Below are 187,033 nucleotides of genomic sequence, written 5' to 3'. Positions count from 1 at the left end.
GTCAAGATTAAATTCCGAAACCCCAATTGCGAAAGCAGTTGGGGTTTTGTTTTAGTAGAAACACCCGTTTTTGCTGGCTTGTTACCGTGTTGACGAGCCAGATGCAGAATTTCTTGACGACCATAGAGCGTTGGAACCACCTGATCCCATCCCGAACTCAGCAGTGAAACGATGCATCGCCGATGGTAGTGTGGGGTTTCCCCATGTGAGAGTAGGTCATCGTCAAGATTGAATTCCGAAACCCCTGTCTGCTAACGCAGACGGGGGTTTTGTCATTTCAGGATCAGATAAAGAAACAACAAAGCCAGCCCCTGAAATCAGGGGCTGGCTTTTTTATGCACAGGAAAAAGGGTTGCAGGATTTGAAACTGCAGCCGGAACATTGCTCCGGAAAAACACCGTAGCGACCGCTCTGGCACGCCGTTCGGCGGGAATCCGGCAGAAATACCATCCATTTCCAGCACAGCCCTAAGATTTCTCCGATACGTGCCGACAGACTGGTGAGACATGCGTGCACCAAAGTAGAGCGGCCAGAAGAACGCTGCCTGCGCTGTACATGGAATGTTGCATTCGGAACGCATCCCCACTTTTGGCATAAGAAGTCCCATGAAATGAATCTCAAGTTCAGCCATAAAATCCTGTTGGCCGCCTCGGGCGTCGTGGTCCTGGCGTTCGCGCTGTTCACCCTCTACAACGACTATCTGCAGCGAAACACCATTCGCCAGAACCTCCAGTCTTCCGTGCAGCAGGCCGGTGATCTGACCGCCAGCAGCGTGCAGAACTGGATGAGCGGGCGGATTTTGGTGCTGGAAAACCTCGCGCAGAACGTCGCCCATCAGGGCAAGGACGCCGACTTCCCGGGCCTAGTAGATCAACCGGCCTTCACCTCGAACTTCCAGTTCACCTACGTCGGTCAGGCCAGCGGTGTGTTCACCCAGCGCCCTGACGCAAAGATGCCGGATGGCTACGACCCACGTCAGCGCCCTTGGTACAAGCAAGCCGTTGCGGCTGACAAAACCATGCTGACACCGCCGTACATGGCTGCCGTCGGCGGGTTGGTGGTGACCATCGCCATGCCGGTGAAAAAGAACGGCGAGCTGCTGGGCGTGGTCGGTGGTGACCTGAGCCTGGAAACCCTGGTGAAGATCATCAACTCGGTGGACTTCGGTGGCCTTGGTCATGCGTTCCTGGTCAGCGCCGACGGTCAGGTGATCGTCAGCCCGGACAAAGATCAGGTCATGAAAAACCTGAAAGACATCTACCCGAACACCAGCGTACGCATCGAGAAGGGCAACCAGAACGTGGTGCTCAACGGTCAGGAGCGAATCCTGTCGTTCACCCCGGTCAGCGATCTGCCGAATGCGCAGTGGTACATCGGTCTGTCGATCGATCGCGACAAGGCCTACGCCGCACTCAGCCAATTCCGTACCTCGGCGCTGATCGCGATGTTTGTGGCTGTGGCCGCGATTGCGCTGCTGCTGAGCCTGTTGATCAACGTGTTGATGCGTCCGCTGACCACCATGGGCCGCGCGATGCAGGACATCGCTCAGGGCGAGGGCGACCTGACCCGTCGTCTGGTGGTCGAGAGCAAAGATGAGTTCGGTGAATTGGGCAGCGCCTTCAACCAGTTCGTTGAGCGGATTCACGCGTCGATTTCCGAAGTGTCTTCCGCCACCCGTCACGTCCATGATTTGTCGCAACGCGTAATGGCTTCGTCCAACGCTTCGATCGTCGGTTCTGACGAACAAAGCGCGCGCACCAACAGCGTCGCGGCGGCGATCAACGAATTGGGCGCGGCCACTCAGGAAATCGCCCGCAACGCTGCCGATGCTTCGCAGCACGCCAGTGGTGCGAGCGAGCAGGCTGATGACGGTCGTCAGGTGGTCGAGCAGACGATTCAGGCGATGACCGAGTTGTCGCAGAAGATCAGCCTGTCGTGCACGCAGATCGAAACCCTGAATGCCAGCACCGACAACATCGGCCACATCCTCGATGTGATCAAAGGCATCTCGCAACAGACCAACCTGCTGGCACTCAACGCTGCGATCGAAGCGGCGCGTGCCGGTGAAGCCGGACGTGGTTTTGCCGTGGTGGCGGACGAGGTGCGTAACCTGGCCCATCGCACCCAGGAATCGGCGGAAGAGATCCACAAGATGATCACGTCGTTGCAGATCGGTTCGCGCGAAGCGGTGACCACCATGAACGCCAGTCAGGCGTCCAGCGAGCAGAGCGTGGAAGTGGCCAATCAGGCTGGTTTGCGTCTGGTCAGCGTGACCCAGCGCATCGGCGAAATCGACGGCATGAACCAGTCGGTGGCAGCGGCCACTGAAGAGCAGACCGCCGTGGTGGAGACCCTCAACGTCGACGTCAACCAGATCAACCTGCTGAACCAGCAGAGCGTCGCCAACCTCAACGAAACGTTGAAGGATTGTGATGCGTTGTCGCAGCAGGCCAACCGCCTGAAGCAATTGGTCGATAGCTTCAAGATCTGATTTTTCAGATTGGAGACTGCGTTATCGTTCTTCGCGAGCAGGCTCGCTCCCACAGATTGACCGCGTTCCTACAGAAGGAATGCAATCAAAATATGGGAGCGAGCCTGCTCGCGAAAGCGGCAGAACAATCACCGCAAACCTTAAGCCTTAAACAAACAGCTTCAGCACATTTCCCATCGCATCATCCGCAAACCCCTGCACAAAATCCTTGAACCCCGGCAGTGCCTCTTCACCGCCCGACGCCGGCTCGGCAATAATCGTCCAGGTCGCGCGGGATTTCCCCTCGCCCAGCGCTTCAACATTCATCGCCGCCCACAGATTCGCCACCCCCAACGTGTTGTAAATCGTTGTCCAGGTCATGCTCCGCGCCTGCTCATCGTGAGAGTTGAGCTGTTCAACCACCAGGTTGCCATCCTTGAAGCATTTCTTGCGCAGCGAGGACACGCCCTCGCCGATGGTTTCGATGTGCGACAGCGCCGGAATGAAGCGATCGAAACCGCTGAAGTTGCCGACCACCGCCCAGACTTGCGCGGCGTCCGCCGGTACCTCCACCGAAGAGACGACATGGCAGCCATGTGGGTTTTTGATCAGGGTGTCGGGTTGCAAAGTGCTCATGGTGTTGCTCCTTTTTTGTGGCTTCAGATGAAGTTGATTTCTTTCAGGTAGTCGCAACCGCGTCGCAGCAGCGCCGGGGATTTCTGCGGGTAGTGCGCGCCCATCTGCTGCACGCCGGCCTCAGCGTTGGCGTGGCCGATGAGGGAGATGTCGCCGATGTCTTCTTCAAAACCGTTGAGGTAGAAACCGAGCACGCCGAACAGCGCGTTGTCGGCGTCGACACGGTTCAGTTGCCGCTGCCAGTCGGCGACGCTCACCAGCGAGAACTCGCTGCCGGTTTCGCGGAACGACGCGACATAGGCGTCCCAGCTCAAGGGCTCGGGGTTATGCAGGTTGAACACCGCGCGCTCGGGCGAGTAACGGCTGGCGTGGAAGGCGATGAAGCGGGCGAGAAAGTCCACCGGCATGAGGTCGAAATTCAGCGCGAAGGCCGGTACCTGGCCGAGCTGGATCGAGCCTTTGAGCATCAGCATCAAGCGGTTTTTGTGCGGCTGACAAACGCCGCTCAAGCTGTTGAAACTGATGTTGCCGGGACGATACAGATTGACCCGTACGCCGCGTTCCCGTGCCCGTTCGAGGACGCGCTCGCCGACCCACTTCGACAGGTTGTAGCCGTTGCGAATGTAGATCGGCGGCGTCGGCGCGGCAGGCAGTTCCAGCACCCGTCCCGCGTCGTCGACCGTGCTTGAGGCCGACAGCGTCGAGACGAAGTTGAAGATCTTTTTGCTCTGCCCTTCGCACAGGCGCAGCAGGGCAAAAATCGGTTCGACGTTGTCCGCCGCCAGCGACTCGTAATCGAGCACGTGATTGACGTTGGCGGCGTTGTGCACGAGCGCGCCGAACTCGCGATCCAGGCGCTGATAGTCATCATCGGCCAGTCCCAGTTGCGCGCGGGTGATATCTGCCGCGTAGACCCGCACCCGGCTCAGATCCAGATGCTCCAGGCGGTTTTCCCGCAGTGACTCGGCAAAGCGTTGCGCCGCTGTTTTGCCACCGCCGTCGCGCACCAGACACGCCACTTCGCTGGCCCCCCAACCGAGCAACGCCTCGACGATGTGTACGCCGACAAAGCTGTTGGCGCCGGTGACGATGACCTTGTGCACATCGCCCATGCGGCTGATCGGCAGTGGTTCGATTTCCAGCGCACGCTCGGCGTCGGCCATGGCCTGGGCACTGAGCACGGCGCTGTCATCGGTGCCGCGCACCAGCGTCGCGAGTTTGATGATGGTCGGCAGTTCGATGAAGCGGTTGATCGAAATGCTGCGGCCGAACTCCTCACGCAAACGCAGCAACATGCGCGACAGCAGGATCGAGTGGCCGCCGAGATTGAAGAAGCTTTCGTCGGTGGAAATGTCGCGGGTCGGCAGCTCCAGCAACTCCGCCCAGATCTCCAACAACAGCGCTTCGTCAGCATTCGCCGGCAGGGCTTTCGGACCGCTGTCCTGCACGCTCACTGGCAGTTGCAGCAGCGCTTTGCGATCGACTTTGCCGTTGGTGGCGAACGGCATGCTCGACAGTTCAGTCCACGCCACGGGTTGCATGTAGTCCGGCAAAAACTGTCTGGCGTGGGCTTTCAGCGCTTCGCGCGCGGTGGCCGATTGCGCTTGCGCGAGGAAGGCGAGAATCCGCCGCTGACTGTCGATCACCACCGCCACTTGCCGGTATAGCTGGCTCTCGCGCAGGCAACGTTCGATCTCTTCCGGCTCGACCCGGAAACCGCGGATTTTTACCTGATTGTCGCGTCGCCCGCACAGCTCGATACCGTGCTCGCCCCACTTGGCCATGTCGCCGCTGCGGTAAGCGCGCAGCGTTTCGCCGTCCGGCAATTGCAGGGTCAGATAACGCTCGGCGGTCTGCTGTGGATTGTTCAGATAACCGAGGCAAACACCGGGGCCGACGATGAACAATTCGCCGACGGTGTTTTCCTGCACCGGTTGCAAATCATCATCGAGAATCAGCACCTGACTGTTGGCGATCGGCGCACCGAGGCTGCGGTTGCTGTCACCGGGGATCAGCTGGCGGGCGGTGATCAACACCGTGGCTTCGGTCGGGCCGTAGAGGTTGTGCAGCGTGCCCTGGCGGGTCAGTTGTTCAATGACAAACGGCTCGCAGACATCGCCGCCGGTCATCACTTGTACGCCTTCCAGTTGCTCCAGCGGCAGGATGCTCAACAGCGCCGGCGGCAGGAACGCGTGGGTCAGTTGTCGGCGGCGGATCAACGCGACCAGTTGCAACGGATCACGCCGTTGCGTGTCGTCGGGCACCACCAGTTCGGCACCTTCGAGCAGGGTCGGAAAGATGTCGATCAGTGACGAATCGAAGCTCAGCGACGAGAACTGCAGTACCCGACTCTGGGCCTGCAACTGCACGTAATCGGCGTACCACGCGGTGAAGTGCGCGAGGTTGGCCTGACTGAGCAATACGCCCTTCGGATGGCCGGTGGTGCCCGAGGTGTAGAGCGCCATGCACGCTGCATCGAGTTCGGGGCGGCGGCGCATCAACGGCTGGCTGAGATCTGCCTCGGTGCTGTCGATGCAGCTGACATCCAACCCCGCCATGGTTGCGCTAAGCGGATGCTCGCCGTCATGCAACAACAGCAACGCACCGGCGTTTTGCAGAATGTATTGCTGGCGCTGCAACGGATGGCTCGGCTCCAGCGGCAGATACACCGCGCCGCTACCAAGGATTGCCAGAATCGAAGCGAACAACGCCGGGCTTTTCGGCAGGCAGATGCCGACCACCCACGGTTGTGGCTGTTGCTCGAGCAAGGGCAGCAAGCGCTGTTGAATCGCGCGGCTGTGGGCGTGCAGTTGGCGATAGCTGATCGACTGTTCGGCGAGGTACAGCGCTGGGCGTTCAGCGTGATGGCTCAGGCTTTGTTGCAGGCGCTCGATCAGTGGGACCTGCGCCTGTTCCAGCAGCGCGGGATTGGCTGTGTCGTTGCGCCGATGGACATAGGCCAGGCTGTCGAGAAACAGCAGGTTTTCCATTCGCTCGAAATCCGGCGCAGTCACTGGCGCGGCCTGCTGCAGATAGTCAGCATCGCGGGAGAGGCGGCTCACCAGCAACGCGACTTCATCGACCACCTGCGTCAGCACCCGTTGCCGCAGCGCCTGCCCATTGCCGGACGGCTCGTCGCCAATCGGCACGCGGCTGATCAGTGACGAGCCGAGGAAGCACAGCAAATCGAGTGTCGGCAAACCGGCCGCGCTCTGCACGCCGACACCCAAACGCAGATGCAGGTGCGGGATCGAGCAGAAATCGCCGGCGCCGATAAAACCATCGTCGATGATCAGATCCATCGTCGATGCCCCGGCAGCGCTGCGCTGCAAGGCGTGACCGTGTTGTTCCAGTTCCTGCGCCAGGTCGGTCATGGCTTGGCTGGTGCCAATCAGCAAAATGTCGAGACGTTTCATGTCGGCCTCCTCATCAAACCAGGTAGTCGCGCAGCGCGTGCTGCACGCAGGGCGTGTCGAGCAGCGAGCTGTTGTGGAAGAACTTGACGATGTTGCCCACCAACGGGTGATGGCGATTGATCGGGAATGCCAGCCCGGCCATCTCGTCCCTGAGCGAACGGCGCGTGGCCTCGCTGACCGGCAGTGCGTCGATCAGGCGCAGGTCAAAGGATTTCTGGATGTCGTTGGTCAGGTAATGGCCGATGAACACCGGCAGAATCTGCGCGATGGTTTCGCGATCCGCAGCGTTGGCGGTGTGCCAATAGATGCGCACCATCCGCGCCCAGAAACTCGAATGGCGACCTTCGTCGAGCAAGTGATCGGCCATCAGGCCTTTGATCGACGGCTTGACCGTGTCGTCGCGGGCGAACGCGGCAACATCACCCGTCACGGTGTTTTCGGCGATGGCCACGCAGATCAATTCGACCGCGCTGCGCAGGTGTTCCGGTGCCAGCGCGACGGCGGCGGGAATGGCCCGGCTCAGTTCGATCTGATCGGGCAACTGAATGGGTTCGATGCCGGTCATCGCTACCGTTTGCTGCATGAAATCCATCGCCACCAGGGCGTGGTAATCCTCATCAACGACCACGGTCATCGCGTCGTAACGACAGGCAAACGGGAAGGCCACGGCGAAGCGATTCTTGGCGATGCTGCGCGCGGTCTTGTCGACGATCTCGGTCTCGAAAATCACCACATCGTTGATGAACTTGTACAGCGTTTGCACCAAGGCGAAATCACGCTGCTGCGGGCACTCGCGCAGGAAAGTTTCGCTGAGCACCAGCGGCTGGCGGCTGAGCGGATAGATCAGGCGTTCATCGTCTTCGAGTACGCGTCGCGGGCGAGTGCGGATGGTGGCGCGATTCTCCCAGGCGTCGGCAAAGGATTGATAGTCAGCAGCGTTCATTGGGCCACCTCCGCCAACGGCTCGCGCATGCTCGCGCGCAGGCCGTCCCACAAAGCGATACGGCTTTCCACGGCGGCGATGGCGCTGGCGTAGACCTCGGCTTCACGTTGCGGGTCGCCGTCGACCAGGCGCTCGAGCAGGTGTTCCGCCGCCGGGCCGTGGTCTTCGGAGTCGACCTCGATGTGGCGCTGCAGGTAATAGCGGAAGGTCGGCGCCTGTTCGATGCCGATGCCCCAGTCGTCAAGAATGCGTTGGAACATGGTCGGGATCACGCTTTCGCGGCCATGCAGAAACGCCGCCGCCACGCTGTGCCCCGGTGCATGCAGGGCGGTGCGCAAGGTGTCACGGACAAACTGCGCGGCAGCCGGATCAACCTCGACGCTTTGCAGCGCGACGTCATAGCTCACGCCTTCCTGTTGCAGGGCGACAAAGCGCTCCACGGCCGTGGTACTCGCGCCGATTTCGCGCATCGCATCCAGGTACAACTCGAAATGGCTGTAATGCCCTTCGACCAGGCGATCATCCGATTCTTCGCCGAGGACGATTTCGTTGATCAGCCGGGCTGCATGAGGATCGCGTGGCGGCAACCACGGCAATCGGGTACAGGTCAGTTCCTGTTGCAGACGTTTGGTCAGCGACATGAAATCCCACACGGCGAACACGTGGGTTTCCATGAAACGTCGCAACACCGATAACGAAGTGATCTCGGAAAAGATCGGGTGAATACTAAGTTCAGCTTTCTTCAAGGCGAGTTGGTGCTTAGTGGGCATCATGATGTCCTTTATCGTTGATATTAAATGGAACTACTGTGCAACTTCGTAATCAATGGAACTACGACTTACTTGTTTTCTGTCGACGGACGACAGCCTTCCTTCCTGATAAGAGAGTGCGGACCGGATATACCGTGACATGGCGTCATGTCTGCCCATGAAACGCTGGTTATGTGCCGCAGACATTGGGCTGCTGCCGAATTGAAGGGTGAGGTTCAAACTTGGCGAGGAAAAGTTAATACACCGACAAAGTGTTTAACAAGTATATTTTTAATTATTTTAAGTTGGCTATTTTTTGAAGTTGAGCGGTTCCAATAAAACTTGTGTTTGAAGTTTTATTGGGCGTAGTTACTCCTTTCGGCGAATAACAGCCAAAATTGATCAGCAAGAGTGAATGCCTCACTCGAAGCAACTTTCTAATAAAAAGAATTGAGTGGTTAAAAGGGGCAGAAGTTGGCCGTGACCCCGCGCCATGACTTCCTTTTTCCCGTGGCAAGGCTCCTTCCGTAGGTTCCTGGTACGGGGACTGCGCCGGCAGCGCGGCGCGTCGCCCGTTCTTTATGGGGTGGAGGTTCAAGAGTGCGGGTAAATTTGCGCCACGGCTATGACCGATTCATCAGCGGCAACGCGCAGACTGAACGGCGTGGGGGAGGTTAGAGCGGACATGCGGATCCGCCCAGCAGAGGGCTGGCGGATCGCTTGGGGATTTGTAAGCGGGTGATTCGCGGGCGGCGCAGTTTCAGCTTGCGGCTTGGCGGCTTTGTGCGGCGGGGGTAGCGAGATAGCGGGTGATCACTTCGACACCACGATTGAGGTGCTGCTCAAGGAGTTTGATCGACAGCTCAGTGTCGCGATCCTGCACGGCCTGCAACATCGCCCGGTGATCGTCCTGAGACAATTTGCCCAGGCCCATGGCCTCAAGGTTGAAGCGCAGAAAACGTTCTTCTTCATTGAGCCCATCTTCGACCAGGCGCAGCAAGCGTTGGTTGGGCGCCTTGCTGTACAGGGCCATGTGGAACAACCGGTTGAGCCGGCCGATTTCCGTGTAATCGTGCTGCGCCTCCAGCTCTTCGATGTAACCGGCTGCGCGTGCATGGTCGGCAGCGCTCAGCAGCGGAATCGACTGACGCAGGGCTTCGGATTCAAGCAGGATGCGCAGCTCGTAGGTTTCGGTGGCATCCCCCTGAATCAACGGCGCGACGACGGCGCCTTTGTGCGCGGTCACGCTGAGCAGTTCCTGGGCTTCGAGCTGGCGCAACGCCTCGCGCACCGGCATGCGGCTGACGCCGAATAAATCGGCCAGATCCTGCTGGCGCAGTGCCGTGCCGCAGGGCAGACGACCATCGAGGATCGCCGAGCGCAGGGTTTCTTCGATCACCGAACGGGCCAGATGAGCAGGAATCGGTCCATCGACTTTAATGCTGTGCAACGGTTTGGGCTTCTGTGTCACGACTACGCACCCTGTATGTCGGCCTGATTTGGATCCAAATGACACTAGTGATTGCTCTACAGGTTGTCAAACCTTGTGAACCATCGCTGTGCCAACTGTAGTTTAACGCGCCGAGCATGATCTCATGGTGCCATTGTTTTTTGTCGGGCTAAGCTTCACCATCAAACGCTTTCCTTCCTGCCCCCTGGAAACCTGCTGTGGCGGTACGTTTCGCGATCCCCCGAACGCTGCGCTGGCTTGGCTGCGCACTGCTGCTGGCCGGCGTCATGCTGGGCGGTCTGCATGCCGATTGGGATTTTTTCACGATCAGCCGCAAAGCCACGGCACTCTACGGACCGCTGGGTGCCGGGCAGCAGCGCATCGATGCCTGGCAGAATCTGTTGGCCACGCAGAAACAGGTCAGCGAGATGGAAAAACTCAAAGTGGTGAACCTGTTCTTCAACAAACAGGTGCGCTACGTCGAGGACATCGATCTGTGGCACGAGGTCGATTACTGGGAAACCCCGATCGAAGCCTTATGGAAAGGCGCCGGCGACTGCGAAGACTATGCGATCGCCAAGTATTTCAGCCTGCGTCACCTCGGTGTTTCCAGTGACAAGCTGCGTATCACCTATGTCAAGGCGTTGCGCCAGAACCGCGCGCACATGGTCCTGACTTACTATGCCACCCCCGACGCCATGCCGCTGGTGCTCGACAGCCTGATCGACCCGATCCAGCCGGCATCGCAGCGAACCGATTTGCTGCCGGTCTACTCTTTTAATGCCGAAGGTCTTTATTTGCCGGGGGCCAAGGGCAACAAAAAGGTCGGTGACACCAAACGCCTGTCGCGCTGGCAGGATGTCTTGAAAAAAATGCAGGCCGAAGGTTTCCCGGTCGAGACGACTAACTAGGAGCACGCGCTCAGATGTCTTTGTTCAAACAGCTGTTGATCGCTATCTGTCTGTTCCTGGTGGTCGCCTTCACCGGCAGCTTCATGGTCAGTCTGGAGAGCTCGCGCACCCAGTACGTCAACCAGTTGCGTTCCCACGCCCAGGACGCCGCGACGGCGCTGGCGTTGTCGCTGACGCCGAATATCGACGACCCGGCCATGGTCGAGTTGCTCGTCAGCTCGATTTTCGACAGCGGTTATTACGCGAGCATCCGCGTGGTCGATCTGAAGACTGACCAGACGATTGTTGAGCGCAACGGTATTCCAGCCGTGACCAATGTGCCGGACTGGTTCGTCAAGCTGATCGGCCTGGAGCCGGCCGGTGGCGATGCGCTGGTCAGCCGTGGCTGGGAGCAGGCGGCGCGGGTCGAGGTGGTCAGCCACCCGATGTTCGCCGTCGCCAAGCTGTGGCAGAGCGCGTTGGGCAGCCTTGGCTGGCTGCTGATCTGCGGTGCGATCAGTGCCGTGCTCGGCGCGCTGCTGTTGCGCCGGCAGTTGAAACCGCTGGATTACATGGTCAAGCAGTCCCATGCCATCGCCCGTCGCGAATTCCTCAGCCTGCCGGAATTGCCGCGTACCCCGGAATTGCGCCGCGTGGTGCAAGCGATGAACCAGATGGTGGAGAAGCTCAAGGCGCTGTTTCAGGAGCAGGCCGAACGCAGTGAAAAGCTGCGCGCCGAGTCCTATCAGGACAATCTCACCGGGCTTGCCAACCGGCGCTATTTCGAAATGCAGCTGCACAACCGGGTGAGCAACCCGGAGCAGGCCAGTTCCGGTTATCTGCTGCTGTTGCGGGTCAAGGATCTGGCCGGGCTCAACCAGCGCCTGGGCGGTCAGCGTACCGATGAATTATTGAAAGCGGTCGGCGAGCAACTGTCCCGCGAATGCGCCAAATACCCGGAAACCCAGAATCTGGTCACGCGTATTCGCGGCGGCGAATTCGCCGTGCTGGCGCCGGGTCTGGTCCGTGAAGAAGCGCTGCAACTGGCACAGAACCTCGACAGCGCCTTGAGCAGTCTGCACGCCACCGGGGCCACCGACGTGGCTGCCGTGGCGTCGATCGGCCTGGCGCCGTTCACCCACGGTGATTCGCCGCAACACGTGCTGACGCTCGGCGATCAGGCGCTGGCGCAAGCTGAAGGTCAGGGCGAGCAGAATTGGGCGTGCATCGATCAGAGTCTGACGGCGGATGTCGGCGACGATCACCATGCCTGGCATCGCTTGCTCGATCAGGCCTTGAGTCAGCAGCGTTTCGAGCTGTATTTCCAACCGGTGGTCGCTGCCGCCGACACGCAACTGGTGCTGCATTACAAAGTGCTCTCGCGCCTGCTCGATGATCAGGGCCAGACCATCCCGGCCGGGCGCTTCCTGCCGTGGCTGGAGCGCTTCGGCTGGACCGCACGCCTCGATCGCCTGATGCTCGAACGCGTGCTGGAGCAGATGAAAGAACATGAGGAGTCGCTGGCGCTGAACCTGTCATCGGCGACCCTGGCTGATCCGCTGGCGCTGAACAAAGTGTTCGAGATTCTGCGCTCGCACTCCAACCTGGGCGAGCGCCTGACTCTGGAAATCGGCGAAGAGCAATTGCCCGAACAAGCGGTGCTGGAGCAGTTGACCCGACGCCTGCGCGAACTGGGCTTCTCACTGAGCCTGCAACGCTTTGGTGGTCGCTTCAGCATGATCGGCAACCTGGCGCGGTTAGGCCTGGCGTACCTGAAGATCGACGGCAGCTACATTCGCGCGATCGATCAGGAGAGTGACAAGCGCTTGTTCATCGAAGCGATCCAGCGCGCCGCGCACAGCATTGATCTACCGCTGATTGCCGAGCGGGTCGAGACGGAAGGGGAATTGTCGGTGATTCGCGAGATGGGCTTGTATGGGGTTCAGGGGCAGTTGTTTGGTGAACCCAAGCCCTGGAAGTAGTTTTTTAGTACGGCGGCGTCAGTAATGGCGTCTTCGCGAGCAGGCTCGCTCCCACATTTGAAATGCATTCCAATGTGGGAGCGAGCCTGCTCGCGAAAGGGCCAGTTCAGTCGGTGAAGATACGGGATCAGATCAACCCGCCCTCATCCTCATCGATCAACTGACTCAACCCGCCCAACGCTTCACGGGCCTGGGTCCGGTCCATCAGTTTGGCCTGGGCCGCCGGTGGCAGGTCGGTGACGCGGATTACGCCTTTCTGGGTCAGCACCTGAATCAGGTCGTCGAGTACCCGAATCATTTCGAAGTCGCTCTGCTTGAGCTGCTTCAGGCTGGTTTCTACCACTTCATTGGCGAACCAGGCCTGGATTTCATGGCTGTCGGCCGGCAGCGTTTCCGTGGCCTCGGCGTAGGCCGCGGCTTCCACGCGAATCAACAGACCTTGCGCATCGCGTTGCACGTAAAACATTGAGCATCCCTCAGAAATGAACCAGCGTCATGCTGTCAGCAGCATAGCCAACTGTGCGCGAGTATGCGGTGCGGCGACGCAATCGTCACCGCTGCAATAAGCACAAACGTGACGGCCGCCCCATGAGGGCGGCCGTTTTGTTCACGATTAGCTGTTGTTGTGGTCGACCTTGATGGTCGGGTCGCTGCCGGCAATCAGGTTGTGAATGTTGGCGCTCGACCAGTTGTTGCCTTCCAGTTTGATCGTCACATCCGGCGTGGCGGCTGCCGCATCGGCCGAGTTGAACTTGCCGGCCGTGCTGACTTGCAACGACGACGTGCCGTCGACCGTGGTGATTTTCAGGAAGTTGTCGATGGTGCTCCCGGTCTCGCCCTGCAACAGATCACGCAGGTCGATGCGGTCACCTTCGCTGGCGTTGAAATCCTTGATCACGTCGTTGCCAGTGTCGCCGGCCTTCCAGACGAAGGTGTCGGCACCCGAACCACCGATGAGGGTGTCGTTGCCCTTCCCGCCGATCAGCGTGTCGTTGCCGGTGCCGCCGAGCAGGATGTCATTGCCTTTGCCACCATCGAGCAGGTCGTTGCCGCCCGAGCCGAACAGGATGTCATTGCCCGCGCCACCCAACAGCGTGTCGTTGCCGTCATGCGCACCGGAGACATCGAACGCCTGATAGTGCTCGGTGATGTACTGGTGCACGTTGCTGGTGGTGACTTTGCTGACGTCAACGCCGGTTTCCTTGGCCACGAATGCCTGCATCGCCTGATAACCCTCGCCGGCAATGCCGTTGAAGCTCACCAGATCGCCGAACAGGATGTCGTTGCCGTCGCCACCGCTGACGGTGTCGTTGCCCGGCATCGTCGCTTCGGTGTGACCGATGATCGAGTTGGCCAGATCCTTCGGATCGATGTTGGTCTGCGGTGTTTTATCCGAATCGTACGGCTTCAGATCGTTGAGGCTGACGCCGCTGTTGAGGCCAATGGCTTCGACGTTCGACAGGCCGCTGAGCAAGGTGAAGCTGCTGTTGGAGTTGGTAGTGGTGTAGTAATCGGTGCTGCTACCGCTGCCCGCCAGGCCGGAGAATTCATAGGTGCCGTCGCCCTGGGCGTGCAGCGTGCCGAAGTTCTGATACGACCAATTGCCGCCCGATTTGGTCCAGACCGTCACCGAGCCGTTCGCGCTGATATCGATCTGATGCGTGCTGTCCGGGTACAGGCTGACCGCTGTCCCCAACTTATAGTTGGTGGTGGTGATCAGGCTATCGAGGGTTTTGTTGCCGTACAGGTACGGGTTGGTCGACTCGCCGGTCTGGTAGTAGGTCGGCTGGCCGTCGGTGATGAAGTACGTGAGGTTTTTCGCCCCGGTGTTGGCCACCGCGTCAGCGCTCTGGAACCAGTTGGCGGTGGTCTTGAACACGTCCTCATAGTTGGTACCGCCGCCGGACGCCATCGAGTCCAGTACCGCTTTGAGCTTGGTCAGCGCGTTCGGGTCGTTGAGGTTCACCGACACCGACTTGTTGACCTGGGTATCGAAGTCCACCAGGAAGATGTTCACCGTACCCGAGTTGCTGCCGCCCAGGCTTTGCTTGAGAGTGTTGAACACCGAGGTCAGCGAGTCCTTGGCCGCGTTGAGCGACGACGCGCTCATGCTGCCGGAGCTGTCGACCATGAACGCGATGTTGTAGTTGGTGCCCGGCACCACGGTCAGGCCGCCGATGTCGGCGACCATGATGTCGTTGCCATCGGTGCCGTTGAAGGTGTCATCGCCCGATGTAGCAACCACGGCGTTGTACACCGCCGGCACCACGGTGACCGGAATGGTCGCGGTGCTGCTGGCCGAACCGCCGACCATTTCGGTGGAGGTCGAGGTCACGGTCAGGTTGAACTGGCCGTTGTAGTACGGTGGTGGCGTTACGGTCAGGCTGCCGAGGTTCCAGCCAGTGACGTTGGCATCGCCGCTGGTGGCGGTGACGGTGAAGGTATGACCCGCACCATCGCTGAGCACCGAGCCGACCGGTGCGCCGCTGATTTTCACGCTCAGGGTTTCCGAGCCATCGGTGTCAGTCAGGGCGGTGGTGATCGCCGACAGTTTCACCGTGGTGCCTTCGGCGCCGGTGTTGAGTTTGTAGCCGTCGTAATAGCCTTCGCCATTGCTGCCGTGCAGATCGGAGACGGTCACGCCCGAGTTAACCAGATCCTGCACGCCGGTGTAGATCGGCACGCCGGCGCTGCTCAGGTCGATCGGCGTGCTGCCGTTGACCGACAGGTTGACGTCGTAGCTGCCCGGGCCGCTCTGGTTGTGGTGGTAGATGTCCAGGGTGTAGTAGCCGCTGGTGGTCGGGGTGAACGAACCGTTGATCGCACCGCCCGCGCCCCAAGTACCCGAAGCCACGCTCTTGCCGCCAATGGTGATCAGCAGACTGTCGTCAGCCACACCGCTGAAGGAGTAGGTCTTGCCGGCTTCCAGGTAGATCAGGCCCGAAGTTTTCGAAGCGGTGCCGGCGACCACACTGCCGTCCGACTGCACGTTGGTCACGTTGCCGCTGGAGTTCGGGGTGCCGGCGCCGTCGATCACGTTTTTCAGGGTGGTCGAGTTCGCGCCGCTGCCGTCGGTGCCCAGACCCGCCAGGCCAGTCCAGACTTCCTTGATCAGGCCGGTGGACTTCACGCTGTTGTCGGCCACGCTGACGGTTGGCGCATCCGCCACCGGGGTGATGTCGATCTTCACGGTGCCGGTGTTGCCCAGCAGTTGGCCGTCGGTTGGCTGGAACTTGATCTGCGCGTAGTCCGCCTGATTGTTGCCCACACCGCTGCCGCCGTAACCGTTGACGCCCGACTCGTTGGCATCCGGCAGGAAGCGCAGCTTGCCCGCGTCAATGTCGGCCTTGCTGAAGGTCTGGTTGTTGGCGACGTCTTTCCAGGTCGAGCCGTCCAGGTACTGCAGTTTGCCTTCGCCCGGCAGCTGGGTGATTTTGATACCGAGGCTGCTGGCCGGGCTGTCGACGTCGGTCACGCCGAAAGTCGACCAGCCGAGTACCAGCGGCGTGTCTTCGGTGCCTGTGACATTGCTCGGTGCAGCAACCGGTGCGTCGTTGACCGCCACCACGTTGACCGTGGTGGTCGCGGTGTTGGAGTAGTTGCCGCCATCGGTCACGGTCACGGTGATGATCCGCGGCACCGTGCTCGGGTTTTCACTGCTGTTGGTGAAGCTGATGTTCTTGATGGCCTGCATGTAATCGGCCAGCGTCGCGTTACCCGACAGCGTCAGGGTCACGGTGCCGTTGGTGCTGTTGGCATTGATGGTGATGCCGTTGACGCTGTTGCCCAGGTTCAGCGCATCGCCGTCCTGACGGTTGGTCAGAACCACGGTAGCGCCGGTGAGCATGGTGCTGTCCGGGTCGGTGATGCTGATGTCGGTGTCGGCAATCGACACGCCTGCGCCCGGGGTGTTTTCGGTGAAGGTCACTTTGTAGTCGGCACCCGTCGCACCGCTGGAGTTGTTGGCGTCCAGGTCGAGCACGGGTGGCGCATCGTTGTCGATGATCGAGGTGCTGACGCTGCCGTTGGTGCTGCTGACCGCGAGGTTCTCGAAGTTGCCACCGGTGGCCGAATCGATCTTGACCACGAAGTTCTCGGCGCCTTCGGTGATCTTGTCATCGATGGTCGCAACGTTGAACTGCGCGCTGCTCGCACCTGCCGGGATCTTCACGGTGTACACGCCAGTGAAGTCCGAACCGTCGGCGGCGGTGCCGCTGTAGACGATTTTCAGGGTCACTTCGGTTTGCGCCGGGTGGTTCAGGCTGACCGTGTAGCTGGCGGTCTGGCCTTCGGTCACCGAGCTGCTGCCAGTGATGCTGACCGTGGTGGTGTCGATGGTGTCGGTGACGCTGGTCACGGCCGGAGCCGTGCTGGTGACCAGGTTTTCAAAGCTGCCGCCGCTGGTACCGGTGATGGTGGCCTGCACGGTGCCGGCGTCTTTGTAGACGTCGTCGGCCGGTGCTGGAACGGTCACGGTGCCGCTGGTTTTGCCAGCGTCGATGGTGATCACCGAGCCGTTGCTCAGGGTCACAGTCACTGGACTGCCGGCGGCGTTGGTCAGGGTCGCGGTGTAGGTGATCTGGCCACCCTCGGCCACGGTGCCGGTCGCGGACAGCGTCAGGTTGGTGGTGTCGACGGTGTCGGTCACGGTAGTGCTGACCGGGGTTTTATCGGCTACCAGGTTCTCGTAGTTACCGCCGCTCACGTTGGTGATCGCGTTGGTCAGTGGCGCATGACCGGTCAGTGCGTCGTTTGGCGCCGTGGTGGTCGCGGTGCCAGTGGTCTGGCCAACACCAATGGTGATGGTCTGGCCGTTCGACAGGGTTACAACGACTGGCGAACCGGTTACTGGTGCACCGACGGTTGCGGTGTAGACGACATTGCCGCCCTCTGCCGCAGTAGCCGTTGCCGTCAGTTTCACGGTGGTGGTGTCGATAGTATCGGTGACGCTGGTGATAGCCGGCGTCGTGCTCGGCACCAGGTTTTCGAAGTTGCCACCGGTGGCGGTGCTGATGGTCGCCTGCACGGTGCCGGCGTCTTTGTAGACGTCGTCGGCCGGGGCTGGAACGGTCACGGTGCCGGTAGTTTTGCCGGCGTCGATGGTGATCACGGCGCCGTTCGACAGGGTCACGGTGACTGGCGAACCAGCGGCATTGGTCAGCGTCGCGGTGTAAACAATCGAACCGCCTTCAGCGACCGAATTGGTAGCGCTGAGCGACAGATTGGTGGTGTCGACAGTGTCGGTCACCGTAGTGCTGACCGGCGTCTTATCCGCGACGAGGTTTTCGTAGTTACCGCCGCTCACGTTGGTGATCGCGTTGGTCAGTGGCGCGTGACCGGTCAGTGCGTCGTTTGGCGCCGTGGTGGTCGCGGTGCCAGTGGTCTGGCCAACACCGATGGTGATGGTCTGACCGTTCGACAGGGTTACAACGACTGGCGAACCGGTTACTGGTGCGCCGACGGTTGCGGTGTAGACGACATTGCCGCCCTCTGCCGCAGTAGCCGTTGCCGTCAGTTTCACGGTGGTGGTGTCGATAGTGTCGGTGACGCTGGTGATAGCCGGCGTCGTGCTTGGCACCAGGTTTTCGAAGTTGCCACCGGTGGCGGTGCTGATGGTTGCCTGCACGGTGCCGGCGTCTTTGTAGACGTCATCGGCTGGCGCCGGAACGGTCACGGTGCCGGTGGTTTTGCCGGCCTCGATGGTGATCACGGCGCCGTTCGACAGGGTCACGGTGACTGGCGAGCCAGCGGCGTTTGTCAGGGTCGCGGTGTAAACAATCGAACCGCCTTCAGCGACCGAATTGGTAGCGCTGAGCGACAGATTGGTGGTGTCGACGGTGTCGGTCACCGTAGTGCTGACCGGCGTTTTGTCAGCCACGAGGTTCTCGTAGTTACCGCCGCTGACATCGGTGATCGCGTTGGTCAGCGGTGCGTGACCGGTCAATACGTCGTTTGGTGCGGTAGTGGTTGCGGTGCCCGTGGTCTGGCCAACACCAATGGTGATGGTCTGGCCGTTCGACAGGGTTACCACGACTGGCGAACCGGTTACTGGTGCACCGACGGTTGCGGTGTAGACGACATTGCCGCCTTCTGCCGCAGTAGCCGTTGCCGTCAGTTTCACGGTGGTGGTGTCGATGGTGTCGGTAACGCTGGTCACGGCCGGCGTGGTGCTCGGCACCAGGTTTTCGAAGTTGCCACCGGTGGCGGTGCTGATCGTCGCCTGCACGGTGCCGGCGTCTTTGTAGACGTCATCGGCTGGGGCTGGAACGGTCACGGTGCCAGTGGTTTTGCCGGCGTCGATGGTTATCACGGCGCCGTTCGACAGCGTCACGGTCACTGGCGAACCAGCCGCATTGGTCAGCGTCGCGGTGTAGACGATCGAACCGCCTTCAGCGACCGAATTGGTAGCGCTGAGCGACAGATTGGTCGTGTCGACAGTGTCGGTCACCGTAGTGCTGACCGGCGTCTTATCCGCGACGAGGTTTTCGTAGTTACCGCCGCTCACGTTGGTGATCGCGTTGGTCAGTGGCGCATGACCGGTCAATGCATCGTTTGGCGCTGCGGTGGTTGCAGTGCCGGTGGTCTGGCCGACGCCGATGGTGATGGTCTGGCCGTTCGACAGGGTTACCACTACAGGCGAACCGGTTACTGGTGCACCGACGGTTGCGGTGTAGACGACATTGCCGCCTTCAGCCGCCGACTCGGTAGCCGTCAGTTTCACGGTGGTGGTGTCGATCGTGTCAGTAACGTTGGTCACGGCCGGCGTGGTGCTCGGCACCAGATTTTCGAAGTTGCCACCGGTGGCGTTGCTGATCGTGGCCTGCACGGTACCGGCATCTTTGTAGACGTCGTCGGCCGGGGCTGGAACGGTCACGGTGCCAGTGGTTTTGCCGGCGTCGATGGTGATCACGGCGCCGTTGGACAGCGTCACGGTGACTGGCGAGCCAGCCGCATTGGTCAGCGTCGCGGTGTAAACAATCGAACCGCCCTCGGCCACGGTACCGGTCGCGCTCAGCGAAAGATTGGTCGTGTCGACAGTGTCGGTGACATTGGTCGATACCGGGGTCTTGTCGGCCACGAGGTTTTCGTAGTTGCCGCCAGTCACGTTGGTGATCGAGTTGGTCAGCGGTGCTTGACCGGTCAATGCATCGTTCGGTGCGGTGGTGGTCGCTGTGCCGGTGGTCTGGCCGACACCGATGGTGATGGTCTGACCGTTGGCCAGGGTCACCACAACTGGTGAACCCGTGACCGGAGCACCAACAGTGGCGGTGTACGTGACGTTGCCACCCTCAGCTGTCGACTCGGTAGCCGTCAGTTTCACGGTGGTGGTGTCGATGGTGTCGGTAACACTGGTCACGGCCGGCGTCGTGCTTGGCACCAGATTTTCGAAGTTGCCACCGGTGGCGTTGCTGATGGTCGCCTGCACAGTGCCGGCGTCTTTGTAGACGTCATCAGCCGGGGCAGGGACAGTCACGGTACCGGTGGTTTTACCGGCTTCGATGGTGATCACGGCGCCGTTGCTCAGCGTCACGGTTACTGGCGAGCCAGCGGCGTTGGTCAGGGTCGCGGTGTAAACAATCGAACCGCCTTCAGCGACCGAATTGGTAGCGCTGAGCGATAGATTGGTCGTGTCGACAGTGTCGGTGACATTGGTCGATACCGGGGTCTTGTCGGCCACCAGGTTCTCGAAGTTGCCACCGGTCACGTCAGTGATCGCGTTGGTCAGTGGAGCATGGCCAGTCAATGCGTCGTTTGGCGCCGTGGTGGTCGCGGTACCGGTGGTCTGGCCGACGCCGATGGTGATCGTCTGACCGTTGGCCAGGGTTACGACAACCGGCGAACCGGTGACAGGCGCGCCGACAGTCGCGGTGTAGGTGACGTTGCCACCCTCAGCAGTCGACTCTGTTGCTGTCAGTTTGACGGTGGTGGTGTCGATGGTGTCGGTGACATTGGTTACGGCCGGCACGGTGCTTGGCACCAGATTCTCGAAGTTGCCGCCGGTCGCGGTCGCAATGGTTGCTTCGACTTTGCCTGCATCTTTGTAAACGTCATCCGCCGGCGCAGCGACGGTGACGGTGCCAGTGGTTTTACCCGCCTCGATGGTGATCACGGCGCCGTTCGACAGGGTCACGGTGACTGGCGAGCCAGCCGCGTTGGTCAACGTCGCGGTGTAGATGATCGAGCCACCTTCAGCCACCGAGCCAGTCGCGCTGAGCGACAGATTAGTGGTGTCGATGGTATCGGTGACCGTGGTCGAAACCGGGGTCTTGTCGGCCACCAGATTCTCGTAATTACCGCCGGTTACACCGGTGATCGAGTTGCTCAGCGGCGCCTGGCCGGTCAGCGCATCGTTCGGTGCGGTGGTGGTCACAGTGCCGGTGGTTTTGCCGACTTCGATGGTGATGTTCTGACCGTTAGCCAAGGTCACCACGACAGGCGAGCCGGTTACTGGAGCGCCCACAGTGGCGGTGTAAGTGACGGTGCCACCTTCAGCGACCGACGTATCAGCCGTGAGTTTGACGGTCGAGGTGTCGATGGTGTCGGTGACTTCGGTGACGGCTGGAACAGTGCTCGGCACCAGATTTTCGAAGTTGCCACCGGTGGCGTTGCTGATCGTCGCCTGTACGGTGCCGGCGTCTTTGTAGACGTCATCGGCTGGCGCCGGAACGGTCACCGTGCCGGTGGTTTTGCCGGCCTCGATGGTGATCACGGCGCCGTTCGACAGGGTCACGGTGACTGGCGAGCCAGCAGCGTTGGTCAATGTGGCGGTGTAGACGATCGAGCCACCTTCAGCCACCGAGCCAGTCGCGCTCAGCGACAGATTAGTGGTGTCGATGGTATCGGTGACCGTGGTCGAAACCGGGGTTTTGTCGGCCACCAGATTCTCGTAATTACCGCCGGTTACACCGGTGATCGAGTTGGTCAGCGGCGCGTGGCCGGTCAGCGCATCGTTCGGTGCCGTGGTGGTCACGGTGCCAGTGGTTTTGCCGACTTCGATGGTGATGTTCTGACCGTTAGCCAAGGTCACCACGACAGGCGAGCCGGTCACTGGAGCGCCCACAGTGGCGGTGTAAGTGACGGTGCCACCTTCAGCGACCGACGTATCAGCCGTGAGTTTGACGGTCGAGGTGTCGATGGTGTCAGTCACTTCGGTGACGGCTGGAACAGTGCTCGGCACCAGATTTTCGAAGTTGCCACCGGTGGCGTTGCTGATCGTCGCCTGTACGGTGCCGGCGTCTTTGTAGACGTCATCGGCCGGTGCTGGAACGGTCACGGTGCCGGTGGTTTTGCCGGCCTCGATGGTGATCACGGCGCCGTTGGACAGGGTCACAGTCACTGGCGAGCCAGCAGCGTTGGTCAATGTGGCGGTGTAGACGATCGAGCCACCTTCAGCCACCGAGCCAGTCGCGCTCAGCGACAGGTTGGTGGTGTCGACGGTGTCAGTCACGGTGGTGCTGACCGGCGTTTTGTCGGCCACGAGATTTTCGTAGTTGCCGCCAGTGACACCCGTGATTGAGTTGGTGATCGGCGCATGACCGTTCAACGCATCGTTCGGTGCGGTGAAGGTCACGGTACCGGTGGTTTTACCGACTTCGATGGTGATGTTCTGACCATTGGCCAGGGTCACCACAACCGGCGAACCCGTCACCGGCGCGCCGACGGTCGCGGTGTAGGTGACGGCGCCACCTTCAACGGCGGACTCGCTCGCGGTCAGTTTCACGGTCGACGTGTCGATGGTGTCAGTCACTTCGGTGACGGCTGGAACAGTGCTCGGCACCAGATTTTCGAAGTTGCCACCGGTAGCGGTGGAGATCGTTGCTTCGACTTTGCCGGCGTCTTTGTAGACGTCATCGGCTGGCGCCGGAACGGTCACGGTGCCAGTGGTTTTACCGGCTTCGATGGTAATCACCGCGCCGTTTGAAAGGGTCACGGTCACTGGCGAGCCAGCCGCATTGGTCAGCGTCGCGGTGTAGATGATCGAACCACCTTCCGCAACGGTGCCGGTCGCAGTCAGCGACAGATTGGTGGTGTCGACAGTGTCAGTGACGTTGGTCGAAACCGGCGTCTTGTCGGCCACCAGGTTCTCGTAGTTACCACCGCTCACCTCAGTGATCGCATTGGTCAACGGTGCATGCCCGGTCAACGCGTCGTTCGGCGCGGTGGTGGTCACGGTGCCAGTGGTTTTGCCGACTTCGATGGTGATGTTCTGGCCGTTGGCCAAGGTCACGACCACAGGCGAACCGGTCACTGGCGCGCCGACGGTCGCGGTGTAAGTCACGGTGCCGCCCTCAGCCGCCGACTCGGTGGCGGTGAGTTTGACGGTGGTGGTGTCGATGGTGTCGGTGACATTGGTCACCGCCGGCACGGTGCTTGGCACCAGATTCTCGAAGTTGCCGCCGGTTGCATCCTTGATCGTGACCTCGACTTTACCGGCGTCTTTATAGACGTCATCGGCTGGCGCAGGAACGGTCACGGTGCCGGTGGTTTTACCGGCCTCGATGGTGATTACCGAACCGTTCGACAGAGTCACGGTTACCGGGGTGCCGGCCGGGTTGGTCAGCGTCGCGGTGTAAACGATCGACCCGCCTTCAGCCACCGAATCGGTCGCGGTCAGGTTCAGGTTGGTGGTGTCGGTGGTGTCCGAAACCGCGGTGTCGGCGGACTTGCCGTCGACTGCCAGTTTTTCGTAGTTGCCGCCAGTGGCGCCGTCGATGGTCACGCTCAGCGAGCTGCCACCGGCCAGAGGGCTGTTCGGTGCAACGAAGTTCACCGAACCGGTGGTTTCACCGACAGCGATGGTGATGGTCTGGCCGTTTGACAGGGTCACGACAACCGGCGAGCCAGTCACTGGCGCGGTCACGGTCGCGGTGTAGACCACGGTTTCGCCTTCAGCGACGTTTGTCGTGGCGGTCAGCGACACGGTGGAGGTGTCGATGGTGTCGTTGACGGTGGTGACCGCTGGCGCTGTGCTGGTGACCAGGTTTTCGAAGTCGCCACCGGTCGCGCCTTTGATGGTCGCTTCAACGGTGCCGGCATCTTTGTAGACGTCATCTTTCGGTGCGTCGACGGTGACAGTGCCAGTGGTTTTGCCGGCGTCGATGGTGATCACGGCACCATTCGACAGTGTCACGGTGACCGGCGAACCCGCAGCATTGGTCAGGGTCGCGGTATAGGTGATTTGGCCGCCTTCGTTGACCGAACCGGTCGCGCTCAGGGACAGGTTGGTGGTGTCGACAGTGTCGGTGACGGTAGTGCTGACCGGGGTTTTGTCGGCCACGAGGTTTTCGTAATTGCCGCCGGAAACGTCGGTGATCGCGTTGGTGATCGGCGCGTGGCCGGTCAGCGCATCGTTCGGTGCGGTGGTGGTCACGGTGCCGGTGGTTTTGCCGACTTCGATGGTGATGTTCTGACCATTGGCCAAGGTCACGACCACAGGGGAACCGGTGACCGGTGCGCCAACAGTGGCGGTGTAGGTGACGGTGCCACCTTCAGCGGCCGACTCGGTGGCGGTCAGTTTGACCGTCGAGGTATCGATGGTGTCAGTGACATCGGTCACGGCCGGCGTGGTGCTTGGAACGAGGTTCTCGAAGTTGCCGCCCGTAGCATCCTTGATGGTGACTTCGACCTTGCCGGCGTCCTTGTAGACGTCATCGGCTGGTGCAGGAACGGTCACGGTGCCGGTGGTTTTGCCCGCTTCGATGGTGATCACCGAACCGTTCGACAGGGTCACGGTCACCGGCGTGCCGGCCGGGTTGGTCAGGGTCGCGGTGTAAACAATCGAACCGCCTTCAGCCACGGTGCCAGTCGCGGTGAGCGACAGGTTGGTGGTGTCGACAGTGTCAGTAACGGTGGTCGAAACCGGAGTCTTGTCGGCAACGAGGTTCTCGTAATTGCCGCCGCTCACATCAGTGATCGAGTTGGTCAGCGGCGCCTGACCGGTCAGTGCATCGTTCGGTGCAGTGGTGGTCACGGTGCCGGTGGTTTTGCCGACTTCGATGGTGATGTTCTGACCATTGGCCAAGGTCACGACGACAGGCGAGCCGGTGACTGGTGCGCCAACGGTGGCAGTGTAAGTAACGGTGCCACCTTCAGCCGCCGACTCGGTGGCGGTGAGTTTGACGCTGGTGGTGTCGACGGTATCAGTGACTTCGGTCACGGCTGGCACAGTACTCGGTACCAGATTCTCGAAGTTGCCGCCCGTAGCATCCTTGATGGTGACTTCGACTTTGCCGGCGTCCTTGTAGACGTCATCGGCTGGTGCAGGAACCGTCACGGTGCCAGTAGTTTTGCCTGCTTCGATGGTGATCACCGAGCCGTTGCTCAGGGTCACAGTCACCGGCGAGCCAGCCGGGTTGGTCAGCGTCGCGGTGTAGATGATCGAACCGCCCTCGGCGACCGAGTTGGTGGCGCTGAGCGACAGGTCAGTGGTGTCGACGGTGTCAGTTACTGTGGTCGAAACCGGGGTCTTGTCGGCCACCAGGTTTTCGTAGTTGCCGCCACTCACACCTGTGATCGAATTACCCAGCGACGCCTGACCGGTCAGCGCATCGTTCGGCGCGGTGAAGGTCACGGTGCCAGTGGTTTTGCCGACTTCGATGGTGATGCTCTGACCGTTGGCCAGGGTCACCACGACAGGCGAGCCGGTGACCGGCGCGCCGACAGTAGCGGTATAGGTAACGGTGCCGCCTTCAGCCACAGTGGTGTCGGCCGTCAGTTTCACGGTGGAGGTGTCGATGGTGTCAGTCACATCGGTCACGGCTGGTGTCGTGCTTGGCACCAGGTTCTCGAAGTTGCCGCCAGTGGCATCTTTGATTGTGACTTCGACCTTGCCGGCGTCCTTGTAGACGTCATCGGCAGGCGCCGGAACGGTCACGGTGCCGGTGGTCTTGCCCGCTTCGATGGTGATCACCGAGCCGTTGCTCAGGGTCACGGTCACTGGCGTGCCGGCCGGATTGGTCAGGGTTGCGGTGTAAACAATCGAACCGCCCTCAGCCACGGTGCCGGTCGCGCTGAGCGACAGGTTAGTGGTGTCGACGGTGTCGGTCACGGTGGTGCTGACCGGGGTTTTGTCGGCCACCAGGTTCTCGTAGTTGCCGCCAGTGACACCTGTGATCGAGTTGGTGATCGGCGCGTGGCCGGTCAGCGCATCGTTTGGCGCGGTGGTGGTCACGGTGCCGGTGGTTTTGCCGACTTCGATGGTGATGTTCTGGCCGTTGGCCAGGGTCACCACGACAGGCGAGCCGGTAACTGGCGCGCCGACGGTGGCGGTGTAGGTGACGGTGCCACCTTCAGCGGCCGACTCGGTGGCGGTCAGTTTGACCGTCGAGGTGTCGATGGTGTCAGTGACTTCGGTCACCGCTGGCGTGGTGCTTGGAACGAGGTTCTCGAAGTTGCCGCCCGTAGCATCCTTGATGGTGACTTCGACCTTGCCGGCGTCCTTGTAGACGTCATCGGCTGGTGCAGGAACGGTCACGGTGCCGGTGGTTTTGCCCGCTTCGATGGTGATCACCGACCCGTTCGACAGGGTCACGGTCACCGGCGTGCCTGCCGGGTTGGTCAGGGTCGCGGTGTAAACGATCGAACCACCTTCGGCTACGGAGCCGGTCGCGCTCAACGACAGGTTGGTGGTGTCGGCAACATCGGTAACGCTGGTCGAAACCGGGGTCTTGTCGGCCACCAGATCTTCGTAATTACCACCGGAAACGCCGGTGATCGAGTTGGTCAGCGGCGCATTGCCGGCCAACGCATCGTTAGGCGCGGTGGTGGTCACGGTGCCGGTGGTTTTGCCGACTTCAATGGTAATGCTCTGGCCGTTGGCCAGTGTCACGATGACAGGCGAGCCGGTGACCGGCGCACCGACGGTGGCGGTGTAGGTGACGGTGCCACCTTCTGCCACTGAGGTGTCAGCCGTCAGTTTCACGGTCGACGTGTCGATAGTGTCAGTCACTTCGGTCACGGCTGGCGTGGTGCTCGGCACCAGGTTTTCGAAGTTGCCGCCGGTGGCGTCCTTGATGGTGACTTCGACTTTGCCGGCGTCTTTGTAAACGTCATCGGCCGGCGCTGGAACGGTCACGGTGCCAGTGGTTTTACCCGCTTCGATGGTGATCACCGAGCCGTTGCTCAGGGTCACGGTCACCGGCGTGCCGGCCGGGTTGGTCAGGGTCGCGGTGTAAACAATCGAACCCCCTTCAGCCACGGTGCCGGTAGCCGTCAGCGACAGGTTGGTGTCGTCGATCGAGTCGGTAATGGTGGTGGTCGCTGGCGTCGTATTCGGCACCAGGTTTTCGAAATTGCCGCCGCTAGCACCGGTGATGGTGGTGCTGACGGTGCTGCCATTGTTGTAAACGTCGTTGGCCGCAGTCGGCACGTTGACCGAGCCTGTGGTCTTGCCGGCGTCAATGGTGATGGTCGAGCCGTTCGACAGGGTGATCGTTACCGGGGTCTGCGCAGCATTGGTCAGCGTCGCGGTGTAAGTGATCTGGCCGCCTTCGACGACCGTACCGGTGGCGGTGAGGCTCACGCTGGTGGTGTCGATCGAATCGGTAACGGTGGTGGTGGCTGGCGTGGTGTTCGGCACCAGGTTTTCGAAGTTGCCGCCGCTGGCGCCAGTAATGGTGGTGCTGACGGTGCCGCCATTGTTATAGACGTCGTTCGGCGCTGTCGGCACGTTGACGGTGCCAGTGGTCTGGCCGGCTTCAATGGTGATGGTCGAACCGTTCGACAGGGTGACGGTGACCGGGGTTTGTGCCGGGTTGGTCAGGGTCGCGGTGTAGGTGATCTGGCCGCCTTCGACCACTGAACCGGTGGCGGTCAGGGTCAGGTTGGTGGTGTCGATCGAATCGGTGATGGTGGTCACCGCTGGCGTCGGGTTCGGCACCAGGTTTTCGAAGTTGCCGCCGCTGGCACCAGTAATCGTCGTGGTGACGGTGCTGCCGTTGTTATAGACGTCGTTGGCCGGGGTCGGCACGTTGACGGTGCCCGTGGTCTGGCCCGCGCCGATGGTGATGGTCGAACCGTTCGACAGGGTGACGGTGACCGGGGTTTGCGCCGGGTTGGTCAGGGTCGCGGTGTAGGTGATCTGGCCGCCTTCGGTGACACTCGGCCCGGCCGTCAGGGTGACGGTGGTGGTGTCGATGGTGTCGGTGACCTGCGTCGTCGCCGGAGTGGTCGGCGGGGTCACGGTGATGCCATTGCCGCCGGTGGTGCCGGTGACGGTCACGTCGATCTGGGTCGGGTCGTTATAAACGGTGTCGTTCGGCGCCAGCGGCACGTTGACGGTGCCAGTGGTGGAGCCGGCCGGGATCACAATCACCGCGCCGTTGGACAGGGTGATGGTCAGGTCGGTCAGCGGCGCCTGGGTCAGGGTCGCGGTGTACACCAGCACGCCGCCGGCTTCGGTGATGGACGGCGTGGCGCTGAGGCTCAGGGTCGAGTCACGCAGGGCGTTGGTGGTGGTGTCGGTGGTCTGGCCAGCGGTGATGTTTTGTGCGGCCTGACCGCCAGCATTGATGCCAGCAGTCGGGAAACCAATGGTCGGGTCAACGCGGCCAGCGGTGGCGTCGAGCATGACGAAGCTGTGACCACCACCGGCGGCACCGCCCGTGCCTGCGGCGCTCGGGCCGGCAGCGGTGGCATCCAGCGCGGTGGTCGGGTCGACACCAGCGGCGATGGCTTGCTGCAGTTCGGCTACCGACGGCGCTGCCTGCGCGGTGGCTTCGGCCAGGTCAGTGCTGGAGTCGGGCGCGTTGGCGCTCCACTGGGTTTCACGGCCCAGATCAAGGGTGCGGCCATCGGCCAATTCCAGCGACACGGCGCCGGAGAGACCGGTGTCGATCTGGTCGCCAACGAACAGGCGATCGCCTTCAACGAGTACGCGACGTACACCCTCGGGGGAGACTACAAATACTTGACCGACAATGCTTTTGACGATGGCAACAACACTGCTCATTGAAGACTCTCCGGGGGTGTCACGTTCAGTTGACTTCCATAGACCTGATGGCTTTATGGCGCCGACTCAGTCTGGTCGTACTTTTAAAATTTGCGAATCAAGTTTGACGCGTTATTTCGTCAATAATTTGGCTATATTCTTTCGCTATTAACTTTATGCCAAACTATTGACCTTCTGGGTGCCATCCTAAACAATCGTCCCACTAATGTCACATTGATATTTCCGCGGCGACCTGTCCTTCAGCGTGTGATCCAGTTCCTATTTTGAACTTTCCGACATACGGTCAATCTGGTTGCCATCATCCGACGCAGCGCCACGTTTTGCTGTGATTCAAGACAAGAAGTTCTGGGAAATTCCTATCATGCGTTCGCCCTTGCTTTTCGCCGTACCCTTCGCTCTCGCCGCCTCTTTTGTACAAGCACAATCCTTACCAGAAGCCATGCAGCAGGCACTGGATGTCCATCCGGAAATCCAGGCAGGGGTCAACAGTCGTTTGGCTGCGGATTATCAGTTAAGAGCGGCGAAAGGTGGATACCTGCCGAAGGTCGATCTGCTCGGCGGTTATGGTCGTGAAGGTACCGACAGCGTCACCACCCGCGCCAATTCCGGTAACCACTACGAAACCCTGAACCGCAGCGAGTCAAGTTTACGTCTCTCGCAAATGGTCTTCGACGGTTTTGCGACGTCCAGCGAAGTCGGGCGTCAACAAGCCACCGTTAACTCCCGTGCGTACTCGTTGCTGGGCACCTCCGAGCGCACTGCGCTGACCGTCGCCCAGGTGTATCTGGACGTGCTGACCCGCCGCGAATTCGTGCGCCTGGCCGAGGAAAACCTCAAGAGCCACCAGCGCATCTACGACCAGATCCAGTTGCGCACCCAGCGCGGCGTCGGCAGCGGTGCCGACCTCGATCAGGCGGAGGCGCGGATGGCCCAGGCCCGCAACAACCTGATCACCGAGCAGACCAATCTGGCCGACTCGGAAACCAACTTCCTCAGCGCCGTCGGCCAGATGCCTGATCAACTGGAGCGTCCGGCGCCGTTCATGGCGATGATGCCGGCCAACCTCAATGAGGCGCGCCAGCAGATGCTGGAAAACAGCCCGATCCTGCGCTCGGCCGAGTCCGACATCGCCGCTGCCGAGAAACAGTACGAAACCGCCAAATCGACCTTTTACCCACGTTTCGACGCCGAACTGGGCCGCACCGCCGACAACGACCTCGACGGCCAGAACGGTCACAACAACGAATGGCAAGCGATGCTGCGCATGCGCTTCAACCTTTATTCCGGTGGCAGCAACAAGGCCGATCTGGAATCCAAGTCGTACCTGTCGAACCAGGCGCTGGACATCCGCAACAACGCCCTGCGTCAGTTGAACGAAGAACTGGGCCTGGCCTGGAACGCCCTGAACAACGCTAACGCGCAGGTGCCGATCGCTCAGCAGTACGTCGACCACAGCACCTCGGTGCGCACCGCTTACCAGCGTCAGTTCAGCCTCGGCGAGCGCACTCTGCTCGATTTGCTCGACAGCGAAAACGAGTTGTTCACCGCTTCGCGGCGTCTGGCGGAAATCAAAAACATTCAGTTATTTACTCAGTACCGAATCAAGGCGACCATGGGCGAGTTGCTCAGAAGCCAGGGAGTGGTCGCACCATTGGCATCCGTTGTGCAGAACGACGTGAAGCCCAAGGTCCAGCTGCCTGGGATGAATTGAGTTATCCCTTTTCAACTGTCAAAGAGTGTCGAGCGTGGAATCAGAAGTCAGTCGAGTTCAACTCAGTCATGATCCACGCGCGTTGCACGACGATCCGTTACTGGACGGTCTGCTCGCCCTTTGCATGCTGCACCAGAAGCCTGCCAGCGCGGCGATGCTGACCACCGGCCTGCCGCTGCCCAAACAACGCCTGAGTGTCGAGTTGCTGCCCCGCGCGGCGGCTCGCGCCGGCCTGCAAGGTCGCGTGCTGCAGCGCAAACTGGAAGAAATTCCGGCGATCGCCATGCCGGCGCTGTTGCTGCTCAAGGATGGCCGCAGTGCCGTCCTGCTCGGCTGGCAGGGTGACAACGAAGCCCGGGTGTTGCTCAGCGAAACCGACGGCGGCGAGTCCGTCGTCAGTCGCGAATTGCTCGCCGACGACTACACCGGCAAAGTCTTCTTCGCCCAGCCGCAACACAAATTCGACGTTAACCACGGCACGCTGATTCCGCGTGCACGCTCGTGGTTCCGTGACACCCTCAAGCGCTCGCGCTGGCTGTACGCCGATGCGATTGCCGCCAGTTTCCTGATCAACATCATCGCCATGGCCGCGCCGCTGTTCGTGATGAACGTCTACGACCGCGTGGTACCGAACCAGGCCGAAGCGACCCTGTGGGTGCTGGCGCTGGGTATCACCGGCGCTTACATCTTCGACCTGATCCTCAAGAGCCTGCGCAGCCTGTGCCTGGACCTGGCCGGGAAGAAAACCGACCTGATCATCTCCGCGACGCTGTTCGAGCGCATCGTCGGCATGGCGATGAAATACCGCCCGGCGCGGGTCGGCAGTTTTGCGCAGAACATCCATGAGTTTCAGAGCCTGCGCGACTTCCTCGCCTCGCTGACCCTGACCAGCCTGATCGACCTGCCGTTCACCATCCTCATCTTTATCGTCATCGCCATTCTCGGCGGGCATCTGGTGTGGATTCCGGTGTTGGCCTTCCCGATTGCCTTGCTGATCGGCTACGCGTTGCAGAAACCGCTGGTGGCGACCATGGAGCGCACCATGGCCCTCGGTGCCGAGCGCCAGTCGAGCCTGATCGAAACCCTCGCCGGCCTCGACGCGGTGAAGGTCAACAACGCCGAAAGCGAACGCCAGTATCAGTGGGAACAGACCATCGGCACCCTCAGCCGCCTCGAGCTGCGAGTGAAAATGCTCTCCGGTCTGGCGATGAACATCACCCTGCTGATTCAGCAACTGGCCGGGGTGATCATGATCGTCTTCGGCGTCTACCAGATCATCGCCGGCAACCTGAGCATGGGCGGTCTGATTGCCTGCTATATGCTCAGCGGCCGCGCCCTCAGCCCGTTGGCCTCGCTGTCCGGTCTATTGACGCGTTACCAGCAGGCGCGGGTGACCATGACCTCGGTCGACCAGATGATGGAGTTGCCGCAAGAGCGCAATTTCGAAGAGCGTCCGCTCAGCCGCAAGGTTTTGCAAGGCGCCATCGAGTGCCGCCAGCTGAACTTCACCTACCCGGAACAACAGAACCCGGCGCTGAAGAACATCAACCTGGTGATCCGTCCCGGCGAGAAGATCGGCATCATCGGCCGCAGCGGCTCGGGCAAGAGTTCGCTGGCGAAACTGCTGGTCGGCCTGTATCAACCGGACGACGGTGCGTTGCTGGTGGACGGTGTGGATATCCGCCAGATCGACGTCAGCGAACTGCGCTACAACATCGGCTACGTGCCGCAAGACATTCAACTGCTGGCCGGCACCCTGCGTGACAACCTCGTCTCCGGCGCGCGTTATGTCGAAGACGAGTTGGTCCTGCAGGCGGCCGAACTGGCCGGCGTCCACGAATTCGCCCGTCTGCACCCGCAAGGTTATGAGCTGCAAGTCGGCGAACGCGGGCAGAACCTTTCCGGTGGTCAACGGCAGAACGTTGCACTGGCCCGGGCGCTGTTGCTCAATCCGCCGATCCTGTTGATGGACGAGCCGACCAGCGCCATGGACAACACCGGTGAAGAACGCCTCAAGCAACGCCTCGCGGCGGTGATTGAAAACAAGACCGTGGTGCTGGTGACGCACCGGGCGTCGCTGCTGTCGCTGGTGGATCGCCTGCTGGTGGTCGACCGTGGGCAGATTCTCGCCGATGGCCCGAAAGCCGCCGTGATGGAAGCGTTGAAGAAGGGGCAGATCAGTGTTGCTTAAGTCGGGTTTCAAGGATTCGATCCGTCGCTACTTCAAAGGCTCTGCCTCGCTGCAGGGCCAGCCGCTGCCGGAGGTCAACAAAGCGCTGATCGAAGACGCCCCGCGCGTCGTGCGCCTGACCATCTGGGCGATCATCGCCTTCTTCATCTTCCTGCTGCTGTGGGCCAACTTTGCCGTGATCGACGAAGTGACCAAGGGCGACGGCAAGGCAATTCCGTCGTCGAAGATCCAGAAAATCCAGAACCTCGAAGGCGGCATCATCTCCGAGCTGTTCGTCAAGGAAGGCCAGATTGTCGAAGCCGGCGCACCGCTGATTCGCCTCGACGACACGCGATTTGCTTCCAACGTCGGCGAAACCGAGGCCGATCGCCTGTCGATGCTCCTGCGCGTCGAGCGCCTCAGCGCCGAGGTCGACGACCGTCCGCTGAATTTCCCCGAGGACGTGCTCAAAGCCGTGCCGGGCCAGGCAAAAAGCGAAGAGTCGCTATACATCAGCCGCCGTCAGCAACTGCACGACGAGATCGGTGGTTTGCAGGAGCAGTTGATCCAGCGTCAGCAAGAGCTGCGCGAATTCAGCTCCAAGCAGGCGCAGTACCGTCAGCAACTGGGCCTGCAACGCCAGGAAATCAACATGTCCGAGCCGCTGGTGGCGCAGGGCGCGGTTTCCCCGGTGGAAGTCTTGCGCCTCAAGCGTGCCGAGGTGGAAACCCGCGGTCAGCTCGACGCCACCACGCTGGCCATCCCGCGCGCCGAATCGGCGATCAAGGAAGTGCAGCGCAAGATTGATGAAACCCGTGGCAAATTCCGCAGTGAAGCGCTGACCCAACTCAACGAAGCGCGCACCGACCTGAACAAGGCCCAGGCCACCGGCAAGGCGCTGGAAGACCGCGTCAGCCGGACGCTGGTGACATCGCCGGTGCGCGGCATCGTCAACAAGTTGCTGGTCAACACCATCGGCGGCGTGATCCAGCCGGGCAGCGACATGGTCGAAATCGTACCGCTGGATGACACCTTGCTGGTCGAAGCCAAGATCCGTCCGCAGGACATTGCCTTCCTGCATCCGGGGCAGGAAGCGATCGTCAAGTTCACCGCGTACGACTACACCATCTACGGCGGGCTCAAAGCCAAGCTTGAGCAGATCGGCGCCGACACCATCACCGACGAAGACAAGAAAACCACCTACTACATCATCAAGGTGCGCACTGAGCGCAGCCACTTGGGTACGGATGAAAAACCGTTGCTGATCATCCCGGGGATGGTGGCGTCGGTGGACATCATTACCGGCAAGAAGTCGGTGTTGAGTTATCTGCTCAAACCGATCATCCGTGCGCGAGCAGAGGCTTTGCACGAGCGCTAGATCTTCAGCGCGGCTGCCGGCCTCTTCGTCGGATCGCCGCCCGGAGCAAGCTCGCTCCCACATTGGATCTTTGTTAAACACTCATGTTGTGTTCACCAACGAACCCCTGTGGGAGCGAGCCTGCTCGCGAAGGCGTCAGCGGGAACACCACATCCCTGTCAAGAAGTGACAAAAACCGTCACTCACCATCCAGTCCATTCCTCACCATTCGCCATATCGTTATTCATTAACGGTATTTAATTTCCAATTCTTATAGCTATAAAGTCATCTCCCTGCGTACCTGCCGACCAATCGGCGCGCCGCACGACCTGAACCAACACGCAATCCAGCGTGAGTGTCTGATCGACGAGCGCGCCCGTGAGCGCGCCGTGCGTGGGAGATTGAAAGATGTCCGCAGCTACTGCTTCCCCAAGCGCCGCGACCGCCGCGCCGCAAACCTTCGAAATTCGTCCGTTCAGTGGTGCCGTGGGCGCCGAGATCATCGGCCTCGACCTCAGCCGGCCGATCAATGATCAGGACTTTGCACGCATTCATCGCGCGCACCTGGATCACCACGTCGTGGTGTTCCGCGACCAACAGATCACCCCGCAGCAACAGATCGATTTCAGCCGCCGCTTCGGCGTGTTGCAGATCCATGTGCTCAAGCAATTCCTGCTGGCCAATCATCCGGAAATCCTCATCGTTTCCAACATCGTCGAAAACGGCCAGAACATCGGCCTCGGCGATGCCGGCAAGTTCTGGCATTCCGACCTCTCCTATAAAGAGCTGCCTAGCCTCGGCTCGATGCTTCACGCCCAGGAGTTGCCGTCCGAGGGCGGCGACACGTTGTTCGCCGATATGCACAAAGCCTGGGACAACTTGCCCGAGGCGTTGCGCAAAGCTGTTGAAGGTCGATCGGCCGCGCACTCCTACACCGCCCGCTACAGCGAAACCAAATTCGAAGGCAACTGGCGCCCGACCCTGACCCCGGAGCAACTGGCGCAAGTTGCCGAAGTGGTGCACCCGGTGGTGCGTACGCACCCGGAAAACGGCCGCAAAGCCCTGTTCGTCAGCGAAGGTTTCACCACGCGCATCGTCGGTCTGCCGGAGGACGAGAGCCAGCAATTGCTGAGCGAGCTGTACGCCCACAGCGTGCTGCCGCAGAACATCTACCGCCATCAGTGGCAGCCCCACGATCTGGTGTTCTGGGACAACCGTTCGCTGATCCATCTCGCCGCCGGCTGCCCCGCGCACCTGCGCCGCAAGCTGTATCGCACGACCATTCAGGGCGACGCGCCTTTCTGATTCGCCGGAGATTGATCACATCATGAACGCTCCCTTGCCAGGCCACGCGGCCAGCAACCCGATCGCCCACAGCGACGCGCTGCTGGCGGTCGATCACGTCAGTCTCGAGTACCGCACGCCGCAACGTGTGGTGCGCGCCACCCACCAAGTCAGTTTTGAAATCGATCCGGCCGATCGCTACGTGCTGCTCGGTCCGTCCGGTTGCGGCAAGTCCACGTTGCTCAAAGCGGTCGCCGGGTTCATTCAACCGTGCGAAGGCGAGATCCGCCTGCAAGGCCAGCGTGTCGACGCGCCGGGGCCGGACCGGATTGTGGTGTTTCAGGAATTCGATCAACTGCCACCGTGGAAAACCGTCAAACAGAACGTGATGTTTCCCCTGCTGGCCTCGCGAACGCTGAAGAAAAAAGAAGCTGAAGAGCGCGCGCTGCACTATCTGGAAAAGGTCGGCCTCGCGGCGTTTGCCGATGCTTATCCGCACACCTTGTCCGGCGGTATGAAAGCACGGGTGGCGATTGCCCGGGCGTTGGCAATGCAGCCGAAAATCCTGCTGATGGACGAACCGTTCGCCGCGCTCGATGCCCTGACCCGACGCAAGATGCAGGAAGAATTGCTGCTGCTCTGGGAGGAGGTGCGCTTCACTTTGTTGTTTGTCACGCACTCGATTGAAGAAGCGCTGGTGGTCGGCAATCGCATTCTGCTGCTGTCGCCACATCCGGGCCGGGTGCGCGCCGAAGTGCACAGCCATCAATACGACTTGCACAGCTTGGGTGGTGTGGCGTTTCAAGAATCGGCGCGGCGCATTCATCGGCTGCTGTTCGACGAAGGTCAGCCGGCGCAAATCGAGCGTGGCCACGACTTCAACGACATTCGCATCGCCTATTGAGCGGCCAGGAGGACTACCCGATGAGCCAATCATCATCTGTGCGTGAAGAATTCGAGATTGTGCTGGAGCCGCTGACCGCAGTGCCGGTCGAGCGTGAGTTATCCCTCGGCACGCGGCTGTGGCAACAGGGCTGGCTGCGTAAAAGCCTGATCCTGATTGTGTTGGCGGTGCTGTGGGAAGTGGTCGCGCGGATTCAGAACAACGACTTGATGCTGCCGAGTTTCCTGCAGACCAGCCAGGCGCTGTTCGAGGGCCTGCTCAGCGGTGAGTTATTGGCCAAGGTATGGATTTCGCTGGTGGTGCTGATCAAGGGTTATCTGATCGGCATCGTTTTGGCGTTTGCCCTGACCACGCTGGCGGTGTCGACGCAATTGGGCCGCGATCTGCTGAGCACGATGACCTCGATGTTCAATCCGCTGCCGGCGATTGCCCTGTTGCCGTTGGCGTTGCTGTGGTTTGGCTTGGGGCAGAACAGCCTGATTTTTGTGCTGGTGCATTCAGTGTTGTGGGCACTGGCGTTGAACACTTATGCCGGATTTCTCGGCGTTTCGGAAACCCTGCGCATGGCCGGGCGCAACTATGGTTTGAAAGGTCTGCGGCTGGTGCTGTTCATTTTGATTCCGGCAGCGCTGCCGTCGATTCTGGCCGGGCTGAAGATTGGCTGGGCGTTTGCCTGGCGCACCTTGATCGCGGCGGAACTGGTGTTTGGTGCGACCAGTGGCAAGGGCGGTCTGGGTTGGTACATTTTTCAGAATCGCAATGAGCTGTACACCGACAAGGTGTTTGCCGGGTTGGCGGTGGTGATTCTGATCGGGTTGCTGGTGGAGAATCTGGTGTTCGATACGCTGGAGCGGGTGACGGTTAAGCGTTGGGGTATGCAGCGGTAGTTTTTGGCGTGGCTGCTGGCCCCTTCGCGAGCAGGCTCGCTCCCACATTTGATCTCCTGTGGGCACAGGTTTTATGAACGACAGAAGTCCATTGTGGGAGCGAGCCTGCTCGCGAAGGCGTCTTTGAAGGCGCCGCCAAAGCTGAAGGATGTTTGCTAGCATTGCGCCCAGATCAACCCTGATCAACCAAGAGTGCTCAACATGCAACTCCCGGACATGAACTTGCTGGTCGCCCTCGACGCCTTGCTCGACGAGGGCAGTGTGGTCGGCGCGGCGCGGCGGATGAACCTCAGCCCGGCGGCCATGAGCCGCACGTTGACGCGAATCCGCGAAGCCATCGGCGATCCGATCCTCGTGCGTGCCGGTCGGGGCCTGGTACCAACGCCCAAAGCTCTGGAGCTACGTGAGCAGGTGCGTGACGTGGTCGAGCAGGCCGCGCTGTTGTTCCGTTCCGCCGACACCGTGGAGCTGGGCACGTTACGTCGTCGCTTCAGCATCCGCGCCAATGACTTTTTCATCGGGGTGTACGGCGGCAAACTGTTCGATACCCTCGACCAACAGGCGCCTCATTGCGAACTGCGCTTTGTCCCGGAGGGAGACGGCGACGATGAAGCGCTGCGCGAGGGCCGTATCGATCTGAGTGTCAGCAACACCCGCCCCGTCACCCCTGAAGTCAAAGTGCAAAACCTGTTTTCCACCCACTTTGTGGGGCTGGTGCGTGAAGACCATCCGCTACTCGATGGCGAAATCACCGCCGAACGCTACGCCGGGTTTTCCCATATCAGCATGTCGCGCCGTGGCATCGCTCGCGGCCCCATCGATACGGCGCTGAGTGCGCTGGGGCTGGAGCGTCGCGTGGCGGTGATCGCGCCGAGTTTCCATGCGGCGATGTTTGCCTTGCCGGATTCCGATCTGATTCTGCCAGTGCCCAAGGAAGCGTTGCTCAGTGTGCGTCGCCTGGGGTTGAAACTGCGTTCGTTCGACCTGCCAATCCCGTTGCCGACGCTGATGCTGACCCAGGCCTGGCACCCGCGTTTCGACAAGGATCCGGCGCATCGCTGGCTGCGCGAAACCCTCAAGGCCTGTTGCGACGAAACGTGGCTGGCGGCCCAGCCTTGAAGATCAAAAGATCGCAGCCTTCGGCAGCTCCTGCATTGGAATGCATATCCCTGTAGGAGCTGCCGAAGGCTGCGATCTTTTGCTTTTAATGATTGTGTCTGACGCACTTATAAGCTGCCAATAAGTCAATTTTCGTCATTGCCAAGTCCTACTAAGATGCTCCGGTATTTTTCCCTCCGGAGCGTGTATTCATGACATCCCTGACGGCGGCGGCACCCTTCGCTGCGGCCAGCCCGGCGACGGCGGCCACGCCACCGGTGTTCGGGGCGCGGATCATCATCGGCCTGGTCGGCGTGCTGCTGGCGGTGCTGGTGTCGGGCCTCAACGAGATGGTGACCAAGGTAGCCCTGGCCGACATCCGTGGTGCGTTGAACATCGGCTACGACGAAGGCACCTGGCTGGTCAGCAGCTACACCGCCACCTCGGTCGCGGCCATGGCGTTCGCGCCGTGGTGCTCGGTGACGTTTTCGCTGCGCCGCTTCACCCTCTGCGCGATTGGTTTGTTCACGCTGCTTGGCGTGCTGTGCCCGTTCGCGCCGAACTACGAAAGTCTCTTGCTAATGCGCATCCTGCAAGGTCTGGCCGGCGGCGCGTTGCCGCCGATGTTGATGACCGTTGCCCTGCGTTTTTTGCCGGCCAATATCAAACTCTACGGCCTGGCCGGTTATGCGCTGACGGCCACCTTCGGCCCGGGTCTCGGCACACCGCTGGCCGGTTTGTGGACCGAATACGTCGGTTGGCAATGGACATTCTGGCAAATCATTGTGCCGTGCCTGATCGCCATGGCCGCCGTGGCGTATGGCTTGCCGCAGGATCCGCTGCGGCTGGAACGCCTCAAGTCATTCAACTGGAAAGGCCTGCTGCTGGGTTTTCCGGCGATCTGCATGCTGGTGATCGGTTTGCTGCAAGGCAATCGCCTGGACTGGTTCGAATCCAGTCTGATTTGCGGCTTGCTCGGTGCCGGTTCGCTGCTGCTGGTGGCGTTTCTGATCAACGAATGGTCGCAGCCGATTCCGTTTTTCAAATTGCAGATGCTCGGCATCCGCAACCTGTCTTTCGCCTTGATGACCCTGGCCGGTGTGTTGGTGGTGCTGTTGGCGGTGGTGTTGATTCCGTCGAGTTATTTGGCGCAGGTGCAGGGTTATCGCCCGGTGCAGACCGCGCCGATCATGCTGATCGCCGCGCTGCCGCAGTTGATTGCGCTGCCGCTGGTGGCGGCGCTGTGCAACCTGCGCTGGGTCGATTGCCGCTGGGTGCTCGGGATTGGCTTGAGCATGTTGGCGCTGTCCTGTCTGGGCGGATCGCAGCTGACCTCGCAATGGATTCGCGACGATTTCTACGTCCTCCAATGGCTGCAGATTTTCGGCCAGCCGATGGCGGTGCTGCCGCTGTTGATGCTCTCCACCGGCAGCATCACGCCGCTGGACGGCCCCTTCGCGTCGGCGTGGTTCAACACCGTGAAAGGGCTGTCGGCGGTGATCGCCACCGGCGTGATCGAAGCGCTGACCACGGCGCGCCTGCATTTCCACTCGACCATGCTCGTCGACAGTCTCGGCAATGCACCGCTGGCCGATCGCAGCGATCCAGGCCTTGCCCATCGTCTGCATGAGCAAGCCGTGGTGCTGACCTCTTCCGATCTCTATGTGTGCATGGCCGGCGTCGCACTGGCGTTGATCCTGCTGATTTTCTGGCTGCCGACGCGGATCTATCCGCCGCGCGCGCCGACCTGATCGCTGTACTGAAACAGAAGGTTTTTATGACGACTCAAGCAAAGCAAAAACTCGCGGTGGCCGTGGCGGCCGCGCTGGCCGTTGGCGTGCTGGTGTACCTGGCAATGCCCGGTGTGTTTGGCAAACGCACTCAGCAAAACACCAACGATGCGTTTGTCTCCGCCGACTACACCCTGGTGGTGCCGCGTGTGGCCGGCTTCATCAAGGAAGTGCTGGTGGAAGATAACCAGCAGGTAAAAGCCGGGCAGTTGTTGGCGCTGATTGATGACCGCGATTTACGGGCTTCTGCCGAAGCGGCGGACGCGCAAACCCTGGTGGCGCGGGCGCAGTTGCAAAACGCCAAGGCGACGCTCGAGCGCCAGACCTCGGTGATTGCCCAGGCGCAGGCCTCAGTGGTGTCGGCCAAGGCCGAAATGGCCTTCGCCCAGCAGGAATTGAATCGCTACAACCATTTGGCGGGCGTAGGCGCCGGCACCGTACAGAACGCGCAACAGGCGCGCACTCGCATCGATCAGGCCACGGCTCACCTCGACACCGCCACGGCGAAACTGGCTGCCGAGCGCAAACAAGTCGACATCCTTACGGCCCAGCGAGATGCCGCCGAAGGCAGTTTGAAACATGCGCAAGCGGCACTGGAGATCGCCAGTTTCGAACTCTCCTACACGCGCATCACCGCACCGCAGGACGGCATGATCGGCGAGCGGGCCGTGCGCGTCGGCGCCTACGTGACACCGGGCAGCAAGCTACTGGCGGTGGTGCCGTTGCAGCAGGCGTATGTCGTGGCGAATTTTCAGGAGACGCAACTGACGGACGTGCAGCCGGGGCAAGAGGTGCAGGTGCGCGTCGACAGCCTTGGTGGGGAAGCCTTGAGCGGTCGTGTGGAAAGTATTGCGCCAGCCACAGGCGTGACCTTTGCGGCGGTGAAACCGGATAACGCCACCGGTAACTTCACCAAGGTGGTGCAGCGCATTCCGGTGAAGATCATGCTCGAGCCGGGTCAGCCGTTGACCGAGCGGTTGCGTGTGGGCATGTCGGTGGAGGCGAGTATTGATACCAAAAGCTCGGCGACATCCGTGCGAGAGGTGACTCAACGATGAGCCGTGTTGATCGAACCGACGCCTTCGCGAGCAGGCTCGCTCCCACAGGGAGAGCGCATTCCAGAATGTGGGAGCGAGCCTGCTCGCGAAGAGGACAATGGCAGCAAATTACCTTGAGCGCCTTGCTTGCGGTCAGTCTCACCGCCTGCACCGTCGGCCCAGACTTCCAAAAGCCTCAAGCCACGCAAATCGCCGACTGGAGCAAACCCGCCAAATCCGCACCCAGCCAAGCCGTCAGCGAACCCCTGAACGAACGCTGGTGGGAAGTCTTCCACGACCCGCAACTCTCCGCGCTCACTCAACGTGCAGTGAAGAGTAACCTCGACCTGCAACTGGCCAGCAGTCGCCTGCAACAAAGCCGCGCCGCGCGCCAGGTGATCACCGCTGAGCGTTATCCGAACACTGCCGCCACGGGCAGTTACGCGCGTAAACGCAACAGCGGCGAAGGTCTGAACGATCCGTCCGGGCATAACGGCGATTCCGCGTTCAACCTGTGGGACGCTGGTTTCTCGGCCTCATGGGAGCTGGATGTCTGGGGCCGCGTGCGCCGCGAAACCGAGGCAGCCGACGCCAACCTCGAAGTCGCTGAAAACGACCGTCGCGGGGTGCTGCTGGCGGTGCTCGCCGACACCGCGCAAAACTACATTCAGCTGCGCGGTGTGCAGAACACCCGCGCCGTCACCGAACAGAACCTCGACGTCGCGCGGCACAGCCTGAAGCTCTCGCAACTGCGTCTGGCCGACGGTGTGGCGACGGATCTCGACGTCGCCGAAGCTGCCGCGCAAGTGGCTGCCATCGAATCGCGCCTGCCGGCACTTGAACAACGTCAGTCGCAGCTGATCAACGCGATCAGCCTGTTGATGGGCGAACCGCCACAGGCCCTCGCAACAGAGTTATCCACAGACGCCGCCGTACCGCAGTCGCCGCTGCAAGTCGCCATCGGCCTGCCGTCGCAACTCGCCGAACGCCGTCCGGACATCCGCCAGGCCGAAGCACGCTTGCACGCCGCCACCGCCAATATCGGCGTGGCCAAGGGCGATTTCTATCCGCGTATCACGCTGTCCGGCAACCTCGGCTCGCAAGCCATGCAGCTCAGCGATTTCGGCTCCTGGGGCTCACGAGCCTTTGGCATCGGTCCGCAATTCAGCCTGCCGCTGTTCGACGGCGGGCGCCTGCGCGGCATGCTGCAACTGCGCGAAGCGCAACAGCAGGAAGCTGCCGTTACCTACCAGCAAACCGTGCTGCGCGCCTGGCATGAAATCGACGATCAACTGACCGCCTACAACGCCAGCCAACGCCGCCGCGACAGCCTCGCCGAGGCTGTGCGCCAGAATCAGATCGCCCTGCGCACCGCACAACAGCAATACGTCGAAGGCGTGGTCGATTTCGTCACCGTGCTCACCGTGCAAGGCGCTTTGCTGGCGACGCAGGAGCAGTGGGTAGAGAGCTCAACCGGCGTTTCGCTGGCGATGGTCGGTTTGTACAAGGCGTTGGGCGGGGGATGGGAGTCGGTGTATCCGGCGACAGAGTCGACGGCATCTTTACCGGGCGTCGTTAAACGCTAAGCCGGCATCGACGGTTACGCCATGGCTGACCTACAGTGATTGGCAGGTTTGGGCGTCATACTTCCTTGACGCTACGGCTTGGCAAGAGGAAGCGATGGCGGCAAACAGAGTCACGCCGGTGGGCGACACGCAAGATCCCTTTGCCGCGCCCGGTTCGTGGTTCAGCAGCTTGCGCTGGGTTCGCTGGGTCAAACAACACTGGCTCTGGCCGATTCTGGCGCTCGAAGCCTTTGTGCGTTTTTATGATCTGACGGCAGCGGCGATCTGGGGCGACGAAGGCTCCAGTCTGCTGTTGGCGCGTTATCCGTTGAGCGAAATCTGGAAGCACGCTGCCTTCGATGTGCACCCGCCGCTGTACTTCATGCTGTTGCATGGCTGGATCGAGCTATTCGGTGACGGCATCCTGGCGATCCGCTGCCTGAGTGCGCTGGCCGGCCTCGCGGCGGTCGGGTTGGGCATCTGGCTGGTGGATCGCCTGGCCACCCGCCGTGCCGCATTCATCGCCGGCCTGTTGCTGGCGCTGCTACCGACAGCGGTGCGCTACAGCCAGGAAGTGCGCATGTACGCGCTGCTCGGGGGACTGCTGCTCGCCGCGAGCCTGGCGCTGGTCTACTGGATCAGGCGCCCACAGCGAAACCGCTATCTCGTGGCTTACGTGTTGTTGATGAGTGCGGCCTTCTACACCCATTACTTCGCCGTGCTGGCGGCGTTGTGTCACTGGCTCTATCTGCTCGCGATCCGCGTGCAACGCGGTTATCGATTCCGGCATATCCAGCGCTGGAACTGGTGGCTGGCGAACCTGGCCATTGTCGTGCTGTACCTGCCTTGGCTGCCTAATTTGCTCGATTTGATGCAGCACATTGAACAGCTCAGGGTCGGTGGCGATGTCGGCTGGGAGCCTGCCGTCACGTTGAGTTCGCTGCCGTCGATGATCTGGTCGTGGTTGATTCAGGACGATGGCGAGACACTGCCGCTGCTGACGTTCGCGGCATTGCCCTTGGCATTGCTGGCACTGGCGGCCGTGGCGGTGATGCGCGATCGCAGCGTGTCGCGCGGCAGTATTCTGTTGGCGCTGTACACCGGACTGCCGCTGCTGCTGGTATTTGCAGTGTCATTTATCACGCCGGTCTTTATTGAGCGCTATCTGACGGCGTACGCCTTGGGTTTGCCGATGCTGGCGGCGTTGGCCATTGACCGTCTGTACAGCCGCGTACGGGTGTTCGCACTGGCGGTGTTGGTTTCACTGGTTGGTGTGGAACTGGTCGGCGTGAACAACAACGCCAGCGTTGACAGCACCGATCAGTTCGACCGCGTGGTGAATTACGTCAATCAGCATTTTCTGCCGGGCGATCGCATCATCACCAGCGATATGCTCTGGTACTTGAGCTACGTCTATTACGACCGCAGCGGTGTACAAGTGCGGCTCTTTACGCCGCCGACAGCGGATGGCCAGTCGACACGACCGAATGAGTACGGATTCGGCACACTGGTAACCCGCGGGGTCTATCTCGACAGCCTCGCAGAATTGCCGGGCAATGGCCGAGTCTGGCTGGTCGGAACCTTCGACGGTCCGGAAGAGTTTTCACCTCTGCCCGTTACCTGGCAGCCCGGCGCCGAAATCCATGCTGGCGGAGCCAAGGCACGCCTGTTCACCCCCAAACCACCGCCTGGCTAAAGCCGCTTTCCAGGCGCTGCCGCTGGCTGCGATCTTGTGCCTTCAGGATTTACCCGACAAATCTGCCATGCCCTTGAGCAATTCAATCGGCAATGGAAAGACAATCGTCGAACTCTTGTCCCCGGCAATCGAACTCAAGGTCTGCATATAACGCAACTGCATCGCCCCGGGCTGACGACCGAGCATTTCCGCCGCTTGCATGAGTTTTTCCGAGGCCTGCAATTCGCCTTCGGCGTGAATCACCTTGGCCCGCCGTTCGCGCTCGGCTTCGGCTTGTTTGGCAATGGCCCGCACCATCGATTCATTGAGGTCGACATGCTTGATCTCGACGTTGGCGACCTTGATTCCCCAGGCATCGGTCTGGGCGTCGAGTACTTGCTGAATGTCGATGTTCAACTGTTCGCGTTCGGCCAGCAGCTCATCCAGTTCATGCTTGCCGAGCACTGCGCGCAGGGTGGTTTGCGCCAACTGGCTGGTCGCGGAAAGATAATCCTCGACCTGAATAATCGCCTTCTGCGGATCAAGCACACGGAAATACAGTACGGCGTTGACCTTCACCGACACGTTGTCGCGGGTGATTACGTCCTGCGGCGGTACGTCGAGAACCACGGTTCGCAGGTCGACCCGGACCATTTGCTGGACCACCGGGATCAGCAGGATCAGGCCGGGGCCTTTGACCTGCCAAAAGCGGCCGAGCTGGAACACCACGCCGCGCTCGTATTCGCGCAGGATACGAAACGTCGAGCCGGCGAGGGCTATGACCAGTAACAGCAGCGCAACGAAACCGATTTGCAGACCCATGATCACTCTCCGAGTGGCGCCGCGTCAGTCGCGGCCACTTGCAGCAACAATCCCTTGCGCGCCACCACGCGCACCGATTGCCCGGTGTGCAGCGGTGTCGCGCTGAGCACTTGCCAGCGTTCCCCTTGCAGTTGCACCCAGCCGTTACGCGCATCGCCCGGTTGCACCGTGGTGATCGCGGTCACACTGCCGAGCAGGCCGGCGTCGCCACTGACGGCGTGGCGCGGGCGGGTTTTCAGGGCGCGGATCAGCAGCGCGAACAACAGCAGGGCGCTGATCAGACCGAGGCCGATCATCATCGGCACTGGCAGCTCGGCATTGCTCAGAATCAGCGCGCCGATCACAAACATAATGATCCCGCCCAGACCGATCACCCCGTAGTTGGGCAACGCAGCTTCGGCGATCAGAAAGACGATACCCAATGTAATCAGCCATAACCCGGCCGGATTCATCGGCGGTAACGGGCTGTCGGCGGCAAGGGCTGAGCCGCTGATCAGCAGGAGCAAGGCAAACGCACAACATCGACTGTTCACGTGACCCTCCGCGAGCGTCATGTCTGGTTCTTACAGTCTAGTTGAGGGTGGTACTGGCTGAATGTTGATCAATGTGCGGATGTGTCCAGTGAGCGGAATTCCCTGCGCCGACCCCTCGTCGAACTAGACTCAAAGACACGGCAACCACCGTTCAGCGCAACACCGAGGTGCATCATGCGTATGGCTAAAAAGGTGCAGAGCAGCCTGAATCGGGCGCACTGCGAATACGACATCGTCGCCCATCGACACTCGTCCAGCAGCCTGGAAACAGCACGGGTCGCCGGGGTGCCCGCCGAGCGCGTGGCCAAATCACTCATTCTCGACGACCACCACGGCCATTACCTGATGGCCGTATTGCCGGCCAGCCGTCATCTGGACCTGAGCAAGGTGCGCACCAGCAGTGAATGGCAACTGACCCGCGAAAGCAATCTGGCGCATATCTTCGACGACTGCGAACGCGGCGCGGTGCCGCCGCTGGGTGATTCCTATGGCCTGGACATGGTTATCGACCCGTTGCTGACGCGGCAGAAAGATATCTATCTGGAGGCGGGCAACCACAACTACCTGCTGCACATGAGCATGCCCGAGTTTCTGAAAATGGTGCCGCATGCCGAGGTTCGGGAGTTGAGTGATTAGGCTTTGTGGCGCCGGCACTGACGCCTTCGCGAGCAGGCTCGCTCCCACAGGTTGATCGCATTCCCCTGTGGGAGCGAGCCTGCTCGCGAATAATCTTCCACACACCCCATTTTTGAAGGAGCTCAGCAATGGAGCAACCAACCCACAGCCTCCCATCCCTGTTCAAACAACTCGGCCTGGACAACGACCCGACCAGCATTGACCAATTCATTGCTACCCATTCCCCGCTCAAACCCGACCTGCATTTGGCTGATGCGTTTTTCTGGACGAAGAGCCAAGCGGAGTTTTTACGGGACGAGATTCTGGATGACGCCGACTGGGCGGAGGTGGTGGATCAGTTGGATGTGTTGTTGCGCAAGGGGAGAGCGGGGTAATCGCTACTTTGGAAAAGGCCAGGCCCGTGCTGTATGAACCAGCGCCATAATCCAGATCACATCCAGATCACATCCTGATCTGACTGGTAGACAAGACGGTAGCTGGGATGGGGAATTAATTCACGAGTGCCAGCAATGATGCCGACCGGGCCAATCTTGGGGTTCTAGGATAAGCGGCGATCCATGTCGAGCGCTGCGCCTGGATTTTTTGCGTGAAGGTAGTCCCAGATTTTTTCGCGATCCTGTACGGCATTTTTACTCCAGATAATCTTCATCCTTGATTTTCTACCTGCCTGCGCCTGGCGGCGAATTGTGCTTCAACTTCCTCGTTGGACACACCTTCACCGGCTGCCATCGATTCTCTTGCAAGGTCGACTTTTCGTTGCAGGAAGGCTTCGTACTCTCGGGCTTCCTGTTGTGTGCGAACAAACTGACGCATCATTTCTCGCATGATCTGCGAAGCAGGACGATGGGAGGCCTCTGCCTCTGCCATGAAATGCTCACGCAGCTCTGGTTCAAGCTTCATTGTAAAAACGGCTTGTTTTGACATCTGCAGATTCCTTGAAAGTTCTCGGTACTGACGAGGTGTATACATCGTCATCACATGATTTAGAAAGCTTCAGTTTGTGCGAGCGACCAGTGGAGCAATTTGTTTCAAAACTTGACTGAAATTCCCCTCCAATGCGATATTGATAGTTAGCAAACTAACAGTGTGCATTTCCTCGTGCCGAACGATCTCGACGCTCTCCAGATGAACATCAGCAGTGCCATGGTGGTGGCCGCCAGGCATTGGCGGAAGATCTGCCAGACCACGCTGGTCAACTATGGAATCTCCGAAGCCTGCGCCGTGCCGCTCTTGATGATCGGGCGTCTGGGCGAGGGTGTGCGCCAGGTGAAAGTGGCGCAGGCCGCCGGGATGGAGAGTCCGTCGCTGGTGCGTCTGCTCGATCAGTTGTGCCATTCCGGCTACGTCTGCCGTACCGAAGATGCCCAGGATCGCCGGGCCAAGTGCCTGAGCCTGACCGACACCGGTCGCGAGCTGGTGCAAGCGGTGGAGGCCGAACTGGTGCGCTTGCGTCATGAGGTGCTCGAAGGCATCGATCATAGTGATCTGGAAGCTACGCTTCGGGTGCTCAGAGCTTTTGAGGCGGCCCAGCCGCCTGTGGTGGTCAATTCTTGAACGGTTTTTTCTCCGGCATTCCGCCTGCCCGTGACTGGTTTTACGGGATCCGTACGTTTGCAGCGTCGATGACCGCGCTGTACATCGCCTTGCTCATGCAAATGCCGCGTCCGTATTGGGCGATGGCCACGGTGTATATCGTCTCCAGCCCGTTTCTCGGGCCGACCAGTTCCAAGGCGTTGTACCGGGCAATCGGTACCTTTCTCGGTGCGGCGGCAGCGGTGCTGTTTGTGCCGATGTTCGTGCAGAGCCCGTATGTGCTGGTGGTGGTGATCGCCTTATGGACGGGGATTTTGCTGTTCATGTCCCTGCACCTGCGCACGGCCAACAGCTATGCGTTGATGCTCGCCGGTTACACCTTGCCGCTGATTGCCTTGCCGACGGTGGATAACCCGTTGGCGGTGTGGGACGTGGCGGAAGCGCGCACGGAAGAGATTTTCCTCGGCATCGCCGTCGCCGCCGTGGTCGGTGCGATGTTCTGGCCGCGCCGTCTGGCGCCGGTGTTCAACGACGCCGTGGGCAAGTGGTTCGCCGACGCCACGACCTACAGCCTGAAATTCCTCAGCCGCGACGTGCAGCCCGAAGAAGTCACCGCGCTGCGCATGGCCATGGTTGCCAATTTCAACAGCCTTGAGCTGATGATCGGCCAACTCCCCCACGAAGGCGCGCGGCCGCAAACCGTGCGCAACACCAAGGAATTGCGCGGGCGCATGATTCACTTGTTACCGGTGATCGATGCGCTGGAAGATTCGCTCTATGCCCTTGAGCGACGCACGCCGGAGCTGGTGGAAAAATTCGCACCGCTGCTCGCCGCGACCCGTGAATGGCTCGGCCATCAAGACGCCGATCTCCAGCGCTGGCAAGTGCTGAAAGACCAACTCGAAGCCCTGCAACCGAGTGCCGAGGCGCTGGAAGATCGCAAACAACTGCTGTTCTCCAACGCGATTTATCGCCTCGGAGAATTCATCGATCTGTGGCAGGACTGCCGCAGTCTGCAGGACGCGATCCTCTGCGAGCGCCAAGACGGCTGGCGCGCGGTGTATCGCCACTGGCGCCTCGGTCGCCTGACACCGTTTATCGATCGCGGGCTGATGCTGTATTCGGTGGTCTCGACCATTCTGGCGATCATCGTCGCGTCGGTGCTGTGGATTCTGCTGGGCTGGCCAGACGGTGGCAGCGCGGTGATTCTCGCGGCGGTGGCGTGTAGCTTCTTTGCGTCGATGGACGACCCGGCACCGCAGATCTACCGGTTCTTTTTCTGGACCGGCATGTCGGTGCTGTTCGCCAGTCTTTATCTGTTTTTGATTCTGCCCAACCTGCACGATTTCCCGATGCTGGTGCTGGCGTTTTCCATCCCGTTTATTTGCGTCGGCACCTTGACCGTGCAGCCGCGCTTCTACCTCGGGATGCTGCTGACGCTGGTTAACACCTCGTCGTTCATCAGCATTCAGGGCGCTTACGACGCGGACTTTTTCGCCTTTGTGAACTCCAACCTGGCGGGGCCGATAGGTCTGTTGTTCGCCTTTATCTGGACGCTGGTGGCGCGCCCGTTCGGTGCCGAACTGGCGGCCAAGCGCCTGACCCGTTTCAGCTGGAAAGACATCGTCCATATGACTGAGCCGGCCAACCTCGCCGAGCACCGGCAATTGGGCGTGCAGTTGCTCGATCGGTTGATGCAGCACCTGCCGCGTCTGGCCCTCACCGGCCAAGACACCGGCATCGCCATGCGCGAAGTGCGCGTCGGCCTGAACCTGCTCGACTTGCTCGCCTACACCCCTCGGGTGACGGGCGCACCGAACGCTTTGTTGCAGCAAGTGGTCAGTGAAGTCGGCGAGTATTTCCGCGCCTGCCTCAAGGCCGGTGAACGCTTGCCGGCACCGGCGGCGTTGCTGATGACCATGGATCGCGCACGCCGTGCGCTCAATGGCCAAGGCGATGATGAAACCCGCCTGAACCTGTTGCACGCCTTGAGCGGTTTGCGTCTGGCACTGTTGCCCGGCGTCGAATTCGTCTCCAGCGCCGAGCCCGAAGAACCGCTGCCCGAAGGAGCGCCCCTATGATCGGTGATCTGGACATCAGCGGCATTTTCCTGCCGACCCTGCTGGTGTTGATGGGCATCACTTATGTGCTGTTTTTGTTGGTGCATGGCGTACTGCAGCGCGTGCACTTTTACCGTCTGGTCTGGCACCGGGCATTGTTCAACGTGGCCCTCTACGCGGTACTGCTGTACGGCGTGGACTCACTCAGTCGATACCTGATGACATGAAAAAACCGTTTTTGACCATCGGTCGCGTGGTACTGACCCTGCTGATCGTGACTTTTGCCGTTGTCCTCGTCTGGCGCATGGTCATGTATTACATGTTCGCGCCGTGGACCCGCGACGGCCACATTCGCGCCGACATCATCCAGATTGCCCCGGACGTGTCCGGTTTGATTCAGCAGGTTGAAGTGAAAGACAACCAGTTGATCAAGCGCGGCCAGGTGCTGTTCAGCATCGACCAGGACCGTTTCAAACTGGCTCTGCGTCAAGCCAAAGCCGCTGTCGCCGACCGCGAAGAAACCCTCGCTCAGGCCCAGCGTGAGGCCAAACGTAATCGTGGCCTCGGCAATCTGGTGCCGGCCGAGCAACTGGAAGAAAGCCAGTCGAAGGTCGCCCGCGCGCAGTCGGCGCTGGCCGAAGCCATGGTCACGGTGGACAGTGCGCAGCTCAACCTTGACCGCTCGGTGATCCGCAGCCCGGTGGACGGTTACGTTAACGACCGCGCGCCGCGTCCGCAGGAGTTCGTTACCGCCGGGCGTCCGGTGTTGTCGGTGGTCGACAGCAATTCGTTCCACATCGACGGCTATTTCGAAGAGACCAAACTCGACGGCATTCATGTCGGTCAGTCGGTGGATATCCGTGTGATCGGTGACCGCGCCAAGCTGCGCGGGCATGTCGAAAGCATCGTCGCCGGTATTGAAGACCGCGACCGTACCAGCGGCAGCAACCTGTTGCCCAACGTCAACCCGGCGTTCAGCTGGGTGCGGCTGGCACAGCGGATTCCGGTGCGGATTGCCTTTGATGATGTGCCGGCAGACTTCCGCATGATCGCCGGGCGTACCGCTACTGTGTCGATCATCGACGATCAGAAGCAGGAGCCCGCGCCATGAACAGGGCCCTGATGATCGCTGGGTTGGGCGTGATGCTGTCGGCCTGTCAGATGGTCGGGCCGGATTATCACGTGCCTGAAGATGCTGCAGTGCAGCGCAAGGATTTTCAGGGCGAATTGGCGGTGGCCGGCAAACCGGTGGTGTCGGCACCCGTGCCGGCGGACTGGTGGCGTCTTTATAAAGATGCGCGGCTGGATCAACTGGTGCAGCAGGCCATGGCCTCCAACACCGATTTGCGCGTCGCGGCGGCGAACCTGCAACGGGCTCGTGCTCAGGTCGATGAGGCTGAAGCGGCGGGCGGCTGGAGCGCTGGCGTGAAGATGGGCGCGCAGCGTTTGCAAGAGTCTGGGCAAGCATTCTTGCTACCGGAAAAAGTCCCGGTCGATAACGTCGGCGACATCGGCATCAGTGCTTCTTATCAGTTCGATCTGTGGGGCACCTTGCAGCGTGGCATAGAAGGCGCAAAGGCCAATGCCGACGCGACCCAGGCCGCGGCAGACACGGCGCGGATCACCTTGGTGGCGGACGTCGTCCGTGCCTACACCCAAGTCTGCGCGGCCAATGAAGAAAGGGAAATCGCCGAGCATTCCCTCGACCTGCAATCGCAAAGCACTACGCTGATCCAGCGCCTGCGTGACGCCGGGCGTGGCGACGAAACCCAGGTCACCCGTTCGCAAACCCAGTTTAAATCCCTGCGCGCCGACCTGCCGCGCTATGAAGCGGCGCGGCAGGCCGGGCTGTTCCGTCTGTCGATGTTGCTGGCGAAACCGGTCGATCAATTGCCCGCCGGCACCGCGACTTGCGCTGAACTGCCGAAAATCGCCCAGTTGGTGCCGGTCGGTGATGGCGCTGCGCTGCTCAAACGTCGCCCGGACATCCGCCAGGCCGAACGTCGTCTGGCCGCTTCGACTGCCGGGATTGGCGTCGCCACTGGCGAGTTGTACCCGGACATCAGCATCGGCGCGACCATCGGCACTGTTGGTCTCATTGATGACTTGGGTGATCCATCGACCAACCGCTGGGGCTTCGGCCCGTCGCTGAGCTGGAAGGTGCCGACCAACGGCGCTCGTGCGCGAATCCGCGAGGCAGAAGCGGCGACACAAGGCGCACTGGCGCATTTCGACGGCGTAGTGCTCAACGCCATTCGCGAAACCCAGACCGGTCTGGCCCAGTACAGCGCATTGCTGCAACGCCGCGACGCGCTGGCCGATGCCGAGCAATCGGCAAAACTCGCCGCAGACCAGACCCACCGCTTCTTCCAGGCCGGTCGCGAGTCGTTCCTCGCCGACCTGCAAGCGACCCGCACCTACACCGATGTCACCGCGCAACTGGCCGCCGCCAACACCCAAGTTGCCATGAGCCAGATCGATTTGTTCCTTGCCTTGGGCGGCGGCTGGGAAAGCGGACGAACGCACGCGACAACCGCCAGCAAACCCTGAGGCCGTTGCTATGCTTTGAAGTGTTGGAAGGGCGCCCCGAGCACGGCGCCCTTTCAGCGCACATTGCTAGCGCTGGTCTAGGGGAAACCAATAATGAAAAACCCTTACGCTCTCGGCTTCTGGTGCGCCCTCGCAGCGCTGGTGCTGCTCTCGGCCACCTATTTCTACGGCATCATGCTGGCCCATCAGATCGACAAGGCGATGGTGTTCCTCGACAGCGCCGTTGCGCTCATCGCGGTCATGGCCATCGTTGTGGTGGCGTGGGCTTCGGTTCAGGTGCAGCGGGTCAAGAAAAAACAACTCGAACAGGGCAAGACCCTGGTGCTGATCTGGGACACCAAAGTCGCCCTGCGCCGGGTTGAAACCGTGTTCGACCGGTATTTCTGGGGGAGCTACTGGCAGCCCGGGCGCACATTCGCCGAAGTCATGGGCGAACTCACCGGCACGCCACTGGAAAAAAGCCTCGAAGCGCTGAAAAAGCAGTGCCTGGAACTCGACAAGCAGATTGATGGCGAGGGCTGGCATTGGTTGAACAACGCCCGCGAATTGTCGGATGTCGCCACGGCCATGGCTCGCGAGCGCTATCAGCTGGACTTTTGCGACCCACGCGCCGACGGGCCAGGCGGCGCAGTGATCGATCGGGATTTTGAAGTGCTGGTGTACACCTGGACCGCGCGGCTGAAAAGCTTTGATCATCAACTGGATGAGATTGAGGTTCAGTATTCCTGATTTTTGGCTGAATCATCTGGCCCCTTCGCGAGCAGGCTCGCTCCCACAGGTACAGTGTTGTCCTTGTGGGAGCGAGCCTGCTCGCGAAGGCGGACTGAAAAACACCGAAACTCTTCCCGCCTGTCGACTGTCCACTCCCCCCATAGACACTCTTTAACCTTTAAACATTGGGCCACCTTGCGCGCCCGGTGCTAATCTCCACCGCTGAATTCAGCGCAGTCGAGCCGCGACCCGGTCACGGGTTCAGGGAAGACGACCACACTCACAGCCACGGAAATCGATCAGGTCATTCATGAATAAATCAGCAGGCGTGCTTCTCGGGATTGTTGTTGCCATCGGCGCGATCAGCGCAGGCGGGGCCTGGTACACCGGGACCAAGATCGAAGGCGTGCTCAACAACGCCGTCACCAACGCCAACCAAGAGCTGCAAACCGCCATGGCCGGCTCCAACGGCACCGCGTCGCTGGAACTGGTGTCGCTGGAACGCCACACCTTCACCAGCACCGCGCACTACCGCCTCAAAGGTGAAGGCGAGATGTTCGGTGATGCGCCGGTCGAGCTGCTGTTCGTAGACCACATCGAGCATGGCCCGCTGCCGTTCTCGCGTCTGGTGTCGCTGAAATGGCTGCCGGTCATGGCCACCAGCAATTACGAGCTGGAGAAAAGTCCGGCCACCGAGAAATGGTTCGCCGCCACCAAGGGCGCCGCGCCGCTTAAAGGCGTGACCAGCATTGGCTACGACGAATCGACCACCAGCACCCTCGACCTGCTGCCGTTCGAAACCGCGCTGGATGAGCAGTCGAGCCTGAAGTTTTCCGGCCTGACCATGAACATCTCCGCCAGCGCCAAAGCGCAGAAGGTCAAGGCAGACGGCTACATGGACAACCTGAAACTGGTCACCGTGGCTGAAGACCAGGCGCCGGTGCAGGTCGAACTCAACGGCCTGACCCTGGCCAGCAATCTCGCCAAGAGCAGCTACGGCTACTACACCGGGGAAAACACCCTGGTGCTGACCAACAGCAAGACCACCTTCGGTACCAAGCAATCGGTGCTCGGCGTGAAGAACTTCGAAATGAAGAACTTCACCGAAGAAACCGGCAGCAATGCCTCTGGCCGTGCGGACTACAAGGTTGGCGAAGTCAGCCTCAACGACAAGAAGATCGGCTCGGCGAACATGGCCATGAGCCTGAAAAACCTCGACATCCCGTCGACGATGTCGCTGATGCAGATCTACCAGACCAAACTGCAGCCTTACGAAAAAGCCGCTGCCGAGGCTGCAGCTCAGGGCTTGCCAGCGCCGGAGCTGAACCTGACCGAAGCTGAAAGCGCTCAGGTTAAAGCCGATTTGCAGAAACTGCTGGCCGCCGGCCCGCAGATTGCGCTGGAAAACCTGTCGTTCAACACCGCCAACGGTGAGAGCAAGGCCAATCTGGTGATCGACCTGACCAAGCCGCAATCGATGGATCTGCCGCCGGATCAGTTGGGCAAACAGCTGATCGCGTTGCTTGATCTGAATATCCAGGTATCCAAGCCGATGTTGGTCGATCTGCTCAGTGTGCAGGCGCAACTCGACGGTCAGACCGATGCCAAAGCCATCGTCGATCAGTCCAAGGAAGCGGCCGACATGTTCGCCGGCATGGCGGTCGGTTCGCAGTTGGCCGTCGTCGACGGCACCAACGTCGTGACCAAGCTGCATTACGCGGCCAATCAGGTCGAATTCAACGGCCAGAAGATGACCGTTGAGCAGTTCGTTGGCTTCCTGATGAGCAAGTTCGCGGGCGTCACGCAAGTGCAGTAATCCTGCGTCCTTAATAGCAGCGCCCGGCCTCTGTATCGCACAGACGCCGGGCGTTTTGCTGTCTGGCGTTCGGGTTTTCGGAGCACGATTCTGAACAAATATTGTGTTCCGGATATTGGTCTACGCTTGCGTGCAAGACTGCCTGACTAAGCTTGGCCGTTGAATGTGCATTGGCGGCCACCGTTACGAATGGGCAAGGAGGGCATTGCGACCCGGCTGGCCATGTAAGGATGCTGACGAATGCCGCGTATTGATGTTCCTGTATTACATCGTGGCTTACGCCCTTTGTTCCGAGTCGCGCTGTGCAGCCAGTTGCTCTGGCCGGCGCTGGCGTTTGCCGACACACCCTACGATCAAATGGTGCGCGACGCCCGTGCCGGGCAGTACACGCCTGCGCTGACGGTTTTGCGTCAGGTGCCACCCGGTCAGTCGACGACCGGGCAAATCAGCGATCACCTGCAAATCGCCAGTTGGGCCGGCCTCGATGCCGAAGTGGTGCAGGTCTATGAAACCCAGGGCCGCGACCGCGTCCTGCCGGTTCAGGCGCTGACCGCCACCGCCCGCGCCTATCGCAACCTCAAACGCTGGGATCAAGCCACGCAGGTCTACAACAAGGCCTTGGCGCTGGAGCCGGATAACCCCGACCTGCAACTGGGGCTGGCCCTGACCCAGGCGGATGCCGGCAAACCCGACGAAGCGGTAACCCGCGCCAAAGCGCTGGTCGCGGCCAAGCCAGATGATCCTTCGCGCCGTCTCGCCTTGGGCTACGCCCTGACCCGTGACAACAAACCTTACGATGCCCTGTTCGAATACGATCAGGCCTTCAAGCGCGCCGGCAGCAAGCCGGAAGTCGCTCGCGAATACGTGGTTGCTCTGCAAAAGGCGCGTCTGCCGGAACCGGCGCTGCGTCTGGCCAATCAGCGTCCCGGGCTGATCGATCCGGTCATCCTGCGTCGCCTCGAAGGCGATCTGGCCGCCGAGCGCGTGCGCCTCGCCGAACTCGCCACCCGCAGCGAAAAAGAACGCTACGTCATCGCCGACCGCGCGCTGGCCGATTACGACAAACTGCTCGCCACCTGGACGCCCGACGCCACTGCTCACGACGACGTCATTCGCTGGCGCATCGACCGCATGGGCGCGCTCAAGGCCAGGGTACGCACGGCCGACGTCATCACTGAATACCAGAAGCTGCAAGCCGAGGGCGTGAAGATTCCGACCTATGCGCTGCGCTGGGTGGCGGCGTCGTATCTGGATCAGCGTGAACCGGAAATCGCCACGGACTTGTATCGCCAGGTGCTGTCGGCGCCGGACGCCGATGTCGGTGATCGCCTCGAAGACACCACCGCGCTGTATTACGCATTGCTGGAAAGCGACCGTGCCGATGAAGCGCGCAAAGTCGCCGAGGACGCCGCCAAGTCCCAGCGTCCGCGTGTCGAACTCAAAGGTTTGCCCATCGGCAACCCCAACCATGAATGGATGGACGCCCAGCAGTTGGCCGCGCAGGCCGCGACCTATGGTTCCGACTTGCCCCACAGCGAAGAACGCTTGCAGACGCTGGTCGATCAGGCTCCCGGCAATGTCGGCCTGCGTCTGGCCCAGGCCGACCTTTATCTGGCGCGGCAATGGCCGCGCCGTGCGGAAGTCCAGCTCAAGGAAACCGAGAGCATGGTGCCGCGCGGCATGGGCCTGGAAGTCGCACAGGCGCGCACGGCGATGACGCTGCAGGAATGGCGGCAGATGGATGCGCTGACCGATGACGTGGTCGCGCGTTTCCCTGATAACCGTCAGGTCCAGCGTGCGGCGCGCGAGCGCGAAGTGCATGACATGTCCGAACTGCGCGTCGAAGCCTACGGCGGCAAGGCCAATGGTGGCGGCAGCGGCAATGCCGGCGCCGTCAGCGGCAGCCGCGATTTTGGTATCCAGACCACCCTGTACAGCCCGCCCATCGATGAAGACTGGCGGGTGTTCGCCGGGGCCGGTTATGCCACCGGCGACTTCGCCGAAGGCACCGGCCACCATCGCTTCCAGCGTGTCGGCCTGGAGCGGCGCACCCGCGACATGACCCTCGAAGCGGAAGTCTCCAACCACTCCTACGGATTTGGCGACAAACAAGGCGCGCGGCTGGCGATCGCCCGTGACATCAACGATCACTGGCAGTACGGCGGCAGCCTCGAATACCTGTCGGCCGAGACGCCGTTGCGCGCGCTCAACAGTGACATCAAGGCCAATGGCGGCAGCGGTTTTATCCGCTGGCGCGGCAACGAAAGCCGCGAATGGCGGCTGTCGGTAAGCCCGTCGCACTTCAGCGACGGCAACAACCGCGTCGAAGCCTTGCTCACCGGCCGCGAGGGCGTCTACAGCGCACCGAACGTGCAGGTCGATGCGGGACTGGAAGTCGGCACCAGCCACAACTCCAAGTCCGATGACGTGCCGTACTTCAACCCCAAATCCGACTTCAGCGTGATGCCGCTGGTCAACGTCAATCACGTGCTCTACCACCGCTACGAAACCTCCTGGAGCCAGCAGTTCCAGGCCGGTGCGGGGACGTACAGCCAGCGTGATCACGGCACTGGCGGCATGGCGTTGCTGGGTTACGGCCAGCGTTACGCCTGGAACGACGTGTTCGAGGTGGGTGGCTTGTTCAGTGTGATCAACCGGCCTTACGACGGTGATCGGGAGACCGATCTGCGTCTGCTCGTCGACCTCACTTTCCGCTTCTAGAAGAGTTTGAAGATGCCTTTGATTTCGCGTTTCATCCTTCTGCTGGGAGCGCTGCTGGTCAGCGCCTGCGCCCAGCAAGCTCCGGCCTTCGCGCCGCCGTCCGAGCGTCCGCTGGCGGCCAGTGAAAAACCGTGGCCGAAAAATCACGTGCTCGGCATCGCCTATCACGATGTTGAAGACCGCGATCCCGATCAGGCCGTGGTGGCGGTGCGCACCGAGCGCATGATCGAGCAGCTCGCCTGGTTGCGCGAGAACGGCTACAAACCGGTCACCGTCGACCAGATCATGGCCGCGCGCAAGGGCGGCCCGGAGCTGCCGGCGAAAGCGATCCTGCTCAGCTTCGATGACGGTTATGCGAGTTTCTACACCCGCGTGCTGCCGGTGCTGCGCGCCTATAACTGGCACGCTTTGCTGGCGCCGGTCGGCGTCTGGATCGACACGCCGCTCAATCAACCGGTGGATTTTGCTGGTGCCCCGCGTGCGCGTTCCGATTTCCTGACCTGGGACCAGATCCGCGAAATCTCGCAATCCGGTCTGGTGGAAATCGCCGCCCACACCGACGCGAACCACAAAGGTATTCTGGCCAACCCGCAGGGCAACCTGCAGCCCGCTGCCGCGACCCGGCGCTACGATCCGCTGACCAAGCGTTATGAGTCCGAGGCCGAATTCCAGGCGCGGATCCGCACCGACGTGAACAACATCTCGGAGAAAATCCGCAAGGTCACCGGCAAGAAACCGCGTGTATGGGTCTGGCCATATGGTACGGCGGACGGCACATCGCTGACCGTGGTCGGTGAGCAGGGCTATGAGATGGCCCTGACCCTGGACGACGGTCTCGATGCCCTCGACAACCTGATGAGCAGCCCGCGTTTCCTCGTTGCCTCCGACCCTGACGGCGAGGTTTTCTCCAATAGCATCGTCGACGTGCAGTCGGATTTCGTCATGCGTGTGGTGCACGTTGATCTGGACAACGTCTACGACCCGGACCCGGCACAACAGGACATCAACCTCGGCAAACTGGTGCAGCGCATGGCCGACATGGGCGCCAACACGGTGTTCCTGCAAGCCTTTGCCGATCCGCAGGGCGATGGTCTGGTGCACTCGCTGTACTTCCCCAACCGTCACTTGCCGGTACGTGCCGACATTTTCGACCGCGTTGCCTGGCAGCTGCGCACTCGCGCCAATGTGAAGGTGTTTGCGTGGATGCCGGTGCTGAGTTTCGGCCTTGATGCGAAGCTGCCGCGTGTCACGCGCTGGGATCCGAAAACCGGCACCACCTCAGTCGATCCGGATCAGTACCAACGCCTGTCACCGTTCGATCCAGAGGTGCGGCGGATCATCGGCGAAATCTACGAAGACGTGGCACGGCTGACGTCGGTCGACGGCATCCTCTATCACGACGACGCGATTCTGTCGGACTTCGAGGACGCCGGCCCCGAGGCGTTGAAAGCCTACGTCGCCCACGGTTTGCCAGGTTCGATTGCCGCCCTGCGCGATGATCCGGCGGCCCTGCAGCGATGGACGCGGTTCAAGAGCCGCTACCTGATCGACTTCACCAACGAGCTGACCGCCAAAGTCCGCGCCATTCGGGGCCCGCAGGTGCTGACCGCGCGCAACATTTTCGCCGAGCCGATGCTCAATCCCGGCAGCGAAACCTGGTACGCGCAGAACCTCGACGACTTTCTGCAGACCTACGACTGGACCGCGCCAATGGCCATGCCGCTCATGGAAAAACAGACCCAGGCCGAGTCCGGCCCATGGCTGGAAACCCTGGTGCAAACCGTCAGCAAGCGCCCCGGAGCCCTGAAGCGCACGGTGTTCGAATTGCAGGCACGGGACTGGACGAAAAAGGATCAGGCCGACATCGACGGCGCACATCTGGCGGACTGGATGGGCCGTCTCAAGCGTCAGGGCGCGACCAGTTTCGGTTACTACCCGGACAACTTCCTCGACAACCTGCCGGACCTGAAAACCGTAAGGCCTGCGCTCTCCAACAAATGGAATCCATAACATGCTGGATAGACTGTTAGCCCTGCTTGTTCTGGCGATCGTCCTCGGCGTGCCGCTGGGGCTGATTTTCCTGGTCACCGGGCAGTTCCTGATGGACTTCGTGTTCTTCTACCCGTTGTTCATGTCCGGGTTGTGGATTGCCGGCGGCCTGTACTTCTGGCTGCACTGGGAGCGCCACTGGCCGTGGAAGGACGACACCCTGCCACCGCCACTGGAAGGCGAGCCGCTGATCTCGATCCTGATCCCTTGCTACAACGAAGGCGAAAACGCCGCCGATACGATCCACGCGGCGCTGGCCCAGCATTACCCGAACATCGAAGTCATCGCGATCAACGACGGCTCCAAAGACAACACCGCGCAAGTGCTTGATGCGCTGGCCAAGGAAGATCCGCGTCTGCGCGTGCTGCATCTGGCGGAAAACCAGGGCAAGGCTGTTGCTCTGCGTATGGGCGCGATTGCCGCGCGCAGTGAGTATCTGGTGTGCATCGACGGTGACGCGTTGCTCGCACCGAACACGGCGGCCTATCTGGTCGCGCCGATGCTGGATAACGCACGCCTTGGCGCAGTCACCGGCAACCCGCGAATCCGTACGCGCTCGACGCTGGTCGGGCGGGTGCAGGTTGGCGAGTTCTCCTCGATCATCGGGTTGATCAAGCGTACGCAACGGGTGTTCGGGCGGATTTTCACCGTGTCCGGCGTAATCGTCGCGTTCCGCCGTACCGCGCTGAACCGCGTCGGTTACTGGAGTCCGGACATGATCACCGAAGACATCGACATCAGCTGGAAGCTGCAACTCGATCACTGGAGCATTTTCTACGAGCCGCGCGCGCTGTGCTGGATCCTCATGCCGGAAACCCTCGGCGGTCTGTGGAAGCAGCGTCTGCGCTGGGCCCAGGGCGGCGCCGAAGTGCTGTTCAAGAACATCCGTGGCATCTGGCAGTACCGCCACCGCTATCTGTGGCCGCTGCTGTTCGAATATTGCCTGTCGACCGGTTGGGCGTTCACCTTCCTGTTGTCGGTGATCTTCTGGGGCGTCGGCAAGTTTGTGGTCATGCCCGAAGCCATTGCGGTGGATCACCTGATGCCGCCAGCATTCACCGGGCTGCTGCTGGCCTTCGTGTGCCTGGTGCAGTTCGCGGTCAGCATCATCATCGACCGGCGCTATGAGCCGGGCCTGGGCCGCACGATGTTCTGGGTGGTCTGGTATCCGTTGGTGTTCTGGTTCATCAGTCTGCTGACCACGTTGGTCAGCTTCCCCAAAGTGCTGTTCGGTCAACATCAGAAACGTGCGCGTTGGGTCAGTCCTGATCGGGGCATCAAACCGATCGGCGACGACGAAGAGGAGGTCATCAAATGAAAATCATCCGGACTCGCCAGCGGCCCTTTCTGGTAGTGATCGATGTGATCCTCACCGTGCTGGCCTGGGTTGGCCTGCTGTTTCTGCTGATCCGTGGCTTGTGGCCGCTGATCGAAACTCACGCGGGCGGGCCGCTGATCGATAAATCGGCGTTCGACGCGCTGGGCACCCTGCAGATTTATCTGTGGATTGCCTTGGTCAACGCGGTGATTCTGATCGCTTGGGCGCGTTATCAGCAGCGCAAAAGCCGCAGCTTCGCCCAGCGCCGCTTGCCATCGCCGGTGATCGATGATGCCGGGCTGAGCAAGAGCTTCAAGCTTTGCGATGAGCGTTTCCAGAAGCTGCGCACCCCGGGAGTGATGACCATTCACAACGATCAGGAAGGCGACATCAGCCATGTGGTGACGCATTTCTGGCCGGTTCAGCAGCAGGAGTTGCCACCGCCGCTGGCACCACTGGAGCACCCGCGGGTGATCTTTCTGCATGCTGAAGATGACGATAATCGCGAACCCCTGAATCGTCTTTCCTGATGGCGAAAACCCTGTAGGAGCTGCCGAAGGCTGCGATCTTTTGACGTTCGAGATCAAAAGATCGCAGCCTTCGGCAGCTCCTGCGGGGGGGCTGTCAATCGCGGATCAGTGTCCAGGCCTCTTCCATTGCCAGCGGTTGCCTCATCCGTTCGGCGAGCAGCGCCATTGCGCGTTCTTTTTCGCAGGCAACGGCAGCGACCCCCCAACCGTTTCTGCCGAACAAAGCAATGAATGGCGGTTGCTCTGGTTCACCGCGAAACTCCACTTCATCCCAGTGTTCGGCATGACCGAGATAGTCGTAATTCTTGCCAAAATGCCACGTCCAGAAAAACGGCACGTCGAGGTAATGCTCTTCGCCACCGAGCATATTGGCAGCGGCGATTCGCGCATGCTGCTGGGCCAGGCGCCAGTGTTCGATGCGTTGCAACTGGCCGTTCAGCGGGAATGTGGCGATGTCGCCGATCGCCCACAGGCCGTCCGTAACACGCATGCCGCCATCAACGCGCAATGACTGATCTTTTTCCCTCGGCAGTGACGCAAAGGCTTCGGTAGCCGGATGCACGCCGACCCCGGCCAGCACCAGATCTGCCGAAAGACGCAGGCCATTGCCCAGCAATACGGCTTCGACCTTGCCATCGCCAATGATCTCGGTGGCTTCGTGCTCGGTGATGAATTTCACGCCGTTCTGTTCGTGCAGCGCGCGGATCGCCTGGCCCACGGCCTCGCCGAACTGGGCTGCGAAAGGAATGGCGTGGCGCGCGAGGACCGTGACGTCGAGGCCGTGCTGGCGCAGGGCCGAGGCGCATTCGAGAGCGATGAAGCTGTCGCCGATGATGACGGCGCGTTGATCGGGGCTGGCAGTGCTCATGATTTGTTCAGCCTGGGCTTTTGAGCGCAGGACGAACACGTGGGGCAGTTCAGCACCGCGCAACTGTAACGGATTGGGTTCGCCACCGGTGGCCAGCACGGCGGCATCGTAGTTGAGGATTTGGCCATCGTTGAGCTGCAGGGTTTTGGCCTGAGCGTCCAGCGAGGTGATTTCGCTGTGCAGGCGTTCGATACGCTGCTCTTTATAGAAAGCTTCCTCACGCAGCGCCGGGGTTTCTGCCGCCGGCATTTCCCCGGCGAGAACAAATTTGCTCAGCACTGTACGGTCGTAGCCCGCTTCCGGTTCGCGATCGATCATCACGATACGGCCACCGAAACCCTTCTCCCGCAGTGCCGCTGCGCAGGCCGTGCCCGCCGCCCCGGCGCCGACAATCACGAACGTGCGCGAATCATCGGCCGGGGGCGTATGCGGATCGGGCAACGGCTGATCATCGACCCAAACCTCATCGCCACGCAGTTCCAGCGGATAACGCTTGAGGCTGTCGAGCGCCGGAGGCTCGCACAACGCGCCATCCTCTGCCCTGAACGCAGCCTTGTGCCACGGGCAGATCAAACGTCCGTGACACAGCGCGCCTTCAGCCAACGGCGCGCCAGCATGTGGGCATTCGCCCTGAAAGGCACGTAAGTCGCCGTTCGTGCGCAACAGCACAATCTTGCAGTCGCCGATTTCAACTTGCAGGCCACGGTCTTCAGGCACATCGGCGATACGTGCGACACGGTGCAGGGGCATGAGCGGCTTCCTCGCGGGCATTTCTCTTGTGAGTTTGCGCGGGAGTGCGAGGTTCAGCCATTTGCTACTGCCATGGCACGAACGGTACAGCTATAGTTTGCAGGCCGACGACGGCCCAACTGCACAAGGTGCTCCCGGAATGACCCGATTGACCTCTCTCAACCCATGGCTGGCGGCCCTCGCCGTCACCCTTTGCGTGCAGTTTCCGGCGCAGGCCCAAGAGCGTTTCACCCTGAGCATCCCGGGTGTTTCCGATAACCGCCTGTTCACCTCGTCCGCGGCCAGCGATGCGCCTGGTTGCGGCGGCAAGAACCAGTCGCCGGCGCTGAGCTGGAACGCGGGGCCTGCCGGCACTCAGAGCTACGCGATCGTCATGCACGACCCGGACGGCCAGAAAGGCCTGGGCGTCGATCACTGGATTCACTACGGCATCAAGTCCACCACGCACCAGATTGCGGCGGGCGTCGGTGCCAAATCCGCGCTGGAAGGCGTTGGCGGCACCAACAGCAAGGGCAACACCCATTACATGGGGCCGTGCCCGCCAGTGGGCGACAGTGCGCATCACTACATCATCCAGATCTACGCGCTGGATCTGGCGCCGGACGCCTTGCCCGCCGGTTTGACCCGTGCCGAGCTGATGGAAAAAATCAAAGGCCATGTGCTGCGCAACAGCAGTGCGGTGCGCCGTTATCACCGCTGAAGATTTTTTTCGCGGCGTTTAACCCGAACTGAAAGGGCTGCCCGTCTCAGTGGATGAATGATCAATTTCATCCCGAGGTCAGCCCCCATGTCTCATTCTCTTTTGCGTCCTGTTGCGGTCGGTGTGCTGCTGGCGCTCGCTGGTTGCGGTGCTTCGTCCACATCGGACTCCGCAGCGGTACCACCCACGGCGCAGCCAGAAGCGTTGGTTCAGCAGGAAGCCGTCATGGCGGGCGGGGCGATGGCCAAGCGCTTGGCGCGTCCGTCACCGATCGCCAGTTTCGCCGCGATGCCCGGCGCAGACAGTTATCCACAGGGCTACCGTGACGAGCCGCGCGAGCAGTATCAGGCGCTGGCCGACAACCCGATCCACAGTGTCGCCGAAACCCCGGTTTCAACCTTCAGCGCTGATGTCGACACGGGTGCCTACGCCAATGTCCGCCGTTTGCTCAATCAAGGCCGGCTGCCACCGGAAGGTGCGGTGCGACTGGAGGAAATGGTCAATTACTTCCCCTACGATTACGCGTTGCCCAGCGATGGCTCGCCGTTTGGCGTGACCACTGAACTGGCCGCTTCACCGTGGAACCCGCACACGCGGTTACTGCGCATCGGCATCAAGGCTTCCGACCGCGCCGTGACGGAACTGGCCCCGGCTAATCTGGTGTTTCTGGTCGATGTGTCCGGCTCGATGGATCGCCGCGAAGGCCTGCCGATGGTCAAAAGCACGCTGAAATTGCTGGTTGATCAGTTGCGCGATCAGGATCGCGTTTCGCTGGTGGTGTATGCCGGTGAATCGAGAGTGGTACTGGAGCCGACTTCCGGACGCGAGAAAGCGAAAATTCGTACCGCCATCGAGCAATTGACCGCCGGCGGTTCGACCGCAGGAGCCTCCGGTATCGAACTGGCTTACCAAATGGCACAGCAGGCCCTCATCCCCAAAGGCATCAATCGCATCCTGCTGGCCACCGACGGAGACTTCAATGTCGGCATCAGCGACTTCGACAGCCTCAAGCAAATGGCTGTGGATAAACGCAAAACCGGGATTTCCCTGACGACCCTGGGTTTCGGTGTGGATAACTACAATGAACACTTGATGGAACAACTGGCCGACGCCGGCGACGGTAACTACGCCTACATCGACAACCTGCGTGAGGCGCGCAAAGTGTTGGTGGATCAATTGAGCTCGACCCTCGCCGTGGTGGCAAAAAACGTCAAATTGCAGGTGGAATTCAACCCGGCGCAGGTCAGCGAATATCGCCTGCTTGGCTACGAGAACCGTGCTTTGAAGCGTGAGGATTTCAGCAATGACAAAGTCGATGCGGGTGAAATCGGCGCAGGACACACGGTGACCGCGCTGTACGAAATTGTTCCGGCAGGTGAGAAGGGCTGGTTGGAGCCGTTGCGTTACGCCAAGTCGGAGCCGGTTGTTTCCGCGAAGAACGGAGAATTGGCGATGCTGCGTGTGCGCTATCAACAACCTGAAGGTGGGAAAAGTCTGCTGATTGAACGACCTATCGCCAATCAGGTTGCAACCGCCAGCGAAGATCTGCGTTTTGCCGCCGCCGTGGCCGCGTTCTCCCAGCAGCTCAAGGACGGCCGTTATACCGGCGACTTCAGCCTGAAAGACACCGAAGCATTGGCCCGTGGCGCACGCGGCGATGACCGCTTCGGATTGCGCAATGAGTTCGTGCAATTGGTCGAACTGGCGCAAAGTCTGCGCACCTCGAGCGCTTCGAACGCGCTGGCCACTGAACGACGGATTGAGTAAGTGAGTCGTCTGAAAGGCTTCATCAGTCAGTTGTTTGCCTCGGCAGACAGCTCAACCGCCAGCAGCGATGAATCGCTGCTGGCGCGTTACCGCGCGGGCGACGGCGCGGCGTTCGAGATCTTGTACGCGCGCCATCGGCAGGGGCTGTATCGGTTTCTGCTCGGCTTGAGCGGCAAAGCGGAACTGGCCGACGAAGTGTTTCAGGAAACCTGGCTGAGCCTGATCCGCAGCACCAGTCAGCCACAAGGCCGGGCGACATTTCGCACGTGGCTGTTCCAGATTGCCCGCAATCGCCTCATCGACCACTGGCGCAAACACGGCGCCCGGCAACCGCTGCACGAAAGCTACGAGGAGCAAAATCACGCGATCAGCGATGAGGCAAATGATCCCGAACAACTGCTGACTCTCAGCCGTGACAGCCAGCGCCTGGAAAGCGCCCTGCAAACCCTGCCCGCCGACCAACGCGAAGTGTTCCTGCTGCGCGCCCACGGCGACCTCGACCTGGCACAAATCGCCAGCCTCACCGAAACACCGCTGGAAACCGTCAAAAGCCGCTTGCGCTACGCCCAGCAAAAACTGCGTCGGCTGCTGGCCGAGGAGGTACTGACATGACTGACGCCCGCCAGAATCCCGAAGAACAACTGCTCAAGCATTACCGCGAGCAACAGCATGCCGAGCCACCCGTACACCTTGATGCGTTTATTCGCGAGGCTGCCCGTCGCGAAACCCCGCCATCGCAGCCAGGCTTGTGGCAACGCTGGCTCGACGCCTGCCGTAAACCACGCTGGCAAGTGGCGTTCGCCAGTCTCGTTGGTGTCGCCCTGATGTTATCGCTGGTACAACGCGCGCCCGAGCCGCAAGGGCAATTCGACTTCGCCCCGGCTGCCAAACCCGCCGCACCGCTGATGCGTAAACAAGCCCCCGAAGCATTGTCAGCACCCGCCGGTGGCATGGCCGCGCCCGCGCCAATGGCGGAAATGGCCGCGCCGCTGCAAAGCGAAGTAATCAGCGCTGACGAAGCCAAAGTCAGCAAACGCGCCGCAGCCCCGGCCAATGGCCTCGACGCGCAACTGCGCGAAGTCTTGCGCCTGCGCGAATCCGGTCAATCGCAGGCCGCCGACAGCCTGTTCAACAACCTGCACAAACGCTACCCGAACGCCGATCTCGACGCTCGACTCCTACAGTTGCAGAAAAAATGAACGCCTGATCCCCCAGCCATTTGGCATTGCCCTGCAAAAACGCGCACTATCGGGCTATTGCCAATGCGCTGGAGGACAACGTGGCAGCAAAAATTGACCGCATTGCCCAACTGCTCAACTGCCCGGACAAGGGCGAAGAGATGCGGCGTGCGATTACCGAGACGCGTAAGGAGTTTCTGCTTAACCAGTCGGAAGAGGATGTCGTTGATGAAGACGACGTTTTTGAAGAGGAGGTTGAGGAGGAAGAAGACGACGATGATTACGACGAGTTCGACTGGACGACGGAGTGACGTCGTTCAGGTGCTTTTGCAACGCCCACAAAAAAGCCCCGGACCATCACAGTCCGGGGCTTTCTCGTTTAAATCAATGGTGCACCAGGCGGGATTCGAACCCACGACCCCTGCCTTCGGAGGGCAGTACTCTATCCAGCTGAGCTACTGGTGCAGCGGGCGACATCATACCTAGGTCGGCTCGGGGCGTCCATGCTGGGTTTGAGCAGGTATTGTCAGTGCGCGTGTCGGCGCAAATCGCGGTATTCCATAAAGCGGTAACGTCCTGCAAAACCCTCGCTTGGCGCTTTCGCGGGACTGTTCTATGGTTTTGCTGCGGCAGAGGCTTTAGGCTCGTTGATCTGAAAAATTCCACAAACACGCCGTTTTTGTTCTTTTTTTCGAACGACCTATTGTCCTTTAACCCCTTTGATCCTACGATCCGTTTGAGATTTCAAACGCTCGTTGACCGGGCGTTGAAGCGCCGGTGTTTCGAATCGTGCACTGTCGATGCGCCACACCCGGTCACTGATTTCCCTGACGGCAGCCTTGCGAGGCGCCTTTCTACAATCATAATTTGCTCCGCGCAGGCCGCGGTGCTGTTAAGGAAAGCCGACATGCAGCTTAAAGACACCCTGTTGTTCCGCCAGCAAGCCTTCATTGATGGCGCTTGGGTCGATGCGGACAACGGTCAGACGATCAAGGTCAACAACCCGGCCACCGGCGAAATCCTCGGTACCGTGCCAAAAATGGGCGCCGCCGAAACCCGCCGTGCCATCGAAGCCGCTGACAAGGCGCTGCCGGCCTGGCGTGCCCTGACCGCCAAAGAGCGTGCCGGCAAGCTGCGTCGCTGGTTCGAGCTGATGATCGAGAACCAGGACGACCTCGCGCGCCTGATGACCCTCGAGCAGGGCAAGCCGCTGGCCGAAGCCAAAGGCGAAATCGTTTACGCCGCTTCGTTCATCGAGTGGTTCGCCGAAGAAGCCAAGCGCATCTACGGTGACGTGATTCCGGGCCACCAGCCAGACAAGCGCCTGATCGTAATCAAGCAGCCGATCGGCGTGACCGCAGCTATCACTCCGTGGAACTTCCCGGCGGCGATGATCACTCGTAAAGCCGGCCCGGCGCTGGCTGCCGGTTGCACCATGGTGCTCAAGCCTGCTTCGCAAACGCCGTTTTCCGCTTTCGCCTTGGCCGAACTGGCTCAGCGCGCGGGTATTCCTGCGGGCGTGTTCAGCGTGGTCTCCGGCAGCGCTGGCGACATCGGCAGCGAGCTGACCAGCAACCCGATCGTGCGCAAGCTGTCCTTCACCGGCTCGACCGAAATCGGTCGTCAGCTGATGTCGGAATGCGCCAAGGACATCAAGAAAGTCTCGCTGGAACTGGGCGGCAACGCGCCGTTCATCGTGTTCGACGACGCGGACCTGGATAAGGCCGTCGAAGGCGCGATCATTTCCAAGTACCGCAACAACGGGCAGACCTGCGTCTGCGCCAACCGTTTGTACATTCAGGACTCGGTCTACGACGCGTTCGCCGAGAAGCTGAAAGTGGCCGTGGCCAAACTGAAGATCGGTAACGGTCTGGAAGACGGCACCACCACGGGTCCGCTGATCGACGAAAAAGCCGTGGCCAAGGTGCAAGAGCACATCGCTGACGCCGTAGCCAAAGGCGCCACCGTGCTGGCTGGCGGCAAGCCAATGGAAGGCAACTTCTTCGAGCCGACCATCCTGACCAACGTGCCGAAAAACGCAGCTGTGGCCAAGGAAGAAACCTTCGGTCCGCTGGCGCCGCTGTTCCGCTTCAAAGACGAAGCCGAAGTGATCGCGATGTCCAACGACACCGAGTTCGGTCTGGCCTCCTACTTCTACGCTCGCGACCTCGGTCGTGTGTTCCGTGTCGCGGAAGCGCTGGAATACGGCATGGTTGGCGTCAACACCGGGCTGATCTCCAACGAAGTCGCGCCGTTCGGCGGCATCAAGGCCTCGGGCCTGGGCCGTGAAGGCTCCAAGTACGGCATCGAAGATTACCTGGAAATCAAATACCTCTGCCTGGGCATCTAAGCCCTGTAAGAGATCGCTGCAAACGCAAAGGGCACGAGAGCGCTGTCCCTTTGCGTCGTTTTAAACCGGAATTTTCTCTGCGGCCAGAAACGCCGTGGCAGTCGATCATCGCATGCTGCCACCGTCGATTTCTCCCGCTTAATCCTTGAACCACGCCGCCCGATGAGCGGCGAATGAGGACTGTAATGAGCAAGACTAACGCTGAACTGATGGCCCGTCGTACCGCAGCTGTTCCACGTGGTGTTGGCCAGATTCACCCGATCTTCGCTGAATCGGCGAAGAACGCTACTGTGACTGACGTTGAAGGTCGTGAGTTCATCGACTTCGCTGGCGGTATCGCCGTGCTGAACACCGGCCACGTGCACCCGAAAATCATCGCGGCCGTGACCGAACAGCTGAACAAGCTGACCCACACCTGCTTCCAGGTACTGGCTTACGAGCCGTACGTTGAGCTGTGCGAAAAAATCAACGCCAAGGTTCCGGGTGATTTCGCCAAGAAAACCCTGCTGGTCACCACCGGTTCCGAAGCCGTGGAAAACGCCGTGAAAATTGCCCGTGCCGCCACTGGCCGTGCCGGCGTGATCGCGTTCACCGGCGCTTACCACGGTCGCACCATGATGACCCTGGGCCTGACCGGTAAAGTCGTGCCTTACTCGGCCGGCATGGGCCTGATGCCAGGCGGCATCTTCCGCGCGCTGTACCCGAACGAACTGCACGGCGTGAGCATCGACGATTCGATCGCTTCCATCGAGCGCATCTTCAAGAACGACGCCGAGCCGAAAGACATCGCCGCGATCATCATCGAGCCTGTACAGGGTGAAGGTGGTTTCTACGTTGCGCCGAAGGAATTCATGAAGCGTCTGCGTGCTCTGTGCGACCAGCACGGCATCCTGCTGATCGCTGACGAAGTACAAACTGGCGCTGGCCGTACCGGCACTTTCTTCGCCATGGAACAGATGGGCGTTGCTGCCGACCTGACCACTTTCGCCAAATCCATCGCTGGCGGCTTCCCGCTCGCCGGTGTTTGCGGCAAAGCCGAATACATGGACGCCATCGCACCAGGCGGCCTGGGCGGCACCTACGCCGGTAGCCCGATCGCTTGCGCCGCGGCCCTGGCCGTGATGGAAGTGTTCGAAGAAGAACAACTGCTGGATCGCTGCAAGGCTGTCGGCGAGCGTCTGGTCACTGGCCTGAAAGCTATCCAGGCCAAGTATCCGGTGATCGGCGAAGTGCGTGCCCTGGGCGCAATGATCGCGGTCGAGCTGTTCGAAAACGGCGACAGCCACAAGCCAAACGCGGCTGCAGTGGCGTCTGTTGTGGCCAAGGCGCGCGACAAGGGTCTGATCCTGCTGTCCTGCGGCACCTACGGCAACGTTCTGCGCGTACTGGTACCGCTGACCTCGCCGGACGAGCAACTGGACAAAGGTCTGGCGATCATCGAAGAGTGCTTCTCGGAGCTGTAAGCCCCGTCGCTGTGATCGGATAGACAAAAACCCGCTTCGGCGGGTTTTTTTTCGCCCCGCGAACATATCAATTGCTTTAGCGCTGTATCGAAAGGCCAGCATTGGCTAAGGTTCAGGCATTGCAAGGGAGAGCGCGCATGACTGCCGTTGATTTACCCGCCGTACCCCGAGTGCTGATTGCCGAGGCCGATCCGTGGTCCCGGGACCTGCTCAAACAAGTGCTGCTGAACGTGCGTTGCGATGCACGGATAGACCTGTGCGCCGACGGGCAGCAAGCTCTGTCATTGCTCAGTGAAGTACCGTATGACCTCGCTATCGTCGATTGGGAGTTACCCGGCATCGACGGTTTGAACGTGTTGCGCAGCGTGCGTCAGCGCAAACGCAACCCGCCGCTGCCGTTCATTCTGCTGAGCAGCCGCAACGACAGCGCCAGCGTGCGCGAAGCGATTCCGTTGGCACCGACGGCCTATCTGACCAAACCACTGAACATGGAAAGCCTGACCGAGCGACTACAGGGCTTGTTGCTCAATGCCGGTGAAGAGGTGCTCTGTGAGGTGCCGACATTGGCGCCGGGCATGACCTTGTCGGTATTCCTTGAGCGCCGTCGTGAGCTGGCCGATGGTGCGCCGCTGATGACCGATGTGCAGGTGGCGGTGAAACGCAGCCTCAATCCCAACGGGCTGGATCTGAAGCTGTTGGAAGATGAGATCAAGACCGATCCACAAATCACGGCAGTGCTGATCGCTGCAGCCAACAGCGCGGCGCAGCACCATGGCGCGCCGGTGCAAACACTGGCTCAAGCCCTGCATCGCCTGGGCACCGGACAGAGCATGAACCTGATTCTGGGGCTGGCACTCAAGCGCAGCGCCAGGCTCAGTGATCCGTGCCTGGCAGACTACGCCGAGCGTTATTGGGGACTGTCGCTGCACACCGCCGAATATGCCCGCACGTTGGCGCGTTTGCTCGATCTGGATCAGGAGCGCTGTTACTGCGCGGGCATGCTGCATCGCCTCGGTGATCTGGCGTTGCTGCGTTGTCTGCAGGAGTGGAAACAGGCCGGCGGAGAGCTGGATGAGTGGGAGGAGGTGGGCGATGCGCTGGCGGAGTTCGGCGCGGCCTACGGTTCGGCCCTGCGCACCCGCTGGCGATTGCCGCTGGAGCTGCGGGAGTTGATTGCGTCGGTCTACCAGCTCGGCGGCGGGGTGTATTCCCGCGAGGCACTGGTGATGAACATGGCGGCGCAGATGGCCCGCTTGACCGAGCATGAAGGCGTTGAGGAACTGGCGAAGAGCCGCACGGCGCGGTTGCTCAAGATCGGCTTGCCGGAATTGATGCGGATGCGCAAATAACCCGGATTCACCGGCATTCCAAATGTGGGAGCGAGCCTGCTCGCGAAGGCGGAGTGTCATTCAGCACATCATTATCTGATAAGACGCTTTCGCGAGCAGGCTCGCTCCCACAGTAGGTTTGTGTTGAGGCGCGGGACGGTGTCAGGCAGAGATGATGCGATTCTTGCCCTGCCGTTTGGCTTCATACATCGCTGCATCCGCGCGGGCGAACAGGCTGTCGAGGCTTTCGTCGGCCTCGGTCAGGCCGGTCAAGCCCTGACTGACAGTGATACTAAATGTCTGGCCGTCATTGCTGAAACTCAATCGCTGAATCTCCTGCCGCAGCCGTTCAGCCACCTGCATGGCCATGTCCGGCGCACAACCGGGAAACACTGCCGCAAATTCTTCCCCGCCTATCCGCCCGAACAGATCGCCTCGGCGTAACGATCCGCGTCCGCACTCGGCAATCCGCTGCAACACGTTATCGCCCTCCGGGTGGCCGTAGGTGTCGTTGATCATTTTGAAATCATCGATATCCAGCAGTAGAAAGGCCATTTGCGCACCCTGTAACCGCGCTTCTTCGAACTCACGGTTGGCGCACTCGAAGAAGTGGCGGCGATTGCTGCTTTGCGTCAGCACGTCAGTGGTCGCCAAACGGTGCAGCTCGGTTTCCATTTGCTTCTTGTCAGTAATGTCTTCGGCGATGCCGACGATGATCACTGGCTGCCCGGGCTCGTCCTGACGGTTGATGAAGCATTTATCGCTGAGCCAGCGCACCTGGCCGTCGGCAGCGATGATCCGGTATTCGCGATCTTCCACCGCACCTTTGTGCAGGACTTCGGCGAGGCTGCGTTCGGCGTAGTCGAGGTCGTCGGGGTAGATGCTGTCGCGCCACTGGTTGTAGTCGGCGAGCAGCAGGCCGGCGGAACGGCCGAAAATCCGCTCGTAGGCGGGGCTGACGTACAGCACCTGCCGGGTTTCCCAGTTGAAGGCCCAAAGCACGGCATTGACGCTGAACAGCAAGGAGCTGAACAGCTGCTCGCGTTCGCTCAGACGGGCGACTTCACCTTGGGCGTGCATCAACGCCATCAGGGTTTGCGCGGCCTCGGGCCACTGCGGGAAGGATGAGTCTTTTTGATTGTTGTTGACCATCGGCACAGATCTCAGAGGGCGTGCCGCGTCGACAACAACGGCCACACCTAAGCCCGCCGGAATGGCGAAGTCTTTGAGATAGGGGATTTTGTGCTTAGTTCCGCGCTTTTGTGGCGAGGGAGCTTGCTCCCGCTGGGCGGTCAAGGCGACGCGTTTCATCAGAAAAAACGCGTCGTCCGGTTTTGCGGCTGCTTCGCAGCCGAGCGGGAGCAAGCTCCCTCGCTACAGGGGCAGCCGTTACGCTGCGGGGCGCAGCGAGTAGGTTTTCAACTGATCAGCAAATTCGCGCAGAGACTGGATGCCGCTGGCTTCGGCCTCGTGAATCCACTCTTTGATGGCCGCGAGCATGTCGTGGCCATTTGCGCTGGTCTTGACCCAGATCTGCTGCAGGGCCAGGCGTTTTTCGTAAATTACCTTCAGTGCCTGGCTGTGCTCGAGCATGGTCTGGATGCGCAAGTGATGACGATCTTCCAGCAGGCTGGTTTCCCGCGACAGCAGACGTTTGGCGCGGTGGAACTGGTGACGTACCGAATGATCGACCTTGGCCAGCTCTTGCTTGACCAGCGGGCCGATCACCAATTTGCGGTACTGGGCCATGATCTGGAAGCGGTTGTTGAGGATGGCCATGGCGGTGTCCATGTCCAGATTGCCCTTGCCTTCGACACGGTGGGCGATCGGCGCGACACGCTGAACCTTGGCCAGACGCAGGAAGCAGAAGACTTTGATCCACGCCCAACCGAGGTCGAACTCCCACTTTTTCACCGACAGCTTGGCCGAGTTAGGGTAGGTGTGATGGTTGTTGTGCAGTTCTTCGCCGCCGATCAGGATGCCCCATGGCACCAGATTGGTCGCCGCGTCGCGGCATTCGAAGTTGCGATAGCCGACCGCATGGCCCAGGCCGTTGATCACGCCGGCGGCCCACACCGGGATCCACATCATCTGGATCGCCCAGATGGTGATGCCGATGGTGCCGAACAGCAGCAGGTCGATAACGCCCATGATCGCCACGCCGAGCAGCGGGTAGCGGCTGTAGACGTTGCGCTCGATCCAGTCTTCGGGGCAGTTCTTGCCGTAGATGCGCAGGGTTTCCGGGTTCTGCGCTTCGGCACGATACAGCTCGGCGCCGGTGCGCAGTACGGTGGAAAGGCCTTTGATAACCGGGCTGTGCGGGTCATCCTCGGTTTCGCATTTAGCGTGGTGTTTACGGTGGATGGCGGTCCACTCGCGAGTGTTCTGCGCCGTGGTCAGCCACAGCCAGAAACGGAAGAAGTGCTTCAGGCCGGCATTCAGCTCCAGCGAGCGATGGGCCGAGTAGCGGTGCAGATAGACCGTGACGGCGACAATTGTCACGTGGGTCATCAGCAGGGTGACTGCGACCAGAGACCAGGCCGACAAGCCAAGAAAACCTTCGTACCACATAGGCTATAGGGCCCTCGATAAAGATAAAAACAGCCGTTGCATTATCACTAAGCACACAGATAAAACCAGTCGCCCTTTCAGATAAGAGTCGCTGGATGTTTCTTGACCTATAATTCCAACCTTTTTGTGGGGACATGGATAGCCGAATGCGTGCCACTTACCGCGATGCTTTGCGTGCAGCGCTGCTCTATCTCGTGTTTGCCGCTGTCTGGCTGCAGGGAACTGATCATTTATTAAACAAATTCTTCGATAACTCTGTCGATCTTGCCCGATGGCAACTGATCAACGGTTACGTGTTTGCGGCGCTCAGCGCCGGGCTGATCTTTCTGGCGCGGGCGCGCTTGTGCGAGTTCCTCGGGATTGGCGCGCGTTTGCGCGAGCGCCACGCTGATCGCGAACGCTTGCGTCAGGCGGCAGCGGTGTTCGATTGCACCCGCGAAGGCGTGTTGGTGACCAACCATCGCGGCCTGATCGTGCACGTCAATCGCGCGTTCATCGAGATCACCGGTTATCAGCGCGAAGAAGTCCTCGGACAGCAGCCGAGCCTGTTCAAGTCCGGCCATCATCCGCCGGGGTTCTATCAAGCGATGTTCGCCACTCTGGAATCGCAGGGCGAATGGAGCGGCGAAATCTGGAACCGGCGTAAATGCGGCGAGATTTATCCACAGTGGCAAACCATACGGGTCATTCACGATGATCAGGGCCGGCTCAGCCATTACGTCGCGGTGTTTTCCGACATCAGCGCGATCAAGGATTCCGAGCATGAACTCAAACACCTTGCGCACCACGATCCGCTGACCGATCTGCCCAATCGCCTGCTGTTCAGCGACCGCGCCGAACAGGCGCTGGCCTCGGCGCAGATCCACAAGCGCGGCTGTGCGTTGCTGATGCTCGATCTCGATCATTTCAAAATGATCAACGACAGCCTCGGCCATAACGTCGGCGATCGCTTGCTCAAGGCAGTAGCGGCGCGCCTGCAAGAACTGTTTGGCCCCGGCATTAGCTTGGCGCGCCTGGGCGGCGACGAGTTCGCGGTGCTCGCGGAAAGTTGTCCACAGCCGGTGCAGGCAGCGGCGCTGGCGCAACGGATTCTCGATGCGCTGAAGGAACCGTTCAGCATCGATGGCCATCAGCTGTTCATCAACGCCAGCCTCGGCATCAGCCTGTTTCCCAGCGACGCGCTGAGTGCCGACCAACTATTGCGCAATGCCGATGCGGCGTTGTTCAAGGCCAAGAGCAGCGGCCGCAACGGCTACGCCTTGTACACCGAAGAGCTCACCGCCCACGCTCAGCAACGGGTGGAGATTGCATTCGAGCTGCGCCGGGCGCTGGAGCAGCAGGAACTGCGGGTGTACTACCAACCGGTGCATGACTTGAAAACCAGGCGCCTGATCGGCGTCGAAGCCTTGGTGCGCTGGCAGCATCCGCTGCGCGGTCTGGTGTCGCCGGCGGAATTCATCCCGATTGCCGAGCGTACCGGGTTGATCGCCGACATCGACGCGTGGGTGATGCAGCAGGCGTGCCGGCAGATGTGCCAATGGCAACAGGACGGGGTGGTGTTGTCATTTGTTGCGGTGAATGTGTCGTCTCGGCTGTTTGCCCGGCGTGAGTTGTACCAGCAGGTGGCGCAGGTGCTGCACGACACCGGGCTGGATCCGGCGTATCTGGAGCTGGAAGTCACCGAAAGCGCGGTAATGGATGATCCGGAAGTGGCGCTGGAGCAGATGCACCGTTTGCGCGAGTTGGGTATTCGTCTGGCCATCGATGATTTCGGCACGGGTTACTCGTCACTGCTGCGGCTCAAGCGCTTGCCGGTGCAGAAATTGAAGATCGATCAGGGTTTCGTTGCCGGGTTGCCGTGGGATGAGGATGACGCGGCGATCGTCCGGGTGATCATCGCGCTGGCCCGGAGCATGGGCATGCAGGTGCATGCCGAGGGCATCGAGCAGGTAGAGCAGGCGGCGTTTCTGCTCGAGCAGGAATGTGATCTGGGGCAGGGCTACTGGTTTGGGCGGCCGGTGCCGGCGGCGGAGATTGATTGGGCGCGCGCACCGGTTATCGGTTGAGACCGAATCTGTGGCGAGGGAGCTTGCTCCCGCTCGAGTGCGAAGCGCGCGCCTTTTTTGGGCCTGCTGCGCAGCCCGGCGGGAGCAAGCTCCCTCGCCACAGGGGTTGCGGTGTTCTTGAGTACCGGGAAAGCGCGCAAACCCTTGTCCCGTCAGATAATGTTTTTTCAGTTATATAAACATTCTTAAATAGTCTTTTTAAGAATATCTGCGCCTCTCTTATATTGCTCCCACGCCGAACGCAGTGCCGCCCACTGCCAGGCATATCCCATTCAAGGAGCAGCACCATGAGCGCATCCCTTCGCAGCGTTGACGGTCAGGACGAAACCACCATTTTGCGTGAAATCCAGAGCGCCCTGCGCGATCTGCGTTTCGGCGCGGTGGAGATCACTGTGCACAACGCGCAAGTCGTACAGATCGAACGCAAAGAGAAATTCCGTTTGCAGCAGCCCGGTAAGCAACCGGGCTAAAAGATCGCAGCCTGCGCCAGCTCCTGCGGGGAGCTTTATGTAGGAGCTGCCGAAGGCTGCGATCTTTGAACCGGCACACCGGATTTGCGCAATACATAAGAAAAAGCCACCACCCAGAATTCCAGGAGCTTTCACCATGTCGTCGATTCGCCGTTACGCTTTGGCCGCCCTGGCCAGTGCTGTGTTTGCCGGTTCCGCGGTTGCCAAGGATTACGAACTGCTCAACGTGTCGTATGACCCGACGCGCGAGCTGTATCAGGACTACAACGCTGAATTCATCAAGTTCTGGCAGAAAGATCACGCCGGCGACACCGTGAAAATCCAGCAATCCCATGGTGGTTCGGGCAAGCAGGGCCGCGCAGTGATCGACGGTCTGCGCGCCGACGTTGTGACCCTGGCGCTGGCCGGCGACATCGACGAAATCGCCAAACTCGGCAAGACCCTGCCCGCCGACTGGCAGAAGCGTTTGCCGGATGCCAGCACCCCGTACACCTCGACCATCGTGTTCCTGGTGCGCAAGGGCAACCCGAAAGGCATCAAGGACTGGGGCGATCTGATCAAGAACGACGTCTCGGTGATCACCCCGAACCCGAAAACCTCCGGCGGTGCGCGCTGGAACTTCCTCGCCGCATGGGCCTACGGTCTGAAAGCCAACGGCGGCAGCGAAGAAAAAGCCAAAGAATACGTACAGACCCTGTTCAAGCACGTGCCAGTGCTGGACACCGGTGCGCGCGGCTCGACCATCACGTTCGTCAACAACGGTCAGGGTGACGTGTTGCTGGCGTGGGAAAACGAAGCGTTCCTGGCACTGAAAGAAGATGGCGGCGCCGACAAGTTCGACATCGTCGTGCCTTCGCTGTCGATCCTCGCCGAGCCGCCAGTGGCCGTGGTCGACAAGAATGCCGAGAAGAAGGGCAACGCGCAGATCGCCGAAGCTTATCTGAAGCACCTGTACAGCCCGGCCGGTCAGGAAATTGCCGCGAAGAATTTCTACCGTCCGCGTGATAAGGACGTGGCCGCCAAGTACGCTCAGCAGTTCCCGAAACTGGAACTGGTGACTATCGACAAGGATTTCGGCGGCTGGAAAACCGCGCAGCCGAAATTCTTCAACGACGGTGGCGTGTTCGACCAGATTTATCAGGCGCAGTAATCTCACTCGAAACTAGCCTTGAGCTCAGGCACAAAACATGTAGGAGCTAGCCTTTGTGGTGAGGGGATTTATCCCCGATCGGCTGCGAAGCAGTCGCAAAACAATTGGATGCGGTGTATTTGATTGACCGCGTTTTCTGGTTTTGGGGCAGCTACGCTGCCCATCGGGGCGGTGCGACGTTTCGCTAAATCCCCTCACCACAGGCTCGCTCCCACATTGATGCGTTTTTAACCAGGGACTTTTATGTCGCGTCGTATCTCCCCCGTCATACCCGGCTTCGGGCTGACGCTGGGCTACACCTTGGTGTACCTCAGCCTGATTGTGCTTATCCCGCTGGCGGCGATGTTCGTCCACGCCGCCCAACTCACCTGGGATCAGTTCTGGACGATCATTTCCGCGCCGCGGGTGCTGGCCGCTCTGAAGCTGAGCTTCGGTACCGCGCTGTGTGCCGCGATCATCAACGGCATCATCGGTACTCTGCTGGCCTGGGTGCTGGTGCGCTACACCTTTCCAGGGCGCAAGGTGATCGACGCGATGATCGATCTGCCGTTCGCCCTGCCGACCGCAGTGGCCGGTATTGCGCTGACCGCGCTGTACGCGCCGGCCGGGCTGGTCGGTCAGTTCGCCGCCGACCTCGGTTTCAAAATCGCTTACACCCCACTCGGTATCACTCTGGCGCTGACCTTCGTGACCCTGCCGTTCGTGGTGCGCACGGTGCAGCCGGTACTGGCCGACATTCCCCGCGAAGTCGAAGAGGCCGCCGCGTGCCTCGGTGCGAAGCCATGGCAGGTGTTTCGCCACATCCTCGTTCCCGCATTGTTGCCCGCCTGGCTGACCGGTTTTGCCTTGGCGTTCGCGCGTGGCGTCGGCGAGTACGGTTCGGTGATTTTCATTGCCGGCAACATGCCGATGAAAACCGAGATCCTGCCGCTGCTGATCATGGTCAAACTCGACCAGTACGATTACACCGGCGCTACCGCCATCGGCGTGTTGATGCTGGTGGTTTCCTTTGTCCTGTTGCTGCTGATCAACTTGCTGCAGCGGCGCATCGAAACCCCATAAGGAGGCGCGAACATGTCCCAATCGTCTATTGCGGCCGCCTCTTCGGCCAACGCCGCGCGCCGTGGCAGCGCCACTTCGCGCAGAATCCTGATCGGTCTTGGCTGGCTGATCTTTTTCCTGTTTCTGCTGCTGCCATTGTTCATCGTGGTATCGCAGGGTTTGAAGAATGGCCTCGGTGCATTCTTCACCGCGATCTTTGAACCGGATGCACTGTCGGCACTGAAACTCACCGTGTTCGCCGTACTGATTTCGGTGCCGCTGAACCTGGTGTTCGGTGTCAGCGCCGCGTGGTGCGTGAGTAAATACTCGTTCCGTGGCAAGAGCATGCTGGTGACGCTGATCGACCTGCCGTTCTCGGTCTCGCCGGTGATCGCCGGTCTGGTCTACGTGCTGATGTTCGGCGCCCAGGGCCTGTTCGGGCCGTGGCTGCAGGATCACGACATTCAGATCGTCTTCGCCTTGCCGGGCATCGTGCTGGCGACGATCTTCGTCACCGTACCGTTCGTAGCCCGCGAGTTGATTCCACTGATGCAGGAACAAGGCACGCAGGAAGAGGAAGCCGCGCGCCTGCTCGGCGCCAACGGCTGGCAGATGTTCTGGCACGTCACCGTCCCCAACATCAAATGGGGCCTGATCTATGGCGTGGTGCTGTGTACCGCGCGGGCCATGGGTGAGTTCGGTGCGGTGTCGGTGGTCTCCGGGCACATTCGCGGGGTGACCAACACCTTGCCGCTGCACGTCGAGATTCTCTACAACGAATACAACCACGTGGCCGCGTTCGCCGTGGCGAGCCTGTTGCTGATCCTGGCGCTCTTCATCCTGCTGCTCAAGCAGTGGAGCGAAAACCGTATCAACCGCCTGCGCGCCAGCGCCGCGGAGGAATAATTCATGTCGATCGAAGTGCGTAACGTCAGCAAGAATTTCAATGCGTTCAAGGCGCTGGACAACATCAGCCTGGATATCCACAGCGGTGAGCTGGTGGCGCTGCTCGGCCCGTCGGGCTGCGGCAAGACCACCCTGCTGCGGATCATCGCCGGGCTGGAAACCCCGGATAACGGCAACATCGTGTTCCACGGTGAGGACGTCTCCGGCCACGATGTGCGTGATCGCAACGTCGGTTTCGTGTTCCAGCATTACGCCTTGTTCCGCCACATGACCGTGTTCGACAACGTCGCATTCGGCCTGCGCATGAAACCGAAAAACCAGCGCCCGAGCGAAAGCCAGATCGCGGCCAAGGTTCACGAGCTGCTGAACATGGTGCAACTGGACTGGTTGTCGGATCGTTATCCGGAGCAGTTGTCCGGTGGTCAGCGTCAGCGTATCGCGTTGGCTCGTGCCTTGGCGGTGGAGCCGAAAGTGCTGCTGCTGGACGAGCCGTTCGGCGCCCTCGATGCCAAGGTGCGCAAGGAACTGCGCCGCTGGCTCGCACGCCTGCATGAAGACATCAACCTGACCTCGGTATTCGTGACCCACGACCAGGAAGAAGCGATGGAAGTCGCTGACCGTATCGTGGTGATGAACAAGGGTGTGATCGAGCAGATCGGCTCGCCGGGCGACGTCTACGAAAATCCGGCCAGCGATTTCGTTTATCACTTCCTTGGTGATTCGAACCGCTTGCTGTTGAGCGACGACAACCACGTGCTGTTCCGCCCGCATGAAGTGTCGCTGTCCAGGCATGAGCTGGAAGATCACCACGCCGCTGAAGTGCGCGATATCCGGCCGTTGGGTGCGACCACGCGGGTGACGCTGAAAGTCGAAGGGCAGACGGATCTGATTGAGGCCGAAGTGGTGAAAGACCATGACAGCCTGATCGGGCTGGCCAAGGGTGAGACGTTGTTCTTCAAGCCGAAGGTCTGGCAGAAAGTCGCCAGCCTTTAAGATTAAAAGATCGCAGCCTGCGGCAGCTCCTACAGGGGTTTCGGTTGGTCACACATTTGTGATCGACCAAACCCATTGTAGGAGCTGCCGAAGGCTGCGATCTTTTAAGCGGCCTAAGCCGCCGCTTTGCGATTCGGATTGACTCGCACCACCCCCGCCCGCGCTTCGATCTGCTCTTTCAATTCATGGCGCATCCCGAGCAAGAACGCCACCTCGGCCACGACAAACAACGGCCCGACAATCAGCCCCGACACATCATCGACAAATGCCGGTTTGCGCCCTTCATAGTGATGCCCTACAAACTGGATCACCCAGCCGATCACAAACATCGCCAGGCCGCTGCTCAGCCAGACCAGGGTGCTCTGCTGCGCCAGCACATGCCCGGCCCAGACCGATAGCCCCATCAGCACCGTCATCAAGACGCCCAATTTCACTTCCAGCCGCAAATAAAACCACGCCGAGGCCAGCGCCACGACAACGGCGGGAGATAGCCACAACACGCCCAGCGACCATTCCGGCCGCGACAACAACACGGCCACGGCCACCACAATCAGCGGAATGCCGATAAAGTGGCTGGCGATATTGCGCGGATCACGGTGGTAGGCGGCGTATTGACTGAGATGGTCGACGAGGCTTTTCATTGTTGTTCCTCCGGTAGGGTTGATCGCATCATCCCTCGGGATAAGGGTTCGCTCTGTCAGGCAGGCGACAATCCAGGAGTGTTTATGCAAATACGTTCACGGCTGATGAGCGGCCAGTGGTTCAGTCATCTGCCGGTGTCCTTTCAGGATAGTCTGCTGACGGCAGCGCGGGAGCGGCGGCTGACGGCGGGGCAGCGCTTGTTCCAGCGCGGCGATCCACCGTGCGGCTTGTACGCAGTACTCGACGGCGCCGTGCGTATCGGTGCGGTGAGCGAGCAGGGCAAGGAGGCGTTGTTGAGTCTGGTGGAAGCGCCGCACTGGTTCGGCGAAATCTGCCTTTTTGACGGCCAGCCACGTACACATGATGCCTACGCCGTCGGGCCGTGCACCTTGCTCAATATTCCGCAGGCGACGCTGCTGAAACTGCTCGATGAACATCCGGTGTACTGGCGGCATCTGGCACTGCTGATGAGCCACAAACTGCGCCTGACCTTCATCAACCTCGAACAACTGAGCCTGCTGCCGGCCCCGGCACGTCTGGCCCATCGACTGCTGATGATCGCCGAAGGCTATGGCGAACTCGACGCGCCACGCCGCGTTCTGCAACTGCCACAGGAGCAGTTGGCGTCGATGCTGTCGCTGTCGCGGCAGACCACCAACCAGATTCTCAAGGATCTGCAGGGGCAGGGGATTATCGGGCTTGGGTACGGCGAGATTGAAATCCTTGATGCCGTGCGATTGCGTGCCCTGGCCACGATCTGACGGGCACCTGAGATCCCCTGTGGGAGCGAGCCTGCTCGCGAAAGCGGTGGGTCATTCAACGGTGATGTCGACTGAACCGACGCCTTCGCGAGCAGGCTCGCTCCCACATTTTTGATCTGTGTTGATTCAGGAGCCGCGATAGGTCGAGAAGCCGTACGGGCTGAGCAGCAGCGGGATGTGGTAATGCTGATCGGTCTGCTTCACTTCGAAGATCACCGGAATCTCCGGGAAGAACGTGTCGTGCTTGGTTTTCTTGAAGTACTCGCCGGTCTTGAACACCACCCGGTATTCACCTGCTTCAAAAGGCTGTTTGGCCGGGAACAGTTCGGCAATCCGCCCTTGTTCATTGGTCGTGCCCTGAGCCAACGGCTGCCAGTTCTCACCAACGTGTTTCTCCAGCGTCACGTTGATGCCCGGCGACGGCAGGCCGTTTTCCAGATTGAGGACGTGCACGCTCAGGGGATTGCCGGCAGCCAGAGCCAGGCTGGAAAAAGCGCTCAGGCCGAGCGCGGCGAAGGTCATGCGCAAAGTGCTCATGGATGCATCTCCTTATTGGGAACGGGTAGTGGCCAGACCGGTTTTCTCGGCAGCCGTGATTGCACAGTTTTCGTCTTGCTCACCGCCGCCAGAGCCGGCCACGCCGATGGCGCCAACCAGCTCGGAGCCGAGGAACAGCGGGATGCCGCCGCCGAGCAGCAGCAACTCGTCGAGAGTGTTGAGGTTGGCGGTTTCCGGATTGCTGCGAGCACGTTCGGCGAACAGCCGGGTGGCGGTTTTGGTCGACAGCGCGGTGTACGCCTTGCGTTGGCTGGCGGCAGTGTTGTGCGGGCCGACGCCATCGCCACGCAGGGTCACCAGCAGGTTGCCGCCCCGATCGAGCACCGACACCGTGCCGGTGCAGTTGGCCAATGCGCTGTCGGCGAGCAGTCGTGCGGTTTTCAGGTCGAGGTCGGCGTGGCGTGGTAGTTCAGGGCTGGCAACGGCGACGCCACTGAGGCCGATCATCAGGCTTGCAACGAGGTATTTGACGGTCATGGGCAGGCTCCAAAAGCGAAGGTGGTCACCTTAAGCGCCGCTCTTCGTCAGAACCTCGTCAGTCTGATTACAAGTTTGTAATGGGCAACGCCGCCGAAGGCGCCTAGCCTGTACGCCTGATCAATCGAGGTGTGCCATGCGTTTGCTGGTCGTAGAAGATGAAGCCAAAACCGCGAATTTCCTCGCCAAAGGCCTGGGCGAGTCGGGTTTTGCCGTGGACGTGGCGCTCAATGGCCTCGATGGGCGCTACTTTATCGAGCAACAGGCATATGACCTGATCATCCTCGACGTGATGCTGCCCGGCCTTAACGGTTGGCAATTGTTGCAACTGATCCGCCAGCGCGGCGCCACGCCAGTGCTGTTCCTCACCGCCAAGGACGCCATTGAAGACCGCGTGCGCGGCCTCGAGCTGGGCGCTGACGATTACTTGCTCAAACCGTTCGCCTTCGCCGAACTGCTCGCGCGGGTGCGCACGTTGCTACGGCGCGGGCCGATGCGCGAAGCTGAGTCGTACAGCATCGCTGATCTGGAAATCGATGTGCTGCGCCGCCGCGTCAGCCGTGGTGGCCAGCGCATTGCCCTGACCAACAAGGAGTTCGCCCTGCTGCAATTGCTCGCCAGTCGTCAGGGCGAAGTGTTGTCGCGCACGCTGATTGCCTCGCAGGTGTGGAACCTGAATTTCGACAGCGACACCAACATGGTCGAAGTCGCGGTGCGGCGTCTGCGCGCGAAGGTTGATGACCCGTACATGCCGAAACTGATCCACACCGTGCGCGGCGTTGGTTATCAACTGGAAGCCCCCGACGATGCGCTCTAGGTCGATCGCCTGGCGCCTGGCGCTGGCGTTCGCGATGGTCTGCGCTTCGGTGTTGAGCGCGATTGGCGTGTTTCTCTACCGTTCGCTTGCGTCGGAAATCGCCTGGCGCGACGACCTCGCGCTGCTCGGTCGACTGGAACAAGTGCGCGCCTTGCTCGCCGACAGCGACAGCCTCGATGCCCTGCAGGCGCGGCCACGGCTGTATCAAAACATGCTCGGCAATCTCGACAGCCTGTTGCTGGTGCGCCGCGCCGATGGTTCCAGCGTGATCGCCATCAATCCCCGTCAACGCGAGCTGCCGACGCTCAACGCAATCCCCCGCGAGCAAGCGCCGCAACGCCGCGACGTGATGACCTGGCAAGCGCCGGACGGTGCTGCACTGGCGCTGTTATCAGGTGCAGCGCAAGGGCCGAACGGCGAGCCGCTGACAGTCATCGCCGGCAAGGTGCTGAGCGAGCGCGAGCAGATGCTCGCCAGTTACCGTTTGCGCTTGTATCTGGCCGTTGGCCTCGGTGCGTTGCTCGCCTTTGCCTTGGGCTTGCTGTTGCTGCGCCGGGGTTTGCGACCGTTACGGCAGTTGAGCGCAGCCGTGCGTGGCATTGATCTGCGCAGCCTCGATCAACGCTTGCCCGCCGCCGGTACGCCGACTGAACTGCTTGAACCGGTGCAGGCGCTCAACGGCATGCTGGCGCGGCTGGACGACAGTGTGCAGCGTCTGTCGCAGTTCTCCGCCGACCTCGCCCACGAGATTCGTACGCCGCTGCACACCTTGTTGGCGAGTAACGGGCAGGCCTTGAATCATCCGCGCAGCACCGAGGAGTATCAGGAAGTCCTCGCCTCGAACATGGAAGAGTTCGAACGTCTCAAGCGCATGGCGGAAAACCTGATGTTCCTTGCCCGCGCCGAGCAGGCCGAGCGCGCGCTGAACCTGCAAGCGCTGGATTTGCACAGCGTTGGCGGTGAACTGTGTGATTACTTTGAAGCCTTGGCCGATGACCGCAATCTGCGCCTGGACAACCAACTGCACGGTGAGCTGCTCGCCGATCAACAACTGCTGCAACGTGCGCTTGGCAATCTGCTGGCGAATGCCGTGCGCCACGCTGACTCCGCAACCGTGATCAGCCTGCATCGCCGCGATGAGTCGGGGTGGTGCTGGTTGCAGGTGCAAAATTACGGTCCGGTGATTGCGCCGGAGCATCTGGGCAAACTGTTCGACCGTTTCTACCGTGTCGATCCTTCGCGCGCGGAGCCGGGGGATTCGGGTGGGTTGGGGTTGGCGATTGTGCAGTCGATCATGCAGTTGCATGGTGGGCAGGTGCGGGTGAGCAGTGATGTTGGCGGCACCATTTTTGAGCTGGGCTTTGCGGTGATCCGGTGACAGCTTCTTGATCATTCTAAATTAGGCTAAGCTTGGTCAATGACTGCATCAAATATGATGCAAAATTAAGAAATAATCTAAGTTTGCATCGTAAATAATGCAGGATTTCGTCATGGAACAGCTCGGTGAGTTGATTAGAGCTTTGCGCAAGGCAAGCAAGTTGTCGCAGCAGGCGCTGGCCCAGCAATACGGCATGAGTCGCGCAACCATCTCGGGAATCGAAAACAACACGGTCTCGGAAATCGGTTTGCGCAAGGTGGAAGCGATCCTGAACGGGTTCGGCTATGAGTTGATGGCGGTTCCTCGTCAGTCTCGCCGCCCGACGCTTGATGCGCTGCAAAAAGTAAATTTCCATGACTGAATCGACGGATCGATTGAACGTCTGTGTCGGTGGGCAAATAGTGGGAACACTGGGGCGCGGGCAGGATCGCGCGGATAGCGTCTTCAGTTACCGCGAAGAGGCCAGTGACAAAAACGCCGTGTCACTGACAATGCCGTCCCGTCTGGAAACTTATGGTTGGGAGCATGGTATCCATCCGGTCTTCGAGATGAATTTGCCTGAGGGTGCGCTGCGTGATGAGCTGGTCCGGCGCTTCAGTAAAGCGGTTCGTGGTTTCGATGACTTTGCATTGTTGGCGATCGTCGGTCCTTTTCAACTCGGTCGTTTGTCAATTGCCAACGCATCGCGGGCGGATCGCCCGCCCGAAACGTCATTGACCGATCTGCTGGTGCACGATGGCGCGGAAGGCTTGTTTGAGGATCTGTTGCAAACCTATGGTCAGTATTCCGGGGTTTCAGGTGTGCAGCCCAAAGTGCTGGTACGTGACAGTACTGCTGCGATTGATCGCCTGACTCATCGAGGGTCAACCCATCTGGTCAAAGCGTTTCGTGCCGATGAATATCCGCAGTTGGCAACCAACGAATACTTCTGCATGCGTGCCGCGCAGCACTGCGGGCTTGAAGTGCCAAAGTTCGAGCTCAGCGAGCATGGCAAATTTCTGGTAATCGAGCGCTTTGACTTGAGCCCTACGGGCTACCTCGGTTTCGAGGACTTCTGCGTACTCAATGGTTGGTCATCGAAGGCCAAATACGACGGCTCTTACGAAGGTGCGGCCCGGCAGATCAAAGCATTTGTGTCACCCGCGCTGCTCAATCTGGCGCTGGAAGCATTTTTCAAAATAGTGGCTTTGTCCGCAGGCCTGAAAAACGGCGACGCGCATCTAAAAAATTTCGGCGTGCTTTACGAAAACTGCGGCGAAGAATCAGCAATCAGACTCGCCCCCGCATATGACATCATCACCACCTCGGTCTACATAAAGAACGACAGTATGGCGTTGCTGTTGGGTGGTTCGAAGGCCTGGCCAAAGCACAAAATGCTGGTGCGCTTTGGTCGAACGGCCTGCAATCTGACCGAAGCGCGTTGCAATGAATTACTGCAGCAAGTCGCTAATGGCATGCAGGTAACGATGGGCGAAATGGCCGAGTACAGCGCAGGTCATCCAGCGTTCGCTGAGCTGGGTGCTGCGATGATCGAACAATGGTTAGCCGGTATGGCGCGCAGCCTGATTAAAAGCTGACGATCAGCGCAAGCCATCACGAAACTGCCCCGGCGTCATCCCCGTCCAGCGCTTGAACGCGCGGCTGAAGCTGCTGGTGTCGGCAAAACCCAGCAAATAACTCACCTCACTCAAAGAGCACTGCGGATCGCGCAGGTGCAGCAGCGCCAGATTCTCCCGGCTCTCGTTGAGCAAAGTATCGAAGCGACAACCTTCATCCGCCAGATGCCTTTGCAGGCTGCGCAAACTCAGGTGCAACGCCTGAGCAATCCGTTCGGCACTGGGCTCACCTTCCGGCAGTTGTTCTTCAATGGCATCGCGAACCTTGCGCTCCCAGGTCAGTGGTTTGAGCTGGGCCATCGTGCGTTTGAGCACCGCTTCGTTGTGTTCGGCGAGTTCCGGGTTGGCGTCGTCGAGGTGGCTGTCGAAGTCGGCGAGGGCGAACTCCAGGCGATCCTCGACGCAGCCGAAATGCACCGGAGCGCGAAAGACTTTGTGCCATTGGTGCGCATCGCTCGGTTCCGGGCGGCGCAGATATACGGCCAATGGCGCGTAATCGCGGCCGAGGCGATTGCGGCAGGTGCGCACGTAGATCGCGGTGAACGCGTCGATGGCTTCGAAGGCCGGCGCCGGATTGCCTGACGGAATTTTCAGACGGAATTGGTAGCGGTCTTCACTGCGGCTCAGCTCCAGTTCCAGCGCATCGCTGACCACCGGGTGATAGCGCACGATGCGTTCGAACACTTCGCGCAGGCTGCCACTGGCCACCAGCGCATAACCGAGCGCGTGGAACGTGGTTGGGCTGACAAAGCGCGACACGCGCAGACCAATCGCCGGGTCGCCGCTGATCTGCACGGCAATTTCCCACAGGCGCGTGGTGCCGGAGAGTGGATAGCGCGCGTTGGGGTCGTCCATCAGTTGCGGGTCGAGCCCGGCCTGTTGGCACAGCGCAATGCTGTCCAGCCCCAGCGCATCGAGTTGTTTGCGCAAGGCACGGGTCCAGCTGGCGAGAGAGGTCGGTTCCTTCATGCTGATTGGCGCTTCCGGTCAACAGGTTGGCGTTCTCGGCTACCGCGATACAAGGCCTGACGAGGCACGATGCGAACATCCATAAACAGAGGATGGAAGCATGGACCGTACTTCTGCAAGTCCCCAGCGACACAATGCTGCCCAGCGATCAGCGCATATTCGCGAAGTGGTGCTGGCCAAAGGCGTCGAACTGCGTCAGCGCTACCCGATTCTCCAGCATCAGGATGCGCTGGGCGCGGGGATTCTGGCCTTTGCGCTGGCGGGGATGATCGGTTCGGCAGCGTTGTACATCAGCGGCCATATGGCGTGGTGGGTGTGCCTGCTGCTCAACGCATTTTTTGCGTCGCTGACCCATGAGCTGGAACATGACCTGATCCACAGCATGTATTTCCGCAAGCAGCGTGTGCCGCATAACCTGATGATGGGCCTGGTCTGGCTGGCGCGGCCGAGCACCATCAACCCGTGGATTCGCCGGCATCTGCACCTCAATCACCACAAGGTGTCCGGCACCGAGACTGATATGGAAGAGCGCGCGATCACCAACGGCGAGCCGTGGGGTTTTGCGCGCTTGCTGATGGTTGGCGACAACGTCATGTCGGCGTTCATCCGCATGCTGCGGGCCAAGACCTGGACGCACAAGTTCAGCATCATCAAGCGCACGCTGAAGGTCTATGCGCCGCTGGCGCTGGTGCATTGGGGCGCGTGGTATGTGTTTCTCGGTTTTCATGCGGCCAATGGCGTTGCGTATCTGCTGGGCTCGCCGATTGAATGGTCAGCGACCACCTTGTCGGTGATGCAGGTGATCGATATCGCTGCTGTGGTGATTATCGGGCCGAACGTATTGCGCACCTTTTGCCTGCACTTCATCAGTTCGAACATGCATTACTACGGCGATGTCGAGTTGGGCAATGTGCTGCAGCAGTGCCAGGTGCTGAACCCTTGGTGGCTGTGGCCATTGCAGGCGTTCTGCTTCAACTTTGGCAGCAGTCACGGGATCCATCATTTTGTCGTGAAGGAGCCGTTTTACATTCGTCAGATGACCGTGCCGGTGGCGCATAAGGTGATGCGTGAGATGGGCGTGCGGTTCAATGATTTCGGGACGTTTGGGCGGGCGAACCGGTTTGTTCGTCGGGATAAAGTTGCGGTGTCTGGTGAGGCGGTGGAGGCCTGACAAGCTGCCCTCACCCTAGGCCTCTCCCAGAGGGAGAGGGGACTGACCGAGTTGTTTGCGCTTGATACATCGACCTGAAACTGCGAGTCGAACTCAGGTTTGAAGAACATGAAGATCTGCTCCCTTTCCCCCTCTCCCTCTGGGAGAGGGCTGGAGGGGCACTTGATCCTGTCTCAATCCGGCTGAAACGGCGAAGCACTGAGAATCACCCCGGTCTCTTCCACATATTGCTGCCAATGCCCGATCAATGCGCTGAGCTTGTCCGGCTGACTCAACGCCAGATCGTGAATCTCCCCCGGATCATTGCTCAAATCATAAAGCTGCCAGGTCGCCGGCCCCACCGGCCCGGGGATCCACACCGCTTTCCACGAGCCTTGGCGAATCGCTCTCCGTCCGAACAGCTCCCAACCCGTCACCGTGTGCTCGTCATGCACCTGCGCGGTCTCGCCGGACAAGAACCCCAACCACGATTTACCACGCAACGGCGCCACCGGTTTGCCGTGCCAGAACTTGCCCGGATGGCGCACGCCGGCCAAATCGAGAATGGTCGGCGTGATGTCCATCACCGTGCCGAAACCATGGCTGATCTGTCCTTTGAGCGGTAACTGCGGATAGTGCAGCAGCGCCGGCACGCGAATTCCGCCCTCAGTGGTGAACGCCTTGAACAGGCGCGACGGCGCGGTCGCCACCTGCGCCCAGTTCGGCCCGTACCAGACGTAGGAGTTGGCCCGACCGATGTTGTCGAGACTGTTGTCGTAGTGCTGGTTCAGATAGGTCATCAACTCCGGCCCGAATTTCGGGAACGCTTCCAGCAGCGCACCTTCGGCACCGTTGTCGGACATGAACAGGATGAACGTATTGTCGAGCTGACCCTGCTGGCGCAGGTAATCGACAACCCGGCCAATGTTCCAGTCCATGCGCTCGACCATTGCCGCGTAGACCTCCATGGCCCGCGCGGAAATCTGTTTTTGTTCCTCGCTCAACGCGTCCCACTGTTGGGTCAACTGAATCAGTGGATGCGGCTCGACGTCTGGCTCGATCAGCCCCAACGCTTTGAGTTTTTCCAGTCGCTCCAGACGCAGCACTTCCGGCCCGGCGTCATAGCGGCCACGGTATTTCTCGACGATCTCGGCCGGTGCCTGCAATGGCCAGTGCGGCGCGGAGAACGGCAGATAGGCGAAGAACGGCCGGCTTTGGTCACGCTCTTTGAGGTATTGCAGCAACTTGTCGCCGAAGGCATCAGATGAATAGAAATCCTTCGGCAATTCGTCGACAAACCTATCGTCCTCGATGTACAGCGCGGGTGTGGATTTCAGCAGGCCGGGCGTTTGCTCATCGTAGGTTGGCTCGAAACCGTAATGGTTGGCCGCGCCGGGCAACAGCGAAAACGAGCGCTCGAAACCCCGCGCATGCGGCGCCAGTTCAGCCTTCAACCCCAAATGCCATTTGCCGCTCATCAACGTTTGATAACCGGCCTCGCGCAGCAGCTCCGGAAGCGCCACCACGCGGTCGTTGAGATAGCCCTCATAACCCGGTTTGCCGATTAGATCCGGGGTCAGCGTCTCGGCCATAGTGCCGATCCCGGCGATGTGGTGGTCGGTGCCGGTCAACAGCATCGAACGGGTTGGCGAGCAGGTCGGCGCGGTATGAAAATCGGTCAGGCGCAGGCCGTTGTTGGCCAGGGCATCAAGGTGCGGCGTGGCGATTTCGCCGCCGAACGCACCGATGTCGGAGAAGCCTAGATCGTCGGCCAGAATCACCAGAAAATTGGGACGTTGCGGCATCGCAAAACTCCTGTTCAGCAGGCAATGAACGTCAGCGGCAGATCGCGGATCTGCACTGGCACGCTCGGTTGGTAATGGTCATCGCTGGTCAGTTCGTGCAGCAGCTCTTCACGCAACTGATGGAAGTCGAAACTGCTGCGCTGGCGCGGGTGCGGCAGGGCGATGTCGACCACTTGCTTGATCCGCCCCGGACGCGGCTCCATCACCACCACGCGGTCGGCGAGGAAAATCGCTTCCTCGACGTCATGGGTAACGAGGATCGTGGTGATTTTTGCGCGATCGCGAATCGCCAACAGCTCGTCCTGCATCTGCTGGCGGGTCAGCGCATCGAGCGCACCGAAAGGTTCATCGAGCAGCAGAATGCGCGGGCTGGCGACCAGTCCGCGAGCGATCGCCACGCGCTGGGCCATGCCGCCGGACAACTGATGCGGGTAGGCGCGGGTGAAATCGCGCAGGCCGACCAGGTCAATGAAATCGTCGATTCGCTGCTGTTTCTGCGCAGCGCTCAGCGGTTCGTTGACCAGGCCCAGACCGATGTTGTCGGCGACGGTCAGCCACGGAAACAGACGATGTTCCTGAAAGACGATGCCACGCTCGCCACCGATGCCGCTGACGGCTTTGCCGTCCACGGTAATCTGCCCGCGAAACTGCGTATCCAGGCCCACCAGCAAGCGCAGCAATGTCGATTTGCCGCAGCCGCTGGAGCCGACAATGGCGACGAACTCGCCCTCGGCGATGTCCAGGTTGAATTCGCGAATCGCCTCCAGTTCGAAACCGTCGACGTCGAAGGATTTGCCTACGTGATTGAAGCTGACAATCGGTGCGTTCATGCGTGTCTCCAGCGGGTCGCGCGAATTTCCAGGCGTTGGCCAATGAGGTTGAGCAGGGCGCCGGTGAGACCGACGAAAAGCATGCCGGCCATGATCAGGTCCATGCGCAGCAGTTGTTGTGCGCCGATCATCTGGCTGCCGATGCCGCCATTCGACGGCATGAAGTATTCAGCGCCGATGGTGCCGAGCCAGGCGTAGATCAGGCTCAGGCGCAGACCGGCGAAAATCCCCGGCGCGGCGCCGGGCAGCACTAATCGACGCAGACGCTGGCCGAGGCTCAGGCGCAGCACTTGCGCGGCTTCGTTGAGCTGTGGCGAGAGGTTGGCGACGCTGCGTTGCGTGGCGATAAACAGTGGGAAGAACGCAGCGAGGGCGACGAACACCCACTTCGCCAATTCGCCGAGACCGAACCACGCGGTGAGCAGCGGCACCCAGGCGAAAATGGCGATCTGGCGGATGGCCGCGAGAGTTGGGCCGAGCAGGCGTTCACTGATGTTCGATAGCCCCAGCAGCAGGCCCAAGGCAAATCCGAGGCCGCCGCCGAGCAACAGGCCACCCAGCGTGCGGCCGAGACTGAGGGCCATGCCGCTGATCAACGTGCCGTCGAGCACGCCAGCCCATGCCGTGCTCAAAACGGCCAACGGGCTGACCAGAATATTGGCGTCGACCCACTGCTGGTCACTCGCCAATTGCCACAGCGCCAACAAGCCCAGTGGCAGCAGCCACGGTTGCAGACGCTGCCAGCCTTCATAACGAGGACCGCGACGGATTTCGGCAGTGGCCGGGTGCGGCCAGTGCACCAGTTTTTTGTCCAGCAGGCCGATACCGCGATCCATCGCCACGCCGATCAAACCGATGACGACAATGCAGACGAAAACGATGTCGAGCATGAACAGTTGTCGCGCCCAGACCATCAGGTAGCCGATGCCTTCACTGGAGGCCAGCAGTTCGACGGCCAGCAACGACGTCCAGCCGGCGGCCAGCGCCAGGCGCACGCCCGCCATGAACGCGGGGAGGGCGGCGGGCAGTACCAGGCGACGAATCAGCAGGCGCGGTGGCAGACGCAGAACAGCGGCGGCTTCACGCAGTTTCGGTTGTGCGTCGCGTACGCCGACCAAGGTGTGCAGGGTCACAGGCACGACGATGGCTTTGATCAGCACCACCAGTTTCAGCACTTCGCCGATGCCGAAAAACACCATGAACAATGGAATCCACGCCAGCGTCGGTATTTGCGACAGGCCGGCGAAGGTCGGGAAGATCAAACGTTCAAGACGCCGACTGAAGCCCAGTGCTGCGCCGAGCAATGCACCGGCCGAAACCCCGGCAAGCAGGCCCCAGAACAAACGCTGCAGGCTGATCCACAAATGGCTCCACAACTCGCCTTGAGACAACTCGACAGCACTGTTCCACACCAGCGACGGCGCGGGCAGGATCTGCTCGCTCATCCATTCATTGCGTGCGGCCAGCCACCACAGCGTGAACAGACTGAGCGGCAGCAGCCACGGCAACAGGCGTTGGTTCAGGCTTGGCCAGGTGCGGCGGCTTTTCAGCGGCGGCGCGGGTAGGGGGAGACTGAGCAAGGATTGGCGGGCCATGGGTGACCTCCGTTGTCGGGTTGGCTCAAGATCAAGATCAAAAGATCGCAGCCTTCGGCAGCTCCTGCGGGGGGGAATGCGTCCTTGAATTGACCCTGTAGGAGCTGCCGAAGGCTGCGATCTCTTGCGGTATTAACAAAGAGCTAATGGTTATAAATAATCTTTAATAAGTTATTTTTAGAGATAAGGAGCGCCATTTAAGGCCTCCAGCCCACACGCATCCAATGCATTCGGAGAATATTTTCGATGCTGTTAATGCATACGCCGCTGCAAGCCGCGCCACCGCTTGCTTAGCGCAAAAAGCTATAAAAATGTGCATTTATAGTATTTAAGCGTAGGTAGTCATTCGGCCTACTTTCGGCTCCTCAACGCCCGTCGTGATCAAGGAGCAGCACCCATGAATCTTCCCTTCAAACGTGTTTTCAGTCTGTTTGCCGTCCCGGCTCTGGCGGGCCTGCTGGCGTTCACCGCCCACGCCGACGAGCTCAAGGAAATCAGGATCGCCGTGCCTGACCTGAGCGCCGGCACTCAGCACAGCGGTGGGGGCGTGGTTGATGTGTTGCGCGATCAGCAGATCTTCGAAAGGGCCTTTGCCGACCAGGGCATCAAGATTCAGTGGAGTTTTTTCAAAGGCGCGGGACCGGTGATCAATGAGGCCTTTGCCAACGGTCAGGTTGACCTGGCGTATCTCGGCGACCTGGCGGCGATCATCGGCAAGTCCAATGGTCTGGATACGCGTTTGCTCAGCGCCAGTGCGCGGGGCGTGAAGCAGTATCTGGGCGTGGTGCCGGGTTCCGGGATCAAGACGTTGCAGGATCTCAAGGGCAAGCGCGTGGCGATCTTCCGTGGCACCGCGACGCAGTTGTCGTTTGATGCGGCGCTGGCCAGTCAGGGCCTGAGCGAGAAGGACCTGAAAGTCATCAATCTGGATTTCAATGCAGCGGTCGCGGCGTTGGCAGCCAAGCAGATCGATGCGTCATGGGGCAGCTCCGGGTTGAGCGCATTGCAGGCCAAGGGGCTGGCCGAGTTGCCGCTGAACACCAAGGATCTTGGTGGCGCAGGCAGCGTGCAGTCGGTACTGGTCGGCACGGGCAAGTTTGTCGACGCGCACCCGGAGGCGGTGGCCAAGTTGCTCAAGGCGCAACAACAGGCCGTGGAGTGGCTGACGCAGGACAGCAACAAGGCCGCTTACGTGCAACTGGTCTCGGGTTTGGCCAGCTATCCGCCGGTGATCCTGACCCAGGATCTGCAGGATCAGAAGTTGAGCGAAGTGTTCCCGTCGACGCTGGATCCGGTGTTCCTGGGCAAGTTGCAGGACTCGGTGGATTTGGCGGCGCAGCAGAAACTGATTCGCAAGCCATTCAAAGTGACTGATTGGGTGGCGCCTGAACTGGCAGCAGCCAAACTCTGAATCTTCAGCGTTTGAGTTGGCCCCATCGCCAGCAGGCTGGCTCCCACAGGGGATCGGTGGCGGATGCAGAATCTGTGTTCACCGAACATCGCTGTGGGAGCGACCTGCTCGCGAAAGGGCCTTAAACAGCGACGCTGACGTCCTGCCGATCCACTGCCACCAGCGTCTCAATCATCGCCCGTGCCGCCGGCGACAATCTGAATCCGGTACGACTGACAATCCCGCAACGCGCATTCATGCTCTCCAGGTTCTGCGGCAAATTGCGCCAGTGCAGCAACACCAGCGAACCCTTGGCAATGTCTTCGACAAACGCCTCCTCCGTACCGACGCCAATCGCATTCGATTGCAGCACCACTTTCACCAGCGCCGGAAAGTGCTCGGTCTCGATGGTCGGGGAAAAATCGATGCGCCCACTGAGATTGGCCAGCAGTTTGCGAATGCCCGGCGGGATCAGCGTGGTCGCCAGCGGATAGTCGAACATGTCGTTGGTCGACAGGCTTTCCTTGGCCAGCAACGGATGCCCCGGGCGGCAGAAAAACACCCCGCGCTTGGGCGTCAGCGCTTGAGTCTGGAAGTTCGGATCGGACTCGAAATGGCGAATGTCGGCGATAAAGAATTCGATCTCTTCACGGCTCAGTGCGCGGCTGAGTTTTTCCCAGTTATCCACCTGAAAACAGGTGCGCACCTTCGGGTGCGCATTGATGAATTGCGCCACCGCGTCCGGCACCAGTTTCACCGCCGGCGCCGGGCCGCAACCGAAGTGCACTTCACCGGCATCGAGCTTGGTCATCTGCGTCACTTCGGCACTGAGCAACGCCGCGCCCTGGACCAGGCTCAAGGCGTGTTGCAGCACTACCTGACCTTCTGGCGTGGGGCGCAGATCCTTGTTGCCACGATCCACCAGCACGCAGCCGAACTCCTGCTCCAGCCCCTGAATACTGCGGCTAAACGCCGGTTGAGTGATGCCCATCGCATCGGCCGCGCGGACAAAACTGCGGTGTTCGTTGAGGGCGATGAAGTAACGCAACTGGCGAAGATCCATATGCTTTTCCGGCATCCTAAAAATAGCTCGAAGGCATTTGCGACGAGGGTTACTAGAGGTTTTAAATGCACGCTCTTATTCCGTCAACGAAGCATGTGAATATCTATTAGATGTAAATGGAATATAGATAGAGCGTTGTTTCGCTGCCGTCCAAAACCGTAAGCAGTCGATGAGGGTCTACCCATGAGCAATGCCGCACTCGCTGTAAAACCCGCTATCCACGCGCTGGAGATTCATCCGGTGGCCGGTCGTATCGGCGCCGAGATCCGTGGCGTGCATTTGTCCGGTGAGCTGGATGGCGCCACGATCGAAGCCATTCAACAGGCGTTGGTGCAATACAAAGTCGTGTTCTTCCGCGAACAGACTCAGCTCGACGATCAGCGTCAGGAAGCCTTCGCGCATTTGCTCGGCGAGCCGGTGGCGCATCCAACGGTGCCGTCCCGCGAGGGCACGCGTTATCTGCTCGAACTGGACGGCGCCGAAGGTCAGCGCGCCAACTCCTGGCACACCGACGTGACCTTCGTTGACGCCTACCCGAAAGCCTCGATTTTGCGCTCGGTGGTGGCTCCGGCCTTCGGTGGCGACACGCTGTGGGCCAACACCGCGACGGCGTACAACGGCTTGCCGACCGAGCTGCGTGAACTGGCCGACAAACTGGTTGCCGTGCACAGCAACGAATACGACTACGCCAGCGCCAAGCCGGACGTCTCGGCGGAGAAGCTTGAGCGCTATCGCAAGGTCTTCACTTCCACCGTTTACGAGACCGAGCATCCAGTGGTCCGCGTGCACCCGATCAGCGGCGAGAAGAGCTTGTTGCTGGGGCATTTCGTCAAACGCATCAAGGGCTATTCGCAAGCGGATTCGGCGCATTTGTTCGGGTTGTTGCAGAGCCATGTGATTCGCCAGGAAAACACCGTGCGCTGGCGCTGGAAGGCCGGTGATGTGGCGATCTGGGATAACCGCTCGACGCAGCATTATGCGATTGATGATTACGGCACTCAGGATCGCGTGGTGCGGCGGGTGACGTTGAAAGGTGAGGTGCCGGTAGGGGCGAACGGGCAGCGTAGTCAAACCATTAAAGGCGCGGATATCGTCGGCGTCTGATCGGGCTCCATCGCTGGCAGGCCAGCTCCCACAGGGATTTGCGTCGAACACAAAGGATGTGAACGACGCAAAAAATTGTGGGAGCTAGCCTGCTAGCGATGCTTTTTCACCACACGCCGATCTGCACGACTTTCTCGGTTTCCGGCTCTCCGTAGCGAAACCGCTGCCCACGCAAATCAATCTCCTGATGACTGATGGTCGTGCGCCGCTTCAACCCGCGCACCCACTCAAACAAATACCCCGCATGCTCTTCGCGCACCGCCGCATACGCCGGGTCATCACCTAGATCGCGCAACTCCTGCGGATCATTCAGCAGATCAAACAACTGCGGTCGAAAGCCGTCGTACGCCAGGTATTTCCAGCGCTCGCTGCGCACCATGGTCATGCGGCAACGGTCGATCGGCTGGCCCAGACGCTCGCGCGCCGGTGCCTGAAAGGCGTAGTCGTATTCGCTGATTGCATAGCGGCGCCACTCCGGACTTTCTCCGTGCAGCAGGGGAATCAGGGAGCGCCCCTCAAGCCGATGCTCCGCCCCCGGCAATCCTAGTGCTTCAAGAAAGGTCGGCAAGGCATCGATGGTTTCTGTCAGTCGATCATCGGCGGTTCCCCGAGTGACATCTGCCGCGGCCCGAGGATCGCGCACGATCAGCGGCACACCAACCGCCTGCTCCAGCAAAAACTCCTTCTCGCCCAACCAGTGATCGCCCAGAAAGTCGCCGTGATCGCTGGTGAACACGATCAATGTGTCGTCCCAGCGGCCGTTGCTCTGCAAAAAGTCGAACAGCCGCCCGAGCTGATCATCCACTTGCTTGATCAGGCCCATGTACGTGGGGATTACAGTCAATCGTACTGAATCTCGGGAGAAGTTGAGGCTTTCTTCATGCTGGCGAAAGGCAGCGTATACGGGGTGTTTGCTGGCTTCGGAGGGCGTCGCGCGGACCGCTTCGAGAATCGATTTCGTACTGTACAAGGCGTGGTACGGCGCTGGTACGATGTAGGGCCAGTGCGGTTTGATATAGGAAAGGTGTAAACACCACGATTTCTCGCCTTGCTCGGTGATGAAGTCGATGGCTCGATTTGTAGTGTAGACAGTCTCTGAGTGTTGCTCGGGAATTCGTGCTGGCAAATTCGCATGACGCATTTGCCAGCCGCTGAGGATTTCACCGTTCGCGCCTTCGGCGGCATTGGCCCAGTCGTGCCAGGGGTTTTTGCCGTCGAAGCCGTTTTCGCGCAGGTAATGGGTGTAGGGCGCGGATTCGCGTTTGTCGTCGAACAGCGGGTCGTCGGGATAGATGCCGTCATGGCGCATGTAGGGCTCGAAGCCGACTTCGTTGAGGATTTCGGCCTGATCGCTCTGGGGGTTGATCGCCAGGCGTTGCAAGGCATCGATATTCGCCGTCGCGTGGGTCTTGCCGACCAGCGCAGTACGAATGCCGTGCGGGCGCAGGTAATCGCCGATGGTCAGTTCTTCCAGTGGCAGCGGCACGGCGTTCCACGCGACCTGATGGCTGCTGACATAGCGTCCGGTGTAAGCCGACATCCGCGACGGGCCGCAAATCGTGCCTTGGGTGTAGGCGCGGCTGAAACGTACACCGGCCGCAGCGAGTCGATCGATGTTTGGCGTGTGCAGATGCGGATGGCCGTAGCAGGACAGGTAATCGCGGCGCAGTTGATCGCACATGATGTACAGCACGTTGCGCACGGGGTTTGGCGAGTTGGACATGGGTTCACCGGTCAGAGAGACAGGTGGGGTTTTTCGCTTTCAGTGGGGGTGTTCGGCAAGTGCATTTGGGGAATGGGTTTTATGCAGGAAATGCATCGGTGCCTGTGCCGGCCTCTTCGCGAGCAGGCTCGCTCCCACAGGGTTAGTGGCGATCACACATTCTGTATTCACCACAATCCATTGTGGGAGCGAGCCTGCTCGCGAAAGCGTCATGTCAAACGGCGAGATTCTGCAGTGAGCAAACCTCCTCATCCTGCTGATCAATCTCTTTGATCTGCTCAATCATCGCCTCCGCCAACGGCGACAACCGATATCCCGCGCGGCTGACAATCCCGTAGCGGGTGTACAGCTCTTCAAGATCATCGGCCAAGCCTTCTATGCGCAAACACACCAACTCACCCTTGGCCTGATGCAACGCATCCGAATACGCGCCGACAATCCCTATCGCATCCGAACGCAGCACCACGCTGAGCAGGCTGGCACTGTTTTCACATTCCACATTCGGTGTGAAATCGGGGCGTCCACTGAGATCAACGATGACCTTGCGCAGGTTCGGCGGACGAATACTTACCGCCAGCGGATAGCTCATCAATTGCTCGGCGCTGACCCGATCAAAACCGGCCAACGGATGTCCCGCACGGCAGCAGAAATGCCATTTACGCGGCCGCAGCCGGTGGGTCAGATAATCCGGGTCGGCCTCGAAGTAGCGCGTGTCCGCGACAAAAAATTCGAACTCCTCACTCAGTAACCGCTTGCTCAGACTCTGCCAGTCATCGACCTGAAACTGCACCCGCGCTTTCGGATAGCGCCCGATAAAGCTGCCAATCGCCCGAGGGATCAAACCTGCCGCCGGCGCCGGCCCACACCCGAAGCGCAATTCCCCGGCCTCGAGCCCATTGAACTGGCTGATCTCGTTGGCCATCTGCTGCGCGCCACTGACCAGTCGCCGTGCGTGCTCCAGCAGGACCTGGCCCTGTTTGGTCGGCGGTAATTCCTTGCGCCCACGGTCAACCAACTGACAGCCGACGCTGTGCTCCAGCGCCTGAATGCTGCGGCTGAACGCCGACTGCGACAGGTTCACCGCCTGCGCGCCGGCGACGAAGCTGCGTTGTTCAGCCAGGGCGATGAAGTGACGAAGTTGACGCAAGTCGATATGCATTTTTCACATAAAAAATATCCGGGAAATGCATTGGATATGCATTAGGTCGACTCCTTATAAAGGCAATCTCTTATGCAGTAAATATTTGTAAATCCATAAATAAATAACTTAAAAGAATATGCAGCGCTGATGATGTCTGTGTGTTTTTTGACCAGGAGCCGCGCCATGAGTCCGTTGAACCTTGCGTCACCCTTAACGCCACGACGGCTCAAGCGCCTGCCTCTGGCCCTGTTACTGGCAGGCAGCGCGAGCTGGACTCATGGCTACGCCGCCGAAGCGGAAACCCCGGCACCAGTGCCGGCCGGCAAGCCTGCCGCCAATGGTTCGCAACTGGAAACCGTGACCGTCACCACCCGCCGCCGCGAAGAAAGTTCGCAGGATGTACCGACGCCGATGAGCGTGGTCAGCGGGCAGAATCTGGAGACACAGCGCGTCTACCGGATTCAGGATTTGCAGCAACTGGTGCCCAGCGTCAACGTCGCCTACATGCACGCGCGGCAGTCCAGCGTGTCGATCCGTGGCCTCGGCAACAACCCGGCCAGCGATGGCCTGGAAGGCAGCGTTGGCTTGTACATCGACAACGTCTATCTGGGCCGCCCGGGGATGGCGGTTTTTGATTTGATGGACATCGAGCAGCTTGAAGTCTTGCGTGGGCCGCAGGGCACGTTGTTCGGTAAAAACACCACCGCCGGGGTGATCAATATCAGCACCCGCGCGCCGACGTTCACCCCTGAACGCAGCATCGAAACCTCGGTCGGTGAGGACGGTTATTTCCAGACCAAGGGCACCATTTCCGGGCCGCTCAATGATCAACTGGCCGGGCGTTTTTCGGCCTATCGCACGCGCAGCGACGGTGACATCAAGAACGAATACGACGGCCATGATTTGAATGGCGGCTCGCGCGATGGCTTCCGCGCGCAACTGCTGTTCAAGCCCAATGAAGATTTCAACCTGCGCTGGATCGGCGACTATAACGAAGAAGATTCCAGCGCCGGCACCCGCGTGTTGTACAACACCGGGCCGACCATCAACGGCGTCAACCTGTACCAGTCGCGCGCCAATGCCGCCGGCGCAACACTGGTCAACGGTTCGCACCGCAAGGTCAATCTGGATAACGACCAGCATGTCACCGTGCATCAGGGCGGTACCTCGGTGGAGGCCAACTGGACGCTGCCGAGCGACTTCACGCTGACCTCGATCAGTTCCTATCGCTTCTGGAATTTCACCCCGCGCAACGACGACGGCCTCAACGTGCCGGCGAGTTATAACGCCGGAGTGTCGGTGGAAGACAAACAGTACTCGCAGGAATTTCGCCTGGCCTCGCCCAAGGGCGAGTTCTTCGATTACGTCGTGGGCGCCTACTACTTCGGTTCGGATCTGGACAACAAATCCTTCGCCTATTACGGCCCACAAGCGGATATCTGGAATGGCACGCCGGCGGGCGCACTGGCCAACGTCACCAGCGTCGGCAACGGTCATATCAAGACCGACAGTTTTGCTCTGTTCGCCCAAGGCACCTGGCACCTCACTGAACGACTGGACTTCACCGCCGGGGTACGTGGCACCTATGAAGAAAAAAATGCCTGGGTGACGCGCAATGCCCCGGTCGGCGGCGCGGCGGTCACGGGGGCGGCGGCCACGGCGCGGCGCGGTCGTGCCGGCGCTTACGATTCCGGCGACTTGAATCAGTACAGCTCCAGTCCGTCGGGGCTGCTCAATCTCAGTTACCGCATCACCGATGACGTCCTGGGTTACGCCACGCTCTCCCACGGCGAGAAATCCGGCGGGGTCAACCTCGCGGTGGGTTCTGCTCCAGTGGCCGGTGCCGATTCGTTGCTGATCGGCACCGAGCGCGCGAACAACGCCGAACTCGGTTTCAAGAGCACGCTGTGGGACCACAGTCTGCAGCTCAACGCCAACGTGTTCTGGACCCAGGTCAACGCCTACCAGACCAACGCCTACGACGCGGAAAACCGCGTGCAGTACCTGACCAACGCCGGTTCCGTGCGCTCGCGCGGGGTCGAGTTCGAAAGCACGGTAATCCCGTTGCGCGGCCTGACCCTGAACATCAACGGCTCCTACAACGACGTCAGCTATCTCTCGTACAAAGATGCCCCGTGCCCGCCGGAAGTCAGCCAGGCGCCGGGTGCTCCGGCGTCTTGCGACCTCAGCGGGCATCAAGTGGTCGGCGCCTCGAAATGGATCGGCAATGCCAACGGCGAATACAAATGGAATCTGGATAACGGCTTCGAACCCTACGTCACCGCGAGCTACGCATTCCGTTCGAAAGCCGTCGGTACGGTCGAGGATTCCGACTACGGACAGATCCCGAGTTACGCCGTGGTCAACTTTTCCACCGGCCTGCGCGGCGACTTCAACCAAGGCCAGTGGGACGTGTCGCTGTGGTTGAAAAACGCCTTCGACAAAACCTACTACACGACCCTGTGGACGGGCGGTAACGGCGGCTATGAAGGCCTGCTCGGCACACCGCGCACGCTGGGCGTCACCGGTCGCTACGACTTCTGATTCGTCACTTAAGGAGCTGCATCATGTTGCGTATTAAAACCGCTTTGCCGGTGTTGCTGTCCGGCTTAGTGCTCAGTGGCGGCGTCTTCGCCGCACCGAGTGTTTACCCGACCGGCGTGACACGTTATGACCCGAACAAGGCATATAACCAGTACGTGATTTTCAGCGGCGCCGACAAACAGACCCACCTGATCGACATGAACGGCAACGAGGTAAAAACCTGGCCGCAGGCAGGTTTTCCTTCAGCGATCATTGACCCGGCACTGGTCGGTGGCGAACGCGGGCACGTGCTGCTGCAACTGAGTGAAAAGGATCCCGGCAAACTCGGTTCGGCCGGCAACGGGCTGGGCAACCAGAGTGTCGGCGAGCTGGACTGGAACGGCAAAGTCGTCTGGCAGTGGGGCGACAAGGCACCCGGTGGCGCGGCGCAGCAACACCATGATCAGCGCCGCTTGAGCAACGGCAACACCGTGGTGCTGGCGAACAAGGTGCACAAGGTCAAAGGCTTCAAAGTGCCCGAGGTGATCGACGATGCGATCTATGAGGTCAGCCCTGACGGTGCGGTGAAATGGCAGTGGCTGGCGTCGGAACATCTCAATGAATTCGGCTTCACCGCCGAGCAATTGAAGCTGGTGCGTGCCAGTGAAAATCCGGATTACCTGCACATCAACAACCTTAGTCTGGTGGGGCCGAACAAGTGGTTCGATGCCGGTGACAAGCGCTTCAATCCGGACAACCTTCTGATCGATTCACGCAACGCCAACTTCATCGCGATCATCGATAAGAACAGCGGCAAAGTGGTCTGGCGTCTTGGGCCGAATTTGCCGCTGATCAATCCGAAAACTGCGCAGAAACTGCCGCGTCCCGTGGATCAGTTTGTCGGTCAGCATGATGCACACATAATCCCGGCGGGATTGCCTGGTGCCGGTAACTTGCTGGTGTTCGACAACCAGGGTTCGGCAGGTTATCCGAACGTTACCCTCGGGTTGATTTCCGGTTCACGGGTACTTGAAATCGATCCGGTTAAAAATGAAATCGTCTGGCAGTACAGCGCTGCCAATTCGAAGCAACCGGGTTGGGCGTTTTACAGCTCGTTTATCAGCAGCGCGCGGCGTTTGCCCAACGGCAATACGTTAATCGATGAAGGCATGAACGGACGGTTTTTCCAGGTGACGGCCAGCGGCGAAAACGTCTGGGAATACGTCAGCCCCTATCTCGGCAAAGCGCCAGGTAGTGACGCGATCAGCAACTGGGTGTATCGGGCGCTGCCTGTGAGTTATGACTGGGTACCGCAAGGTACGCCGCGCTCCGAGACGGCGGTGACTGTACCTGGCATCGGAGTACAACAAACCAACGCCAGTCGCTAGTTTAATTGGAATTAACGCTCGAATGATTGGCGATAAGTTATGAACAAGGTGACGGGGGCTTATTGCAAATTCGTTAGTTTCTCATGTGGACATTAACAGGATGTCGAACCATTCTCTGTCTTGTGAGTTTCCAGGAGGAAACTTGCTCTCATCGGAAGACACTTATCCAACGATAAAGGAAATCTCGTTATGTCGAGCATTAATGGCAATTATGTAAACGCTAACGCTGGCGCCAAACTGACGATTACCGATGGCAACGATTCCAACGGCACCTTCAGCGGAAAATTCAGCCAGAACGGCGTGAATTACGATATCGCTTACGGTCACTACCATTTCCAGAACAGCACCGGGCAGCCTACGATCATCACGTTCGCGGCGTTGAATGACGGCACCGGCTATCAGTCCTGGACATTGTTCTCGCCAGATCACAACTACTCGAAAGTTCGTGCGGTTGGCTCGCGCACCAACTTCGATGGTGATGTTGTTGGCTTGGCCGGGGAGTTTGTCAAGCAATAATATTTGCATAAACAAGAAGGCCGGCGCACGAAAGTGTTCCGGCCTTTTTGTTGTTTCGGAAAAATAACAATCAACTATCTACTTGGTATTAGTTGTCCAGCGAAACCGGGTCAAGCGAATTTGATGCGTTGCATGAATACTTTCAATGCCTGAAAAGCATGCGGTTTTTCAGGCATCGCTGCAGCCCGTATGGCACGTGGCTTTGGCGGAATTGATCAATTCTTATATTCCATAAAGGCCTATGCATAACGTTAAAGATTACTTTCGGAGATAAGCGCCACGCTCAATGATTCACCCAGCGATCCGCCGTGGGGGATTCAACAAACGGTGATCGACAGTTTTTGTAGAGAACGCAAAAAGACCGCAGGGAGTGAATCAATGGGCAATGTCCAGACCGCCGCCAGCGCAGAGGAATTGCTGTGGCGTCAGACGCCGGGTGGTGAATTGGTCGATCTCGGCCGGCCCCATCGTGTGCCGTTGGGCCAGCTGCGTTTGCAGCGTGCGCCCAAAGGCATTCTGAGTCGGCGCGAAACCCTTCTGCTCGGCGTGCTGGCGTTGGTGGTACATGGCGCGGTGATCTACTGGATCAGCCAGAAGCCGACGCCGGTGCTGCCGATCGTACCGCCGGAAATTCCGCCGATGACCATCGAGTTTTCGCGCCCGGCACCACCAGCACCACCGATTGTCGAGCCGCCGCCACCTGCGCCTGTGGTCGAGCCACCGCCGCCAGTGGAAGACGAACTGGCGGTAAAACCACCGCCGCCAAAACCCGTTCCGAAACCTAAACCGTTGGTCAAGCAGGTACCCAAGCCAGCACCGAAAGCGGTCGAGCAACCTCCCGCGCCGCCACAACCGGCAGCCCCGGTTGCAGCGCCAGCGCCACCTGCCCCACCCGCGCCGGCACCGGTAACCCCGGCATCAGCGAACGCCGCGTACCTGAAAAACCCGGCGCCGGAATATCCGTCGCTGGCTCAGCGTCGTGGTTGGGAAGGCACGGTGTTGCTGCGTGTGCATGTGTTGGCCAGCGGCAAACCGGGTGAGATCCAGATAGCAAAAAGCAGCGGCCGGCAACAGCTCGACGACGCGGCGCTGAACGCCGTCAAACGTTGGAGTTTCGTCCCGGCCAAGCAGGGTGATGTCGCCCAGGACGGCTGGGTCAGCGTGCCCATCGATTTCAAGATTCATTAAACCGAAACCAAATTCGCGCGAAACGTTTACACGAGGAATACATCATGACGTTACTGGCATCTCCACTGGAATCCATCGAAAGCGCGGTGATCTGGCTGCTGGTGGTCTTTTCCGTCGCCACTTGGGGCCTGGCACTGCTCAAGGCTGTGCAGTTCGGGCGTCTGAAGGCACAGGACCGGCGCTTTCATAAACGCTTCTGGGCGGCGTCGAGTCTCGATTCTGCCGCCGAGTTGAGTGAAACCCAGCCTGGCGCTGCAGCGCGGGTGGCACAGGCCGGTTACGCGGCGATTCAGGTGGGCGAGGCGCCACAGGCCAATGATTTGAGCCAGGCGATCAACCATCAGGATCGACTCGAGCGCGCCCTGCGTCAGCAAATTGTCCGCGAACGGCGTTCGCTGGAAACCGGTCTGGCGGTGGTTGCGAGTATTGGCAGTACGTCGCCGTTCATTGGTTTGTTCGGCACGGTGTGGGGAATCATGGAAGCGTTGAAAGGCATCAGCGCGGCCGGCTCGGCGAGCCTGGAAACGGTGGCCGGGCCAATCGGTGCGGCCCTGGTCGCCACGGGTGTGGGGATCGCCGTCGCGGTGCCGGCGGTGCTGGTTTACAACTACTTTTTGCGTCGGTTGAAACTGACCGCGGCGGATCTGGATGACTTCGCCCACGACTTTTACAGCCTGGCGCAGAAGAGCGCGTTTCGCGTGTTGATTCACCCGACCGCGCACAAGGTCGCAGTGCCGGGCAACGCGGCAAAAGTGAAGGAGGCATCCTGATATGGCCTTCTCCACGCAGGACAGTGATGAGGTACTCAGCGAGATCAACGTGACCCCGCTGGTGGACGTGATGCTTGTGCTGCTGGTGGTGTTTATCGTCACCGCGCCGCTGCTGACCAACGCGATCCCGATCAACCTGCCGAAGACCGAAGCGGTGGCGCCGGTCGAGCAGAAGGACCCGCTGGTGGTGAGCATCGATGGCGCCGGCAAGCTGTTTATCAACAAGGACGAGATTCAGCCGGACTTGTTGGAATTCAACCTCAAGTCGGCCAAGGCCAAGAACCCGGAAGTGCGCGTGCAGTTGCAGGCCGATGACGGGGTGAACTACGGCGAAGTGGCGCGCGCCATGGCTTCGATTGAGCGGGCGGGGATTACCAGGTTGTCGGTGATTACCGCGCGCTGACAGATACAACGTTTTTCCGGGGCCGTCTCCTTGGCAGGGTGCGGCCCTTTTTTTATCCGTTTTTTGCCCACGACACTCTCCAGTGTGGGTGCGAGCCTGCTCGCGAAGGCGCCATTCGCCACAACATCAACGCCGACTGATGCACCGTATTCGCGAGCTGGCTCGCTCCCACAGGCTTCGCGCCTCATATGCATTATGGGTCTTAATAAATAGCTTCTTATTCCTTAACGAATATAAATCCCCTCCCTATACTCGTTCAGGAACAGACACGACGCAGGAGAGCTCCCCATGCGCAACGAATCAATCCGCTACCTGATTGTGCCGGGCTGGCAAGGATCGCCAGATGATCATTGGCAAAGCCACTGGCAGAACAGCCTGCCGAACAGCGCGCGGGTCGAGCAGGCCGATTGGCTGACGCCGCGTCGTGAAGACTGGGTGGCGGCACTGGCCGAAGCGATCGCTGCTGACAGCACGCCGGTCATCCTTATCGCCCACAGCCTCGGCTGCATTACCGTTGCTCATTGGGCAGCCACGGCGCCGCTGCAATACCTGCGTCAGGTACGCGGCGCCTTGCTCGTCGCGCCAGCGGACGTCGAGCGTCCAGCCTGTGCACCGGCACTGCGCAATTTCGCGCCGATCCCGAAGGATCTGCTGCCGTTCCCGAGCCAGGTCGTCAGCTCCGACAACGACGCCGCCGTGAGTGCGCCGCGAGCGCTTGAGCTGGCACGCAACTGGGGCGCCGAGGCGGGAATTCTCGCCGGTGCCGGACACATCAACGTCAAGTCCGGGCATCAGCGCTGGGAGCAGGGTTTTGCTTACCTCTATCGCCTGCAAAACCGCATGGAACACCACGCCCGCCGCCGCGCCTGATCTTTTTTTCTTTCAACGCCCCCGTCTGCCGGCGGTTTTGGGCGGGAGTCTGCCATGAGTTTCGAAACCTTCGGTCAGCCATTGCTGACCTTTCCCGACGCTGAAAAAAGTCCCCTGAGCATTCGCGCCAAAGCGCTGGTGTTTGTCGACCCGCGCTCGCGTCAGTTGCGCGAAGAGCTCGAGCGACTGGCGCCGCGCTCGACCTCGGTATTGATCCGTGGCGAGACCGGTACGGGTAAAGAACTGCTCGCCCGGCACATCCATCGCGCCAGTGACCGCAGCGGTCTGTTCGTTTCGGTCAATTGCGGGGCGATCAGCCCGACCTACGCTGATGCCGAGCTGTTCGGCTACGCCGCTGGCAGTTACAGCGGCTCGGCCAGCAGTCGTGCAGGCTGGTTCGGTTCGGCCAATGGCGGCACGCTGTACCTCGATGAAATCGGCGACTTGCCGCTGCCGATCCAGATCAAATTGCTGGCGGCGCTGGAGAATCACGAAGTCACCCGTGTCGGTGCGCCTCAGCCAAGCCCCGTGGATGTGCGCCTGGTCGCGGCCACCAGTATTGATCTGGCGCAAGCAGTGGACGCCGGGAAATTCCACGAGCGGCTTTATCACTACCTCAGCGAGGGCCACCTCGAGTTGCCGGCCCTGCGCGCACGCACCGGCGATATCCTGTCGCTGGCCGAGTACTTCTTAGGCATCTACAGCCAGCGTCTGGATCTGCCCGTGCCGCTGATCAGCGAAGCGGCGCAGCACGTGCTCGAACAACACAGTTGGCCGGGCAACACCCGTGAGCTGGAAAACGTCATTCATTTCGCGTTGCTGGTGAGCACGGGCGACGAGATTCTGCCGGAGCACCTGAATCTGCCCGAGGTGTCTGGGCCGCAGCTTCAGATCGAACGGCTGGTTGCACAAATCAACATCGGCGGCAGCGTCGATGAGCGTAAGGCATTGAAAGATTTGCTGATTCGGTTGAGTGAGGGCTTGTAACCGTTTTGTTCAACATGAACAAAATGGAATATGAAGCTGAATAAACGTTATTGTCCGGGAATAAAAAATCCCGGTATTGTCCGCTTCACGCCAGCGATATCACTTCACTGGCACACGTATTAGATGCCGTCGTCGATGACGACCGTGATTTTCGATAAGGACACTGCATGAAAAAGGTTCTGTTGTTTACCGCATTGGCGGCTGCTCTGACTGCTTCCCTGGCCAACGCTGGTGAAAAACTGGTGGTTGCCGCGACGCCGGTACCCCACGCTGAAATTCTCGAGCTGATCAAACCGACCCTGGCCAAAGAAGGCGTGGATCTGGAAATCAAAGTCTTCACCGACTACGTTCAGCCGAACGTACAAGTGGGCGAGAAGCGTCTGGACGCCAACTACTTCCAGACCCTGCCGTACCTGAACAGCTTCAACCAGGGCAAATACAAGGACGACAAGTCCAAGTACCTGGTGACCGTGCAGGGCGTGCACGTTGAACCGTTCGGGGGCTACTCGAGCAAGTACAAGACCCTGGCTGAACTGCCGGATGGCGCCACCATCGCCATCCCGAACGAAGGCAGCAACAGCGGCCGCGCACTGATCCTGCTGCAGAAGGCAGGCCTGATCGAGTTGAAAGACCCGAAAAACGCTCTGGCAACGCCGAAAGACATCGCCAAGAACCCGCACAACTTCAAGTTCAAGGAACTGGAATCGGCTCTGCTGCCACGCGTTCTGAAGGAAGTTGATCTGGACATGATCAACACCAACTACGCGCTGGAAGCCAAGTTGAATCCGCAGAAAGATGCGCTGGTGATCGAAGGTGCTGACTCGCCGTACGTGAACTTCCTGGTGGCCCGTGAGGACAACAAGAACAGCGACGCGATCCAGAAACTGGCCAAAGCCCTGACCAGCCCGGAAGTCAAAGCGTTCATCGAGAAGAAATACAACGGCGCGGTACTGCCGGCGTTCTGATCCGACGCTTGAACCACCCCTTCAACGTGTGAAAACGCCGATGGCCAGTGATGGTCATCGGCGTTTTTGTGTGTGCGTTTTTCGCCGTTCAAATGCCTTTGTGGCGAGGGAGCTTGCTCCCGCTGGAGACCGAAGGACTCCCCATTGCGATGTGTCAGGCATATCGAGTTGACCGAATGACGACTGCTGCGCAGCCGAGCGGGAGCAAGCTCCCTCGCCACAAGATCTACAGCCAGAAGCAGAATATCGCAGCCTGCGTAACTCAGACCACCTGGGCCTTCAATGCCCGGCGCAACGCCATCAACAATTTCACAATCTCCTGCGGATCCAGTCGCTGCGGCACTTTTACGTCCATGTTCTCTTCCTTGTTATGAGGTTGGCCGGGGGAGTCTGGCCAAAAGCTGTTCGTCCTTGGAGGGCCTTCATGAAAAAAAGATCCTTCCTACAGCGCAAAGAAAAATAGCCTTCTTATTCCTTCCCGGCAAACCCACAAGATAGTTTTTTGGGTGATATAAATATGCTTTAACGGTATTTAAATTCTGGCTTTTATATCTATAAGGTCACTTCCTGCCGGACAGTTATCCGCTGCCCATGGACTGCATCACCGTCGCTTACCGAGCGGCGTCAAGGAAGCTTCATGACCTTCGATTACGCGTACCCTGCCGGCGTTTCTCAAAGCAGTGGGCGTGACGCTGCAGGTCGGTTTGATTGCCATTGGCACCTCGTTGCTGGTGGCGCTGCTCAACGCGACGATTCTGGTGTTCTTCAGCTGGGCCAAGCAGAACCCGGGCTATCGCGTGCTGGATGAAAAACTCGGTGCAGAAGCACCGATCGCGCCGGCGGTGAAGAAGGGCAATATCGAGCTGCGTGACTGGGTGAATACCGAGCTGACGAAACTGGGGGAGGAGAAATATCTGCTCAAGCTGTACGACCAATATGTGCGGAAGGAACTGAGCGATGACACCCAGCCTGAGAGCGTGATTGTCGAGGGTGGCAAGTGGCAGGGGTAATTACCTTGATTCAGCGGTGACCCTTGAATCGCTTTCGCGAGCAGGCTCGCTCCCACAGTTGTACGCGATCTAATGTGGGAGCGAGCCTGCTCGCGAATCTGTGTTGCGCCGCTCAATCCGGCCAGTTCCAAGCCGGCTCATCCAGCACTCGCTGCCCGACAATCCCGGTCTGCCCGAGCGTTTTTTCCAAGACGATGCAATTGCATTCCGGGTCTTCCTGCAACGCCGAAATCAACCGCCGCGCATGGGACACCACCCACACCTGACACTGCTGCGAAGCGCGAATGATCAGCCGCGCCAACGCCGGCAGCAGATCCGGGTGCAGACTGGTTTCCGGTTCGTTCAGTACCATCAGCGACGGCGGCCGCGGTGTCAGCAGTGCTGCGACCAGCAGCAGATAGCGCAACGTCCCGTCTGACAGCTCCGCCGCCGACAATGGCCGCAGCAAACCTTCCTGATAAAACTCGATGGCAAAGCGTCCGCCGGTCAACGGTTCGATCCGTAGACGTGCCCCGGGGAAGGCGTCGCTGATTGCAGTCTGCAACGCCTCTGGATCGCCGATTTCAATGATGGTCTGCAACGCCGCCGCCAGATCGCGGCCATCGTGATGCAGCACCGGCGTGCGCGTGCCCAGTTGCGGTTGGCGCACCGGTGCATCGGCGTCGCTGCGAAAATGATCGTAGAAGCGCCAGCGACGGATGAACTCGCGCATCTGGAACACTTCCGGCGAGCTGCGCAGACTACCGACCTGATCGAACAGGCTGTCGAAATTCGGCGTGTGTTGCGCCAGCACGTCCCAGCCACGACCTTCGCGGGCACGAATCATCGGACCATTGCGATCGACTAGCAGACTGGCGGGGCGAAACAACGGCCCGGCCCAGATGCATTCGCGTTTGATCTCCGGGTCGAGGGAAAAAAACGAGCGGCTCGGCTCGGGCAAGCCCAAGGCAATCGAATAACTGAAATCGTCACCGGCAAACCCCAGGCGCAAACGCCTCACGCCCTGACGCACCGTCGGCTCGATCGCCACTTCACCGTTGCGCATGCGCCGGCTGATGGTTTCCGGCCCGGCCCAGAAAGTCGAATCCAGCCCACCCTCGCGGGCTAGCGCATTGACCACACCGCCCTGCGCGGTTTCCGCAAGCAGGCGCAAGGCCCGATAGAGGTTGGACTTGCCACTGCCGTTGGGGCCGGTGATCAGGTTCAGCCGGCCCAGAGGGATCACCAGTTTGTTGATCGAACGGTAGTTGGCCACTGCCAGAGTGTTGAGCATGGAATTCCTTCTCCGGATCGCTCCCACGCGGGGCATGGGAACGGTCGCATTGTAGGCGCTGCCGCAGGCTGCGATCTTTTGATCTTGGTCTTTACCAGCAAAAAATCGCAGCCTGCGGCAGCGCCTACAGGGGTAAATTCATCATCGCGCGAGCGAACGTTGAACCCTGTTCTAAGCTCACAGTCGTATCGTCACTTGCACGTTCGTACACAGGAAGGAGTCTGCATGGCGAGTCCCGGTTTGAAAACAGCGGTCATGCTGAGTCTGTTCACCTTGGTGACCGCTTGCGGCGAGAAAAAAGCCCCCGCGGAGTACCTGCCACGGGTTTTTGTGCAAGAGGTCAAGCCCACGGATTATGCGGCTGCAGTGACGCTCACAGGCGACGTGCAGGCGCGCGTGCAGACCGAATTGTCGTTCCGTGTCGGCGGCAAGATCATCCAGCGCATGGTCGATGTCGGCGACCGGGTCACGGCCAAACAGGTGCTGGCCAAACTTGATCCCAAGGATTTGCAGACTAACGTCGATTCGGCTCAGGCCCAAGTCGTCGCCGAGCAGGCGCGGGTCAAACAGACGGCGGCCGCCTTCGTGCGTCAGCAAAAACTCCTGCCCAAGGGTTACACCAGCCAGAGCGAATACGATTCCGCCCAAGCGGCGTTGCGCAGTAGCCAGAGCGCCTTGAGCGCGGCGCAGGCGCAATTGGCCAACGCTAAAGATCAGCTCAGCTACACCGCGCTGATCGCCGATGCGCCGGGCATCATCACTCAGCGTCAGGCCGAGGTGGGTCAAGTCGTGCAGGCCACTGCGCCGATTTTCAGTCTGGCCCGCGATGGCGATCGCGATGCGGTGTTCAACGTGTATGAGTCGTTGCTGGCCGAGCGCCCCACGGATAACAAAATCACCGTCAGCCTGCTCGACAACCCCGAGATCAAAACCACCGGCACCGTGCGTGAAGTGACCCCGGCGGTATCGGCGCAGTCCGGCACCGTGCAAGTCAAAGTCACCCTCGACAAACTGCCGCCGGGCATGCAGCTCGGTTCGGTGGTCAGTGCCACGGCCAAAGGCTCGGGCAAGTCGGCGGTTGAACTGCCGTGGTCGGCGCTGACGAAAAATATCAGCGACCCGGCGGTGTGGATGGTCGACGACAAGGGCGAGGCGCAACTGCATACGGTCACGGTCGGGCGCTACCTGACCGGCAAAGTCATCATTAGCGAAGGCCTCAAGGGTGGTGAGAAAGTCATCGTCGCCGGCGGCCAATTGCTGCACCCGGGGATGAAAGTCGAGATCGCCGAAAACACCTACAAGGATCTGCAACCGGGAGCACAGCCATGAAGCGTCTGTGGCTGTTACCCATGGCTGTGTTGTTGGCCGCCTGCTCGAAGAAAGAGCCGCCGCCCGAACCGGTGCGCCCGGTGCTCTCGGTCAAGGTCGAAGCCTTGAGCGAAGAAAGCCTTGGGCGCTTTGCCGGCAGTATTCAGGCGCGCTACGAGAGCAACACCGGTTTTCGCGTCGGTGGCCGTATCGCCAGCCGTAACGTCGATGTCGGCGCCGAAGTGGAGAAGGGCACGCTGCTCGCGACCCTCGACCCGTCCGATCAGCAAAATCAGTTGCGCTCGGCTCAAGGCGATCTGGCGAAAGTCCAGGCGCAATTGATCAACGCGCAAGCCAACGCGCGCCGTCAGCAGGCGCTGTTCGATCGCGGCGTCGGCGCGCAGGCGCAACTGGACATTGCCACGACCGATCTGAAAACCACCCAGGCCTCGCTCGATCAGGCGCGCGCGGCGGTCAATCAGAGCAAGGATCAGCTCGGCTACACCGAATTGCGCTCCGATCACAAAGCCGTCGTCACCGCGTGGAACGCCGAGGCCGGGCAGGTGGTCACGGCTGGACAGCAAGTGGTGACCCTGGCGCAACCGGACATCAAGGAAGCGGTGATCGATCTGCCGGACACCTTGGTTGATCAGATTCCCGGCGACGTGGTGTTCTCGGTGGCCGCGCAACTCGACCCGAGCATCAACACCACCGCGGTCATCCGCGAGATCGAGCCGCAGGCGCAAAGCGCTACGCGCACGCGACGGGCGCGCCTGACCCTGGCCGACACGCCGGACGGCTTTCGCCTCGGCACGGCGATCAGCGTGACCCTGAGCTCGGCGATCAAGCCACGCATCGAATTGCCTGTCACCGCGCTGCAGGAGGTCGACGGCAAATCACGGATCTGGGTAATCGACACGCAAAACAAAACCGTCAGCCCGCGCGACATCACGGTGATCAGTCGCAGCGACAGCAGCGTGGTGCTGGCGGGCGGCGTGAAGAACGGCGAGCGTGTGGTCAGCGCCGGCGTCAACAGCCTCAAACCCGGACAATCCGTGAAACTTGACGAGGACAGTCAATGAAAGGCTCTTTCAACCTCTCCGAATGGGCCCTCAAGCATCAGTCATTCGTCTGGTACCTGATGTTCGTCGCGTTGCTGATGGGCGTGTTCTCGTACTTCAATCTGGGGCGCGAAGAAGACCCGTCCTTCACCATCAAGACCATGGTGATCCAGACCAAATGGCCGGGCGCGACCCAGGAGGAAACGCTCAAGCAAGTCACCGACCGCATCGAGAAAAAACTCGAAGAGCTCGACTCCCTCGACTACGTGAAAAGTTACACGCGCCCCGGCGAGTCGACGGTCTACGTGTACCTTCGCGACACCACCAGTGCCAAGGACATCCCGCAGATCTGGTACCAGGTGCGCAAGAAGATCGATGACATTCGCGGGCAGTTTCCCCAAGGGATTCAGGGGCCGGGATTCAACGACGAGTTCGGTGACGTGTTCGGTTCGGTGTATGCGTTCACCGCCGATGGCTTGACCATGCGCCAGCTGCGCGATTATGTAGAGCAGGCCCGCGCCGAGATCCGCAATGTGCCGGGGCTGGGCAAGATCGAAATGGTCGGCCAGCAGGACGAAGTGATTTACCTGAACTTCTCCACGCGCAAACTCGCTGCACTGGGCATCGATCAACGTCAGGTTGTGCAGAGCCTGCAATCGCAAAACGCCGTGACCCCGGCGGGTGTGATCGAAGCAGGTCCCGAACGGATTTCCGTGCGCACCTCGGGGCAGTTCGCGTCGGAGAAGGATCTGGCCGAGGTCAACCTCAAGCTCAATGATCGCTTTTATCGTCTGGCCGATATCGCCGACATCAGTCGTGGTTACGTCGACCCGGCCACCCCGGAGTTTCGCTTCGACGGCAAACCGGCGATCGGTCTCGCCATTGCCATGCAGAAGGGCGGCAACGTTCAGGAGTTCGGCAAGGCCCTGCACACACGTATCGATGAACTGACCGCAGACTTGCCGGTGGGCGTCGGCGTGCACACGGTGTCCGATCAGGCCGTGGTCGTGGAAGAGGCGGTTGGCGGCTTTACCAGCGCGTTGTTCGAAGCAGTGATTATCGTACTGGTGGTGAGTTTTATCAGTCTCGGTGTGCGCGCCGGTCTGGTGGTGGCGTGCTCAATTCCGCTGGTGCTGGCGATGGTATTTGTGTTCATGGAATACAGCGGCATCACCATGCAGCGGATTTCCCTCGGCGCCCTGATCATCGCCCTCGGCCTGTTGGTGGATGACGCAATGATCACCGTGGAGATGATGGTCACACGCCTGGAAATGGGCGAGACCCGCGAGCAGGCCGCGACGTTCGCCTACACCTCGACGGCGTTCCCGATGCTCACTGGCACGCTGGTGACCGTCGCGGGTTTCGTGCCCATCGGCCTCAATGCCAGCTCCGCCGGTGAGTACACCTTCACCCTGTTCGCGGTGATCGCGGTGGCGATGCTGGTGTCGTGGGTGGTGGCGGTGTTCTTCGCCCCGGTGATTGGCGTGCACATTCTCAGTGCCAACGTAAAACCCCATGAGGCCGAGCCGGGCCGGATCGGTCGCGCGTTCAATGGCGGTCTGTTATGGGCCATGCGCAACCGCTGGTGGGCGATCGGCATTACCGTGCTGTTGTTCGTGCTGGCGGTGTTTTGCATGCGCTTTGTGCAAAACCAGTTCTTCCCGTCCTCGGACCGTCCGGAAATTCTGGTCGACCTGAACCTGCCGCAAAACGCCTCCATCGATGAAACCCGCAAAGCGGTCGACAAACTCGAAGCGACGCTCAAGGGCGATCCGGACATCGTGCGCTGGAGCACCTACATCGGTCAGGGCGCGATCCGTTTCTACCTGCCTCTCGACCAGCAATTGCAGAACCCGTACTACGCGCAACTGGTGATCGTCAGCAAGGATTTCGAGGCCCGTGAGGCGTTGAGCCAACGCCTGCGCGAGCGCTTGCACAAAGACTTCGTCGGCATCGGCAGTTACGTGCAGGCGCTGGAAATGGGCCCGCCGGTGGGGCGTCCGATCCAGTACCGGATCAGTGGCAAGGACATCGACCAGGTGCGCAAGCACGCCATCGATCTGGCCACCGAACTGGACAAGAACTCGCACATCGGCGAGATCATTTACGACTGGAACGAGCCGGGCAAAGTCCTGCGTATCGACATCGCCCAGGACAAGGCACGCCAGCTCGGGCTGTCGTCCGAAGACGTGGCGAAGCTGATGAACAGCATCGTCAGCGGCTCGCCGTTGACTCAGGTCGATGACGATATCTACCTGATCAATGTGGTCGGGCGCGCGGTGGATTCCGAACGCGGCACACCGGAAACCCTGCAAAACCTGCAGATCGTCACACCGGGCGGCACGTCGATTCCGCTATTGGCGTTCGCCACCGTGCGTTATGAACTGGAGCAGCCGCTGGTGTGGCGTCGCGACCGCTTGCCGACCATCACCATCAAGGCCTCGGTGCGCGACGAGATCCAGCCGACCGACCTGGTGAGACTGCTCAAGCCGTCGATTGATGCCTTCGCTGACAAACTGCCGGTTGGCTACAAAGTCGCCACCGGCGGTACGGTAGAGGAAAGCGGCAAGGCCCAGGGGCCGATCGCCAAGGTCTTGCCGTTGATGCTGTTTTTGATGGCGACCTTCCTGATGATCCAGTTGCACAGTGTGCAGAAGATGTTCCTCGTCGCGAGTGTCGCGCCGCTGGGGCTGATCGGTGTGGTGCTGGCGCTGGTGCCGACTGGCACGCCAATGGGCTTCGTGGCGATCCTCGGCATTCTGGCGCTGATCGGCATCATCATCCGGAACTCGGTGATTCTGGTGACACAGATCGATGAGTTCGAGCGCAAAGGCTATGCGCCATGGGATGCGGTGGTGGAAGCGACCGAACACCGGCGCCGGCCGATCCTGCTGACCGCTGCAGCGGCGAGCATGGGCATGATCCCGATCGCCCGGGAAGTGTTCTGGGGGCCGATGGCCTACGCGATGATCGGCGGGATTGTGGTGGCGACCTTGCTGACGCTGTTGTTCCTGCCGGCGCTGTATGTGGCCTGGTACAAGATTCGCGAGCCGAGGAAGGACGCTTCGCCATCAACCCACTGAGGGGGCTTGTTACACCTTTGGGAACGGTCTGACTTACAACCGTGATGGATTGCGTTACCGTCCTTCCTCCATATGGAGGAGGGGCACCTGATGTCGACGGTCACTTGCTGGCTGCGCCAACTGCTGTTGATGGCCGGCCTGTGCCTGTCACCCTCATCGCTGGCCGAAACGCTGCTGGAAAACCCGCTGTGGCGCGTACAGCTCGACCCCGCAACCCTCGCCGTCCGAGTCACCCCGGCCAACAGCGCGACTGTGCAAGCATCGGCGGGTGTTGCCGCGCACAGGGTCAGCAACCTGGTGCAACGCGACAATCGCGTCGACTGGCAGTGGGACGATGGCGCCTGGTCACTCAGCGTTGATCTCGATCAACGCGACCTGAGCTTCTCGATCACCGCACGCGGCCCGGCTGAACTTGAGTTCTTGCGCCAACCCGGCAATGCCATGGGCAAGGGCCTGATCTGGCCATTGGCCGAGGGGCATTATGTGCCGCGCGGCGATCCGGTGTGGCAGGCGTTCCTGGTGAGTCTAGGGATGCTCAATACCACCCAGGACATGAGTCTGCCGATCTGGGGCGTCGAGCATGAAGGATTCAGCCTCAGCTGGTTGCTGACCAACCCCTACAACAATCAACTGCTGTTCAGCGCTGAAGGCGACACGCTCGCGTTGTCGGTGCGGCATCAATTCACGGCACTCAAACCGTCGACAGCGTTGACGTTCAGCCTGTTTCTGGGCGCCGCCGAGCCGCTGGCCGGCGCCAAGCGCTACCGACAATGGCTGATCGACACCGGCCGTCACGAAAGCCTGAGCAGCAAGCTTGAGAAAACGCCGTCGTCGCGAAAACTGTTGGGCGCCAGTCATGTTTACCTGTGGGGAAACGATCTGCTCGGGCAAAAGGATGTGCGTAACTGGCCGGCGTTGCTTGGCAAGTTGCGCGGCCAGACCGAGCTTGCCGGCGCATTGCGCGGCGGGATGGATCGTGAAGCCTTGCAGCTGCTCGCCACCCAAACGGTGCTCAATCGTTATCAGCAAAGCATGCTGCTGCGCAGCCTCAATCGAGCGCTGAACACTCAGGCGCGCAAAACCTGGCAAGCCCGCGCGGTGCCGGACATGCAGGTTCTGGTCGAAGGTTACGCGGTCCTGCGCAGGCAACTGGCCGGTGAGTTCGCCGGAGCCTTGACAGCTCATCCTGAGCAATGGGGCAGCACCTTGTCTCTGGATACGATTGAGCAACTGCAAGACGCCGGGCTGTCACGCCTGTGGCTGGGTCTTGGCGAGGGCTGGGAGGGCGGGCTCTGGCATCCCGAGGCGGTTCGCGCGGGTGTGCAGGCGGGGTATCTGCTCGCGCCGTATGATTCTTACGAGACGGCGCTGAGTCGGGATGAGAACCCGGACTGGACCACTGCCCATCTGGGTGACACGGCTTACCGCGAGTGCGCCATCGTGCTGGAGAATCGCACGATGAAAAGCGGCTTTCAGCAATCGGGTCATTACACCGACCCGCGTTGCGTGCGCCCTTTGCTGGAGAAACGAGTCAAAGCGGTCAGCGTCGCCGCCGGTTTCAACAGTTGGTTTCTCGATGCTTACGCCACTGGCATGTTGTTCGACAGCTACCGAGCGGAGGCCTCCATGACGCAGGCGCAGAACGCCGAGGGCAACGTCGCGGCCTCGCGCTGGATCAACGAAGCGCTGCAACTGCCCAGCGGTTCCGAGGACGGCAATGCGACGACGGCTCAAGGCGTGCTGTTCGCGCATGGCATGCAGACTCCGGTGATCGGTTGGGGGGATGCGGACATGAGCAAAAACCCTGACTCCGAATATTTTGTCGGCAGCTGGTTTCCACTGGAGCAACCGGCCGTATTTTTCAAATCTGTGCCAATAAAGGAATCGCTGCGGCGCATCCATTTTGACCCGGCCAGCCGTTTGCCGCTGTACCAGGCGGTGTTCCATGGTTCGCTCATCACCAGCCATCACTGGCTGTTCGACAGTCTGAAACCCAGCAACGCAAGGGTGGAAAACGAGCTTGCGCAATTGCTCTACAACGTACCGCCGCTGTATCACCTGAGTGCGACAACGCTGGCGCAGCGGCTGCCGGTGATTGCCCGGCAGGATGCATTTTTCCGTCCATTGCATGAGCGCCTGGCGACTCAGGCACTCACCGGTTTTCAATGGCTGAGCGAAGATCGGTACGTACAGCAGACATCATTTGAAGACGGCACTCGGCTGCTGGCCAACTTCAATACAGCCCCGCGTGAAGTGGACGGCCGGACCCTGCCCGGCGAGAGCATTACGGTGCTGCTGCCGGAAGGTACCGTCAGCCACTACCGGGTGCAGCTGGCTCCCTGACTCAGCCCTTGCGCCAGACGCTGGCCAGCCACGGCTGCTGCTCGCGTGGCAGGCCTGCCGGGCGGAAGTAATGTTCCAGTTCGACGAATCCGGCGCGGGTGAGCAGCCCGCGCCATGCCTCCAGATCGTGATACGAACCATAGCGCGGCCCGTTCCAGCCCTCGCGGTTATCCCCGCGCGGGTTGGAACTGAACAACACGCCACCCGGTTTCAACGTGCCGTGCAATTGTTTCAACACTCGCGGCAACTCTTGCAACGGCACATGGAACAACACCGCATTGGCGAAAATCCCGTCGAAACGCTCAGCCGGTAGATCCAGCTTGAGAAAGTCCTGTTGCAGCACCTCGCAACCGCTGTCCTCACGTGCCATTCGCGCAAATGCTTGCGAGCCGTCGAGGCCGACGGCGATGTGGCCCATGCGCGTAAACGTTTGCAAATCCCGCCCGGGACCGCAGCCGAAATCCAGAATCGTAAATGGCGCCATACCTTGAATATGGCGCAACAACGCCTCGATGTTCTGGCTGACATCGTGATCGCGGGTGCCTTCGCGGAAGTCTTCGGCCACCGCGTTGTAGTGGCTGAGGGTGGTGGCGGTGATCTGTTCGAGGTCGGTAGGGGTCTGTTTCATGGTCGGCTGCCCGGGTCATCGGAATCTGGCAAATATACGCCACCGCGCAGCGCTGCTGTGTCGCCTATCGTGCGCAAGGTGAGCCAGCATGGAAAAGCGTTCCGTGTGCAATACATATGTACCGCACCTGCTCATCAACATGGCATTGAAATAACGCCCCCGCGCGGTAGACGGCTTTCACGCTCTTTGCCGCGTTTTTTCAGGAATGACTTCAATAAAAGGAAATGTCCATGGTCGTTATTCGCAAACCCGGCACTCATTCGTCGTCGGCTGGTTCCCCAACAGCAACCGGTTCGCCTTCTGTGCGACGCAGCGGCAGCTTTGCCGACGGCCCGGCAGCCAAGGCTCCACGCCATTCAATCAACGGCGAAGCAGAGTCCATGACCGCGCCAGACACGGCAACGCTGCAGTCGAATTCCCCGATTACGATCACCCCGGTGCTGGCTCCGATCAAACCACTTAACAGCGATGTCCGGTCACTGGACCGTTATGTATTGATGACCCTGGCCGCTGCCCCCGAGGTCGACGGCCAGGGCTTCTGGGCACACAAGGGCAATCATTACGTGAACCTGGCTCAAGGGGGCGTGGTGCTGGTTCGCAAGATTCCCGGGACGCACCGGTGCAGGGCACGTCTGGCATCGGAGCTGGCACCGGGGCCGTTTCTTGTTCTGGACCGCGAGACGATGACCTGGAAGCTCGAACCCTCGCTGCCTCTGTCCGACATCGGCAACACCGTTGACTTGTCGGCGCGGGCGAACAGTTCGCAGAATCAACCGCACGATAATGCGCACGACGCGACAGGCGCTCAAGCGGCTGCAGGGCACGACAGGCAGGATGCCGAGAACCCGCTGCCGGCCGCCGTACATGACGGCAAGAACGACCGGTTCGAGACCGCCATGGCAGCGGGTGAGGTAATGGTTGCTCGCGGCCTGATGCAGTTTCCGGCGGAGCAAGCCGCCATCGTGCGCTCGGAGTTACTCGCCGTGGAACGCATTTTTACCGATGCGCACTTTGCAATTCGCGCCAACTACCTTGAGATCAACGGCGTTCTGGCGAGCTATTTTGGCAGTGCCCACGAAGTGATCAAACCCCTACTCATCGACGCTTTGCAACGAGGGCAATCGTTGTCGGCGGAATATCGGGGTGTATGGGGCGAGAACAAGATCAACGGAGTGCAATCCAGTCACCAGCTACGCCAGGGCTGGATGAATCCCGATGATTTTCACGGCCGGATTTTTATCAACCTGTCTCACGTTCTGGAAAATACGCTGCGGCTGCTGTTGGGTCATGAGTTTTTGCATACCACCCGCATCAGCCGCTTCAACAGCATTGGCCCCAGCGCGCGGGATTTCTTCTATCTGGATGCCCGCGCGCAGTCATCTCTGAACCGCCCTGTGCCGGGTCACGACTCCGAGTGGCGCGGCATCTCCGAGGTGATCATGCAGGGAGGACTCACGGTGGATTACCTGAACGCCTTCGGCACCAACCTTCCCTGGTTCATAGCGGGCGTGCGCGAGCATTCAGGTGTCGCAGGGGTTCAAGACATTGATACGGCCCTGATCCTGTTCAACAGCAGTCCAGCCGTGAGGGCACAAATGGCGGCAAGAAACGCCGACAGCATCATTTGCGCCGCCCGTGATCTGCAGCGGTTGCATCAGGCGCACCTGGCGGATGACGAGTGGTTGAAGAGTCTCGTTAACGGTTGAGTTTCATCCCGAACATTTGCTGGCGCTCGCCGCAAGTCAGAAAAAATCGCAGCCTGCGGCAGCTCCTGCAGAATATGCATCATTGCAGGAGCTGCCTACGGTGTTGATCTTTCCTTAGCGTTTGTTAAGGCCCCGAGCCAACCGATCCCCACCCAACTGAATCACCGCCACCAACGCCACCAGCAATACAATCACCGTCAACATGATCTGGCTGTCAAACCGCTGATAGCCGTAGCGATAAGCGATATCGCCCAACCCGCCCGCGCCAATCGCCCCGGCCATGGCCGACGAGTTGATCATCGTCACCAGCGTAATCGTGAATCCCCCAACAATCCCCGGCAGCGCTTCTGGCAACAGCACATGCCAGACGATGTGCCAGCGCCGGCAACCCATCGCCTGCGCGGCTTCGATCAAGCCATGATCGACCTCGCGCAGACTTACCTCGGCGATTCGCGCAAAGAACGGCGTCGCCGCAATGGTCAGCGGCACCACGGCCGCCCACACACCGTAAGTGGTGCCGACAATCAACCGGGTAAACGGAATCAGCGCGACCATCAGAATCAGAAACGGGATGGAACGGAACAGGTTCACGAACGCGCCCAAGGCACGGTTCAACACCGGCGCTTCATAGATCCCGCCCTTGTCGCTGGTGACCAGAATCACCGCCATGGGAATCCCCACCAGCAAGGCGATCAGTGACGAAACACCGACCATCAGGAACGTGTCGATAAAGCCTTGCAGCAAGCGATCAAACCACATAACCCACTACCTCCACGCGTTGCGCCCACGGCGCGGCGCGCTCGCTTAATTGCTCGGCACTGAACGCTGAGCCGCTGACGGCCAACAACAATTGCCCCAGCGCATGCCCCTGAATCCGCTCGACGCCACCCTGCAGCAACTTCACTCGCCCGCCGAGCGCGGCGAACAGCGCCGCCAGATCCGGTTCATCACTGGCGCTGCCGGTGAACTGCAAACGCAACACCACAGCCGCGTCAGCGGAGGGCGGTTGGCCGTGCAAACGGTTCTGCAACTCTTCCGGCAACGCGTGTTGCAGCGGCGCGAGTAATGTCTGGCTGACCTCGTGCTGCGGATTGCCGAACACTTCCCAGACCGGGCCTTGCTCAACCACCCGGCCATGCTCCAGCACGACAACGCGGTCGCAGATCTCGCGGATCACGGCCATCTCATGGGTGATCAAAACGATAGTCAGACCCAGACGCTGGTTGATCTCGCGCAGCAGACCGAGGATCGACTGGGTGGTCTCCGGATCGAGCGCCGAAGTCGCCTCGTCGCAGAGCAAAATATCCGGGTCATGCACCAGTGCGCGGGCGATGCCGACACGCTGCTTCTGCCCGCCGGACAGCTGCGCCGGGTAGGCTTTGTGCTTGGCTTGCAGGCCGACCAGTTCGAGCAGTTCGCGAACCTTTTTTTCGCGTTGTTCTTTCGGCACGCCAGCGACTTTCAGTGGCAGTTCGACGTTCTGCCAAACGGTCTTGGCCGACATCAGATTGAAGTGCTGAAAGATCATGCCGATGCGTCGGCGCAGCGCGACGAGACGATTTTCATCGAACTCGCCAATGTCGACTTGATCGATCAACACCCGCCCTGACGTCGGTTGTTCCAGACGATTGATCGTGCGGATCAGCGATGACTTGCCAGCGCCGCTGCGGCCGATAATGCCGAACACTTCACCGCGCTGGATCGCCAGATCGATGCCCTGCAATGCCGCAACCGGACCTTGCCGGCCGTTGTAGGTTTTGCCCAGGCCGATAAAGCGTACGTGGGCGCGATTCAACTCGGGGTGCAGCTCGGTTTTTTCGGCGTTGTGTGGCTCCGGAATTTCCGGTCGCCGTTGGATCGCGGCCGTCATGCTCAGCTTTCCCAACCGGCTTGATACAGCTTGCCGTGAGCCTTATCCAGTGCAGCGCGAACGGCTGGCGAGTGCTGGTAGATGTCGACGAACTTGATCAGGCGTGGATCGGTTTTGCTCTTCGGCTGAATGACAAACTGAATCACGTATTCCTTGTGATCGAGGCCGTCGAACAGCAATGCGGAACCGGCATCGAAGGTCTTCGCCAGACGGATGTAGGCGGGGTAACCCTGGACTAGATCGGCGTCGTCGTAGGCGCGCACCAATTGCACGGCTTCGACCTGGAGGATTTTGATTTTCTTCGGGTTGGCGACGATGTCGTCTTCGGTGGCTTTGTAGCCAACACCCGGTTTCAGCGTGATCAAACCGGCCTTGGCCAGCAGTTGCAAACCACGACCGCTGTTGATCGGGTCGTTGGCGATGGCAACGCTGGCGCCTTCGGGCAGCTCATCGAAGCTTTTGTATTTTTTCGAGTAGAGACCGACGTTGTTGATGATCCCCGGGGCGAACGGCACCAGATCAAAACCCGACGCGGCTTTGGCGTTCTCCAGGAACGGGATGTGCTGGAAGTAGTTCACGTCGATGTCGCCGGCGGCGAGGCTGACGTTCGGCGCGATCCAGTCGGTGAACTCCACCAGTTCGACGTTCAGGCCTTGTTTGGAGGCCTCTTCGACGGCGGCTTCCAGCGGGATGGCGAAGGCGGCGGTGGTGCCGATTTTCAACGGAGCATCGGCGGCGAACACGGCCGAGCTGAACAGGCCGAGGGCCAAGGCCAGTGCTTTGACTGGGTGGGACAGGATTTTCTTGGTCATGATGGTTTTTCCAGTCAATTAATTAAGGTCTGTACACATTATTGTGGCGAGGGAGCTTGCTCCCGCTGGGCTGCGAAGCGGCCCCACATCCAGCAATGATGTGTTGCAGGTTTGCGACTGCTGCGCAGTCGAGCGGGAGCAAGCTCCCTCGCCACACAGATCAGTGGCGAAATGAAGATCCGGTGTGTTGCTCAGGTAACTGCGCTTCTCTGTGAAACAGCTTCTCGCGCAGGCTGCCGGTGTCGTACGCGGTCTTGTACGACCCGCGCCGCTGTAACTCAGGAATCACCAGCTCAATAAAATCGACATAGCTTTCCGGGGTAACAATGCGGGTCAGGTTGAAGCCATCGAGGCCGGTCTCGGCGATCCACGATTCCAGCTCATCCGCGACGTGCTCAGGCGAACCGACCACGGTGATGTAGCGGCCACCGAGGGCGTGCTGGTCGAGCAATTTGCGCCGGGTCCAGTCGTTGTTCTGCAGGTTCTTGGTGGCCGACTGAATCGCGTTGCTCTTCACGTACTGGATAGGTTCGTCGATCTCGTACCGGGAAAAGTCGATGCCGGTCGACGCAGAGAAATGCGCCACGCCGGCTTCGGCGCTGGCGTAGCTCAGGTACTCGGCGTGCTTGGCCCAGGCGGCTTCTTCAGTCGCGCCGACAATCACGTTAAGGCCCATGAACACCTTGATGTCCTCAGGGTTGCGCCCCGCTTCGACGGCACTGGCGCGGACCTTGTCCACCTGAACCCTGGTCGACGGTTTGTTCTGGCCGCTGATGAACACGCACTCGGCGTGACGCCCGGCGAACAGCAAACCGCGCTCAGAACTGCCGGCCTGAAACAGCACCGGTGTGCGCTGCGGCGAGGGTTCACAGAGGTGATAACCCTCGACCTGATAGAACTCGCCCTTGTGCTCGACCTTGTGCACTTTTTCCGGGTTGGCGTAGATGCGCTGCTCGCGATCGTTGAGCACCGCGCCGTTGTCCCAACTGCCTTCCCAGAGTTTGTAGAGCACTTCGAGGTACTCGTCGGCCTGGTCGTAGCGACGGTCGTGTTCGACCTGTTCGCTGAGTCCCATGGCTTTCGCAGCGCTGTCGAGGTAACCGGTGACGATGTTCCAGCCCACCCGGCCACGGCTCAGATGATCGAGCGTGGACATGCGCCGGGCGAACAGATACGGCGGCTCGTAGGTGAGGTTGGCGGTCAGGCCGAAGCCGAGGTTTTTAGTGACCGCAGCCATTGCTGAAACCAGCAGCAACGGATCGTTGACCGGCAACTGGATCGACTCTTTCAGGGTGACGTCCACCGAGTTTTGATAGACGTCGTAGACGCCGATGATGTCGGCGATGAACAAGCCGTCGAACAGCCCGCGCTCCAGCAACTGCGCCAGTTCGGTCCAGTATTCGAGGGTGTTATAGCGCGTCGAGGTATCGCGCGGATGCGTCCACAAACCATGGTTGATGTGGCCGATGCAGTTCATGTTGAACGCGTTGAGCAGGATCTTCTTTTTCGTGGCGCTCATCAGATCGTCCCGCGCAGTGGAGGGTTTTCATCGTTGAGGTAGTAGTTGCCCACCGCGTGATACTTCCAGCGCACCGGATCGTGCAGTGTATGTACGCGGGCGTTGCGCCAGTGGCGGTCGAGGCCGTGTTCGATCAGCGTGGCCTGGCTGCCGGCGAGTTCGAACAACGTGCTGCCCGCGGCCAGGGAGATTTCCGTGCTGATCGCCCGGGCTTCGGCCACGGCAATCGAGGCTGCCGCGACAGTCTCTGCGTTGGTGTCAGCCTGGGCGGCGTCGAGGCATTCGCCGGCGCGTTCGAGCAAGGCTTCGGTGGCATGCAGGCGGATGCTCAAATGGCCGAAACTCTTCAATGTCAGCGGGTCTTCGGTGGCTTTATCGTTGCCGGAGTCGATCCACGGGCGCGTCTTGCTGCGCACGAAGTGCAAGGCATCTTCGTAAGCGGCGCGGGCGATGCCGGTGTCGATGGCAGCGTGAAGGATCTGTGCCAACGGGCCTACTGTGGTCGGGCGTTCGAAGGCGCTTTGAAACGGCAGCACGTCTTCAGCGGCAACGTACACGTCTTCGAACACCACCGAACCGCTGCCGGTGGTGCGCTGGCCGAAGCCGCTCCAGTCGTCGATCACGGTCAGGCCCTGACTGTCGCGCGGGACGAACGCCAGTTGCTGCACGCCGTTTTCATCGACTACGGAAGTGGGAATACGCTGGGCGTAAATCGCCCCGGTCGAGTAGAACTTGCGGCCATTGATGCGATAGCCGTCACCGTCGCGTTTGAGACTGGTGACGCGGTCGTGAGCGGTTTTGGTGCCCAGTTCCGCGAGGGCATTGCCGAAGCGTTGGCCGGCGAGCACTTCGGCGTACAACCGTTGTTTCTGCGCGTGACTGCCGTTCACACGGAGCACTTCGAGGGCGTAAAAATGGTTCTGCGGAATCTGCCCGAGCGAGCCGTCAGCCTGAGCGATCAGGGCGATGACTTTGGCTAGGGTTACGTTGGACACACCCGCACCACCGTATTCCTTTGGCACGCTGATGCCCCACAGACCTGAGCGGGAAAACACGTCGAGTTCCGGCAGTGGTAGGCGGCGTTCGCGGTCGCGCACGGCGCTGTCGCGTTTGAAATCTTCGGCCAGGTCGCTGGCGACGATCAGGGCTTGCTCATCGCTGGTGATGACCGCGACGGGATGGGAAAAAGTCATAGGTTTCTCCATTGCACTTGAGAAAGTGTGCGGTCGTCTCAGATCCAGGAATGGCGAGCAGGCAACGTGCCGTTGAGGCGATAGGCGCCGACCGCGTGATACTTCCAGCGCACCGGGTCGTGCAGGGTGTGCACGCGGGCGTTGCGCCAGTGGCGGTCGAGGTTGAATTCGGCAAGGGTCGCGCGGCTGCCGGCCAGTTCGAAAAGCTTCTCGCTGGCGAGCAAGGAAATCTCGGTGGTCAGCACTTTCGCTTCAGCTACGGCAATCGAGGCGCGGGCGGCGGATTCGGCAGTCAGCGGGGCGGCGTGAACTTGGTCGAGAATTTTGCCGGCCTTACGCAGCAACGCTTCGGCGGCGTGCAGTTCGATTTTCAGTTTGCCGATGTCGGCGATCACGTAGAGATCATCGCTGGCGCGCTCCACCTTGGCGTCGATCCATGGCCGTGCGCGGGTTTTGACGAACTCGATGGCATCGTCGATGGCGCCACGAGCAATGCCGGCGTCGATGGCGGCTTGGATCAACTGCGACACCGCGCCCTGAGTATTCGGGGTTTCGTTGATCTTCCAGTTGTCGACGACCAGGCCCGACTCGACACGCACGTTGTTCAGCAGAATCGTGCCGCTGGCGGTGGTGCGCTGACCGAAGCCCGACCAGTCATCAACGATACGCAAACCCGGTGTGCCGCGACGAACGAAGGCCAGCACTTGCTTGCCGTCATCGTTGAGCGCCTTGACCGCGACCCAGTGCGCAAACAGCGCACCAGTGGAGTAAAACTTCTGGCCATTGATCACGAAATCATCGCCATCAGCGGTGATCCGCGCTTTCAGTTCCAGGGTGTTTTTGGTGCCGCGTTCCGGGCCGGCATTGCCGATGCGCCAGCCTTCCAGAACGCTCTGGAGCAGCTGCTTTTTCTGCGCTTCGGTGGCGCTGCCAAGCACCAGATTGATGATGCCGAACTGGTTCTGCGGGATCTGCCCCAACGCCGGGTCGGCGGCGGAAATGATCGCAAATACCTCGGCTAATGTGACGAACGAAACCTGCGGCCCACCGTATTCACGCGGGATGGCGATGCTGCCCAATCCGCTGCGGGTGAACTGTTCAATTTCCGACCATGGCAACTTGCGCTGGCGGTCGCGTTTGGCCGCCTGCACGCGGGCGACTTGCGCCAGCTCATGGGCGGCTTCGATGGCTTGGGCGTCGTTGCGCAGGACTTGCGCGGGCAACAACGGGGCGATGTCCAGATCGGACTGGACGTTTGCATCGGCCAGACTGGACATCAGTGCCGCTCCTTGGCTGCACGCAATGCCCTGGCGATCTGCACTGGGGTGATTGTGTTCCGGACCATACTACCTACCTCACATCTCATGAAAAACGCCGCAAAGTGCGGCGAACGAAAGAATGTCCGGTGGTCCGGTTCATATACCCTAAGCGTGTATAAACATTAAATAAACTAACTTTTAGGAATATGCATAGAAGGGTGTGTGGTCAGATTGGTTAACAGACTTTTGCGCCTGGAGTGATCCTGTGGCGAAGGAGCTTGCTCTCTCGCCACAGGGCATTGTGTTCAGGACTTGCGGGATTCGGCAGCCATGAGTTCTGGCCGCAGGGGGACTTTCAGATAAGGATTTGCGCAGCCGATTTTCAAGGTGCGGGGCGGTGCCCAGCGGGAGTTGTTGCCGACCCGATCGAGAATGCAATACGTCACGTCCAGGCGCAGATCTTCGCCTGCTTCGACAATCACCGACGGCGGTACCCAGACCTGAATCGGCAACCCGACATCCGCGGCGGTGACCGGTGCCAGATCCATGCGCACATCACCCCAGCGCAAGGTAATAGCGTCATCCTCGGCCATGTTCAGGTACGGCTCGATGGTCAGCGGCACGCCACGTTTGATCTGGTTCGGATTAACACCCTGACGGCGTATGGCGTCGGGGATGGTCACGGGAGCCAATTGCTGGTTTTCGTCTGCGCTCAGCGCCGAGGGTTGTCCGCCGGGGCAGTCCAGTTTGACCTGTACGCGTGTCGCCGCCGATAACGCCGGACCCTGACCGACTTGCATCACCCGGTAGTGGATGCGCGCGGTGCCGTTGGCGATGAAACTCTCCGGCACCTTCAGGCTGACTGCCGTGCCGACGTCATCCGCCGTCAGCACTCTGGAGGCGACATAGCATTTGTTCCAGAACAGCTCGATGAGATCGCCGCTGTCCATGTCGGGGTAGGGCGACACCTCGATCAAGAGATGCGCGGCGGCGGCCAGATTGATGCCGGTTTTTTGCGCTGGCGCCAGGCTCGGCGCTGCCAGTTCGGGGGTATGCGAAGTGCGGGTCATCGATTTCTCTCCTTGAAGCCTTGCAGCGAAGTCCGTTTCTGGAAGAACAAAAGAGGTGAATAAACTGGCAATAAAACTTTTAACTTTTATTCGGGTTGAATACGGGGGATGAACTAATTTGTGCCGGTTGTCGACTAGATAAGAGTGTGCGGGATAAGGTGTCAATAGAGGATATTAGTTAATTCATGAATTACGAATTAATCAGAAATTTCCTACGCCGCCAGCACCGCATGCCTAGGTCTTCAGGTGAAATAAGCTACTCGGTACCGGGTTTTTTGCCGGTTTTACTTAAGGTTTGTTCGAGCACAGTCAAGTCGAGTGCACAGAAACACAGGTGGGCATTATCTGTTGCAGAACATATATATGTTCTGTTGGCGATAGGTTTAATCGGACTAGGGTGTGGCTGTTGCTGGAGTTTGATAAAGGTTACTTCCGTCCTTGGAAGTTATTGCTGGTGCGATCAAAGTTCTCAGGCGTGATTCAGAAACTTGCTGAGAAACTGTTTAGTGCGTTCTTCTTTCGGGTTGGCAAACAATGCTTTGGCTTCACCTTGTTCGACGATCACGCCTTTGTCGAAAAACACCACGCGGTTGGCCACGTCACGAGCAAAACCCATTTCGTGGGTGACGATGACCATGGTGCGGTTCTCTTCAGCGAGGCCACGAATGGTCGCCAGCACTTCGCCGACCAGTTCCGGGTCGAGAGCCGAGGTCGGTTCGTCGAACAGGATCACTTCCGGTTCCATCGCCAGCGCCCGGGCAATCGCCACGCGCTGTTGCTGGCCGCCGGAGAGACGACGCGGATAAGCGTCCTCTTTGCCAGCGAGGCCGACTTTTGCCAGCAGTTTTTTACCCAGGGCAACTGCCTCGTCGCGCGGCATCTTCTTGACCACGATCGGGCCTTCGATGACGTTTTCCAAAGCGGTGCGATGGGGGAACAGGTTGAAGTTCTGGAACACGAAACCCACATGCTGGCGCAGGTTGCGCACCAGACTCTGTTGCTGGTTCAGCGGGCGGCTGGTATCGATTTCGATATCGCCGACCTTGATCCGGCCGCTGGTGGGTTGTTCAAGGAAATTCAGGCAGCGCAAGAACGTCGTTTTCCCCGAACCGCTGGGGCCGATGATCGCGACGACTTCGCCTTCCTTCACCTCAAGGTCAATGCCGTTGAGCACGACCTGACCCTTGAATTGCTTGGTCAGTTTTTCCACGACAATCATGGGGTCAGGACTCCTGGTCGTGCCGATTGACCCGCTCTTCCAACTTGTTCTGAAAGTGCGAAAGCACCGTGGCCAGAATCCAGTAGATCAGCGCGGCGGCAAGATACATGGTGAAGACTTCAAAAGTCCGGGCGGTAATCAACTGCGCCTGACGGAACAGCTCCGGCACCTGAATGGTAGCGGCCAGTGCCGTGTCCTTGACCAGTGAAATGAAGCTGTTGCCCAGCGGCGGCAAGGCCGTGCGCATCGCTTGCGGCAGGATGGCCCGGCGCAGGGTCTGCGCGCGGGTCATGCCGATGCTCGCAGCGGCTTCCCACTGACCACGTTCGATCGAACCGATCGCGGCGCGCAGGATTTCACAGGCGTAAGCGGCCATGTTCAGCGAGAAGCCGATCAGAGCTGCTGGCAGTGGATCAAGCTCTACTCCCAGCTGCGGCAAGCCGTAATAGATCACGAACAGTTGCACCAGCAGCGGCGTACCGCGAAAGAACGACACGTAGATGCGCGCCAGCCAGCTCACCGATTTGAAGCGCGACAGGCGCATCAGCGCCAGGCCGAAGCCCAGCAGCAAGCCGAAGAACATCCCGCCGAGGCTGAGGACTACCGTGTAATACGCGCCCTTGAGCAGAAAGGGCGCGGAGTCCAGTGCGAGTTGGAAAGCTTCTTCCATTATTTAGTGACGTCAGCGTTGAAGTATTTCGTGGACAGCTTGGCGAGGGTGCCGTCGGCACGCAGTTCGTCGAGGGCCTTGTTCACCGCGGCCAGCAGCTCAGGCTCGCCTTTGCGCAGGGCAATACCAGATTCCTGACGGGAGAAGGGTTCACCGGCAGCGACGGTTTTCGGGGCTTTCTTGGCGTACTCAAGGGCGGCCAGACGGTCGATCAGGATGGCGTCGGTGCGGCCATTGTTCAGGTCGGCGAACTTGGTCGGATCATCGTCGTAAGTACGGACGTCGGCGCCCGGCACGTTGGCGCGAACCCATTGTTCGTAGTTGGTGCCCAGGCCGACACCGACTTTCTTGCCGGACAGGTCATTGGCGGTTTTGATGTTCAACGCCGCCTCTTTGCTCTTCAGAACCAGCGCTTGAATGCCGGAAACAGTGTACGGCTCGGAGAAGTCATACTTCTTCTTGCGCTCTTCGGAGATGGTCACCTGGTTGACCACGACGTCCAGACGCTTGGATTCCAGCGCAGCGAGAATGCCGTCCCACTTGGTCGGCTGAATCTTGGCTTTGACCCCGAGTTTTTGCGCCAGCGCTTCGGAAAGTTCGACTTCGAAGCCGGACAGCTTGCCGTCGGCATCAACGAAGCTGAACGGTGGGTAAGTGCCTTCCAGGCCGACGTTGATTACGCCTTTGTCCTTGATCTGTTGCAACTGTTCACCGGCCACTGCCTGGCCGATCAGGCCGGCGCTCAGCGCAAGACCTAGCGAACCTACCAGCAGATTGCGACGTAGTGCGGAAAAATTCATGACAAGCCCCTGTGTTTTCTTATGGAAGACGCTTAAGGAAAGTTGGCGAATTCGCGATTCGGACGACAGCGCTATCCTGCCTTAAAGCAGCTTATGCGTCTCTTGCGAAATTCGCCTGCGGCGAGACTATAAGATGTCTGCGTTAGACTTGAAAATACTTAATATCTGAAATGTTATTCTTTATTGGAATATGCATTGTTTGTGGAAAAAGATCGCAGCCTGCGGCAGCTCCTACATGAGATCACTTGTGGGAGCTGCCGCAGGCTGCGATCTTTTGATCTTCTGTTACAGGAAATCCTTGTAGGCAAACAACGCCGGCGCCCCACCGGTATGCAGGAAGATGATCGGGCCTTCATTAAAGCGCTGACGGCCAATCCCATCGAGCAAACCTGCCATGGCCTTGCCGGTGTACACCGGATCGAGTAACACCGCTTCCTGACTCGCCAGCAACTTCACTGCCGCCAGCGTCCCGGCGTTCGGCTCGCCATAACGCGGGCCGAAATATTCGTCCCACAACTCGACCTTGAAACTGGCCGGCAGTTCGACGCCAAGCAGCTCCGCCGTACGCTCGGCAAGTCCCTGAACTTTCGGCCGCTGATCTTCTTCACTGCGCGAAACGGTCACGCCAATCACCGGCAATTGCGGCAGCACTTCGCTCAATGCCAATACCAGACCGCTGTGAGTGCCGGCACTGCCCGAGGCCAAAACCACCGCGGCGAACTCAAGTCCGGTGTCCTTGATCTGCTCGGCCAGTTCCAGACCGGCACGCACATAGCCCAGCGCCCCGAGGGCATTGGAGCCACCGATTGGCACCAGATACGGCTTCTTGCCGTTGCTGCGCAGGCGGGCGGCGAGGGCAGTCAGTTGTTCGTCGGCGTTGTCGAGGTTATCGACCAGCTCGACCTTGGTGTCGAACAGATCCAGCAGCAGGCGGTTGCCGTTGCCGGTGTAATTGCTGTCGTCAGTGCCCAGCGGATTCTCCAGCAGCGCCACGCACCCCAGGCCCAGTTTGGCGGCCAGTGCAGCGGTCTGGCGGACATGGTTCGATTGCAAGGCACCGGCGGTGATCAGCGTGTCGGCGCCTTGTGCGAGGGCGTCGGCGGCGAGGTATTCGAGTTTGCGCAATTTGTTGCCGCCCATGGCCAGCGGCGTCAGGTCATCGCGCTTGATGTACACCTCGCGGCCGAGCCAGGTGGACAGGCGTTCGAGTTTTTCCAGTGGCGTCGGGTGGCCGAGCAGGTCGAGACGGTTAAAGCGGTCCAGCTGTTGTTTGATCATGAGCCCGTACTGGCGGAGGAAGATGAAAGGACTATAGGCACGCGCTTTTGCAGGGGCAACCGAGAATCGCTTATAGCCAAATGAACTGAGGCCAGCACTATCGGTTCTTAATTCGCTCTCATGACCATGCCGTAAAGTAGTCGCCGTTGACGCGGCCAGACAGTCCGGCCGCCCGTGAGGAGTCTTTACCGTGAGCGAGCGTTCCAGTCATTGGCAATTGCAGACCATCGTCAGTCAACTGCGCAGCGCGCGGGATCAGTGGCGGGCACAGAACGGCCGGGCGTCCGGCGAGCAGGGTGGTCGCGAGTTGCCGTCGCGGGCGGCGATGGCGGAGATTCTTGAAGCGTTGTGTGGGGCGCTGTTCCCGATGCGCCTGGGGCCGGTGGACCTGCGCGAAGAAAGTGAAGATTTCTACGTCGGCCACACCCTCGATGTGGCGTTGAATGCCTTGCTGGCGCAGACCCGCCTGGAGCTACGTTATGTCGCCCGCCACAGCGCGCAGGCTGACACTGAAGTCGAGGCCCGCGCGATTCAGATCGTGCAGGATTTTGCCTTGGCACTGCCGGGCCTGCGCACGCTGCTCGACACCGATGTGCTGGCGGCCTATCACGGTGATCCGGCGGCGCGCAGTGTCGATGAAGTGCTGCTGTGCTATCCGGGGATTCTGGCGGTGATTCATCATCGTCTCGCGCACCATTTGTATCGCGCCGGTTTGCCGTTGCTGGCGCGGATCAGCGCGGAAATCGCCCATTCGGCGACCGGTATCGATATCCATCCAGGTGCGCAGATCGGCCGCAGCTTCTTTATCGATCACGGTACGGGTGTGGTGATCGGCGAGACGGCGATCATTGGTGAGCGGGTGCGGATTTATCAGGCGGTGACGTTGGGCGCCAAGCGCTTCCCGGCGGATGAAGACGGGCAGTTGCAGAAAGGCCATCCGCGTCATCCGATCGTTGAAGATGATGTGGTGATTTATGCCGGGGCGACGATTCTCGGGCGGATCACCATTGGCAAAGGGTCGACCATTGGCGGCAATGTGTGGCTGACGCGCAGTGTGCCGGCCGGGTGCAATCTGACCCAGGCGAATTTGCAGCATGATGACGGGACGCAGAAGTAGGCTCTGAAATTGCGTTGCGGCATCTGGCCTCTTCGCGAGCAGGCTCGCTCCCACAATGGAATGCGCTTCAAATGTGGAAGCGAGCCTGCTCGCGAATGGTTTGCAGGCCGAATCGAGATAATGGCAATCAGCCAAATCTCCAGTGAACGAATCCCTCCAAACCCGCGTCATACCCCTCCTTGAGCTAGCGTAAGAAAACTACCGCCTAGCCGTACGATTAGTCCTTGCGACCCCATCCATGTTTAACTTGAACGTTCATTCAAGTTAAACCGGTGGTTCGCTGCCCGCTCACAACAGGAGGCTTGCCTTTGCTGAGTCCGATCATTTCAGCCACGTTTCAATTCCTTGAGGTGCACCTTTCATGAGTGCATCGTCTACCCCCGCCAGCGGTCTGGTGCGCATGAATCCGCCGGTGTTTTATTTCGCCGCGACGGTCATTCTGCTGTTTGGTCTGGTTGTTATCGCTATGCCGGAACAGGCTGGAGCCTGGCTGCTGCAAGCGCAAAACTGGGCGGCCAATACGGTCGGCTGGTATTACATGCTCGCGATGACGCTGTATCTGGTCTTCGTGGTGGTCACCGCCTTATCCGGCTACGGCAAGATAAAACTCGGTGCCGACCACGACGAGCCCGAATTCAGTTACCTGTCATGGGCCGGCATGCTGTTCGCCGCCGGGATCAGCATCACGCTGTTTTTCTTCTGCGTCTCTGAACCGCTGACCCACATGCTCCAACCCCCGCAAGGCGAGGCGGGCACGGCAGACGCGGCACGTCAGGCGATGCAAGTTCTGTTTCTGCACTGGGGCCTGCATGGCTGGGGCGTATTCGCCTTCGTCGGCATGGCGCTGGCGTATTTCGCCTATCGCCACAACCTGCCGCTGGCCCTGCGTTCAGCGCTGTACCCGCTGATCGGCAAGCGTATCAACGGCCCGATCGGTTACGCAGTGGACGGCTTCGGCATCATCGCCACGGTGTTCGGTCTGGGTGCCGACATGGGCTTCGGTGTGCTGCACCTCAACTCCGGTCTCGACTACTTGTTCGGCATCGCTCACACCCAGTGGATTCAGGTTGGCCTGATCACGCTGATGATGGGCGCGGCGATCATCGTGGCCGTCTCCGGCGTCGATAAAGGCGTGCGGGTGATGTCCGACATCAACATGCTGCTGGCCTGCGCGCTGCTGCTGTTCGTGTTGTTCGCCGGGCCTACCCAGCACCTGCTCAACACCTTGATCCAGAACCTTGGCGACTACCTCGGCGCCTTGCCGATGAAGAGTTTTGACCTTTACGCCTACGACAAACCGAGCGACTGGCTCGGTGGCTGGACGGTGTTTTACTGGGCCTGGTGGATTGCATGGTCGCCGTTCGTGGGCCTGTTCATCGCACGGATTTCCCGTGGCCGGACCATCCGTGAATTCGTCTTCGGCGTACTGCTGATCCCGCTCGGTTTCACCCTCGCGTGGATGTCAATTTTCGGCAACAGCGCGCTGGATCAAGTGCTCAACCACGGCATGAGCGCGCTGGGCATGTCGGCCATCGACAACCCGTCGATGAGCATTTACCTGCTGCTGGAAACCTACCCGTGGAGCAAAACCGTCATCGCCGTGACGGTGTTTATCAGCTTCGTGTTCTTCGTCACCTCTGCCGACTCCGGCACCGTGGTGCTTTCGACGCTGTCGGCCAAGGGCGGCAACCCGGACGAAGACGGGCCGAAATGGCTGCGAGTGTTCTGGGGCGCGATGACCGCGCTGATCACCAGCGCGCTGCTGTTCTCCGGCAGCATCGACGCGCTGAAATCAGCGGTAGTGCTGACGTCGCTGCCGTTCTCGCTGATCTTGCTGCTGATGATGTGGGGTTTGCACAAGGCGTTCTATCTGGAGTCGCAGAAGCAGATCGCGCAGTTGCATTCGCTGGCTCCGGTCTCCGGTGCGCGGCGTGGAACGGGCGGCTGGCGTCAGCGCCTGAGTCAGGCGGTGCACTTCCCGTCGCGTGACGAGGTGTACCGTTTCATGGACACCACAGTGCGCCCGGCGATTGAGGAAGTGACGGCGGTGTTCGTTGAAAAAGGCCTCAACGTGGTCACTCAGCCGGATCCCTCGCACGACAACGTCAGCCTGGAAATCGGCCACGGCGAGCAGCATCCGTTCATCTACCAAGTGCAGATGCGCGGCTACTTCACGCCGTCGTTCGCGCGCGGTGGCATGGGTTCCAAGCAGCTCAACAATCGTCGCTACTACCGTGCCGAGGTGCATTTGAGCGAGGGCAGTCAGGACTACGATCTGGTCGGCTACACCAAAGAACAGATCATCAACGACATCCTCGACCAGTACGAACGGCACATGCAGTTCCTGCATCTGGTGCGTTGATTGGCAGCTGGGCGCCGGGTCGATTCACGACTCGGCGCTCAGCACCATGAACAACACCATCGCTGCCATCGGCACACCGAACACCGCACTGCCAATCGCGATTTCCGAACCCAGCGGCTGGCCCGCGTGCACCACCCCTACCGCGCCGTTAATCACCGTCAATGCCAGCCACAGCGCGGCGAAGCCGTAGGCCATGGTCTGGCGGCTGAAGCCGATGCGTTCGCCGATGTAGAGCATCAGGGCGAGCAAGACCAGGCCGAAGAAAATGATGATGGTGGTGTGCATGGGGCGTTCTGCCTGGTGGAGGTGCAGTGCCGGGAAGAGCGCCTTCGCGAGCAGGCTCGCTCCTTGTGGCGCGTGGTTGCACATGAATTTTATGTACAACGCAACCCCTGTAGGAGTGAGCCTGCTCGCGATAGGGCCACCTCGGTATCCTTTAAAGCATAGCCAATCCAGCCCCCGCCACTGCACGTCATGTCTCGAGATTGCACACATTTTGCGACTCTTAAAGAGAGTGTGGCTGGCGGGGTATTTTTCTTCTTGGCACCCGGCTGCCGTTGATCTAACCCACAACCGAGTGCTGGTTCAGTGAGCTAATATTTATCTTAGTGTGTATCGTGTGTATGAAATCCGCCTGCGTCCCCTAGAGTGAATAGCTCCAGCGGTCGAACAGGGCAAAGGAAATGCGCAGTCGGGAAATGATCAGGATGATCGAGGACGATGGTTGGTTTCTGGTAGCGGTGAAAGGCAGCCACCACCAATACAAGCATCCGCTCAAGTAGGGAAGGGTGACGATCAAGCACCCTGAATCGGATCTGCCGAAGGGCACGATCAACAGCATTTTGAAACAGGCGGGCTTGAAATGAGGCCTGCTATTGGAAACGAGGGCCCCTTGATTGGCCTGTCAGAGGAAGGACTCACTCATATGAAATTCCCGGTCGTTCTGCACAAGGATGCCGATTCAGACTACGGAGTTATCATCCCGGATGTCCCGGGCTGTTTCTCCGCAGGCACTACGGTCGCTGATGCTTTTGAAAATACTCAGGAGGCGCTGGCGCTTCACTATGAGGGTTTGGTCGCCGACGGCGCGCCTTTGCCTCAGGTGCGGGACATTGATGCGCATCTCGATAATCCGGATTACGCCGGGGGGATCTGGGGTGTGGTCGATTTTGATATCACCCCGTATTTCGGCAAGTCAGTGCGTTTTAACGCCACATTGCCTGAGCAACTACTTGAGCGTATTGACCAGACAGTCCGACGTGACCAGCGCTATCGATCCCGCTCCGGTTTCCTCGCGGCGGCCGCCTTGCGCGAACTGTCGGTATAGCGAAGTCAGGTACTTTCGCGTTCGATCACCTGGCATTGCAGTAGATTCAGGCGTTGCACCTCGTCGCTAGGCAAGACGCCGAGGCTTTCCAGTACGCGTGTTGCAGCCAGTACGCCGATCTCCAGTGCCGGTGGTTTGATCGTGCTCAGACTTGGCAAAAGCATCTCGGCGAACGGGTAGTCGCCGAAGCCAAGCACGGCGCAGTCTTCGGGGATTTTCAAACCCGCGCGTTGCCCGGCGAGCAGGCCGCCGGCGGCGAGGTTGTCGTTGGCGAAGATGATCGCATCGGGGCGCGGGGATGCGCTCATCAGGGCGTCCATCGCCTGTTTGCCGGCCTCGAATGGTGCGCGATCAGCGTCGGGGGCGAACACCCAGGGTTCTAATCCAGATTCGCGCAGAGTCGCCGCGTAACCGTCGCGGCGCTCCAGCGCGCTGAAGTCGCCCGATGCACTGTTCTGCACGAAGGCGATACGTTGGTAGCCTTTTTCCAGTAGATACCTGGCTGCCGTCACGCCCACTTCAAAATGCGAAAAACCAATTTGCATCGGCTCGCGATCCGGCTGGTAATCCCAGGTTTCGATCACCGGAACATCCGCCTCGGCGATCATCTTTTCCGTGCCCGCACTGTGAAAGTGACTGGTCAGCACCAGCGCCGCCGGCGACCAGCCGAGAAACGCGCGCACCGCATTTTCTTCCTGCTCGGTGCTGAAGTAACTCGACGCCAGCAACAGCTGATAGCCATGGCGGCTAAGCGTATCGCTGAAACCTTGAATGGTATTGGCGAAGATCGGCCCGGAGATGTTCGGGATGACCATGCCGACGATTTTCCCTCGCGCTGACGCCAAGCCACCGGCCACCAGATTCGGCACGTAACCCAACTCCGCTACCACCGCCGCAATCCGCTCGCGGCGCTCGGGCGAAACCTGCTCGGGCTGATTGAAGTAGCGCGACACGGTGATCGCCGAAACCCCGGCTTGGCGCGCCACGGCATTCAGCGTTACACGTCCGGCGCCACGACGTTTGCGTGGCTTTTCTTCGCTCAAGGGTCGATCCTTCTTAAAAACCAAATCGCATATAAAAGTAATTTTTCAGTATTGGACGCTCTATGTGCGGCTTGCCAATACTGTCGATGGTAGCGCTAACAAAGCGCGCTGTCTGCTACTCGCTCGAGCGAATGCCCAAGACACCGATTCAGGCGCTGTCGTCGCAGAACGGCAGCGGTTCAGGGCCAATTTCGAGCGGGCAAACATGCACAACATTCCTGGGGCGACACACACACTGGCGCAGTCGATTCGCGCCGCCGGCTGGTTATTCACGGGGTTGGCGGCGCTACCGTTGCCCAACGCATTCGCTGCCGAGAGCAGTGATCAGGAACCAACTCTCAAATCCGTGACCGTCACCGCCACGCGCCGCGAAGAGTCGCTGCAAAAAGTGCCGGTCGCGGTCTCGGTGATCGACGGCGAACAACTTGAGCGCGACAACCGCAACGGCGTGGCGAGCATCGTCCAGCAAGTGCCGTCGCTGAACTTCCGCACTGGCGCGTCGAACAAAGACACGTCTTTGTTCGTGCGCGGCGTCGGTACGATTTCCACCTCGCCGGGCGTCGAGCCGACCGTGGCGACGGTGATCGACGGCGTGGTGTATGCGCGTCCGGGGCAGTCCACGCTGGATCTGCTGGATCTGGAGCGCGTCGAAGTATTGCGTGGCCCGCAAGGCACGCTGTTCGGCAAAAACGCCTCGGCCGGTGTGCTCAACATCACCAGCAAGGCACCGACCGCCGAGACCCACGGCTACATCGATCAGTCGTACTACAGCGGTAACGAAAGCCGCACCCGTTTCGGCATTGGCGGCAGCCTGATTCCGGACACGTTGAAAGGCTCGATCAGTACGTTGTTCGGTACCTACGACGGTAACGTCGATAACAAACACAACGGTCAGGAGGTCAGCGGCTACAACCACCGCGGCGTGCGCGGCAAACTCGAATTCACCCCGAACGACGACGTCACCTTTACCCTGATCGCCGACTACATGCAGTCCCACGACGACGGCCCCAACGGCGTGGTCAGCAAGTCGCTGACCCCGGCCTTCGCCAACGCGCTGAGCCCGGTCAATGCGAGCAGCCACAACCGCGACATCAACACCGACACCCGCTCACACGTTGAGGACACCAACAAAGGTCTGTCCGGCCAGCTCGACTGGCAACTGGGCGATTACACCCTGACGTCGATCACCGCGTGGCGCGGCTGGGACAATACGCAGTATCAGGATGGCGACCGCCTCGGCACGGTGACGGCGGCGTTTCCCGGCACGGCGGACAAAGGTGATCTGGCCTTTGATCAGTACTCGCAGGAACTGCGCCTGGCTTCTCCAAAAGGTGAATTCCTTGAATACGTCGGCGGCCTGTTCTACATGCACGGCAAGGATGACGAGACCTATCAGCGCACATTGACCACGACAACGCGCACCGACCGTGGCGTCGCCAACTACAGCACGACCAGCGACAGTTACGCCGTGTTTGGCGAGAGCACGCTGAACTTCACCTCGGACTTTCGCGGCATCGCCGGCCTGCGCTACACCCACGATGATCTGGAATACGATCACCGCCGCGTCTCGACCTCGGCGACCACGGTCAGCGGCATTCAACCGGCCACCAGCAGTTCCGGTTCAGTGGACGAAGACGGCTGGTCCGGCCGCCTCGGCGTGCAGTACGACCTGAGCGATACGGTCACCACGTATCTGACCTACTCGCGCGGCTACAAAGGCCCGGCCTACAACGTGTTCTTCAACATGCAGCCGCGTGACACCGAAGCGCTGAAACCGGAGACCTCGAACACCTGGGAGGCGGGGATCAAAGCGACCAGCTGGAACAATCGCCTGACCACCAACCTGGCGGTGTTCCACAGCGACTACGATAACTATCAGGCGAACTTCTTCGACACCGTTGCCGGGCAAGTGGTGACGCGTCTTATCAACGCCGGCAGCGTCAGCACCGAAGGCGTCGAACTCGATTACGCCTTGCAGGCGACCCAGCAATTGAAGCTGTCCGGCGCGCTGGCCTACACCCGTGCGCGCATCGACGAATTCGCCTGCCCGGCAGGCGCGGCCGCGTCGTGCAACGTCAACGGCAAACCGCTGCCGTTCAGCCCTGACTGGAAAAGCTACGTGCGCGCCGACTACACCATCCCGCTGGATAACGGCCTGGATATCGAACTCGGCACCGACTACAGCTGGCAGAGCGAGGTGCAGTACGACATCAGCCAGAACGTTGACACCAAACAAGGCGCCTACGGTCTGTGGAACGCCAGCGTCGCCTTGGCCGATTACAGCAATGGCTGGCGCGTCGCGCTGCTGGGCAAGAACCTCACCGACAAGTCTTATTCGCCCCTGCTCGCCAGCGGCGGCAACTACATCTACCGCGCCGTTCCACGGGATGACGAGCGTTACTTTGGCGTGCAACTGCGCAAGGATTTCTGACGATGAGCAGACAGCTGAAACTCGGCGCATTTCTCATGGCCACCGGGCACCACGTGGCGGCATGGCGTCATCCGGAGGTGCCGGCCAACGCCGGCCTGGATTTCACCCACTACAAGCAACTGGCGCAGATTGCCGAGGCGGCGAAGTTCGATGCGTTATTTGTCGCTGACAGCGTTGCCGCGCCAACCCAGGACATCGCCAGTCGCATGGCACGCTCCGATCACTTTGAACCGCTGACGTTGCTCTCGGCGCTGAGTGCGGTGACAGAGCGCATCGGCCTGATCGCCACGGCGACCACCAGTTACAACGAGCCGTACCACGTGGCGCGCAAATTCGCTTCGCTCGATCACCTTTCGGCTGGGCGTGCAGGATGGAATCTGGTGACCTCGGACAACGCGGCCGAAGCGCTGAATTTCGGCCGAGATGAACATCTTGGGCATGCCGAACGCTACAGCCGTGCCCGCGAGTTTCATCAGGTGGTAACCGGGCTATGGGACAGTTGGGAGGATGATGCGTTTATTCGCGACAAGGCCATTGGCGCGTATTACGACCCTGGGAAATTGCATGTGCTGGATCACGCTGGCGAGCACTTCCGGGTCAAAGGCCCGCTGAACCTCGCGCGCTCGCCCCAGGGGCACCCGGTGATCGTTCAGGCCGGTTCTTCGCAGGCCGGGCGCGAACTGGCGGCGCAGACGGCTGAAGTGGTGTTCACCGCGCAGACTTCGTTGGCCAATGCCCAAGCGTTTTACGCCGACCTCAAAGCACGTTTGCCCAAGTACGGGCGCAGCGCTGACTCGCTGAAAATCATGCCCGGGGTTTTCGTCGTGGTCGGTCGCAGCGATGCCGAAGCGCAGGAAAAATGTGAAACGTTTCAGCAATTAGTCGAACCCGAGGTTGGCGTCGTGTTGCTTGGGCGTATGCTGGGCAACTTCGATTTGTCGAAGTACCCGCTGGACGGGCCGCTACCGGAATTACCGCTGACGGAAAGCGGTCAGCAGAGTCGGCAGAAATTGCTCACTGAACTGGCCGGGCGGGAGAACCTGACCCTCGCTGAACTGGGTCGCAAGATTGCGGGCGGGCGCGGGCATTACAGCCTGGTCGGTACGCCGGAGCAGATTGCTGATCGGTTGCAAGAGTGGTTCGAACAGGGCGCTGCGGATGGCTTCAACGTGCTGGTGCCACACCTGCCGGGCGGGCTCGAAGACTTCGTCAATGGCGTGGTCCCGGAACTGCAACGGCGTGGGCTGTTCAGAACCGAGTATGAGGGCCGGACCTTGCGCGAGAATCTGGGCCTGGTTCGCCCTGCAAATCGCTTCGCATGATTGATGGAGCTTTTGTGGCGAGGGAGCTTGTTCCCGCTGGGGTGCGAAGCAGCCCCAAAACCTGAAAACGCATTGCCTCAGGTACACCTTGCTGGATGGTTTGCGGTGGCTGCGCAACCGAGCGGGAGCAAGCTCCCTCGCCACAGGTTTGGTTTCACCCTCAATTTGCTGTTAATCAAACAAGAGAGGATTCGATGACTTACACCGCTGCCGAAAACCGCTACGACTCCATTCCTTACCGCCGCGTCGGCCGTAGCGGTCTGGTGCTGCCGGCGCTGTCGCTGGGCCTGTGGCACAACTTCGGCGACAGCACGCCGATCGACACCCAGCGTGCCTTGCTGCGCACCGCGTTCGACCTAGGGATCAACCACTTCGACCTGGCCAACAACTACGGCCCGCCGTACGGCAGCGCCGAGATCAATTTCGGTCGTTTGCTGCGCGAAGACTTCAAGCAGTACCGCGACGAATTGATCATCTCCAGCAAGGCTGGTTGGGACATGTGGCCCGGTCCTTACGGCCAGGGCGGCGGCTCGCGCAAATACGTGCTGGCCAGCCTCGACCAGAGCCTGCAACGCCTCGGTCTGGACTATGTGGATATCTTCTACTCGCACCGTTTCGACCCGGACACCCCACTGGAAGAAACCGCCAGCGCCCTCGCCACTGCGGTGCAACAGGGCAAGGCGTTGTACATCGGTATCTCGTCGTATTCCGGGGTGAAAACCCGTGAGATGGCGGCGCTGCTGAAAGAGTGGAAGGTGCCGTTGCTGATTCATCAGCCGGCGTACAACCTGCTCAATCGCTGGGTGGAAAAGGATTTGCTCGATACCACCGATGAACTCGGCACAGGCGTGATCGCGTTCACCCCGCTGGCGCAAGGTCTGCTCACCGACAAATACCTCAACGGCGTGCCGGCGGATGCGCGGGTCAATCGTCCGGGCGGTGGTTCGTTGCAGGCTTCGCATTTGTCCGACGCCAACATTGCTCATGTGCGGGCGTTGAACGAGATCGCCAAACGTCGCGGTCAAAGCCTGGCGCAACTGGCGCTGGCGTGGACGTTGCGGGATCCACGGGTGACTTCGGCACTGATCGGCGCGAGCCGGCCGGAGCAGATTATCGAGAACGTCGGGGCGTTGAAGAATCTGAGCTTCAGTGCAGAAGAACTGGCGGAGATTGACCGGTTTGCCCAAGAGGGCGGGATCAATCTTTGGGAGAAGCCTTCGACGGCGGAGTGAGTGACAGGCACCGGATATTCTGGCGCCTGAAACATCGCTATCGCCAGCAGGCTGGCTCCCACAGGTGGATTGCATTCCAATGTGGGAGCCAGCCTGCTGGCGATGAGGCCGGTAGCAGTAACAGAAAACTCAACGAAAAAACGGCACATCCCCCAACACCGTCGCCCGCTGCATCACCCGCCGTGCGGGGCGGTAATCGTCTACCGCGTAATGCTGGGTCACGCGGTTATCCCAGAACGCAATATCGTCTTTCTGCCAGCGCCAGCGAATGGTGAACTCCGGCCGCGTCGCGTGGGCCAACAGAAACTTCAGAATCGCCTCGCTCTCGGTTTCCGACAGCTCATTGATCTTCGATGTGAAACCTTCATTGACGAACAACGCGCGCCGCCCGCTGACCGGATGTGTACGGATCACCGGGTGCGACAGCGGTGGATTCTTGCGTCGTGCCTCTTCCCACTGCGCCAGCGCTTGCGGTGTGTTGCCATAGCGCTCCAGCGGAAACGAGCGAGTGAAATCGTGAGTCGCGGTCAGCCCTTCAAGCAAGCCTTTCATCGGCGCCGACAGCGCTTCGTACGCAGCAATCCCGCTGGCCCACAACGTGTCGCCGCCAAACTCCGGCAGCAGCTTGGCACTGAGCACCGCACCCATCGCAGGTGTCGGCAGGAAGGTCACGTCGGTGTGCCAGATCGCATTGTCGCGCACGTCGGTGACGGCGGTGTCGAGGATCAGCACCTCCGGTTGTTCCGGCACGTTCGGGTAGATCGGGTGAATATGCAGATCGCCGAAGTACGCGGCGAAACGCGCCTGTTGCGGCGGTTCGATTGGCTGGTTGCGGAAGAACAACACTTGATACTTGAGCAGCGCCTGCTCGATGGCATCGCGATGTTCCAGGTTCAACGGCTGGCTGATGTCGACGCCGCTGATCTGTGCGCCGAGGGCTGAGCTTAATGGGGTGATGTTAAGGCTGCTCATGGTCTTTCTCTTCAATTGCGGATAACCACCTCCCTGTAGGAGCTGCCGCAGGCTGCGATCTTTGATTTTGTTTTTAAGAAGATCAAGATCAAAAGATCGCAGCCTGCGGCAGCTCCTACAGGAGGTGATTCAAAAAATGCTTTAGTGGGCCTGGCCGTGCCATGGCACCAATTTGCGCTGCAGGGCGCGCAGGCCCATCTCCATGGCGAAGGCGATCAGGGCGATGACCAGAATCCCCAGCACCACCACATCGGTGACCAGGAACTGCGCGGCCGACTGCACCATGAAGCCCAAACCACTGGTGGCGGCAATCAGTTCGGCCGCAACCAGCGTCGACCAGCCAACCCCCAGACCAATGCGCACGCCGGTGAGAATGTCCGGCAGAGCGCTCGGCAAAATCACATGACGAATCAGCTGCACGCGAGTCGCGCCCAGCGACTGCGCCGCGCGCAATTTTGCTGGATCAACCGTACGCACACCGGTCGCGGTAGCGATGGCAATCGGCGCGAAAATCGCCAGGTAGATGAGCAGCACTTTCGACAATTCGCCGATGCCGCACCAGATCACGATCAGCGGCAGATAGGCCAACGGCGGGATAGGGCGATAGAACTCGATCAGCGGATCAAGCACGCCACGGGCGATGCGATTGGCGCCAATGGCAATGCCCACCGGCACGGCGGTCAAAATGGCGAAGCCGAGGCCCAGACCGATGCGGCTCAGACTCGCGCCGAGGTGCTGCCACAGCGTCGAATCCATGTACCCGGTGGTTGCCAGCAACCAGCCTTTTTGCAGCACGGCGGACGGTGGCGGCAGGAACAGCGGTTCGATCAAGCCGCTGGCGGCGACCGCCCACCAGATGGCCAACAATGCAAACAACGTCAGCAAGCTGATCCAGCGTGTGCTGAGGCTGCGGCGTACGGGAATGACCGCCGAAGCGCTGACCGGTTTTACCGCAGCCGAGGAAACGTCGTAACTGCTCATGCGCGCTCCTGCCGTTGCACGGCGCTGCGTTGCGAGAACACTTTGCTCAGCACGTGCTCGCGGGTTTCGATAAAACGCGGATCGGATTTGATCGCCCGGGCGGACTCGCCAGCGGCATAACGCTGACCGAAATCCAGGTGCAGACGCTCAACGATCTGCCCCGGATTCGGCGCGAGCAGAATCAGGTCAGTGGCGAGGAATACCGCTTCTTCGATGTCGTGGGTAATCAGAAAAACCGGTTTGGCGGTGCGCTGCCAGACTTGCAGCAGCAGCTCCTGCATCTGCTCGCGAGTGAATGCGTCGAGGGCACCGAAAGGCTCATCCATCAGCAACACGCGCGGGTCGGCGGCGAGGGCGCGGGCGAGGCCAACACGTTGTTTCTGGCCCCCGGAGAGTTGCCAGATACGACGGTTTTCGAAACCGGAGAGATCAACCAGCGCGAGCATTTCACGGGCGATCTTTTCGCGTTTTTCCCTGGCGACACCGGCCAGTTCCAGACCGAACGCAACGTTGGCCAACACGTCCTGCCAAGGCAGCAGAGCGTCGTCCTGGAACACCACGCCACGTTCGGCGCCCGGACCTTTGACCGGCACGCCGTCGAGGGTGATGCGCCCGGCGCTCGGTTCGACGAAGCCGGCAATCAGGTTCAACAGCGAAGTCTTGCCACTGCCGGACGGGCCGAGGGCCACCAGCAATTGCTGAGGCCCCAGGGTCAGAGAAATATCCGCCAGCACCGGTGTCGGGCTGCCCGGGTACTGTGCGCTGATGCGCTCCAGCTGTAGCAAGGCCATCGCGGTTAACTCCCGATCAGTTGGTGATGTATTTGGCGCTGACGTACGGCGCGTAGTCCGGCAGAACCGCTTCGACCTTGCCTTGCTCCTTGAGGAACGCGGCGGTGTCGGTGATGGCTTTGGTGGTCGGCGCGCCGAGGCTGACGACCTGGTCCGCCGCCAGCGGGTAGACGTTGCCTTGCAGCAACAGCGGAATGTCGCTGGCCTTGGCGCCGGAGAGTTTCACCAGTTTGTCGACGTTGGATTGATCGGCGAGCCAGGCTTTCGGGTCTTTGCGGTAGTCGGCGTAGGCGTCGAGGGTGACCTTGGCGAACGCGGTGACGATTTCCGGGTGTTTCTCGGCGAAGTCTTTGCGCACGATCCACGCATCGAAGGTTGGCGCGCCAAACTTGGCCAGTTCGCCGGACGTGATCAGCACCTTGCCATTTTCTTTGGCGACGCCCAGCGCCGGATCCCAAACGTAGGTGGCGTCGATGTCACCGCGTTTCCACGCGGCAATGATCGCTGGCGGGGCGAGGTTGAGCACGGTGACTTTCGACGGGTCGATGTTCCAGTGCTTCAGTGCGGCGAGCAGGCTGTAGTGACCGGTGGACACGAACGGCACGGCGATTTTCTTGCCGATCAGATCCTGCGGGGTCTTGATCCCGGAACCGTCGCGGGCGACCAGTGCTTCGGCGGCGCCGATCTGGGTGGCGATAAGGAAAGTTTCGACCGGGACTTTGCGGGTGATCGCGGCGGTCAACGGGCTCGAGCCGAGGTAGCCGATCTGCACATCACCGGAAGCGATGGCGGCAATGATATCGGCGCCGTTGTCGAACTTGCGCCAGGCGATATCGGCTTTGGTGGCTTTTTCGTAAGCACCGTCGGCCTGGGCGACTTTCGCCGGGTCAACAGTGGTTTGGTAGGCGACGGTGAGGTCGGCGGCCTGAGTCAGAACGCTTGCGGCAGCCAACGAGGCCACGGCCAGCAGGCGAAGCGGGAAATTCAGTTTCATTGAACAGCTCCATATCAGGCGACCGAGCGTCGGCGTGAAAGGAGACTAAATGATCTAAGAATCAGTAAATAAATAACTTTTTAGAATGAGCTTATGAGCGGAAAAATCTAAGGATCAAAAGATCGCAGCCTCCGGCAGCTCCTACATGGGATAGGCGTTCACCCTGTAGGAGCTGCCGAAGGCTGCGATCTTTTTTATCGACAACGCTTAGTTACTGATCGCCAGAATACTCGCCTGATACGACCCGACAAACACGTCGAAATCGCCCACCTCGTTCTGCTCAAGCTCAGCCTGCGCTGCCAGAGAAGTACGCGCCAGCTCTTCAAACTTCGCCTGCTCATCCGCCGCCAATGGCTCGCTGCGGAAAAACTCGGCATGGGCCTGGCTCTGACGCAGCGAGAACTGCGCAAAGCTTTCCTTGTGCTCGGCCATCGCCGCCAAAACCTGCGCGGACGGTGTCAGGGACGGGTCGCTGACCTTGGCCAGTTGCGCGTCCAGCGCCTTGCTGTGGGCATCGCCGCCATGGCTTTGATCCAGCAACGCCGCCAGTGGGGCGATTTGCTCCAGCAGTTCGGCCGCCCAGGTCTTCATCTCGACCGGCTGACCGTCACGCTGCAATTGCAGGCCCGGACGTCGACCTTCCTTGACCACACTGAGGAAGTTCGACGTCGCGTTGCCGCACGAAGTGTTGGTCAGCAACGGACTGTCGTTCAGCGCGCAGTACAGCAGGAAGGCGTCGAGGAAGCGCGACTCGGTGAGGTCAATGCCCATCGGCAGGAACGGGTTGATGTCCAGGCAACGCACTTCAACGTACTGAATGCCACGGGCCACCAGTGCCTGAATCGGCCGCTCGCCGGTGTAGGTCACGCGTTTCGGGCGGATGTTGGAGTAGTACTCGTTTTCGATCTGCAGGATGTTGGTGTTGAGCTGCACCCACTCGCCATCCTTGTGCGTGCCGACTTCCACGTACGGCGCGTATGGCGTGGCCACGGCTTTACGCAGGCTGTCGGTATAGCTCGACAGATCGTTGTAGCACGGCGTCAGACCGGCCTGGGCGTTGCTCTGGTAACCGAGGTCGCTCATGCGCAGGCTGGTGGCGTACGGCAGGTACAGGGTGTCGGGATCGAGTTGTTCCAGCTGATGCGAACGGCCGCGCAGGAAGCCTGCGTCCAGCGCCGGCGAGGCACCGAACAGGTACATCAGCAGCCAGCTGTAACGGCGGAAGTTGCGGATCAGGGCGATGTAGGACGTCGACTGGAAATCGCGGTCAGTGCCGACAAAACCTTCGGTTTCGCGCAGCAGTGGCCAGAGCTTTTCCGGCAGGGAGAAGTTGTAGTGAATCCCGGCAATGCACTGCATGGTCTTGCCATAACGCAGGGCCAGACCCTTGCGGTAGACGTACTTGAGTTGACCAATGTTGGAAGTGCCGTAATAGGCGATCGGGATGTCTTCCTCGGCCGGCAACGGGCACGGCATCGATGGACTCCACAGGTACTCGTTGCCGAGCTTGCTGTAGGCAAAACGGTGAATCTTGTCCAGGCTCGCCAGAGTGTCAGCCGGATCCGGCAGGGCGGGCGTGATGAATTCCAGCAGCGACTCGGAGTAGTCGGTGGTGATTTGTTCATTGGTCAGCGCGGAACCCAAGGCTTCGGGGTGCGGCGTTTGCGCCAGTCGACCCTCGCTGGTCACGCGCAGGCATTCACGTTCGATACCGTGAAGGCACTGTTCGAGCAGAGAGAGGTTGGCGCGCTCACCGAGCAGAGCCAGGCGGCGGTTGAGAAGTTCGCTCAATTTGGATTCCTTCACGCGTCAGTCGCCCCAATATGGGGGTGGGCAGGACGGTCTACAAGGGTGAAGTTGAAACTGGCGTTTTCGCCTGGTTTTACTAGCCGGTCAGCCGCACACATAACCTGTAGGAGCTGCCGCAGATCTGCGATCTTTTGATCTTGCTGTTGGAAAACAAAATCAAAAGATCGCAGCCTGCGGCAGCTCCTACAGGATTCATTGCGCCGAAATTAACTCAAAATGATGATCAACATCTACAGGACAGCGAACGTGCCTTGCGCTTTTGCGACCAGTTTGTCGCCCTGCATCACGTCGGCTTCGACCACCAAAGTACGGCGGCCCGGGTGAATCACCCGCGCCGTGCACAGCACCTCACCGTCGGAAACGGCGCGGATATAGTTGATCTTGCACTCGATGGTCGCGCTCTGCTGATCGAAGCCGTGGGTGCTGGAACAGGCCAGCCCCATGGCGATGTCGACCAGACTGAACAGCGCGCCACCGTGCAATTTGCCGCCGCGATTGCGCAGTTCCGGCTCCAGCACCAGGGCGACTTGCGCCACCCCGGTTTCCAGGCTGTGCAGGCGGCAGCCCAACAGCTTGAAAAACGCGCTCTCGACGAGCCCGGCCGGAATCTCCATCAGCGTTTCTTCAACTGCTTGGCGTTGGCGAACAGCGAAGCCATCGCATTGTTCACCGGCGCTGCGGTCGCGGTTTCCTTGCGTGGCGCGTTGTTCGAAGGCTGGCGTTGCGCCGATCCTGGACGCGAACCACGGGCACCGTCGATCTTCTCGCCCGGGGTGTCGCCCATACGCATCGACAGGCCGACGCGTTTACGCGGGATGTCGACTTCCATGACCTTCACTTTCACCACGTCGCCGGCCTTCACCGCTTCCCGCGGATCCTTGATGAACTTCTCCGACAGCGCTGAGATGTGCACCAGACCGTCCTGATGCACGCCGATGTCGACGAATGCACCGAACGCGGTCACGTTGGTGACGACGCCTTCGAGGATCATCCCCAGTTGCAGGTCTTTAAGGTCTTCAACACCTTCCTGGAACTCGGCAGTCTTGAATTCTGGACGCGGGTCGCGGCCCGGTTTTTCCAGTTCTTGAAGGATGTCGGTGACGGTAGGCAGGCCGAAGGTCTCGTCGGTGAATTTCTTCGGATCCAGACGCTTGAGGAACGCGGCATCGCCGATCAGCGAGCGAATGTCACGGTCGGTTTCAGCGGCAATGCGCTGCACCAGCGGATAGGCTTCCGGGTGGACGGCCGAAGAATCCAGCGGGTTGTCGCCGTTCATTACGCGCAGGAAGCCGGCTGCCTGTTCGAAGGTTTTTTCGCCCAGACGCGCGACTTTCTTCAGTGCTGCGCGGGTTTTGAACGCGCCGTGTTCGTCACGGTGCGTCACGATGTTCTGCGCCAGCGTCGCATTGAGGCCGGAGATACGGGCCAGCAGCGCCACCGAAGCGGTGTTCACGTCAACGCCAACGGCGTTCACGCAATCCTCGACCACAGCATCCAGGCCGCGCGCCAGTTTCAGCTGCGAAACGTCGTGCTGGTACTGGCCGACACCGATGGATTTCGGATCGATCTTCACCAGTTCTGCCAGTGGATCCTGCAAGCGGCGGGCGATGGACACCGCGCCACGGATCGACACGTCCAGATCCGGGAACTCCTTAGCCGCCAGTTCCGACGCCGAGTACACCGATGCGCCAGCTTCGGAGACCATGACTTTGGTCATCTTCATGGCTGGATATTTTTTGATCAGCTCGATCGCCAGTTTGTCGGTTTCGCGGCTGGCGGTGCCGTTGCCGATGGCGATCAGGTCAACCGAGTGCTTGGCGCACAGAGCGGCCAGAATGGCGATGGTCTGATCCCACTTGTTGTGCGGCACGTGCGGGTAAACCGTGGCGTGATCGAGCAGTTTGCCGGTGGAGTCGACCACTGCCACTTTGCAACCGGTACGCAGGCCCGGGTCGAGGCCTAGGGTTGCGCGCGGGCCGGCCGGCGCGGCCAGCAGCAAGTCGTGCAGGTTGTGCGCGAACACGTTGATCGCTTCGGTTTCGGCGCCGTCACGCAGCTCGCCGAGCAAGTCGGTTTCCAGGTGCGTGTAGAGCTTGACCTTCCACGTCCAGCGCACCACTTCGCCGAGCCATTTGTCGGCCGGGCGGTTCTGGTTCTGGATGTTGAATTGCTGACCGATCATGCCTTCGCACGGGTGCATGGTGCCCGGCAGTTCGTCGCCGACTTTCAGCGCGGAACTGAGAATGCCTTCGTTGCGGCCACGGAAAATCGCCAGTGCGCGGTGCGACGGCATGCTTTTCAGTGGCTCGTCGTGTTCGAAGTAGTCGCGGAATTTGGCGCCTTCTTCTTCCTTGCCGGCGATGACGCGGGCACTGAGGGTCGCTTCCTGCTTCAGGTAATTGCGCAGTTTTTCCAGCAGGCTGGCGTCTTCGGCGAAGCGCTCCATCAGGATGTACTTGGCGCCTTCCAGCGCTGCCTTCACATCGGCCACGCCTTTTTCCGCGTCGACGAAGCGTGCGGCTTCGGTTTCCGGGGTCAGGTTCGGGTCGTTGAACAGCCCATCAGCCAGCTCGCCGAGGCCGGCTTCCAGGGCGATCTGGCCCTTGGTGCGGCGCTTCTGTTTGTACGGCAGGTACAAGTCTTCGAGGCGGGTTTTGGTGTCGGCGAGTTTGATGTCGCGCTCAAGGGCTGGGGTGAGTTTGCCTTGCTCTTCGATGCTGGCGAGGATGCTGATGCGCCGTTCGTCGAGTTCTCGCAGGTAGCGCAGACGCTCTTCCAGATGACGCAACTGGGTGTCATCGAGGCTGCCGGTGACTTCTTTCCGGTAACGGGCGATGAAGGGAACGGTAGAGCCTTCATCGAGTAGCGCGACGGCCGCTTCGACCTGTTGTGGGCGTACACCGAGTTCCTCGGCAATGCGGCTGTTGATGCTGTCCATAAAACCACCTGACATATTGTGAAAGCAGGCTCGCAGGCACGGAAATAAAGGCCCGGAGTCTGGTTGAGCGGCTAGAAAATTGCCGCTGCCTGGGTCAAAAGGCAGCCCGTTGACCCGTGAAATCGAACAATTACTGCGTGCGGCTGGAAAAAAAGCCTGCCACCTGCGGTAACGATTCAGACGTTGCCTGGCACAAAACGCCGCGCATTATAACCAGCGTTCTGTCATTCGGGGGCGTTGCAGTCTGTAGGCATAAACCCCGGTTTTCTGGCAGTGAAGGAAAAATCTGCTAACAATGCACACGGTGCGTATAACGACAGCTACGCCATAATGCGCGCCGAGCTAAAAGGAGCATCTAATGAGCAGCACTGCACAAACTGCTGAAGGCGAAAAAATTCTCATCGTTGACGATGATCCGGGCCTAAGCAGCCTGCTGGAACGTTTTTTCGTCAGCAAGGGCTACCGTGCCCGTACCGTACCCAATACAGAGCAGATGGATCGTCTGCTGTCGCGTGAAGTCTTCAATCTGGTCGTCCTCGACCTGATGCTGCCCGGCGAAGACGGTCTGACTGCTTGCCGCCGCCTGCGTGGCGCGAACAACCAGATTCCGATCATCATGCTCACTGCCAAAGGCGATGAGTTGAGCCGCATCAAGGGTCTGGAACTGGGCGCCGACGATTATCTGGCCAAACCATTCAACCCGGACGAGCTGATGGCCCGGGTCAAAGCCGTCCTGCGCCGTCAGGCCGCACCGGTACCGGGCGCGCCGGGCAGTGAAGACGAAAATGTCACCTTCGGTGATTACGTGTTGTCACTGGCCACTCGCGAGCTGAAACGCGGCGAAGAAGTGCACATGCTCACCACTGGTGAGTTTGCGGTACTCAAGGCCTTGGTGATGAACGCGCGTCAGCCGCTGACTCGCGACAAGCTGATGAACCTGGCCCGTGGCCGCGAGTGGGATGCCCTTGAGCGTTCCATCGACGTGCAGATTTCCCGTCTGCGCCGCATGATCGAGCCTGATCCGTCGAAGCCACGGTATATCCAGACTGTCTGGGGCGTGGGCTACGTGTTCGTACCCGATGGTGCTGCCACCAAGTGATCGGTGATTTGTAGGAGCGGGTCTGCAGGTCTTGGTCGAACGGCCATGCCCGCAGACTCGCAATCCGCAATATGCGAGCATGGCTCGCTCCTGCAAGTGTGTAGCGGTTATAGATGAAAACCCCCGTCTGGTTCCCCCAAAGTTTTTTCTCCCGCACCCTCTGGCTGGTGCTCATCGTCGTGCTGTTTTCCAAAGCGCTGACCCTGGTTTATCTGTTGATGAACGAGGACGTGCTGGTGGACCGCCAATACAGCCACGGCGTCGCCCTGACGCTGCGTGCCTATTGGGCCGCTGACGAAGAAAACCGCGCGAAGATCGCTGATGCCGCGACCCTGATCCGGGTGGTCGGCGCCGGTGTGCCGGAAGGTGAGCAGCACTGGCCGTACAGCGAAATCTACCAGCGGCAGATGCAGGCGGAGCTGGGCGCCGATACCGAAGTGCGTTTGCGCATGCATTCGCCGCCGGCATTGTGGGTGCGTGCGCCGAGCCTCGGTGATGGCTGGCTGAAGGTGCCGTTGTATCCGCACCCGTTGCGCGGCCAGAAAATCTGGAACGTGCTCGGCTGGTTCCTCGCCATCGGCTTGTTGTCGACGGCGTCTGCATGGATTTTCGTCAGCCAGCTCAACCAGCCATTGAAACGCTTGGTCTACGCCGCCCGGCAACTCGGTCAGGGCCGCAGCGTGCGGCTGCCGATCAGCGACACGCCGAGCGAAATGACCGAGGTCTATCGCGCCTTCAACCAGATGGCCGAAGACGTCGAACAGGCCGGACGCGAGCGCGAATTGATGCTGGCCGGTGTGTCCCATGACTTGCGCACACCATTGACCCGATTGCGCCTGTCGCTGGAGTTGATGGGCGATCGCAATGACTTGACCGATGACATGGTCCGCGACATCGAAGACATGGACGCGATTCTCGACCAGTTCCTCGCGTTTATTCGCGATGGTCGCGACGAGTCTGTGGAAGAGGTGGATCTCAGCGATCTGGTGCGCGAAGTGGCTGCGCCGTACAACCAGAATGAAGAGCGGGTGCGTTTGCGTCTGGAGCCGATCCAGCCGTTTCCGTTGCGTCGGGTGTCGATGAAGCGGTTGCTCAACAACCTGATCGGCAACGCCTTGAACCATGCCGGTGGCAGCGTTGAGGTCGCAGCTTATGTGTCCGGTGACGTCAGTGCGCCGTATGTGGTGCTGAGCGTGATGGACCGTGGCGCGGGTATCGATCCTTCGGAGCTTGAGGCGATTTTCAACCCGTTCACCCGAGGCGATCGTGCCCGCGGTGGCAAAGGCACAGGCCTGGGCCTGGCGATCGTGAAGCGGATTGCTTCGATGCATGGCGGCAATGTCGAACTGCGCAACCGCTCCGGAGGCGGATTGGAGGCGCGGGTGCGGTTGCCGTTGGGGTTGATGTTGCCGCGTGATGCTGTTTAAGCGCTGAGATCTTCAATAGGGCGGATGGCCCCTTCGCGAGCACGCTCGCTCCCACATTTTGGAATGCGATCAACTGTGGGAGCGAGCCTGCTCGCGAAGGCGGCTTTCCAGCCGCCGAATATCTCTGGGTTAACCTTTGCCCTTGGTGCGAGTCATATTCGGCCCGCCATTCTTCTCAAGATGCTCGATGATGATCCCCGCCACATTCTTCCCCGTGGTGGTCTCGATCCCTTCCAGACCCGGTGACGAGTTCACTTCCATTACCAGCGGCCCGTGATTGGAACGCAGGATGTCCACACCCGCCACCGCCAGGCCCATGACTTTCGCGGCGCGCAATGCGGTCATGCGTTCTTCCGGGGTGATCTTGATCAGGCTGGCGCTGCCGCCACGATGCAGGTTGGAGCGGAATTCGCCCGGCTTGGCCTGACGCTTCATCGCGGCGATGACTTTGTCGCCCACCACGAAGCAACGAATATCCGCGCCGCCCGCTTCCTTGATGTATTCCTGAACCATGATGTTTTGCTTCAGGCCCATGAACGCCTCGATCACCGACTCTGCCGCCGTGGCGGTTTCGCACAACACCACACCGATGCCTTGGGTGCCTTCCAGCACCTTGATCACCAATGGCGCGCCGTTGACCATGTCGATCAGGTCGGGAATGTCATCCGGCGAGTGAGCAAAACCGGTCACCGGCAGACCGATGCCGCGCCGCGACAGCAGTTGCAGTGAACGCAGCTTGTCCCGCGAGCGGGCGATGGCCACCGATTCATTGAGCGGGAACACCCCCATCATTTCAAACTGGCGCAACACCGCGCAGCCGTAAAACGTCACCGACGCGCCGATCCGCGGAATCACCGCGTCGAAACCCTCCAGCGGTTTGCCGCGATAGTGGATCTGCGGCTTGTGGCTGGCGATGTTCATGTAGGCGCGCAAGGTGTCGATCACTACCATTTCATGCCCGCGCTCGGTTCCGGCTTCGACCAGACGGCGGGTGGAATACAGACGCGGGTTCCGCGACAGCACAGCGATCTTCATGCAACACCTGTGGAGGAGGTAGATACCGGGAACACCGGCTTGTCTTGTACATACTTGATACCCGGATTGACCACCAACTGGCCATCGATCAGGGCTTTGGAACCGAGCAACAGGCGATAGCGCATGGACTTGCGGCAGGCGAGGGTGAACTCGACCGGCCAGACCCGATCACCCAGGGCAAGGGTGGTGCTGATCACATAACGCTCCTGGGCATGTCCGTTGGAGCTCTTGATGGTTTTGCGCGTCACCAGCGGCGCTTCGCAGCGGCGGTGACGCAACTGCACCACCGTGCCCAGGTGCGCGGTGAAACGCACCCACTTCTCGCCGTCGCGTTCGAACGGTTCGATGTCGGTGGCATGCAGGCTGGAAGTGCTAGCGCCAGTGTCGATTTTCGCTCGCAGGCCCGCGACTCCCAAATCCGGGAGCGCCACCCACTCGCGCAGACCGACAACGGTCAAATGGTCAAATGTCTTCAATAGAAAAAACCAACGATTAACGCGTCCAGGCCTCAGGTGAAATCCGGGCCAACGCTTTGAATGCAGGTTTGGCGAACCAGTATCCCTGCATCAGAAATATTCCACAGTCCGCCAGGAAATCCCGTTCACCGGCGCTCTCGATGCCTTCGGCAATGACTGTAACGTTCAACTCCGCACAGATTGTGACAATCCCCCGGACGATCGCCTGACGAACACGGTCTTGGTCGACATCGCGGATCAGCGCCATGTCGAGTTTGATCAGGTCCGGTTGGAAATCGGCCAGCAGATTGAGCCCCGAATAACCGGCACCGAAATCGTCGATGGCAGTCTTGAAGCCGAATTCGCGGTATTCACGCAGAATATTGGTCAAATGGCGATAGTTATCTACGTGCTCGCTTTCCAGGGTTTCGAAAATCAGTCGGTCGATGGGGAAACGATGTTTTTTTGCCGCCTCGAGCGTACTGCGAATGCACAGCTCTGGACGATAGACGGCGTTGGGCATGAAGTTGATCGACAAGTGTGTCTGCATATTTAGATCGGCCGCGCCTTCAATGGCGCGGGTCCGGCAGAGCTGGTCAAAACGGTAGCGGTTTTCTTCTGTAACCTGATCCAACACAGTGAGTGCGCCTTCACCGTTCACACCACGAACCAGTGCATCATGGGCAAAAATCGACTGGCCGCGCAGGTCCACGATGGGTTGGTAGGCATAGTCAAAATCGAAGCCCAAAGGTTCACTGTGCTGGCAGCCCTGGCAACCGGTGTGGGTCGAGGTCAATGAAGAGGGAAATTTAGTCACTCGAGCACCCCCATGCCGGTGCACCGGCCAAGATCACAGTCTATCTGGAGGGCCGAGTTCTTGCGCCCGACAGAAACGGTAGTACAGTTCCGACTACTGGCTGAACGAGGAATTCAAATGGCACAAAAAAGCGAAGAGGACGACAAGGTCCGTCTCGACAAGTGGCTGTGGGCCGCGCGTTTTTACAAAACCCGTGCCTTGGCCAAAGCGGCGATCGAAAGCGGCAAGGTGCATTGTCGCGGTGAGCGCTGCAAGCCTGGCAAAGAGCCGCGCATTGGTGATGAGTTCGAGATTCGTACCGGTTTTGAGGTGCGCACGGTGAAGGTCGAGGCGTTGTCAATTGTGCGGCGTGGCGCGCCCGAAGCGCAGACGTTGTATTCGGAGACCGAGGCGAGCATTGCCAAGCGTGAAGCGGCTGCGGCGATGCGCAAGGCGGGGGCGCTGGGTGTGAGCACCGACGGCAAGCCGAGCAAGAAGCAGCGGCGGGATTTGTTCAAGTTTCGCGGCAGCAGTAACGACGAGTAATTGTGGCGAGGGAGCTTGTCGAATCGTCGCACCGTCCCGCTCGGCTGCGCAGCAGTCGCTATACCCGTCGATGCGTTTGTATTCTGGAATACGTGCTCGATGGAACAGAGCGTCCTTCGGCCGCCAGCGGGAGCAAGTTCCCTCGCCACAGGTGTTGCGCAAAACTGTCAGTTTGCTGCTGATACCACACTCATCCGCGAAACCAGCGGCAACTTGCCCAGCAACGCAAAGACCGGCGCCGTCACCTTCAGCCAGAAGTTCGCGGCGTGATACGCAAACGGCGTGTAGTAACCCCAGCCCAACGCCCACACCGCCAGCAGCATACCGCCGATGTAATCGTCCTGACCCCAATGCGCACCGGCCACCAGACGCGGCAGCATGAACAACAATGCCAGACCCCAGATCGTCACAAACTGGCCAACCGTACGGCTGAACACGCCCATGAACAGCGCCCAGATCAGCAACACCGAAGCATGATCACCGGGGAAACTCTGGCTCGAGCGATCCTTCAGCTCCCAGGTCTTCTCCAGGTGCGGGAAGTAATCGCTGATATGCACCGCGCCTTCCAGCACCATCGACGGGCTGCTGTGTTGCCAGTCCATGTGGTCGGCGAACTTGGAAAACAGCGTGCGGATCACCACCATCAACAGCAGGATCGAGAAAAAACCGAAGAATGCACGACGCACATCAATGGCCTTGAACACCCAGTCGCCCTTGATCAGCAGCGTCAGCAGAATCAGCCCGACAACGATGTCGAACGGGCGCAGACTTGCAATTGCCCAGATGTGGAGCCATATCGGGTTGCTGGCCAGCGGTGTGTTGAGCGAGCGGAACAGCCACTCGTCGAAAATCACACACAGCGAGTTGCCCGTAGGCCATAACCAGAAAGCCAGTAGCGCTAATGGCACTGCGTTGCACAGAACCAGCCGGCCGAGGTTCCACCTTGATTGGAACAAACCCGGATTGTTCATAAAATGCCTCCCATGGCTAAGCAGTCGGCACCAAAAAGGGTGCCAAGAAACGCAAATTTTCACGTTTTGTAACCATTTTGTCATCACTTTCAGATACCCAGACCTATGACCGATCTAACGGATACCGATTTCACCCAACGCTTCATCTTCGATGACAGCGACACACGCGGCGAACTGGTTGCGCTTGAACGCAGCTACGCCGAAGTCCTCGCCAAGCACCCGTACCCGGAGCCGGTCGCGCAACTGCTCGGCGAATTGATGGCGGCCGCCTCGTTGCTGGTGGGCACTCTGAAGTTCGATGGTCTGCTGATTCTGCAGGCGCGCTCGGAAGGCCCGATTCCCTTGCTGATGATTGAATGCTCCAGCGAGCGCGAGATCCGTGGCCTGGCGCGTTACAACGCCGAGCAGATCGCGCCGGATGCCACCCTTGCCGACCTGATGCCGGGCGGCGACCTGACCCTGACCGTCGACCCGACTGTGGGCCAGCGCTACCAGGGCATCGTCGATCTCGATGGCGAAACCTTGTCGGAATGCTTCACCAACTATTTCGTCATGTCGCAACAGGTCGGCACGCGCTTCAAGCTGTTCGCCGACGGCCGTCGTGCCCGCGGGATGCTGTTGCAGCAACTGCCGGCCGACCGTTTGAAAGATGAAGAAGAACGCGCCGAAAGCTGGCAGCACATCACTGCACTGGCGAGCACGCTGACCGCCGATGAGTTGTTGAGCCTGGACAACGAAACCGTATTGCATCGCCTCTACCACGAAGAGCAGGTGCGCCTGTTCGATGTGCAGAACCTGCGCTTCCGTTGCAGCTGCTCGCGGGAACGCTCGGGCAATGCGCTGGTCAGTCTGGGTCTGGAAGATGCGCAGGCACTGGTGGCCGAACGCGGTGGCGAAGTCGAGATCGATTGCCAGTTCTGCAACCAGCGTTACCTGTTCGACGCGGCTGATATTGCTCAATTGTTCGCTGGCGCAGGCGTCGACACGCCGTCAGATACCCGGCACTAAAACGGTTCAGCGCAGGTAAATTCACTGCGTAACGACGGAATTTCGCCGTTACGACGGGAGGACCCTACTCTTTTTGGGCTTTTCTGGCATAATCCGGCCCACTTTTTTCGCGGTAGTAGTGCACGACTTTCTACTACAAAACGTTTGGAGCACACTCGGCCACTGGCCGACGGGGAACCTCATGACGCAAGCCAATAACGCCGTGTACACCGATCTGAGTGTTGATGATCTGGTTAAAGAAGCCCTGCAACGCGGTGAGGGCGAGCTTGCCGATACCGGCGCTCTGGTTGTTCGCACTGGTCACCGCACCGGTCGTTCGCCTGTTGACCGTTTCATCGTTGAAGAGCCTTCCACCCAGGCCGCTATCGCCTGGGGCCCGATCAACCGCAAGTTCCCGGCCGACAAGTTCGATGCGCTGTGGGCTCGCGTAGAAGCCTTCAACAACGCGCAAGAGCACTTTGTGTCCCACGTGCATGTAGGCGCGGCGGAAGATCACTACCTGGCCGTGAAAATGACCACCCAGACTGCCTGGCAGAATCTGTTCGGTCGTTGCCTGTTCATCAACCCGGCCCAGTACAACCCGGCCGGTCGTGAAGAGTGGCAAGTGCTCAACGTGGCCAACTTCGAATGCGTGCCTGAGCGTGATGGCACCAACTCCGATGGTTGCGTGATCCTCAACTTCGCACAGAAGAAAGTGCTGATCGCCGGCATGCGTTACGCCGGTGAGATGAAGAAAGCCATGTTCTCCGTGCAGAACTTCCTGCTGCCGGCCGCTGACGTGCTGCCAATGCACTGCGCTGCCAACATCGGCGAAGAAGGCGACGTGACCCTGTTCTTCGGTCTGTCGGGCACCGGTAAAACCACCCTGTCGGCCGACGAAAGCCGTTACCTGATCGGTGACGACGAACACGGCTGGGGCGAAGGCGTGGTGTTCAACATCGAGGGCGGTTGCTATGCCAAGTGCATCGACCTCTCCGAGAAGAATGAGCCGGTCATCTGGAAAGCCATCAAGCACGGCGCCGTGCTGGAAAACGTCGTCATCGACGACGCCAAGCACGCCGACTACGCCGATGTCAGCCTGACCCAGAACAGCCGCGCCGCGTACCCGCTGGAGCACGTTGCCAAGCGTTCCGAGAAGAACCTGGGTGGCGAGCCAAACGCTGTGATCTTCCTGACCTGCGACCTGACCGGCGTCCTGCCGCCAGTGTCGATCCTCAACGAAGAACAAGCGGCTTACCACTTCCTGTCCGGCTACACCGCACTGGTGGGCTCGACTGAAATGGGTTCGGGCAGCGGCATCAAGTCGACCTTCTCCACCTGCTTCGGCGCACCGTTCTTCCCGCGTCCGGCTGGCGAATACGCAGAACTGCTGATCAAGCGCATCCGCGGCTTCGGCTCCAAGGTCTACCTGGTCAACACCGGCTGGACCGGCGGCGGCTACGGCGTCGGCAAACGCTTCAACATCCCGACCACCCGTGCGGTGATCGCAGCGATCCAGAGCGGCGCGCTGATCGGTGCCGCCACCGAACACCTCGACACCATCAACCTCGACGTGCCACTGGCCGTACCGGGCGTTGAAACCAACCTGCTCAACCCACGCAACACCTGGGCTGACAAGGCTGCGTACGACGAGGCTGCGAAAGCACTGGCCGGTCTGTTCATCGAGAACTTCAAGAAGTTCGAAGTGAGCGACGCGATCAAGGCTGCTGGGCCTAAGTTGTAAGACTTAGTTCTGGTGAATGAAAAAGCCGCCTCTTGAGGGCGGCTTTTTTGTGGGTGATGGGTTGGATGTCATTATCAGATCAACTGCCATTATTCCCGCAGCGTTCGCGTTAAACAGCCAGAATAATGCCACTTAAGTAGCCGCGAACTCTAAACGCCGTTCTTCTTCTCTTCAGCCTTTATAGCCATTGCCGCCTGGTATGCAGTACTCGCAGCATCTCCACAGCATCAACTTTGATTGTGTAGATGATGTAGTAGTTTGGGGTGACAACCATTTCGCGGGTGCCTTGCGCGATACCTCTTTTGTATAAAGCTGGCTGTTGGCGGACGCTTTCTCCCTTCGATTCGAAAAGCTCATCGAGCTTAATCGCTGCAGCGGGATTTTCCTGACCGATACGCTCCATGATGTTTTCTCGGTCATCCAGCGCCTCTTGGCGCCAGACCAACCTCATCAACGTACTCGCTGACGCAGGGCATCCCGCTTAGCGGCAAATATCCTGCGAGCGTCTTCATCGCTGACGCTGGGTCTTGGGTCATCAATGCTGATTTGTACCTGTTGCTTGACCCATTCTTCATATGCCGCCGCTTCATGAGCTTGTTTCATCGCTTCGGCGCGATCAGGGCGGGCATAGGTTTTTATCTGCAGAGGGTCATAGCTGGAGGCGTCGACGTTGAAGTGATTGATACCTACTCCTTGCAGGTAGGTCACCAGTGTTTCGAACCGCTTGAACAGTCGCACCTGACCACTGCGTTGTGCTGCCAGTGAATATTCTTTGTTTCCTTGCTTAATCTGAATTGACCAGCCACCGGGTTTGGCGACGATATGTGCGCTACTGATCGAACCATTCTCAAACAATCGCGCGAGAGTACTGTGATCAATGGTTTCAGTGGTCATGACAGCGAGCTCTTGGTTGAACAATGGCTCCCATCGTACGCAATCAATAATAGTTTGCAAAATGCAGCTCCTTAAGCTTTGTGCCGAAATCCCAGCGTCAGTGTTCGAGAGAGAGGCAGGCAGTTCTAGCTGTGAGCGCGCCTGCCGAGGAGTTTGTCAGGCTGGAGCTCTCCAATTGAGCATCCGCTGCTGCGCAACCCGCAGCAGGTCACAGCCATCCTGCGTCAGCAGATAGAGGGCGTGGGTGATGTGGGGGATGTCTTCGACGTCGGCTTGTCTGAAGTTGAGGCAGTAGAGGGTGCGTAGCAGGTCGCTTGAAGCGCGCAGGCGCTGGACGGCGCATTCGAGGATGTCTTGCGGGTTGGCCGTTGTGTCGATGATCAGGGGCTTGGTGTCGGTGAGGTTGGATTCGAGTGGGCGGTAGCGATCGGTAAGAAACTGATTCCATGTTTTCATTTTTTGATCCTCATATGCTTCAGGTGAAGCCACCACATCGTGACCAAGCGACAGGAGGCAACTGTGTTCGGGTTGGTCAACCGGTGAGGATCGTGCACATACCCGGCACACCCGAAGGTGTCCCAAACACAGTCACCATAAACTGCAGGCAAATGAGTGCCGGCAGCATACAGCGCATGCGTATACACGATCCAATCGGGTGACCAAGCCCGAGCCGCTGAATTGACAGCGACAGCCACGACTATAGAGATGAGCTACACGAAGCCGATAGAAGACAAGGAGTCTGTCCTTGTAGGAACGGGACGTAGATTTGATAGGTCATCGCCGCTGATCGAACTTCTGTTTTAAACGAGCGCGTTTATCAGCCATCAATGTTCTGGCGACCTCATCGGGAATGCCGGGGCGAGGATCATCAAGGCTGGCTTGAACCTGTCGGATGAACCAAGCCGTGTAGGTATCCTCGTCACTCGGTGGACCAAACTCATCGCTCGTAACATTCATTGTTGGATTCCTGCCCAGGGTGATATAGCGCTGACCTCGAGTTATCTAGTTGTACGCCGATTGCGCTGGCCTCTGCTTGGCCACTTCAAGCAAGTCGCAACCATCCTGAACCAGCAGATAAAGCGCATTAACGATGTTGGGGATATCTTTCACATCCGCCTGTTTGAAACATAAGCAATAGAGTGTTTCCAGCAAATCTCCGGCCGCGCGTAAACGCTGATCGGCGGCATTGATCAGGTCAGTCTGGCTGGAGTGGCTGTCGATAAGCAGTACCGGGTTTTCGCTGTAGCAAGTCTTGAGCGGGCGATAGCGGTTGATCATGGTGAGGCGTGTCCTGTTCGAAGGCGCTGGGGCGGGCCGGCGGAGTGTTTGCAGCTGCGCCGGTCACTATAGAAGGGCGTTTCTCTGTGGGACAAGACAGCCGCAATGGACAGTATTCGTAGGGGTTTTTCCGTGTTTTGAGGAAATGCCCTACGTGTTTTCGCAGCTTTTTCAGGCCGAAACCCTTAGTCGCAATAATTCCTACATGTTTGTCAGGCGATTCGCGGTAAACCGCTGTATCGTGCGCGCCAGAATCTGTAGGGCGTTTCCAAACGTCTGACACGCGCTTAAAGGGAATTAGGTATGCACTGGCTACGAATGGCCGCAATTTTATTGCTCGGGCTGAGCACTTGCCGTTTGACTATGGCCTCTGACATTGGCAATGCATGGGTGCTGGATCGTCTCGATCGCACCGACTGGCCGGAGGCAATCATCAGCCAGGCGAGCATGGACACGGCGGCGCGCGGTGAGGTGTTGATGTTCGCCAAAGCCCTGTTGGCCAGCGAAGCACTGGATGAAGAGGGGCTTGAGCAGCGACTCGGTGTGCCCCACGTGCAACTGACGTCGATTCGCCACGTGCGCGACGGCCTCTGGGAGGGGTTGTTGGGCACCTATCGCAACGCCAGTCAAAACTGTGATGAACAGCTGTTCTGCCCGCGCGTGCGCAGCGTCGCTGACCTGCGTCAGTTGGCGGCAGCGTTCACCGGCGACATCAGCCCGGCCCATGCGTTGTGGGCGAGCAAAAGCCAAAACATCCATGAGCAGATGCTGAATGAGCAGTTGCGGGTGGCGGTGTTGCGTCCATGATTTTTTAAGTATTTGTGGTATGCCGGCTGGCCTCTTCGCGAGCAGGCTCGCTCCCACAGGGACCGTGGCGTTCAAGTAATCGCTGTATCATTCCGAATCGATTTGGCCCCGACCTTTTCTCGACTCGCTGCGATCGCCCGCTAGGCTGTTGGCATGGCAGCGGTCAAAGGAGTGACAGCGAATGCGTAACACCCTGGAACAGGTTTTTGGTTATCCACAGTTTCGACCCGGGCAAGAGGCGGCGATCAGCGCAGTGCTGGCCGGGCGCTCGGCGGCGGCGATTTTTCCCACCGGTTCCGGCAAGTCGATTTGCTATCAATTGCCGGCGCTGATGCTGCCGCACCTGACGTTGGTGGTCTCGCCGTTACTGGCGCTGATGCAGGATCAGTTGGCCTTCTTGCAGCGACACGGTATCTCCGCTGGCAGCATCGATTCGGCGCAGAGCCGCGATGACGCCAATGACGTGATGACTCGCGCCCGCTCGGGTGAATTGAAGATTCTGATGATCTCGGTGGAGCGCTTGAAGAACGAGCGTTTTCGCAATTTTTTGCAGCAGGTGCCGATCTCGCTGCTGGTGGTGGACGAGGCGCATTGCATCTCGGAATGGGGCCACAACTTCCGTCCCGACTACCTTAAACTGCCCGACTACCAACGCCAGTTCAACATCCCCCAGACCTTGCTGCTGACGGCTACGGCAACGCCGAAAGTCATCGCCGACATGCAGACTAAATTCGCTATCGCCGCGGATGACGTGGTGACTACCGGCTTCTATCGGCCCAACCTCAATCTGTTGGTCGAGCCGGTGCGCGGCCAGGACAAGCGGCGGCGTCTGGTGGAGTGGATGGCCGAGCGCCCGGGGCAGCCAAGCATCGTCTACGTGACCTTGCAGAAAACCGCCGAACATATCGCCGAACACCTTGAACGCAACGGCATTCAGGCCGAGGCCTACCACGCCGGTTTACCCCACGATAAACGCGAGGCCATCCAGAAGCGCTTCATGGCCGGGCACTCCAATTGTATCGTCGCGACCATCGCGTTCGGCATGGGCATCGACAAAAGTGACATCCGCAATGTGGTGCACTTCGACCTACCGAAATCCATCGAAAACTACAGCCAGGAAATCGGTCGCGCCGGGCGTGACGGGCAGCCGTCGGACTGCCTGGTATTGGCCAATCGCGACAGCCTCAATGTGCTGGAAAACTTCGTCTACGGTGATACGCCGGAGCGTGACGGCATCCGCTATGTGCTCGACGAACTGAAGGCCTCGGTGCCGGAAGGGCAGTGGGAGTTTCTGCTCGGGCCGCTGGCGGATCAGAGCAACATTCGCGCACTGCCGCTGAAGACCTTGCTGGTACAGCTGGAACTGCGCGGTTTGATCGCGCCGCGCTACGCCTATTACGCCGAGTACCGTTTCAAATACCTGCTGGAACCCGAAGCGCTGCTTGAGCGTTTCGAGGGTGAGCGCAGGGATTTCGTCGCTGCAATCATTCAGACCTCGACCCGCGCGCGCACCTGGGCCACGGTGAATTTCGAGTCGATGTATTCGCAATATTCCGCCGAACGCAATCGGGTGGTGAAGGCGCTGGATTACTTTCAGGAAAAGGGCTGGGTCGAGCTGGAAAGCAAGCAGATGACCGAGGTCTACAGTCTGTTGCACAGCAACTTTGACAGCGATGCCCTGAGCGCTGAGCTGCATGAATACTTCACCCGGCATGAGCAGGCCGAAGTGGCGCGCATCCACGCGATGCTTGAAGTATTCGCCTCCGAACGTTGCCTGGGTTATCGCCTGGCGGAGTATTTCGGTGATCACAATGCGCCCGAACAGTGTGGGCATTGTTCGGTGTGTCACGGGCAGGTTGCGCGGTTGCCGGCACCACCGGATTTGCCAGCGCTTGTGGATAAAAACTTCGCGGCGCTGTGCGGCGATTTTATCCACAGGCATGAGCAGCACACCGGGATGATTCCGACGGCGGAGCGACTGACGCGATTTTTGTGCGGGATCAGCGTGCCGCTGTTTACCAAGCTCAAGGCGCGGGCGATTCCGGGGTTTGCGGCATTGGAGGAATATCCCTACGCCGAAGTCCGCAGCTGGGCTGACAACCATTTGCTCGGTTGAGCAAGAGCCCTTGTGGGAGCGAGCCTGCTCGCGAAAGCGGTACATCAGGCAACACTATTTTGAATGTGATGACCCTTTCGCGAGCAGGCTCGCTCCCACAAAAGCATGGCTGTATCCATCCGCTGAATGTCGATCATCACGGTAATAAACTTCAAAAAACGTCGTTGGCTGACTATGGTTGAGGTCTGTCTTTGGATCGCCAACAAGAGAACAACATGAGCCAGACATCCTTCGATATTCAGCAGGCCGCCGTGATCGGTGCGGGCACCATGGGTCGGGGCATTGTCATGTGCCTGGCCAACGCCGGTGTGACGGTGCAGTGGGTGGATAACAATCCACAGATGCTTGAACAGGCCGTCGCCAACGTGGCCGAGACTTATGCACACAACGTGCGCCAGGGGCGGATTGATCAGACCGAGGCGGATGCGCGTTTGGCGCGGATCAGTGCGGCGGCGGATTATGCGGCGATTCGCAATGTCGACCTGGTGATCGAGGCGGTGTACGAGAATCTTGAGCTGAAGCAGAAAATCTTTCGTGAGCTGGATGGCTTGCTCAAGCCTGAGGCCTTGCTGGCGAGCAATACCTCGGCGCTGGACATCGATGCGATTGCTGCGGCGACAAGGCGTCCGGAGCAAGTGCTGGGCCTGCATTTCTTCAGCCCGGCGCACATCATGAAACTGCTGGAAATCGTTCGCGGCGCGCAGACTTCTGCGGCAGTGCTGGAGGCGGCGCTGGCGCTGGGCAAGCGCATGGGCAAAGTCAGTGTGGTGTCGGGCAACTGCCACGGCTTTATCGGCAATCGCATGCTGCATCCGTATGTGCTGGAGGCGCGCAAGATGTTGCTTGAGGGTGCTTATCCACAGCAGGTCGACGCGGCGCTGCAAGGTTTCGGTTTTGCCATGGGGCCGTTTCGCATGTACGACGTGGTCGGCATCGATCTGGAATGGCGTGCTCGCGAGTTGGCCGGCAAGGGCCAGGATGCGCCAGAGGTTCAGGTGGATAACCGCTTGTGCGAGCTGGGCCGGTTCGGGCAGAAGTCTGGCAACGGTTATTACCATTACGAGCCGGGCAGTCGTCAGGCCGAGCACGATCCTGAGGTCGATGCGCTGGTATTGCGGGTCAGCGAAGGGCTGGGCTTCCAGCGCCGCGAGATCGGCCCGGAGGAGATTCTGGAGCGCTGCCTGCTGGCACTGGTCAACGAAGGCGCGAAGATTTTGCAGGAGGGCATTGCCGAGTCGGCGCGCGACATTGATCTGGTGTACCTGAATGGCTACGGCTTCCCGGCAGACAAGGGTGGGCCGATGGCCTGGGCGGATCAGCAGGGGCTGGCGGATATTCATCAGCGGTTACTGGCGCTGGAGACGCGGCAAGGCGATCAGTGGAAACCGGCTCGGTTAATTGGTGAGTTGGCGGCACTGGGCAAGGGGTTTGCAGATCGTTAAGTCGGGCGGCGGTGCTGACGCCTTCGCGAGCAGGCTCTCTCCCACGGAGAGCGCATTTCAAATGTGGGAGCGAGCCTGCTCGCGGAGGGGGCGGCGCGATTTTGAATTAGACTCGCCCATTAACTTCAGGGATTGCTGAGCAATGTCCAACCCGATGCCACAACGCACTGACTACCCGCACTTCCAGCCCATCACCACACGCTGGCACGACAACGACGCCTACGGGCACGTCAACAACGTCACCTACTACAGCTTCTTCGACACGGCCGTGAACACCTACCTGATTCAGGTCGGTGGTCTGGATATCCATGATGGCGAGGTGGTGGGTTTTGTGGTCAGTTCGGCGTGTGATTACTTCACCTCGATCGCTTTCCCGGATCTGATCGAGATCGGTCTGCGGGTCGGTAAGCTGGGCAACAGTTCGGTGCAATACGAATTGGCGGTGTTCAAGGTCGGCGAAAGCGAGGCGTGTGCGGCCGGGCGCTTCGTTCACGTATTCGTCGATCGGGCGAGTAATCAGCCTGTGCCGATTCCTGCCGAACTGCGGCAGGCACTGGAATACCTGGTGGTGTGAAAGGCAAAAAAAATCGCAGCCCGAGGGCTGCGATTTTTGTTCAAGCATTCGCCTTAACGGTGGCGATAGTACTTGTGATGCTTGCGGTGGCCGTAGGCATGGCCGCGACCACGGTGGTCGTCACGATAGTAGCGACGATCGTCATGGCGACGGTCGTAACGACGATCGTCGTCATCGCTCTTGTTGCCCATGTAGTTGCCCAGCGCGCCACCGGCGCCGCCACCTGCTGCGGAGCCGATCAGGCTGCCGGTGGTGCCGCCCATGCTGCGGCCGACCACGTTACCGCCGGCTGCGCCCAGCGCACCACCGATGGCGGCTTCGCCACGGCTGCGTTTGTCAGCGCCGACCGCACTACCACCCGCGCCGCCCAGGGCTGCGCCAATGGTGGAACCTGTATTGCCGCCTAAGGACTGACCGACGACCGAGCCAAGAACCCCGCCCAATGCGCCGCCCACACCTGCTTCGGTGGTGCCGCCTGCGCAAGCAAAACCACTGACCAGGCCAAGGGACAACAAGAGAATCGAGGAGAACTTCATAGATGAGCCTCAAAGGGATGACGGCGCCGATCCTGAGGCTGTGTAACAAGCGTGACAATCGAAATCCGACGAATAACACGACTTGTATACAAAAACGTAAGTTACTGTTTTATGGGCGGAACTTAACGGTTTTTCGCCGGTCTTTAGCTACTTCGGACAGGCCGCTTTTGTGAAAAAGCGGCCTTTTTTGTGGGCGTTTGAAAAGTCCAATCCGCAGATAATTACACAACTCTGTGGCGAGGGAGTTTGCTCCCGCTAGGCTGCGAAGCGGCCCCAAACCGGTTGACGCGTTCACCCGACGCAACGCTTTAAAAGGAATGGGAGTCCTTCGGCCTCCAGCGGGGGCAAGCTCCCTCGCCACAGTGGGGCCAATCGTCAGGCCGATTTGGCCATGATCAATCCAGTCTCGCTCGCCGCTTCCAACCGGATCGCAATGAACTTCGACGTCGGCGTATGGCTGCCATCCCCAGTGCTTTCCAGCGGCACCAGCGGATTCACTTCCGGGTAATACGCGGCCGCTTGTCCGGCGGGAATATCAAACGCCAGCAGCGTGAAGCCCTTCACGCGACGCTCGCGACCATCGTCCCAGATCGACACGATGTCTGCCTTCTGCCCCGGACGGAAGCCCAGACGAATGATGTCGGCCTCGTTGGCGAACAGCACATCGCGCTGGCCTTTCACCCCGCGATAACGGTCGTCGAGGCCATAAATCGTCGTGTTGTACTGATCGTGGGAGCGCATCGATTGCAAGATCAGGTCCGGCAGTTGCCCGGTGGCGCGGGTGCGTTCGTGCACCAGATCTTTCGGCAACATGTTCGCGCGGAAGTTGGCGCGGCCCGACGGCGTGTTCCACTTGCGCGCGCCAGCGCTGTTGCCGAGGTAGAAGCCGCCCGGGTTCTTGATCTTTTCGTTGAATTCTTTGAAGTTGGGAATGGTGTCGGCGATCAGTTCGCGGATGCGCCCGTAATCAGCCACCAGCCAGTTCCAGTCCACCGGTTTGCTGCCCAGTGTGGCGGCGGCGATACCGGCGATGATCGACGGCTCCGAACGCATCTGGTTCGACAGCGGCTGCAACTGACCGTTGGAGGCGTGAACCATGCTGAACGAGTCTTCCACGGTGACGGCTTGCGGGCCTTCGGTCTGGATGTCGATGTCGGTCCGACCGAGGCACGGCAGGATCAACGCGTCCTTACCGTGAGCCAGATGGCTGCGGTTGAGTTTGGTACTGATCTGCACAGTCAGGTCGCAATTGCTCAGCGCCTCGAACGTGCGCGGGCTGTCTGGCGTGGCTTGGGCGAAGTTGCCGCCCAGACCGATGAAGACTTTGGCGCGACCTTCAGCCATCGCGTGGATCGCTTCGACCACGTTGTGGCCGTTGTGGCGTGGCACCTTGAACTGGAAGCGTCGCTCCAGCGAATCGAGGAACGCCACCGGCGGACGCTCGTTGATGCCCATCGTGCGGTCGCCCTGCACGTTACTGTGGCCACGCACCGGGCACAGGCCGGCGCCTGGTTTACCGATGTTGCCGCGCAACAGCATCAGGTTGGCGATTTCCTGGATGGTCGGCACCGAATGGCGATGCTGGGTGATGCCCATCGCCCAGCACATGATCACGTTCTTGCCCTTGGCGTACATGCGCGCGGCTTGCTCGATTTCTACGAGGGTCAGGCCGGACTGCTCGACGATCTGTTCCCACGGCGTGTCATCGACCACGCCGAGGTACTCGAGCACGTTGGCGCTGTGGGCGTTGAGGAAATCGTGATCGAACACGGCAGGTTCGCCAGCCTTCTGCGCATCGCGTTCCCACTGCAGGAGGAACTTGGCCATGCCGCGCAGCACGGCCATGTCGCCACCGAGTGCCGGGCGGAAATACGCGGTGTTGGTCGGCTTGTCACCGTTGGTGAGCATTTCGATCGGGTGTTGCGGGTGCTGGAAACGCTCCAGACCCCGCTCTTTCAATGGGTTGATGCACACCACTTGCGCGCCGCGTTTCACCGCTTCACGCAAGGGTTCGAGCATGCGCGGGTGGTTGGTGCCCGGATTCTGGCCCCAGACGAAAATCGCATCGGCGTGTTCGAAATCGTCGAAGGTCACGGTGCCTTTGCCGACGCCGACACTTTGCGCCAACGCCACACCGCTGGCTTCGTGGCACATGTTCGAGCAGTCAGGGAAGTTGTTGGTGCCGTAGGCGCGCACGAACAGCTGATACAGGTACGCCGCCTCGTTGCTGGCACGACCCGAGGTGTAAAACTCGGCCAGATCCGGGCTCGGCAGGCTTTGCAGGTGTTTGGCGATCAGCGCGTAGGCGTCGTCCCAACTGATCGGTTTGTAGCGATCGGTTTCGGCGTCATAAACCATCGGCTCGGTCAGACGGCCCTGGTACTCCAGCCAGTAATCGCTCTGCTCCAGCAGCGAAGTGACGCTGTGTTTGGCGAAGAACTTGGCATCGACGCGGCGCTTGGTCGCTTCCCAGTTCACCGCTTTGGCGCCGTTCTCGCAGAACTTGACCATGCCGCTTTCCGGCGAATCGCCCCACGCGCAACCCGGGCAGTCGAAACCGCCGTTCTGGTTGGTCTTGAGCATCATGCGCAGGTTTTTCAGGGCGTTGTCGCTGGTCAACCAGGCCTGAGCCACACTGATCAGCGCACCCCAGCCGCCGGCGGCACCTTTGTAAGGCTTGTAGCGCGGGACAGGTTTCTGGTCGGCTTGATGATGTTGGCTCACGCTTGATTCTCCATCGCGGGGCTGTACACCCGCGGCGCACTTTTCTGCGGCAGGTGGATGAGATTGAGGTTGTGTCGACGGGCCCATTGCACGGCAAGGCCCGTGGGCGCGGACAGGCTGACCAGGGTCTGGATTCCGGCGCGCAAAACTTTCTGGATCAATTCGAGACTGCAACGGCTGGTGACAATCGCCAGTCCGCCGTCTGTGGATATCTTCTGGCGGATCAGCCCGCCGATCAGCTTGTCGAGGGCGTTATGCCGACCGATGTCTTCACGACCCAGCAGCAATTCGCCGCTGGCGTTCATGAACACCGCCGCATGCACCGCGCCGCAATGCTGACCAAGCGGCTGAAACGCGCCGATGCGCTGGCGCAGTCCGTCGAGCCACTCGATCGGTGGCAGCGGCGCGCCCGACAACACCTTGAGGTCGGGCAGTGCCTGCTCCACCGCTTCAACACCGCACAATCCGCAACCGCTGGTGCCGGCCATTTGCCGACGCTGTTGCTTGAGATTCCAGAACGCGCGATTGGCGATGGTCACTTGCGCGTACTGCGCAGACCCGGCCCCTGTCAGTTGCAAGTCATAGATATCGCTGGCGTCCTCGATGATGCCGCTGCCGAGGCTGAAGCCGACGATGAAGTCTTCCAGGTCGGTCGGCGTCACCAACATCACCGCCTGGCTGATGCCGTTGTAAGCGATCGCCAACGCAACTTCCTCGGCGAGCGCAGTGCTGGCCGACTCCTCACGGGGTAAATCGCTGTAACTGTAGGTCTGGCTGGCGGCGGGCGCGGGCGTTTCAAGTGCAGGCGCCGCGCAGGCTGGGCGCTTGGCGTTCATGGCATCACCGACGGTTTGTTCAACGCTAAGACTAGGCGCGGCAAGTTGTCGCGTCTAATCGCTAGTGTCGATCTATCGATAGATGCCGTCGATCAAACCACCGTTGGCGATTTCTGATACAGCGCAAAACAGGCCTCGGCCAGCGCCGAGCGCGGCGCCCCGCGACGCATGATCAAGCCGAGCGGGGCAAGGGTCTGGGCGTTTTCGATGGGTTGCAGGCGCAGGTGGTCGGTGAGTTTTTCCAGCCCACCGTCCAGCGGCATGATCGCGCAGCAGAACCCGCCGTGCACCGCTTGTAATAATTGATGCACCGCGTCGGTTTGCAGCAGCGGTTGCGGAGTCAGGCCACGGCTGTGGAAATTGTGGTCGATGGACTGACGGAAATGCATGCCACTGGTGAGCATGCCCAGCGGCAATTCGATCAGCGACTGCCAACTCAACGGGGCGTCGCCAAAGGTGAACGAGCGCTGATCGTAGAGCAGGCCCATGCGCGTTTCACTGAAGGCCAGGGATTCGAAGCGCTCGTTATCCAGACGATCGAGATAGGACACGCCGAGGTCGATGCGGTTGTTCGCCAAATGCTCGAGGATCTGTTCGGAGCTCAGCGCCGACATTTCAAAGCGCAAATTCGGGTGGGCGCTGTGCAGGCGTTGCATCAATGGCAGCGGATCGAAACTCGACAGCGGCACCACGCCCAGTCGCAGCGTGCCGATCAGGTTGCCACGACACGCCGCCGCTTCCGCGTGCAAACCGTCATAAGCCGCCATCACCGACCGTGCCCACGCCAGCACGCGCTCGCCCGGCGCGGTGAAACCTTCGAAGCGCTGGCCACGGTTGACCAGCGGCAGGTCGAGTTCTTCTTCGAGGCTGCGCAGGCGCATCGACAGAGTGGGCTGGGTGATGTGGCAACGCGCGGCGGCCTGGCCGAAGTGGCGGGTTTCGTCGAGGGCGATGAGGAATTTCAGCTGCTTGATGTCCATCTTCGCTCCAGGCGCTGGCGGGGGTGGGCGATTCTACCGCTTGCGCGGTGGCGGGGTCATTGGTCGGCTTGGAACCGCGTTTGTCCGTCGTGGTCTAGGCTTGGACGTCTGGAACCCAAATCAAGGAGTGTGCGCTATGAGTCTTTTGAGCTTTGTGAAAGAAGCCGGTGAGAAGCTGATCGATCTGCTGACCCCGGGCAACGCCAATGCCAGTGAGCAGTTGAAGGAACACATCAGCAAAGTCGGTCTGGGCAATCCGAATGTGCAGGCGACGGTGGATGGCGACAAAGTGACCGTCACCGGTGAAGTCGCGAGTCAGGAAGAGAAAGAGAAGATTCTGCTGGCGGTGGGCAATATTGAGGGTGTGGGCAGCGTTGATGATCAGATTACGGTGACCGGGCCGGTGGTGGCCGCAGCAAAGTTTGTCGTGGTGAAAAAAGGCGACACCCTCAGCGCGATTTCGCTCGCTGTGTATGGTAATGCCAACCAGTACAACAAGATCTTTGAAGCCAACAAACCGATGCTCAAGGACGTGAACAAAATCTATCCGGGGCAGACACTGCGTATCCCTGAGTAACGCCAAACCTTTGTGGCGAGGGAGCTTGCTCCCGCTGGGCTGCGCAGCAGCCCCAAACCGGCAAACGCGAGATGTCTGAACCTGCGCGTCAGTTGAGGATGGGAGTCCTTCGGCCTCCAGCGGGAGCAAGCTCCCTCGCCACAATGGATTTACAAGCCTGAAATCAGATCGCGGTAATCCTCAACCGCCGCAAACTCAGCCGTGTCCTTCGGCCCTTTGCGACTGTCCGGCTCTTTCACCGCCAACAAATGCGCCACACCAAAATCCCGCGCACTGCGCAGAATCGGCAAGGTGTCGTCGATAAACAGACTGCGCGCCGGATCAAAGCCGATGTCCGCCTGCAAGGCATCCCAGAACTGCGGGTTCTCCTTGGGATAACCATAATCGTGGGAGCTGATCAGCCGCTCGAAGTACGGCGCCAGTTCGATACGCTCCAGCTTCAATGACAGTGAATCGCGGTGCGCGTTGGTGATCATGATCACCCGTTTACCAGCGCGTTTGATTGCTTCCAGAAAGGTATCGGCGTCCGGTCGCAGGGCGATCAGGTGCGCGGTTTCCAGCTTCAGTTCACGCACCGACAACTTCAGCTCGGCGCTCCAGAAATCCAGGCAGTACCACTGCAACTGGCCTGCGTGGCGTTCGAACAGCGGCTGCAATTCCATCTCGGCCATGGCCCGGCTGACCCCGTGCAGTTCGGCGTAACGATGGGGCAGGTGTTCCAGCCAGAAGTGATTGTCGAAGTGCAGATCCAGCAGCGTGCCGTCCATGTCCAGCAGAACGGTATCGATGTCGGACCACGGTAATGAAGGCATGGCAACGTCTCGAACGGTAGAAAGATATCCGACATAAACAATCGGGAAAGCCGCGTTATAGTAGCGCGTTCACGCCAAGGAGCTTTGCATGCGCCAGAAACCCACCGTACTTGCCCGCGAGATCGTCGCCACCAGTCGCCTGTTTTGCGTCGAAGAACTCAAACTGCGTTTTTCCAACGGTGTGGAACGCACTTACGAGCGTCTGGTCGGCAAAGGTGCGGGCTACGGCGCGGTGATGATTGTGGCGATGCTGGATGCCGAGCACGCGGTATTGGTGGAAGAGTATTGCGGCGGCACTGACGAATACGAATTGTCCTTGCCCAAAGGTCTGATCGAACCGGGCGAGGATGTGTTGGCGGCAGCCGAGCGTGAACTCAAGGAAGAAGCCGGATTTGGCGCGCGACAACTGGAGCATCTGACCGAGCTGTCGCTGTCGCCCGGTTACATGAGCCAGAAGATCCAGGTCGTTCTGGCCACCGATTTGTACGAAGAACGTCTGGAAGGCGACGAGCCCGAACCGATGCGCGTCGACAAAGTGAACCTGCGCGAATTGTCATCACTGGCGCTCAATCCTCAATTCTCTGAAGGTCGTGCGTTGGCTGCACTTTATTTGACCCGCGATCTGCTGACCGAGCGCGGGTTCTTTCCAGCATGAGTGAGATATCGATGAAGTTTCCGCACCCGTTGATGGCGCCGGTCGTTGAGCTGGCATTGCAGGCCGGCGAGGCGATTTTGCCGTTCTGGCGCGCCGGTGTTGAGGTCACGGCCAAGGCCGATGACTCGCCCGTGACGGCAGCGGATCTGGCCGCGCATCACCTGATTCTCGCCGGGCTGACGGCGCTGGACCCGAGCATTCCGGTGTTGTCGGAAGAAGACGCCAACATCCCTCAGAGTGTGCGCGCCGGCTGGCAGCGCTGGTGGTTGGTGGATCCGCTGGATGGCACCAAGGAGTTCATCAGCGGCAGCGAAGAGTTCACCGTGAACATTGCACTGATCGAAAACGGCCGCGTGGTATTTGGCGTGGTGTCGATGCCGACCAATGGTCGTTTCTACGTTGGCGGCGCCGGGCTTGGCGCATGGCGCGGCGACAAGGGCGGCACGCCGGTTGCGATCCAGGTGCGTGATGTGCCAGGGCCGGGCGAGGCGTTTACCGTGGTGGCCAGCCGTCGCCATTCAAGTCCCGAGCAGGAACGTTTGCTCGCCGGGCTGAGTGCCAGTCTGGGCGAGTTGCAATTGGCCAATATTGGCAGCTCGCTGAAATTCTGCCTGCTGGCTGAAGGCGCGGCGGATTGCTATCCGCGACTGGCGCCGACTTCGCAATGGGACACGGCGGCGGCGCAAGGTGTCCTGGAAGGCGCGGGTGGTGAGGTGCTGGATCTGCGTGGGGAGGCGTTCTGCTATCCGGCGCGGGAATCGCTGCTCAATGAGTTCTTTTTGGCCTTGCCGGCGAAGGCGGCCTGGCGTTCCAGGCTCTTGGAACTGGCCCGCTCCTGAGCGTACACAGTGCTGTGGCGAGGGAGCTTGCTCCCGCTGGAGTCCGTAGGACTCCCCGTGGAATGCTCCGCGCACAGTTCTGTGGACTCGTTCAGCCGGTTTGGGGCCACTTCGCAGCCCAGCGGGAGCAAGCTCCCTCGCCACAAAAGCAACTCGTTAGCGGGTTTTATCGGTGCAAAACGTACTGCCCGGTAAATGTCACAGCATCCTCATCACTTCCCGCATTGACGATCCGCGTATCGAGCGTCAACCGCGCCCGCCCATAACGCTGATACATCGCCAGAAACTTCTTCCACACCTTCGCATCCGCCGCCGGGCAAATCGCCACGGCATCGCCGGTCACGGGCAGTGGATAACTGATATGCCCCTCCTGAATGACGATGTGCCCGTCCTCGATGCCTTCCTCTTTCAAACGCAAATGCAACCAGCCCCAACCGGCCAGCACCGCGCCGCAGTAGAGGCTGCCACCGAACATCGTGCTCTTGTGGTTGACGTTCGGGTCTAGTGGCAGATGCAGGCTCAGTTGCTGCTCATGCCAGTCGAGCACCTTCAGCCCCATGTCCCGAGTCAGGGGAATGTCGTGATGCAGGACCGATTCCAGATAGCGACTGTCGGTGCTCATTCGTTTTCGTCCCCATGGCTGCTGTCGCCGAAGTTGAGGCCATGCTTACGCAATTTGTCATGCAGGGTCTTGCGCGGAATGCCCAAGGCTTCAGCGAGGCTGCGCACCGAACTGTGGGAGCGTGCCAGTTCGGCGGCGATCAGCGACTTCTCGAAATTTTCCACCTGCTCGCTGAGGCCACCATTGATGACTTCGACCGTGGTGCTGCCAGCGCTTTCGGCGTCAGCGTTATCCAGCGCCAGTTCCAGACCGAGGGCGAAACGTTCGGCGGCATTCTGCAGTTCGCGTACGTTGCCCGGCCAGGTGTGGCGCAGCAGCAAGGCGCGTTGCGCCGGTTGCAGTTCATGGGGTGGCAAACCGTGGCGGGCGCTGGCTTCATCGGCGTAATGCTGGAACAGCACCAGCGCATCCTCGCCACGTTCGCGCAGCGGCGGGATGCGCAGCGGCGCGACGTTAAGGCGGTAGTACAAGTCGGCGCGGAAGCGCCCCTGATCCGCGGCCTGACGCAGGTCTTCCTTGGTCGCGGCGATCACGCGGATGTCCAGCGGGATCAGTTGATTGCCGCCCAGCCGTTCGACCACGCGCTCCTGCAACATGCGCAGCAGTTTCACCTGCACATCCATGCTCATGCTTTCGATTTCATCGAGGAACAGGGTGCCGCCATTGGCGAATTCGAACTTGCCGATCCGGCGTTTTTGCGCGCCGGTAAATGCGCCGGGTTCATGGCCGAACAGTTCGCTTTCCACCACCGACTCGGCCAGCGCGCCGGCGTTGATCGCGACGAACGGGCCGTTTCGGCGGCTGGATAAATCGTGCAAGGCGCGGGCGACCACTTCCTTGCCAGCGCCGGTTTCACCGAGGATCAGCACGTCAGCCTTGGTCGCGGCCAGCGCGCCGATCTGCTCGCGCAAACGCAACATGGGCGTCGAATGGCCGACCAGCCGCGCGCTCAGTTCATTGCGATCGCTGAGGGCCAGCCGCAGGCTGCGGTTGTCCAGCACCAGTCGGCGCAAGGCGAGGGCGCGGCGCACGCTGTCGAGCAGCGCATCGCTGGCAAACGGTTTTTCGAGAAAGTCATAAGCGCCGGCACGCATGGCCTGCACCGCTAGCGGTACGTCGCCGTGGCCGGTGATCAGCAGCACCGGTAGTTCCGGATCCTGGGCGTGCAATTCACTCAGCAATTCCAGACCATCCATGCCCGGCATGCGGATGTCACTGACCACCACGCCCGGCCAGTCGCGCTCAAGCTGTGCGGCGAGGCCTTTGGCTTCGGACAGCGGCAGAATTTTCAGGCCGGCCAGATCCAGGGTCTGACCGAGGGCCTGACGCAGGTGCGGATCGTCGTCGATCAACACCACCTGAATGCGATTGTCGATGGTCATGCACTTCGATCCTCGGACGGTTGCAGGCTGACCCCGGGCGCACCGGCGCGCAGCCGCAGGGTAATCAAGGCGCCACCTTGCTTGTGGTTGGCGAACGACAGTTCACCACCGAAGGCGCGCATCAGCGTTTCACAAATGGCCAGCCCCAGGCCAAGGCCTTGAGTGCGGGTCTTGGTGGTGTAAAAGGGCTCGCTGGCACGGCCGAGGGCTTCCATGCAGAACCCCGGGCCGTTGTCGCGAATGTACAGATTGACGCCCTCGGCGGTGGATTCGGCACTCAGCCAGAGTTTGCGCGGCGGACCTTTCTCGGTAAGCGCGTCGAGGGCGTTGGCCAGCAGGTTGCCAAGCACCTGCCGCAGGCGCGTTTCCCCGGCCTCGACCCACAGGGTGGCGGCGGGCAGATCGCGGATCAGTTCGACTTCCATACTGCGCCGACGTTTGGCCAGCAGCGCCAAGGCATCGTCGAGCGCCGGTTGCAGGGCAACGCTTTCCGGCGCGTGGCGATCACGGCGGGCGAAGGCGCGCAGGTGGGCGATGATCGAAGCCATGCGCCCGGTCAGCTCGCTGATCAGTTTGAGGTTGCCGCGGGCGTCGTCGGTGCGCTGATGATCGAGCAGCACTTCGGCGTTTTCCGCGTAGCTGCGGATCGCTGCCAGCGGCTGATTGAGTTCGTGGCTGATGCTCGCTGACATCGTGCCCAGCGCCGACAGCTTGCCGGCCTGGACCAGGTCGTCCTGGGCACGCACCAGTTCCTGCTGGGCCTGTTCACGCTCCAGCACTTCCTCCTTCAGGCGTCGGTTGAGGCCTTCGAGGTCGCTGGTACGCTCGGCGACGCGGCCTTCCAGTTCACGACGTGCCTTGGCCTCGAACGCAATGCGTTCCAGATAATGCCGACGGCGCTGCATCATCAGACCGAGCAACAGCATCAGCACCAGCAGCGTGGCGCCGCCGATGGCAACCACGGTGCGCACCGGGCGGTCGATCAATGTGCGCGGAGCGAGAATGCTCACGCTCCAGCCGGTTTCGGCGATGTCGTGGGTCTGGATCAGCCATGCTGTCGGGCTAAGGTTCAGCGGCCGCGGCTCGCGGGTCGGGTAAGGCTGGATGGCGGTGATCGCCGAGCGTTCGCTGTCGCTCAAGTTACGGGTCGAGCGAAAGCGCCATTCGGGGCGCGAGGTGAGGATGACCACGCCGTTGTGGTCGGTGACCAACAGTTGTTCCGGAGTTTTGCCCCAGAGGCTTTCGGTATGGTCGAGATCGACTTTGATCACCAGCACGCCGATGATTTTTTCGCCGTTGCGCACGGCGGCGGCGAAGAAGTAACCGCGTTTGGCCGAGGTGGTGCCGAGGCCGAAAAAGCGCCCGAGACGTCCGGCCATGGCTTCGCTGAAGTAGGGACGGAACGAGAAATTGCGACCGACGAAACTGTCGTGCTTGTCCCAGTTCGACGCCGCCAGCGTCTGGCCGCTGGTGTCCATCAGGTACATGACTTCGGCGCCGGTCTGCGCGGCGATGTTTTTCAGCAGGCGATTGGCATTGCCTTGGCTGACGCCGTCGTCCGGCGCACCGAGTACCGCGCGCAAGGCCGGCAGGTCGCCGAGGATTTGCGGCAACACTTCATAGCGGTGCAGGGTGCCCAGCAGGTTGGCGACGTAGAGGTCGAGGGTCTGCCGGTTCTGCCCGGCCAGTTCGCTGCGGTAATAGCGCTCGGCGAGATGTTCCAGCGGCCACAGCAGCGGCGCCAGACACAGGGCCAGCAGGGCGAGGCTACGCCAGCGAGGTCTGGGGGGAAGGGTTGGTTTCATGAGCCGATGCGCCTGAGGTGACAGGCGCATTATGCCTAGGCTCAGGCGAAGACGTCAGCGTCCTTGAGCAGCGCTGCGGCTTGATCCTTGGCGGACAGCTTCGGCGCTTCGTCCAGCTGCCAGTTGATGCCCAGCGCCGGGTCATCCCAGCGAATGCTGCGCTCGGACGCCGGGTCGTAGTAGTTGGTGGTCTTGTAGAGGAATTCAGCGAACTCGCTCAGTACCACGAAACCATGAGCAAAGCCTTCCGGTACCCATAGTTGACGATGGTTCTCAGCCGACAGACGCACCGCCACCGATTTACCGAAGTGCGGCGAGCTGCGGCGAATATCCACGGCCACATCCAGTACTTCGCCAGCCGTCACGCGGACCAGTTTGCCCTGGGTGTTTTGCAGTTGGTAATGCAGACCACGCAACACGCCTTTTTGCGAACGCGAGTGGTTGTCCTGAACGAATTGCGTGTCCAGACCGGTGGCGTCCTGGAATGCCTTGGCATTGAAGCTCTCGTAGAAAAAACCGCGCTCGTCACCGAACACCTTCGGTTCGATGATCAGGACACCGGGCAGGTCGGTGGTGATTACATTCATGGGGAGTTCCATAGGCAGGTGTGAATGGTCGACATTCTTGCGCAAACGGCCATTTAGCGCGAGTGCAGACTGTAAGAGGCGATTCAATCGACCTCGCCAAAATACCAGCGTTGTTCCTCATAGGTCTGGCCATCGGAATCTTCAACTATATAGCTCAGGCCTCTCTCTCCAATGCCCGGCGGTAAAACGAGTTCCCAATCCTGGGCCAGGCTTTTACCGGTTTCGACGTATTCACTATCAGCAGGAGGGATATGACTTCGGTGATATTCCATGTCGGTATAGATGCATATTTCGCTGGAAAACATTCCTGGCAAGGAGATGGCGGCGACCACTCTACAATCGATAGCATTTTCCGGTCGGGACATACGCAGATGCTGCGCCGCGTTGATCAAGTGCTGCGCGCACTGCCGACGCAGATCCGCGGTTGCTTGTTTTCCTTGGACCATCGACATGTGAATCGGGATTTTCCAATTGCTGTATTTTTCCTCCTCGGTGAGGTCGGCCGGAAAGTAACCTTCGAAGTCAGCAGCCCAAGCGGCTAACGCGCGTAGACGACGAGGGATATTGCGGACTTTTTTGTTGGAGAGGGCGAGGCGGCGCTGGGACATTTTGCTGATTGCTTCCGTGCGGATAACGTTTAAGGGGGCAGGTTGAACAGTGAAGTGTTCAAACGCAATCTGAAATTGCTCTAGGAAAAGTTAGTGTGGACGTTGCCGGCACATTGTTGTGCCCTTGGTCCGGTCGGGAGTTGATATAAGGGGTTGCGTCTCGCCAAAAGCAATGGCGATATAGGCGCCTAATAAAATTTCAGGGGTCGTTTCATGCCGCTCGCCACGTTGATTCATCGCGCCAGTTTGCCCAGCCCGCAGGTGTCTGCAGAGCAGGCCCGGCAATGGCTGGCGGAGCATTACGGACTCAGTGGCACGTTGCAGGCCCTTGGCAGCCAGCAGGATCTCAATTACCGCGTCGACAGCCCGCGCGGTCGGTTCGTGCTGAAAATCTGCCGTGGCGATTACGCTCTGGTGGAGCTGCAAGCCCAGCATGCCGGGCTCAAGTATCTGGCCGAGCACTCGGCGGTGACGGTGCCGCGGGTGATAGCGGCCAATAATGGCGAAGATCTGCTGTCACTCGAGGTCGGCGGCGAAGCCGTCCATGTACGCCTGCTGGATTACATCGAGGGCCAGCCGCTCACGCATCTCGATCATTTGGGGCGCGATGTGGTGGCGGGGTTTGGCCGGCTCTGCGGTGAGATGGATCTGGCGCTGGCCGGGTTCGACCATCCGGGCCTCGAGCGCACGTTGCAGTGGGATGCACGCCACGCCAGCGCACTGATCAGCCATCTGCTGCCAGTGATCAAGGACGAGCAGCAGCGCACATTGATTGCCGATGCGGCGGAGCAGACCGAGCGCCGTTTGCAGCCGTTGCTGGACAAGCTGCCGGTGCAGGCGATCCACATGGACATCACCGATGACAACGCCGTTTGGGCGCGCGACGCCCAGCGTCACTGGCAGTTGCAGGGCGTGATCGACTTTGGCGATCTGGTGCGCACCTGGCGCATCACCGATCTGTCGGTGACCTGTGCGGCGTTGCTGCATCACGCCGGTGGCGATCCGTTTGTCATCCTGCCGGCGGTGCAGGCCTATCACGCGGTCAACCCGCTGCAACATGAGGAGTTGCAAGCGCTGTGGCCCTTGATCGTCGCGCGCGCGGCCGTGCTGGTACTCAGCGGCGAGCAACAGGTCAGCATCGACCCTGCGAATACCTATAGCCGTGACAACCTCAGCCATGAGTGGGAAATCTTCCGCGTGGCCACTTCGGTGCCACAGGCACTGATGGAAGCGGCGATCCTCACTGCCGTCGGTCACGCATTGCCGGCAATCGACAGCGAAGGTTTTGCGCCCTTGCTACCCGGTCTGGTCGGGCGTGAATTTGCGTTGATTGATCTGGGTGTCCTGAGTCCGCATTTCGAGGCCGGCAATTGGGAACAGGCAGGCATCGATCAGCACCTGTTGAGCGAAGCGGCGGCGGCCCATGGTTTGGCGGCAAGCCGTTATGGTCAGTACCGTTTGTCGCGCACTCGCCCCGACAGTGCCGTTGAACCGGACACCTTCCCGCTGCACGTGGAATTGCGCGTGCCCGATGGCACCGCCGTGGAGGCGCCGTTCGCTGGCGTCGTGCATCAGCCAGCAGACGGTGTGCTGCAACTCGATGGCCCGCAACTCAGCGTGCGGCTGTGGGGCGTGACACCTTCGCTGCACAGTGGCGCGGCGCTGGTCAAAGGCCAGGTGCTGGGCGCGGTGAGCGGCCCGTTACGGGTGCAGTTGTGCCGTGGCGCACAGCTCAATGCGCCGTTGTTTTGTACCCCGGTGCAAGCCGCGGCGTGGCAGGCACTGTGCCCTTCGCCGGCGGCGTTGTTAGGGCTGGCCTGCGATGCCGAGCCGGAACTGGACGCGAAAACCCTGCTCGAACGCCGCGATGCCAGTTTCGCCCGCACGCAAAAACACTACTACGTCGACCCGCCGCGCATTGAACGTGGCTGGCGCAATCACCTGATCGACATGCAGGGCCGCTCCTATCTGGACATGCTCAACAACGTTGCCGTGCTCGGTCACGGCCACCCGCGCATGGCGGCGGTCGCGGCGCGTCAGTGGTCGCTGCTCAACACCAACTCGCGGTTCAACTATGCGGCGGTTGCCGAGTTTTCCGAACGCCTGCTGAAACTGGCGCCGGAAGGCATGGATCGGGTGTTTCTGGTCAACAGCGGCAGCGAGGCCAATGATCTGGCGATTCGTCTGGCCTGGGCCTACAGCGGCGGTCGTGACCTGATCAGTGTGCTTGAGGCCTATCACGGCTGGACGGTCGGCGCCGATGCGGTATCGACGTCGATCGCCGACAACCCGAAAGCCCTGGAAAGCCGCCCGGACTGGGTGCATCCGGTACCTGCGCCGAACACTTATCGCGGTGAATTCCGCGGTCTCGATTCGGCGCCGGATTACGTGCGCAGTGTTGAACATCACCTGGCACAACTCGCCGAGCAGAAGCGCCAACTGGCCGGGTTCATCTGCGAACCGGTGTATGGCAATGCCGGCGGCATCTCGCTGCCGCCGGGGTATCTGCAGCAGGTGTATGCGCTTGTACGCGCGCAGGGCGGCGTGTGCATCGCCGACGAAGTGCAGGTCGGTTACGGGCGCATGGGCCACTTCTTCTGGGGCTTTGAAGAGCAGGGCGTGGTGCCGGACATCATCTGTATGGCCAAGGGCATGGGTAACGGTCAGCCGCTGGGCGCGGTCATCACTCGGCGGGAAATTGCCGAGGCGCTGGAGGCCGAGGGCTACTTCTTCTCGTCGGCGGGCGGCAGTCCGGTGAGCTGCCAGATCGGCATGGCGGTGCTGGATGTCATGGAAGAAGAAAAACTCTGGGAGAACGCGCAGGTGGTCGGCGGCCACTTCAAGGCGCGGCTTGAAGCGTTGATCGATAAACATCCGTTGGTGGGCGCCGTGCACGGGTCCGGGTTCTATCTGGGGCTTGAGCTGATCCGCAATCGCGAGACGCTGGAGCCGGCGACCGAGGAGACGGTGTTGCTGTGTGATCGCTTGCGTGAGTTGGGGATTTTCATGCAGCCGACTGGCGATGATCTGAACATTCTCAAGATCAAACCGCCGATGGTGACATCGCGTCAGAGTGTGGATTTCTTTGTCGACATGCTCGACCAGGTTCTCACCGAGGGCCTGTAGCGCTGATCCCGTGTAGGTGCTGTCGAAGGCTGCGATCTTGTGATTCTGCTTTTTAAAATCAAGATCAAAAGATCGCAGCCTTCGGCAGCTCCTACTGGATTGCGTCGATAGTTCGATTTGTATCGGCTTTTATTGGGTTTATTTAGACGAAAGGCATTTAACAAGCTTCTAAAGCCGATATTTATCGGCTATAAAGTCGCCATTGCTCCGGCATGGCGATCTCATGACCGGTGCGCGCGTTTTCTTTTCGGCCGAATTTCCGGCCGTCAAAGCAACTGCCCGGAGATGATTCATGAGCCGTATCGTTACCGTTGCCGCCACTCAGATGGCCTGTTCCTGGGATCTGCAAGCCAACCTCGAAATCGCTGAAAAGCTGGTGCGCGAAGCCGCTGCCAAAGGCGCGCAGATCATCCTGATCCAGGAGCTGTTCGAGGCGCCGTACTTCTGCCAGAAGCCGAACCCGGACTACCTGCAACTGGCGACGACGGTGGAAGAAAACGTCGCGATCAAACATTTCCAGAAAATTGCCAAAGAGCTGCAAGTGGTGCTGCCGATCAGCTTCTACGAGCTGGCCGGCCGCGCGCGCTTCAACAGCATCGCGATCATCGACGCCGACGGCAGCAACCTCGGGATTTATCGTAAAAGCCACATCCCGGACGGCCCGGGCTACCACGAGAAGTATTACTTCAACCCGGGCGACACCGGTTTCAAAGTGTGGAACACCCGTTACGCGAAGATCGGCGTGGGCATCTGCTGGGATCAGTGGTTTCCGGAAGCCGCACGGAGCATGGCGTTGCAAGGCGCGGAGATTCTGTTTTACCCGACCGCAATCGGCAGTGAGCCGCACGACAAAACCATCTCGTCGCGCGATCACTGGCAGCGCGTGCAACAGGGTCATGCCGGCGCCAACCTGATGCCGTTGATCGCCAGTAACCGCATCGGCAACGAAGAGCAGGACGGCTACGACATTACGTTCTACGGCTCTTCGTTCATCGCCAACCAGTTTGGCGAAAAAGTGCAGGAGCTGAATAAAACCGAAGAAGGTATTCTTGTGCACACTTTCAACCTCGACGAGCTCGAACACATTCGCAGCGCGTGGGGTTCATTCCGTGACCGCCGTCCAAACCTGTACGGCGCGTTGAAAACCCTCGACGGTTCCCTGGAGTCCTGATCCCGATGACCACCTTGAAAAGTACCCCGCGCGCCGACGGCTTTCACATGCCGGCCGAGTGGGCGCCGCAGACGCAGACCTGGATGATCTGGCCCGAGCGCCCGGACAACTGGCGTCTGGGCGGCAAACCGGCGCAAGCCGCGCACGCAGCAGTGGCCAAAGCCATCGCACGTTTCGAACCGGTGACCGTGGCGGTGTCCGCCGGCCAATACGAAAACGCCCGCGCACGCCTTGACGTGCCGAATATCCGCGTGGTCGAGATGTCCAGCGATGACGCTTGGGTACGCGACAGCGGCCCGACTTTTGTCATCAACAACAGCGGTGAAGTGCGCGGTGTGAACTGGGACTTCAACGCCTGGGGCGGTTTCGACGGCGGTTTGTATTCGCCGTGGAATCGCGATTCGCAGGTCGGTGGCAAGATCCTCGAGATCGAGCGCAGCCCGCGTTACCGCACCGAAGGTTTTGTGCTCGAAGGTGGTTCGATTCACGTCGACGGCGAAGGCACGTTGATCACCACCGAAGAGTGCCTGCTCAACCGCAATCGCAACCCGCACCTGAGCCGCGCAGAAATCGAAGCGGTGCTCCGCGCCAATCTGTCTGTGGATAAGATCATCTGGCTGCCGGACGGTTTGTTCAACGACGAAACCGACGGCCATGTGGATAACTTCTGCTGCTACGTGCGTCCGGGCGAAGTGCTGCTGGCGTGGAC

Annotated in this window: 149 protein-coding genes, 1 tRNA gene, 1 rRNA gene and 3 pseudogenes (1 of these 154 only partly in view); 88 read left to right on the top strand and 66 right to left on the bottom strand. The window is 60.2% G+C overall.

The features are described 5' to 3' along the window. Positions 1–112 precede the first annotated feature (112 nt). Positions 113–228: ribosomal RNA gene (gene rrf, locus BK670_RS09460) — 5S ribosomal RNA — on the top strand. A 55-nt stretch (positions 229–283) separates the two neighbouring features. Here the strand turns inward: rrf and BK670_RS29485 are convergent. Beyond that, the gene (locus BK670_RS29485) at positions 284–631 is read right to left on the bottom strand and encodes a hypothetical protein (protein WP_148047010.1); all 348 of its coding nucleotides are present in this window, start codon (positions 629–631) and stop codon (positions 284–286) included. Between BK670_RS29485 and BK670_RS09455 the strand changes: the two genes are divergently transcribed. Then, entirely contained in the window at positions 611–2,491 is a 1,881-nt protein-coding gene (locus tag BK670_RS09455) for a methyl-accepting chemotaxis protein (protein ID WP_123449559.1), read from the top strand. The two genes, BK670_RS29485 and BK670_RS09455, sit on opposite strands and share 21 nt — an antisense overlap. Positions 2,492–2,638: 147 nt before the next feature. Here the strand turns inward: BK670_RS09455 and BK670_RS09450 are convergent, their stop codons facing one another. From BK670_RS09450 to BK670_RS09430, 5 genes are all read right to left on the bottom strand, one after another. Further along, positions 2,639–3,106, bottom strand: coding sequence for an SRPBCC family protein (locus tag BK670_RS09450; RefSeq protein WP_123449558.1), 468 nt, complete (start codon positions 3,104–3,106; stop codon positions 2,639–2,641). 23 nt (positions 3,107–3,129) lie between these two features. Next, on the bottom strand, positions 3,130–6,522 hold the full coding sequence (locus BK670_RS09445) for an amino acid adenylation domain-containing protein (protein WP_123449557.1): 3,393 nt from the start codon (positions 6,520–6,522) through the stop codon (positions 3,130–3,132). Positions 6,523–6,535: 13 nt separating this feature from the next. Further along, a complete protein-coding gene (locus BK670_RS09440) occupies positions 6,536–7,465 on the bottom strand; it encodes a diiron oxygenase (protein ID WP_123449556.1) in 930 nt (309 codons plus the stop codon). Beyond that, positions 7,462–8,238, bottom strand: coding sequence for a DUF3050 domain-containing protein (locus BK670_RS09435; RefSeq protein WP_123449555.1), 777 nt, complete (start codon positions 8,236–8,238; stop codon positions 7,462–7,464). The genes BK670_RS09440 and BK670_RS09435 overlap by 4 nt, the downstream gene beginning before the upstream one ends. 736 nt (positions 8,239–8,974) lie before the next feature. Then, the gene (locus tag BK670_RS09430; RefSeq protein WP_123449554.1) at positions 8,975–9,685 is read right to left on the bottom strand and encodes a GntR family transcriptional regulator; all 711 of its coding nucleotides are present in this window, start codon (positions 9,683–9,685) and stop codon (positions 8,975–8,977) included. 197 nt (positions 9,686–9,882) lie between these two features. Here BK670_RS09430 and lapG point away from each other — a divergent pair, with 197 nt between their 5' ends. Continuing rightward, positions 9,883–10,575: a cysteine protease LapG gene (gene lapG, locus BK670_RS09425; RefSeq protein ID WP_123449553.1), complete on the top strand. Its 693-nt coding sequence runs from the start codon at positions 9,883–9,885 to the stop codon at positions 10,573–10,575. A 14-nt stretch (positions 10,576–10,589) separates the two neighbouring features. After that, positions 10,590–12,536, top strand: coding sequence for a cyclic di-GMP receptor LapD (gene lapD, locus BK670_RS09420; RefSeq protein ID WP_123449552.1), 1,947 nt, complete (start codon positions 10,590–10,592; stop codon positions 12,534–12,536). A 127-nt stretch (positions 12,537–12,663) separates the two neighbouring features. On the opposite strand, the gene BK670_RS09415 is transcribed toward lapD, so the two are convergent. Then, complete coding sequence (locus tag BK670_RS09415) at positions 12,664–13,002, bottom strand: hypothetical protein (protein ID WP_007918987.1); 339 nt, start codon at positions 13,000–13,002, stop codon at positions 12,664–12,666. A gap of 147 nt (positions 13,003–13,149) precedes the next feature. Beyond that, the gene (locus BK670_RS09410) at positions 13,150–28,485 is read right to left on the bottom strand and encodes a LapA family giant adhesin (RefSeq protein WP_123449551.1); all 15,336 of its coding nucleotides are present in this window, start codon (positions 28,483–28,485) and stop codon (positions 13,150–13,152) included. Positions 28,486–28,846: 361 nt separating this feature from the next. Between BK670_RS09410 and BK670_RS09405 the strand changes: the two genes are divergently transcribed. From BK670_RS09405 to BK670_RS09355, 11 genes are all read left to right on the top strand, one after another. Beyond that, positions 28,847–30,196, top strand: a complete 1,350-nt coding sequence (locus tag BK670_RS09405; RefSeq protein ID WP_007918308.1) for a TolC family outer membrane protein — start codon at positions 28,847–28,849, stop codon at positions 30,194–30,196. 34 nt (positions 30,197–30,230) lie between these two features. Then, entirely contained in the window at positions 30,231–32,387 is a 2,157-nt protein-coding gene (locus BK670_RS09400) for a type I secretion system permease/ATPase (protein WP_123449550.1), read from the top strand. Then, positions 32,377–33,744, top strand: a complete 1,368-nt coding sequence (locus BK670_RS09395; RefSeq protein ID WP_123449549.1) for an HlyD family type I secretion periplasmic adaptor subunit — start codon at positions 32,377–32,379, stop codon at positions 33,742–33,744. The genes BK670_RS09400 and BK670_RS09395 overlap by 11 nt, the downstream gene beginning before the upstream one ends. Before the next feature lie 387 nt (positions 33,745–34,131). After that, a complete protein-coding gene (locus BK670_RS09390) occupies positions 34,132–35,028 on the top strand; it encodes a TauD/TfdA dioxygenase family protein (protein WP_123449548.1) in 897 nt (298 codons plus the stop codon). 22 nt (positions 35,029–35,050) lie between these two features. Further along, the gene (locus BK670_RS09385; protein WP_123449547.1) at positions 35,051–35,911 is read left to right on the top strand and encodes an ABC transporter ATP-binding protein; all 861 of its coding nucleotides are present in this window, start codon (positions 35,051–35,053) and stop codon (positions 35,909–35,911) included. 20 nt (positions 35,912–35,931) lie between these two features. Beyond that, the gene (locus BK670_RS09380) at positions 35,932–36,798 is read left to right on the top strand and encodes an ABC transporter permease (protein ID WP_123449546.1); all 867 of its coding nucleotides are present in this window, start codon (positions 35,932–35,934) and stop codon (positions 36,796–36,798) included. Positions 36,799–36,999: 201 nt separating this feature from the next. Beyond that, on the top strand, positions 37,000–37,917 hold the full coding sequence (locus BK670_RS09375) for a LysR family transcriptional regulator (protein WP_123449545.1): 918 nt from the start codon (positions 37,000–37,002) through the stop codon (positions 37,915–37,917). Positions 37,918–38,108: 191 nt separating this feature from the next. Next, on the top strand, positions 38,109–39,647 hold the full coding sequence (locus tag BK670_RS09370; RefSeq protein WP_123449544.1) for an MFS transporter: 1,539 nt from the start codon (positions 38,109–38,111) through the stop codon (positions 39,645–39,647). Between the two features lie 26 nt (positions 39,648–39,673). Beyond that, positions 39,674–40,744 carry an HlyD family secretion protein gene (locus BK670_RS09365; protein WP_123449543.1) on the top strand — a complete coding sequence of 357 codons (1,071 nt, stop codon included), beginning with the start codon at positions 39,674–39,676 and terminating at the stop codon, positions 40,742–40,744. Next, positions 40,741–42,309, top strand: coding sequence for an efflux transporter outer membrane subunit (locus BK670_RS09360; protein WP_185036750.1), 1,569 nt, complete (start codon positions 40,741–40,743; stop codon positions 42,307–42,309). Before BK670_RS09365 ends, BK670_RS09360 begins: the two co-directional genes overlap by 4 nt. A gap of 94 nt (positions 42,310–42,403) precedes the next feature. Continuing rightward, positions 42,404–43,984 carry a glycosyltransferase family 39 protein gene (locus BK670_RS09355; RefSeq protein WP_123449541.1) on the top strand — a complete coding sequence of 527 codons (1,581 nt, stop codon included), beginning with the start codon at positions 42,404–42,406 and terminating at the stop codon, positions 43,982–43,984. 42 nt (positions 43,985–44,026) lie between these two features. On the opposite strand, the gene BK670_RS09350 is transcribed toward BK670_RS09355, so the two are convergent. Then, positions 44,027–44,785, bottom strand: coding sequence for a slipin family protein (locus tag BK670_RS09350; RefSeq protein ID WP_007917711.1), 759 nt, complete (start codon positions 44,783–44,785; stop codon positions 44,027–44,029). 2 nt (positions 44,786–44,787) lie between these two features. Then, positions 44,788–45,318: an NfeD family protein gene (locus tag BK670_RS09345; protein WP_185036749.1), complete on the bottom strand. Its 531-nt coding sequence runs from the start codon at positions 45,316–45,318 to the stop codon at positions 44,788–44,790. A gap of 174 nt (positions 45,319–45,492) precedes the next feature. Here BK670_RS09345 and BK670_RS09340 point away from each other — a divergent pair, with 174 nt between their 5' ends. Both BK670_RS09340 and BK670_RS09335 read left to right on the top strand, forming a co-directional pair. Then, a complete protein-coding gene (locus tag BK670_RS09340) occupies positions 45,493–45,954 on the top strand; it encodes an aminoacyl-tRNA deacylase (protein ID WP_123449539.1) in 462 nt (153 codons plus the stop codon). 128 nt (positions 45,955–46,082) lie between these two features. Further along, on the top strand, positions 46,083–46,328 hold the full coding sequence (locus BK670_RS09335) for a DUF2789 domain-containing protein (protein WP_123449538.1): 246 nt from the start codon (positions 46,083–46,085) through the stop codon (positions 46,326–46,328). A 271-nt stretch (positions 46,329–46,599) separates the two neighbouring features. Here BK670_RS09335 and BK670_RS09325 read toward each other — a convergent pair whose 3' ends face one another. After that, positions 46,600–46,878, bottom strand: a complete 279-nt coding sequence (locus BK670_RS09325; RefSeq protein ID WP_123449537.1) for a CopG family ribbon-helix-helix protein — start codon at positions 46,876–46,878, stop codon at positions 46,600–46,602. Between the two features lie 201 nt (positions 46,879–47,079). On the opposite strand from BK670_RS09325, the gene BK670_RS09320 reads away from it, so the two are divergent. The 11 genes from BK670_RS09320 (at position 47,080) to pgaD (ending at position 61,242) form a co-directional block, all read left to right on the top strand. After that, positions 47,080–47,508 carry a MarR family winged helix-turn-helix transcriptional regulator gene (locus BK670_RS09320; protein ID WP_123449536.1) on the top strand — a complete coding sequence of 143 codons (429 nt, stop codon included), beginning with the start codon at positions 47,080–47,082 and terminating at the stop codon, positions 47,506–47,508. After that, positions 47,505–49,568: an FUSC family protein gene (locus BK670_RS09315; protein WP_123449535.1), complete on the top strand. Its 2,064-nt coding sequence runs from the start codon at positions 47,505–47,507 to the stop codon at positions 49,566–49,568. The genes BK670_RS09320 and BK670_RS09315 overlap by 4 nt, the downstream gene beginning before the upstream one ends. Then, positions 49,565–49,774 carry a DUF1656 domain-containing protein gene (locus BK670_RS09310; RefSeq protein ID WP_034151805.1) on the top strand — a complete coding sequence of 70 codons (210 nt, stop codon included), beginning with the start codon at positions 49,565–49,567 and terminating at the stop codon, positions 49,772–49,774. The genes BK670_RS09315 and BK670_RS09310 overlap by 4 nt, the downstream gene beginning before the upstream one ends. After that, positions 49,771–50,658, top strand: a complete 888-nt coding sequence (locus BK670_RS09305) for an efflux RND transporter periplasmic adaptor subunit (protein WP_123449534.1) — start codon at positions 49,771–49,773, stop codon at positions 50,656–50,658. Before BK670_RS09310 ends, BK670_RS09305 begins: the two co-directional genes overlap by 4 nt. After that, positions 50,655–52,097 (top strand): efflux transporter outer membrane subunit, encoded by a 1,443-nt coding sequence (locus BK670_RS09300; RefSeq protein ID WP_123449533.1) that lies wholly within the window; start codon positions 50,655–50,657, stop codon positions 52,095–52,097. The genes BK670_RS09305 and BK670_RS09300 overlap by 4 nt, the downstream gene beginning before the upstream one ends. A 93-nt stretch (positions 52,098–52,190) precedes the next feature. Continuing rightward, positions 52,191–52,826: an NADH:ubiquinone oxidoreductase subunit N gene (locus BK670_RS09295; RefSeq protein WP_123449532.1), complete on the top strand. Its 636-nt coding sequence runs from the start codon at positions 52,191–52,193 to the stop codon at positions 52,824–52,826. 292 nt (positions 52,827–53,118) lie between these two features. Beyond that, positions 53,119–54,624 carry a YdgA family protein gene (locus tag BK670_RS09290; RefSeq protein WP_123449531.1) on the top strand — a complete coding sequence of 502 codons (1,506 nt, stop codon included), beginning with the start codon at positions 53,119–53,121 and terminating at the stop codon, positions 54,622–54,624. A gap of 240 nt (positions 54,625–54,864) precedes the next feature. Beyond that, a complete protein-coding gene (gene pgaA / locus BK670_RS09285) occupies positions 54,865–57,345 on the top strand; it encodes a poly-beta-1,6 N-acetyl-D-glucosamine export porin PgaA (protein WP_123449530.1) in 2,481 nt (826 codons plus the stop codon). Positions 57,346–57,357: 12 nt separating this feature from the next. Further along, the gene (pgaB, locus tag BK670_RS09280; protein WP_123449529.1) at positions 57,358–59,355 is read left to right on the top strand and encodes a poly-beta-1,6-N-acetyl-D-glucosamine N-deacetylase PgaB; all 1,998 of its coding nucleotides are present in this window, start codon (positions 57,358–57,360) and stop codon (positions 59,353–59,355) included. 1 nt (position 59,356) lies between these two features. Then, complete coding sequence (gene pgaC, locus BK670_RS09275; RefSeq protein WP_123449528.1) at positions 59,357–60,712, top strand: poly-beta-1,6-N-acetyl-D-glucosamine synthase; 1,356 nt, start codon at positions 59,357–59,359, stop codon at positions 60,710–60,712. After that, positions 60,709–61,242: a poly-beta-1,6-N-acetyl-D-glucosamine biosynthesis protein PgaD gene (gene pgaD, locus BK670_RS09270; protein WP_123449527.1), complete on the top strand. Its 534-nt coding sequence runs from the start codon at positions 60,709–60,711 to the stop codon at positions 61,240–61,242. The genes pgaC and pgaD overlap by 4 nt, the downstream gene beginning before the upstream one ends. A 94-nt stretch (positions 61,243–61,336) precedes the next feature. Here pgaD and BK670_RS09260 read toward each other — a convergent pair whose 3' ends face one another. Next, positions 61,337–62,860: an FAD-dependent oxidoreductase gene (locus BK670_RS09260; RefSeq protein ID WP_123449526.1), complete on the bottom strand. Its 1,524-nt coding sequence runs from the start codon at positions 62,858–62,860 to the stop codon at positions 61,337–61,339. Between the two features lie 139 nt (positions 62,861–62,999). Here BK670_RS09260 and BK670_RS09255 point away from each other — a divergent pair, with 139 nt between their 5' ends. From BK670_RS09255 to BK670_RS09235, 5 genes are all read left to right on the top strand, one after another. Then, a complete protein-coding gene (locus BK670_RS09255) occupies positions 63,000–63,560 on the top strand; it encodes a YbhB/YbcL family Raf kinase inhibitor-like protein (RefSeq protein ID WP_123449525.1) in 561 nt (186 codons plus the stop codon). A gap of 87 nt (positions 63,561–63,647) precedes the next feature. Then, positions 63,648–65,327 carry a vWA domain-containing protein gene (locus tag BK670_RS09250; RefSeq protein ID WP_123449524.1) on the top strand — a complete coding sequence of 560 codons (1,680 nt, stop codon included), beginning with the start codon at positions 63,648–63,650 and terminating at the stop codon, positions 65,325–65,327. Between the two features lie 30 nt (positions 65,328–65,357). Further along, on the top strand, positions 65,358–65,939 hold the full coding sequence (locus BK670_RS09245; protein ID WP_185036753.1) for an RNA polymerase sigma factor: 582 nt from the start codon (positions 65,358–65,360) through the stop codon (positions 65,937–65,939). Then, positions 65,936–66,526, top strand: a complete 591-nt coding sequence (locus tag BK670_RS09240) for a hypothetical protein (RefSeq protein WP_123449522.1) — start codon at positions 65,936–65,938, stop codon at positions 66,524–66,526. Before BK670_RS09245 ends, BK670_RS09240 begins: the two co-directional genes overlap by 4 nt. Positions 66,527–66,546: 20 nt before the next feature. After that, positions 66,547–66,816: a hypothetical protein gene (locus BK670_RS09235; protein ID WP_259697542.1), complete on the top strand. Its 270-nt coding sequence runs from the start codon at positions 66,547–66,549 to the stop codon at positions 66,814–66,816. A gap of 77 nt (positions 66,817–66,893) precedes the next feature. Here BK670_RS09235 and BK670_RS09230 read toward each other — a convergent pair. Next, a tRNA-Arg gene (locus tag BK670_RS09230) sits at positions 66,894–66,970 on the bottom strand. A gap of 442 nt (positions 66,971–67,412) precedes the next feature. On the opposite strand from BK670_RS09230, the gene gabD reads away from it, so the two are divergent. The 3 genes from gabD (at position 67,413) to BK670_RS09215 (ending at position 71,667) form a co-directional block, all read left to right on the top strand. Beyond that, positions 67,413–68,855: an NADP-dependent succinate-semialdehyde dehydrogenase gene (gabD, locus tag BK670_RS09225; RefSeq protein ID WP_093440380.1), complete on the top strand. Its 1,443-nt coding sequence runs from the start codon at positions 67,413–67,415 to the stop codon at positions 68,853–68,855. 185 nt (positions 68,856–69,040) lie between these two features. Continuing rightward, the gene (gabT, locus tag BK670_RS09220; protein WP_007917687.1) at positions 69,041–70,318 is read left to right on the top strand and encodes a 4-aminobutyrate--2-oxoglutarate transaminase; all 1,278 of its coding nucleotides are present in this window, start codon (positions 69,041–69,043) and stop codon (positions 70,316–70,318) included. A gap of 137 nt (positions 70,319–70,455) precedes the next feature. Further along, entirely contained in the window at positions 70,456–71,667 is a 1,212-nt protein-coding gene (locus BK670_RS09215) for a response regulator (RefSeq protein ID WP_123449520.1), read from the top strand. Positions 71,668–71,808: 141 nt separating this feature from the next. Here the strand turns inward: BK670_RS09215 and BK670_RS09210 are convergent, their stop codons facing one another. Both BK670_RS09210 and desA read right to left on the bottom strand, forming a co-directional pair. After that, a complete protein-coding gene (locus BK670_RS09210) occupies positions 71,809–72,798 on the bottom strand; it encodes a GGDEF domain-containing protein (RefSeq protein WP_123449519.1) in 990 nt (329 codons plus the stop codon). 237 nt (positions 72,799–73,035) lie between these two features. Next, positions 73,036–74,217 carry a delta-9 fatty acid desaturase DesA gene (gene desA / locus BK670_RS09205; RefSeq protein WP_123449518.1) on the bottom strand — a complete coding sequence of 394 codons (1,182 nt, stop codon included), beginning with the start codon at positions 74,215–74,217 and terminating at the stop codon, positions 73,036–73,038. Between the two features lie 146 nt (positions 74,218–74,363). Here desA and dibA point away from each other — a divergent pair, with 146 nt between their 5' ends. The 6 genes from dibA (at position 74,364) to BK670_RS09170 (ending at position 80,843) form a co-directional block, all read left to right on the top strand. Beyond that, complete coding sequence (gene dibA, locus BK670_RS09200) at positions 74,364–76,283, top strand: phosphodiesterase DibA (RefSeq protein WP_123449517.1); 1,920 nt, start codon at positions 74,364–74,366, stop codon at positions 76,281–76,283. A gap of 287 nt (positions 76,284–76,570) precedes the next feature. Then, on the top strand, positions 76,571–76,753 hold the full coding sequence (gene oscA, locus BK670_RS09190) for a sulfur starvation response protein OscA (RefSeq protein ID WP_034151822.1): 183 nt from the start codon (positions 76,571–76,573) through the stop codon (positions 76,751–76,753). A 136-nt stretch (positions 76,754–76,889) separates the two neighbouring features. Then, positions 76,890–77,903 (top strand): sulfate ABC transporter substrate-binding protein, encoded by a 1,014-nt coding sequence (locus BK670_RS09185; protein WP_123449515.1) that lies wholly within the window; start codon positions 76,890–76,892, stop codon positions 77,901–77,903. Between the two features lie 243 nt (positions 77,904–78,146). Then, positions 78,147–78,965 (top strand): sulfate ABC transporter permease subunit CysT, encoded by an 819-nt coding sequence (gene cysT / locus BK670_RS09180; protein WP_007917680.1) that lies wholly within the window; start codon positions 78,147–78,149, stop codon positions 78,963–78,965. Positions 78,966–78,977: 12 nt separating this feature from the next. Beyond that, complete coding sequence (cysW, locus tag BK670_RS09175) at positions 78,978–79,850, top strand: sulfate ABC transporter permease subunit CysW (RefSeq protein ID WP_007917679.1); 873 nt, start codon at positions 78,978–78,980, stop codon at positions 79,848–79,850. A gap of 3 nt (positions 79,851–79,853) precedes the next feature. Continuing rightward, entirely contained in the window at positions 79,854–80,843 is a 990-nt protein-coding gene (locus BK670_RS09170) for a sulfate/molybdate ABC transporter ATP-binding protein (RefSeq protein ID WP_123449514.1), read from the top strand. Positions 80,844–80,956: 113 nt separating this feature from the next. Here BK670_RS09170 and BK670_RS09165 read toward each other — a convergent pair whose 3' ends face one another. Further along, entirely contained in the window at positions 80,957–81,484 is a 528-nt protein-coding gene (locus BK670_RS09165; RefSeq protein WP_123449513.1) for an Mpo1 family 2-hydroxy fatty acid dioxygenase, read from the bottom strand. An 84-nt stretch (positions 81,485–81,568) separates the two neighbouring features. Here BK670_RS09165 and BK670_RS09160 point away from each other — a divergent pair, with 84 nt between their 5' ends. Further along, complete coding sequence (locus BK670_RS09160; protein ID WP_123449512.1) at positions 81,569–82,246, top strand: Crp/Fnr family transcriptional regulator; 678 nt, start codon at positions 81,569–81,571, stop codon at positions 82,244–82,246. 126 nt (positions 82,247–82,372) lie between these two features. Here the strand turns inward: BK670_RS09160 and uraH are convergent, their stop codons facing one another. Together uraH and BK670_RS09145 are read right to left on the bottom strand one after the other, a co-directional pair. Further along, positions 82,373–82,783 (bottom strand): hydroxyisourate hydrolase, encoded by a 411-nt coding sequence (gene uraH / locus BK670_RS09150; protein ID WP_123449511.1) that lies wholly within the window; start codon positions 82,781–82,783, stop codon positions 82,373–82,375. 12 nt (positions 82,784–82,795) lie between these two features. Continuing rightward, entirely contained in the window at positions 82,796–83,281 is a 486-nt protein-coding gene (locus tag BK670_RS09145) for a GlcG/HbpS family heme-binding protein (RefSeq protein WP_123449510.1), read from the bottom strand. Positions 83,282–83,417: 136 nt separating this feature from the next. Between BK670_RS09145 and BK670_RS09140 the strand changes: the two genes are divergently transcribed. The 4 genes from BK670_RS09140 (at position 83,418) to BK670_RS09125 (ending at position 87,053) form a co-directional block, all read left to right on the top strand. Beyond that, a complete protein-coding gene (locus BK670_RS09140; protein ID WP_123449509.1) occupies positions 83,418–84,098 on the top strand; it encodes a heavy metal response regulator transcription factor in 681 nt (226 codons plus the stop codon). After that, positions 84,088–85,476, top strand: a complete 1,389-nt coding sequence (locus tag BK670_RS09135) for a heavy metal sensor histidine kinase (RefSeq protein WP_123449508.1) — start codon at positions 84,088–84,090, stop codon at positions 85,474–85,476. The genes BK670_RS09140 and BK670_RS09135 overlap by 11 nt, the downstream gene beginning before the upstream one ends. 112 nt (positions 85,477–85,588) lie before the next feature. After that, positions 85,589–85,837 carry a helix-turn-helix domain-containing protein gene (locus tag BK670_RS09130; protein WP_123449507.1) on the top strand — a complete coding sequence of 83 codons (249 nt, stop codon included), beginning with the start codon at positions 85,589–85,591 and terminating at the stop codon, positions 85,835–85,837. Continuing rightward, entirely contained in the window at positions 85,830–87,053 is a 1,224-nt protein-coding gene (locus BK670_RS09125; RefSeq protein WP_123449506.1) for a type II toxin-antitoxin system HipA family toxin, read from the top strand. Before BK670_RS09130 ends, BK670_RS09125 begins: the two co-directional genes overlap by 8 nt. A gap of 3 nt (positions 87,054–87,056) precedes the next feature. Here BK670_RS09125 and BK670_RS09120 read toward each other — a convergent pair whose 3' ends face one another. After that, complete coding sequence (locus tag BK670_RS09120; RefSeq protein WP_123449505.1) at positions 87,057–88,061, bottom strand: AraC family transcriptional regulator; 1,005 nt, start codon at positions 88,059–88,061, stop codon at positions 87,057–87,059. A 100-nt stretch (positions 88,062–88,161) separates the two neighbouring features. On the opposite strand from BK670_RS09120, the gene BK670_RS09115 reads away from it, so the two are divergent. Then, entirely contained in the window at positions 88,162–89,232 is a 1,071-nt protein-coding gene (locus BK670_RS09115) for a fatty acid desaturase (protein ID WP_123449504.1), read from the top strand. A 173-nt stretch (positions 89,233–89,405) separates the two neighbouring features. Here the strand turns inward: BK670_RS09115 and BK670_RS09110 are convergent, their stop codons facing one another. The 3 genes from BK670_RS09110 to BK670_RS09100 are packed head-to-tail and all read right to left on the bottom strand — an operon-like array spanning position 89,406 to position 93,441. After that, positions 89,406–91,016 carry an arylsulfatase gene (locus tag BK670_RS09110; RefSeq protein ID WP_123449503.1) on the bottom strand — a complete coding sequence of 537 codons (1,611 nt, stop codon included), beginning with the start codon at positions 91,014–91,016 and terminating at the stop codon, positions 89,406–89,408. A gap of 14 nt (positions 91,017–91,030) precedes the next feature. Beyond that, a complete protein-coding gene (locus BK670_RS09105; protein ID WP_123449502.1) occupies positions 91,031–91,846 on the bottom strand; it encodes an ABC transporter ATP-binding protein in 816 nt (271 codons plus the stop codon). Continuing rightward, on the bottom strand, positions 91,843–93,441 hold the full coding sequence (locus tag BK670_RS09100) for an ABC transporter permease (RefSeq protein WP_123449501.1): 1,599 nt from the start codon (positions 93,439–93,441) through the stop codon (positions 91,843–91,845). Before BK670_RS09100 ends, BK670_RS09105 begins: the two co-directional genes overlap by 4 nt. Before the next feature lie 397 nt (positions 93,442–93,838). On the opposite strand from BK670_RS09100, the gene BK670_RS09095 reads away from it, so the two are divergent. After that, positions 93,839–94,852, top strand: coding sequence for an ABC transporter substrate-binding protein (locus tag BK670_RS09095; RefSeq protein ID WP_123449500.1), 1,014 nt, complete (start codon positions 93,839–93,841; stop codon positions 94,850–94,852). Between the two features lie 121 nt (positions 94,853–94,973). On the opposite strand, the gene BK670_RS09090 is transcribed toward BK670_RS09095, so the two are convergent. Beyond that, positions 94,974–95,894, bottom strand: a complete 921-nt coding sequence (locus tag BK670_RS09090) for a LysR family transcriptional regulator (protein WP_123449499.1) — start codon at positions 95,892–95,894, stop codon at positions 94,974–94,976. A gap of 183 nt (positions 95,895–96,077) precedes the next feature. Between BK670_RS09090 and BK670_RS09085 the strand changes: the two genes are divergently transcribed. After that, positions 96,078–96,998: a TauD/TfdA dioxygenase family protein gene (locus BK670_RS09085; RefSeq protein ID WP_123449498.1), complete on the top strand. Its 921-nt coding sequence runs from the start codon at positions 96,078–96,080 to the stop codon at positions 96,996–96,998. Positions 96,999–97,104: 106 nt separating this feature from the next. Here the strand turns inward: BK670_RS09085 and BK670_RS09080 are convergent, their stop codons facing one another. Together BK670_RS09080 and BK670_RS09075 are read right to left on the bottom strand one after the other, a co-directional pair. Next, on the bottom strand, positions 97,105–98,721 hold the full coding sequence (locus tag BK670_RS09080; RefSeq protein ID WP_123449497.1) for an alkaline phosphatase family protein: 1,617 nt from the start codon (positions 98,719–98,721) through the stop codon (positions 97,105–97,107). Positions 98,722–98,935: 214 nt separating this feature from the next. After that, positions 98,936–99,880, bottom strand: coding sequence for a LysR family transcriptional regulator (locus BK670_RS09075; RefSeq protein ID WP_123449496.1), 945 nt, complete (start codon positions 99,878–99,880; stop codon positions 98,936–98,938). Positions 99,881–100,045: 165 nt separating this feature from the next. Here BK670_RS09075 and BK670_RS09070 point away from each other — a divergent pair, with 165 nt between their 5' ends. From BK670_RS09070 to BK670_RS09020, 11 genes and pseudogenes are all read left to right on the top strand, one after another. Further along, a complete protein-coding gene (locus BK670_RS09070; protein WP_123449495.1) occupies positions 100,046–102,406 on the top strand; it encodes a TonB-dependent receptor in 2,361 nt (786 codons plus the stop codon). A gap of 23 nt (positions 102,407–102,429) precedes the next feature. After that, positions 102,430–103,773 (top strand): aryl-sulfate sulfotransferase, encoded by a 1,344-nt coding sequence (locus BK670_RS09065; RefSeq protein ID WP_123449494.1) that lies wholly within the window; start codon positions 102,430–102,432, stop codon positions 103,771–103,773. 189 nt (positions 103,774–103,962) lie between these two features. Continuing rightward, positions 103,963–104,289: a hypothetical protein gene (locus BK670_RS09060; RefSeq protein WP_007952780.1), complete on the top strand. Its 327-nt coding sequence runs from the start codon at positions 103,963–103,965 to the stop codon at positions 104,287–104,289. A gap of 378 nt (positions 104,290–104,667) precedes the next feature. Next, positions 104,668–105,477, top strand: coding sequence for an energy transducer TonB (locus BK670_RS09055; RefSeq protein ID WP_123449493.1), 810 nt, complete (start codon positions 104,668–104,670; stop codon positions 105,475–105,477). 44 nt (positions 105,478–105,521) lie between these two features. After that, the gene (locus BK670_RS09050) at positions 105,522–106,247 is read left to right on the top strand and encodes a MotA/TolQ/ExbB proton channel family protein (RefSeq protein ID WP_123449492.1); all 726 of its coding nucleotides are present in this window, start codon (positions 105,522–105,524) and stop codon (positions 106,245–106,247) included. Between the two features lies 1 nt (position 106,248). Further along, positions 106,249–106,650, top strand: a complete 402-nt coding sequence (locus BK670_RS09045) for an ExbD/TolR family protein (RefSeq protein WP_123449491.1) — start codon at positions 106,249–106,251, stop codon at positions 106,648–106,650. A 288-nt stretch (positions 106,651–106,938) separates the two neighbouring features. Continuing rightward, a complete protein-coding gene (locus BK670_RS09035; protein WP_123449490.1) occupies positions 106,939–107,520 on the top strand; it encodes an alpha/beta hydrolase in 582 nt (193 codons plus the stop codon). 54 nt (positions 107,521–107,574) lie between these two features. Then, a complete protein-coding gene (locus tag BK670_RS09030; protein ID WP_123449489.1) occupies positions 107,575–108,507 on the top strand; it encodes a sigma 54-interacting transcriptional regulator in 933 nt (310 codons plus the stop codon). Positions 108,508–108,674: 167 nt separating this feature from the next. Then, positions 108,675–109,472 (top strand): MetQ/NlpA family ABC transporter substrate-binding protein, encoded by a 798-nt coding sequence (locus BK670_RS09025; protein ID WP_007918708.1) that lies wholly within the window; start codon positions 108,675–108,677, stop codon positions 109,470–109,472. Positions 109,473–110,119: 647 nt separating this feature from the next. Continuing rightward, positions 110,120–110,236: pseudogene (locus tag BK670_RS29725) on the top strand (amino acid ABC transporter permease); the annotation flags it as partial. Next, positions 110,228–110,482 (top strand): annotated as a pseudogene (locus BK670_RS09020) (glutamine ABC transporter substrate-binding protein); the annotation flags it as partial. The pseudogenes BK670_RS29725 and BK670_RS09020, both read left to right, overlap by 9 nt. Positions 110,483–110,594: 112 nt before the next feature. On the opposite strand, the gene BK670_RS09015 reads toward BK670_RS09020, so the two are convergent. Further along, complete coding sequence (locus tag BK670_RS09015; RefSeq protein ID WP_123449488.1) at positions 110,595–111,755, bottom strand: AAA family ATPase; 1,161 nt, start codon at positions 111,753–111,755, stop codon at positions 110,595–110,597. Between the two features lie 225 nt (positions 111,756–111,980). Between BK670_RS09015 and BK670_RS09010 the strand changes: the two genes are divergently transcribed. The 4 genes from BK670_RS09010 (at position 111,981) to BK670_RS08995 (ending at position 119,550) form a co-directional block, all read left to right on the top strand. Further along, positions 111,981–113,084 carry an efflux RND transporter periplasmic adaptor subunit gene (locus tag BK670_RS09010; protein WP_123449487.1) on the top strand — a complete coding sequence of 368 codons (1,104 nt, stop codon included), beginning with the start codon at positions 111,981–111,983 and terminating at the stop codon, positions 113,082–113,084. Next, positions 113,081–114,145: an efflux RND transporter periplasmic adaptor subunit gene (locus BK670_RS09005; RefSeq protein WP_123449486.1), complete on the top strand. Its 1,065-nt coding sequence runs from the start codon at positions 113,081–113,083 to the stop codon at positions 114,143–114,145. Before BK670_RS09010 ends, BK670_RS09005 begins: the two co-directional genes overlap by 4 nt. Beyond that, complete coding sequence (locus tag BK670_RS09000) at positions 114,142–117,207, top strand: efflux RND transporter permease subunit (RefSeq protein ID WP_123449485.1); 3,066 nt, start codon at positions 114,142–114,144, stop codon at positions 117,205–117,207. The genes BK670_RS09005 and BK670_RS09000 overlap by 4 nt, the downstream gene beginning before the upstream one ends. 90 nt (positions 117,208–117,297) lie before the next feature. Beyond that, entirely contained in the window at positions 117,298–119,550 is a 2,253-nt protein-coding gene (locus tag BK670_RS08995) for a glycoside hydrolase (protein ID WP_123449484.1), read from the top strand. Position 119,551: 1 nt separating this feature from the next. On the opposite strand, the gene BK670_RS08990 is transcribed toward BK670_RS08995, so the two are convergent. After that, positions 119,552–120,178, bottom strand: coding sequence for a class I SAM-dependent methyltransferase (locus BK670_RS08990; protein WP_123449483.1), 627 nt, complete (start codon positions 120,176–120,178; stop codon positions 119,552–119,554). Positions 120,179–120,408: 230 nt separating this feature from the next. On the opposite strand from BK670_RS08990, the gene BK670_RS08985 reads away from it, so the two are divergent. After that, positions 120,409–121,884 carry a hypothetical protein gene (locus tag BK670_RS08985; RefSeq protein ID WP_123449482.1) on the top strand — a complete coding sequence of 492 codons (1,476 nt, stop codon included), beginning with the start codon at positions 120,409–120,411 and terminating at the stop codon, positions 121,882–121,884. A gap of 114 nt (positions 121,885–121,998) precedes the next feature. On the opposite strand, the gene BK670_RS08980 is transcribed toward BK670_RS08985, so the two are convergent. From BK670_RS08980 to BK670_RS08925, 11 genes are all read right to left on the bottom strand, one after another. Continuing rightward, positions 121,999–122,643: a methionine ABC transporter permease gene (locus BK670_RS08980; protein ID WP_034151854.1), complete on the bottom strand. Its 645-nt coding sequence runs from the start codon at positions 122,641–122,643 to the stop codon at positions 121,999–122,001. Continuing rightward, positions 122,633–123,754, bottom strand: a complete 1,122-nt coding sequence (locus BK670_RS08975; RefSeq protein WP_123449481.1) for a methionine ABC transporter ATP-binding protein — start codon at positions 123,752–123,754, stop codon at positions 122,633–122,635. Before BK670_RS08975 ends, BK670_RS08980 begins: the two co-directional genes overlap by 11 nt. 2 nt (positions 123,755–123,756) lie before the next feature. Then, positions 123,757–124,566, bottom strand: a complete 810-nt coding sequence (locus BK670_RS08970) for a MetQ/NlpA family ABC transporter substrate-binding protein (protein WP_123449480.1) — start codon at positions 124,564–124,566, stop codon at positions 123,757–123,759. A 160-nt stretch (positions 124,567–124,726) separates the two neighbouring features. Next, positions 124,727–126,085 (bottom strand): LLM class flavin-dependent oxidoreductase, encoded by a 1,359-nt coding sequence (locus BK670_RS08960; protein WP_123449478.1) that lies wholly within the window; start codon positions 126,083–126,085, stop codon positions 124,727–124,729. Beyond that, on the bottom strand, positions 126,085–127,278 hold the full coding sequence (locus tag BK670_RS08955; protein ID WP_123449477.1) for an SfnB family sulfur acquisition oxidoreductase: 1,194 nt from the start codon (positions 127,276–127,278) through the stop codon (positions 126,085–126,087). The genes BK670_RS08960 and BK670_RS08955 overlap by 1 nt, the downstream gene beginning before the upstream one ends. Before the next feature lie 38 nt (positions 127,279–127,316). After that, complete coding sequence (locus BK670_RS08950) at positions 127,317–128,555, bottom strand: SfnB family sulfur acquisition oxidoreductase (protein ID WP_123449476.1); 1,239 nt, start codon at positions 128,553–128,555, stop codon at positions 127,317–127,319. Positions 128,556–128,842: 287 nt separating this feature from the next. Continuing rightward, a complete protein-coding gene (locus BK670_RS08945) occupies positions 128,843–129,607 on the bottom strand; it encodes a hypothetical protein (RefSeq protein WP_123449475.1) in 765 nt (254 codons plus the stop codon). Between the two features lie 469 nt (positions 129,608–130,076). After that, positions 130,077–130,826 (bottom strand): L-cystine ABC transporter ATP-binding protein TcyN, encoded by a 750-nt coding sequence (tcyN, locus tag BK670_RS08940; RefSeq protein WP_123449474.1) that lies wholly within the window; start codon positions 130,824–130,826, stop codon positions 130,077–130,079. Positions 130,827–130,830: 4 nt separating this feature from the next. After that, positions 130,831–131,496: a cystine ABC transporter permease gene (gene tcyL, locus BK670_RS08935; RefSeq protein ID WP_123449473.1), complete on the bottom strand. Its 666-nt coding sequence runs from the start codon at positions 131,494–131,496 to the stop codon at positions 130,831–130,833. Then, a complete protein-coding gene (tcyJ, locus tag BK670_RS08930) occupies positions 131,496–132,296 on the bottom strand; it encodes a cystine ABC transporter substrate-binding protein (protein WP_123449472.1) in 801 nt (266 codons plus the stop codon). Before tcyJ ends, tcyL begins: the two co-directional genes overlap by 1 nt. A 285-nt stretch (positions 132,297–132,581) precedes the next feature. Continuing rightward, positions 132,582–133,574: a D-cysteine desulfhydrase gene (locus BK670_RS08925; RefSeq protein WP_123449471.1), complete on the bottom strand. Its 993-nt coding sequence runs from the start codon at positions 133,572–133,574 to the stop codon at positions 132,582–132,584. A 190-nt stretch (positions 133,575–133,764) separates the two neighbouring features. Between BK670_RS08925 and epsC the strand changes: the two genes are divergently transcribed. Together epsC and betT are read left to right on the top strand one after the other, a co-directional pair. Next, a complete protein-coding gene (epsC, locus tag BK670_RS08920) occupies positions 133,765–134,691 on the top strand; it encodes a serine O-acetyltransferase EpsC (protein WP_016983653.1) in 927 nt (308 codons plus the stop codon). 400 nt (positions 134,692–135,091) lie between these two features. Beyond that, on the top strand, positions 135,092–137,053 hold the full coding sequence (gene betT, locus BK670_RS08915; protein WP_185036752.1) for a choline transporter BetT: 1,962 nt from the start codon (positions 135,092–135,094) through the stop codon (positions 137,051–137,053). 24 nt (positions 137,054–137,077) lie between these two features. Here the strand turns inward: betT and BK670_RS08910 are convergent, their stop codons facing one another. Then, on the bottom strand, positions 137,078–137,338 hold the full coding sequence (locus tag BK670_RS08910) for a hypothetical protein (RefSeq protein WP_123449469.1): 261 nt from the start codon (positions 137,336–137,338) through the stop codon (positions 137,078–137,080). A gap of 398 nt (positions 137,339–137,736) precedes the next feature. On the opposite strand from BK670_RS08910, the pseudogene BK670_RS08905 reads away from it, so the two are divergent. Then, positions 137,737–137,919 (top strand): annotated as a pseudogene (locus tag BK670_RS08905) (type II toxin-antitoxin system HicA family toxin). Then, on the top strand, positions 137,916–138,380 hold the full coding sequence (locus tag BK670_RS08900) for a type II toxin-antitoxin system HicB family antitoxin (protein WP_404942474.1): 465 nt from the start codon (positions 137,916–137,918) through the stop codon (positions 138,378–138,380). Before BK670_RS08905 ends, BK670_RS08900 begins: the two are co-directional and overlap by 4 nt. A gap of 5 nt (positions 138,381–138,385) precedes the next feature. Here the strand turns inward: BK670_RS08900 and BK670_RS08895 are convergent, their stop codons facing one another. Beyond that, complete coding sequence (locus BK670_RS08895; protein ID WP_123449468.1) at positions 138,386–139,423, bottom strand: LacI family DNA-binding transcriptional regulator; 1,038 nt, start codon at positions 139,421–139,423, stop codon at positions 138,386–138,388. Between the two features lie 205 nt (positions 139,424–139,628). On the opposite strand from BK670_RS08895, the gene BK670_RS08890 reads away from it, so the two are divergent. The 3 genes from BK670_RS08890 to mgrA all read left to right on the top strand — a co-directional run bounded on the left by BK670_RS08890 (position 139,629) and on the right by mgrA (position 144,408). Next, positions 139,629–141,854 carry a TonB-dependent receptor gene (locus tag BK670_RS08890; RefSeq protein ID WP_123449467.1) on the top strand — a complete coding sequence of 742 codons (2,226 nt, stop codon included), beginning with the start codon at positions 139,629–139,631 and terminating at the stop codon, positions 141,852–141,854. Positions 141,855–141,856: 2 nt separating this feature from the next. Next, positions 141,857–143,176 (top strand): LLM class flavin-dependent oxidoreductase, encoded by a 1,320-nt coding sequence (locus BK670_RS08885; RefSeq protein ID WP_123449466.1) that lies wholly within the window; start codon positions 141,857–141,859, stop codon positions 143,174–143,176. Between the two features lie 194 nt (positions 143,177–143,370). Beyond that, positions 143,371–144,408 carry an L-glyceraldehyde 3-phosphate reductase gene (gene mgrA, locus BK670_RS08875; protein WP_123449464.1) on the top strand — a complete coding sequence of 346 codons (1,038 nt, stop codon included), beginning with the start codon at positions 143,371–143,373 and terminating at the stop codon, positions 144,406–144,408. A gap of 129 nt (positions 144,409–144,537) precedes the next feature. Here mgrA and tauD read toward each other — a convergent pair whose 3' ends face one another. The 7 genes from tauD to BK670_RS08840 all read right to left on the bottom strand — a co-directional run bounded on the left by tauD (position 144,538) and on the right by BK670_RS08840 (position 152,893). Continuing rightward, positions 144,538–145,380 carry a taurine dioxygenase gene (gene tauD / locus BK670_RS08870; protein ID WP_123449463.1) on the bottom strand — a complete coding sequence of 281 codons (843 nt, stop codon included), beginning with the start codon at positions 145,378–145,380 and terminating at the stop codon, positions 144,538–144,540. A 141-nt stretch (positions 145,381–145,521) separates the two neighbouring features. Continuing rightward, on the bottom strand, positions 145,522–146,361 hold the full coding sequence (tauC, locus tag BK670_RS08865; RefSeq protein WP_123449462.1) for a taurine ABC transporter permease TauC: 840 nt from the start codon (positions 146,359–146,361) through the stop codon (positions 145,522–145,524). Next, positions 146,358–147,152, bottom strand: coding sequence for a taurine ABC transporter ATP-binding subunit (tauB, locus tag BK670_RS08860; protein ID WP_123449461.1), 795 nt, complete (start codon positions 147,150–147,152; stop codon positions 146,358–146,360). Before tauB ends, tauC begins: the two co-directional genes overlap by 4 nt. 16 nt (positions 147,153–147,168) lie before the next feature. Then, complete coding sequence (gene tauA, locus BK670_RS08855; RefSeq protein WP_123449460.1) at positions 147,169–148,146, bottom strand: taurine ABC transporter substrate-binding protein; 978 nt, start codon at positions 148,144–148,146, stop codon at positions 147,169–147,171. A 207-nt stretch (positions 148,147–148,353) separates the two neighbouring features. Further along, positions 148,354–149,937 carry a glutamate--cysteine ligase gene (gshA, locus tag BK670_RS08850; protein ID WP_123449459.1) on the bottom strand — a complete coding sequence of 528 codons (1,584 nt, stop codon included), beginning with the start codon at positions 149,935–149,937 and terminating at the stop codon, positions 148,354–148,356. Positions 149,938–150,185: 248 nt separating this feature from the next. After that, positions 150,186–150,569 carry a PaaI family thioesterase gene (locus BK670_RS08845; RefSeq protein ID WP_007917925.1) on the bottom strand — a complete coding sequence of 128 codons (384 nt, stop codon included), beginning with the start codon at positions 150,567–150,569 and terminating at the stop codon, positions 150,186–150,188. Then, on the bottom strand, positions 150,569–152,893 hold the full coding sequence (locus tag BK670_RS08840) for a Tex family protein (RefSeq protein ID WP_123449458.1): 2,325 nt from the start codon (positions 152,891–152,893) through the stop codon (positions 150,569–150,571). The genes BK670_RS08845 and BK670_RS08840 overlap by 1 nt, the downstream gene beginning before the upstream one ends. Before the next feature lie 358 nt (positions 152,894–153,251). Here BK670_RS08840 and ompR point away from each other — a divergent pair, with 358 nt between their 5' ends. Together ompR and BK670_RS08830 are read left to right on the top strand one after the other, a co-directional pair. Next, entirely contained in the window at positions 153,252–153,992 is a 741-nt protein-coding gene (gene ompR / locus BK670_RS08835) for an osmolarity response regulator transcription factor OmpR (protein WP_034151877.1), read from the top strand. Between the two features lie 113 nt (positions 153,993–154,105). After that, positions 154,106–155,419 carry an ATP-binding protein gene (locus BK670_RS08830; RefSeq protein ID WP_123449457.1) on the top strand — a complete coding sequence of 438 codons (1,314 nt, stop codon included), beginning with the start codon at positions 154,106–154,108 and terminating at the stop codon, positions 155,417–155,419. Positions 155,420–155,548: 129 nt separating this feature from the next. Here the strand turns inward: BK670_RS08830 and rimK are convergent, their stop codons facing one another. Genes rimK through rimA form a run of 3 tightly spaced genes read right to left on the bottom strand, consistent with a single transcriptional unit; the run spans position 155,549 to position 157,726 of the window. Then, on the bottom strand, positions 155,549–156,454 hold the full coding sequence (gene rimK / locus BK670_RS08825; RefSeq protein WP_007949201.1) for a 30S ribosomal protein S6--L-glutamate ligase: 906 nt from the start codon (positions 156,452–156,454) through the stop codon (positions 155,549–155,551). Continuing rightward, positions 156,451–156,930 (bottom strand): retropepsin-like aspartic endopeptidase RimB, encoded by a 480-nt coding sequence (gene rimB / locus BK670_RS08820; protein WP_123449456.1) that lies wholly within the window; start codon positions 156,928–156,930, stop codon positions 156,451–156,453. Before rimB ends, rimK begins: the two co-directional genes overlap by 4 nt. A 16-nt stretch (positions 156,931–156,946) precedes the next feature. Further along, entirely contained in the window at positions 156,947–157,726 is a 780-nt protein-coding gene (gene rimA / locus BK670_RS08815; protein WP_123449455.1) for a S6 modification regulatory phosphodiesterase RimA, read from the bottom strand. A 117-nt stretch (positions 157,727–157,843) separates the two neighbouring features. On the opposite strand from rimA, the gene BK670_RS08810 reads away from it, so the two are divergent. After that, positions 157,844–158,251, top strand: coding sequence for an RNA-binding S4 domain-containing protein (locus BK670_RS08810; protein ID WP_123449454.1), 408 nt, complete (start codon positions 157,844–157,846; stop codon positions 158,249–158,251). A 167-nt stretch (positions 158,252–158,418) separates the two neighbouring features. Here the strand turns inward: BK670_RS08810 and BK670_RS08805 are convergent, their stop codons facing one another. Beyond that, positions 158,419–159,222 carry a phosphatase PAP2 family protein gene (locus tag BK670_RS08805; RefSeq protein WP_123449453.1) on the bottom strand — a complete coding sequence of 268 codons (804 nt, stop codon included), beginning with the start codon at positions 159,220–159,222 and terminating at the stop codon, positions 158,419–158,421. 105 nt (positions 159,223–159,327) lie between these two features. Here BK670_RS08805 and hslO point away from each other — a divergent pair, with 105 nt between their 5' ends. Together hslO and BK670_RS08795 are read left to right on the top strand one after the other, a co-directional pair. Next, positions 159,328–160,230, top strand: a complete 903-nt coding sequence (gene hslO, locus BK670_RS08800) for an Hsp33 family molecular chaperone HslO (protein ID WP_123449452.1) — start codon at positions 159,328–159,330, stop codon at positions 160,228–160,230. A gap of 181 nt (positions 160,231–160,411) precedes the next feature. Next, on the top strand, positions 160,412–161,953 hold the full coding sequence (locus BK670_RS08795; RefSeq protein ID WP_123449451.1) for a phosphoenolpyruvate carboxykinase: 1,542 nt from the start codon (positions 160,412–160,414) through the stop codon (positions 161,951–161,953). 178 nt (positions 161,954–162,131) lie between these two features. Here the strand turns inward: BK670_RS08795 and BK670_RS08790 are convergent, their stop codons facing one another. The 5 genes from BK670_RS08790 to BK670_RS08770 form a co-directional block, all read right to left on the bottom strand. Then, the gene (locus BK670_RS08790; protein WP_123449450.1) at positions 162,132–162,404 is read right to left on the bottom strand and encodes a type II toxin-antitoxin system RelE/ParE family toxin; all 273 of its coding nucleotides are present in this window, start codon (positions 162,402–162,404) and stop codon (positions 162,132–162,134) included. Next, positions 162,404–162,847 carry a hypothetical protein gene (locus tag BK670_RS08785; protein ID WP_123449449.1) on the bottom strand — a complete coding sequence of 148 codons (444 nt, stop codon included), beginning with the start codon at positions 162,845–162,847 and terminating at the stop codon, positions 162,404–162,406. Before BK670_RS08785 ends, BK670_RS08790 begins: the two co-directional genes overlap by 1 nt. 156 nt (positions 162,848–163,003) lie before the next feature. After that, positions 163,004–163,303, bottom strand: a complete 300-nt coding sequence (locus BK670_RS08780; RefSeq protein ID WP_123449448.1) for a hypothetical protein — start codon at positions 163,301–163,303, stop codon at positions 163,004–163,006. A gap of 318 nt (positions 163,304–163,621) precedes the next feature. After that, entirely contained in the window at positions 163,622–163,804 is a 183-nt protein-coding gene (locus BK670_RS08775) for an antitoxin PaaA2 family protein (protein ID WP_123449447.1), read from the bottom strand. 45 nt (positions 163,805–163,849) lie between these two features. After that, entirely contained in the window at positions 163,850–164,125 is a 276-nt protein-coding gene (locus BK670_RS08770) for a hypothetical protein (protein WP_123449446.1), read from the bottom strand. Between the two features lie 303 nt (positions 164,126–164,428). Between BK670_RS08770 and BK670_RS08765 the strand changes: the two genes are divergently transcribed. The 4 genes from BK670_RS08765 to BK670_RS08750 all read left to right on the top strand — a co-directional run bounded on the left by BK670_RS08765 (position 164,429) and on the right by BK670_RS08750 (position 169,064). Continuing rightward, positions 164,429–164,932 carry a polysaccharide deacetylase gene (locus BK670_RS08765; RefSeq protein WP_123449445.1) on the top strand — a complete coding sequence of 168 codons (504 nt, stop codon included), beginning with the start codon at positions 164,429–164,431 and terminating at the stop codon, positions 164,930–164,932. Positions 164,933–165,113: 181 nt separating this feature from the next. Beyond that, complete coding sequence (locus BK670_RS08760; protein ID WP_123449444.1) at positions 165,114–167,048, top strand: RecQ family ATP-dependent DNA helicase; 1,935 nt, start codon at positions 165,114–165,116, stop codon at positions 167,046–167,048. Positions 167,049–167,263: 215 nt separating this feature from the next. Continuing rightward, positions 167,264–168,490, top strand: coding sequence for a 3-hydroxyacyl-CoA dehydrogenase (locus BK670_RS08755; protein ID WP_123449443.1), 1,227 nt, complete (start codon positions 167,264–167,266; stop codon positions 168,488–168,490). Between the two features lie 142 nt (positions 168,491–168,632). Beyond that, entirely contained in the window at positions 168,633–169,064 is a 432-nt protein-coding gene (locus tag BK670_RS08750; protein ID WP_123449442.1) for an acyl-CoA thioesterase, read from the top strand. A 53-nt stretch (positions 169,065–169,117) separates the two neighbouring features. Here the strand turns inward: BK670_RS08750 and BK670_RS08745 are convergent, their stop codons facing one another. From BK670_RS08745 to BK670_RS08730, 4 genes are all read right to left on the bottom strand, one after another. Continuing rightward, positions 169,118–169,600 carry a glycine zipper domain-containing protein gene (locus BK670_RS08745; protein ID WP_123449441.1) on the bottom strand — a complete coding sequence of 161 codons (483 nt, stop codon included), beginning with the start codon at positions 169,598–169,600 and terminating at the stop codon, positions 169,118–169,120. Positions 169,601–169,975: 375 nt separating this feature from the next. Beyond that, positions 169,976–172,324, bottom strand: coding sequence for an FdhF/YdeP family oxidoreductase (locus BK670_RS08740; RefSeq protein WP_123449440.1), 2,349 nt, complete (start codon positions 172,322–172,324; stop codon positions 169,976–169,978). Beyond that, positions 172,321–173,160, bottom strand: coding sequence for a formate dehydrogenase accessory sulfurtransferase FdhD (gene fdhD / locus BK670_RS08735; protein ID WP_123449439.1), 840 nt, complete (start codon positions 173,158–173,160; stop codon positions 172,321–172,323). The genes BK670_RS08740 and fdhD overlap by 4 nt, the downstream gene beginning before the upstream one ends. Positions 173,161–173,252: 92 nt before the next feature. After that, the gene (locus BK670_RS08730; protein WP_123449438.1) at positions 173,253–174,140 is read right to left on the bottom strand and encodes a LysR family transcriptional regulator; all 888 of its coding nucleotides are present in this window, start codon (positions 174,138–174,140) and stop codon (positions 173,253–173,255) included. Positions 174,141–174,276: 136 nt separating this feature from the next. Between BK670_RS08730 and lysM the strand changes: the two genes are divergently transcribed. Beyond that, a complete protein-coding gene (lysM, locus tag BK670_RS08725) occupies positions 174,277–174,717 on the top strand; it encodes a peptidoglycan-binding protein LysM (RefSeq protein ID WP_123449437.1) in 441 nt (146 codons plus the stop codon). Between the two features lie 149 nt (positions 174,718–174,866). Here lysM and yrfG read toward each other — a convergent pair whose 3' ends face one another. Then, positions 174,867–175,529 carry a GMP/IMP nucleotidase gene (gene yrfG, locus BK670_RS08720; RefSeq protein WP_123449436.1) on the bottom strand — a complete coding sequence of 221 codons (663 nt, stop codon included), beginning with the start codon at positions 175,527–175,529 and terminating at the stop codon, positions 174,867–174,869. An 88-nt stretch (positions 175,530–175,617) separates the two neighbouring features. On the opposite strand from yrfG, the gene nudE reads away from it, so the two are divergent. Further along, positions 175,618–176,184 carry an ADP compounds hydrolase NudE gene (gene nudE / locus BK670_RS08715; RefSeq protein ID WP_034151897.1) on the top strand — a complete coding sequence of 189 codons (567 nt, stop codon included), beginning with the start codon at positions 175,618–175,620 and terminating at the stop codon, positions 176,182–176,184. A gap of 11 nt (positions 176,185–176,195) precedes the next feature. Further along, positions 176,196–177,023 carry a 3'(2'),5'-bisphosphate nucleotidase CysQ gene (gene cysQ, locus BK670_RS08710; RefSeq protein WP_123449435.1) on the top strand — a complete coding sequence of 276 codons (828 nt, stop codon included), beginning with the start codon at positions 176,196–176,198 and terminating at the stop codon, positions 177,021–177,023. A 166-nt stretch (positions 177,024–177,189) separates the two neighbouring features. Here cysQ and BK670_RS08700 read toward each other — a convergent pair whose 3' ends face one another. The 5 genes from BK670_RS08700 to BK670_RS08680 form a co-directional block, all read right to left on the bottom strand. Further along, a complete protein-coding gene (locus tag BK670_RS08700) occupies positions 177,190–177,645 on the bottom strand; it encodes a YiiD C-terminal domain-containing protein (RefSeq protein WP_123449433.1) in 456 nt (151 codons plus the stop codon). Continuing rightward, complete coding sequence (locus tag BK670_RS08695) at positions 177,642–179,027, bottom strand: sigma-54-dependent transcriptional regulator (protein WP_123449432.1); 1,386 nt, start codon at positions 179,025–179,027, stop codon at positions 177,642–177,644. The genes BK670_RS08700 and BK670_RS08695 overlap by 4 nt, the downstream gene beginning before the upstream one ends. Beyond that, entirely contained in the window at positions 179,024–180,832 is a 1,809-nt protein-coding gene (locus BK670_RS08690) for a sensor histidine kinase (protein ID WP_123449431.1), read from the bottom strand. The genes BK670_RS08695 and BK670_RS08690 overlap by 4 nt, the downstream gene beginning before the upstream one ends. 41 nt (positions 180,833–180,873) lie before the next feature. Then, positions 180,874–181,419 carry a dTDP-4-dehydrorhamnose 3,5-epimerase gene (rfbC, locus tag BK670_RS08685; RefSeq protein ID WP_123449430.1) on the bottom strand — a complete coding sequence of 182 codons (546 nt, stop codon included), beginning with the start codon at positions 181,417–181,419 and terminating at the stop codon, positions 180,874–180,876. Between the two features lie 83 nt (positions 181,420–181,502). Continuing rightward, on the bottom strand, positions 181,503–182,027 hold the full coding sequence (locus tag BK670_RS08680; RefSeq protein WP_123449429.1) for a DUF3916 domain-containing protein: 525 nt from the start codon (positions 182,025–182,027) through the stop codon (positions 181,503–181,505). A gap of 213 nt (positions 182,028–182,240) precedes the next feature. Between BK670_RS08680 and BK670_RS08675 the strand changes: the two genes are divergently transcribed. The 3 genes from BK670_RS08675 to aguA form a co-directional block, all read left to right on the top strand. Beyond that, positions 182,241–185,153: an aminotransferase gene (locus BK670_RS08675; protein WP_123449428.1), complete on the top strand. Its 2,913-nt coding sequence runs from the start codon at positions 182,241–182,243 to the stop codon at positions 185,151–185,153. A gap of 292 nt (positions 185,154–185,445) precedes the next feature. Next, on the top strand, positions 185,446–186,324 hold the full coding sequence (gene aguB / locus BK670_RS08670; protein ID WP_123449427.1) for an N-carbamoylputrescine amidase: 879 nt from the start codon (positions 185,446–185,448) through the stop codon (positions 186,322–186,324). A gap of 5 nt (positions 186,325–186,329) precedes the next feature. Beyond that, positions 186,330–187,033: the 5' portion of an agmatine deiminase gene (aguA, locus tag BK670_RS08665; protein ID WP_123449426.1), read on the top strand. It continues 403 nt past the right edge of the window; only the first 704 of its 1,107 coding nucleotides appear in the window; the start codon lies at positions 186,330–186,332; its stop codon lies off the right edge, out of view.

The sequence above is a fragment of the Pseudomonas fluorescens genome, assembly GCF_003732425.1.
GTDB classification, from domain to species: domain Bacteria; phylum Pseudomonadota; class Gammaproteobacteria; order Pseudomonadales; family Pseudomonadaceae; genus Aquipseudomonas; species Aquipseudomonas fluorescens_BE.
This window is presented reverse-complemented; position numbering and strand designations above follow the sequence as displayed.

Bases quoted from the DNA above. Each gene is read 5' to 3' on its own strand.
- BK670_RS09455 (WP_123449559.1), top strand. From the start codon at position 611: ATGAATCTCAAGTTCAGCCATAAAATCCTGTTGGCCGCCTCGGGCGTC.
- BK670_RS29485 (WP_148047010.1), bottom strand. From the start codon at position 631: ATGGCTGAACTTGAGATTCATTTCATGGGACTTCTTATGCCAAAAGTG.
- BK670_RS09450 (WP_123449558.1), bottom strand. From the start codon at position 3,106: ATGAGCACTTTGCAACCCGACACCCTGATCAAAAACCCACATGGCTGC.
- BK670_RS09445 (WP_123449557.1), bottom strand. From the start codon at position 6,522: ATGAAACGTCTCGACATTTTGCTGATTGGCACCAGCCAAGCCATGACC.
- BK670_RS09440 (WP_123449556.1), bottom strand. From the start codon at position 7,465: ATGAACGCTGCTGACTATCAATCCTTTGCCGACGCCTGGGAGAATCGC.
- BK670_RS09435 (WP_123449555.1), bottom strand. From the start codon at position 8,238: ATGATGCCCACTAAGCACCAACTCGCCTTGAAGAAAGCTGAACTTAGT.
- lapD (WP_123449552.1), top strand. From the start codon at position 10,590: ATGTCTTTGTTCAAACAGCTGTTGATCGCTATCTGTCTGTTCCTGGTG.
- BK670_RS09415 (WP_007918987.1), bottom strand. From the start codon at position 13,002: ATGTTTTACGTGCAACGCGATGCGCAAGGTCTGTTGATTCGCGTGGAA.
- BK670_RS09410 (WP_123449551.1), bottom strand. From the start codon at position 28,485: ATGAGCAGTGTTGTTGCCATCGTCAAAAGCATTGTCGGTCAAGTATTT.
- BK670_RS09405 (WP_007918308.1), top strand. From the start codon at position 28,847: ATGCGTTCGCCCTTGCTTTTCGCCGTACCCTTCGCTCTCGCCGCCTCT.
- BK670_RS09390 (WP_123449548.1), top strand. From the start codon at position 34,132: ATGTCCGCAGCTACTGCTTCCCCAAGCGCCGCGACCGCCGCGCCGCAA.
- BK670_RS09385 (WP_123449547.1), top strand. From the start codon at position 35,051: ATGAACGCTCCCTTGCCAGGCCACGCGGCCAGCAACCCGATCGCCCAC.
- BK670_RS09380 (WP_123449546.1), top strand. From the start codon at position 35,932: ATGAGCCAATCATCATCTGTGCGTGAAGAATTCGAGATTGTGCTGGAG.
- BK670_RS09375 (WP_123449545.1), top strand. From the start codon at position 37,000: ATGCAACTCCCGGACATGAACTTGCTGGTCGCCCTCGACGCCTTGCTC.
- BK670_RS09370 (WP_123449544.1), top strand. From the start codon at position 38,109: ATGACATCCCTGACGGCGGCGGCACCCTTCGCTGCGGCCAGCCCGGCG.
- BK670_RS09365 (WP_123449543.1), top strand. From the start codon at position 39,674: ATGACGACTCAAGCAAAGCAAAAACTCGCGGTGGCCGTGGCGGCCGCG.
- BK670_RS09360 (WP_185036750.1), top strand. From the start codon at position 40,741: ATGAGCCGTGTTGATCGAACCGACGCCTTCGCGAGCAGGCTCGCTCCC.
- BK670_RS09355 (WP_123449541.1), top strand. From the start codon at position 42,404: ATGGCGGCAAACAGAGTCACGCCGGTGGGCGACACGCAAGATCCCTTT.
- BK670_RS09350 (WP_007917711.1), bottom strand. From the start codon at position 44,785: ATGGGTCTGCAAATCGGTTTCGTTGCGCTGCTGTTACTGGTCATAGCC.
- BK670_RS09340 (WP_123449539.1), top strand. From the start codon at position 45,493: ATGCGTATGGCTAAAAAGGTGCAGAGCAGCCTGAATCGGGCGCACTGC.
- BK670_RS09335 (WP_123449538.1), top strand. From the start codon at position 46,083: ATGGAGCAACCAACCCACAGCCTCCCATCCCTGTTCAAACAACTCGGC.
- BK670_RS09325 (WP_123449537.1), bottom strand. From the start codon at position 46,878: ATGTCAAAACAAGCCGTTTTTACAATGAAGCTTGAACCAGAGCTGCGT.
- BK670_RS09320 (WP_123449536.1), top strand. From the start codon at position 47,080: ATGAACATCAGCAGTGCCATGGTGGTGGCCGCCAGGCATTGGCGGAAG.
- BK670_RS09310 (WP_034151805.1), top strand. From the start codon at position 49,565: ATGATCGGTGATCTGGACATCAGCGGCATTTTCCTGCCGACCCTGCTG.
- BK670_RS09305 (WP_123449534.1), top strand. From the start codon at position 49,771: ATGAAAAAACCGTTTTTGACCATCGGTCGCGTGGTACTGACCCTGCTG.
- BK670_RS09300 (WP_123449533.1), top strand. From the start codon at position 50,655: ATGAACAGGGCCCTGATGATCGCTGGGTTGGGCGTGATGCTGTCGGCC.
- BK670_RS09295 (WP_123449532.1), top strand. From the start codon at position 52,191: ATGAAAAACCCTTACGCTCTCGGCTTCTGGTGCGCCCTCGCAGCGCTG.
- BK670_RS09290 (WP_123449531.1), top strand. From the start codon at position 53,119: ATGAATAAATCAGCAGGCGTGCTTCTCGGGATTGTTGTTGCCATCGGC.
- pgaA (WP_123449530.1), top strand. From the start codon at position 54,865: ATGCCGCGTATTGATGTTCCTGTATTACATCGTGGCTTACGCCCTTTG.
- pgaB (WP_123449529.1), top strand. From the start codon at position 57,358: ATGCCTTTGATTTCGCGTTTCATCCTTCTGCTGGGAGCGCTGCTGGTC.
- pgaC (WP_123449528.1), top strand. From the start codon at position 59,357: ATGCTGGATAGACTGTTAGCCCTGCTTGTTCTGGCGATCGTCCTCGGC.
- pgaD (WP_123449527.1), top strand. From the start codon at position 60,709: ATGAAAATCATCCGGACTCGCCAGCGGCCCTTTCTGGTAGTGATCGAT.
- BK670_RS09260 (WP_123449526.1), bottom strand. From the start codon at position 62,860: ATGCCCCTGCACCGTGTCGCACGTATCGCCGATGTGCCTGAAGACCGT.
- BK670_RS09255 (WP_123449525.1), top strand. From the start codon at position 63,000: ATGACCCGATTGACCTCTCTCAACCCATGGCTGGCGGCCCTCGCCGTC.
- BK670_RS09250 (WP_123449524.1), top strand. From the start codon at position 63,648: ATGTCTCATTCTCTTTTGCGTCCTGTTGCGGTCGGTGTGCTGCTGGCG.
- BK670_RS09240 (WP_123449522.1), top strand. From the start codon at position 65,936: ATGACTGACGCCCGCCAGAATCCCGAAGAACAACTGCTCAAGCATTAC.
- gabD (WP_093440380.1), top strand. From the start codon at position 67,413: ATGCAGCTTAAAGACACCCTGTTGTTCCGCCAGCAAGCCTTCATTGAT.
- gabT (WP_007917687.1), top strand. From the start codon at position 69,041: ATGAGCAAGACTAACGCTGAACTGATGGCCCGTCGTACCGCAGCTGTT.
- BK670_RS09215 (WP_123449520.1), top strand. From the start codon at position 70,456: ATGACTGCCGTTGATTTACCCGCCGTACCCCGAGTGCTGATTGCCGAG.
- BK670_RS09210 (WP_123449519.1), bottom strand. From the start codon at position 72,798: ATGGTCAACAACAATCAAAAAGACTCATCCTTCCCGCAGTGGCCCGAG.
- desA (WP_123449518.1), bottom strand. From the start codon at position 74,217: ATGTGGTACGAAGGTTTTCTTGGCTTGTCGGCCTGGTCTCTGGTCGCA.
- dibA (WP_123449517.1), top strand. From the start codon at position 74,364: ATGCGTGCCACTTACCGCGATGCTTTGCGTGCAGCGCTGCTCTATCTC.
- oscA (WP_034151822.1), top strand. From the start codon at position 76,571: ATGAGCGCATCCCTTCGCAGCGTTGACGGTCAGGACGAAACCACCATT.
- BK670_RS09185 (WP_123449515.1), top strand. From the start codon at position 76,890: ATGTCGTCGATTCGCCGTTACGCTTTGGCCGCCCTGGCCAGTGCTGTG.
- cysT (WP_007917680.1), top strand. From the start codon at position 78,147: ATGTCGCGTCGTATCTCCCCCGTCATACCCGGCTTCGGGCTGACGCTG.
- cysW (WP_007917679.1), top strand. From the start codon at position 78,978: ATGTCCCAATCGTCTATTGCGGCCGCCTCTTCGGCCAACGCCGCGCGC.
- BK670_RS09170 (WP_123449514.1), top strand. From the start codon at position 79,854: ATGTCGATCGAAGTGCGTAACGTCAGCAAGAATTTCAATGCGTTCAAG.
- BK670_RS09165 (WP_123449513.1), bottom strand. From the start codon at position 81,484: ATGAAAAGCCTCGTCGACCATCTCAGTCAATACGCCGCCTACCACCGT.
- BK670_RS09160 (WP_123449512.1), top strand. From the start codon at position 81,569: ATGCAAATACGTTCACGGCTGATGAGCGGCCAGTGGTTCAGTCATCTG.
- uraH (WP_123449511.1), bottom strand. From the start codon at position 82,783: ATGAGCACTTTGCGCATGACCTTCGCCGCGCTCGGCCTGAGCGCTTTT.
- BK670_RS09145 (WP_123449510.1), bottom strand. From the start codon at position 83,281: ATGACCGTCAAATACCTCGTTGCAAGCCTGATGATCGGCCTCAGTGGC.
- BK670_RS09140 (WP_123449509.1), top strand. From the start codon at position 83,418: ATGCGTTTGCTGGTCGTAGAAGATGAAGCCAAAACCGCGAATTTCCTC.
- BK670_RS09135 (WP_123449508.1), top strand. From the start codon at position 84,088: ATGCGCTCTAGGTCGATCGCCTGGCGCCTGGCGCTGGCGTTCGCGATG.
- BK670_RS09130 (WP_123449507.1), top strand. From the start codon at position 85,589: ATGGAACAGCTCGGTGAGTTGATTAGAGCTTTGCGCAAGGCAAGCAAG.
- BK670_RS09125 (WP_123449506.1), top strand. From the start codon at position 85,830: ATGACTGAATCGACGGATCGATTGAACGTCTGTGTCGGTGGGCAAATA.
- BK670_RS09120 (WP_123449505.1), bottom strand. From the start codon at position 88,061: ATGAAGGAACCGACCTCTCTCGCCAGCTGGACCCGTGCCTTGCGCAAA.
- BK670_RS09115 (WP_123449504.1), top strand. From the start codon at position 88,162: ATGGACCGTACTTCTGCAAGTCCCCAGCGACACAATGCTGCCCAGCGA.
- BK670_RS09110 (WP_123449503.1), bottom strand. From the start codon at position 91,016: ATGCCGCAACGTCCCAATTTTCTGGTGATTCTGGCCGACGATCTAGGC.
- BK670_RS09105 (WP_123449502.1), bottom strand. From the start codon at position 91,846: ATGAACGCACCGATTGTCAGCTTCAATCACGTAGGCAAATCCTTCGAC.
- BK670_RS09100 (WP_123449501.1), bottom strand. From the start codon at position 93,441: ATGGCCCGCCAATCCTTGCTCAGTCTCCCCCTACCCGCGCCGCCGCTG.
- BK670_RS09095 (WP_123449500.1), top strand. From the start codon at position 93,839: ATGAATCTTCCCTTCAAACGTGTTTTCAGTCTGTTTGCCGTCCCGGCT.
- BK670_RS09090 (WP_123449499.1), bottom strand. From the start codon at position 95,894: ATGGATCTTCGCCAGTTGCGTTACTTCATCGCCCTCAACGAACACCGC.
- BK670_RS09085 (WP_123449498.1), top strand. From the start codon at position 96,078: ATGAGCAATGCCGCACTCGCTGTAAAACCCGCTATCCACGCGCTGGAG.
- BK670_RS09080 (WP_123449497.1), bottom strand. From the start codon at position 98,721: ATGTCCAACTCGCCAAACCCCGTGCGCAACGTGCTGTACATCATGTGC.
- BK670_RS09075 (WP_123449496.1), bottom strand. From the start codon at position 99,880: ATGCATATCGACTTGCGTCAACTTCGTCACTTCATCGCCCTGGCTGAA.
- BK670_RS09070 (WP_123449495.1), top strand. From the start codon at position 100,046: ATGAGTCCGTTGAACCTTGCGTCACCCTTAACGCCACGACGGCTCAAG.
- BK670_RS09065 (WP_123449494.1), top strand. From the start codon at position 102,430: ATGTTGCGTATTAAAACCGCTTTGCCGGTGTTGCTGTCCGGCTTAGTG.
- BK670_RS09060 (WP_007952780.1), top strand. From the start codon at position 103,963: ATGTCGAGCATTAATGGCAATTATGTAAACGCTAACGCTGGCGCCAAA.
- BK670_RS09055 (WP_123449493.1), top strand. From the start codon at position 104,668: ATGGGCAATGTCCAGACCGCCGCCAGCGCAGAGGAATTGCTGTGGCGT.
- BK670_RS09050 (WP_123449492.1), top strand. From the start codon at position 105,522: ATGACGTTACTGGCATCTCCACTGGAATCCATCGAAAGCGCGGTGATC.
- BK670_RS09045 (WP_123449491.1), top strand. From the start codon at position 106,249: ATGGCCTTCTCCACGCAGGACAGTGATGAGGTACTCAGCGAGATCAAC.
- BK670_RS09035 (WP_123449490.1), top strand. From the start codon at position 106,939: ATGCGCAACGAATCAATCCGCTACCTGATTGTGCCGGGCTGGCAAGGA.
- BK670_RS09030 (WP_123449489.1), top strand. From the start codon at position 107,575: ATGAGTTTCGAAACCTTCGGTCAGCCATTGCTGACCTTTCCCGACGCT.
- BK670_RS09025 (WP_007918708.1), top strand. From the start codon at position 108,675: ATGAAAAAGGTTCTGTTGTTTACCGCATTGGCGGCTGCTCTGACTGCT.
- BK670_RS09015 (WP_123449488.1), bottom strand. From the start codon at position 111,755: ATGCTCAACACTCTGGCAGTGGCCAACTACCGTTCGATCAACAAACTG.
- BK670_RS09010 (WP_123449487.1), top strand. From the start codon at position 111,981: ATGGCGAGTCCCGGTTTGAAAACAGCGGTCATGCTGAGTCTGTTCACC.
- BK670_RS09005 (WP_123449486.1), top strand. From the start codon at position 113,081: ATGAAGCGTCTGTGGCTGTTACCCATGGCTGTGTTGTTGGCCGCCTGC.
- BK670_RS09000 (WP_123449485.1), top strand. From the start codon at position 114,142: ATGAAAGGCTCTTTCAACCTCTCCGAATGGGCCCTCAAGCATCAGTCA.
- BK670_RS08995 (WP_123449484.1), top strand. From the start codon at position 117,298: ATGTCGACGGTCACTTGCTGGCTGCGCCAACTGCTGTTGATGGCCGGC.
- BK670_RS08990 (WP_123449483.1), bottom strand. From the start codon at position 120,178: ATGAAACAGACCCCTACCGACCTCGAACAGATCACCGCCACCACCCTC.
- BK670_RS08985 (WP_123449482.1), top strand. From the start codon at position 120,409: ATGGTCGTTATTCGCAAACCCGGCACTCATTCGTCGTCGGCTGGTTCC.
- BK670_RS08980 (WP_034151854.1), bottom strand. From the start codon at position 122,643: ATGTGGTTTGATCGCTTGCTGCAAGGCTTTATCGACACGTTCCTGATG.
- BK670_RS08975 (WP_123449481.1), bottom strand. From the start codon at position 123,754: ATGACGGCCGCGATCCAACGGCGACCGGAAATTCCGGAGCCACACAAC.
- BK670_RS08970 (WP_123449480.1), bottom strand. From the start codon at position 124,566: ATGACCAAGAAAATCCTGTCCCACCCAGTCAAAGCACTGGCCTTGGCC.
- BK670_RS08960 (WP_123449478.1), bottom strand. From the start codon at position 126,085: ATGAGCGCCACGAAAAAGAAGATCCTGCTCAACGCGTTCAACATGAAC.
- BK670_RS08955 (WP_123449477.1), bottom strand. From the start codon at position 127,278: ATGACTTTTTCCCATCCCGTCGCGGTCATCACCAGCGATGAGCAAGCC.
- BK670_RS08950 (WP_123449476.1), bottom strand. From the start codon at position 128,555: ATGTCCAGTCTGGCCGATGCAAACGTCCAGTCCGATCTGGACATCGCC.
- BK670_RS08945 (WP_123449475.1), bottom strand. From the start codon at position 129,607: ATGACCCGCACTTCGCATACCCCCGAACTGGCAGCGCCGAGCCTGGCG.
- tcyN (WP_123449474.1), bottom strand. From the start codon at position 130,826: ATGATTGTCGTGGAAAAACTGACCAAGCAATTCAAGGGTCAGGTCGTG.
- tcyL (WP_123449473.1), bottom strand. From the start codon at position 131,496: ATGGAAGAAGCTTTCCAACTCGCACTGGACTCCGCGCCCTTTCTGCTC.
- tcyJ (WP_123449472.1), bottom strand. From the start codon at position 132,296: ATGAATTTTTCCGCACTACGTCGCAATCTGCTGGTAGGTTCGCTAGGT.
- BK670_RS08925 (WP_123449471.1), bottom strand. From the start codon at position 133,574: ATGATCAAACAACAGCTGGACCGCTTTAACCGTCTCGACCTGCTCGGC.
- betT (WP_185036752.1), top strand. From the start codon at position 135,092: ATGAATCCGCCGGTGTTTTATTTCGCCGCGACGGTCATTCTGCTGTTT.
- BK670_RS08910 (WP_123449469.1), bottom strand. From the start codon at position 137,338: ATGCACACCACCATCATCATTTTCTTCGGCCTGGTCTTGCTCGCCCTG.
- BK670_RS08900 (WP_404942474.1), top strand. From the start codon at position 137,916: ATGAGGCCTGCTATTGGAAACGAGGGCCCCTTGATTGGCCTGTCAGAG.
- BK670_RS08890 (WP_123449467.1), top strand. From the start codon at position 139,629: ATGCACAACATTCCTGGGGCGACACACACACTGGCGCAGTCGATTCGC.
- BK670_RS08885 (WP_123449466.1), top strand. From the start codon at position 141,857: ATGAGCAGACAGCTGAAACTCGGCGCATTTCTCATGGCCACCGGGCAC.
- mgrA (WP_123449464.1), top strand. From the start codon at position 143,371: ATGACTTACACCGCTGCCGAAAACCGCTACGACTCCATTCCTTACCGC.
- tauD (WP_123449463.1), bottom strand. From the start codon at position 145,380: ATGAGCAGCCTTAACATCACCCCATTAAGCTCAGCCCTCGGCGCACAG.
- tauC (WP_123449462.1), bottom strand. From the start codon at position 146,361: ATGAGCAGTTACGACGTTTCCTCGGCTGCGGTAAAACCGGTCAGCGCT.
- tauB (WP_123449461.1), bottom strand. From the start codon at position 147,152: ATGGCCTTGCTACAGCTGGAGCGCATCAGCGCACAGTACCCGGGCAGC.
- tauA (WP_123449460.1), bottom strand. From the start codon at position 148,146: ATGAAACTGAATTTCCCGCTTCGCCTGCTGGCCGTGGCCTCGTTGGCT.
- BK670_RS08845 (WP_007917925.1), bottom strand. From the start codon at position 150,569: ATGGAGATTCCGGCCGGGCTCGTCGAGAGCGCGTTTTTCAAGCTGTTG.
- BK670_RS08840 (WP_123449458.1), bottom strand. From the start codon at position 152,893: ATGGACAGCATCAACAGCCGCATTGCCGAGGAACTCGGTGTACGCCCA.
- ompR (WP_034151877.1), top strand. From the start codon at position 153,252: ATGAGCAGCACTGCACAAACTGCTGAAGGCGAAAAAATTCTCATCGTT.
- BK670_RS08830 (WP_123449457.1), top strand. From the start codon at position 154,106: ATGAAAACCCCCGTCTGGTTCCCCCAAAGTTTTTTCTCCCGCACCCTC.
- rimK (WP_007949201.1), bottom strand. From the start codon at position 156,454: ATGAAGATCGCTGTGCTGTCGCGGAACCCGCGTCTGTATTCCACCCGC.
- BK670_RS08810 (WP_123449454.1), top strand. From the start codon at position 157,844: ATGGCACAAAAAAGCGAAGAGGACGACAAGGTCCGTCTCGACAAGTGG.
- BK670_RS08805 (WP_123449453.1), bottom strand. From the start codon at position 159,222: ATGAACAATCCGGGTTTGTTCCAATCAAGGTGGAACCTCGGCCGGCTG.
- hslO (WP_123449452.1), top strand. From the start codon at position 159,328: ATGACCGATCTAACGGATACCGATTTCACCCAACGCTTCATCTTCGAT.
- BK670_RS08795 (WP_123449451.1), top strand. From the start codon at position 160,412: ATGACGCAAGCCAATAACGCCGTGTACACCGATCTGAGTGTTGATGAT.
- BK670_RS08790 (WP_123449450.1), bottom strand. From the start codon at position 162,404: ATGAGGTTGGTCTGGCGCCAAGAGGCGCTGGATGACCGAGAAAACATC.
- BK670_RS08785 (WP_123449449.1), bottom strand. From the start codon at position 162,847: ATGACCACTGAAACCATTGATCACAGTACTCTCGCGCGATTGTTTGAG.
- BK670_RS08780 (WP_123449448.1), bottom strand. From the start codon at position 163,303: ATGAAAACATGGAATCAGTTTCTTACCGATCGCTACCGCCCACTCGAA.
- BK670_RS08775 (WP_123449447.1), bottom strand. From the start codon at position 163,804: ATGAATGTTACGAGCGATGAGTTTGGTCCACCGAGTGACGAGGATACC.
- BK670_RS08770 (WP_123449446.1), bottom strand. From the start codon at position 164,125: ATGATCAACCGCTATCGCCCGCTCAAGACTTGCTACAGCGAAAACCCG.
- BK670_RS08765 (WP_123449445.1), top strand. From the start codon at position 164,429: ATGCACTGGCTACGAATGGCCGCAATTTTATTGCTCGGGCTGAGCACT.
- BK670_RS08760 (WP_123449444.1), top strand. From the start codon at position 165,114: ATGCGTAACACCCTGGAACAGGTTTTTGGTTATCCACAGTTTCGACCC.
- BK670_RS08755 (WP_123449443.1), top strand. From the start codon at position 167,264: ATGAGCCAGACATCCTTCGATATTCAGCAGGCCGCCGTGATCGGTGCG.
- BK670_RS08750 (WP_123449442.1), top strand. From the start codon at position 168,633: ATGTCCAACCCGATGCCACAACGCACTGACTACCCGCACTTCCAGCCC.
- BK670_RS08745 (WP_123449441.1), bottom strand. From the start codon at position 169,600: ATGAAGTTCTCCTCGATTCTCTTGTTGTCCCTTGGCCTGGTCAGTGGT.
- fdhD (WP_123449439.1), bottom strand. From the start codon at position 173,160: ATGAACGCCAAGCGCCCAGCCTGCGCGGCGCCTGCACTTGAAACGCCC.
- BK670_RS08730 (WP_123449438.1), bottom strand. From the start codon at position 174,140: ATGGACATCAAGCAGCTGAAATTCCTCATCGCCCTCGACGAAACCCGC.
- lysM (WP_123449437.1), top strand. From the start codon at position 174,277: ATGAGTCTTTTGAGCTTTGTGAAAGAAGCCGGTGAGAAGCTGATCGAT.
- yrfG (WP_123449436.1), bottom strand. From the start codon at position 175,529: ATGCCTTCATTACCGTGGTCCGACATCGATACCGTTCTGCTGGACATG.
- nudE (WP_034151897.1), top strand. From the start codon at position 175,618: ATGCGCCAGAAACCCACCGTACTTGCCCGCGAGATCGTCGCCACCAGT.
- cysQ (WP_123449435.1), top strand. From the start codon at position 176,196: ATGAAGTTTCCGCACCCGTTGATGGCGCCGGTCGTTGAGCTGGCATTG.
- BK670_RS08700 (WP_123449433.1), bottom strand. From the start codon at position 177,645: ATGAGCACCGACAGTCGCTATCTGGAATCGGTCCTGCATCACGACATT.
- BK670_RS08695 (WP_123449432.1), bottom strand. From the start codon at position 179,027: ATGACCATCGACAATCGCATTCAGGTGGTGTTGATCGACGACGATCCG.
- BK670_RS08690 (WP_123449431.1), bottom strand. From the start codon at position 180,832: ATGAAACCAACCCTTCCCCCCAGACCTCGCTGGCGTAGCCTCGCCCTG.
- rfbC (WP_123449430.1), bottom strand. From the start codon at position 181,419: ATGAATGTAATCACCACCGACCTGCCCGGTGTCCTGATCATCGAACCG.
- BK670_RS08680 (WP_123449429.1), bottom strand. From the start codon at position 182,027: ATGTCCCAGCGCCGCCTCGCCCTCTCCAACAAAAAAGTCCGCAATATC.
- BK670_RS08675 (WP_123449428.1), top strand. From the start codon at position 182,241: ATGCCGCTCGCCACGTTGATTCATCGCGCCAGTTTGCCCAGCCCGCAG.
- aguB (WP_123449427.1), top strand. From the start codon at position 185,446: ATGAGCCGTATCGTTACCGTTGCCGCCACTCAGATGGCCTGTTCCTGG.